This is a genomic window from Allobosea sp. Tri-44 (assembly GCF_004123845.1).
Classification (GTDB): domain Bacteria; phylum Pseudomonadota; class Alphaproteobacteria; order Rhizobiales; family Beijerinckiaceae; genus Allobosea.
Genome location: NZ_NBDP01000030.1, coordinates 56649 through 274892, shown reverse-complemented (window position 1 = coordinate 274892; position 218244 = coordinate 56649). Strand labels below are relative to the sequence as shown.

Sequence of the window (218244 nt, the reverse complement as noted above, 5' to 3'; positions counted from 1 at the left end):
GCGCTCGCGACTTTCGCCGCCAGTGCCCGCAATGATGGCAAGAAGCCGAAGGAGATCGGCCTTAAGGCCACCAAGGCGACGAAGCCGCTGAAGACGTCCCCGGAAAAGAAACAGGACGCGGCGACGAAGGTCCTGCGCGAAGGCGTGCTCGGCAAGGATCAGGGCGCCGACAAGGCGATCGACAAGCTGCCGGACCGGACCCGCCGGCATTGAGCGGCCGGCACCCCTACGGTTGACGCCTGCGGGGCCTCTCTTTCTTGTAGATGGCTAAAGAAAATTGCCGTCTAGGGCTGCCGCGCTGAAAGCCAAGTTGACTTTTAGTAGCACAGATATCGATTTGTGCTACTAAATCGAGATGCAGCGCATCCCGCTCAATATCCAGACGCTCTATGCCGATCTGCAGCAGCAGGTCGAGACGGCGTCATCGGACGAGGCGACGGTCGTGGCGACGACTGTCGCCGGCATCCGCTATCTGCGCCTGCAGCGATGGGTCGGTTCCAGCCGCACGGTCGAGCATCTTGGTCGTGCCGATGACCCCGAAGTGCTCGTGCGTGCCGAGGGCGCTCGCGCCGAGATGGCCCGTCGGGAAGAGCGTCGCCGGCTGGTGGCGGCGCTGCGTCGCCTCATCCCTGGGCCTACGACCGCGCTTGGCAAGGTCGCTGATTCCGTCGCCCATGCGGGTCTCTTCCGGCGTGGCGCCGTGCTGGTCGGCACAGCGGCCTATCAGTGCTATCCACCTCTGCTCGGGGCCGTCCTGCCGGCTGCGAGCGTGATGACGCAGGATCTCGACCTGGCCACCGCAGACCTGGCTCTCGACGCGGATATCCAGGGCGACAGCATGTTGGCGATCCTGCGGCGCGCCGAGCCGAGCTTTTCCGCCGTGCCTGGGCTCGATCCGAAAGCGCCGCCTTCGCGCTTTCGCGACGCGCAGGGCTTCGTCGTCGACCTGTTGACGCCGCAGCGTGGCCGCAGCGATCGTGACCCGATGCCGCTCAAGGGGCTCGCCGCCGGCGCGACGCCCCTCCAGTATCTCGACTGGCTGATCGTCGATCCGGTTCCGGCCGTCGCGCTCCACGGCGCGGGCGTGCCGGTGATGTTGCCCCAGCCCGGCCGGTTCGCGGTCCACAAGCTCATCGTCGCGCAAAGGCGCGGCGCGCATGAGATCGTCAAAAGTCGCAAGGACCTTGCACAGGCAGGGGCGATGATCGAACTGCTGCGCGCCGACGCGCCCTATGCTTGGCAGGATGCGTTGGGCGATGCCATGCGGCGCGGCCGGGATGGCTGGTCGAGGCCGATCGAGCGCTCTTTGGCAATGCTCGGCCTCGAACCTTGAATCACCGCACCGGCGGTGCGTGTTGCAGGCCGCCCTGCGTCGACGGCCGGTTCATGTCGCGCGGCAGGTTGAGCGGCGACTTGGCTTCGAGATGAAGTCGGCGACGCCCTGGCGCGTCCCGCAGATCAGCAGGCCGCGCTGCTTGATGCGCCCCAGCGTCGTCCGGGCCTGGGCGGCCGGCGGAAGCGCCGCCGCAAGGCAGAGGCCCGCCAGGGCGCTGCCGAAATTGCAGGCGCGCAGTGCTGAAATTCTGAGCATGATATTCCCCCGATTATCGGCCGCACGATCTAACAGGCTCGCCGACGGGCGGATCGGGTAATCGATTAGTCCGTGCATCCCAGTGCTCTTCTCCGCCGTACCCCGCGCAAGCGTAACCTGGAGACCCGTCCGGCATGTCCGATCCCGTCCTTGTCATCGCCCGCGCCAGGGTTATTCCCGCCGAGCGCGAACGCTTCATCGCGGCGGCGCGCGACTGCATTGCGGCGACACGCCGCGAGCAGGGCTGTCTCGGCTATGACATTTGCGAAAACCTGACCGATCCTGGCCATTTCGTCAGCGTCGAGAGCTGGGAGAAGCGCGCCGATGTCGATCGGCACATGCAGCAGGCCCATCTCCAGGCCTTCTTGGCCATCGCCGGGACTTGCGTCAGCGCCGCTCCGGTGATCGAAGTGGTGGAACCGCGATCGGTCGATCGCCTCTGATCCATCACGCCACGGGTTTTTCCATGCAGCGCGCCATCTCCGTCGTCCGCAAGGCCGCGGTCAAGCAGGACCGGGTCGTCGAGACGCTGACCCTCGACCATGAGGACCGCAACCGTCGCCGCGTCGCGCTGAAAGGCGATGGCGGGCAGGACATCCTGCTCGACCTCGACAAGGCGACCGCGCTCGGCGACGGCGACGCGGTCAAGCTCGAGGACGGCTCGCTCGTCCTGATCAAGGCGGCGGCGCAGAAGCTGATCGAGATCACGGCCGAGAACCCGCTGCGGCTCTCGCGTGTCGCCTGGCATATCGGCAACCGCCACACCCCGGCCGAGATCACCGCGACCGCGATCTATATCGAGCACGACCATGTGCTGGCCGAGATGGTCCGCGGCCAGGGCTGCGCGATGGCTGATGTCGAGCGGCCGTTCCAGCCCGAGCGCGGCGCCTATGACCATGATCACGCCGATTGCGGTCATGACCACGGCCACGCCCATCACGATCATGACCACGGCCACGACCATGGTCATTCCCATGCCGGCCACAGCCATGATCATGGCCAGGATCACGGGCACGAGCACCACCACACGCATGAGCACGCCCATGGCGCGTCCTGCGGCTGCGGCCACGATCACCACGACGACCACGGCCACAAGCATGACCATGGTCATCATGGGCATGAGCACGGCCACAAGGGCCACAAGCACGACCACTGACCATGCAGGGCGCGCTCCTGCCCCTGATGATCTGGCTCTCGCCGGCCTTTCCGGTCGGCGGCTTCGCCTATTCGCACGGGCTGGAGTGGGCGTTCGAGGTCGGCGACCTCGCCGACGCGGAAGGGCTCGCCGACTGGCTCGACGCGCTAATCGAGCACGGCGCGCTGCGCAACGACCTCATCCTCTTCGCCGCGTCCTGGCGCGCGAGCGGCGAGGGCGATGCCAAGGCGCTGCAGGAGGTCGCGGAACTGGCGCTCGCTCTGGCGAACTCGGCCGAGCGCCGGCTCGAGACGGTGACACAGGGCAATGCCTTCGTCTCGGCAATCGCCGCCTCCTGGCCTTGCGCCTCCATCGACGCGCTGCGCGCCGCCTGGCCGGGCGACGTTTCCTATCCAATTGCGGTCGGCGTCGCGGCCAGCGGCCATGGCCTGCCGCTGGCGCCTTCGCTCGAAGCTTTCGCGCTCACCTTCGTCGCGAACCTCGTCTCGGCCGCCGTCCGACTCGGCATGGTCGGCCAGACCGATGGCCAGAAGGTCATTGCCCGGCTGACGCCGGTCTTGCGCGAGGCGGCGGTCCGGGCTGAGGCCATGACGCTCGACGACCTCGGCGGCTGCGTCTTCCGCTCCGACCTCGCGAGCTTGCAGCACGAGACCCAGTATTCGCGGCTGTTCCGCTCATGATTTCCGCCATCGCCATCGCGTTGGCGCTGCTCCTGGCCGTCATCGCCGGCCTGCATGCCTATTGGGGCCGGGGCGGTCTATGGCCGGCCGTCAGCGAGCAGGAACTGATCGCCACCGTCATAGGCAATGCCAGAGCGAAGCGCATGCCGTCGCCCGGCCTGTGCCTGCTCGTCGCGCTGGCGATTGCTGTGACCGCTGTCTGGCCGCTGCTTCTGATCGGGACACCTGGCACTGCCGCCTTGCGACCGCTGCTCCTGCTCGGCGGCTTCGCGATCATGGCGGTGTTCTTGCTTCGGGGCGTTGCCGGCTTCCTGCCGGCCTGGCGGCGGCTGCATCCGCGCGAGCCTTTCGCCAGCTATGATCGCCGCTATTACTCGCCGCTCTGCCTGCTGATCGCCGCGGGCTATGCGGTGCTGCTCCTGCAAGGACCCTGATCGATGACCCGCTCTCCACACGGCCCCTTGCGCGTCGGCATCGGCGGCCCGGTCGGCTCCGGCAAGACCGCGCTGATGGAGGCGCTCTGCAAGCGCATGCGCGACCGCTACGAGATCTGCGCCATCACCAACGACATCTACACCAAGGAGGATGCCCGCATCCTCACCGTCTCCGGCGCCCTGCCGGAGGAGCGGATCATGGGCGTCGAGACCGGTGGCTGCCCGCATACCGCAATCCGCGAGGATTGCTCGATCAACCTCGCGGCGGTCGCGGAGATGCGCGGCAAGTTCCCCACGCTCGACTTGATCCTGATCGAATCCGGCGGCGACAACCTCGCCGCGACCTTCTCGCCAGAACTCGCCGACCTGACGATCTACGTGATCGACGTTGCCGCCGGCGAGAAGATCCCGCGCAAGGGCGGGCCGGGCATCACCCGCTCCGACCTGCTCGTCATCAACAAGACCGATCTCGCCCCGCATGTCGGCGCGGATCTTGCTGTGATGGATCGGGATTCGAAGACCATGCGCGGCAAGCGCCCCTATGCCTTCACCAATACGCGGGCGGGGGAGGGCGTCGACCTGGTCGTCGATTTCATCGAGACTGCCGGCGGGTTGAAAGCGCCGGCCCTGAGCTGAAGATTAGGACACTGACGATGCGCGCGACCGGATCTCTTGCCATGCTGCTGACCCTCGTTTCGGCTCCGGCCTTCGCCCATACCGGCGCCGGGCCGGTCGATGGCTTTATCCACGGCCTGATGCATCCGCTGACCGGGCTCGACCATGTGCTGGCGATGGTCGCGGTCGGCCTCTGGGCCGGGCTCGTCGGCGGCAAGGCGCGTATCGCCTACCCCGCTGCCTTCGTCGGCACGATGGCGCTGGCCGGCGCCTGGGGCATGTCCGGCGGCGCGCTGCCGGGCGTCGAGACGGGCATCGCCTTCTCGGTGATCATCCTCGGCGCCGCGGTCGCGCTGAAGGCCTCGCCGCCGCTCGCCGCGGGGACGCTCGCCTGCGGCATCCTCGCCATCTTCCACGGCTTCGCCCATGGCGCCGAGCTGCCCGAGAACGCCAGCGGCTTCGCCTATGCTGCCGGTTTCGTCATCGCGACGGCCGCGCTCCACCTCGTCGGCATCCTGCTGGCCCGGGCGCTTGCTGTCCGTGCGCCTCTCTTCGCCCGCGTCGCCGGCGGGGGGCTCGTGCTTGCAGGCGTCGCGCTCCTCGCCGGCTGAGCGCCCGTCATCGCCATGTCATGAAGACCGGCCAATCGCGCCGTCCTTTCAGTGACCGAGGCGGGGCATGAGTCTGCATATCACCGGCGGCGAGGTGCTGACCGAAACGCTCATCCGTGCCGACCTCGTCACAGAAGGGGAGAACATCGCTGCCCTTGACGGCGCCGCTCCGGCTGCTGCGCTGCGCTTCGATGCCACCGGCCTTTATGTCCTGCCCGGCATAGTAGACTGCCATGGCGACGCCTTCGAGCGCCACATCATGCCGCGGCCGGGCGTCGCCTTCGACATCGACCTCGCTTTGCGCGACGCCGACCGCGCCATCCTCGCGAGTGGCATCACCACCGCCTTCCACGGCGTCACCTGGTCCTGGGAGCCCGGCCTGCGCGGCGCCGACAACGCCCGCCAACTGGTCGAGCGGATCGCGGCGTTGAAGCCCGATCTCGGCGCGGACACGCGCTTTCACCTGCGTCACGAGACCTTCAATCTCGCCGCCGAGGCCGAGATCATCGACTGGCTCGGCACTGGGCGCGTCGGCGTGCTCGCCTTCAACGACCACACCGGCGGCATCCTGAAGTCGAGCAGCCGGCCGGGCAAGATCGCCAAGATGGTCGAGCGCACCGGGCTGACGCATGAGGACTTCATGGCGCTGGCCGAGAATGTCTGGGCCCGCAAGGACGAGGTGCCGGGCTCGGTCGAGCGACTTGCTGCGGTGGCGCGCGCTGCCGGTGTCCCGGCAATGTCGCATGACGACATGACGCCCGAGATGCGGCGCTGGTATCGTGGCCTCGGCGTCACCGTCGCCGAATTCCCGATCAACGAGGCGACGACGCGCGAGGCAGCCGCCCATGGCGAGGCGGTCGTCTTCGGCGCGCCGAACGTTGTGCGCGGCGGCTCGCATATCGATTGCCCGGCGGCCGAGGCGATGGTGCGCGAGGGGCTCTGCACCATCCTGGCCTCGGACTACTACTACCCCGCCTTGCCGCTCGCGCCCTTCATCCTGGCGCGCAAGGGCGCCGCGGATTTCGCCACCGCCTGGCGCTTGGTCTCGCAGGGACCGGCAGGGGCACTCGGGCTCTCCGATCGTGGCGTCATCGCGCCCGGCAAGCGTGCCGACCTCGTCCTGGTCGCACCGGAGCCGCAGCCGCGCGTCGTCGCGACCATCGCCGGCGGGCGGCTGGTGCATCTGGCCGAGCAGCGGATCTTGGCCTGAGGGCGCCAGGAGACCGCCGCCGAAAGGGCGGGCATTACCGCTAGAGGCACGTCAGCTGACCATTCAACCCGGTCGTGGTTACCGGGACGGCTCGAGACGGAGTTGTCACTGCTCGACATGATATGCGTGAGAATGGTACTTTCTCCCCACTACCGGTCGACTCTTTAAGTCCCGCGATGAATCGCGCCGCAAGGCGGCGTCAGTGATGATCGCTTTCGATGGGGACAGAGATTGAGGTAGCCCGATGGCGTCTGGAAACCCGCCTTGGCCTACAAATACGCTTGCGCACCGACCTCCAGCAAAGCGGCGCTCGCTGAGTGTGACAGCTCTTGCCTGTCTTGCGGGCTTCGTCGGGCCGCTGGGGGCATATTGTCCAATAATGCCGTTGGCGCAGGCTGCCGAGCGGTCTGCTGCAACGTCCGGTACGGGAATGAAAGACGCTCGCGCGCCTTCGGCCAAGCCGTCTCGTGCTCCTCTGTCCGAGAACGTGGAGCAACGGGACGCCGCCCCGCTGCCTCCGCCGCCATCATTCTATTCATTCGGTCATTTGGGCGACCACCTGTGGTCCGTGCGCTGGGAGTTGGCAGCCGTCGGCGGCGCCATCGCCGTCATCGGGTTCCGCGACTGGGGCTGGGGCGATTCCGGCTTTCGATTTATCGAAGAAGGCTGGTTTGCAAAGAACACGCGACATGGCGGAATGGACAAGATTGGCCACGCCTTCTCGACCTTTGTCATCGCCGATCTCTTGACCGATCAGATCCGGGCGAACGCAGCCAATCCCACCGGCGCCCAGGTCACTGGCGCTCTGCTGGCGTTCGGTATCATGGGGCTGGTCGAGACTCTGGACGGTTTTGCTGGCAAGCATCGTTTCTCGCGTGAGGACATTGCCGCGAACGCTGTCGGCGCCGCCTTCTCAATGATCCGCAACACTGTTCCGGGCATGCGCGAAAAGCTCGACTGGCGCTTGATGTACACGCCCGCCAGTTATGAAAGGCCGGGCATCACGACCTCTGATGCCGGTATCCTGCCTCCCTATGAGCGCCAGCGCTATGTCATGGCCTTGAAGGCCAGTGGCTTTGAGAGACTCAAGAACACGCCCCTTCGCTATGTCGAGCTGCATGCAGGCTTCGATGCGCGAGGGTTTGAGAAGAAGGAGCGCGCCCTCGGTTATCCGATCGAGCGGACGTTCTATGTCGGCGTCGGCCTGAATCTGAACGAAGTCCTGTTTGGAGCAGGGCCACTGCCCAATTTTGCAAAGCAGAAGGACACATTGCCGGCCAGGATTGCCCGGAAGACCTTCGAATACGTCCAGGTGCCTTACACTGCGGTCTATGGCGGGACCAGATTCTCGACGATCCGCAGGTGATGGCGATGCACCAACGAGACTCGTCGAAACACTGAAAATCCCAAGGCTCTCTACGAGCCGCCTGGGCTGCCGCCTTCTCTCAGGCGGCGTAGCCCTTCACGCTGGCCAGCGCCGTCATCACGCCGCGCAACTCCGCCAGCCCGCGCAAGCGGCCGACGGCCGGATAGCCCGGGAACGAGCCCTTCTTGGCGTCGTCGAGCAGTTCATGGCCATGGTCGGGGCGCATCGGGATGCGCCAGTGCGTCCAGCCGGCGGCCTTGCGGCGGGTCTGCTCGGCCATCAGCGCATCGACCAGGGCGACCATGTCGGTGTCGCCGCCGAGATGCTCGGCTTCCATGAAGGAGCCGTCCGGATCCTTGGCGACATTGCGCAGATGCGCGAACCAGATCCGGTTGGCGAAGCGGCGCGCGATTCCCGGCACATCGTTCTTCGGATTGGCGCCGAGCGAGCCGGAGCAGAGGGTAAGCCCGTTCGAGGGGCTGTCGACCGCGCCGAGGATGAAGGCGATGTCGTCCTCGTTCGAGCAGATGCGCGGCAGGCCGAACAGCGGCCGCGGCGGGTCGTCCGGATGGATGCACATGCGGATGCCGACTTCTTGCGCGGTCGGGATCACCGCCTCGAGGAAGCGCTTGAGATTGGCGCGCAGGCCGTCATGGCTCATATCGGCATAGCGCGCGAGGATGCGCTTCAGGCCCGCCACGTCGTAGCGGTCATAGGCGCCGGGCAGGCCGGCCATGATGTTGGCCATCAGCTTCGTCCGGTCGGCCTCGGAGGAGCGCTCGAACCAGGCCTTGGCCTTGTCCATCACCTCGGCCGGATGGCCTTGGTCGGCGCCCGGCCGCTGCAGCATGAAATGGTCGACGACGACGTATTCGTGCAGGTTGAAGCGCAGCGCGGTGCCGCCGCCGGGGAGAGGCTGGGCGAGGTCGGTCCGGGTCCAGTCCAGCACCGGCATGAAATTGTAGCAGACCACCTCGATGCCGCAGGCGGCGAGATTGCGCAGCGACTGGCGGTAATTGGCGAAGATGGTCTCGAGGTCGCCTTCGCCGATCTTGACGTCTTCGTGGATGGGCAGGCTCTCGACCACCGACCAGCGCAGGCCGAGGCTCTTGTCGGCCTCGATGATCGCCTTGCGCATCTCGATCTCCTCGACGCTCCAGACCACGCCATAGGGAATCTGATGGAGCGCGTTGACGATGCCACGCGCGCCCGCCTGCCGGGCCTCGGCGAGCGTCACCACATCGTCCGGGCCGAACCAGCGCCAGGTCTGTTCCATCGTCTCTGTCCTTTAGGCTGCCGTCTGTCGCGGCTTCGTCAGGTGGGTTTGCTGAGCCCGCCATTCGCGGCGAAGGCGTCGACATGGTCGCGCGCGATCGTCTCGATGGCGTCGAAGACGGTGCGCAGATGCGCCCGCATGGTGCGCTCGGCCTTGGCCACGTCGCCGGCGCTGACCGCTTCGGCGATCTGGCGGTGCTCGCCCAGGATCATCTCGGACCAGCCGCCGGTATCGAGCGACAGGCAGCGAACGCGGTCGAGCTGGGCCTTGACGCTCTCGATCAGGCCCCAGACTGAGGGGTGGCCCGAGAGCCGCGCCAGCTCGGCATGGAATTCCTCGTCTCCGCGGAAGAAACCGGCGCGATCACCCTCGGCGAGTGCCTGTTCTTGCTGCTGGATGAGAGCGGCGAGGGCGGTTTTGCCGGCGTCGTCGATGTTCTGCGCCGCCAGCACGACCGTCCGGCATTCCAGCGTTTCGCGTACGAACTGGCTGTCATAGACGGCAGCGAGGTCGATCGGCGCGACGAAGGTGCCGACCTGCGGCACGACCACGAGAAAGCCGTCCTCGACCAGCCGCTTGAACGATTCGCGCACCGGCGTGCGGCTGACACCGAACTGCAGCGCCATGCGCGCTTCCGAGATCGATTCGCCCGGACGCAGTACCGCGTTCAGGATGTCGCCGCGCAACGCCCGGTAGATCTGGTCGGTGCTCTGTCTCGCCGCGGCGATGCCCATTGCCAAGCTCTTGTTCACTAGTATACTAGGATACCGGCTCGAACGGAGGCGTCAACTCCGAAAGCCGCGAATTCAATAGAAGCCGGTGCTAAAAGTGCCGCAAGAGCCCGCTTTTCACGGGCTGGGGAAACAGCAGGCGGCGAGGCCGCCGGGAGGGGAGATCATGGTCCAGGATACGATCCATCGCCGTACATTCCTCGGCGGCGTCGCTGGCATGGCCGGTATCGCGGCCGCGCCCGGAGCCTTTGCTCAAACGCTCAAGCTGCCGGCGTCCCCGCTGACGATCAGCGTCATCGATGTCGGCGGGGCGCTCGCGCTGGTCCAGACGCCGCTGGAGAACTACCCTAAGGCAAATCCCAAGGCCGTCTCGCGGATGGTCTTCACCAAGGCACCCGCTCCGGAGCTGCCGGCCAAGCTGAAGGCGCAGCAGGATGCCGGCCGCGTCGACATCGATTTTGTCATCGGCGGCCTCGACGTGCTCTCGGCCGGCATCGACCAGAAGCTCTGGGTCGAGTTGCTGCCGCGTTTCGCCGCCGACCTGCCCAAGCCCGATGACATCTACCTGAAGCCAGCGCTCGCCATGCATAATCTCGGGCGCGGCCAGGCCATGGCGATGGTCTATTACCCGTCCGGTCCGCTGCTTGAATACATGCCCGATAAGGTCAAGACGCCGCCGACCACGGCGCAGGAGCTGCTCGACTGGACGAAGCAGAACAAGAACCGCTTCCTCTATGCCCGCCCGGCCAATTCCGGCCCCGGCCGCACCTTCATCATGGGCCTGCCCTATATTCTTGGCGACAGCGATCCCAAGGATCCGGCCAAGGGCTGGGACAAGACCTGGGCCTATCTCAAGGCCCTCGGCGAGAACATCGAATACTACCCCGGCGGCACCGGCGCGACGATGAAGGAGCTCGGCGACGGCTCGCGCGACATCATCGTCTCGACGACGGGCTGGGACATCAATCCGCGCGTGCTCGGCGTCGTGCCGAAGGAAGCCAAGATCCAGACCTTGAAGGGCTTCCACTGGGTCACCGACGCCCAGTACATGATGATCCCCAAGGGCGTCTCCGACGAGAAGCTCGCCGTGCTGCTCGACCTGATCCGCCACATGCTGACGCCGCAGCAACAGGCCTATACCTATGACGAGGGCTACTTCTATCCGGGCCCGGCGGTGAAGGACGTGCCGCTCTCGATGGCGCCGGAGTCGAGTCAGAAGGCGATCCGCGAATACGGCCGTCCGGAATACGACAAGCTGATCGCCGAGAACCCGATGGAAACCCCGCTCGACCCCGACAAGATGGTCGTCGCCTTCCGCATCTGGGACGAGCAAGTCGGCGGCGCCAAGCGCAAATAGGCCTTGCTGCGATCACCAGGCAGGCCGGTCCTTGACCGGCCTGCCGCCTTGCTGTCGCCTGTCGGCGGCCTCCAGTCCATCCGTTCGAACTTGATGGTCCTTCATGTCGATACATGCCGCGAATTTCCGCGAACTCAGGCTCGATCGGCTCTGCCGCGATTTCGGGACGCATAACGCCGTCAAGGACGTCTCGCTGACGATCAAGCAGGGCGAGTTCATCGCGCTGCTCGGCCCGTCGGGCTGCGGCAAGTCGACGACGCTGAACCTGATCGCCGGCCTCCTGCCTGCGACCGGCGGCGGCATCTGGCTCGATGAGAAGCGCATCGACCCGCTCCGCCCGGAGGAGCGCGGCTTCGGCATGGTCTTCCAGAGCTACGCGCTCTTCCCGCATATGACCGTGCGCAAGAATATCGGCTTCGGCCTCAAGATGCGCGGCATGCCCAGGGCCGAGAGCGACCAGCGCGTCGCCGAGGCGGTCGCGCTGGTCCGCCTGCAGGGCCAGGAGACGAAGCTGCCCGGTCAGCTCTCCGGCGGTCAGCAGCAGCGCGTCGCCATCGCCCGCGCCATCGCGGTGCAGCCGCCGCTGGTGCTGATGGACGAGCCGCTTTCCAATCTCGACGCCAAATTGCGTCTCGAGATGCGCGCCGAGATCAGGCGCATCCACAACACGCTCGGCGCCACCACCATCTACGTCACTCACGACCAGGAGGAGGCGCTCTCGCTCGCCGACCGCATCGTCGTGATGCGCGATGGCGAGATTCGCCAGGTCGGCGGGCCGGAGGATTTGTTCTCGCGGCCGGACCATCTCGATGTCGCCGAGTTCATGGGTTTCCGCAACAAGGTCGCCGGCCGCGTCGCCTCGGTCGCTGACGGGCAGGCGACGGTCACCTGCGGCGAGGTCGGCGTCGCCGGACGCGTAAGGTCGCAGGTCGTGGCCGGGCAGGGTGCCCATATCTCGATCCGCCCCGAGGACCTGCACCCGGTCGCGGATGGCGCGCCGGGGCTCAAGGCCAAGGTCGTCTCGACAGAGTTCCATGGCCGCGAATTCGTCGGCTTTGCGCGGATGGCGGACGACACGCCGCTGACCTTCCTGGCCGATAGCCGTATCGCGCCCGGCACCGAGATCCGCCTCGCCGCCGCTCCGGATCGCGTCCTGGTCTTCGGAGAGGGCGCATGAGCACCGTGCCAGGCGCGGCGTCCAGCATCGCCGAGATTCCGCTGAAACAGCGCCTTGCCGCGCGTGGCCTCGACGGGCTGACCCTGCTCGTCCTGCCGGCGGTGATCTTTCTGCTGGCGCTGTTCATCTACCCGTTCTTCTACGGGCTGTTTCTGTCCTTCAATCCGAAGGCAGGCGGGGCGCTGGCGAACTACCAGCGCTTCTTCTCGGATTCCTTCCTCTACGGCACGATTGCGACCACGCTCTGGCTCGCCATGCCGGTGACCATCCTGACTCTGCTGCTGGCGATCCCGATCGCCTTCCGCGTCCGGCTGATGAAGAACCAGCGCCTGCTCACCACCATCCTGGTGATCCCGATCACGCTCGGCACCGTGCTCGTCGCCGAAGGGCTCTTGAACTATCTCGGTCCGCAGGGCTGGTTCAACCGGACGCTGATGGCGATCGGCCTGATCTCAAGCCCGGTGAAGCTCCTGCACAATTACTGGGGCGTGATGCTCTCGCTGGTCATCACCGGCTTCCCCTTCACCTTTCTCCTGACGTTGTCTTATCTCACCGGCGTCGATCCGGCGCTGGAGCAGGCCGGCGCAACGCTCGGCGCCGGACCCTGGGAGCGCTTCAAGCACATCCTCCTGCCGCTGCTGCTGCCCGGACTGGCGATCACCTTCTGCCTCAGCTTCGTGCAGGCCTTCTCGGTCTTCCCCTCGGCGGTGCTGCTTGGCGCGCCGGCGGGGCCTACGCGCGTGATCTCGATCGCCGCCTACCAAGCCGCCTTCGAGGAATACGATTACTCGATGGCCTCCGCCGTCGCGATGATCATGGGCGTGGTCCAGCTCGCCATCGTCGTCGCGGTTCTGGGCCTGCGCGGCATGCTCTATCGCGGCCCGGCCGGCGGCGGGAAGGGCTGATCCGATGGTCAAGGACACCCGCCTTTCCACCAAGCTCTGGGCCGCGGCCAACTGGACGCTGATCGGCTTCTTCATCGTCAACCTGTTCGGCATGATCGCGGCGGTGGTGACGAGCTCGTTCTCGACACGCTGGCTGCGCTCCTGGCTGCCGGATGGCTGGACGACGCGCTGGTACGGCGCCGCCTGGGCCGAGTTCCAACTCGGCGACGTGCTCACGGTCACCTTCCAGATCGTCTTCCTCGTCGTCTTCCTGTCGGGGCTGATCGGCGTGCCGGCCGCCTATGCGCTGGCGCGGCGCGACTTCCCAGGCAAGAAGCTGGTGATGCTGCTCTTCCTGCTGCCGCTGCTGGTGCCGCCGATCACCTTCGGCATTCCGCTGGCGACCGTGCTCTATCGCACCGGCCTCGCCGGCTCGATGTCGGGCGTGGTGCTCGCCAATCTCGTGCCGACCGTGCCCTTCGTCATCCTGGTGATGATCCCGTTCATCGAGCAGATCGACACCAAGATCGAGGCGGCGGCGCGCGTCTTCGGCGCCAACACCTTCAAGCTCTTCATTTACGTGCTGCTGCCGCTGCTGATGCCCGGCATCCTCGCCGCGCTGCTGCTCGTGCTGGTCCGCACGATCGCGATGTTCGAGCTGACCTTCCTGACGGCAGGCCCGACCAGCCAGACGCTGGTGGTGGCGCTCTACTACGCCGTCTTCGCCGCCGGCGTGCGCGCCGTGCAGTCGATCGACGCCATGGCGGTGATCTACATGGTGACGACGCTGATCTGGCTGATCATCGCGCTGCGCTTCGTCAACCCGACGCAGATCGTGGCGCGGGCGAAGCGGTAACGTCCGCTTCTCGTCATTGCGACGAGCGTAGCGACGAAGCAATCCAGGAGCCACAGAGCTCAACGCCCCCTGGATGGCATCGCTGCGCTCGCAATGACGAGGGAACCTCGCGGCCCGTCCCGCATTCCTCCGCAGCCGGTCGAGCTGCGGAGGCGTGGATGGAGACGAAGGGCAAAGGAAGCGCAGCGGCGAGCAAGAGCCGTCTGCGCCGCGTGACCATCGATGACCTCACCATCCGCCGTGTCCGCGTCGGCCGCAATTTCGGCTATCGCGACGCCGAAGGCGACAAGATCACCGACGCAGAGACGCTGGCGCGCATTCGCTCGCTGGCGATCCCTCCGGCCTATGAGGATGTACTGATCGCCGCCGATCCGCGCGCCCATCTCCAGGCGATCGGCCGCGACGAAGCCGGACGCAGCCAGCATCGCTATCATCCCGATTGGGAGCGCGTGCGCGAGCGCCGCAAGCTGAAGCGCCTCGGCCGGTTGATCGATACCCTGCCGAGGTTGCGCCAGCGCATCGCCGCCGACCTGAAGGACCGCACGCTTTCGCGCGGCAAGGCGCTCGCTTGCGCTGCTGCGATCATCGATCGCTTGCATATCCGCGTCGGCAACGAGGTCTATGCCCGCACCAATGGCAGCCATGGCGCTTCGACCCTGCTCAAGCGCCATGTCTCCGTCGCCGGCAGGCATATTGCGCTCGCCTTCCGCGGCAAGGGCGGCAAGGACATCGCCTGCGGGCGCGACGATGCTCCGCTCGCCCGTGCTTTGACGCGGCTGAAGACCTTGCCAGGCAAGCGCCTGTTCCAGTACCGCGCCGAGGACGGCTCGGTCGCGGCGATCAATGCGGCTGACATCAATGCCTATCTGAAGGAGGCTGCGGGCCTGCCGATATCGAGTAAGGATCTGCGCATGCTCGCCGCCAATGCCGCGGCTGCCGAACTCCTGCTGTCGACCGAGATCGCCGCCAGCGAGAGCGGTCGCAAGCGCCAGCTCGCCGACATCATGCGCGCCATCGCCGAGCGGCTGGTCAACACGCCTGCGGTGGTGCGCAAGAGCTATGTCCATGCCATCGTCGTCGACGCCTATGCCAGTGGCTGCCTCAGCCGCGCTTATCGCAAGGCGCGCGGCCGCGGCGGCTGCTCGCGCATCGAGCGGGCGCTGGGGCTCCTGGCGGCGTGAGCGGGATGCATGGCCGCCTGCAGGCGCCGGGCGGCGACGGGGGTTGAACCCGGCAAGCACGCTGGCCAAGCTCGGGCCAAATCACCCGAGGAAGCGCCAGGCATGTTTCTCACAAATTCCGACATGGTCGAGCTGATCGAGCTGCGTCATGCCCTCCACCGCGCGCCCGAGATTTCCGGCGAGGAGCGCGAGACGGCAAAAGCGATCGTCGGCTTCCTTAAACCGAGCGCTCCCGACCGCATCGTCACCGATCTCGGCGGCCATGGCGTCGCCGCGATCTATGAAGGCGCCGAGGCTGGCCCGACCGTCCTGATCCGCTCCGAGCTCGACGCTCTGCCGATCGAGGACCTTTCTGGCGTGCCGCACACTTCGCAGATCGCGGGCAAGGGCCACCTCTGCGGCCATGACGGCCATATGACCACGGTCGCGGCGCTGTCGCGCGGGCTCGGCCGGCAGCGGCCGCAGCGTGGGCGCGCCATCCTGCTGTTCCAGCCGGCCGAGGAGACCGGGGCGGGCGCCGCTGCCGTAATCGCCGATCCCAAGTTCAAGGAGATCGCGCCCGACTTCTCCTTCTCACTGCACAACAAGCCCGGCATGCCGCTTGGCGCTGTCCGGCTCTCGGAAGGCCCGGCCAATTGCGCCTCGCGTGGGCTGAAGATCGTGCTGACTGGCCACACCTCACATGCCGCGACGCCCGAGCACGCGGTCTCGCCGATGAAGGCGCTCGCCCGCCTGATGCCGGAACTGACCACCCTCGGCCAGGGCGGCGCCCTCGAAGGCAATTACCGCCTCGTCACTGTCACCCATGCCAGCATGGGCGAGCCTGCCTTCGGCATCACGCCCGGCCGCGCCGAGCTTTGGGCGACGCTGCGCACCCTCAGCGATTCCCTGATGGGCTCGCTCTGCACCGAGGCCGAGGCCCTGGTGCGCGAAGCGGCTTCCGCCGGCGGGCTCTCCGTGACGATGGATTACCACGATGTCTTCCATCACTGCGAAAACCATCCCGAGGCGGTCGCGCATCTGCGCCAGGCCTGCGACGAGGAGGGCGTCGCGCGCAGTGAGACTCCGCCGCAGCGCGGCTCCGAGGATTTCGGCCTGTTCGGCCGCTCCTCGAAATCGGCGATGTTCCTGCTCGGCTCCGGCGAAAAGACTCCGCCGCTGCACAATCCCGACTACGACTTCCCCGATGCGCTGATCGCGCCCGGCGCCCGCGTCTTCATGCGTACGATCCGCAATCTGCTCGGTTAGCGGTCGCTACTCCTGCGTGCTATGCGGCGCCTCGAACGGAACAGGGGTGCCCATGCGCAGGATCAGGATCATCGGCATCGGCGCCGGCAATCCCGAGCACGTCACGATCCAGGCGGTGCGGGCGCTGAACAGCGTCGATGTCGTCTTCGTGCCGGACAAGGGCGCCGAGAAATCGGCCCTGCGTGAGCTGCGCGAGGAAATCTGCCGGCGCTATATCGAGCATGGCAACTGGCGCACCGTACCGCTGACGGTGCCGAAGCGCGCCGCTGCGGGCGATGACTATCGCGGCAGTGTCGACGACTGGCACGTGGCGCTCGCCGAAAGCTATGAGCGCCTGTTCCGCGATGAGCTCGGCGAGGATCAGACCGGCGGGCTGCTGGTCTGGGGTGATCCGTCGCTCTACGACAGCACGCTGCGCATCATCGAGGCCGTGCGGGCCCGCGGGCTGGCGTTCGACTACGACGTCATCCCCGGCATCACATCCGTCCAGGCGCTGGCGGCGGCGCACCGGCTGGTGCTGAACCGGATCGGCGAGCCGGTCACGATCACCACCGGCCGCAAGCTCGCCGAAGGCGGCTTCCGCGACGATGCCGGCAGCACCGTGGTGATGCTCGACGGCGAGCAGGCTTTCTCGAAGATCGACCCCGCCGGCCTGGACATCTGGTGGGGCGCCTATCTCGGCGCGCCGCAGGAGATCCTGGCCGCTGGTTCGCTGGCAGAGGTCTCGGACGAGATCATTCGCGCGCGCGAGGCGGCCCGGGCCGAGAACGGCTGGATCATGGACACTTATCTGCTGAGGCGACGCGAGGGCTGACCGGCGGCGTTTGCCGTTAGGCCACCATACCGGTATCATCTCTGCCGGCTGGCCGAGGAGTTTGACTCATGGACATCTCGCTCCGCCTTCGCGATCCGATCGCACCGCAGCTTGTCGCCGCGTTGCGCCAGGCGATCATCGCCAGCGAACTTCGCCCTGGAGAGGCGCTCTCGGAGAAGGAGATTGCCGGCCGCTTCGGCGTCAGCCGGCAGCCGGTGCGCGAGGCCTTCATCAAGCTCTCGGAGGCCGGGCTGGTGCAGATCCTGCCGAGCCGCGGCACCTATGTCATGACGATCTCGATGCGCGAGGTCGCCAATGCCCGCTTCGTGCGCGAGGCGGTCGAATGCGCCCTGGCGCGGGCGGCAAGCCGGCTGATCGATCCAGGCGGCGTCGCTCGGTTACGTCGCCTGATCGCCGAGCAGGCCGCTGCCGCCGGCCGCGGCGACTATTCCGGCTTCACCGTGTTGGACGAGGCCTTCCACCAGGCCATCGCCGAGATCGTCGATTGCGACTATGCCGGCAAGGTGGTCGAGAGCGCCCGCGCCCAGACCGACAGGGTGCGCTTTCTCTCGCTGCCCGGCACTTCGCCGATCCCGCTGCTGATCACCCAGCACAACGCCATCGTCGACGCGCTCGAGACCGGTGATGCCGACACGGCCGCGACCGCGATGCGCATCCATCTGCGCGAGATCCTGAACGCGCTGCCCCGCATCGCTGCTGAGCATCCGGACCTGTTTGAGGACGAAGAACTGCCGGCCCATACGAGAGTGCCGCGTCAGCGCTGATCGCCTCGCTGAGCCGCCTTGATCAGCGCGCCGGCGACGCGGTCATAGTCCTGCGTCAGGATCGCGGTGGCGACCCGGACATGCTCGGTCGGCCTGATCGCGCATTTGCTGCCGGGCAGCACCGCGATGCCGTGCGCCGCCAGCGTCACCAGCGCGAACTGCTCGGACTCCACGGGCACCCAGATGCACAGCCCGTCGCTCTCCGGCATTGCGAGCCCTCGTTCACCCAGGCAGGAGACCAGCGCCCGTCTGCGCTCGGCATAGACCGCGCGCGCCTCCGCGACCCGCTGGCCAGTCTCGGCATCGGTCAGCAGCCAGGCAGTCGCGGCCTGCAGCAGCCGGCTGGTCCAGCCCGAAGAGAAGCTGCGATAGGACTGGATCTGCCGGATCACCATGGCCGGCGCCGACAGCACGGCGATCCGAAGGTCCGGCCCGAGCGATTTCGAGAAGGAGCGGATATGCACGACCCGCTCTGGCATCGTCACACCCAGACTGATCGGCGGGTGGATCGAGACATCGCCGATGCCGTCATCCTCGATCACCAGCGTCTCGCTGCCGGCGAGCACGCGGCCGAGCTCGGCGAGCCGTGAGGCGCTGACATGCTGGCCGGTGACCGAATGGGTGCGCGGCTGGAAGATGAAGGCCGATGGCCGCCGCTCCAGCGCGGCGGCGAGTTCGCCGGGCAGGGGGCCTTCCGCATCCCGGGCGACAGGCTGTATCTCGGCGCCGAGGTCTTCGATGATGTCGAGCAGCCGCATCGCCGTCGGATCCTCGATCGCGACACAGGAGCCGGGCAGGACCGTCGCGTGCAATACCGAGTAGACCGCGTTGTAGCCGCCATTGGTGGCGAGGAAGGCGTCCGGCCTGTAGGGCCAGTGCGGCGCCACCGCCTCGCGCAAAGCCGGCAGGATCGGCGTGCGCTCATAGCTGTTGAGGTTCTCCGCGCTCGCGGCCTGCGCCAACGCCTCGCGAAGTGGCGGCAGCAGCGCGGCGTCCGGAACCGCCAGTGAGAGGTCGAGCGCGTCCGGCCCGAAATCGGCGACGCTCGCCATCCGGGTCGGCCTCGGCGTCGCATTGTCGCCGCTGACCCAGGCACCGCCGCGTCCGCGCCCCGAGACGATCTTCTGCCGCTTCAGCTCGCTCCACGCTTCGGAGACCGTGCCGGGGCTGACTCCGAGCCGGAAGGCGAGCTCGCGTACCGTCGGCAGCCGCGTGCCGACTGGCAGCACGCCGGAGCGGATCATCTGGCTCAGATCGAGCGCAAGGCCGCGCGCAGTGCGCTGCGTCAGGCGGCTTGCCAGCCAGGAGGCGTCGGGTTCGTCGGTCATCGACTCAAAAATGATTGTTCAGGAACGTAATAGAGATTGATCAGGAGAAATGAACATTTAATCTCGCCGCTGTCCAAGGTTTTCCGCATAGCGAGGCGATGGCTTGAAACCTGTGATCCGGCTGGCCCTGCGCGACTGGGACTTCATCACGCCACTGCTGCTTGGCGATCTCGCGTCCGACCGCTTCGAGCTGAAGATAGAGCGCCTCGCCGCGTTGCCCGACGATTTCGGCAGCGACCCGCGCTTCGACGCCAGCGAGATCTCGTTCAGCCGGTACACCGCCGGCCGCGCTCGCGGCGAGGCCGGCGTCTTCGGCATTCCGAATTTCATCATGCGCGGTTTCCGCCATCGCTGCGTCGTCGCGGCCGCAGACAGCAAGCTGACCTCCTTCAAGGAATTGCGCGGCAAGCGCATCGGCATCGCCGGCTGGCAGGATTCCGGCAACACCTGGACGCGTGCCGCCATGGCCGAAGCCGGTCTCGGCATCGAGGACGCTTTCTGGGCGGTCAGCCGTCTCGCTGCCGATCACCCGGTCACCGACCGCGTCGGGCGCTATGCGCAGCCCGGCCTGATCGAGGCTCTGCCCGGCCAGCCACCGCTGCTCGACCTCCTCGCCGCCGGCGAGATCGCGGCCGTGCTGATGCCGTTCATGCCGCAGGGCTTCTTCGCGAAGGGCTCGCGCTTCCGGGCGCTGCTGCCGGATGTCCGCGCCGCCGAGCGCGATTACTTCGCCAAGGTCGGCTTCGTGCCTGGCATGCACATCATCGGTATCAAGCCCGAGCTCGCCGCCCGCGAGCCCTGGCTGCCGCAGGCGCTGAGCGATCTCCTCGACGAAAGCCAGCGCGTCTGGCTGGAGAAGCGCCGCCGTTATGCCGACACCACGCCCTGGCTGATCGACGAGCTGGTACGCAGCGGGCATGATCTGCCCGAGAGCTGGAACGAGAGCGGGCTGGCCGCGAACCGGGGGATGATCGCCGCGTTCATCGAGCAGCTGCGCATCCAGAACCTCGCCGACACCGATCTGACGCCCGAGGCCCTGTTCCCGGCCGTGTCTGCGCTTGAAGGAGCAAACTGATGAAAGCTGCGCTCGGACAATTCGCCGTCAGCCGCGAGTGGCAGGAGAACCTTGCCACCTCCGTCCGCCTGCTGGGCGAGGCGAAGGCGGCCGGGGCCGACCTGCTGCTGCTGCCGGAAGGCATCCTGGCCCGCGACATCACCGACCCCGACATCGTGCTGAAGACGGCGCAGCCGCTCGACGGCCCGTTCATGCAGGGCGTGCTCGCGGCGAGCAAGGGCTCGGCGCTGACGACGCTGTTCTGCATCCATGTCCCGAACGGCAAGGGCCGCGTCTTCAACATCCATGTCGCGGTTCGCGACGGCGCGATCGTCGCCGCCTATCGCAAGCTCCATCTCTACGACGCCTTCTCGGCGCTGGAATCGACCAATGTCGAGCCCGGCACCGAGGTGCCGCCGCTGCTCGAAATCGCCGGCCTGAAATGCGGGCTGATGACCTGCTACGACGTCCGTTTCCCCGAGCTGGCCCGGCGTCTCGCGCTGGATGGCGCCGATGTGCTGCTGCTGCCGGCCGCCTGGGTGCGCGGCCTTGGCAAGGAGGCGCATTGGGATGTGCTGGTCACCGCCCGCGCGCTGGAAAACACCTGCTACGTCATCGCCACCGGCGAATGCGGCCCGCGCAATATCGGCGCGAGCATGGTCGTCGACCCGCTCGGCGTCGCCGTCGCCCGTGCCGGCGAGGTCCCGGCTCTGATCTACGCCGAGATCGATCCGGCCCGTATCGCCGCGGCGCGCGCGGCATTGCCGGTTCTCGCCAACCGCCGCTTCGCCGGCCCGGAGCTCGCCGCCTAGCAGCCAGCAAGCTGGTTTACTGACAACAAAAAAGGGGAACGTTGCCATGAACATGATCGTTAGATTCGCGGGAGCCGCCGCACTTGCTGCGGCGCTTCTTCAGAGCCCGGCCTTCGGCCAGGACGCCGGCATCAAGATTCCCGAGCAGAAAGTCGACGAGGCCCTGCGCGCCAAATTGCCGGAGGCGATCCGCACGGCCGGCAAGATGATCTCGGTCAATAACGGCTCCTTCCCGCCCTATGAGATCGTTACCGACGCCAAGACCATGACCGGCGCGGCCGCCGAGCTCTCCGACGCGATCGGCCAGCTGCTCGGGGTCAAGATCGAGCATGCGACGGTGAGCGGGCTCGCCGCGGCGCTGAGCGGCATCGCCGCCGGCCGTTTCCAGTTCGCCATGGGCCCGATCGGCGACTTCAAGACACGCCAGGAGGCCAATGATTTCGTCGATTATGTCCGCGAATTCGTGATCTTCGCGGTGCAGAAGGGCAATCCGAAGGCGATCGGCAGCCTCGACGACACCTGCGGCAAGAAGATCGCGGTGATGTCGGCGGGCTCCGCCGAGAAGGTGATCAAGGCCCAGGCCGAGAAATGCACGGCCGAGGGCAAGCCCGTGCTGGAGGTGATGTCCTTCACCGACCAGCCGACCTCGATCCTCTCGGTCCGCTCGCGTCGCTCCGACGCCTTCTTCTCCTCGCAGGCGCCGCTGACCTATTTCGTCCAACAGGCCAAGGGCGATCTCGAGCTCGCCGCGGTCGGCAAGGCCAACGGCTTCCAGGACCTGTTCCAGGGCGCGGTCGTGCCGAAGGGCTCGCCGCTCGGCGAGGTGCTGCTCGCCAGCATCAAGGCGCTCAAGGCGAACGGCACCTATGAGGCGATCTTCAAGAAATGGGGGCTCGACAACAACATGATCGGCGAGCCCGGCATCAACCTCTCGAAGAACTGAGCGGGCAGGCTTTTCATAGGAGCCCTCATCCTGAGGAGCCGCGCAGCGGCGTCTCGAAGGATGGTCCAGATGTCACCAGAGCCTCCTGAAGCATCCTTCGAGACGCCATTCCTGCCGGAATGGCTCCTCAGGATGAGGACGGTAGGGAAGGGGCCGGCCGTACCATGAGCAGCGCAGTACAATTGACACCTGATCGGCAGGCGACGTTGCGCGACGTCGCCAACGCCCACCGACCGTTCGAATGGGGGCGCTGGCTGACCTGGGCCTTCGTGCTCGCGGTCGGCGCCAACTTCGCCTGGATCGTCGCCTGGAACCCGAATTTCGGCTGGCCCGTCGTGGCGCAGTGGTTCACGGCCGAGTCGATCCTGCGCGGGCTCTATGTCACGCTCGGCCTCACCGTCGTCGCGATGGTGATCGGCGTCATCATCGGCCTCCTGCTGGCGATCGCCCGGCTTTCCGACGACCGGCTGTTCAGCGGGCTCGCCGGCCTCTTCATCTGGTTCTTCCGCGGCACGCCGCTGCTGGTTCAGCTGATCTTCTGGTACAACCTCTCGACCCTCTTCCCCGAGATCTCGATATCGATCCCGTTCGGGCCGACGCTGGTGAGCTGGCACACCAACGACTTGATCACGCCGATGACGGCGGCGATCGCCGGTCTTTCGCTGAACGAAGCCGCCTATATGGCCGAGATCATCCGCGGCGGCCTGCTCTCGGTCGACAAGGGGCAGTCCGAGGCGAGCGACGCCTTCGGCATGACCCGGGCGCGGGCGCTGTGGCGCGTCATCATTCCCCAGGCGATGCGCTCGATCGTGCCGCCGACCGGCAACCAGCTGATCAGCATGATCAAGGCGACTTCGCTGGTCAGCGTCATCGCCATGGCCGATCTGCTCTATTCGGTGCAGGCGGTCTACAACCGCACCTTCGAGGTCGTCCCGATGCTGATGGTGGCGGTGATCTGGTATCTCGTCATCACTACCGTGCTGAATATCGGCCAGGGCTTTATCGAGCGCTACTATGCCCGCGGCGAACGTGGCGCGAGCGAACCCATGCCCGTCATTGCGGAGCCGACGCCATGAGCGCGATTGCGACCGACGCCGCGCCGCTGGTCAGCGCCCGCAACGTCCACAAATCCTTCGGCCATAACGAGGTGCTGAAGGGCATCGATCTCGACGTCATGCCGGGCGAGGTCGTCGTCGTGCTCGGGCCGTCCGGCTCCGGCAAGTCGACCTTCCTGCGCTGCATCAACCATCTCGAGGCGATCAATCGCGGCTCGATCATGGTCGCCGGCGAGCAGATCGGCTACCGGCTCAGCGGCGAGCGGCTGATCAAGCTCTCGGCCCGCGCCATCGCGGCGCAGCGCCGCCAGATCGGCATGGTCTTCCAGCAGTTCAATCTCTTTCCCCACATGACGGCGCTGGAGAACATCATCGAGGCGCCGGTCGGCGTCCATGGCCGCAGTCGCAAGGAAGCGACCGACTACGCCATGGAGCTGCTCGCCCGCATCGGCCTGACCGAGAAGGCCAACGCCTATCCGCGCCAGCTCTCCGGCGGCCAGCAGCAGCGCGTCGCGATCGCCCGGGCGCTGGCGATCCGGCCGAAGTTGATGCTCTTCGACGAGCCGACCTCGGCGCTCGATCCAGAGCTCGTCGGCGAGGTGCTCTCGACGATGCGCGATCTCGCCGGCCAGGGCCTGACCATGATCGTCGTCACCCATGAGATCGGCTTTGCCCGCGAGGCGGCCGACCGCGTCGTCTTCATGGATGGCGGCCTCGTCGTCGAGCAGGGCCCGCCCGAACAGGTCTTGGCCAATCCGAGCCACCCGCGCACCCGCCTCTTCCTCAGCCGCTTCATCCGCGAAGCGGCCTGAGGGGGCGCAAACCCCGTCAGCCCTATCTCGCGGTGCAAGCGTGCCGGGCTTTCGTGCCGGCCGGCCACGGCGCCATGGTTAACGTTAAACGATCATTATCAGATATCTGAATATCTTGATGGAAAGAGGTGGGAAGACCGGGGAGACTGAACATGGGCCATCCGCAAACGCCGCGGCAGCGCTTTCGCCTGACTGGCGTCGGGGCGGTCATCGGCATGGCCCTGACGGCAGCCGTCGCACTCGTCGCAGCGGCCGGCGCCTTCTCGACGCAGCGGCTCGGCAACCGGATTCTGACCGAGACCATCGCCCGCGAAATGACCAGCGCCCAGGAAACCTTGCGCACCAGCCTGGACAGCGAGGTCAAGCGCGCCGTGTCGATGGCGCATGTCATCGCGAGCAACGCCCAGATCCAGGCGCGCTTCGCCGCCGGCGATCGCGAGGCCCTGGCCGCGGCGACGGTCCCCGGCTTCGCGGCGCTGAAGGCGAATGACGGCGTCGTCCAGCTGCAGTTCCACGTTGCGCCGGCGACCTCGTTCCTGCGCGCGCATCGCCCGGAGAAGTTCGGCGATGACCTGTCCTCTTTCCGGTTCACGGTGGTCGAGGCCAACAAGGCGGGCAGGCCGGTCTTCGGCCTGGAAAACGGCGTCGAGGGTCTCGGCGTTCGCGGCGTGATGCCGGTCCGTTTCGAGGGGAAGGCCGTCGGAACCGTCGAGGTCGGCCTCGGTTTCGGCCAGGCGTTCTTCGACGCCTTCAAGAAGATGTCCGGACACGACATCGCATTCTTCGTCCTCGCCAATGGCGAGCTCAAGCGCTTCGCCTCGACGCTTCCCGATGACGGCCTGCTCTCGCAGGAAACCTTGCGCCTTGGCCTGGGTGGAACGACGGAGATCCAGCGCCTCGCCACTGGCGGGCGCGACAGCGCCATCGTCTATGCGCCGGTCAGGGACTACCGGGGCGATGTGATCGGAGCCTATGCGCTCGTCTCCGACATCTCAGCTCTGAGTTCGATCATGGATGCTGCGATGTCGGCTTCGGCCCTGGTCGCGCTCGTCAGCCTGATCTCGGCGATCGCCTGCGCCTGGATGTTGAACCGTTGGATCGCCGCCCCGGTCCGCGGCATGACGCGCACGATGACGGCGCTGGCGCAGGGCGATCGCGACGTGCTCGTCCCGTCCCTGTCGCGCCGTGACGAGATCGGCGAGATGGCGCAGGCCGTCGACGTCTTCAAGCGCGCCGCGATCGAGAAGGAGGCCATCGCCGCCGAAAAGCGCGATGCGGAGCGGGAGGTCGAGGCCCAGCGCCACGCCGCCGATGCCGAGAGGACGCGTAACGAAGCCGAGCGCCAGGAAGCCACCGGGCAACTGGCGGTCGTGGTCGCCGCGCTCGGTGCCGGCCTGGAGCATCTGGCCAATGGCAATCTCGGCTATCGCATCGATCAGCCGGTCGCGGCGGGCTATACCAAGCTGAAGGACGACTTCAATTCGGCGATCGCCAAGCTGCGCGATACGATGCGTCAGATCGCGACGAACACCGAGAGCATGAAGGCGGGCGCGGGCGAGATCAGCCAGGCCGCCGACGACCTCGCCAGCCGTACCGAGCAACAGGCCTCCTCGGTCGAGGAGACCGCGACCGCGCTCGACCAGCTGACCGCGACCGTGCGCCAAACCGCCGAGGGTGCGCGCCAGGCGAGCCTCGCCACCAGCCAGGTCAAGGGCGAGGCCGAGCAGTCGGGCGAGATCGTCCGCGATGCGGTTGCGGCCATGGGCGGCATCGAGAAATCGGCCGAGGAGATCTCGCAGATCGTCGGCGTCATCGACGAGATCGCCTTCCAGACCAATCTGCTCGCGCTCAACGCCTCGGTCGAGGCGGCGCGCGCCGGCGACGCCGGCAAGGGCTTTGCGGTCGTCGCCTCCGAGGTGCGGGCGCTGGCCCAGCGCTCGGCGGAAGCCGCCAAGGAGATCAAGGGCCTGATCACTGCGTCCAGCATCGAGGTCGAGAAGGGCGTGGCCCTCGTCGGCCAGACCGGCAGCGCGCTCGGCCGGATGTCGGGCGAGATCACCCGCGTCACCTCGCTGGTCGCCGAGATCGCCTCGGCGGCGCAAGAGCAGGCGACCGGCCTGCAGGAGGTCAACACCGCGGTCAACGAGATGGACCAGGCGACGCAGCAGAACGCCGCCATGGCCGAGCAGTCGACCGCAGCCTCGCAGGCCCTGGCGCAGGAGGCCGACAGGCTCGCCGCGCTGGTCTCCTATTTCAGCCTCGAAGCGCCTGGGCCATTACGGGGGCAGGCCTCGCCGAGTCCCGCGCGTCACGCAGCCTGAGAGGCGAGCTCGCCTGCGAACGCTCCTTCCGGCGAAGAACGATATCTTCCGAGCTATTTGCCCCGGGCAATCGCGATCGCTGCGAAATCGGGCTTACGTCAACTTGTGAGAGATGCCTCGTTCCACGTTGCCGCGATCGGCGGAGGGCAGCAATGCCCTCCGCACTCGTGTCAGCTTCTAGCTCCAGAAGCCCGCTTGATGGTCACGCGGCGAGAACGCTTCGTCGGCATCCTGCTGCTGCGCTTCGAGGTTCTCCTCGTGGTCGTGCTCGGTCTCGAGCGCGCACTCACAATCGTGCCGTTCCAGCATGGATCGCTCCTTTCGAATGGTTGGGAGGTTGCTTCAGGCACGGGTTAGATATGAACAATTGCTGCACTGCACAAGCGTCGCGCGCGGGCACCCTGCGATCTCGCTGTCTTGTGATGGTGCCGCCGGGCGGCGGGGGGTGGGCTTCGATGCCGGAAAGGCATCAGCCGCGGTCACTGCCCTTCGTCCCGCCGGCAGTCGCCGATTGGCGGGCTGCGGCCTGATCGAGACATTCCGCCATTTGAGAGATGCCCCAGGAAAACTTGGAGCACTGCGCGGTTCCCACAGTCAGGTTCCTGGCGACTCCAGTGGGCTGGTCAGCGCCGCTGCAGCCGCAGAGAGCCAAAGCAATGATGGCGAGCTTCAGCAGAGCCGCCCATAGGATTCTGAACGAACCCGTGCGGTCGATCACGCGGGCCAGCACGATCGCGCCGACGATACTGCCCGCGTTCAGCAAGGCGTGAACAGGATCGCTTGCGCCACCCGCTTGCTGAAGCGTCAATGTTCGCATGGGCTAGACCGCCTTCTTCAGGAAGCCGGCGACCTGACGGTAACTGGCTGCGACCTCCTCCAGCTCGGCTGGGGAGATCAGGTCCTCGATCCGGTCGCCAGGCCCCTTGATGCGCGCGGCTGCGATGTCGAGGACGCGCTCAGGGCCCGATTTGCGGTTGTTGAGCACCACATTGGTGGTGACGGGTCGCCGGACGGCTTCGTAGGCGAGCAGGCCTTCCGGCCCTGGCTGCGCGGCAAGCGAGTCCGCGAGAGCCCTCGCATCGATGATCGCCTGCGAGGCCCCGTTTGCTCCCATCGGGTACATCGGATGGGCGGCGTCGCCGAGAAGGGTGGCCCGCCCTTGCGTCCACCACGGCAGCGGGTCGCGATCGATCATCGGATACTGGGTGATCTTCAAGGTGCTCCTCAGTAGAGCAGGGATGTCGATGTCCGGCATCCGGAAGTCCAGGAACTCCGCGATGAAGTCGCGATCGCCCTCGCGGGTCCAGTCGGCCTCATCGGCCGCTCGCGGCTGATCGTGGCGCACTTCGGCAACCCAGTTGATCAGTGCATTGCCGTTGTGCGCGGCGCGGCTGATTGGGTAGCAGACGAATTTCACGTCGTGGTCGCCGGCGATGAACATGGTGCGGCCATCGCCGAAGGGCGCCTGCAGACTGGCGCCGCGCCACATCATCGTGCCTTCGTAATGAGCGGGTCCTTCGCCCGGATGGAGCTGTCGGCGTACCTTCGAACGGAACCCTTCGGCGCCGATCAGGAGATCGGCGTCATAGGCGGTGCCGTCGGCGAAGCGCGCATGCACGCCGTCGCCGTTCTGCGTGAACCCGGCAAGGGCCTTGCCGGGCACGACCACATCCCGCCCCAGCCGGGCGCGAGCCGTATCGAGCAGCAGGAACTGCAACTCGCCCCGATGGACCGAGTATTGCGGATAGTCGAAGCCGGCCTCGACCGAGCGTGGGTCCGACTGGATCAGGTGGCCGAAACGCGTGCGGTATTCGATCGCACGGGTGCGGATCGCCATCTCGTCGAGGGCGTCGCCTAGCCCGAGCCCGTGCAGCACGCCCGACGCATGCGGCATGACGTTGATCCCTACGCCGAGCGGCTGCAGCGTCTCGACCGCTTCGAAGATCCGGACGTCGTAGCCCTTCTCGATGAGGCACAAAGCTGCTGTCAGGCCGCCGATACCGGCGCCCGCGATGGCGATCTTCATCGTCTATTCTCCTGGAATGATCCCGGTGAGTCTTGCTTGGTTCTTTTGCGATTGGCATGGCGACGGCTTCGGCGAGAGCAGGCTGTCGCCGACGCCGCAATGGGGCTCCGTTCCAGTCCCGCTGGCAAAAGCACGTGTTCAGCGGCGCAAGCGAGAAAACGTGTCTCGGCAGGTGGGGCCCGGGTGAGCTGCTTGCCCGCATGCAACTGCCCAAGGCGTTCCGTCTGGAAGGATGTCCCAAAGCGTTTTCTCTGCGGCTTCCCGTGCCAATTGGTAATGCCGCCTGATCAATTTAGTCAAGCTGCCTGACAATCTATCGAGCGGAAGGGGCGGTAGTCAGTTGCTGACGCTGTTATATTCTGGCATAATGTATGCCAGAATATAACAGCGTCGGGCACGGCGCGATGGTGGGAGGGACCGGGTCGTGAGAATCCATGAGTTCCAAGCGAAGCATCTGCTGGCACGCTACGGGCTGACTGCTCCGGAAGGCAGCGTCGCGATCACCGCTCGGGAGGCGGGCGAGATTGCCCAGCGCCTCGGTGGCCCGGTGGTGGTCAAGGCGCAGATCCATGCCGGTGGCCGCGCGCACGCCGGCGGAATTCGGCGGGCGGAAACCCCCGCCGCTGCCGAGGCTGCGGCCGAAGAATTGCTCGGCAAGACGCTCGTGACTGCGCAGACTGGGCCGGCGGGCCAGATCGTCAGGCGAGTCCTCGTCGAGCGTGCGCTGCCGGTACGGCGTGAGCTGCATCTTGCCCTGCTGGTCGATTCCACTTCGGGCGAAGTGATGCTGATCGGCAGTGAACGGGGCGGCGCCGATATCGAAGAGCAGGCGGCGCGCGGCGAGTTCCATATCCGCGAGCTCTGGCTCGGCACCGGCGGCGAGGCGCGGACGCAGGAGGTGGCGGATTTCGTCGGGACACTCGGCCTGGAGGGTGCGCTGCACGGGCAGGGCTGCGCACTCGTGGACGGCCTGCGCCGGGCCTTCGTCGAGCTCGATGCCAGCCTGATCGAGATCAATCCGCTCGCAATCACCGAAGACGGCAGGCTGGCGGCGCTCGACGCCAAGATGACGCTCGACGACAACGCCCTGTTCCGGCATCCCGAGCTCGGGGCACTGCGCGACGAGGACGACACCAGCGCCGCCGAATTGCAGGCCCAGCGCCACCAGCTCAACTATGTCCAGCTCGACGGCGATATCGGCATGGTGGCGAATGGCGCGGGACTCGGTCTCGCCACGCTCGACATGGTCGTCGCCGCCAAGGGCCGGCCGGCCAATTTCATGGACATCCGGACCACGGCCAAGAGCCTCGACATCGCCCATGGCTTCGGGTTGCTGCTCGACAATCCGAAGACGCGCGCCATCCTCATCAATGTGCATGGCGGTGGCATGCAGGCTTGCGATACCATCGCCGAGGGGCTCGGCATCGCCTTGCGTCGTACCGGCCGCTCGCTGCCGCTGGTCGTGCGCCTCGCCGGCAACAACGCCGATTTCGGGCGCTCGCGCCTGCAGAATTTCGGCTGCGCGGTAATCGATTGCCCGGACATGTGGACTGCGGCCACGAAAGCGGTCGCGCTGGCGCAGAAGGGAGCCTGAGTCATGGCCGTTTTTCTCAATCGCGAGACCCGCGTTCTCTGCCAGGGCATGACCGGCTGGGCCGGCACCCATCATGTCGCGCGAATGATGGAGTATGGCACGCAGGTCGTCGGCGGCGTGACGCCGGGCAAGGGTGGCCGCTCGCATCTGAATTTACCCGTCTATGAGCGCGTTGCAGAAGCGAGGCGCGAGACCGGCGCCAATGCCAGCATCGTCTTCGTGCCGCCCGCCAATGCCGCGGCCGCCATGATCGAGGCGATCGAAGCCGAGATGCCGCTGGTAGTCACTGTCACCGAGCGCGTGCCGACGCTCGACATGGTGCGGGTGCGTGCCGCGCTGAAGGGCGGGCGCACCACCCTGGTCGGCGCCAATTCGCAGGGTATCCTGGTGCCGGGCGTCGGCAAGCTCGGCGTCATGGCGACCGGCAGCGAGCGCCCCGGCGGCGTCGGCATCATCTCGCGTTCGGCCTCGTTGACGAGCGAGGTGGTGGCGCAGGTCACCGCGGCGGGGCTCGGCCAGTCGACGACGATCGGCGTCGGCGGCGATCCGATCCATGGCATCGGCATGCGCGAATGCCTCGAACTCCTGCTGGACGATGCCGATACCGAGGGCGTGGTGCTGATCGGCGAGATCGGCGGCACGGAGGAGGAGGAGGTCGCCGAATACCTCGCCGGCGCGCCGGCCTCGAAGCCCGTCGTCGCGCTGATCGTCGGCCGCGAGGCGCCGCTCGAGCGCCGCATGGGCCATGCCGGCGCGCTCACCTTGCGCGGCAAGGGCGATGCGGCGGGCAAGATCAGGGCGCTGGAGGCCGCCGGCGTTCGGATCGCCCCGAGCGCCCATCTCGTCGGCGAGACCATCAGGCAGGCGCTCGCCGGGCGTGGATAGCGCGCTTCTTCCCTTGCAGGAGAAGGGCGGGAGCGCCTCACTCCCGCTTCGGCAATCGGCCGCCGATCGAGCGCGTGATCTCGTCGGCGGCGCGGCGCACCATCGGGCCGTAGTCGTCGAGCTTGCGCGGGGTCACGCGTACGGTCGGCCCCGACACAGAAACGCCGGCGATCGCTTCGGCATGTTCGTTGAAGATCGGCGCGGCGACGCAGCGCATGCCGAGAGTGCGTTCCTCATCGTCGAGCGCCCAGCCGTTCCGGCGCCCCTGCGCGAGCTCGCGCAGGAACTCGGCGAGATCGGTTATCGTGTGCTCGGTGAAGCGCTCGAGCCGCCTGAGCGCGCAGATCTGGCGCACGCGGTGCTCCGGGAACTCGGCCAGCAGCGCTTTGCCCACGCCCGAGGCATGCATCGCGCCGCGGCTGCCTGCCCGGAAGAAGGCGCGCAGCGTATCGTGGCTCTCGACCTGCGAGATGAACACCACCTCGCCATTGTCCTCGATGCCGAGATTGACGGTCTCGCCGCTGGTCTCCATCAGCGCATGCATGATGGCGCGCCCCATGCTTGCGACGCGGCGGTTGCGCAGGAAGGCCGAGCCGGTCTTGAAGGCGCCGACGCCGACCAGCCAGATGCCGCGCTCCATGTCATGCTGGACGTAAGCGCGGTTTTCCAGCGTCAGCAGGACGCGATGCGCTGTCGAGGCCGAGACCCCCGAGCGCCGGCTGAGTTCGCTGAGCGTCAGGCCGTCTTCCTCGGCGAGAATTTCGAGCAGTGCCAGCCCGCGATCGAGCGCCTGCACCGCCCCGCCGGCGATTGCGGTCTTCAGCGAGCGCGGTCGCCCGCGTCCCTTGCGTTGCTCGATCAGGCTCATGCGTATCCTCCACCGGCGGGAGGGTAGCAGATGATGGACGTGGTGTCTGGTGAGTTTAAAGCGGAGTAATTTTCTAAAATTCAGATCGAGTTCGATTGGGATAATATCAAACCATTGATTTTAAGACTGAAATTATAATTCAGGTCGAAATGAAAAAATATTCTGAAATAAATTGACCGGGGCGCCCATCTGGAATTTGGTATGCCAGTACACGGTTTTCTCACGGGAGAACGGGCCATGCCGAAAATGAGAGCCGTCGAGGCTGCGATCAGGGTTCTGGAGCGGGAAGGCGTGACGCAGGCCTTCGGCGTGCCCGGCGCTGCGATCAACCCGCTCTATGCGGCGCTGAGGAGCCGGCAAAGCATCCACCATATCCTGGCGCGCCATGTCGAGGGCGCCTCGCATATGGCAGAGGGCTATACCCGCGCCAAGGCCGGCAATATCGGCGTCTGTATCGGCACCTCGGGTCCGGCTGGCACGGACATGATCACCGGGCTCTATTCGGCCATAGCCGATTCCATCCCGATCCTGTGCATCACCGGCCAGGCGCCGCGCGCCCGCCTCTACAAGGAGGATTTCCAGGCCGTCGACATCGAGGCCATCGCCAAGCCGGTGACGAAATGGGCGGTGACGGTGCGCGAGCCGGCGCTGGTGCCGCGCGTCTTCCAGCAGGCCTTCCACATCATGCGCTCGGGCCGTCCCGGCCCGGTGCTGATTGACCTGCCGGTCGATGTCCAGATGGCCGAGATCGAGTTCGACGACGAGACCTATGAGCCGCTGCCGGTCTACAAGCCGGCTGCCTCGCGCCGCCAGATCGAGAAGGCGATGGCGATGCTGGACGCGGCCGAGCGGCCGCTGATCGTCGCCGGCGGCGGCATCATCAACGCCGATGCTGCGGAGTTATTGGTCGAGTTCGCCGAGCTCACCGGCGTTCCGGTGGTGCCGACGCTGATGGGCTGGGGCGCGATCCCCGACGACCATCCGCTGATGGCGGGCATGGTCGGGCTGCAGACCAGTCACCGCTACGGCAACGCGACGATGCTCGCTTCCGACTTCGTGCTCGGTATCGGCAATCGCTGGGCCAACCGGCACACCGGCTCGATCGAGACCTACACCAGGGGCCGCAAATTCGTTCACGTCGATATCGAGCCGACCCAGATCGGCCGCGTCTTCGACCCCGACTACGGCATCGTCTCCGATGCGAAGGCGGCGCTGGAGCTTTTCGTCGACGTGGCGCGCGAGCGGGAAGGGAAGGGGCTGCTGAAGAATCAGACAGGCTGGGCCCAGGAGTGCCGCGACCGGCGCGAGACCATGCTGCGCAAGAGCCATTTCGACAACGTGCCGCTGAAGCCGCAGCGGGTCTACGAGGAGATGAACGAGGCCTTCGGCCGCGATGTCTGCTACGTCTCGACCATCGGCCTGTCGCAGATCGCCGGCGCCCAGTTCCTGCACGTCCACAATCCGCGCCACTGGATCAATTGCGGCCAGGCCGGCCCACTCGGCTGGACTCTGCCGGCGGCGCTCGGCGTGCGCGCCGCCGATCCAGAACGCGAGATCGTGGCGCTGTCGGGCGATTACGACTTCCAGTTCCTGATCGAGGAACTCGCCGTCGGGGCGCAGTTCAACCTGCCCTACATCCATATCGTCGTGAACAACTCCTATCTCGGCCTGATCCGCCAGGCCCAGCGCGGCTTTGACATGGATTTCCAGGTCGGGCTCGCCTTCGAGAACATCAACGCGCCCGATCTCGATGGTTACGGCGTCGACCATGTCGCGGTCGCCGAAGGGCTCGGCTGCAAGGCGATCCGGGTGAAGAGCCCCAACGAGTTCAAGGCCGCCTTCGCCCAGGCCAAGGCCTGGCTCGCGGAATACCGGGTTCCGGTGGTGATGGAGTTCATCCTGGAACGCGTCACCAACATCGCCATGGGCACCGAGATCGACAATGTCGTCGAGTTCGAGGAGGTGCTCGATCTGCCGCTGCCCGCTCCGGAAGCCGTGCTGCAGCCGGCGCAGTGATACCGCCTCTCAGGCGCCGTCGCACCTGACCATCGCCCTTACCTACTGCCTCACAACCACGGGACAAGGCCATGCCGCGCTTCGCCGCAAACCTGACCATGCTGTTCAACGAACTGGAGTTTCTCGACCGCTTCCGGGCTGCTTCCGAAGCGGGCTTCTCGGGCGTCGAGTTCCTGTTCCCCTATGCCTTCGACAAGTACGTGCTTGCCGCCGCGTTGAAGCGCTGGAAGCTGACGCAGGTGCTGCACAACCTGCCGGCCGGAAACTGGGCCGCGGGAGAACGCGGCATCGCGATCCTGCCCGACCGGATCAGTGAGTTCCAGCGCGGCGTGTTCGACGCGATCGACTATGCCACCAAGCTGGGCTGCAGGCAGGTCAACTGCCTCGCCGGCATTGCGCCGCAAGACGTCGAGCGTGCCAGGCTGCACGAGACGCTGGTCAACAACCTGCGCTTTGCCGCGCATGAGCTGGCGCAAGAGGGGATCACGCTGCTGATCGAGCCGATCAACACGCGCGACATGCCCGGCTTCTTCCTGAGCAGCACCGCGCAGGCGCTGAGCCTGCTCGACGATGTCGATTCAGCCAACGTCTTCATCCAGTACGACGTCTATCACATGCAGGTCATGGAGGGGGATCTCGCCCGCACGATCGAGGCCAATCTCGACCGGATCGCCCATATCCAGATCGCCGACAATCCGGGCCGCAACGAGCCCGGCACGGGCGAGATCAACTTCCCCTTCCTGTACCGGCATCTCGACACGATCGGCTACGCCGGCTGGGTCGGCTGCGAGTACAAGCCCGCCCGCAGCACCCGCGACGGCCTGATCTGGCTGCCGGGACACCCGCAGGCTGCGTGACCGGGAGACGGTCGACGATCCAGTCGAACGGAGGATACGAAAAGCATGGCGAATATCGGCTTCATCGGCCTCGGCATCATGGGCCGCCCCATGGCGGAACACCTGATCACGGGTGGCCATACGCTGCACATCTCAAGCCATCACAAGGCGCCGGATGCCGAGCTGCAGGCCAAGGCGATCACGGTCCACCCGACGCCGAAGGCCGTCGCGGCGGCGAGCGAGATCGTCATCCTGATGCTGCCGGACACGCCGCAGGTCGAGGATGTCCTGTTCGGCACCGACGGCGTCGCGCTCGGCCTGAACAAGGGCAGCATCATCGTCGATATGAGCTCGATCTCGCCGATGGCGACCAAGGAGTTCGCGAAAAGGATCGAGGCCGAAGGCGGTCATTATCTCGACGCACCGGTCTCTGGCGGCGAGGTCGGCGCCAAGGCGGCGACGCTCACCATCATGGTCGGCGGGCCGCAGGCGGCCTTCGACACGGTCAAGCCGCTCTTCGAGCTGATGGGCAAGAACATCACGCTGGTCGGCGGCAATGGCGACGGCCAGACCACCAAGGTCGCCAACCAGATCATCGTGGCGCTGACCATCGAGGCAGTCGGCGAGGCCTTGCTCTTCGCCTCCAAGGCCGGGGCCGATCCCGCCAAGGTGCGCCAGGCGCTGATGGGCGGCTTCGCCTCCTCGAAGATCCTCGAGATCCATGGCGAGCGCATGATCAAGCGCACCTTCAATCCGGGTTTCCGGATCGGGCTGCACCAGAAGGATTTGAACCTCGCTCTGTCTACGGCGCGCTCGCTCGGTGTCTCGCTGCCGAACACGGCAACGGCGCAGGAGCTGTTCAACGCCTGCGTCGCCCATGGCGGCAAGGACTGGGATCACTCGGCCATGGTGCGAGCGCTGGAGATCATGGCGGACCACCAGGTCGCGAGTTCATAAGAAAGGGAAGGCCCATGAAGATCTGCATCTACGGCGCCGGCGCGATCGGCGGCTATATGGGCGTGATGCTGAAGCGCGGTGGGCTCGACGTCTCGCTGGTGGCGCGCGGCGCCCATCTCGAAGCGATCAAAGCCAGGGGCCTGACCCTCGTCACCAAGACCGAGACGATCACCGAGCAGATGCCTGCGAGCCGCGATCCGCGCGATCTCGGCCAACAGGACGTGGTGATCATCGCGCTCAAGGCGCACCAGGCCTGGGAGGCGGCTGAGGACCTGAAGCCGCTGCTCGGGCCCGACACCGCCGTCGTCACCGCCCAGAACGGCGTGCCCTGGTGGTATTTCCACGGCCTGGACGGTGCCTATGCCGATTTGCGCCTGCGCAGCGTCGACCCCGGCGACCGGCAGTGGAACGCGATCGGCCCCGAGCGCGTCATCGGCTGCACGGTCTACCCGGCGACCGAGATCACCGAGCCTGGCGTGATCAAGCACGTCTATGGCGACCAGTTCGGTCTTGGCGAGCCGAACCGTCAGGAGAGCGGGCGGCTGACGCGCTTCGCCGAGGCGGTCGCCGCCGGCGGCATGAAGCCAAGGCTCTTCTCCGATATCCGCGACGACATCTGGCTCAAGCTTTGGGGCAATCTCTGCTTCAATCCAATCTCGGCGCTGACCCATGCGACGCTCGACGTCGTCGCCACCGAGCCCGGCACGCGCGGGCTTGCGCGTAACATGATGCTGGAGGCGCAGGAGATCGGCGAAAAGCTCGGCGTCACCTTCCGCGTCGATGTCGAGCGCCGGATCAATGGCGCGGCAGGCGTCGGCGCGCATCGCACCTCGATGCTGCAGGATCTGGACAAGGGCCGACCCCTCGAGATCGATGCCTTGCTGGGGGCTGTTCAGGAGATGGGACGACTGACCGAAACGCGCACGCCCTATATCGATGCCGTGCTCGGACTCGTCCAGCAGATGGCCAGCGTGAAGGGGCTCTATCCGACATTCCCGCCCGAGGCGCTCGTCGGCGAGGGAAGGGCGGCTGAACCCGTACAGGAGCGGCCGCGTCAGTTGGCGGCCTCGTGACGAGCGGAGGCGGGATCATGTTGAACGCGACACTCAGGCAGGCAGTGCAGACAGAGAGCAGCCAGGTGACGGCGCATTGGGTGCGCTTCGTGCATGCGGGTCGCGAAGCCTTCGGCACGCTCGCTGGAGGGACGGTTGCGATCCACAGCGGCGACCTGTTCGCTGGCGCGCAGCCGACGGGCGAGAGGGTGCCGCTCGACGAGGTCACGCTGCTGGCGCCGAGCACGCCCTCCAAGATCATCGCGCTCTGGAACAACTTCCACGCGCTCGCCGGCAAGCTGGCGATGCCGGTGCCGCCGGAGCCGCTCTACCTGATGAAGGCGCCGTCCAGCGCGGCGCCGCCGGGCTTCACGGTGATGCGCCCGCCATCCTATGCGGGCAAGGTTGTCTATGAGGGCGAGCTCGGCATCGTCATCGGCCGCAATTGCAGCCGGGTGAGCCCGCAGGCCGCCGGGGAGTTCATCTTCGGCTATACCTGCGTCAACGACATCACGGCGCTGGACCTGATCGCGGCCGACCCGACCTTTCCGCAATGGGTACGCGCCAAGAGCTTCGACGGATTCGGGCCTTTCGGGCCGGTGATCGCGACCGGCCTCGACCTGCGGGAACTCACGGTCCGGACGCTGCTCAACGGCCAGGAGCGCCAGAACTATCCGATCGCGGACATGATCTTCCAGCCGCATGCACTGGTCAGCCGGCTCTCCCACGACATGACGCTGCTGCCCGGGGATCTGATCTGCTGCGGCACCTCGCTGGGGGTCGGCGTGATCAAGGAACCGGTCAATACGATCGAGGTGACGATCGAGGGCATCGGAACGCTGGTGAACGCCTTCGTGCAGGGTGGCTAGCCATTGGATCACGCTCGGTTGGGCGTTTAGACCTCGCGATCTTCCCAATCACTGCGCAGCAACGTCGTTATATGTTCGATCGTTTGCCTTCCGTCCGCCATGCAACGGCTAGGAACCTCAGCTACGCGTCGATATCCCAATTTGCGCTGCATCGCCCAAGAGTTTTCGTTGCCGTCAAAGTAGCCGTTGACCAGCTTCGTCAGGCCTAGGTCGCAAAAAGCGAAGCGGATCTTCGCCTCAAACGCTTCGCGTCCATAACCGCGCCCCTGGTAACCGTTGGCTATCCAGATTCCTCCACCACCCGTCCCGGCCTTCCAGTCTATCTTGTTGAGGCTGACCCCTCCGATCACTCGTCGCTCAGGTTTGAGTTCAACCGCAAATTCGTACGCGTCAGGCCGACTGCCCGCGGTCGAACTCGCCTGGCATCTCCTGACCCAATCTTGGGCGTGTGGTGTCGAATAGGGATGCGGGACGAAAGCGAGCCACTTTGCGACGTTAAGATCGTTCAAGCCTAGCGCGAGTTGCTCGACGTCTTCCTCGCCCCAAGCTCGGAGAATAAGGCGCGACGTTTCGATTTTGGTGTGCACGAGGTTGCAACCTCTTCGATCAACTGGCGCCGGAAGCCCTGTTTCAGCGGCTCTACCGCGACGACAAGCTCGCTGCCGCCGTCATCGCCATGGTCCCACTCGCTTCGATGCGCTGTTGCTGCGCGCTTGTAAGTCCACGACCTAGTCGAAGATGTCGGCGTGCTGGTCGACATAGGCCGCGAGACCGAGCGTGTGGTCGCGCGACAATTGCTCGGCCAGCGCGATGTCGCGCCGCTCCAGGGCCTCGATGATCTGCAGGTGATCGACGATGGAGCGGCTGGCGCGGTCGTGGCGCCCGATCGTCATCTGGCGGATGCCGCGCACATGCAGCAGCAAATTGTCGGTCATCTCGACGAGCAACTGCGACTTGCTCAACCCGATCAGCGTCTGATGGAAGACGAGATTGGCCGACGAGTATTCGCCGACATGGTCGGACGGCTTGTGGGCCTCGTCGAAATCCTTGAATAGCGTGCGCAGCTTTCCAATCTCGGCATCGCTGGCGCGCTGGACGACGAGGCGCGCGGCCATGCTTTCCAGCGCTGCCCAGGCCTGGATCATCTCGACGATCTCGTTCTTGGTCTTCTTCAGCACCATGATGCCGCGGCGCGGCAGCGACTTCACCAGCCCCTCCTGCTCGAGCATCGCGACGGCTTCGCGCACCGGCGTGCGGCTGACGCCGAGCTGCTCGGAGAGCTGGCGCTCGTCGATCCAGGTCGGCTCCGGCGAGCCGTAGATATCCATGGTGATGATTGCCTGCTTCAGCGAGGCATAGACCTTGGTCTTGAAGGTCTCCTCGGGCGTGAAGCGTTCGAGGACGAGCTTCTGTGTCGAGCTGGCGGGCGAGGTCGTTTTCAAGGTCGCTGCTCCCTGCATTGCTGCAGCGCATAGCGCCCGGCTGACGCTACGTCCATGCGGGAGGTGGCAATGAGGCCCCGAGGCCGCCATAATGGCGGCCCCGCGACCAGGTTGTCGCGGGGTCGTCAGGCGAGCAGGTCGGCTCCGCCGATCGTCGCGAGAATCAGAAGGACCACTCGATCTCGGCGCAGCGCTTCTGGATGCCGACCTCGCCGTTGAGCAGCTCCATCAGCGTCTTGCCGAGGCGCGCCGGCGAAGGCGAGACCTTGATGCCGGCTGCCTCCATCGCCGCGATCTTGTCCTCGGCGCCGCCCTTGCCGCCGGAGATGATCGCGCCGGCATGGCCCATGCGACGGCCCGGAGGCGCCGTGCGGCCGGCGATGAAGCCGACCATCGGTTTGCTGCGGCCGCGCTTGGCCTCGTCCCTGATGAACTGCGCCGCATCCTCTTCGGCCGAGCCGCCGATCTCGCCGATCATCACGATCGAATCGGTTGCCGGATCGGCCAGGAAGAGCTCCAGCATGTCGATGAATTCGGTGCCTTTCACCGGATCGCCGCCGATGCCGACGGCCGTTGTCTGGCCCAGCCCCTCGCAACTGGTCTGGAACACCGCCTCATAAGTCAGCGTGCCCGAGCGCGAGACGATGCCGACCGAGCCACGCTTGAAGATGTTTGCCGGCATGATGCCGATTTTGCTCTCGCCGGCCGTGACGATGCCGGGGCAATTCGGTCCGATCAGCCGCGACTTCGAGCCGCTCAGCATGCGCTTGACCTTGACCATGTCCATCACCGGGATGCCTTCGGTGATGCAGACGATCAGCGGGACCTCGGCATCGATCGCCTCGCAGATCGCGTCAGCCGCGCCCGGCGGCGGGACGTAGACGACCGAGGCGGTGGCGCCGGTCTTCTCCTTGGCCTCGGCGACCGTGTTGAAGACGGGCAGGCCAAGATGGCTCTGGCCGCCCTTGCCGGGGGCGACGCCGCCGACCATGCGCGTGCCATAGGCGATCGCCTGCTCGGAATGGAAGGTGCCGTTCTTGCCGGTGAAGCCCTGGCAGATGACCTTCGTAGTCTTGTCGATCAGAATGGACATGGTCGCTCCCCCTGGATCACGTTGCATTGGTGGATTTCGTCCCAATGCAGGAAGCGTGATCGTTTTTGGTTGTTTTGAGCATTTCCTCTGCGGGAAACCGGTTCTCGCTTTTTCGCGTAGCGCCCTAGTGCTTGCGCACGGCGGCAACGATCTGCTGGGCGGCGTCGTCGAGGTCATCCGCCGGGATGACGTTGAGACCGGAGGAGCGGATTATCGTCTTTCCCTCCTCGACATTGGTGCCTTCCAGCCGAACCACGAGCGGAACTTCGAGGCCCACCGTCTTCACCGCCGCGATGACGCCGCGAGCGATGACATCACACTTCATGATGCCGCCGAAGATGTTGACCAGGATGCCCTTCACCTGCGGGTCGGCGGTGATGATCTTGAACGCCGCGGTGACCTTCTCTTCGGAGGCACCGCCGCCGACATCGAGGAAGTTCGCAGGCGATTCCCCGTAGAGCTGGATGATGTCGAGCGTTGCCATGGCGAGGCCGGCGCCGTTGACCATGCAGCCGATCGTGCCGTCGAGCGCGATATAGGCGAGGTCGTATTTCGACGCCTCGATCTCCTTGCTGTCCTCCTCGCTCTCGTCGCGCAGCTTGTAGACGTCCGGATGCCGATAGAGCGCGTTGTCGTCGAAGGAGATCTTGGCGTCGAGGCAGCGCAGCTTGCCGTCCTTGGTGACGATCAGCGGGTTGATCTCGAGCATCGCCATGTCCTTGGCGATGAAGGCCGCGTAGAGCTTCGCCGTCAGATCTTCGGCCTGCTTGGCGAGGTCCCCGGTGAGATGCAGCGCTTCGGCGACGGTGCGGCCATGCAGCGGCATGATCCCGGTCGCCGGATCGACCGAGAAGGTCTTGATCTTCTCGGGCGTGTCATGCGCGACAGCCTCGATATCCATGCCGCCCTCGGTCGAGACGACGAAGGAAATCCGCGAGGCCTCGCGGTCGACAAGCATGGAGAGGTAGAATTCGCGGTCGATCAGCGAGCCGTCTTCGATATAGAGGCGGTTGACCTGCTTGCCGGCTGGACCGGTCTGGACGGTGACGAGCGTGTGGCCGAGCATCTGCTGGACGAAAGCCTTCGCCTCATCCACCGACTTCGCCAGGCGCACGCCGCCCTTCTCGCCGGCCTCGGGCTCCTTGAAGGTTCCCTTGCCCCGGCCGCCGGCATGGATCTGCGACTTGACCACCCAGACCGGGCCGCGCAGCTGCTTCGCTGCGGCTTCGGCATCCTCCGCCGTCAGCACGGGAAACCCGTCCGGGACAGGCACCCCGAATTCCCTGAGCAACCCCTTCGCCTGATATTCATGGATGTTCATCGCGATCTCTCTCGGATTTCGGGGAGAGCGACCGGGCCTTTCCGCGGCGCCGGCCATTCGGAACAGAAGCCTTGAATGATTTGTATGGGGCCGCTCCCTCCTGCCGGATGGGAGCGGCGGTCACGCTATGCGTGCAGCCGACGACGCTGGAGGGAGTCCTGGCGTCGGCGGAGTTGGAGGCTCGCTGGTCAGCCCTTGATCAGGCCGGCGGCGCGCGCCCATTTGTACTTGGCGCCGAGCACCTCGACGGGCGTCTCCGTGGTGTACGGATAGGCCACGATGCCGTGGTCGTAGAGCTTCTCGCAGGCCTTCTCGACCTCGACGTCGCCGACCAGCGAGGCGACGATCGGCTTGTCGATGCCCTTGGCGCGGGCCTCGGTGACGACCTCGATCATCTTGTCGGCGAAGACCAGCGGCGGCGTCACGATCGTGTGCCAGTAGCCGAGGATGAGCGCGTGGATGCGCTCGTCGTTGAGGCCGAGGCGGACCGTGTTCTGGTAGGTCAGCGGCGGCTCGCCGCCGGTGATGTCGACCGGGTTGCCGGCCGCGCCGAAGGGCGGGATGAACTTGCGGAAGGCCGCGTCGAGATCGTCCGGCATCTTCATCAGCGTCAGGCCGTTGTCGAAGCAGGCGTCCGAGAGCAGCACGCCGGAGCCGCCGGCACCGGTGATGATCAGGACGTTCTCGCCCTTCGGCGCCGGCAGGACCTGCACGCCGCGGGCATATTCGAGCATGCCGCGCAGCGACGGCGCGCGGATGACGCCGGAAGCCTTGAGGATGTCGTCATAGATCTTGTCGTTGCCGGCGAGTGCGCCGGTATGCGAGGCGGCGGCCTTGGCGCCGTAGGCGGTGCGCCCGGCCTTCAGCACGATCACCGGCTTCTTCTTCGAGACGCGCTCGGCGACCTCGGAGAAGGCGCGGCCGTCCTTCAGGTCCTCGCAGTGCATTGCGATCACTGAAGTGTTCGGATCATGCTCGAAGAAGGTCAGCAGATCGTCCTCGTCGAGGTCCGATTTGTTGCCGAGGCCGACGATCGCCGAGACGCCCATCTTGGTCGAACGGGCAAAGCCGATGATCGACATGCCGACACCACCGGACTGCGACGACAGGGCCGCCTTGCCCTTGACGTCGAAGGCCGTGCAGAAGGTCGCGCAGAGGTTCTCCGGCGTATAGTAGAAGCCGTAGATGTTCGGCCCCATGATCCGGACATTGTGCTTGCGGGCGGTCGCCAGCAACTCCTCCTGCAGCTCCGGCTCGCCCGATTCGGCAAAGCCCGACGGGATCATCACCGCGCCGGGAACGCCCTTGCGGCCGACCTCGTCCATGGCGCCGTTGCAGAGCTTGGCCGGCACGGCGAAGACCGCGACATCGACCACGCCGTCATAATCGAGGATCGACTTGTAGGCCTTGACGCCCTCGATCGTGTCGGCCTTCGGGTGTACCGGGACGATCGTGCCCTTGTAGCCGCCATTGATCAGGTTCTTCATCACTGAATTGCCGATCTTGCCGGCTTCGTTCGAGGCGCCGATCACCGCCACGGCCTTCGGATGGAAGATGCGGTTCATCGCCGTGACGATGGCATCCTGGTCGGGGCGGAAACGCTCCTTGCGTGCCTCGAAATTGCAGACGATGCGGGCATCGACAGCGGTCGCGCCAGATTTCGTCGCGAAGACGGGGTTGAGGTCGAGCTCCTCGATCTCCGGGAAGTCGTCGAGCAGCGCCGAGACCTGGACAAGGATCGAGGCGAGCGCGCCGCGGTCGACGGCTTCGCTACCGCGCACGCCGTCGAGCATCTCCTGGGCCTTGATCGAGCCGATCATCTCGAGCGCCTGCGCCTCGTTCACCGGCGCGAGGCGGAAGGTCAGGTCCTTCAGCACCTCGACGAGGATGCCGCCGAGACCGAATGCCACGAGCTTGCCGAAGGAGGGATCGGTGATCGCACCGACCAGCGTCTCGGTTGCGCCCGTCGGCAGCATCTGCTGGACCTGGATACCCTCGATCTTGGCATCGGCCTTGTATTTGCGGGCATTGGCCAGGATCGTGTCATGAGCGGCGCGGGCCTCGGCATCGCTCTTGACGCCGACGATCACGCCGCCGGCATCGGTCTTGTGCAGGATGTCGGCGGATACGATCTTCATGACGACGGGATAGCCCATGCCGCCGGCGAGCCTGGCGGCCTCGTCGGCCGATTTGGCGAGGCCTTCCTTGGGCAGCGGGATGTCGTAGGCGTCGCAGACCAGCTTGGCCTCCGGGGCCGTCAGGCTGGTGCGGCCATCGGCCTTGACGCCGTCCAGGACCTTGCGGACCGTCGCCTGATCGACGGCTGTTTCGCGCGGCTTAATCTTGAGGGCTGCCTGGGTCATGATGCACTTCCTCCCGTGGAATTTTATTTTGCTGAGCCATCGTCGGGCTGCTCGCGTGCTTCGGCGCGATTGCCCGGTCGGGTTCTTGATTGGTATTTGGCATGCCAATTAGCGTGGCTGTCAAGAGGGGAATGTCAGGTCGTGGCGCGCAGTTGTGATGATCTGGCATTATGCATGCCAGAGGTTGGCACCTTGGAATCTTTCGGATAACGTCGCGTCTCGCCGCAAGGGCCGGGATAACGGCACAGGGCAGACGGGATCCGATCCCGGAGAGGGAGGACGCTTCGGCCGATGAGCGGGCAGCACGATCAGCGCAATCACAATGTCCACGCCTTTGAGCATCCGGGCCTTGGCCGGAAGCGCGCCAGGTCGACGCCGAAAGGGCGGCAGGTCGAACCTCGCGCGCTGCAGGAGATCGCGGAGCTGCTCGGCGAGCGCCCGCGCCGGCGCGACCTCCTGATCGAGCATCTTCATCTGATCCAGGACCGCTACCACCAGATCTCGGCGGCCCATCTGGCGGCGCTCGCCGAGGAGATGCGGCTATCCTTCGCGGAGGTCTTCGAGACCGCGACCTTCTACGCCCATTTCGACATTGTGAAGGAAGGCGAGCCTGCGCTTCCGCGCCTGACCGTGCGCGTCTGCGACAGTCTCACCTGCGCGATGCACGGCTCGGAAGAGCTGCTCGCGACCCTGCAGGATTCGGTTGGTCCCGGTGTGCGCGTGGTGCGGGCGCCCTGCGTCGGCTTGTGTGATCACGCGCCGGCGATCGAGGTCGGCCATAACTTCCTGCACGATGCCACGGCGGAGACGGTGCTGGCCGCGATCGAGGCCAAGGACACTCATCCGCACATGGATGCGTATGTCGGTTACGACGCCTATGTCGCGGGTGGCGGCTATGCGCTGCTGAACAACCTGCGCTCGGGCGAGCGCAGTATCGAATCGATCCTGACGGTGCTCGACGATTCCGGCCTGCGCGGCCTCGGTGGCGCAGGCTTCCCGACGGGCCGCAAATGGCGCGCCGTGCGCGGCGAGCCGGGTCCGCGGCTGATGGCGGTGAATGGCGACGAGGGCGAGCCGGGCACCTTCAAGGACCGCCTCTATCTCCAGACCGACCCGCATCGCTTCCTCGAAGGCACCCTGATCGGCGCTCATGTCGTCGAGGCGGACGAGGTCTACATCTATATTCGCGACGAATACCCGGTGGCGCGCGCGATCCTGGAACGCGAGATCGCCAGGCTGCCGGCCGGCGGGCCGGCGATCCATCTGCGGCGCGGGGCAGGGGCCTATATCTGCGGGGAGGAGTCCTCGCTGCTCGAAAGCCTCGAGGGCAAGCGCGGCCTGCCGCGCCACAAGCCGCCCTATCCGTTCCAGGTCGGCCTCTTCGGCCAGCCGACCCTCATCAACAATGTCGAGACGCTCTACTGGATCCGCGACATCGTCGAGAAGGGCAACAGCTGGTGGAACTCCCATGGCCGAAACGGCCGCACGGGCCTGCGCAGCTATTCGGTCTCCGGCCGGGTCAGGGAGCCCGGCGTCAAGCTCGCCCCGGCCGGCGTCACCATCCGTGAGCTGATCGAGGAATTCTGCGGCGGCATGCAGGACGGCCACCGCTTCCACGCCTATCTGCCGGGCGGCGCATCCGGCGGCATCCTGCCCGCCGCGATGGACGACATCCCGCTCGATTTCGGCACGCTCGAGAAGCATGGCTGCTTCATTGGTTCGGCCGCCGTGGTGGTCCTCTCCGAGCAGGACGATATGCGCGCCGCCGCGCTCAACCTGATGCGCTTCTTCGAGGATGAGAGCTGCGGGCAGTGCACGCCCTGCCGCGCCGGGACGCAGAAGGCGGTGATGCTGATGCAGCGCCCGATCTGGAACCAGGAGTTGCTGGGCGAGCTCTCGCAGGCGATGCGCGACGCCTCGATCTGTGGGCTCGGCCAGGCGGCCTCGAACCCGTTGACCTGCGTGATGCGTTACTTCCCCGAGGAATTCATGACGAGGGATGCCGCGGAATGACACAGGGCATCAGCTTCGAACTGAATGGCGAGCGCGTCGAAGCCGCCTACGGCGAGACGATCTGGCAGGTGGCGCAGCGGCTCGGCACCGCGATTCCGCATCTGTGCTACTCGCCGGAGCCCGACTACCGGGCCGACGGCAATTGCCGCGTTTGCATGGTCGAGATCGAGGGCGAGCGCGTGCTCGCCGCTTCCTGCATGCGCAAGCCGACTGTCGGCATGAAGGTCCATACCGGGACCGAGCGGGCCGAGAAGGCCCGCAAGATGGTGATGGAACTGCTCGTGGCCGACCAGCCGGTGCGGGCGACCTCGCATGATCCGACCTCGAAATTCTGGAACTGGGCGGACAAGACCGGCGTCACCGAAAGCCGCTTCCCTGCGGCCCTGCGCTGGAGCTCGGATGTCAGCCACACCGCGATGAGCGTCAATCTCGACGCCTGCATCCAGTGCGGCCTGTGTGTGCGGGCCTGCCGCGAGGTCCAGGTCAACGATGTGATCGGCATGGCCTATCGCAGCGCAGGCACCAAGATCGTCTTCGATTTCGACGACCCGATGGGCCAGTCGACCTGCGTCGCCTGCGGTGAGTGCGTGCAGGCCTGCCCGACCGGGGCGCTGATGCCGTCGGCCTTCCTCGACGCGGACCAGACCCGCACGGTCTATCCCGACAAGAAGGTCGATTCGCTCTGTCCCTATTGCGGGGTCGGCTGCCAGGTCACCTACAACGTCAAGGACGAGGCGATCGTCTATGCGGAGGGGCGTGACGGGCCGGCCAACCGCAACCGGCTCTGCGTCAAGGGCCGTTTCGGCTTCGACTATATCCACCACCCGCACCGGCTGACCAAGCCGCTGGTGCGGCTGCCGAACATGCCGAAGGATGCGCGCGACCAGGTCGATCCCGCCAACCCCTGGACGCATTTCCGCGAAGCCTCCTGGGAGGAGGCGCTCGATCTCGCGGCAAACGGGCTCAACCGCGTCCGAGACGGGAAGGGCCGCAAGGCGCTCGCCGGCTTCGGCTCGGCCAAGGGCTCGAATGAGGAGGCTTATCTCTTCCAGAAGCTGGTGCGCACCGGCTTCGGCTCGAACAATGTCGACCACTGCACCAGGCTCTGCCACGCCTCCTCGGTGGCGGCGCTGATGGAGGGCGTCAATTCCGGCGCCGTCACCGCGCCGTTCTCGGCCGCGCTCGACGCCGAAGTAATCATCGTCATCGGCGCCAATCCGACCGTGAACCATCCGGTCGCGGCGACCTTCCTTAAGAACGCCGCCAAGAAAGGTGCCAAGCTCGTCATCATGGACCCGCGCGGGCAGGCGCTCTCGCGCCATGCCTGGAAGCACCTTGCCTTCAAGCCCGGCAGCGACGTCGCCATGCTGAACGCGCTGCTGCATACCATCATCACTGAAGGCCTGACCGACGAGCAGTACATTGCCGGTTACACGGAGGGCTATGAGCGGCTGAAGGAGAGCATCCAGGCCTTCCCGCCGGAGACAATGGCGGCGGTCTGCGGCATTCCGGCCGAGGAGCTGAAGGAGGTTGCGCGCGCCTATGCCCGCTCGCGCGCCTCGATCATCTTCTGGGGCATGGGCATCAGCCAGCACATCCACGGCACCGATAATGCCCGCTGCCTGATCGCGCTCGCGATGGTGACCGGCCAGATCGGCCGGCCCGGCACCGGCCTGCACCCGCTGCGCGGCCAGAACAACGTCCAGGGCGCTTCCGATGCCGGCCTGATCCCGATGGTCTATCCTGACTACCAGTCGGTCGAGAAGGCGGAGGTCCGCGCGATCTTCGAGGAGCTCTGGGGCCAGTCGCTCGATCCGAAGAAGGGCCTCACCGTCGTCGAGATCATGAATGCGATCCATGCCGGCGAGATCAACGGCATGTATATCGAGGGCGAGAATCCGGCGATGTCGGACCCGGACCTCAACCACGCCCGTGGCGCGCTCGCCATGCTCGACCATCTGGTCGTGCAGGATCTGTTCCTGACCGAGACCGCCTTCCACGCCGATGTCGTGCTGCCGGCCTCGGCCTTCGCCGAGAAGGCCGGCACCTTCACCAACACCGACAGGCGCGTGCAGATGGCCCGCCAGGTGGTGCGCCCGCCAGGCGATGCCAGGCAGGACTGGTGGATCATCCAGGAGATCGCGCGGCGCATGGGCTGCGGCTGGACCTATGAGAGCCCGGCCGACGTCTTCGCCGAAATGGCGCTGGTGATGCCATCGTTCAAGAACATCACCTGGGAGCGGCTGGAGCGCGAAGGGGCGGTAACCTACCCCGTCGACGGGCCGGACCAGCCCGGCAACGAGATCATCTTCGCCCGCGGCTTCCCGACCGAAAGCGGGCGAGCCAGGATCGTGCCGGCCAAGATCGTCGCGCCTGACGAACTGCCGGATGACGAGTATCCGATGGTGCTGTCGACTGGGCGCGTGCTCGAGCACTGGCATACCGGGTCGATGACGCGGCGCGCCGGCGTCCTCGACGATCTGGAGCCGGAAGCTGTGGCGCTCATGTCACCGCGCGACCTGGGGCGCCTTGGTATCGCGCCCGGGGGCTTTGTCAGGCTGGAGACCCGCCGTGGCGCCGTCGCGGTGAAGGTGCGCTCGGATCGCGACGTGCCGCAGAACATGGTGTTCCTGCCGTTCTGCTATGCGGAGGCGGCGGCCAACCTTTTGACCAATCCGGCGCTCGACCCCTTCGGCAAGATCCCCGAGTTCAAGTTCTGCGCCGTAAGGGCGCGCCCGGTCGAGGAAGCACTGATCACCGCGGCGGAATGAAGCCGGTGAGCTGCGCACTGCACGAGATGTCATAGGGGCAGGGCGGTCCCGCCCGGACGTCCCCATCGGCATGATGGACGCGTGGGGAGCGCGGTTCTGGTCGGAAATCAGCGTTATCCGGTGACGGCCTATCGGACCGGCCGGCAGGCCCGTCGGCCAAAGCATCTCGTCACCCAAAAAAGATCAGGCGGGCCGGGCGTTGCGCCCGGCCCGCCTGTGCGGCGACAAGGATCAGTAACCGAGAGCTGCTTCCAGCGGTCCCTTGGGCAGCGGCACCAGGAACCAGACCTCGAACATCATGAAATTGACGATCGCAATGCCGAGTGAGACGGCCAGAGCCTGCCACACCGGAAACTTGCCGAAGAACACCATGAAGGCCCCGATATAGACCGCGGCCGAGACGTAGATGCCGATGTAGTTCGTCGCCAGCACGAAGAGGACGGCGGGAACGAAGATTGCAGCCATCCGCTTGATGCCTGGAATGGTCGTCGCAGTCTTCTCGCCAGCCGGCGTGTGCGGCAGTGCCTGGGCCAGGTTGACGAGGGAGGCGATGCCCATCGCCACGACGATGTAGAACGGGAACAGGCCGGGCTGCGGCCCCTCGTTCGGCTTCCAGGAGATGCCGAGGCGCAGGCTGTCGGTTATCACGATCGCCGCGACGATCAGGAAGAAGATCGCGACCGCGATGTCCAATGTGCGATAGCTGACGAGTGGACGGTCTTCTTCGGCTTCTTCGTTGCTGCTCATTATCGTGCTCCTGGCTGGGGACTACTGCCGGCGCGCCAGCTCCGCGATGGTTGGCTGATCGGAGCGCGATCGTTTGCGCCGCGCTCCGGTGTTGTCAGATTCACTGCGTTGCGAGGAAGCCGGCCTTCTTCATCAGGTCGGAATGCAGCGTCTCGGCGCTTACCAGCCACTTCTCGTAGTCGGCGCCGGTCATCATGGTCTGGTTGAAGGCGCCCTTTTCCATGAACTCCTTCCAGTCCGGCGTCGCCATCACCTTCTTGAGCAGGTCGACATAGAAGTTCACCTGAGCCGGCGTCGCGTTCTTGGTGGTGAAGATGCCGCGCAGCATCTGGTACTCGACCGGCAGGCCCGATTCCTTGCAGGTCGGGATGTCGCTCCAAGCTTCCTTGTCGGTGACCTTGGCGGTGTAGGTCGAGCGTTGTGCATCGAAGATGCAGAGCGGCCTGAGCTGCCCGGCCCGCCATTGCCCGACGGCCTCGATCGGGTTGTTCACGGTCGAGTCGACATGGTTGCCGACGAGCTGAACCGCGACCTGTCCGCCGCCCGCATAGGGCACGTAGGTGAACTTCTTGCCGTCGGTCAGCTGCTCGACCGCCGCCGTGACGATCTGGTCTTCCTGTTTCGAGCCGGTCCCGCCCATCTTGAACTGGCGGTCCGTGCCGGCCTTGACCGCGTCGACATAGTCCTTGGCCGTCTTGTAGGGCTTCTCGCTGTTCACCCACAGGACAAACTGGTCGAGCGCCAGCATTGCGACCGGCTTCATGTCCTTCCAGTTGAAGGGCGAGCCGGTGCCGAGCGGCGTTGTGAACAGGTTCGACAGCGTGATCGTGATCTTGTGCGGGTCGCTGGCGCTGGCCTTCATCTCCAGGAAGCCTTCGGCGCCCGCACCGCCGGCCTTGTTGATCACGATGAGCGGCTGCTTCATCAGGTTGTGCTTCTGGACGACGCCCTGGATGAAGCGCGCCATCTGGTCGGCGCCGCCGCCGGTGCCCGCCGGGATGACCAGCGTTACCGGCTTGGTCGGTTCCCAGCTCTGCGCCCAGCTGGGCGAGGTCAGGCAGGCGCTCGCCGCCAGCGCTGCCGCAATTGTCTTGGCCTTCGAGACTTCCCTCCGGATCATCACGCTTCCTCCCATTATAGGCGGCTTTTGTCGCCGCGTTGGCAAAGTCATGAAGGCGAATATGTTGCGGGAACCATGCTGGACGGCATCAGGCCGCGCGGGTGATGGCGCCGTTGCTCGAAAGTTTGACGCGTAGCGCCTGCAGCATCGGCCAGAACGCCATCACCAGGCCGAGTGTCATGATGCTGCCGCACAGCCAGTTCGACCAGAACACGCCGACATTGCCTTGCGAGACCAGCATGGCCTGGCGGAAGGAGCTCTCCGCCTGGTCGCCGAGCACCAGCGCCAGCACGAGTGGCGGCAGCGGGTAACGCAGCTTGTTGAACAGATAGCCGAGCACACCGAAGGCCAGCATCATCCAGACGTCGAACATCGCGTTGTTCACGGTGTAGGCACCGATGGCGCAGACGAAGACGATCGCTGGGGCGATGATCGAGAAGGGTACGCGCAGGATCGCGGCGAAGAAGGGCACGCAGGTCAGCACCATGATCAGGCCGACGACGTTGCCGAGATACATCGAGGCGATCAGGCCCCAGACGAAGTCCGGCTGTTCGACGAAGAGCAGCGGTCCGGGCTGCAGGCCCCAGATCAGCAGGCCGCCGAGCAGCACTGCCGCGGTCGGCGAGCCGGGGATGCCCAGCGTGAGCATCGGCAGCAGCGCGGCGGTGCCGGCGGCATGGGCGGCGGTCTCCGGGGCCACCACGCCTTCGAGCTCGCCCTTGCCGAAATTGTCGCCGCGCTTCGACAGGCGCTTGGCGATGCCATAGCCCATGAAGGAGGCGGGCGTCGCGCCGCCCGGCGTGATGCCCATCCAGCAGCCGACGATGCAGCTGCGGAGGAAGGTCAGCCACATCCCGGGCAGCTGCTTCCAGGTGCGGATGACCGCATCCATGCGCAGCTTGGCAGTGGCGCCGTTGAATTTGAGCCCGTCTTCCATCGAGCAGAGGATCTCGCCGATGCCGAAGAGGCCGATGACCGCGACGAGGAACTTGAAGCCGTTCAGGAGCTCATCCTGCCCGAATGTCATCCGGAGCGTGCCCGTCACACCGTCCAGGCCGACGGAGGCCAGCGCGAAGCCGAGGCACATCGAGGCGACTGTCTTGAACGCCGAGCCCCGGCCCATGCCGATGAAGCTGGCGAAGGTGAGAAACTGGACCGCGAAGAACTCCGCGGGGCCGAATTTCAAGGCGAATTTCGCGACCACCGGCGCAAGGAAGGTGATCAGGCAGACGGCGAAAATGGCGCCGACGAAGGACGCCGTGAAGGCGCCGACGAGCGCCTCGTCGGCCTTGCCGTTCTGCGCCATCGGATGCCCGTCGAAGGTCGTCGCCACCGACCAGGGCTCGCCGGGGATGTTGAAGAGGATCGAGGTGATCGCGCCGCCGAACAGCGCTCCCCAATAGATGCTGGTCAGCAGGATGATCGCCGAGGTCGGCGGCATGCTGAAGGTCAGAGGCAGAAGAATGGCGACACCGTTGGCGCCACCAAGCCCCGGCAGGACGCCGATCACGACGCCGAGCGTGATGCCGATCACCATGAGCATGATGTGGTAGGCGCTGAGAGCAACGGCGAATCCGCCGAACAGGGCGTTCAGTTCATCCATAGCGCTTCATCCCCATAGACTGGCCTTGTTCAGGGACCGCGCAATGACCAACGCAGCACCGACTGGCCTTGTTTGAGTTAGCCTAGGATGAAACTGCGTGGCATGCAATATGCCATATTTGGATGCGCTGCAGCATAATAATTGCTGGATTATGGCCGTTGCGCGGCTATTTCTTTCATTATATGGTATGCCAGAAACCACCGCTGCCATAACGCATGATGCGCTGGCGGCGTTTGGCTAGGGCAACACGGAAATCGACTTCGCAATGGTCAAGGCACAGCTTGAAATTCAGCCCATCGAGGAGGTGCAAAGCCTCAAGAGCCGCACCTATGAGGCGCTGAAGGCCGCGATCGGAACGATGAAGATCTATGACGCCGGCGCCGAGTTGCGGCTCGACGAGCGCGCGCTTTCGCTTCAGTTCGGCGTCAGCCGGACGCCGTTGCGCGAGGCGCTCGCCCAGCTCGAGCAGGAAGGCCTGGTCAGGATCGCGCCGCGCCGCGGCATCTTCATCGTGCGCAAGACCAAGGCCGAGATTCTCGAGATGATCACGGTCTGGGCCGCGCTCGAAAGCATGGCCGCCCGGCTCGCCACCGAAGTCGCCTCGGACGAGGATATCGCCGGGCTGCACAACCTCGTCGACACCTTCGACAGTGCCGACATCGAAGAGCATCTGGGCGAGTATTCGGACGCCAATATCCGCTTCCATGCGGCGATCGTCGCGCTCTCCGGCTGCAAGCTCATCACCGAGATCACCACCGGCCTGTTCACGCATGTGCGCGCCATCCGCCAGCGCACGATCTTCGAGAGGGACCGGGCCCGCCGTTCCATCGTCGATCACAAGGAGATCATCGAGGCGCTGGAAACGCGCAACGGTGAGCGCGCCGAGCGGCTCGTCCGCGAGCACACGCTCAAGCTGAGGCAACATGTCGAGCAATTCGTCCAGCTCGACTGAGCGGGGCCAAGGCAAACAACAAAGTAGCCAAGAAGAAACAATCGACTAGGGAGAAAGCGGGATGTCCGCAGTCGTACAAAGCATCTCTTCTGCCGCGCCCGAACCAGAGCGCGAGCTGACCGACGGCTTCAACCTCATCATCGATGCGTTGAAGCTCAACGGCCTCGACACGATCTATGGCGTGCCGGGTATTCCGATCACCGATTTCGGCCGCATGGCGCAAGCCGCGGGCATCCGGATGCTGTCGTTCCGCCACGAGCAGAACGCCGGCTACGCCGCCTCGATCGCCGGCTTCCTCACGAAGAAGCCTGGTGTCTGCCTCACCGTGTCGGCGCCCGGCTTCCTCAACGGCCTGACCGCGCTTGCGCATGCGACCACGAACTGTTTCCCGATGATCCTGATCTCGGGTTCGTCGGAGCGCGAGATCGTCGATCTGCAGCAGGGCGATTACGAGGAGATGGACCAACTCGCCGTCGCCAAGCCGCTCTGCAAGGCGGCGTTCCGCATCCTGCACGCCCAGGACATCGGCATCGGCCTGGCGCGCGCGATCCGCGCCGCGGTCTCCGGCCGACCGGGCGGTGTCTACCTCGACCTGCCGGCAAAGCTGTTCGGCCAGGTGATGGACGCCGAGGAGGGCGCGAAGTCGCTGGTCAAGGTGATCGACGCCGCGCCGGCGCAGCTTCCGGCGCCGGACTCGATCCAGCGCGCGCTCGACGTGCTGAAGGGCGCCAAGCGGCCGCTGATCATTCTCGGCAAGGGTGCGGCCTACGCCCAGGCCGACGACGCGATCCGCCAGTTCGTTGAAAAGAGCGGCGTTCCGTTCCTGCCGATGAGCATGGCCAAGGGCCTGCTGCCGGATCTTCATCCGCAATGCGCCGGCGCGGCCCGCTCGACGGTGTTGAAGGATTCCGATGTCGTCATGCTGATCGGCGCACGCCTCAACTGGCTGCTCTCGCACGGCAAGGGCAAGAGCTGGGGCGACGCACCCAAGCAGTTCATCCAGATCGACATCGAGCCGAAGGAGATGGACTCCAACGTCGAGATCGTCGCGCCCGTGGTCGGCGATATCGGCTCCTGCGTCTCAGCGCTGCTCGCGGGCATGGGCGGCGCATGGCCGGCGGCGCCAGCGGACTGGACTGCGTCCGTCGCCAGGAAGCGCGACGAGAACGTCGCCAAGATGGCGCCGCGCCTGATGAACAACAACGTGCCGATGGACTATCACGGTGCGCTCGGCGTGCTGCGCACGATCATCAAGGAGCGGCCGGACGCCATCCTCATCAATGAAGGCGCCAACACGCTCGATCTCGCGCGCGGCGTCATCGACATGCATCAGCCGCGCAAGCGCCTCGACGTCGGCACCTGGGGCGTGATGGGCATCGGCATGGGCTACGCCATCGCCGCCGCCGTCGAGACCGGCAAGCCGGTGCTCGCCGTCGAAGGCGATTCGGCCTTCGGCTTCTCCGGAATGGAGGTCGAGACGATCTGCCGGTACAACCTGCCGGTCTGCATCGTCATCTTCAATAACAACGGCATCTATCGCGGCACCGACGTCAATGACGCCGGCGCCGATCCCGCCACGACCGTGTTCGTCAAGGATGCGCGCTACGATCGCATGATGGAGGCGTTCGGCGGCGTCGGCGTCAACGCGACGTCGCCCGACGAGCTGAAGCGCGCCGTCAACGCGGCGATGGACAGCGGCAAGCCCACCTTGATCAACGCGGTGATCGATCCGACCGCCGGCAGCGAAAGCGGTCGCATCGGCAATCTGAATCCGCAAAGCGCACTCAAGAAGAAGTAAGGGAGGAGACAAAATGAAAGCGCTCGAAGGCGTCAAGATTCTCGACTTCACCCACGTCCAGTCGGGGCCGACCTGCACGCAGCTCCTCGCCTGGTTCGGCGCCGACGTGATCAAGATCGAGCGTCCCGGCTCCGGCGACATCACGCGCGGCCAGCTCTGCGACGTGCCGGATGCCGACAGCCTCTATTTCACGATGCTGAACCACAACAAGCGCTCGATCACGCTCGACACCAAGAACCCGAAGGGCATGGAAGTGCTCTGGGAGATGGTGAAGATTTGCGATGTGCTGGTCGAGAACTTCGCCCCGGGCGTGCTCGATCGCATGGGCCTGACCTGGGAGAAGATTCACGCCACCAATCCCCGCCTGATCGTCGCCTCGGTCAAGGGCTTCGGCCCCGGCCCTTATGAAGACTGCAAGGTCTACGAGAACGTCGCGCAATGCGCTGGCGGCGCCGCCTCGACCACCGGCTTCCGCGACGGCCTGCCGTTGGTCACGGGCGCTCAGATCGGCGATTCGGGAACCGGCCTGCACCTCGCACTCGGCATCGTCACGGCGCTCTATCATCGGACCCATTCCGGCCTCGGCCAGAAGGTCGATTGTGCGATGCAGGATGGCGTGCTCAATCTCTGCCGCGTCAAGCTGCGCGACCAGCAGCGCCTCGACCACGGCCCCTTGAAGGAATACAGCCAGTTCGGCGAAGGCCTGCCCTTCGGCGATGCCGTGCCGCGCGCCGGCAATGATTCCGGCGGCGGCCAACCGGGCCGCATCCTGAAATGCAAGGGCTGGGAGACCGATCCCAACGCCTACATCTACTTCATCACCCAGGCCCCGGTCTGGGAGAAGATCTGCGACGTCATTGGCGAGCCGACCTGGAAGACCGACCCGAACTACGCCAAGCCGCCGGCGCGCCTGCCGAGGCTGAACGAGATCTTCGGGCGCATCGAGCAATGGACCATGTCCAAGACCAAGTTCGAGGCCATGGACATCCTCAACGAGTACGACATCCCGTGCGGGCCGATCCTGTCGATGAAGGAGATCGCCGAGGAGAAGTCGCTGCGCGAGACCGGGACGGTGGTCGAGGTCGATCATCCCAAGCGCGGCAAATATCTCTCGGTCGGCAACCCGATCAAGCTCTCCAACAGCCCGACTGTGGTCAAGCGTTCGCCATTGCTCGGCGAGCACACCGATGAGGTGCTGCGCGACGTGCTGAAGCTCGATGAGGGCCGCATCACGGCGATTATCGAATCGGGCGCCACCGGCGCGTTGGCGCAGGCGGCGGAGTAGTTTTTCAAAGCTGCCATTGACCTCTTGGGGTGGCACCTCGGCAACGAGGCGCCACCCTTTTTCGTGTCAGGGCGGGAGCGCCTGACCGGTGCGGCCTCGAGCGGCGGGGCAAAGCTCAATCGGGAGCAAGGGTGTCGAACGCGACGGCATAGGTCGCAAGGCCCTTCACGACCGCGTCCATGGCCTGCTCGCCCAACTGCGAACGCATCTCGCGCTCGGCGATGTCGACGGCGTCACGAAAGGCCGCAAGCCAGGTCAACCCGGCCGGGGTGAAGGTCACGATACGGGCACGCCGGTCGCTCGGATCGACGGCACGCGTGACCAGTCCGAGCGCGGCGCATTGGTCGACCAGTTCGCCCATCGCCTGCTTGCTCATGGAGGCGCGTCGGGCGAGCTCGGTAAGCCGCGTCCCACCGACATCGAGATTGCGGGTCAAGCTCACATGCGCAATGCGGGTTTCTGCATGACCGCCATTGCTCATCAGTTCGAGGACACGCGCCTCGAAGCGGCGCACTGCATTGTTGAGAAGGCGGCCGACATTGGCGTGTCGCCAGGCTGTCCCGGCGCTTTCGAGCTTGGTTGGTTCCATCTGTCCTGCTGCCCCTCGGATGAGTTCCGAGGATTCTCTTGGCTAATGAGTGCCCCTGTCATGCGTTAGAGCGCAAAAGCCGGAGAGTATCCATCTCGCGCGGGGTTCTGGATGCAGCCGGCTCGAGGCGACTATCTGAAGCTACACCACCATCAGGGACACGACCGCGCGACGACTGAACCTGCTTCCTGAGAAGCATGAGCTTGGACGATGTGCCGTTGGGCATGCGCGGAGACGATCAATCGTGCCTGGCCGGCGCCCTTGAAGCGGCCCTGAACGACGGCAATATCTTGAAGCCGGCCGCCGAATGCCGTTGCGACAACCATGTTCGCCGCTCCGGATGTTGCGAGAGGGTCGAATGGGCGCCATTGCATTCCGTCCCAGACGGCGATCCAGGCATGGCGTCGGACCGGGCGCGTATCTCCTGGCGGGCCGGCGAGGCGGTAGCCGCCGATAAACCGGGCGGGGACGCCTTGAGTGCGGACCATCTCGACTGCGAGACGCGTCATCGCTTCGCAGGAGCCTGTCCGTCGCTGCGCGATCTCCTGCAGACTTGGTGACTGGTGAAGCGGGGCGTCGCTGTAGCGCCAGGACTCGCGAAGGTTTGCCAGGGCCTGCTGCCAGGGCATGGCGCTCGCGGCAAACGGCAGGCCTTCGACCGCGAGGTCACTTGCGGTCGGAACGAGAGCGGGCAGGGGCTCATCAAGACCGATCGGGCGATCGAAGCTGGCATTGAGCCGCAGGCGGGAGACCGGCCCGGCGAGCTTCAGCCTGTCGACCGCGACGCCGTTTCCGTCGAGTTCGGTTGGCTCGAACCGAGCTTCCGGCTCGCAGGCGAGACGGATCGGGGCGAGTCGCGGTTCAGCGGCGAGCAGGGGCCGAGCCCGGAGTTCGAGATCGAGATGATACGCCGGTCGATCGAAGGCGTAGACGACATCGAGCGTCAGATGGATCCGCTCGGAAAGCGAGGGACTCCCTGTCGTCATGCTTCCGCTTCGGTGGCGAGACGCGTGCGGATGAGCCGTTCGAGTTCTGAGCCGGGCGAGGTCGTATCCGGCGATACCGCCCGGTAAGGCGTCAGCGACGGATAGAATCTCGCCCGCCCTGCCTCTTCCTGCCAGATCCAGTGTGGTGCACGCGGCAGGAGCGCGATTCCAGGCTGGCGGAGCGCACCCGCAAGGTGCAAAGCGAGGCAATCCGGCGCCAGCACCAGGTCGAGTGAGGCGATGGCGGCGGCGAGGTCCTCCGGTCCGCCGATCCGGTGGCCGGCATCGATGACATCGGGCACACGGGCGAGTTCGTCCCGCGCCGCGCCGATCGCCAGGCTCACTACCGTGCCAAGCGGGCGGGCCGCAGCCAGGAGATCCTCCAGCCCCATTCCGGGAATGCGGGCCGACCAGACGATGCCGATGCGTGGGCCGGGCAGCGCCGCGATCGCATCCTGCCAGAGTCCGGCCCGGCCAGGCTCGACCGTGACATAGGGCGCCGACATGGCGAGCATCCCGGCATCGGCGCGCAGATGCGCCATCGCCTCGGCGAGAATGAGCGGCTGCGAGGCATCTGCGCTGCCGGCTTCCGAGAGGATCGGTGCTAGCGGCGCCAGCAGCGAATGCAGGGCCGACGGCGCCAACAGCGGCAGCTCCCGGCCCGCTTGCTCGGTGAGTGCCGGCAGCAGGCGCAGCGCGAAGACGACTTCGCCGAGCGGCATGTCGGGGGGGACGAGCACCGCATCGATCGCCCGGCGTGGCTCTGGGAGCCCGTGATAGGCCTCCTCGAAGCGGCCGAGCGCGAACAGGCAGGCGTGCCGCAGCGGACGCGCCTCGGGAAGCTCCATGGCTGCGGCGCGTTCGCTCGCCAGCAGCGCGTCCGCGAAACGTCCTGCGCCGGCCAGTGCCCGCGCCAGCGTGAGCAAAGCAGGGCCGCTCCCGGCACCGTTCTCGCGAGCCGCCGTAGCCAGTGCGGCGAAAGCCTGGCGGGCCGTTGCATCGTCCGTCGCAGTCAGCGCCTGCAGCTCCAGCGCGGGCAGGTAGCCTGGCGCGAGGGCCAGCGCACGCCGCAGCAGCTCGCCTGAACGGCTGGGATCGCGGGCGGCGAGGAGCCGCGCCAGGGTGACGATATGCGCCGGGTCCGACGGAGCGCAGAGATAGGCGCGCTCGGCACAGTCGATCGCGACCGCTTCATCGCCGAGCGAGGCATGGGCTTCGGCGAGATTGTGCCAGGCTTCAATGCAGGCTTCGTCGAGGGCGACGGCTTCCTCGAAGCAGGCGATGGCGAGCGGCCGGTCCGAGGCCGCAAGCGCGCAGAGGCCGCGCAGCAGCCAGGCGCGCGGCCGTTCGGGATCGCATTCAAGCGCATGCTGGGCCTCGCGAGCCGCATCCTCGGGGCGCCGTCGTGCCAGCAGAAGCTCGGCCCGGCGTTCCCTTATGCCCGCATGGCGTGGGGCGAGGCGGACCGCCTCGTCGAGGCAGGTTTCGGCGTCGTCGAGGCGATCGCATTCGGTGTGCAGGGCGGCGAGATTGGCGAGGATTTCGGGCTCCCCCGGCTGCAATCTTGCCGCGGTGCCGATCAGCTTTTCTGCCGCTGCCGTGTCACGACGCAGCAATGCGACGCCGCCGAGCCCGTTCAGCACCCAGGGATCGTCCGGCCGGGCCGCGAGCGCCTCGCGCAGGATCACCTCGGCTTCGTCCGTCCGGCCTTCGGACAGGCGCTTCAGCCCGGCCCGCACCCTGGTCGCATGGCTGGTGGCGGCTGCCGGCGCGCTCATCCGATCGTTACGCGCTTGGCGTCGAGGCGGATATCGTCGCGGGCCAGATGCGTCTCGACCGCCGCGCTGACCGTGGTCAGCTCGGTCTGCGAGAGATGCGTGCCGATGCGCTCGCTGTCGATGCCGGCGATCGCGGTATTCCGCTCTTGTGACGTCACCTCGATGCGCTGCGCTACGGTCGACTGGCGGCCGACGACGGTGGTCAGGGCGTCGCCGATCACGGACGCCAATCGCGAAACCTGCGTCAGCACGTCCGTAACAAGGTGGAAGCGCCTGCTGGTCACGGCCACTTCCGGCGCTTCGAGCCCGAGCCGGGCCGTGGCGTTGAGAGCGATGCTCGGTGCCGCGATGGCAAGGCTTGCGGCCCGATCCGGCAAGGAGAGGGTCGCATCGCCGAGGCCGGCGCGGGTCAGGACGGCGAGGATGAAGACGCGTCGGCCGGAGGCGACGATGAGCACTTCGTCCTCGGGCTGCGGTTGGATCAGGCAGGAGACAGCGCGCGAGGCCTCGCGCGTCCCCGCCTCGTCCTGCACCAGGCAGCGTTCACCGGTGATCGCGAGCACGCGCGCGGAACTCAGCCCGTCCGCTGCCCCGAAAGGCGCGGAATTCGCGCCGGCCGACGCGTCAGCGGTGGCGTAGGAGTTGTGCAAGGACGGGCTCATGACCTGAGAAGCAGGCCGGTTTTGACATCGACGTCCTTGCCGCCGATCTCGACTGTGCTCTTCCCGATCACGACCGCCTTGAGATAGGCGTTCATGTCGGCGTTCTTCAGCTCCAAACCGAATTTCTTGCCATCAACGCCGACCCATTTGAAATCCAGGCCATTGACGTATTTGAAGTCCGAGCCGAGCACCGCCTTGGTGTCGAGGCCGATGACGCCCTTGAAGGCGACGCCGATGATGATGTTCATGTCGATGGCGAGATTGATCTTGAGATCGATCGCGGCGTTGAGGCGGAACTCCGTGCCCAAAGCGAGGGTCAGCGTCGCCGCCAGCGTCATGCTGATGCGCGCGGCCAGGTTGGTCGAGATCTGGTCGCCGAGGAAATAGCTGATCGAGGTGCCGAAGAACTTCTTCTCCTCGTAGCCGTGGAACTCTGTGTATTTCTCGCCGTAGAACCACTCCTTGGCCGTGCCGTAGGTCTTCTTCTCGGAAGTGGAATAGAGCCATTCCGAGAGCGGCCCCTTGGCCTCGTTCTTCACATAGCCATAGGCGAGCAGGGAGATGTTGGCCGGCGCGTCGGGCGTGCCGGCGGTGATCGAGACGCCGGAGAGGGCGTTGACGGCAAAGACGCCGGCCGGCGCCGTGAACTTGATGTCCCCGTCGGAGACGTTGGTGGTCTGGCCCTTGACGATGTCGACCAGCATGCCGCCGCCGACGGAGAGATTGACGTCTGAATCGGTCTTGCCGAGGAAGCCGTCGCCGGAGGAGGTCGTCGTCGTCGCCTTGGTCGAGATGGTCATCAATTCCATCTGGCCGGCCTTGTTCTTCACGAACTTGTCGCCGCGCTTCAGATAGCCCTGCTTGATGCTGCCATCGGCATTGGTCGCGTCGCTCTCCTTGGCGGCGTTGGCTGTCTCGGCCATGCCGACAAAGGGGTTCTTGCCGCTGAGCAGCGCGGTCAGCGACAGGTCCGGGCTCGGTTCGGTCTTGGTCGTGTTCGAGGCGGTGCTCTTCGAGAGCGCGAGGTCGGGCATCATCGCGCCCTCCTCGCCTTCGACATAGGCGCCGAGGCGCAGATAGGTGCCGCTGCCGAATTCGTCGGGCTTCAGCGGCACGTCGATGCGGGTATAGGGTCGGCCGGCCGCGGCCTCGCCTTCGGTGACCGAAGCGTCCTCGTAATGCGGTACCCGCGGCAACGGCTTCGCCTCGCCGTCGATCACGCCTTCCAGGCCATTCGGACGAACATGCTGTTCCGTTTGCACGCCGCGACCGAGCACGGCGAGGATGTGCCATTCCTCGCCGCCGGCCCAGGCAAGGACCTCGTCGCCGACCTTTGGGGAGAGCGGGCAGGAGAGGGCGACGCAGGCCGAAACCTCGCCGGCCTCGCTCCGGAGCAGCAGCCGGTCGCCGGTGCGGGCGGCCACCGTTGCCGGGCGCAGCGCCGGCATAGGGCCGGTGGGCGGGATCAGGGCGGTAGCGGCGGGCATCATCGGTGCTCTCCCGTGGGATCAGAAATGCGGCCGTTGTCTCAGGACAGGCAGATCGTGGTGACCTGGCTGGGGGCGAGCGTGATGCCGACGATGTTCGGGCTCATGCCGTTCTGCATTGTCGGGTTGAGCATCTTCGTGGCGGGCGGGCCGCCGAGGAACATCGTCACCGATCCCATGGCGTGCTTCACCGGCCCCATGACGAAGCCCGAGGCGACGCCGAGCAGGACGCCGGGCTGGTCGCCGAGGCTGATCGGCTTCGTGGTCAGAAGGTTGTGCGCCGGCATGCAGGTCAGGAAGGTGGTGATCTGCGTCGGTATCGCCATCGGCGCGAGCGCGATGTTGGGATAACCGAGCTCCTCGATGAGAACCTGCGCGAGCTTGCCGACCGTCTCGACCAGGTCATGCGTGAGCGCGCCCATGCCGAGCGCGGCCTCAACCGGCGCGGGCGCATCTATCTCTTCCCCAAGGAATTCGCCGGTTTGCGCCGGGATCTGGCGAGCTTCGTCCACGAGATCTTCAAGCAGAGCAAGTTCGAGACGCAGTCGCGGTTGCGCGGCGTCTACTTCACCAGCGGCACGCAGGAAGGCACGCCGATCGACCGCGTACTCGCCGCGTTCGGGCGCAATTTCGGTCTCACTAGCGGCCAGCGGGCGCCGTTCTCGGGGCAGGGCAAGGCCTTCTTCGTCAACCGGCTGCTGACCGAGGTGATCTTCGAGGAGCAGGGGCTCGTCGGCGTCGACCGCAAGCTCGAACGCAGCCTCGTGCGGGCGCAGAACGTCGGCTATGCCGTGGCGGCGGCGCTGGTGATCGGCCTCGGCGTGCTCTGGTGGGGCGCTGCGACGCGTAGCCAGGCCAGGATCGACGCGACCAATCAAGCGCTCGCGCCGGTCGAGACGCGGCTGGCGGCGGTGCCGGCGCGTGTCACGCCGGCGACGCTGCTGCCCGTGCTCCAGGCGGCGGACGCGGTGCGCGATGCGGGCGGACAGGGCGGCATCCTAGGCTGGCTCGACGGCTTCGGGCTGAGCGCCACGCCCTCGCTCGCGCCCGCGGCGGCGGAACTGCGCGAGCGCCTCATCGTCGACCGGCTCTACCCGGCCTTCGCGACGCGTCTGTCGGAGCGGCTCACCGGCCTCTCCCAGATCGGCGCCGAGAACGAAGCCATGCGCGATCTTCTGCGCAGCTATCTAATGCTGAGCGACACTGAGCGCTTCGACCGCAGCGTGGTGCAGCGCGCCGCGCGCGAGGAGGCGCAGCTTGCCTTCCCGGTCGACCAAAGCCGGGCGGCCGAACTCGGACGGCATTTCGACGAGCTCGTCGCGCTGTTGCCGAAGCCGCTGCCGACAGACCGGCGCATCATCGATACGACGCGGGCGCGGCTGATGCGGACCCCGCGCAGCGAGCAGGTCTATGCAAGGCTGCTGCGCGAAGCCGCGCAGAATCCGCGTTTGCGTCCGATCGACCTCTCGACTGCGATCGGCGCCGGCGTGATCGATTTCGGGCTCGGCCGCAGCGGTAACAACGCTGTCTCCGTCATCCCGGCGGCCTTCACGCGCGAGGCCTTCTACGACTTCGTGCTGCCGCGGCTGCCGATCCTGATCCGCGAGGAGCTCGGGATCGACTGGGTCACCGGTGGCGAAGCCGCCGGCTCCGGCGTGGTCCAGACCGGCACGCGCGAGGTGATGGACCGCTATGTCGCGGACTATATCCGCTCCTGGCAGGGCGCGATCACGGTTGCACGGCTCGTGCCCTTCACCGACCATCCGAGGACGAGACCGGCTTCTTCCTCAGGCGGCTGCGCGCGGTCACGCCGGCCTATGCCTCGCCGGCTGCGCTCGCCGGGCAAGCGCCGGACCCGCGCGACGATATCTTCTCCTTCGCCGTGCTGACCTATGTAATGGTCGCCGGGAAACACCCTTTCGATGGCCGTTCGGCTGCGGCGGCGATGGCGGAGGGGCTGGTCCCAGCCTTGCCGCCCAGCTTTCGCGGTGGCCGCTGGGTTGCCTTGCGGCGCGGCTTCGACTGGGAGGCAGAGACGCGGCCGGGCAGCGCGCTCGATTTCGCCGGCCGCATCCTGCGGCCGAAGCTTTCGGACCATCGCCGCGCCTTGCTCGGCCATGCCCAAAGCCTGCTCGAACGCCTGCACCGTCGTAAACCTGTCAACGCCCCGCCCTAGCGTCACCTTCGTTCCCCTTATCGGACGCGACGTGCCATGCTCGACCGACCCGCCAGTCACGACACCACGATCGCGCTCTCGCTTGCCAGCGGCAGCATCAAGGACGGCCTGCATATCGAGCGGGTCACCGGCCGCGAGGCGATCTCGGAGCCCTACGCCTACCGGGTGGCGTTCCGCTCCGACAAGGCAATCAGTACCCAGGACGTGGTCGGCGAGCGGGCCAAGCTGATGCTGAACACGGAGGCCGGCGAACTGGTGGTACACGGCGTCGTCGTCGAGTTCGCCGCCGAGGACCCGCTCGGCGACCAGGGCCATCTCTACGCGGTGGTGATCGCGCCGCGCCTCAGGATGCTGGAGCTCAGCCGCCAGAACCAGGTCTACGGCTCGACCAGCAAGGTTTCGGTCAAGGACATCATTCAGAAGGAGCTCGAAGGCTCGCTGGCGGCCAATCACGGTCACATCACCATCGAGCACGAGCTCAATCTCGCCGCGAGCTATCGCGAGCGCGAATTCATCGTGCAGTACAATGAAAGCGACCTCGCCTTTCTGTCGCGCTGGTGCGAGGGCAGCGGCATCTTCTACTTTTTCAAGCAAAGCGAGGATGGCGAGAGCGCGGTGTTCGGCGACAGCAACGTCGCCTTCATCGAGGCGAAGTCGCTGCCTTACCGCCATGGCCATGACGCGATCAGCACGGCGCAGGCGGCGGTGACCTCGTTCGGCTTCGTTGCTCGGCCGGTGACGAAATCGGTCGTGCTGCGCGAATACAACCCCGAGAAGCCGGCACTGCTGCTGCGCGCCCGGGCAGAGGTCGAGGGCGGCAAGACCGGTACCATCATCGAATACGGCCAGCACTTCCTCGAACCCGACGAAGGCGATCATCTCGCCAAGGTCCGGGCCGAGGAGATCGCCTGTCGTGCCAAGGTTTTCCGCGGCGTCAGCAATGCGCCGCAATTGCGCCCCGGCGCATTCTTCAGCCTGACCGGACATCCTTCGCTCGACGATCGCTATCTCGTCATCGCGGTCGAGCACGAGGTCTCGACGCCGGCCCCGGTCGGCTATGGCGCTGGCGAAGCCGTCGCGGGCGCGCCCTATGGCAACCGCTTCGAGGCGATCCCGCTCTCCGTGCCGTTCCGGCCGGAACGGCGCACGCCGCGCCCGCTGGCGGCCGGGTTGTTCAACGCCTTCGTCGACGGCGAGGCCGACGGCACGCGCGCCGAGGTCGATACGCAAGGACGTTACAAGGTGCGCCTGCGCTATGACGAGGGCGACAGCGCCGAGGGCAAGGCGAGCGAGTTCCTGCGCAAGGCCGAGCCCTATGCCGGCCCCGCCGACACCGGCATGCATTTCCCGCTGCTGAAGGGCACCGAGGTTATCCTCAGCTGTGTCAATGGCGACATCGACCGGCCGATCATCGTCGGCGCCGTGCCGAATCCGCTGACGCCCAATGTCGTCTCCAAGCGCAACCGCACGCTCAACCGCTTCCGCTCGCCGTCCGGCACTCTGTTCGAGATGAACGACGGCTCGGCGAGCTGAGTGTTGGGTAGTTTTCGGCGATGATCTGGCAGCCACCGACACGCGAACTCGATCCGCTGGCCGCGCTCGTCCACGAGGCGGTGCGGACCCAGGTTTTCCCCGGGGAGGCGTTCGGCTTCCATCTGGTGCCGGTGCCGGGCGAGAGCTGGCGCGAGACTGTCTTGCCGGACGGCCGGCAGGTCCGGATCAGGCTGTCGGCGAGCCCGGCGGCACAGACGCAGCGTGAACGCCGCGCCTGCGCCGGTATCCATGTCAGCGGGGAAATGGTCGCCGGCGATATGGGCTATCGCGTCAGCGCCGATCTCGTCGTCGACCTGGTGACGCGCGCCGTCCTCGCCTGTGACAGCCGGCTGGAAGCCGTCGGGCGAACGCGCCCCTGACGCGGCTGTGACGTGGCCACCATCGGCATGGCCAGAATTCTTTCGATCCGATCGAAGCGTCATTCCGGACAAGCCGCGAGAGCGGCGCAGCTCCGGAATCCATCGTAGGCCTCGGCGCTCTACGATGGATTCCGGCGCTCCGCTTCGCTGCGGCCGGAATGACGGTGAAGATGAGACGAGAAAGGTTCCGGCATCGCCGGCTCCCTTTGATATGGCAGGCCCACCCGGTGAGCGCGCGCCTGCGCAGTTAGCCGAATGAGCGCAGGAAACTGCGCAGTCACGGCAGTGACGCAAACAGGTTTATCAAAATTAGATCAACAGGATAGGTGATTTCTTCTACTTGGTACGCCCCTTGCCGAGCAAGGACGCCGGCTTGAGCCGGAGCAGCGAATTCCAGGGAAGAGAACAATGGCACTCGACGCCTATATGACCATCAAGGGCCAGAAGCAGGGGGACATCTCCAGCGAGGCCAGCACGATCAAGAGCGCTGGCGCCGGCGCTAAATACGACAAGCACGGCAACGAGATCACCGTGCTCTCCTTCACCAGCGGCGTGATCAACCCGCGCGATCCGAAGTCGGGCTTCACCTCCGGCGCCCGCGTCCACCAGCCGGTCACCTTCACCAAGCTGATGGACCGGTCCTCGCCGCTGCTCTGGCAGGCGCTGGCCAAGGGCGAGACGCTGACCGAGATCGTCTGCAAGTTCTACCGCCCGGACACCGCCGGCCTCGGCGAGCCGGAGGAGTTCTTCGAGTTCAAGTGGGAGAACGCCAAGCTTTGCGAAGGCAAATCCTACCTGCCGCTGACCGTCACCCAGGCGAACGACCATCTGCGCCCGATGGAAGACTGGTCCTTCACCTATGAGAAGGTGACCTGGAAGCACACCAAGGCTTCGACCGAGGGTGAGGATTCCTGGCAGAGCGCCTGATCGGGCGATATTCGGCCGCCGCGCAGCCCCTGCGCGGCGGTCTTGCCGGGGATCTTGCAACGGCACGGTGACGTAGATGTCATCGGCCAGTCACCTCGACGCTGTGAGGTACGCCATCGCGCAGACCGGGCCTCAAGCCCGGCGCGACATCCGGCGCCAGGCGCCAGGCAGGGGGCGTTTCACCATGGTCCAGGTCGATCTCAAGCAGCTGCTCGGGCGGCTGAATCCTTACGTCAAGCGGGCGCTCGAAACGGCAGCTGGCCACAGCGTCGGCCGCGGCCATTACGAGGTGGCGGTCGAGCATCTCCTGCTGGTGATGTCGGAGGACGAGCAGCGCGACCTCGGCATCATCCTGAAGCAGTTCGGGCTTGACGCCTCCGGTCTCAAGCGTGGCCTTCAGCGCGCCACCGAAACCCTCAAGACCGGCAATACCGGCCGGCCTGTTTTCTCGCCGGGGCTCATCGAACTGCTCACCGATACTTGGCTGATCAGCTCGATCGAGCTCAGCCAGCAGCAGATTCGCTCGGGGGCGATCGTCGCGGCGCTGCTCGCCAACCCCAGCCGCTACGCGATGGCCGACTGGTTCGAGGCGCTGCGGGCAATCCCGCTCTCCGAGCTCAAGGCCAGGTTCCGCGACATCGTCGCACCCTCGGCCGAGGAGCCGACCGTCCCCGCGGCGGCACCCGGTGGAGCCTCTGGCCAGGCCGGCCACGGCGTCCTTCCGCCCGACGGCGCGCTCGCCCGCTTCACCATCAATTTCACCGAGCAGGCCCGCAAGGGCAAGATCGATCCCGTCTTCGGCCGTGACCGCGAGATCCGGCAGATGATCGATATCCTCGGCCGGCGTCGCAAGAACAACCCGATCTGCGTCGGCGATCCCGGCGTCGGCAAGACCGCGGTGGTCGAGGGCCTCGCGCTCAAGATGGCCGAAGGCGACGTCCCGGACTTCCTCAGGAATGTCGAGCTGCTCAGCCTCGATCTCGGCATGCTGCAGGCCGGCGCCGGCGTCAAAGGCGAGTTCGAGAACCGGCTCAAGGGCATCATCGACGAGGTCAAGGCCTCGCCCAAGCCGATCGTGCTCTTCATCGACGAGGCGCACATGCTGGTCGGCGCCGGCGCTTCGGCGGGTGGCGGCGATGCCGCCAATCTGCTGAAGCCGGCGCTCGCTCGGGGAGAGCTGCGCACCGTCGCGGCCACGACCTGGTCGGAATACAAGAAGTATTTCGAGAAGGACCCGGCGCTGGCGCGCCGTTTCCAGCTGGTCAAGCTCGACGAGCCCTCGCCGACGGAGGCGATCACCATCGTGCGCGGCCTGCGCGCGGCTTACGAGAAGAGCCATGGCGTCTATGTCCGCGATGACGCCGTCGCCGCCGCCGCGAACCTCTCGGCCCGCTACATTTCCGGCCGGCAATTGCCCGACAAGGCGGTCGACGTGCTCGATACCGCCTGCGCCCGCGTGAAGCTCTCGCTCTCCAGCAAGCCGGCCAGCATCGACGATCAGGAGCGCCGCATCGCGACGCTGCGCCGCGAGCTCGCCGCGCTGGAGCGTGACCGCAGTACGCTGGGCAAGGACAATCCGCGCATCGCCGAAGTCGAGGAGGAGATCGCCGGGATCGAGGCCGAGAAGGCCGAGGCGATCGTACAATGGGAGCGCGAGAAGGCGCTGGTCGACCGCATCGTCGCCTTGCGCCGCGAGCTTGGCCTTGGGCCCGATGGCATCGCGACGCTCGAAGCGAAATCCGCCGACAATGATGACGACGGCGACGATGATGATGACGATCGCGACAAGGAGGAGGCCGAAGCGGCCGGCGATCTGCGCGAGGCGGCCGAGCAGGAGTTGCAGCAGGTCGTCGCCGAGCTGGAGAAGGCTCGCGGCAAGACGGCGATGATCCATTACGAGGTCACCGCCGATGCGGTCGGCCAGGTGATCTCGGATTGGACCGGCATTCCGGTCGGCAGCATGGTCAAGGATGAGGCCGCCGCCATCCTCGGCATGTCCGCCAATCTGCGCCAGCGTATCAAGGGCCAGGACCATGCCGTCTCGGCGCTGGACGAGGGCATGCGTGCCGCCAAGGCCGGCGTCAACAATCCCGGCCAGCCCATGGGGGTCTTCCTCTTCGTCGGCACCTCCGGCGTCGGCAAGACTGAGCTCGCGACGCAGCTTGCCGACCTGCTCTTCGGCGGCGAGCGCTTCCTCGTCACCATCAACATGTCCGAGTTCCAGGAGAAGCACACCGTCTCCAAGCTCGTCGGCGCCCCCGCCGGCTATGTCGGCTATGGCGAGGGCGGCCTGCTGACCGAGGCGGTGCGCCAGCGGCCCTATTCGGTCGTGCTGCTCGACGAGTGCGAGAAGGCCGATCCGGAGGTGCTGAACCTGTTTTACCAGGTCTTCGACAAGGGCACGCTCGCCGACGGCGAGGGCCGGATCATCGACTTCAAGAACACGGTGATCATCCTGACCTCGAACCTCGCCGCCGACATCATCACCGCGCTGGGCACGCAGGAAGAGAAGCCGAGCACGGCCGAGCTGACGGAGGCGATCCGGCCGACGCTGAACCGGCACTTCAAGCCCGCCTTGCTGGCGCGCATGCAGGTCGTGCCGTTCTATCCGCTGATGCCGGACGTGATGGGCGAGATCGTCCGCTTGAAGCTCAACAAGGTCGGCAAGCGTCTTCGCGAGAGCCAGAAGATGGCGTTCCACTATTCGGACGCCGTCGTCGAGGCGATCACGGCGCGCTGCACCGACGTCGACACCGGCGCCCGCAACATCGATCACATCGTCAACCGCACGCTGCTGCCGGAGATCGCGACTGAGATCATCGGCCGGATGGGCGAGGAGCATGCGCCCGAGAGCCTGTCGGTCGACATCGGTCCTGAGGGGGACTTTACCTACCGCTTCACGCTGCCGGGCTCCGAGCCGGTGGCGCAGGCGGCCGAGTGACGGTGCTGCGCGAGCCCACCCCATGCACGACCCCCTCTCGGTCGCCGAAGAGCTGATCGAGCTGACCACGACGCTCGCCACCGAGCGTCGCCTCGAGGCCCTGCTCGGGGCCGTGGTCAACTCGGCGCGACGCCTGACGCGCGCCGAGGGCGGGCGTGTGCTGGTGCTCGACCGGACCGGCCGGCATCTGCACGGCCTCGTCGGCCAGAACGATGTCGCGCCCGATGCCGCGGCGCTCGCCAGCGAAATCCCCGTCTATGCCGAGGGCAACGCGTTCAATCTGCGCGACGCCAATGTCTTCGCGGCGGTCACCGGCAAGATCGTCAATCTCGCTGATGTCTACGATTATAGCGCCTTCGATTTTTCGCGGCTGCGCGAGCAGGACGAGCGCACCGGCTATCGCACGCGCTCCTTCGTGGTCGCGCCGCTCTGGAACGTCGAGGGCGTTACCCTCGGCGTGCTCCAGCTCATCAATGTGCAGCTGACGCCGGGAGGTGAGATCGGCGCGCTACCGACGGCTTTTGAGCGCGTTGTCGGCTCCTTCGCCGCCCATGCCGCCGTTGCGATCACCAATGCCCGGTTGTTCGAGGAGAACCGCGAACTTATCCGCCAGCTCGACCGGCGCAATGCCGACCTCGCCCGCGAGAATTCGCGGCTCAAGGTGATGACCGCGCCACGGGAGGAGCAGGTCGTCGGCGAAAGCCCGGCCTTCCAGGCGGCGCTCGACCTGGCGCGCCGCGCCGCCTCCTCGTCGGTGGCGGTGCTGATGCTCGGCGAGACCGGCACCGGCAAGGACGTCTTCGCCAATGCGGTCCATCGCCTCGGCAAGCGTCGGGACCGGCCCTTCGTCGCCCAGAACTGCGCGGCTTTGCCCGAGACGTTGCTGGAGAGCGAGCTCTTCGGCCATCGCAAGGGCGCCTTCTCGGGTGCACTCGCCGACAAGAAGGGTTTGGTACACGAGGCCAATGGCGGCACGCTCTTCCTCGACGAGATCGGCGACATGCCGCTGCCGCTGCAGGCCAAGATCCTGCGCCTGCTCGAGGAGGGCTCGGTACGCCGCCTCGGCGACACGAGGCTCGAAAAGGTCGATGTCCGCATCATCGCCGCGACCAATCTCGACCTGCCCCAGAAGATCGCGCAGGGCACCTTCCGCGAGGATCTCTACTACCGGCTCAGCGTCTTCCCCGTGACGATCCCGCCGCTGCGCGAGCGGCCTTCCGACATCCCCTTGCTGATCGACTTCTTCCTCAGGCGCATCGCCCAGGCGCATGGCCGCGAGGGGTTCGCACTGACGCCGCGGGCGCTCGATGCGCTCTGCCGCTGGCGCTATCCCGGCAATGTCCGCGAGCTGAAGAACATGGCCGAGCGCGCCGCTCTCCTGATCGATGGCGACGAGCGCATCGATCTGAAGCACTTGCCGGCCCAACTCGCCAGGGCGGCGCCCGATATCATCGTGCAGACGCCGGCGGCCGAAGGCAACGCCAGCCTACGCTCGGCGGTGCGGCAATACGAGGCGATCGTGATCGAGAATCGCTTACGCGAAGCCGGCTGGAACCAGAGCCGGGCCGCCCGCCTGCTGCAGATATCGCGCCGTAGCCTGGTCGAGAAGCTGCAGCGCTACGCCATCAGGACGCCATGAGCACGGCAGGGCCGAGAGGAAGGGTCAATGGATAGGGCGGACGAGGCGGATCGCGCCCTCAACGCCTTCGTCTCGGGGAGGATGCCGTTCGAGCGGCTCGTCGCGGCGCTGAAGAGTCTTGTGTTTGGCGACGGCACGGCGCTGCCGGTCCTGGCGCGGCTCGAGAGCTGGGCGAACGAGGGGCGTCTACCCGCCGATCTCGCAGCCCTTCTCGCCGGTGAGCTGGACGGCGGTCCGTCGGCCAGCGCGGTTGATCCTGCCGGACTCGACCCGCCGACCGTCCCACTCGGCCCGCCGCGCCTGCCCGCGCCCGACCCGGCCATGCCGTTGCCGCCCGCCGGCACCATCCGCGACAAGGTCGACGAAGTCGTCGTCAATGCGCTGATCGGCGATTTCGTAGGCTTGCGGGGTCGCAACCGCACAAGCGAAGCCCACTCCGATGCGGCGCTGGACGCCAGCCTCGCTGATTTCCGCAGCCTGCGCTTCCGGCGGGACGCCAGCAATGCCGAGGCCGGCCGCGCCCGGCGTTTCGAGCTCGATCCGCGGCGCGAAACGCGTCAGATCGGCATCGGCGCCATGTTGAAGGACCGCTTCATCCTCGATGCCGAGATCGGCCGGGGCGGCATGGGCACGGTCTATCGCGCTGTCGACCGGCGGCGGCTCGAGGCGATGCGCCACCAGCCCTATGTCGCGCTGAAGCTGCTCGGCGGCGATTTCCGCCATCATCCCGAGGCGCTGCGCACGATCGAAGCCGAGGCGCGCCGGGCGCAGGAGCTCGCGCATCCCAACATCGTCACGATCCATGATTTCGAGCGCGATGGCGGCCATCTCTTCATCGTCATGGAACTGCTCGAGGGCGAGCCGCTTGATCAGCGTATCGCCCGCGCCGGTCCGACCGCGGTTGGCTGGGAGGAGGGCAGGGACATCCTCAGTGGCCTCTGCGCCGGCCTTGCCCATGCGCATGCGCGCGGCGTGGTCCATGCCGACATCAAGCCGGCGAATGTGTTCCTGACGGCAGGTGGTGTGAAGCTGCTCGATTTCGGGATCGCAAGCGCCGCACGCGACGGAGGTTTCGATCCGACATCGCTCGGCGGGCTGACCCCGGCCTATGCCAGCCCGCAGATGATCGAGACGGCTGGGCGCCGGGCGGATGACGACGTCTATGCGCTGGGCTGCATCAGCTATGAACTGCTCGCCGGGCGTCACCCCTTCGACGGCAAGGCGGCGATCGAGGTGCGGGAGCAGGGCCTGTCGCCGATGAGGCCAGTGGATGTCGAGGACAGAGTCTGGCAGGCGGTGACGACAGCGCTGGCCTTCGAGCGCGAGCAGCGTCCGGCCGACGCCTCGGCTTTCGCGCGGGCGCTGTTCGGCTGATTGCGGCGCTCTAACGATCGCTGTCGACCAGGGCCGTGATCGCGGCAATGCCGTCGGCATAGGCCGATGTCGGCGCGAGCAGCGAATAGAGCCCGCCGCTGCCGAGCCGGACCATGTCCTCGCTGAGCGGCAGCACGGCTGCGACCGGCACGCGATAGGTGCTGGCGATCCGGTCGGAGAGCTCGCGGAAATCGAGCGAGGGCAGCACCTTGTTGACGATCAGCAGCAACTGCGGCACGCCGAGCCTGCGGGCGAGGTCGAGCGTGACGGCAGTGCCCTGATAATCCTGATGATCGGGCCGCAGCACGAGGAGAAGCGTGTCGGAGATCGCGATCGAGAGCAGCGTCTCCTCGTTGACGCCGGGATGAGTGTCGATCAGCAGGTAGTCGAGCGCCAGTGCGCGCGAGAGATCCTGAAAGCCGTCATTGAGCAGGTTGACGTCATAGCCTTCCTTGACGACCCGTGCGATCTCGCCGGGTCGTATGCTCGACGGCACCAGCATGACGGTTCCGCCCGTCGCACCCGCAACCGCCTCGGCCAGCCGGTCGGTGACGTCGTGAGCGGCTTCCTCGATCCGGCAGCGCCCCCAGAGATAATCGTTGAGCGTATAGCGCAGCCGATCCGGCTCGATGCCGAACAGGACGTGGATGCCCGGCGACTGGATGTCGGTGTCGACGATGGCGACGCTCCGACCGCGCCGCGCCAGCTGTGCGGCGATGTTCGCCGTCGTGTTGGATTTGCCCGTGCCACCCCGGTAGGAATGCGTCGAGACGATGATGGTCATGCCCGCTCGCCCTTCTCCGGGCTGCCGGCTTCGCGCCGCTGCCGCATTGCCTGGGCACGCTCCTGCAGCGCCCTGAAATAGTCGGTCTCGACGATGGCTTCGACCTCGCGCTCCTTGCGCGTCTGGTCGATCTCGATGGCGAGGCGCTGCACCTTGGTCTTGAGGTCGGCGTTCTCGCTGGCGATGTGGCGGTTGGCGTCCTCCAGCCGTCGATTGGCCTCCTTGAGCTCCGCCAGCATCCCGCCGAGCCGGAATTCGCGAGCTTCGATCTGCACGGCCATGCTGCCGAAGGCCTCGGCGAGCTCGCGCACGGTCTCAGGCGCATCGACATCCGCCGTCATGGCGAAGAGGCTGTCGATATTGTCGTAGTCGCCGCGGGCGAGCTCACCGCAGAGATCGCGCAAGCGCCGGGCGAACAGGTCGGGGGAGGCGAGGCTGTGGGTGTCCATGCGGGACACAGTAAAGCGGCATCGATGACAGAAAGAGGAAGGCGCTGTCGGCCTCATCGATGTCAACGTAGTTTCGCAATCGGCCCCTAGCGTCACAGGCGAATGATAATCGCCGATCGAAGGGCGTTGAATGCTGGCGCGCGGTATCCATGTCGTCCTTCGCAGCGACACGCATGAAATTCGGCGCCTCGCCGATGCGATTGATTATCTGGCCGATTCGCTTCAGCTGCCGCAGCCGATGATCTTCAAGCTCAACCTCGCGCTGGACGAGCTGATCACCAACACGATCGCCTATGGCTATGCCGAGCAGAAGGACGGCGTCATCGACATCGAGATGCGCCGCCACGATGACCGCGTCGTGGTGAAGCTGATCGACAGCGCCGCGGCCTTCGACCCGCTTTCGGTGTTGGAGCCCGACACGGCCGCTGCGCTGGAGGACCGGAAGATCGGTGGTCTCGGCATCCATTTCGTCCGTACGCTGATCGACGAGGTGGATTACCGCCGCGACGATGATCGCAACGTCATCACGCTGACCCTTCTCTTGCCGCCGCAACCGGTGACGGCTGCCGGAATTCAACCCTGAACGAACAGTTCCGGCCTTATCCGCCGCCACAGGAGAGCAACGGCTCATGATGGAGTCGCAGACCATCGGCGAGATGCGCGTCCTGTCGCTCACAGGCCGGCTCGACAGCATCAACGCGACCGAGACGGAAGCCGCCATCGTGGCCGAGATTCGGGACGGGGCTACGCGCCTTGTCCTGGACTGCTCGGGGCTGAGCTATGTCTCCAGTGCCGGCCTGCGCGTTTTCCTCGTCGTCGCCAAGCGCATGAAGGAGATCGGCGGCCGGGTTGTCCTGGCCGGCCTCGCGCCCTCGGTGAAGGAGGTCTTTGCGATCAGCGGCTTCCTGCAGATCCTTACGGTCTGCGAGACCCGGGACGATGCCATCGCGATGTGCGCCTGAGCAGGCGGCTCGGCCGATAAGGGACACTCACGGGAGTTTTCCCTCGTCCGCGTCGATCTGCTCGAAACGACGGGGCGATCATCCCTGAACTGCATCGCGGGAGAAAGCTGACGATTGACAGGCGCCGCAGGCTCTGCCCAGATGGCTGCGTCCGATGGCATATTATATGACTAATTGGATCGGTCGACCAAAGAGTCGAGCCACAGAGCAATCTGGGAGAAGACGCATGAAGGCAGTCCGATGGATGATGGCGCTTGCCCTTGGCGCTTTCGCTTTTGCACCGCTGGCCCAAGCCCAGCAGAAGGGCACGATCGGCGTCTCGATGCCGACCAAATCCTCGGCGCGCTGGATCGCCGACGGCGACAACATGGTGAAGTCGCTCAAGGAAAAGGGCTATGGCGTCGATCTGCAATATGCGGACGACGACATCCCCAACCAGCTCGCCCAGATCGAGAACATGATCACCAAGGGCGTCAAGGTCCTGGTCATCGCCGCCATCGACGGCACCACCCTGTCGGATGCGCTGCAGCAGGCAGCGAGCAAGGGTGTCAAGGTGATCGCCTATGATCGCCTGATCCGCAATTCCAAGAATGTCGACTACTACGCGACCTTCGACAATTTCCAGGTCGGCGTATTGCAGGCGAGCTATATCGAGAAGGCGCTCGGCCTCAAGGAAGGCAAGGGGCCGTTCAACATCGAGCTCTTCGGCGGCTCGCCTGACGACAACAACGCCTATTTCTTCTACAACGGCGCGATGTCGGTGCTGGAGCCCTACATCAAGAGCGGCAAGCTCGTGGTGCGCAGCGGCCAGCTCGGCATGGACAAGGTCTCGACCTTGCGCTGGGACGGCGCGGTCGCACAGGCCCGCATGGACAACCTGCTCAGCGCCTACTACGCCGACAAGCGCGTCGACGCCGTGCTCTCGCCCTATGACGGCCTGAGCATCGGCATCATCTCCTCGCTCAAGGGCGTCGGCTACGGCAGCGGCAAGCAGGCCATGCCGGTGATCACCGGGCAGGATGCCGAGGTCCAGTCGGTCAAGTCGATCCTGAACAAGGAGCAGACCTCGACCGTGTTCAAGGACACGCGCGAACTCGCCAAGATCGCGGCGAACATGGTCGACGCCTCGCTCTCGGGCAAGGAGGTCGAGGTGAACGACACCAAGACCTATGAGAACGGCGTCAAGACCGTGCCGTCCTATTTGCTGAAGCCGGTCAGCGTCGACGCCTCGAACTGGCGGGAGACGCTGATCGCCAGCGGCTACTACACCGAGAACCAGGTGAAGTGAGCCGAGCCGGCGCGCTCGCCGCGCCGGATCCATTCGCCATCTCCGCGCGGGCTCCTGTTGCCCGCGCCCCCTTCGCTGCGGGATGGATTGATGCAAGCGATTCTCGACATGCGCGGGATCACCAAGACGTTTCCGGGCGTGCATGCGCTCGATAACGTCAACCTGACCGTCAGGTCAGGCGAGATCCACGCTCTGGTCGGCGAGAATGGTGCCGGCAAATCGACCTTGATGAAGGTGTTGAGCGGCGTCTACCCGCACGGCTCCTATTCCGGTGCGATCCATTTCGACGGGCAGGAGCGCCAGTTCCGTGGCATCGCCGATAGCGAGAGCCTCGGCATCATCATCATCCACCAGGAGCTTGCCCTGGTGCCGCTGCTCTCGATCGCCGAGAATATCTTCCTCGGCAACGAGCAGGCGAGCCATGGCGTCATCGACTGGTCGGCGGTTTCGGCTCGCGCCAAGGAGTTGCTCGCCAAGGTCGGGCTGAGAGAGAAGCCGGAGACACTGGTCACCACGCTCGGCGTCGGCAAGCAGCAGCTTGTCGAGATCGCCAAGGCGCTGTCGAAGAAGGTCAGGCTGCTCATCCTCGACGAGCCGACCGCGAGCCTGAACGAAAGCGACAGCGACGCGCTGCTCGAATTGCTTCTCGAATTCAAGCGGCAGGGCATCTCCTCGATCCTGATCTCGCACAAGCTCAACGAGATCGCCAAGGTCGCCGATGCGATCACCGTGCTGCGCGACGGCGCGACGGTCGAGACGCTCGACTGCCGCGCGCAGGCGGTCAGCGAGGACCGCATCATCAAGGGCATGGTCGGGCGCGAGATGGCCGATCGCTACCCCAGGCGGGAGAGCCGCCCCGGCGAAGTCCTTTTCGAGGTCGAGAACTGGACCGCCCATCACCCGATCCACGCCGAGCGGCAGATGGTGAAGAACGTCAACCTCAGCATCCGCCGCGGCGAGATCGTCGGCATCGCCGGGCTGATGGGGGCGGGACGCACCGAATTCGCCATGAGCCTGTTCGGCCGCTCCTATGGCCAGAAGATCAGCGGCATGGCGAAGCTCGCCGGCAAGGCGATCGATGTCGGCACGGTCGAGCGCGCGATTGCCAGCGGCCTTGCCTACGCGACCGAGGATCGCAAATCCCTCGGCCTCGTCCTCGAGGAGGACATCTGCAAGAACATCACCCTCACCAATCTGGCTGGTGTCGCCGAGCGCGGCGTGATCGACGAGATGCGCGAGCTTGCCGTCGCCAACGAGTATCGGGACAAGCTCAGGATCCGCAGTCCCAGCGTCTACCAGCAGGCCGTCAACCTGTCCGGCGGCAACCAGCAGAAGGTCGTGCTGAGCAAATGGCTCTTCGCCGACCCGCAGGTGCTGATCCTAGACGAGCCGACGCGTGGCATCGACGTCGGCGCGAAGTACGAGATCTACACGATCATCAACCAGCTGGCCGAGGCCGGCAAGGCGGTGCTGATGATCTCCTCCGAGATGCCGGAGCTGCTCGGCATGTGCGACCGCATCTATGTGATGAACGAAGGGGCGTTCGTCGCCGAGCTCGACGCCGCGGAGGCGTCCCAGGAAAAGATCATGCAAGCCATTATGAGATCGGGGAGACGCTGATGGATACGAGCCTGACCGACGATGTGCGCGGCTCGAAGGGCGCGTCCTCGCTGAGCTTCATCAAGTCGCATTTCCGCGATTACGGCATGCTGCTCTCGCTCCTCGCGATCATGTTGTTCTTCCAGTTCATGACCAATGGCACGCTGCTGAAGCCGCTCAACCTCACCAACCTGATCCTGCAGAACAGCTACATCGTCATCATGGCGCTCGGCATGCTGCTCGTGATCGTCGCCGGGCATATCGATCTCTCGGTCGGCTCGGTGGTCGGTTTCGTCGGCGGCCTCGCTGCGGTGCTGATGGTGCGCTACGGCTTCCACTTCGTGCCGACCATCATCATCTGCCTGATCGTCGGCGGGCTTATCGGCGCGGCGCAGGGCTATTGGGTGGCCTATTTCCACGTGCCATCCTTTATCGTCACGCTCGCCGGCATGCTGGTCTTCAAGGGGCTGACGCTCGCTTTGCTCGGCGGCATGTCGGTCGGCCCGTTCCCGCCGACCTTCCAGAAGCTCTCCTCCGGCTTCATTCCCGACCTGTTCGGCATGGAAGCCTTCAATCTGACGTCGCTCTTCCTCGGCGCGGCCTGCGTCGTCGTGATGATCTATTTCAGCCTGCGCAGCCGCAACAACCAACTCCGCCACGGCGTCGAGACCACGCCCTTCACGCTCTTCGCCGCCAAGAACGCACTGCTCGCCCTGCTGATCCTCGCCTTCTGCTATCAGCTCGCGACCTATCGCGGCCTGCCGAACGTGCTGGTGATCATGTTCCTGCTGATCGCCCTCTACGCCTTCGTCACCAACCGCACCGTGATCGGCCGGCGCATCTACGCGCTCGGCGGCAACGAGAAGGCGGCGAGGCTCTCCGGCATCAAGACCGAGCGCCTGACCTTCCTGGCCTTCGTCAACATGGGCGTGCTCGCCGGGCTCGCTGGGCTGATCTTCGCCGCGCGCCTCAACACCGCGACGCCGAAGGCGGGCCTGGGCTTCGAGCTCGACGTCATCGCCGCCTGCTTCATCGGCGGTGCCTCGGCGTCCGGCGGCGTCGGCAAGGTCACCGGCGCGGTGATCGGCGCCATGGTCATGGGCGTGATGAACAACGGCATGTCGATCCTCGGCGTCGGCATCGACTATCAGCAGGTCATCAAGGGCCTGGTCCTGCTCGCAGCGGTTTCAATCGATGTCTACAACAAGAAGAAATGACCCTGCGATGCTCTTCACGGGCGGCCGGGCGCTGCCCGGCGTGCCCGGGCGAAGAGGTCCGCCAGCATCATGAATTCGTCGCAGCCTGCCCTGGCCCTGCCAATGCCCTCCCGTTCCGCGCACGAGCTCGTCGTGCACGGCATCGGGCGCCGGATCGTCGCCGGCCAGTATCCGATCGGCAGCACCTTGCCGGGCGACGCCGACCTGACAGAGCGCTTTTCCGTCTCGCGCTCGGTCTTGCGCGAAGCGCTCAAGACGCTCGCCGCCAAGGGCTTGATCGAGCCAAAGACCAAGGTCGGCACGCGCATTCTCGAAGAGAAGCGCTGGAACATGTTCGACGCCGACATCCTGAGCTGGCGGTTGCAGCGCGGGGCCGACGCGCCCTTCTTCGAGAATCTGTTCGACATCAGGCAGGCACTCGAGCCGCTGGCGGCGGCATCGGCCGCGCTACGCCGCAGCGACGAGGACATCTGCCGGATCGAGGCCGCCTGGCGCCGCATGGGCCCGCCGGACCAGACGCGCGATGGCTTCACCTCGGCCGATCTCGCCTTCCACCGCGCCATCCTCGACGCGTCCGGCAATCCCTTCCTGCATTCGATCGGCTCGGTGATCGAGACGGCGCTCGCAGCGGCCTTCGCGCTGAGCGCGCCGGTCGACGATCCCGAGCGCTTCGCCCTCGCGCTGCGCCAGCATCGCGCCATTCTCGATGCGATCGTCGCACGCGATGCCAATGCTGCGAGCGCAGCGATGACGGTCGTCATCATCGAAGGCACGCGCTGGACCAGCATGGAAATACTGAGGGCACCGAGCATCGAGATCGCGCTCAAGCTGTTTGGCCGCTGATCCGGTCGTCTGCCCGGCCCGGCATGATCGCAACATCGGCTGCGCCCGGCGCCGGGTGCCCTGCTTGCCCTGAATCGACCAAGGAGTGGACCATGGCTGCCCTGTATTCGGACCTTGCGAAGAAGGTCGTGCTCGTCACCGGAGGGGCCTTGGGCATCGGCGCCGCGATCACGCGCCGCTTCGCCGAGCAGGGCTCGACCGTCATTCTGTTCGACATCCAGCGCGCCGCCGGCGAGGCGCTGGCGTCGGAGCTGACGGCGGCCGGCTCATCCGCGCATTTCCATGAGGTTGATCTGACCGATATTCCTGCGCTTCAGGCAGGGGTCGCCCAGGCTCGCGCCGCACACGGCCCGATCCAGATTCTCGTCAACAACGCCGCGCATGACGAGCGGCATCCGACCGAGACCGTGACGCCGGAGTATTGGGACCAGCGGATCGCGGTCAATCTGAAGCATCAGTTCTTCGCCGCACAGGCGGTTCTGCCGGATATGAAGGCGGCCAATGCCGGCGCGATCATCAACTTCGGCTCGACCTCATGGATGGCGGGCCAGGGCGGCATGGCCGCCTATACCGCAAGCAAATCCGGCGTGATCGGATTGACGCGCTCGCTGGCGCGCGATTACGGCCCCTACAACATCCGCGTCAACGCGATCGCGCCCGGCTGGATCATGACGCAGCGGCAGATCGAGAAATGGCTGACGCCGGAGAGCGAGGCCGAACTCATGCGCCGTCAGTGTCTGAAGCGCCGGCTCGGTCCCGACGAGGTCGCGCGCGTCACCATCTTCCTGGCGTCGGACGAGGCCTCGGCCTGCACTGCGCAGCACTATGTCGTGGACGGCGGATGGGTTTGACCGATCTGCGCTGCGTCACGCACAGTCCCGGTTGCCGCCCGGCGGAATGGGCTTGATGGTCTCGATGTCCGCATCCGGCGCTGAAGCTGAGAAACGGACCGAACGCCAGTCCGCCCCAGAACTTGACGATGCCTGTCACGAGCTGCGCGAGGCGAGGTAGCCGTCGATGCTCAAGCGAGTTCCGGACTGCCAGATTGTCTGCAATGCCCGGCTGAACGCCTCCCGGAAGCGCCGGTCATCCCCCAGATAGCGGGCTAGTAAGCCGTGAGGCGGGTCTGTGCAGACCCGCCTCATTCTCGATGACGGAGTGACGGCTGGTTCGTCGGCCGCTTCCGTGCGAACTCACTTTGCTGCGGCTTTTTCGATGATGTCGGCGACGACCTTTGGCTTTGAGACGTAGAGGGCGTGGCTGCCCTTGGTCTCGGTGATGGTTGCGCCGGCGCGCTTGGCCATCTGGCGCTGGGCCGGGGGCGGGATCATGCGGTCGTCGGTGGCGACGAGGTAGAAGGAGGGCTTGACCTTCCAGGCCGGGCTGGTGACGGCGCCGGTCAGGGCGGCGACGCCCCAGGGCACCTGCGAGTTGGCCATGAAGGCGGCGGTCTTGGCGTCGACATCGGCGGCGAAGGACGCGGCGAACTTGTCCTTGTCGAGCATGAGGAAGCCATCGACCGGCGGCAGGATCGGCGGGACGGCGGCGCCGGGCGGCGGGTTGGCGATCAGCGAGGAGACCGACTCGCCGGCGTCGGGGGCGAAGGCGGCGATGTAGACGACCGACTTGACCTTGGGATCGGTGCCGGCCTCGCTGACGACGACACCGCCATAGGAGTGGCCGACAAGCACGACCGGGCCGTCCTGCTGGGCGATCGCCCGCCTGGTGAAGGCGACGTCGTCGGCGAGCGAGGTGGTCGGGTTCTGCACGATGGTGACGTTGTAGCCCTTGGCCTTGAGGACGTCATGGACGCCTTGCCAGCCGGAGCCGTCGACGAAGCCGCCATGGACGAGGACGACGTTCTTCACGGCAGGGGCGGCCAAAGCGGGCGTGCCGGCGAGGGAAGCAGCGAGGGAGACAGCAGCGGCGATCAGGGACTTGGTCATGGCGGGTTCCTTCCGTTGTTTCGTTCGCGACAATCATTATCGCGATATATATTCTTCTACACGGCCACTCCGGGCTTGTAAAGCGCTTTCTTTATCGCGATATTGATTTTCGAGATGCGAGCCGTTTATTGATGACCCGCTACCGGAGAATGACGATGACCGACGCCCCGACGCTGCCGCTCGACGGCCAGCTCTGCTTCTCGATCTACTCCACCTCGCTGGCGATCCAGCGCGTCTACAAGCCGATGCTCGATGCGCTCGGCGTGACCTACACGCAATATCTCGTGCTGAGCGCGCTCTGGGAGGTCGACGGGCTGACGATCAGCGCCATCGGCGAGCGCCTGGCGCTCGAGCCGAGCACGATCACGCCGGCGGTCAAGCGCCTCGAGGCTGCCGGCTTCCTCAGCCGCCGGCGCAGCACGATCGACGAGCGACTGGTCGAGGTCTATCTGACCGCCAAGGGCCAGGAGCTCTATCCGAAGACCGGCTGCCTCACCGACGCCCTGCTGCGCAACTCCGGCTTCGAGATCCCGCAGATGATCGAACTCAACCAGACCGTCCAGGCGCTCAGGCAGGGAATGCGAAAGGCGACGAGTGGGGGGAACGATTTTTCGGATCGACCTGAGGAAGAGTGAGCAAGCCTCGGCGGAAGCGCATTTCCGCTCGTCTAGGCGGCGCGGACAGTAGTACAGCGTGATGCTCGCGGCCGCCAAGAAAACACCCGCGATAGCCTATGCAACATGCACAAGTCAGCGCGGTCGGAGTATGTCTCGTTGCAAGGCCGCACACTCGTCCGAATTGCGCCATATAGGCGACTGTCCCATCCTTCCGAGGCCATTGGATGAGTGTGCCCATTTTCAGCACTGTCGTCAGATTTGTGACATTTGCCGTAATCGGATAGCGAATGGGCCGAAATGGTAAGAAATTGAACGTTGAGCGGCGAGTGGCTGTGAACGAAATGCCCGTAGAACCCGGGAAATTGGCGGATATCGGCCCTTGGCGCTTCTCCGTCGCGCCGATGATGGACTGGACGGATCGGCATTGCCGGATCGTCCATCGCCTGATGTCGCGCCGCGCCCTGCTCTATACCGAGATGGTGACGGCGCAGGCGGTGGTGCGCGGCGACCGGGAGCGGCTGATCGGCTTCGACGATGTCGAGCATCCGGTCGCGCTTCAGCTCGGCGGCAATGACCCGGTGCTGTTGGCAGAGGCAGCGAAGATCGGCGCCGATTTCGGCTATGACGAGATCAATCTGAATTGCGGCTGCCCGTCCGACCGCGTCCAGGGCGGTGCTTTCGGCGCCTGCCTGATGCGCGAGCCGGCGCTCGTCGGCGATTGCGTCGCGGCGATGAAGGCGGCGGTCGCCATCCCCGTCACGGTGAAGTGCCGTATCGGTGTCGACGACCAGGATCCGGAAGCGGCGCTCGATGCGTTGACCGAGGCCGTGCGCGCGGCCGGCGTCGATGCGCTCGTCGTCCATGCCCGAAAGGCCTGGTTGCAGGGGCTCTCGCCCAAGGAGAACCGCGAGATTCCGCCGCTCGACTATGAGCGCGCCTATCGCCTCAAGACCGCAAATCCCGATCTGATCATCTCGCTCAACGGCGGGATCCGGCAGCCGGAGGAATGGCTGCCGCATCTCGAGCATCTCGACGGCGTCATGCTCGGCCGCGAGGCCTACCAGAATCCTGAAGTGCTGCTGTCGGTCGACCCGCTGCTCTTTGGCGAGGACGCGCCGGTCGCAGACGCGTTCGAGATGCTGGAAGCGCTCGAGCCCTTCATCGCAGCTCATCTCGAACGGGGAGGGCGCCTGCACGCCTTCACTCGCCATCTCGTCGGGCTGTTCCCGGGTCGGCGCGGCTCGCGCCTGTTCCGCCGCCATCTCTCCGAGCACTGCGTCGCGGCGGGGGCGGGCCTTGCCGATCTGCGCGCTGCGATTGCCCATGTCGAGCGGCAAGTCCCGTCCGCGATCGCGGCGGAATGAGCGGATGCAGGCTGACGCTGTGATCGATCCCGCCCTCGTCGCCCGCATCGAGGCGAGCTTCGGCAAGCAGGCCTTCATGACGACACTCGGCGCTCGGCTCGTCCGTGTCGCACCGGGCGAGGTCGAGATCGTGATGCCGGTCTCGGCCCATCTTTGCCAGCAGCACGGTTTCGTCCATGCCGGTGCGGTCTCGACCATCGCCGACAGCGCCGCCGGCTACGCCGCGCTGACCACCATGCCGGCCGGCAATGGTGTCCTCACCGCCGAGTTCAAGATCAACCTGCTGGCGCCGGCGACCGGTGACGAGCTCGTCGCCAAGGGCAGGGTGGTCAAGGCCGGCCGCACCCTGACGCTCGCAATGGCCGAGGTCTTCGCCGTGACGGCGGGCAAGGCGAAGCTCTGCGCCATGCTGACGGCGACCTGCATGACGATCGCCGCGCGCGAGGGTGTGAGCGATTAGCTCGCACCACGCGAAACCGCTGCTTGGGCGGAGTACCCCACCGGGGCCGCCTCCTGCCCCGATGCTCGTCTTCTGGTCTTTTCGGATCTGAGGTCAGCTCGACCGGGACGAGGGCGAGGTCGACGCTCTCGCAGACGTCTGGAGACAGACGGCTCCGTTGGTGTCGGCCGCAACGAATTTGCAAGTGACCTGGTTCGCGGGGGCGCGCCAAGCCGCCGACCAAAAGGCGTCAGCCACATGCGCGACGTGATCGAAAGCGCATCGGGAGATGGGAAAGGCGCCATCGTCAAGAATGACGCCGGCTTGCCCATCGATACCGCTCACTGGACGGGGCCGTGGGTGGCGGGAACGCCGTCCGCCCAGCACGGCCGCACCGAAGCGTCCGGTACCCGACCGACACCTCCGGCGAAACCTGACGGACCGCGCGGCCGCTCCCGGGCCGGCCGGAGGCCGCGGCGGTTCATCCCCTTGGCGAGCGGCGTTGCGGCGGCGCTCCTGCTTCTCCTGGTCCCCCGGAACGCAGACCGACCGGATCCCGCGCAGCTCGGTGAGCGTGCGCTGTCGCCCGGCGAAGCCCCGACCGTCACCGCCGCGATGCCGCCGCCGAGCAATCCGGAACCGGAGGCCCAGCGATTGCCGAGGCAGGAGCAGGCCGGAGCCGCGGCGCGAGAGCTGGCCGAGGCACGCAGCGCCATCGCGATCCTGAATGCGCAATTGCGGGCTGACGCCGCCAAGAGCGAACAGGCGTTGCGACAGGAGCAGGACAAAACCGCCGTCTATACGCAGGAGGCCGCCGCCGCCCGGCAGGAGCTGACCGCAACCGTGGCGCAACATCGTCAGGCGCTTGATGGGGAGCGTGCGCAGCGCACCGCATTGGCAGACCAGCTATTGGTGTCGCAGCGCGACTTGCAGGCGCTGGCGCTGCAGCTGCGTGGCGCAAGCGACGAAATCGAGCAGCTCAAGCAGGCAGAGACCGCAAAGACCGCACAGTCGCTCGAGCAGGAGCGGCAGAAGGCGGCCCCGCTTGCGCAGGAACTGGTGGCCATGCGGCAGGAGCTGGGCTCGATAACGGCGCAGCATCGTCAGGCGCTGGACCAGGAACGCGCGCAGCGTGCTGCGCTGGCGGCCGAGCTGTCGGGCGCGCAGCGCGAGGTCGCAGCGCAGGCGGCGCAGTTGCGCAAGGCCAGCGACGAGGCGGGGCAGCTCAGGCAGGCGGATGCCGCAAAGGCCACGCAAGTGCTCGAGCAGGAGCGGCAGAAGGCAGCCCCCCTTGCGCAGGAACTGGCGGCCGTGCGGCAGGAGCTGGGCTCGATAACGGCGCAACATCGTCAGGCGCTGGACCAGGAACGCGCGCAGCGTGCAGCGCTGGCGGCCGAGCTGTCGGGCGCGCAGCGCGAGGTCGCAGCGCAGGCGGCGCAGTTGCGCAAGGCCAGCGACGAGGCGGGGCAGCTCAGGCAAGCGGATGCCGCAAAGACGGGGCAGGTGCTGGAGCAGGAGCGGCAGAAGGCGGCTGCCTTCGCGCAGGCAGTCGCGGCGCGACAGGCCTTGAGCGCAAACACGATGCAGCATCGCCAGGCGCTCGACGAGGAGCGTGCCCAGCGTGCCGCACTGACGGCGGAGCTGGCTGCGGCGCGGCGCGATGTCGAGTCGCAAGCCGTGCAATTGCGCAAGGCGGGCGAGGAGACGGGCCTTTTCAGGCAGGCGGAGGCAGCAAGGGCCGCGCAATCTCTCGATCTGGAACGGCAGAAGACGGCTGCCCTCGCTCAGGCCGCAGCCGCGCGACAGGAGCAGGCCGCGAACACCGCGCAATATCGCCAGGCGCTCGATCAGGAACGCGCACAGCGCGCCGCTCTGGCGGCTGAGCTGTCGGCGGCACAGCGGGAGATCGAAGCGCAGGCGGTGCAGGTGCGCAGGGCAAGCAACGAAGCGGACCAGCTCGGGCGCGCGAGCGAGAGCACGATCATGGAGCTCCGCCAGACTCTCCAGCAGGAGCACGATCGCGCCGCAGCCATGGCACAGGAGTTGGCATCGCTGCGCCCGGCAGGGCGTGCGACCGCCGAGCCTGCGTCGGCCGGCGAGGGTCCCAAAGCGCCGCAGGCTGTGGCCGTCGCCGTGACGGGGCAACCGATGGCCGCCGAGCCCCGGAACAGCCCGGACGCGACGCGGCTGCTCGCTCGGGCGAGCGCATTGCTCGGTCAAGGCGACATCGGTTCTGCCCGGATCGTGCTCGAACGCGCAGTCGAAACGGGCAGTGCCCGGGCAAGCTTCATGCTCGCGGAAACCTACGACCCCCGCATCCTGTCCGCCTGGGGGACCTATGGCACGCGCGGCGAAGTGACGAGGGCGCGCGAGCTTTATGCGAGGGCGCAGTCCGGCGGCATCCCGGAGGCGAAGGATCGCGTCGAGGCGCTGCTGCAGGCGCCCGATGGGTGAGTTACGGCCAAAAGGAGATCAGAGAATGACCATGTCTAGGGGACGACACCTGCTCCTGCTGATCGCGCTGGCCGGGCTTGTTCCAGCGCTCGAGCCCGCCAGTCTGCAGGCGCAGACAGCCCAGATGAACGCCGCGAGCGCCGCCTCGCCACGACGCATCCGCCCGCCACCGACTGAGCAGGAGAAGATGAATGCCTGGACCGTCGGCCTCGCCGCGGGGTTGATCGAGGGCGCACCGCTGCGCCTCGGCGCCGAGATGGCCCGCGTCGTCGACGACGGGTCCAATCTGCATGTGCTGCCGATCGTCACCCGCGGCGCCACGGAGAACCTGAACTCGCTGCTCTATCTGCGCGGCATCGACACGGCGATCATCAACTCCGATGCCTTGGAAGAGTACAAGGCTCAGGTCCCGCAGATCCGGCGCAAGATCACCTATGTGCTCAACCTCTTCCCCTCGGAGCTGCATGTTTTCGTGCGGCCTGAGATCCAGAACCTGCAGGACCTTGCCGGCAAGAAGGTGAATTTCAACACCCTTGGCACCGCGGCCGCCTATTCGGGTCCGATGATCTTCAGCCGTCTCGGCGTCAACGCGGAAAACACCTTCATTCCCCATCAGGTCGCACTCGAACAGATGCGCAAGGGCGAGATGGCGGCCGTCGTCTTCATCACCTCGAAACCGGTCGATGCATTCGTGCGCGGCCGCTTCGAGCCCGGCTTCAAATTCCTGTCGGTGCCGTATGACAGCAAGTTCGAGGACTACTACCTGCCGGCGGTGCTGGAGGCCGGCGAGTATCCCGGCCTGATCAAGGCGGGCGAGCGGGTGTCGACGATCGCGGTGCCGACTGCTCTGGTCGCGTTCAACTGGGCTCCGCAGACCAATCGCTATGAGCGCGTCGCCCGCTTCGTCGACACCCTGTTCAGCCGTATCGAGAAGCTGCAGGGCCCCGGCTTCGACGCGAAATGGAAGTCGATCAATCTCGCCGCGACCGTTCCCGGCCTCGACCGCTTCCCGGCGGCGCAGGAATGGCTGGATCGCAAGGCGCAGGCGCAACGTGCGGCGAGCCGATGAAACTGATCATGCTCTCCGTCGCCTTCGAGATTGCGAGCAGGATCGCCTTCGCGCAGGGCGCGTCCGATCCGATGGCGCAGCTTCGCGCCTGCTCGCTGCTCGATCCGGCGGAGCGGCCTGCCTGCCTGAACAAGTTGCCACAGCCCGTGACGGTGCCCGCACGCCAGGTGGGCGATGCCGGAGGCTGGGTCATCAGCGAGACCACCTCTCCAGTCGACTACACGCCGATCGTCACCGCCACCGCCTTCGCCGAAGGCAATGCCAACGGCTCTGTGAAGCAACTCTCCATTCACTGCCGCGGCGGCCGGACGGAGATGATTGTCGGCGGGCCGGCGCTCTCCGAAGGCAACGGCGAATATGGCCTGACCTATCGCCTCGACGGCAGCCAACCCGTGCAGGTCGCAGCGGGCCGGCCTTCGTTCGGAAGCGGCGTCGCATTCAGGGGCGATGTCGTCGGCCTCCTATTGTCGCTCCCCGGCGAGGGCGGCATCGCCATCCGTCTCACGACGCGCGCCGGCGCTGTCCATGACGGGTATTTTTCCCTCGCTGGCGTGAAAGCGGCGCGGGACAGGGTCGCCGCAGCCTGCAAATGGCCGCGCACCCTTGCCAGGCCACGTAGCGAATAGTCCTCGAACCATGGGCGGGATGCGATGATGATGAGCTTCAAGGATTTCCTCGGCACAGCACTGGCGGTCGGTGTGGTGCTGTCCGTCGCCACTTCACCCTCGGCCGCACAGGGCACGAAGCAGAGCTCGGTCCAGGCGCCGAAGCCACCGCCCGCGCCTGAAAGGAAGCCGCACCGGCTCATCCTGCAGGTGAACACGAACGAGGCTGCGATGATGAATCTCGCGCTCAACAATGCGGCGAACGTGGCGCAGTACTATCAGGATCTCGGCGAGAAGGTGGAGATCGAGGTCGTCACCTTCGGCCCCGGCCTGCACATGCTGCGCGACGACACCTCGCCGGTGAAGGCGCGGATCAAGGCGATGACGGCGAGCACGCCGGCCATTTCCTTCAAGGCCTGCGGCAATACCCAGGGCAATATGAGCAAGGCTGAGAACAAGGAGATCGCGCTCATTCCTGAGGCGTCGGTGGTGAAATCCGGTGTCGTCCGGGTTATCGAGTTGCAGGAGAAGGGCTGGACCTATGTCAGGCCGTGATCGGCCGCGACCGAAGGACAGGTCTGCATCGCCCTGAAGCGGACTTGGCGACACTAATCGCCCCCGCGCATGCCAGCCCTGCCGGCTGATCCTTGCCCTTTCCGGCCAAAGCCCTAAGAGCGGCCCGACTTGTCCTGCTCTTGGTATATGATGATCGCCGGCATTCCCCTGAACGACCTGATCTTCCTCGCCGTGTCGCTGATCGCGGCCGGCGCCGTCACCGGATTGCTCGCCGGCCTGTTCGGCGTCGGTGGCGGCGCCGTCATCGTGCCCGTGCTCTACGAGGTCTTCCGGGTGATCGGCGTGCCGGAGGAGGTGCGCATGCCGCTGGTGGTCGGCACCTCGCTGGCGGTGATCATCCCGACCTCGATCCGCTCCTACCGGGCCCATCTCGCCAAAGGCATGGTCGACACCTCGATCATCAGGATCTGGGCGGCGCCGGTCGTGCTCGGCGTGCTCGGCGGCAGTCTGATCGCGCGCTATGCGCCGCCGGACCTGTTCAAGGCGGTCTTCGTCGCGGTCGCCTTCACCAGCGCGATGCGACTGCTCTTCGCCTCCGACCGCTGGAAGTTCGGCGACGATATGCCTCGGCCGTTCCTGATGCGGATCTATGGCCTGATCATCGGCGTGCTCTCGTCGCTGATGGGCATCGGCGGCGGCCAGCTCTCCAGCCTGTTCATGACCTTCTATGGTCGGCCGATCCATCAGGCGGTGGCGACCTCGTCCGGTCTCGGCATCCTGATCTCGATCCCCGGCGCGCTCGGCTACATCTATGCCGGCTGGCCGAAGATGGACATCCTGCCGCCGCTCTCGCTCGGCTATGTCTCCTTCATCGGCTTCCTGCTCTTCATCCCGACCTCGATCTGGACGGCGCCGATCGGCGCGCGCCTGGCGCACCACCTCTCGAAGCGCCGGCTGGAGGTCGCCTTCGGCATCTTCCTGCTGGTCGTCTGCGCCCGCTTCTTCTGGTCGCTGATCTCCTGAGGGCGGGAACCATGGTTGCCGTGCGCCCTTGCAGGGAGACCGATCATCCGGCGCTCGCCGGTTTGATGGCTGAGATGCAGGCGCATTACGGTGTGCCCTGTCCGCCGGATGCCGAGATCAGGGCCGGGTTGGCGAAGCGGCCGGCGGGAACCGAATTGCTCGTCGCCGAGCATGGCGACGGGCTCATCGGCTTCGCCGCCTTCTCGGCGATTTATCCAGGTCCCGGCCTGAAGCCCGGCTTTTTCCTGAAAGAGATCTACGTCACGGAAACGGCCCGTGGCCTCGGGGCCGGCCGGGCATTGCTCGCCGAACTGGCGCGGCTGGCGCTTGCACGCGGCCTTCGCCGGATCGACTGGACGGCGGCGCGCGACAATGAGCGGCTGCTGCGCTTCTACGAGAGCCTCGGCGCGAAGCCGCAGCCGGAGAAGGTCTTCTTCAGGCTGACCGGCGAGGGCCTTGCCCGCCTCGCGGAGGGTTGAGCCGCTCGTCCAGCGTTGCCATGATAGCGAGCCGCTCCGCCTCCGAGAACCGCGACCACTGCGCGATCTCCTGCAGGGTCCGCCCGCAGCCCTGGCATAGCCTGCTCGCCGGATCGATCACGCAGACCTTGATGCAGGGGCTGGAGATTGCGCTCATCGCCCGCCCCAGCCGATGACGATGGCGAGGCCGAGATAGATCGCGATCTCGCCGAGCTGCTGCGCTGCGCCGAGAATGTCGCCTGTCTGGCCGCTGATCAGGCTGATGGCGGTGCGCGACAGCCAGTATGTCGCCAGCGCTGACAGCATGAGGCCAAGCAGGATGCCAGCGAGGGGAAGCGCGCCTGCGGCAATCAAAAGCAGGGCGAGGGCGCCCGACAAACCGTAGGCGACCGGCAACACCGACCGCTCGGGCCGCCCGACCGAGGCGGCGGCACCGTCTGGCCGGGTCGGCTCGATCATGGCGAGGATACGGATGCCTTCGACGCGCGACCAGGGCGCGGCGACAAGCACGGTGGCGGCGAGCGCCCACGCTCCGGCGCCTTGCAGGATCGCGGCGAGCGCCGTCACCCGCAGCAGCAGCGAGAGCCCGAGCGCCAGCGCCCCGAAGGTGCCAACGCGGCTGTCCTTCATGATCTCCAGCCGCCGCTCCGGCGTGTGTCCGCCGAAGAGCCCGTCGGCCGTGTCGGCGATCCCGTCCTCATGGAGGGCACCCGTCGTCAGCACGAGCGCGGTCACAGTAAGCGCCGCCGTCAGCAGCGCATCGACACCCGCAAGGCCCGCGAGCAGCGCGATCAGCGCAGCAGGTAACGCGATCACCAGCGCCGCGAAGGGCAAAGCGCGCGGCACCAGCCGGAAATCCGGCAGGGCATGCGCGCTCTCGCCCGGCAGCGCCGGCACCGGCAGGCGCGAGTAGAAGCGGATGCAGGTCGCGGTCGCGATCAGCCAGCCCGGCCAGGTGGGCGCCTGCGTCGCATCATCGCTGTCGGTTTGCGCCACTCTGCCCTCGGATTGTCTTCGTCCGCTCCAGCCTATAGCAGCAGCGGCAACGCGGCGGCGACCTCATGCCGCTCGATTCCCTAGGCTTTCAAGATCGGCTCCTCAGATGTCTGCGATGCCCGCCTCCGGCCTGCCCTTCGACGATATCCGCAACCTCATCGCCGGCATGCCAGGCCCCGACATGGCGGCGGCGAACACCGTGCGCGCCCGCGACAAGGAACTGACCAAGCCGGCCGGCAGCCTCGGGCGGCTGGAGGAGATCGCCGAATGGCTCGCCGCCTGGCAGGGCAAGGCGCCGCCGCGCGTCGACCGGCCGCTGGTCTGCGTGTTCGCCGGCAATCACGGCGTCGTCGCCCAGGGCGTCTCGGCTTTTCCGCAGGCGGTCACGCGCCAGATGCTGGAGAACTTCGCCGCCGGCGGCGCGGCGATCAACCAGATCTGCGCCGCCTATGATCTCGGCTTCAAGGTCTTCGATCTCGCTCTCGACCTGCCGACCGGCGACTTCACGCAAGAAGACGCGCTCGACGAGCGCGCCTGCGTCGCGACCATGGCCTTCGGTATGGAGGCGCTCGCCGGTGGCGCCGACCTGCTTGCGCTCGGCGAAATGGGCATCGGCAATACGACTTCGGCTGCGGCGATCTTCGCCGCGCTCTATGGCGGCGGCGCTGCCAAATGGTGCGGCCGTGGCACCGGCGTCGACGATGACGGCCTGAAGCGCAAGATCGCGGCGGTCGAGGCCGGGCTGAAGCTCCACGCCAATCACCTGAGTGATCCGCTCGAAGTGCTGCGCCGCTTTGGCGGCCGCGAGATGGCGGCGATCTGCGGTGCCATCCTCGCCGCCCGCTTGCAGCGCATCCCGGTGATCCTAGACGGCTATGTCGTCACCGCCGCTGCCGCGATCCTGCATGCGCTCGACCCGTCGGCGCTCGACCATTGCCTCGCCGGCCATCTCTCGGCCGAGGGCGCGCATGCGCAGGCGCTGGTCAAGCTCGGCAAGCAGCCCTTGCTGGCGCTCGACATGCGGCTCGGGGAGGGCACTGGTGCAGCGCTCGCCGCCGGCCTCGTCAAGGCGGCGGCCGGCGTGCATTCCGGCATGGCGACCTTCGCGCAGGCACAGGTGTCGGGGAAGGCCTGATAGCGGCGGGACTGCTTACTCCGCCTTGAACGGATTCTCGATTCTCAGCCGCTCGTCGATGACCAGGCCGTGCTGCATGTCTTCGCTGTAGAGCACGGCACAACCCGCTCGTAGCGCACTCGCCACGATCAGCGCGTCGTAGAGGCTGAACCCGTACCGCTCGGCCAGCCGGACAGCCTCCTGGTGCGTGGCGAGATCGAGCGGATGGACGGTGCGGCTCAGTATCGTGATCGCCTCGACCGCGTCAGTGATCTCCGCCCAGGAGAAGCCGAGCTTGCGACGCGCGACATTGGCGAACTCGTTCAGGACCTGGACGCTGATCTCGCAGCCCCTGCCGAGCAACTCCTCGGCCAAGGCGTTACGCGGATCTTCGCAGAAGGCGTAGACGACCACATTGCTGTCTAGGAAGCTGCGCGTCACGGCGTGCGCTTGTTCGCCTCGTCGCGATCGAAACGCCAGCCCGGCGGGAGCGGCCTGCGCAGGCTGCGGATGCGGGCAAGCGCGCGCCGTTTGCGCTCGTCGCGCGCGATCAGGAAGGTCCGGTCGTTCGCGATCCGGATTTCCACGTCATCGCCTTCCTTGAGCGAGAGTGCCTCGCTGACGGCCGCAGGAATTCTGATGGCGAGGCTGTTGCCCCAGCGTGCGACCTGCATTGACCAGCTCCCGATTGATATACACGGAACATGTATATCCTAAGAGCCGCCGTCAAACTACAATCTCTTGGAAAGGCGCGCCGGGCATTCGACCCGGCGCGCCTTCTCGTTTCAGGCGCCGTAGCGCTCGATGACCTCGGCCAGCGAGACATGACCCTTGCAGGCGCCGCTGCCGGCCGGCGTCTCGCCATTCTCGAGCGCCGTTGCGTAGATCACCGCCGGATCGGCCTCGACCTGCTGGCGTAGCGCCTGCAGCTTCGGCCAGCGCGAGAGCTCGGCGACCTCATGGTATTCGAGCCAGCGCGCCACGCCGGCGAGCAGCCCGTCGGCGAGGCTATGCTTGTCGCCGACCAGCCAGCTTCCGCCGTCGAGCATTTCCTCCAGTCTGTCATGGCGCTCGGTCACTCGCTCCCGCCCGAAACGGCGCAGCGCCGCCTCGAAGTCGGGATCGGGCTCGGGCAGCTCCAGCGCCGCCCAGAGCGGGTAGAAGGCACCGGTGAAGCCGGTGTTGAGGAAGCCCATGAGCTGGTGCATCCGGTCGGCCTCGGGCGAGAGCGGGTCGAAGCTGATCCGCCGTTCGGTATCGCGCGCTTCGAGCCAGGCGGCGATCGCCATCGTCTCGGTGAGCGGGCGGCCCTGATCGGTGATCAGCACCGGGGTTTCGACGCGCGCATTGATCCGCTTGTAGGGCGGCTCGCGCATTTCACCCAGCATATCGACGCGGCTGAGCTTGTAGGGCTGGCCAAGCCATTCGAGAGCCGTGACCAGGCCCATCGAAGTGCCGGACGGATAGCCATAAACGAGGATCGGTTCCATGTTGCGTTTTCCATTTGGGTCGGGAAACGCTGCGCAGCGGGCTGGAACCTAGTCATCCGGGCCCCTAAGTAAATTACGCACTTTTTTGTAACCAGGCGGAACGGAACATGAAGGACGTCGTGTCCGACTGCCCGATCGAAGGCGTCATGCGGGTGCTGAGCGGCCGCTGGCCGACCTTGTTGCTCTACTATCTGAAGGACGGAACCAAGCGCTTCAGCGAGCTTCGGCGCGACAACCCGACCGTCTCGCACCGCATGCTCGCGCTGGAGCTGCGCAAGCTGGAGGCTGCCGGCATCGTCCACCGGATCGACCATGACGGCTATCCGCGCCGGGTCGACTACGAGCTGACCGCAGAGGGACTTCGCCTCGTGCCGTTGATCGATGCGCTCGGTGACTGGTGGGAGGATGTCGAGGCCGAGCGCAGCAGGACGACGGTCCTGCCGAAGGTCGCCTAGCGACAAGGCGAGGCTACGTACTCACGAGTGCTGGGTTTCTGGCGAGCGGGCTGATGACGGAAGATGCTGGCGAATTGGCTGTTCGGCCGCTGGAGGCCGCCGACCGCTCGGACTGGGAGCAGCTGTGGATCGGCTACCATGCTCATGGTCCATTCGGCGGACCGCCGCCGCCGCCCGCGGTCACGGAGGCGACCTTCGCGCGCGTCCTGGCAGGTGACCCGATGCTGGCATTGGTGGCGGTACAGGACGGTGGACTCGTTGGGATCGTCCACGCTGTCCTTCATCCAGTGACATCGTCGGACAAGCCGGCCTGCTTTCTCAACGACCTGTTCGTGGCGGAGCGGGCCCGTCGATGCGGTGTCGGCCGGCGGCTGGTCGAATCGCTTTACGATCTGGCCCGCGCCAAGGGAGCCTTTCGAGTCTACTGGCACATGCAAGTGGCCAATGCGACGGCGGCAAAACTCTACGACAGTGTCGCCAGCCGTTCGGGACATACGGTGTTCAGAAGGGCACTCTAGGGCTACGCGGCGGAGCGCTCGCCCGGGTGCGGCAAGGCCGGCAGCGTGTCCATGACGCGCTCGGCGGGAAGCGTGATCGTCACTTCGGTGCCGGCGCGCGGCGCCGATTTGATGCGGAAGCCGCCGCCATGCAGGTCGACCAGCCCCTTGACGATCGGCAGCCCCAGGCCCGAGCCCTGCTCGGCCGTCTTGATCGCCAGCGAGCCGCGCCCGAAGGTCTGCATCACCACCGGGATCTCGTCCTCCGGGATGCCCGGGCCGGTATCGGTGATGCTGACATATTGCCCGCCGGTGGCGGTCCAGCCGACCTTGATCGAGATATCGCCGCCCTGCGGGGTGAACTTGATCGCATTCGCCAGAATGTTCAGCACGGCCTGGCGGATGGCGCGCTCATCGGCCCAGATCCGCGGCAGCTCGGGCTCTGTCGCCTGGCGGATGGTCTGGCTCTTGGCCTTGGCGCGCAGGTTGAGCATGTGCGCCGCATCGTCGGCAATGCCGGCGAGACTGATCGCCTCCTCGCTGAGCTCATATTTGCCGGATTCGATGCGCGACAGGTCGAGAATCTCGTTGATCAGTGTGAGCAGGTGCTGGCCCGAGGAATGGATGTCGCCGGAGTACTCCTTGTAGGAGGCGTTGGCGTGCGCCCCGAAAACCTCGTTCTTCATCACCTCGGAGAAGCCGAGGATGGCGTTGAGCGGTGTGCGCAGCTCATGGCTCATCGTCGCCAGGAAGCGCGACTTGGCGAGATTGGCTTCCTCCGCCTTGCGCCGGGCTTCGTCGGAATTGGCCTTGGCGGTTTCGAGTTCGGCGATCAGCGCGTCCTTCTCGGCCCGGAACTCGATCGTCTCGACCGAGGTCGAATAGAGCCTGTTGGTCAGGAAGATGAAGAAGAGCTGCGCGCAAGCCGCCATCAGCAGCATGGTGACGCTGTCGATGTCGCTGCGGCCGCTGAAGGACAGAACGATCGCGCCGACGATCGGCACGAGGCTGGAGTAGACCGCGATCGGGATCGCCGCCGCGAGCGTGACGGTGAGTGCGCTGACGATCAGCAGCGCCGTCATCAGGAAAAAGCGGGCGCCGGGTGCATCGATGCCGATGAAGAGGCCCGCGAGCAGGGCCCAGGACAGGCCGTGCAGCAATTCGGCCGCGGGCAGGAGCTTGCGCCAGAAGGCGACGCGCGCGGCGGCGGAGGGCTCGGCCAGGAAGCGCCGGCACAGCACCGCGGTGAAGCCAGTGCTCAGCACCACCAGGCAGAGCCAGCCCGAGACCGTGTAGAACGGCACCCAGACGCAGGCTGCGGCGGCGACCAGGAACGCGAGCAGCAGGGTGCCGGCCGACCCGTTCAGCCGGTACTTTGCGAAGACGCGGATGAGTTCGTAATCGAAGGCGCGCTGGAGCCCGGTCGAGGACGTCAGCTTCTCGCGCGCCGACCGGACCTCGCGGTTGATCAGCTTGCGGCGCGCCAGCACGGTCGGATCGGGTCCGCGACCGCGCTGCACCTGTTCGGCTGTCAGTTCCGCCATGATCTGAAGGCAAAGGCTCCCGACCGGTGGCGCCCCGTCGCGCTCCGGCTCGCCATGATGTGTTGGAAATCGTTAAGCTTGTCCTGATGGCGCGCTTCGGATTCAGGACAAGCAACTATGGTCCGTTCGGCTGGCGGCGGGTCGGCCGCTCGGTCGATTTCGTCGTAGCCCTTGGATTCCTTGTGCTTTTGGCGATTGCCGGCGCCGTCCTGCAGTACCGGCTAGGCCCTAGCCGCAGCCTTGCGGGAGCCGCCGAGGCGATCGATGGCGATTCGCTCAGACTCCTCGGCGAGGAGCTTCGCCTGGAGGGCATCGACGCGCCGGAATTCCGGCAGACCTGCCGGGACCGGAGCGGCGGCGATGTCGCCTGCGGCCGGCAGGCGCGCCGCGCACTGGCCGCCATGCTGGCGCTCGGCAACGTCACCTGCACGATCTCGCGGGCCGACCGCTATGGCCGCGGACTGGCGCGCTGCCGGCAGGGGGATGCCGAGATCAATGCGGCGCTGGTGCGCCAGGGCCAGGCCCTGGCCTATGGTGGGTATCAGGCCGAGGAGGACGAGGCGAAAGCCGCCGGTCGCGGCATCTGGGCGTTGAGCTTCGAGCGGCCGGAGGCCTGGCGGCGCAGCCATCCGCGCTGAACGCGCCCGCCAGTCATGCGGATTCGTCAACGTCACTGGCAGCTTTGGCATTTTCATCCTCAGCAACCGCAATCTAAAGAAGGATCGTCTCCTTCTTGTTCTCTCGTCGGATTCGCTTCCGCATGACGCCATCGCCCGCCTGCCGATCGGAGCTGCCGGCATGATCGGCGCTATTCTGCTCGCTTTGGCGCCGATCGCCCTGTTGATCGCGCTCGGCCACGCCATGCGCCGCTTGCGCTTCCTGCCGGATGCGTTCTGGCCGCAGGCCGAACGGCTGAGCTACTACGTCCTTCTGCCGGCCCTCTTCATGCACGCTTTGGCGATGGCCGATCTCAAGGGTCTTCCCGTTGCCGAGCTGGCCTTGACGCTGATGGCCGCGATCATCGCCGTGGCGGCGGTGCTCGTGCTGGCAAAGCGCCGGCTCGGCTACAGCGATGCCGCCTTCACCTCGGTCTTCCAGGGCGGCATCCGCTTCAACAACTATGTCGGCCTGAGCGCGGCCGGCAGCATGCTCGGGGCTTCGGCTCTGCCGCTCGCGGCCGTAGCCAATGCGGCGATCGTGCCGACCGTGAACGTGCTCTGCGTCCTGGTTTTTGCCCGCTGGGGCTCGGCGCAGCCGACCTTGCGCGGCATTCTCCGGGGCCTCGCCCTCAATCCGCTGCTGATGTCCTGCGTGCTCGGCATCGTCATCCAGCTCAGCGGCCTCGGCCTGCCGCCTGGTGTCGAGGGCGCTCTCAAGGCGCTCGGGCAGGCCTCGCTGCCGATCGGTCTGCTCTGTGTCGGCGCGGCGCTCGATTGGGGGGCGCTGGGGCGCGGCCTGAAGCCGGCGCTGGTCGCTTCCTTCGTCAAGTTCGTGCTGATGCCGCTGGCCACCTATCTGGCGCTCAAGGGCTTCGGCCTTGGCGGTCAGGCGGCGACGCTCGCCATCCTGTTTCAGGCGCTGCCGACCGCCTCTTCATCCTATGTGATGGCGCGCCAGCTCGGCGGTGACGCGCCGCTTATGGCCGGCATCTGTGCGCTGCAGACCATTCTGGCGGCCGTTGCTGTGCCGCTTGCGTTGATCCTGCTCGCGCCGGGCTGAGCGATCACATGGGCTCGCGCGGATCGTCCTTGCGCGGCCCGTCGAGGCGTGCCGCGCCAGGTTCGCGCGAACGTGACCAGAAGCTCGCGAGCATCAGCCCCACCGGAATGGCGAGGATGACGATCCAGACGACGAAGCTCCAATCCTGAGGCATGTCGGTTCCCCTCGCGGAACGGTAATCGCGGGCGAGGGCGGTTTGTTCCTGTCGACGCTCGTCAGTGTCGTCTTGCCGCCGTGTTTGCGGGTGAACTCTTGACAGGGCCGCGGCGGCACCGTGAAACCGCCATGTCTCGGGACGGCGAAAGGCGAGGGCATGAAGCTCTATGACGGCGGGCGTGCGCCCAATCCACGGCGGGTCCGCATCTTCTTCGCCGAGAAGGGCGTACCTCTGCCCGAACTCGTCCCGGTCGACATCGGCAAGAAGGAGCACCGCACACCGGAATTCACCCGGATCAACCCGTCGCAGCGCCTGCCGGTGTTGCTGCTGGAGGACGGGACTGCGCTGGCCGAGACGATTGCTATCTGCCGCTATGTCGAGAGCCTGCATCCGGCGCCGGCCCTGTTCGGCTCCGCCCCCAAGGAAGCCGCGCTGATCGAGATGTGGAATCGGCGCATCGAGCTCGGGCTGTTCTCGGCGGTTTCGGCTGTGTTTCGCCACAGCCATCCCGCCATGGCCGAGCTCGAGGACCAGGTGCCCGAATGGGCCGAGGCCAATCGCGAGCTGATCGACGATCATCTGGTGCTGCTCGATCTGCAGCTCGGCGCCAACCGCTTCCTCTGTGGCGAGGAGCTGACGGTGGCCGATATCACTGCCGGCATCGCCATCGACTTCATGAAGCCATCGCGCATCCCGTTGCCGGAGGATTTCGCCAACATCCGCCGCTGGCATGGCGAGATCTCGGCCCGCCCGAGCTGGAAGGCTTGAGCGATGCGCCTGCTGGCGATCCTGTTCGCTTTTATGCTGCCGCTTGCCGCTATGGCGGCGGAGAAGCTGACGGGCGAGCAGATCAACCAGGCCTTCACCGGCAACACGGTCAGCGGCCGCTATACCGGCGGCGGCTTCTTCACCGAGTACCACGACCCGGACGGACGGGCGCTTGGCAATAATGGCTGGCAGGAGAACCGCGACGCCTGCTGGATCACCAAGGGCGACTCTGTCTGCTACTATTATGGCCCGCCGGAGGAGCGGACGACGCATTGCTTCACGGTCGAATTGACCGAGCGGCTCTATATCCTGCGCAATGTCGGCGATCGCCGAATTAATGCGGTGGCGACGATCGAGCTCGCCAACCCGCGCAATCATACCGATGGCGGCAAGCCCTGGTACTGTGACGGGCTGATCTCGCGCGGCCCGCAGCTTCCGATGTCGCGGCGGGTGGCGGCACGATGACTCGGGCTTCGACGGTAGCGATGCTCCTGGGGCTATGCGCTTGCGCCACGAGCGCCGCTGCGGTCGAGCGGCTGACCGGCCAGGAGATCCGCCAGCTCTTCGAAGGCAATACGGTCGCCGGTCGCTACAATAACGGCCTGCCGTTCAGCGAATATCATCACCAGGACGGGCGCGCGACCGGGCACAACCGGCACGTGACCAACACCGATGCCTGCTGGACGACGACGGACGACGCCGTCTGCTACTATTACGGTCCCCACGAGACACGCCGGACCTATTGCTTCGCCGTCGAGCGCAGCGGCACGCTCTATGTGCTGAAGACCTACCGCACCGGCCGCATCAACGGCATCGCCACCGTCCAGCAAGGCGATCCCGAGAAGCATACCGACAAGGCACCGTCCTGGCATTGCGACGGGCTGATTTCGAACGCGCCGCCAGCGATGTCGCCGCGGGTCGCCTCGCGGTGAGACTGTTCGCGCTGGCGCTGCTTCTCGGCCTCTCGGTATGGGGGAGCGAGACGCAGGCCGTCGAGCGGTTGACCGGTGAACAGATGCGCCAGCTCGTCGAAGGCAATACGGTGACCGGCCGCTACAGCACCGGAGAAACCTTCAGCGAGTACCATCATGAGGATGGACGGGTGAGCGGGTATAATCGCAATCGGGAAACGCCGAACCGCGATGCCTGCTGGACCACGACGCAGGATGCGATCTGCTACTATTACGGCCCGATCGAGACGCGCCAGACCCATTGCTTCACGGTCGAGCGCAGCGGCACGCTCTATGTCCCGCGCAGCGTCGTCAGCGGCGGCATCGTCGGTGCCTTCGCCATTCAGCCCGGCGATCCCGAGAAGCATGCCGACAGGGTTCCGGCCTGGCATTGCGACGGGCTGATCTCGCAGCGTCCGGGCCGGGAGCGCTTGGCCGGACGATGAGCGGGCAGGGGCCTTCGCAGGAGGCGCTCGACGACGTCCTCGTCGAACTGCGCGCCTGCCGGATCTGCCGGGATGCGCCGCTCTACGGCCCGCCCCTGCCGCATGAGCCGCGCCCCATCATCCAGGCGCAGGCGAGCGCGCGCCTGCTGATCGCGAGCCAAGCGCCAGGCACGCGCGTCCACGTCAGCGGCAGGCCCTTCACCGATCGTTCCGGCGATCGCTTGCGCGACTGGCTCGGCCTCGACCATGCCCGCTTCTACGACGCCTCGCGCGTCGCGATCGTGCCGATGGGGCATTGCTTTCCCGGGCTCGACGCCAAGGGCGGCGACCTGCCGCCGCGCCGCGAATGCGCGCCGGCCTGGCGCGAGCGCGTGCTCGCGGCGCTGCCGGAGATCGAGCTCGTGCTGGTGATCGGCCGTTATGCCCAAGCCTGGCATCTCGGGCCGAAGGCGGCGGCCAACCTGACGGCGACCGTCGCGGACTGGCGCACCCTCTTCGCGCAGGAGCGCCGGCCACGCATCCTGCCGCTGCCGCATCCCTCCTGGCGCAACAATGGCTGGCTCAGGAAGAACCCCTGGTTCGAGGCGGAGCTGGTGTCGGTGCTGCGGGCCGAGGTGGCGCGGCTGGTCGGCTGAACTCACCCGTCATTGCGAGGAGCGCAGCGACGAAGCAATCCAGGGGAGGCAGGGCGCAGTGGCCAGTCCTCTGGATTGCTTCGCTGCGCTCGCAATGACGAGTGGGCCCTCTACGGCTCCAGCCGCTTCAACAGGCTGGACGTATCCCAGCGCCCGCCGCCGAGCTTCTGCACATCGCCATAGAACTGGTCGACCAGCGCGGTCACCGGCAGGCGGGCGCCGTTGTTACGGGCTTCGTCGAGCACGATGCCGAGATCCTTGCGCATCCAGTCGACGGCGAAGCCGAAATCGAACTTGTCGGCATTCATCGTCTTGCCGCGGTTCTCCATCTGCCAGGAGCCGGCGGCGCCCTTCGAGATCACCTCCAGCATCGCCTCGACATCGAGGCCGGCGCGCTTGGCGAAATGAACCCCCTCGGAGAGGCCCTGGACGAGCCCGGCGATGCAGATCTGGTTGACCATCTTGGTGAGCTGGCCGGAGCCGGCGGGCCCCATCAGCCGGCACATGCGGGCAAAGCTGGCGATCACCGGCTCGACCTTGGCGTAGGTCTCAGGCTCGCCGCCGCACATCACGGTCAGCACGCCGTTCTCGGCGCCGGCCTGGCCGCCGGAGACCGGAGCGTCGATGAAGCCGAAGCCGGCCGCCTTCGCCGCGGCGTCGAGTTCGCGCGCCACATTGGCCGAGGCGGTGGTGTGGTCGACGAAGACCGTGCCCTTGCCCATCGCGGCGAAGGCGCCGTTCTCGCCGGTCGTCACCGAGCGCAGATCGTCGTCATTGCCGACGCAGCAGAACACGATCTCCTGGCCCTCGGCCGCCTGGGCCGGCGTCGGCGCGTAGACGCCGGCGTGCTGCGCCACCCATTTCTGGGCCTTCTCCGGCGAGCGGTTGAAGACGGTGACGTCGTGGCCCTTGGCCTTGAGATGGCCGGCCATGGGATAGCCCATCACGCCGAGACCGAGGAAAGCGACTTTGGCCATGGGACTGCTCCGCTGCATCGTCTGAAAGGTCAGTGCGGCTTTAGCGCGCCGGGGAAGGCGAGGGAAGCGATGCACGCGCGATAGCAGCGATCGCGATTCCGCAGAGATCATGCATGGACAGTCTGCCGCGCCCTGGCTTGTCGCTCTCGCCGAAATCAGTCAGGAACCCCGGATGACCATCACCAATGATGAAGAACTGCAGGCCCTGCGCGAGATCGGCCGCATTGTCGCCGATACGCTGGCGGCCATGGGGCGGGCGCTCGAACCGGGCATGACCACGGCCGAACTCGATGCGATCGGCCGCGACATGCTCGAAAGGCACGGCGCACGGTCGGCGCCCGAGACAGTCTACGCCTTCCCGGGCGCCACTTGCATCAGCATCAATGAGGAGGTCGCGCACGGCATTCCGGGCGATCGCCGGATCGCTGCGGGCGATCTGGTGAACATCGACGTCTCCGCCGAGAAGGCCGGCTACTACTCAGACACCGGAGCATCCTTCACGGTGCCGCCGGTCGATCGCCGGATCGAACGGCTCTGTCGCGACGGCAAGCGTGCGCTCTGGGCCGGGCTCGGGCAGGTCGGCGCTGGCAAGCCGATCGCCGGGATCGGCGAGGCGGTCGGCCGCTTCGCCCAGAAGAACGGCTATACGCTGGTGCGCAACCTCGCCAGCCACGGCATCGGGCGCTCGCTGCACGAGGAGCCCAAGGAGATCGCGACCTGGCCGGAGCGCTCCGAGCGGCGGGTCATGCAGAAGGGGCTCGTCTTCACCGTCGAGCCGTTCCTGTCGCTGGGCGCCGACTGGGCGGAGCACGAGGGCGACGACCGCTGGACGCTCTATGCCGAGCCACGTGCGCCGACCGTGCAGTACGAGCACACCGTGGTCGCAACCGCCAACGGCCCGCTGGTCTTGACCTTACCGGGCTGAGCGGGGCTACCGCGCGAGGGCTGCCGCGAAGAGCTCCTCGCTCGAACGCGAACTGACGCCGCTGTTCAGGCCTTCGTCGACGAAATGCTGCATCGCCGTGATCTTCTCGTTGCGCTCCTGATCCTGCCGGATCAGGTAGCGGATATAGTCGCTTGCACTGGCATAGCGCCCGCTCTCGGTCTGGGCCTCGACCCAATCCTTCATCGAAGCCGGCAAGGACATGTTGACCGTCACCATCTTCACCTCAGCGCCATATGCCGCGTCAGCCTGAGCTCGATCCGGTCCCAGACCCGGCGGATGATCTCGGTGAGCACGAGATAGATCAACGCCGCATAGAGATAGATCGAGAGGTCGAAGGAGCGGGCGAAGGCGAGGCGCGTTGCGCCCATCAGATCGAACAGCGTCACCAGCGAGGCGATGGCGCTCGCCTTGATCATCACGATCAATTCGTTGCCGAGCGGGCGCAGTGCCAGGATCATCGCCTGCGGCAGGATCACCCGGCGCAGCGTCGCCCAGCGGTGCAGGCCGAGCGCCAGGGAGCCTTCGAACTGGCCGCGCGGGATCGACTGGATGGCGCCGCGCAAGATCTCGGCTTGGTAGGCAGCGGTGTTGATGGTGAAGGTGAAGAGCGCGCAGTAGAACGGCTCGCGGAAGAACCACCACAGGCCGATATCCTGCCAGAACAGGCGGAACTGGCCGAAGCCGTAATAGACCAGGAACAGCTGGCAGAGCAGCGGCGTGCCACGGAAGAAGGTGGTGTAGCCGTTGATCGCGATCTGCGCCCAGCGTGGGCCATAGAGCCTGGCGATCGCGAGGCCGATCGCGAGCACGAAGCCGAACGCGACCGAGAGCACCACCAGCTGGAAGGTGAGCAATAGGCCGCTGGCCATGCGGCAACCATAGTTCTGCAGGACCTCGCTGCCGATCAGGTGGCCGGGGTATTCGCACCAGTTCATCGCGTCGCTCCGCCGAAGGCGGCGAAGCCGCGATTGGTGCGCTGCTCGAGCTTGCCGATGCCCCAGGCGGAAACCAGCGAGAAGAAGAAGTAGAGCATCATCGCCGTGCCGAAGAACAGGAACGGCTCCTTGGTCACGACATTGGCGCGCGTCGCGATGAACATGATGTCCTGTAGCGTGATCACCGAGATCAGCGAAGTCTCCTTCAGCAGCACCATCCAGTTGTTGCCGAGACCGGGCAGCGCGACACGGATCAATTGCGGGAAGACGACGAGCCGGAAGGCCTGCGCCTTCGACAGGCCGAGCGCCGAGGCTGCCTCGCGCTGGCCCTTCTGGATCGAGTTCAGCGCGCCGACCCAGACCTCGCTCGAGAAGGCCGCGAGCACCATGCCGAGTGCGACCATGCCAGCGACGAAGGGCGGGATCGAGAAGCCGCTCCAGACCTTCTGCACCAGCACCTGGATGCCGAAATAGATGATGTAGAGCGTGAGCAGCTCGGGCACACCACGGAAGACGGTGGTGTAGATCGTCGCCAGCGAGCGCAGGAGCACGCTGTCGGAGCGCTTCCACAGCGCGATGATCAGGCCGAGCGCCAGGCCGAAGGGCAGGGTCGCGAGCGCGACCGAGATGGTGTTGGCCGCGCCTTGCAGCAGGGCCCAACCCCAGCCGCCGGGGCCGAAGCCGAGCAGAGCGAGCTTATCGAACATGGCAGAGCCGGCGCGCGAGGGATAAAAGCCCGCCGGCCTGAAGCGGCCGGCGGGTGGGCGTCAGCAGGCTTCAGATCATTCGTACTTGAACCACTTGTCCTCGAGCTTCTTCAGCGAGCCGTCGGCGACGGTCTCGGCGACCGCCTTGTCGACCAGCGCCTTCAGCGCGGTGTCGGCCTTGCGGACGGCGCCGGCGACGCCCGCGCCATGGATCGCGTCATCGCGAGTGACCTCAGCGATCCGCTTGCAGCAGCCCTTGCCCTGTCCCTTGAGGAAATCGGCGAGGGCCAGCGCGTCGGCGACGATGTAGTCGAGGCGGCCGTTGAGCAGGTCGAGATTGGCTTCTTCCTGGGTCGGATAGAGGCGCGCGGTCGAGTCCTTGTAGAACTTCTCGACGTAGTTGGCGTGGATGGTCGAGCCTTGCGCGCCGATCGACTTGCCCTTCAGGGTCGCCGGCGAGATGTCGGCCGAAGCGGTGCTCTTGGGGCCGATCATCCAGATCGGCGTCTTGCTGTAGACCGAGGTGAAGTCGACCTGCTTCTTGCGTTCCTCGGTGGCGTTCATGCCGGCGAGGATGATGTCGTATTTGTTGGCCTGCAGCGCCGGGATGATGCCGTCCCAATCCTGCACGACCCAGCTGCACTTCACCTTCATCTTCTCGCAGAGAAGGTTGCCGTAATCGATCTCGAAGCCTTCCAGCTCCTTCTTGGCGTTGAGGTTGTTGTAGGGCGGATAGGCCCCCTCCGTGCCGATCCGGACTTCCTTCCACTCCTTGGCCTGGGCGAGCGCCCCGGTGGCGCCGGCAACGGTGAGCGCTGCGGCTGCGAAGAACTTTGCGAAACCTTTCATGGGACCTCCCCTTGGGTTTGGCCAACCGGGCGTTTCGAGTTCCCGCATCGGCTTGTGCGCGACAGCTTGTGCGATCCTTGGTGCGGGCCGCAAGTAGGCTCTTGCAGCTTTTCTGAGCGCGTCCGCACAAGGATGTCGCAAGTCAGGCCGCTGTTTTTGTTGTTGAAATCGTACCGTGGCGGCGGTTTTCGCTGGTTCCGGTCCAGGCGGCCGCACACGGATTTCGTCGCAGCACTCAGCGCGTCAGCGACGCGAAGACGTTTTCGCAGCGCTCCAGCCCCCAATCCAGCTCCTGCCGGCTGATCGTCAGTGGCGGCGCGAAGCGGATGGTGTGCTCATGCGTTTCCTTGGTTAGCACGCCGGCATCGGCGAGACGGGCGACGATCTCCTTGGCATTTCCGGCGCCAGGGGTGATCTCGACGCCGATCCAGAGGCCGCGCCCACGCACCTCGCTGGCGAGCCCGATCGTCATCGCTTCGAGCCGCCGCTTCATATAGTCGCCGAGCTCGGCCGAACGCTCGACCAGTTTTTCCTCGTCGATCACCGCCAGCGCCTCGAAGCCGATCGCCGCTGCGAGCGCGTTGCCGCCGAAGGTCGAGCCATGCGAGCCCGGCCCGAACAGCTCCATCACTGCGCGCGAGGCCAGGAAGGCCGAGACCGGATAGACCCCGCCGCCCAAGGCCTTGCCGACGATGAGCCCGTCCGGCTTCACGCCCTCGTGCTGATGCGCGAACCAGTGGCCGGTGCGGCCGAGGCCGGACTGGATCTCGTCGAGGATCAGGAGGACGTTGTGCCGGTCGCAGAGCGTCCGCAGCGCCCTGAGATAGCCGTCCGGGGGCAGCACAATGCCGGCTTCGCCCTGGATCGGCTCGATCAGGATCGCGGCGGTGTTCGGCGTGATCGCTGCTTCCATCGCGGCCGCGTCGCCGAAGGGCACACTGACGAAGCCTGGCGCGAACGGGCCGAAGCCGTCGCGGTAGCTCTCATCGGAGGAGAAGCCGACGATCGTCGTGGTGCGGCCGTGGAAATTGTTGTCGGCGACGATGATCTCGGCCCTGCTGTCGGCGATGCCCTTGACCTTGTGGCCCCAGCGCCTGGCAGCCTTGATTGCGGTCTCGACAGCTTCGGCGCCGGTGTTCATCGGCAGCGCCATGTCCTGGCCGGCGACGGCGCAGAGCCTCGCCAGGAAGGGGCCGAGCGGTTCGGTGTGGAAGGCGCGGCTGGTCACGGCGAGGCGCCTGGCCTGCTCATTCAGCACCTTGAGGATACGCGGATGGCCATGGCCGAGACTGACGGCGGAATAGCCGCTCATCATGTCGAGACGCCGCACGCCGGCGACATCGGTGAGCCAGACCCCTTCGCCATGGGAGAGCATGATCGGCAGGGGTGCGTAGTTCTGCGCGCAGACTTCGCGTTCAAGCACGATCGCATTCATGGCGGTTCTCCCTCGTTTCCCAGAGGGTAGGCCCATGAAAGCAGCCGAGGCAGGCCGCCATGTTGCCGCATCGCAGCCGATTCTGTCGCGGTGGCGACAGAATCGGACAAATGCGAGCCTTCGGCCTCAGCGGCGGGCGATCGGAATGACGAGATAGACCATGCCCAGCACCATGGGCGGCACGGCGAGCGCCGTCACCGACCAGGTCGACCAGCCGGTCGTCACCGGCGCCAGCGCGACCAGGATCAGGTTGATCAGCAGATAGGCGCCGAGCATCAGCGTCCCCAGAAAACGCAGGCGGGCGAGAACAGGATTGCGGGCTGCAGTAGTCATTGTCACCTCAGTAACGGAACGATCCGTTTCGTTATCTATTGATAGATACGATCCGTTTCGATATCAATTCGCTCTGTTGCAAGATCGTGCTTGCAGGGATGGCCAGCGCATCGGGTTGAGCGGAGGAAGAGCCGATCATAAAAGCCGCGACACCGCGCCGCCGCGCCTCGATCGGGGCGAAGCGCAATCCGGCCTCACAGGCGGCGATCCTCGCCGCCGCCCGCGCCGTGCTGGCGGAGGAGGGCTATGCCGGCTTCTCGATCGACGCCGTCTCGCGCCGCGCCGGCGCCGGCAAGCCGACGATCTATCGCTGGTGGAAGAACCGGGCCGATCTGCTGATGGAGGTCTATGCCGCCGAAAAGGCGATCATCACGGCCGTGCCGACAGATGATCTCGCGCGGGACCTCGTCGATCACACCACAGCGCTCTGGGGCTTCTGGTGCGGGACGCCCTCAGGGCGCACGTTCCGGGCATTGTTGGCCGAAGCCCAGAGCGATCCGGAGGCGCTCGCGGCTTTGCGCGACAAGTTCCTGCCCGAGCGATTGCGGGACGTTCGCGGCCTCTTCACCGCCGCGGTGGCGCGCGGCGATATTCCGGCCGAGGAGGTCGAGGCCAGGCTCGCGCTCTATCTCGGCTTCAACTGGTTCTATGTGCTGACCGACCAGCTCGAGGCCGGTCAGGCGTCGATCCCGGCCGCGATGCGCCTGATCGCGGCGCCGACACCGCGCTGAGATCAGGCGCTGGCGAGGGCTGCCCGTTGCCGGACCTTCGCATCCCACAGCGTCACTAGCCAGATCGCAAGGCCCGCGAGCGCGAGGCCGGCGCCGACCCAGCCGGTCGAGGTCCAGCCATAGCCGGCGGCGATCGCCATGCCGCCGAACCAGGGGCCGAGCGCATTGGCGGTGTTGAAGGCGCTGTGATTCAACGCCGCGGCGAGCGTCTGCGCGTCCTGCGCGACGTCCATCAACCTTGTCTGCAGGGGCGTACCGAGCCCGCCGCCGCAGCCGATCATGAAGGCGACGGCGCAGATCGCCCAGATATTGCCGGCGGCGAAGGGAAAGAGTGCCAGCGAGCCCGCGGTCCAGATCAGGATGATCGCGATCGAGGCCATCGGCATCCGGTCAGCGAGCCAGGCGGCGGCGAGCGTGCCAAAGGTTAGGCCGAGCCCAAAGATCGCCAGCACGACCGGCACCATCGACGGCGAAACCTGCGTCACCTCGATCAGGGTCGAGGCGAGATAGGTGTAGACCGCGAACAGGCCGCCGAAGCCGACGGCGCCGATTGCAAGCGTCAGCCAGACCTGCCGGTGGCGCAGCGCGCCGAGCTCGCGCAAGGCGCTGGCGCCGGGCTGGGGCCGATCCTTCGGAGCGAACAAAGCGATCAGGATCACCGTCGTCAGCGCCAGCGCCGTGACGACGCCGAAGCCCCAGCGCCAGCCGAGCACCTGGCCGAGCCAGTTCGCCAGCGGCACGCCGAGAATCGTCGCGATCGTCAGGCCGAGCATGACCCGCGCCACGGCGAGCGCGCGCCGGTTCGCCGGCACCAGCGAAGCCGCGACCAGCGCCGCGACGCCGAAATAGGCGCCGTGCGGCAGCCCGCTGAGGAAGCGGAACAGCAGCATCCAGCCATAGCTGGGCGCGAGCGCGGAAAGGCCGTTGCCGAGCGCGAACGCCGCCATCAGCGCGATCAGCAAGGTGCGGCGCGAGAGCTTCGTCGCCAGCACCGCGATGATCGGGGCGCCGACGACGACGCCGGCCGCATAGGCGCTGATCACGTGCCCGGCCGCCGGCTCGTCGACGCCGAGCCCGGCCGAGAAATAGGGCAGCAGGCTCATCACCGCGAACTCGGCCGTGCCGATGGCGAAGCCGCCCATCGCCAAAGCGAGCAGGACAAGGCCGATACGCGGCGCGGTGGCGGAGCGGGCAGGGCGCGCGAACGCGTCTCCCGTGCTCGAGAGGCTCATGACGATGGTCCGTGATGGATTGTTATTGGTCGCGGCGCGAGGGCGCACATTGCACTGCAGCATATGCCTCAGCTCATGCGTAAACCGCAAGTGTCCGCTGAGTAAAACCAGCGCGAGCGCTGCAGGCATGTTGCAGGCGCATGATGTGTGAGCTTCAGTCAGATGGACGCGTCATTCCGGACAAGCCGCGTAGCGGCGCAGCTCCGGAATCCATCGAAAGGCGTCGAACCCTACGATGGATTCCGGCGCTCCGCTTCGCTGCGGCCGGAATGACGGTGTGGTTTGGAGGGAAGCGCCTCGATCCACACTACTCTTCCAGTAGCGGATAGCCCTCGAAATCCTTCAGCGCCTTGAGCGCGAAGGTGGTCGCGATCCGGGCGATGCCGAGCTGGTTGTCGGCGAGCCAGGCGCCGGTCAGCTCCTCATAGGCGGCGAGCGAGCTGGCGACGATGCGCGCGAGATAGTCGGCATCGCCGCTGATCACCAAAAGCTCGACCACGTCCGGGCAGGCGCGCAGCACCTTCTCGACCCGCTCGCGCCGGCCGACCGAATGGTCGCGCAGCGAGATCTGCGCGAAGGCGATGATGGCATGGCCGGCAAGCTCGGGCGAGAGCCGCGCGCCATAGCCGGCGATCAGCCCGGAGGCTTCGAGCCGGCGCATCCGTTCCAGGCAGGGCCGGGCCGAGAGCCCGACCCGCTCCGACAGCGCCTGGTTGGTGATCCGGCCCTCCGTCCGCAGGATCGCGATGATCTGGCGATCGATCGCGTCGAGCTGGAGCGCCTTTCGCTTCACGGCCGGCCCTTGCCGGCGGCTCTCGCCTCGGCGATCAGGCAGAGCTCGAGGAACAGCACCTGCGCCGCACATTGCGCCGTGTTGCTGGTCGCATCGTATTGCGGCGCGACCTCGACCACGTCGGCGGCGACGATGTTGCGCCCCTTGAGGCCGCGCAGGATGGCGAGCGCCTCGCGCGGGGTGAGCCCGCCGACCTCGGGCGTGCCGGTGCCAGGCGCGAAGGCGGGATCGAGCGAATCGACGTCGAAGGAGACGTAAGTCGGCCCGTCACCGATCACGGCGAGCGCCTTGGCGATCACGGCGTCGAGGCCCATGCGATCGACCTCGTCGGCATGGATCACGGTCATGCCAGACTCGTAGGAGAACTCCCAGAGATACTCCGCGCCGCCGCGGATGCCGATCTGGATGACGCGCTCGGGATCGAGCACGCCGTCGAGCACCGCCTGCCGGAAGGGCCCGCCATGGTGGAACTTCGAGCCTTCATAGGGCCCGGAGGTGTCGCAATGCGCGTCGATATGGACCATGCCGACCGGGCGCTTCTCGCCGACGGCCTTCAGGATCGGATAGGTGATCGAATGGTCGCCGCCGACGCCGAGCGTCGAGACGCCGGCCTTCACGATCTGCTTGAAGGTCGCCTCGATATCCTGATGGCAGCTCTCCAGCGAATAGCGCGAGCGGAAGGGGACGTCGCCGATATCGGCCGCCTTGACCAGGCTGAAGGGCGCGGTGCCGTTGACATGATCCATCGGCCCCATGCGCTCGACGGAGCGCACCGCGCGTGGGCCGAGCCGAGTGCCGGCGCGGTTGGTGACGCCGAGATCCATCGGCAGGCCGATGATCGCGACATCGAGCCCGCCGAGATCGGGCTGGCCCAGTGCATCCGGCCGATAGGGCGCGCTGATGAAGGTCGCGACGTCGGAGAACGGCCATTTGCGGCGGTCGCCCTGGAACTGCCCGGCCGCGACCTTGGCGAAACGTGGATCATGGATGTCGGCGCCGCTCGCCCCGGCATAGCGCGCCCTGAGTTTCGCCAGCTTATCCTGATCCATCGCTTGGTCCCCGAGGTTTGAGCCAGCCGCGATAATGCGCCAGCAGGCCGAAGAAGGGCAAAGTGAGCCGCACGTCGAAGCGGAAGCGGCCCTCCGCGTCAACCGTCTCGCGCGCCGCGGCAGACGGCATCAGGAAGCGCGGCAGCGGCAGGCCGAAGACGCGCCAGCCCGCGATCGGCAGCGCCAGCCCGTCCGGGCCCGCCTCGGCAGCGAGCGTGAAGGAGAACTGTCCGAAGGCCTCGCGTAGTTCGCCGTGATCGATGCTCAGATGCGAGCTGAAGCGCTGGCCGGCGAAGTTGCGGGTCCAGACTTCGCAGCTGTCGTCGACCGAATCGCCGCGTGCGACGCTGACGGTCACCGGCAGGTCGGTGCTGGCGGCGGGTAGGCCGAAGAACCGGCAGATCAACTCGATCGCTCGTCCGTCCCCGCGTGTGACCTCGGCCCGGCCTTGCCAGACCGGTTTGGCGTCACTGGCATGGAAGGCCCGGATCGCCGCCGGCATCATCGCGACGGCCTGCGCCCCGAGCACGGTTTCGAACAGGGCAGGCCCGAAGCTGCGCTCGTCCTGGCTGGTGTTGATCGCATAGGGCGCCATCTCGGCCTCGATCATGGCAAGATCGAGCGCTTCGGCGGCAGAGCGCGCGCCGGGGGCGATGCCGTCCACGAGCAAGGCACGCACGGCCGCCGCCGCAGCCAGCACCGGCACCTGTGGGCCGTCATCGTTTTCGGCCAGCAGCGACCAATAGGCCCGGCGCGGCCGGCCCTTGGCGTCGATGCCGGTGATTGCGACACGCATGCCGCCGCGATCCGAGGTCCAGAGGCGGGTGATCCGGCGCGCCCTGACGAGGAAAGGCACGAGCGGCGCAAGCTCGGTGAGCCAGCCACGCCGCCGCAGCCAGCCGAGCAGCCTAAGCCCCCATTGCTCGATGCCGGCTTCCAGGCCGGCAGAGAAGCTGACCCGGGAGTGCACCGCGAGGCCGGGGCCAAGCGTCTCGGCGTCGACGGTCTCGACCGGTGCGACCCGCCGTGGGCCGAGGCCGGGCATGTCGATGACCGTTCCGACGCCCCAACCCGGCGTGGTCTGCAATTCGCCTTCCCGCCAGATCGGCACCGGCTTGCCGGCATAGCTCAGGACGGCAGCGATGACCGCCGGGCCGACCTCGCTGCGCCCGCCCGGCGTGATCGCGATATCGACCGTGTCGAGCCGCCGCCAGCCTTCGCTCAGTTCACGCGCCGCCGCGGCCGAGAGGGCAGGGGTCGAACTCGCACCGGCCAGGGCGACGAGGCCGCGTTGCCTGGCGAGCTCATCCAGCTGCCGCCCGTATCCGGAGAGATAGTCGCGCGCATCGGCAAGATCGACGACATGGGCGCCGAGCAGGAGCGCGGCCGTCGGCACTTCATAGCCCTGCTGCTGGAACGGCCCGGAAGCGTCGATCACCAGCCAGGGCTGCAGCGCGGCGAGCGAGGCCACGAGGTCCTTGTCTCGGTCGAACGCGATGCCGCGAATGGGCACGCTCGTCTCTGCCGCCAATTCCCGCGCCAGGGCTTCGGCCTTGTCGGCGCTGCGTGAGGTCAGCATCAGATCGAGGCCGTCCAGGCGCGAGAGATGGCGCGCCAGCCGCCGGCCGAAGACCCCGGTCGCCCCGATCAGCACGATGCGTTTCATGGGCTGTCCGGCAGGGTGAAGCGGTGCCTCGTCGCCGGATCAGGTATATCGCAGCTGTCCTTCTTGCCGAAGAGCCGGTAGCGGTTGCGGGCGACGCGGTCATAGAGCCAGTCCCGCCAGCGCTTCGGCAGCGCCCGGCCGAGCAGCAGCAGGCGCGCTGGTCCGTTCAGATGACTGACGAGCGCGAGCACCCCATTGGATTTGGCGAGAGCTTCACCGTTCTCGACGAAGAGGAAGCTGTCCGGCTCGTCCGGGTCGATGCCGTGGGCCTCCGCCAACTCGCGCCCCTCACGCGATTGGATCGCGACGAAGCGGATGCTGCGGTCGCGCTCATGCCGCAAGGTGTGGCGTACGCCGCCGGAGCAGAGCACGCAGACGCCGTCATAGAGCCAGATCGGGGCGGGGATGCTGGTCATCGGGCCTCTTTACGGGAGAGGTTGACCGGGCGGGGAAAAAGTTTCATGCGCTTCCGGCGCAGCCGTGCCATGCTCTGCGTGCAATTGTCGAGCGGCCTGCGACAGTTGACGATCTTGCAACGATTGGGGGGAGTGCTGCGCAAATCTTGTGCAAGTATAGATTCGAAGTGAGCCGATTAACCGTGGGTCAACCCGGGCCGCCGCTTCCGATCACCGCTGCATAACACCAAGGTCGTCCTACAAATATCGCCTGCGCTGGTGCTATTGCTGCCCGGACGCGGCGATGAACGTCGAAACGAGGAGATGCCCCATATGAAGCGTCGTCAGTTCCTGCAGGTCGCTGGTACCGGTGCGGCAGTGTCCGCTGTCGCCATGCCGGCGGTTGCGCAGTCGAATCCCGAGGTGAAGTGGCGGCTGGCGTCGAGCTTCCCGAAATCGCTCGATACCATCTATGGCGGCGCCGAAGTGATGGCGAAGATGGTCTCCGACCTGACCGACGGCAAGTTCCAGATCCAGGTCTTCGCCGCCGGCGAGATCGTGCCGGCCCTGCAGGCGGCCGACGCGGTCACCAATAACACGGTCGAGATGGCTCATACCGTCTCGTATTACTATGTCGGCAAGGACCCGACCTTCGCGATCGCGGCCTCCGTGCCCTTCGGCCTCAATGCCCGCCAGCAGAACGCCTGGCTGTTCCAGGGCGGCGGCAACGAGCTGTTCAACGAGTTCTACAAGAAGTTCAACATCTACGGCCTGCCTTGCGGCAACACCGGTGCCCAGATGGGCGGCTGGTTCCGCAAGGAGATCAAGAGCGTCGCCGACATCAACGGCCTGAAGATGCGCATCGGTGGCATCGCCGGCTCGGTCCTGCAGAAGCTCGGCCTCGTGCCGCAGCAGATCGGCGGCGGCGACATCTATCCGGCGCTCGAGAAGGGCACGATCGACGGCGCCGAGTGGGTCGGTCCCTATGACGACGAGAAGCTCGGCTTCGCCAAGGTCGCGCCTTACTACTACTATCCGGGCTTCTGGGAGGGTGGTCCCTGCGTTCACGCCTTCGTCAACCTGGAAAAGTGGAACTCGCTGCCCAAGGCCTACCAGGCCGCGCTGACCGCCGCCTGCACCTACGCCAACACCCAGATGGCGGCGAAGTACGACGTGCAGAACCCGGCGGCGCTGAAGCGCCTCGTCGGCGCCGGCACGCAGCTGCGTCCGTTCCCGCAGGACGTGATGGAAGCCTCGCTCAAGGCCTCCAACGAGCTCTATGCCGAGATCTCGGCCAAGAACGCCGACTTCAAGAAGGCGATCGAGGCGATGGCAGCCTTCCGTGGCGACCAGTACCTCTGGTGGCAGGTGGCGGAACTGACCTTCGACATCTTCCAGGTGCGCAACCGCGCCACGAAGTAATCGACTGCCGAATACGGCAACAGCAACGAAGCCCGGCCGCGAGGCCGGGCTTTTTCGTTCGGCGGGAAGGGCCTGGCGGTGCGCCGACACCAAGATGGGTTAGACCAAATACCTATGCGAAAACTGCATAGGCGCCATGTGCGCAGCTTGCGCTCGCATCGCAGATGCCCTTTTCTGGCGCTCTTGCGCGCGAACCGGAAAGACCGGCGCGCCTCAGAAAGCTCTGGGAGGAGCGCCCCGAATGAAGCGTCGTCAGTTTCTGAAAGTCGCCGGTGCCAGCGGTGCCGCCAGCGTCATCGCTGCGCCGGCCATCGCTCAGTCGATGCCGGAGGTGAAATGGCGCGTCACCTCCTCGTTCCCGAAATCGCTGGACACGATCTATGGCGCTTCGGAAGCGCTTGCGAAGGCGGTATCCGAGGCGACTGACGGCAAGTTTCAGATTCAGGTCTTCGCCGCCGGCGAGATCGTGCCGGCGCTACAAGCGGCCGATGCGGTGACCAACGGCACGGTCGAGATGTGCCACACCGCCTCCTATTATTATGTCGGCAAGGATCCGACCTTCGCCTTCGGCACGGCGGTACCCTTCGGTCTCAACGCCCGCCAGCAGAACGCCTGGTTCTACCATGGCGGCGGCATGGACCTGCTCAACGATTTCTACAAGAAGCACAACATCTACGCGCTGCCGGGCGGTAACACCGGCTGCCAGATGGGCGGCTGGTTCCGCAAGGAGATCAAGACGGTCGCGGACCTGCAGGGCCTGAAGATGCGCATCGGCGGCTTCGCCGGCCAGGTGATGAGCAAGCTCGGCGTCGTGCCGCAGCAGATCGGCGGCGGCGACATCTACCCGGCGCTGGAGAAGGGCACGATCGACGCGGCCGAATGGGTCGGCCCCGCCGATGACGAGAAGCTCGGCTTCAACAAGGTCGCGCCCTATTACTATTACCCCGGTTGGTGGGAAGGCGGCGCTGCGCTGCACTTCTTCATCAACACGGCGAAATGGGACGCCCTGCCGAAATCCTACAAGTCCATTCTCACCACGGCGGCGGCGCTCGCCAATATCGACATGCAGGCGAAGTATGATGCGCGCAATCCGGCGGCGCTGAAGCGCCTGGTCGGCGGCGGCGCGCAGTTGCGGCCGTTCTCGCAGGAGATCTTGGAGGCCTGCCTCAAGGCGTCCAAGGAGGTCTATGCCGAGACCAGCGCCAAGAACCCCGACTTCAAGAAGGTCTATGACGCGATGGCGGCCTTCCGCGGCGACGAATATCTCTGGTTCCAGATCGCCGAATACACCTTCGACAACTTCCTGATCCGCGCCCGCGCGGGCAACCTGCTCTGAGAAGAGGGCGACTGCCGGCTAGAGCCGGATCTGATCAGACTGAGTCAATCTGATCAGTGAATCCGTCTCTCACTTTGGATTGAGACCGCTTTTCCCATCAGCTTGCAGAGCAAGTTGATGGGAGCGGGCTCAAGCCGGCCAACTTGTTGTGGGGTCCCCGGCCGCGAGGCCGGGGACCTTTTCGGTTTAGATGCTGCCGGCGCGCTCGATCACCAATACGCGCGCAGCTCCGACGGGATGGGCGACATGGGCGTCACCGTCCTGCGCATGGAAGATATCGCCGCGAACCAGTCGCTGCACGCTTTCGGCGCCCTCCGTTCGAGTATGCATGTCGACCTCTCCGTCGAGGACGACGAAGACCTCAGGCCCGTCATTGACGTGCCATTTGTAGGGCTGATCGGTCCAGTGCAGCCGGATCGTGGCGTCGTCGATCCGCTCGATGTCGAGCGCCTCCCAGGCGCTGTTTCCGGTGAAGTCCCGCGGCTTGATCGTCCTCATCCTGATGTCTCCGGTTGCTCAAGACCCTGAACCTTCACCGACGGGGCCACCCGTGCCATAGGCAAGACGCCGGTCGCGGTTGCGATCGGCGGTTTGCAGGAGGCTTGGCTTGCGAAACGACGGTGAGCTCGACGCCATCGACCGGAAGCTGCTTGCGCTGCTCCAGGCCAATGCCCGCGCTTCCTTCACGGCGCTGGCGCGCGGTGCCGGCCTCTCGCGCACCGCGATCCAGGAGAGGATGGCGAGGCTCGAGCGCGATGGGACCATCCTCGGCTACAGCGCGCGACTCGCGGACAGGCCGAAGGCGCCGGCCACCCGCGCGGTGCTCTCCCTGCGCATCCGCACGCGCCCCTGTGCGACCGTGCTCGATCGCTTCAGGCACTGGCCGGAGATCGTCGCTTGCTATTCGCTGGCCGGACCGGTCGACGCGATGCTGATCGTCGAGACGCAAGATGCGCCGGCGCTGTCGCGACTGGTCGACAGGTTGAGCGCCGTTCCTGGCGTCGGCGAGATCGAAACGGCGCCGATCCTGGCCGAGAGCGCCGGGAGCAGTTGAACGTGGCTGCCCTAGCCCGGCCTCGTTTGCCGGGTTAGATTGCAAACACACTCACTGACCGAGCGCGCCATGAAGCTGCCTGTCGCCATCGTTATTGCCATCTTCGGGCTGCCGGCTCTGGCAGGCGCGCAGTCGATCGGCGAGCCTCTTCCTGGGCGCGCGCCCGCCAAGGCCAAGCCGACGGCGGCTCGCCCCGCGCCGGCGCAGGCAGCGCGCCCCTGTCCGGAGTATGGGCCTGGTTTCGTTCGCGTCGAAGGCTCTTCGGCCTGTGTCCGTATCGGCGGCGGTGTCCGCGTCGAGTTCGGCAAAAGTTCCAGCCGCCGCGGCTACGGCTCCGGCGCTGATGCGATGGTCTATGGCGAGGCGCGCAGCGCGACGTCCCTGGGCGAGATGCGCGCCGTGATCAGCGGCCGCGGCCGGATCGACAACAACCTGAATAACGGGTGGCAGCGCTGGTAAACCCCGCGTCATTCTCGGGCGGAGCGAAGCGCAGACCCGAGAATCTCATGACCAGAAGGCTCGGATTGGAACCTCTTCCGGCCTGAGATGCTCGGGTCAAGCCCGAGCATGACGGCTCGTCGTTCCGGCCTGCCACCCTATTTCAGGTTCAGCGTCGGTGGGGCGTTGAGGTCGAGCCCCGGCAGTCCGCCGGAGCCGCCGAGCCCTGGAATGGTGATGTTGTCGAGCTGCTTGTTGATCTGCTGCTGGTCGAGCTGAATGCCCGAACTCTTGTAGTGCATCACCATCTGCGGGAAGAGCACGACCAGCGCGACCATGATGCACTGGATCACCACGAAGGGCACGGCGCCCCAGTAGATCTGCCCGGTCGTCACCGGTTCCATCATCTTGCTCGTCACCTTGTCGCGATAGGGATTCTTTGGCGCGACCGAGCGCAGGAAGAACAGCGCGAAGCCGAAGGGCGGGTGCATGAACGAGGTCTGCATGTTCACGCCGAGGATGACGCCGAACCAGATCAGATCGATGCCGAGCTTCTCCGCCGCCGGGCCGAGCAGCGGCACGATGATGAAGGCGAGCTCGAAGAAGTCGAGGAAGAAGGCGAGCAGGAAGACCATCACGTTGACGACGATCAGGAAGCCCGTCGCGCCGCCCGGCAGCCCGACGAGCAGATGCTCGACCCAGACATGGCCGTTGACGCCATAGAAGGTCAGCGAGAACACGCGGGCGCCGACCAGGATGAAGAGCACGAAGGCCGAAAGCTTCGCAGTCGACTCCGTCGCCTGCCGGAGCAGGTTGAAGGTCATGCGCTTCTTGCCCCAGGCGAGCAGGATCGCGCCGGCCGCGCCCATGGCACCGCCTTCGGTCGGCGTCGCGACGCCGATGAAGATCGTACCGAGCACCAGGAAGATCAGCGCCAGTGGCGGCACCATCACGAAGACGACCTGCTCGGTCATGCGCGAGAGCAGGTTGAGCTTCAGGTATTTGTTGACCAGCGCGATCACGAAGGAAACCGCGACTGCGATCGACATCGTCAGGATGACGAAATCCGCGCCGCCGCCGAGCGTGGTGAAGTACTTCATGTAGGCAATGGCGACGGCGAAGGCGAGGATCGTCACCACCAGCAGCGAGCGCCGCCGCGTCACGCCGTCGGCGTCGCGCAGCGTCTGCGCCTCGGGTGGCAGGCCGGGGGCGCGTTCTGGCCGGAAGATGGTGGTCAGGAAGACATAGCCGGCGTATAGCCCGGCTAGTACCAGGCCGGGGATGAAGGCGCCCTCATACATGTCGCCGACGGAGCGGCCGAGCTGGTCGGCGAGCACGATCAGGACGAGCGAGGGCGGGATGATCTGCGCCAGCGTGCCCGACGCCGCGATCACGCCCGAGGCGAGGCGCCGGTCATAGCCATAGCGCAGCATGATCGGCAGCGAGATCAGGCCCATCGAGATGACGGACGCCGCGACGACGCCGGTCGTGGCGGCAAGCAGCGCCCCGACGAAGATCACCGCATAGGCGAGGCCGCCGCGGATCGGCCCGAAGAGCTGGCCGATCGTGTCGAGCAGGTCCTCCGCCATGCCGGAGCGCTCCAGCACCAGCCCCATGAAGGTGAAGAACGGAATCGCCAGCAGCACGTCGTTGTTCATCGTGCCGTAGATGCGTTCCGGCAGCGCCTGCAGGAAATTCTCCTGGAACATGCCGAGTTCGATGCCGACCAGGGCGAAGAACAGGCCGTTGGCGGCGAGCGCGAAGGCGACGGGATAGCCGAGCAGCAGGAACAGCACGAGCGCGACGAACATCACCGGCGCCATGTTGGCGCGCAGGAAGTCGCCGATCCCGGCGGCGTGCGCGTCGCCGGTGTGCAGGCTGAGGAAGGCTGCGGCGGTGAGTGCGAGCAGCAGCGCGGCGGAGCGGGCGAAGGTCATTGAACGGATCCGGGAAACGGCTTTGCTCACGGGGCGAGCCCTTCGGCCCTGGCCTGCTCGAGCAGGCGCTGCGCTTCGGCTTCGGCGGCAGCGGCATGGCCGCGCAGCGTCTCGTCGTCTTCGAGCTTTCCGCGCATGATCGCGATCTGCTTGATCACCTCGGAGATACCCTGCAGCAGCAGCAGGGAGAAGCCGATGATCACCAGTCCCTTGGCCGGCCATTGCGGCAGGCCACCGGCCGAGAGCGACTGCTCGTTGACCTGGTAGGAGCGGATGAAGAACGGGCCGGAATGATAGATCATCAGCGCACAGAACGGCAGCAGGAACAGGAGATGGCCGACCAGGTCGATCCACTGCTGCACGCGCTTGGGCAGCAGGTTGTTCACGATGTCGATGCGGATGTGCTCCTTCACCTGCAGCGTCCAGGCTGCGCAGAGCAGGAAGACCGCGCCGAACAGCACCCATTGCAGCTCGAGCCAGGAATTCGACGAGACGTTGAACAGCTTGCGGATGATCGCGTTCACGGTCGAGACGATGACCGCCAGCAGGATCAGCCAGGCGACCCATTGACCGATCTTGCGGTTGAGGGTGTCGATCGCGCGACTCAAAGCGAGGGGTGCGTCCACCTCAGTCCTCCCTGACCTTGTGGATTACGGCCGCATCATGCGGTTTACGAAGGGCGGTTATACGAATGCTACATGCCGTACAAGATTGCGCGGCGCAAGGCGCTGTGGATCAGTCGTTGCGCCGCCGGGGCTCGCTGCGCAATGCGAAGAGGGCGACGATCAGCATCAGCCACATCATCGCCATCAGCGCCGGCGGCCAATGCGCCACGAGCGAGCTGATCAGTATGGTCGCGAGCGCGCCCGAACCGAGCTGAATCGCGCCCGACAGCCCGGCGGCGGAGCCGGCGAGCTCGGGTCTTGCCGAAAGCGCCGCGGCGGTCGCTCCCGGTAGGGTCAACCCGTTGCCGATCGCGTTGATGGCGAGCGGCAGGAACAGGGTCAGCGGCGTCCAATAAGGCGTCAGCGAGATCGCGAGCGCGGCCGTCGTCGCCACGAACGAGATCACCAGGCCGATCCAGGCCATCCGCGCCGTGCCGTGCCGCAGCACCAATCGGGACATCGCGAAATTGCCCACCATGTAGCCGAAGGCGTTGATGATGAAATAGGCGCCGTAAGTGTCGGAGCCGCGCCCCATGGTCTCGACCACGATGAACGGCGCCGCTGCGATGAAGGCGAAGAAGGCGGCAGAGGTCATCGCCAGCGCGATCACGTTGCGGATGAAACTGCGGTCGCGCGCCAGGTCCGGAAAGGCCCGGAAAATGTCGATGAGCGAGGTTCGCACGCCGACATTCGGCGCCGTCTCGGGCAGGCGCAGGCCGACGAGCGCCAGCACGATCGCGGCCACTGCAGCCATCGACCAGAAGATCATGCGCCAGCCGAAGCTGGTTTCGATGTGGCCGCCGAGATAGGGCGTGATCATCGGCGCGACCACCATGACCATGGTCACCGTCGCGATCTGGCTCGCGGCCTCGTCGCGGCTGGCCGTGTCGCGGATGATGGCGCGCGCCAAAGCGAAGGTGGTTCCGGCGCCAGCGCCTTCGAGCACGCGGGCGAACAGCAGGGTGCCTGCGCTGTCCGCCAGCGCGCCGAGCACCGAGCCGACCGTGAAGACCGCGGCACCGGCCATCACGCAGGGGCGGCGCCCGAAGCGGTCGGAGAGCGGGCCGACGATGAGCTGCGTCAACGCCACCGCCACCAGGAAGAGCGTCAGGGTCAGCTGGATCGTCGCGTAACTGGTGGCGAAGTTGCGGGCGAGTGCCGGCGTCGCGGGGGCCAGCATGTTGAGTGCGATCGGCTGCAGCGTCGAGATCGCGACGAGGACGGTGAGGGAGGGTTTGGGGTTCATAGCGGCTTGTCGCCCTCGGGCTTCAGCTGCGAATCGGGGCGGACGCGCTGGCGGTGGAGGGTGTAGAGGCCGCTGCCGACGATCAGCGCGATGCCAACGAAGGCGATCTTGTCCGGCGTCTCGCCCCAGACCAGCCAGCCGATCAGCACGGCGATGAGCACGACCGAGTAGCGATAACCCGCGACGACGCCGACATCGGTATTGCGGAAGGCGCTGATGACGCAGAAACCGCCAGCCGTCACCAGGAGCGCGGCGACTGCGAGATAGATGAGCTCGATCCGCCAGGGCGATTGCCAGGTTTCCAGCGCGCCCATGCTCAGGCTGAGCATGCCGACGATCAGGGTCGTGGTCAGCGAAATCACGGTCGAGGGCACTTCGTTGCCGACCATCCGGGTCATCAGGTCGCGGATGGCAACCAGACAGGCGCTGGCGAGGGCGATCAGCGCGGCGAGGCTGAAACCTTCGGCGCTGGGGCGCATCACGATCAGGACGCCGATGAAGCCGACCGCCAGTGCGACCGTCCGGCGCCACCCGACCGTTTCGATCCGCAAGAGTACCGCCAGCACGACAATGAGCAGCGGCGAGGCCATCGCGATCGCGGTGATGTTGGCGAGCGGCAGCACGCCGAGTGCCCAGATGAAGGTCTGTGCGCACAGCGCCTCAATCACCCCGCGTCCGAGCACGATCGGCTTCAGCCCGAGCCGCAGCTTGCGCCAGTCGCCCATCATTGTGACCATCAGGAGGCCCACCACAATGGCGAAGCCTGTGCGCATCGCCACCGCCTGCCCGGTCGGGAAGGCTTCGCGGGCGAGCTTCATCAGCGCGTCGTTGCAGCAGAAGAGCGACATCGCCGTCATCATGGCGATGATGCCGCGGCGGTTCTGGGCGGCGGTGGCCAAGGCGTTTCCTGTCGAGCCCGGGAGGGCTCAGGCGTCGAAGCGGGAAAGGGAGAAGGCGGAGAGATCGAAGGCCGAGCGGCCGCTGGTTGAGAGATCGGCGAGAATCTCGCCGATCGCGCTGGCAAACTTGAAGCCATGGCCGGAGCAGGCCGAGGCGAACACGGCCTGCGGCACGCCGGGCACCGCGTCGATGATGAAGCCCTCGTCGGGCGAGACAGTATAGATGCAGCCCTTCACCGTCAGCGGCTCGCCTGCGGCGTCGGGGATATAGCGTGCCAGGCATTCGCGGATCAGCTTGACCTGGTTCGGGCTCGGTGTCCGGTCGGGATCGCGCGGGTCCATCGGCTCGCGCCCGAAATGCGGTCCGCCGAGCTTGAAGCCGGGATGCTCGTAGAGCGGGAAGCCGTAGAAATTGCCTTCCTCGACGCTGAGGATGAAGACCGGGAAAGCGCCCTCGCGGAAGAGTTCCGGCCGGCGCGTGGTGAACCAGCCGATCGCCTGCCGCACCGTCCTGACCCGCTGCTTCAGCGCCGGCACCGCATCGGCGATCCAGCCGCCGGAGGTGAGCACGAGCCGCCCGGCCGAATAGGTGCCGCGCTCGGTCCTGACGGTGACGCCGCCATCGGCGGTCGGCTGCCAATCGAGCATCGGCTCGCCGGTGCGGATATCGGCGCCCTTGGATTGTGCCAGTCCGACATGGGCGTAGATCGCCTTCTCCGAGGCGACGAAGCCGCCGCCCGCCTGCCACAGGCCGATATGCCCGTCCGGTAGCTGGAAGGCCGGGAAACGGCGAGAGATCTCGTCGCGGTCGAGCACCTCGTGCTCGAGCCCATGGTCGAGGCAGGATTTGAGCGATGACTCGACCGGGCCGAGCCCTTCCGGCGCGAGGTCGAGCGAGCCTGTGACGTGCAGAAGCTTCAGCCCGGCCGCCTCGCCGGTCTCGCTCCAGAGCTGGTGCGCCCGCTTGACGATCGGCACATAGTGCGAGCCCTCGAAATAGGCGAGGCGGATGATCCGCGTCAGCCCGTGCGAGGAGCCCATCGTATGGCCGAGGTCAAACCTTTCGAGACCGAGCACCTTGAGGCCACGCTTGGCCAGATGCCAGCAGGCGGCGGAGCCCATCGCACCGACGCCGGCGACGATCACGTCGTATTGCGATGAGCTCATGGAAGGATCCTGGAGGAGGCCGACTTCATCCGTCGGTCGGTTCTGCCTGCAATCTAGGCGGGCGGGTGGTTCGGGTCCATCCCGCCTGGTGCGTGAGCGCATACGCGCAGCGGGCAGGGCGGCAGGCCGACACACTGGAAAACTGCGCTTCGAGCGGCTGACTTCAGGCTTTTGTTAACCCTGTCGGCGGCATAGTCCGGCATCCTGTCTCGCTCGGGAATGCCTATGCTTGCTCGCTCCGTCTGGCGCCTGTTGGGCCGCGCCGGCCCCGCTGCCGCGCCGGCTGCGTCGCAGGCCGTGGCCGAGACGCCTCAACCGCCACTGCCCGCTCCCGCCGAGACCTCGATCAGCGAAGCGATCAACGAGCTCGAGAACGATGTCGTCGCCGCGATGCGCCGTCTCAATGACGGGCTCGATCAGGCTGAGGACTGCTCCCAGCGCTCGGAAGTCCGCTCCCAGGAAATCCGTGGCGGCATGGCGGAGCTGCGCGACGCGGCTGTGCTGGCAAGCGAGAATTCTTCGGCATTGGCAACGGCGACCATGCAGGTCTCGGAGGCGGCCGAACGGGTCGGCGCCGCCATGTCCGGCGCCCGCGACATGCTCGACAACGCGGCCGAACGCGCCGCCGAAGCGACGGCGATGATCAATGGGCTCGCGGCGGCGACCGGCGAGATCCGCTCGATCGTCGATGCCATCGCCGAGATCGCGCGCCAGACCAACCTGCTCGCCCTCAACGCCACCATCGAGGCAGCCCGCGCCGGCGAGGCCGGCAGGGGTTTCGGCGTCGTGGCGCAGGAGGTGAAGTCGCTCTCGCTCGGCGTGCGCGAGGCGGCCGACCATATCCGCAACCAGGTCGATCGGCTGAACCAGACGGCCCAGGGCTCGGCCGCGGTGGTCACCGACGCCTTCCGGCTCGTCGGCGAGGTCAATCCGGTCATGGCGACCGTGGGCGAGGCCTCGCAGGAGCAGGCCGCCGCAGCGGCGGAACTGTCACGCAGCGCCGAAGCCACGGCGCGTTTCATCGAGACCGTGCGGGACCGTGTCACTGAGGTCGACCGCGTCGCGCTCGCTGCCGCGCAGGAGAATGTCGACGCCAGGCGGGCGCTGGCCGAAGGCGCGCGCCAGGCCGAGGGGCTGCTGGAGCGCTTCGTGCCGACGCTGCGCCACACCGTCTTCGCCGACCGGCGCCAGCATGACCGTTTCCCGGCCGAATGCCCGGTCACGCTCGAATTCGGCGGACGCATGGTCGCCGGGCAGACGATCGATCTCGGTTTCGGTGGCGCGTTGCTGTCGGTCGCCGACACGCAGCTGAAGGCGCGGGCGCGGGGCACGATCGCGGTCGAGAACATGCTGCCGCTGCCCTGCCGGGTGATGGCGCGCAGCGATCTCGGGCTCCACATTGCGTTCGAGCGCGGCGAGGAAGGCGCGCATGCGGCGCTGCACCGGCGGCTCGCCGAGATCGAAGACGGCTATCGCCCGCTGATCGAGCAGGCGCAGGAGTTCGCACACCGGGTCGCTGCCTTGCTCGAGGCGGCCCTGCGCACAGGTCGCCTGAACGAGGACGACCTGTTCGACACCGACTATGTGCCGGTACCCGAGTCCAATCCACGCCAGTTCGCCAACCGGGCGCTGCCGGTACTTCAGGCGATCCTGCCGCAGGTGATGGAGCAGGCCAAGGCGAGCGATCCGCGCCTGGTCTTCACCTTGCCGATCGACCGGAACGGTTATGTCCCGGTGCATCATCCCGAGTATTCACAGCCACAGCGGCCGGGCGACCGGGATTGGGACGCTGCCTATAGCCGCGATCGCCGCATCTTCGACGACCGCGCCGGCATCACCGCCGCCCGCTCGACGCGGCCCTTCATCATCCAGTCCTATCAGCGCGACATGGGTAGCGCCGGCATTCAGCTGATGCGCGAGGTCGACGCGCCCTTACGCGTCGCCGGTCGCCATTGGGGCGGCGTGCGCATGGCCTATCGCATGGCGTGACGTTTAGCGTCCAGCCGCGAGGATCGCGTCGATCCAGCGCTGCGAGGTCAGGGCTTCCTCGCCGGTGACCACGGGATCGCGCTTGGCCTCGATCGCATCCAGGAAATCGGCAATCACGGCGCGATGGGCGTCGTGCGGGAAGTCCATGATGTTGGCGCCGCTGCCGGTATTGCCCTCGGCCTCGACTATTTCGGACCGGCCATCGAGGAAGGAGAGCTGCAGACGCCCGCCGACCAGCGCCGCATGGCCCTTGCTGCCGATGACCTCGATGCGCTCGGGATGGCCAGGATGGGCGGCGGTGGTGGTGACCAGCGTCGCCGGCGCGCCGTTTTCGGTCTCCAGCAGGGCGCCGACATAGTCCTCGGTCTCCATCTGGTGCAGTGAGGTGGTGCGCACCTGCGCCGCCACGACCTTCGACACGCCGACCAGCGAGCGGAACAGGTCGAAGGAGTGGATCGCCTGCGTCAGCAGCACGCCGCCGCCATCGCGTGCCATCGTGCCCCGGCCGGGCTCGTCGTAATAACTTTGCGGCCGCCACCACGGCACCTGCAGCAGGCCCGCCTCGACCATGCCGAGTTCGCTGCTGTCCAATGCCGCCTTGAGGCGCAGGCTCGCCGGCCGGAAGCGGTGCTGCAGCACGACGCCGAAGGCCTTGCCCGAGGCCCGCGCCGCTGCGACCAGCTCCTCGCCGCGCGCGACGGTCAGTTCCAGCGGCTTTTCGACCAGCACATGCTTGCCGGCGGCAAGGCAGAGCGCCCCGACATCGCGATGGCTCGACGGCGGCGTCAGTACGATCACCGCCTCGACAGTGCTGTCGGCGAGGACGGCGTCGATATCGGTCGTGCCGGGGAAGGGGAACTGGCTGCGATAGGCGTCGAGTCGGTCCTGTGAGCGGCTGACGACGTGCCGGACATCGACCCGGTTGCCTAAGTCGACCAGGCTGCGGGAATGAGGCAGGGCGGCCGGACCGAGCCCGATGACGGCGATGCCGATCTTGCGTGTCACTTTGCGTCGGTTCCCCTGATCGGGAGGCGCACGGCCCGGTCCTGCGCATGCAGCGCGAGCCGGCAGACCGTGAACATGTGCTGCTGCGTCGCCGCAGTCTCGCTACGATCAGCGATATCCGCGATGAGGGCGCGGAAATAGGTAAGCGGTTCGCGCGAGGCGTCGATATGGCGGGTGCCGGCCTTGTCGACCAGGAAGAGATGGTCGGTGCCGGGCCGGCCGGCGATGTCGACATATTTGCGCAGCTCGATCGTGCCTTCCGTGCCGAGGATGGTGAGCCGTCCGTCGCCCCACGTCGGCAGGCCGTCAGCGGTGAACCAGTCGACGCGGATAAAGCCATTCGCCCGGTCGCTGCGCAGCAGGATCTCGCCGAAATCCTCGAAATCGGGCAGGTCCGGCACGCCGAAATGGCCGATGCCGGAGGTTGCGATCTCGGCGTCCTGCGAGCCGGTAAAGTGCAGGAACTGGTCGATCTGGTGCGAAGCGATGTCGGTCAGGATGCCGCCGAAATAGCGCTTGTCGAAAAACCAGTCCGGCCGGATCGTTCGGTTGAGCCGGTGCGGGCCTAGGCCCACCGTCTGGATAACGCGCCCGATCGTGCCGTCCGCGATCAGCTTCCCCGCGACGATGGTGGCGGGAACGACGAAGCGTTCGGAGAAGCAGATTGAGAAGATCCGTCCGGTCTCCGCAACGACCCGCTCGACCTCGGCGAGTTGCACGAAGCTGGTGACGCCGGGCTTGTCGACCATCACATCCTTGCCGGCCCGCATCGCCCGGACGGCGAGGGCGGCCCGCTCCGACGGGATGCCGGCGCAGACGATGAGGTCTATCGCCGGATCGTCGAGCAGCGTTTCTGCTGGCACCTCCCGCAATTGCGGAAAGCGCTCGCGGAACCCGTCGAGCACGCGCGGATCGCTGGTCGCAGGATCGAAGCCGGCGCAATCCGCGCCGGCTTCCAGGAGACCGCCGACCATGTGGTAGACATGGCGGTGGTCGAGGCCGATAGCTGCGAAACGCATGCTATTTCGGTGCGTGGCCGACGCCGATCTCCTGGTCCCAGCGCCGGAAGGCGGCGACCAGGCGCTCGGGCGTCAGCGGCGGGCGGGTCGGCAGGCTGCCGATCAGCCCGTCATATTCGGGCCGGCCGTACTCCTTGATCACGTCCTGGCTGTCCTGCGGGGCCATGGCGAGCGTGACCCCCTTGATCGCCGGGCCGGGATAAAAATAGCCCTTGTCATAGGTCGCGGCCTGGGCCTCCGGCTTCAGCATGTAGGACATCAGCGCCAGGATCACCGGGATCTTCGCCGCGGCGACGCCCTTGGGGATGCACATGAACTGGGTGTCGGGAATCCAGTGCGTGTTGGCGAGGACGAAGACCTTCGCCTCCTTCGGCACGATGCCGAGCGCGCGCGGGTTGATGTCCCAGCCCAGCGTGGAGACGATGACGTCGCGCGTGCCTTCGCCGAGCTCCTTCATCGTTGGCGTGGTGCCGCCAGGATAGTAGTCGATGCCGGTGCCGAGCTCCTTGAGATAGGCCCAGCTCTTGGCCCAGCCATTCATCGGATCGCTCGGGTCGCTGTCACCGAGGATGTAGGGCAGGCCCTGCAGGAAGGTCCAGCCGGGGCCGGAATTGAGCGGGCGGGCATAGGTGAAGCGGTTCTTGTTCTGCTTGACGTAGGCGAGGAACTCCTCGGCCGTCTTGGGCACGGTCTTCAGCCGGTCGGGCGCATATTCGAACAGCGGTCCCGACGGTGAATAGACGACTGCGACGCCTTCGTTCTGGCCGAAATTGCGCTGCATCATCAGCGCCTGCTCGTGATAGGTCTCCTCGGCCTTGGGCAGGGCGGCGGTGTGCGACTTCCAGACGTCGATCCACAGGCCCTGCTGGATGCCGTCCGACATCGCGCCCGGCCCGGTCAGCACCATGTCGATGTCGACGCGGTTGGCGTCCTGCTGCGCCTTGAGCTTGGCCGGCAGCTCCGGCGAAGGCGCGCGCGAAAAATTCAGGCGCGAGATCAGCTTCGGATTGTCCTTGGCGAATTTCTCGATCGCGGTCTGCGTCAGCTGCAGATTGCCGGCCACATCGATGATATTGAGCGCGACCGGGCTCGCCGGCGCGCCCTGGGCAAAGGCTCCGCCGGCGGAGAGCGCGGTGAAGCTGGAAGCGCCGGCGATGACGCCGCGCCGTGTCAGATGGCTCATGGTACCTCCCTATGCTGGCCTGCTTTGCTGCGGCCTTGGCATGTATACTAGTACACCAGAACCGACAGGCAAGATGCGACGAAAGCAGGGGGAGGGCTGCGTGGGGCAGGAGCGTCGCGCGGCCGCAGCGGGATTGGCCTCTGCCGATCGACAGCAATGAGGTGCAGGGCGGCCGCCATGAGTGAACAGCCGCTTGCCCGGCTTGGCGCCAGATCTGGACGCCGATTGCCCGCGGCGCCCCGGCCGCGTTTACAAAGCAGAATTTGTTGCTCGCAGCCGGTCGACGACTTCTGACAGCACATACCAGACGAAATTCGGCGTCGTTTCGACCATGAACCGGAATTGCTTTGCATCGACCAAGGCAACTTCGGAGGGTGCCATCGCTTTTGCCGTAGCGGATCGCGGTTTTTTGTCGATCAGCGAAACAATGCCGAAGGCTCGCCCTTCACTGACCTCTTCGATCAGTTTTCCGCGGCTGCTGACTTCGATTCTGCCGGTGAGAACAATATAGGCATGGGCGGGCTCGTCGCCCTCACGGAAGACGACATCCCCGGCGGCATAGGTGATCACCGTTCCCAGACCGCGAGCGAGCTGGCGGAAATCCAGAGGTACAGGGGCAGGCCTAGCCTCGGCGGAATGCTCGTTCATCGTTCGAACTCGCTCTCTGGTCGGTGGCAGCTCACTGTAGCGCAGGAACCGGGGCGCTCCAATCAAACCAGCAGACCGCGGCTGGTGAACACGAGGTCTTTGGAGGCCCCCCAAAAGGCGGTGATCGGAAGCCCGCGACCAGCTTTCGAATTCGCCCCAGACCGCTGCAATGTCGACAGCGTTCGAGATGAACGTTACGTCATCGCAAGGGCGGCAATCGGGTATGGGGATGCGCGAAGCAGGGATCAGCCTGGCTGGTACGCTCATTGTGGTCTTTGCCCGCTTCATCACTGCGGTCCGCGGACGGTGGGACGGGGTCGCACCGACCGGCGAGCAGCGAGTCTATTTCGCCAATCATGCCAGCCACGGCGATTTCGTCCTGATCTGGACGGTGCTGCCGCGGCGTATGCGGTTCGCGACCAGGCCGGTCGCTGGAAGCGATTACTGGCTGAAGAGCGGCCTTCGGCGCTTCATCGGCCGCGATGTCTTCAACGCCGTCCTGATCGACCGGGACCGCGAGAGCCGAACGAGTGACCCGATCGCCCAGATGACCGAGGCGCTCGATGCCGGCTCATCTCTCATCGTGTTCCCGGAAGGCACGCGCAACACCACGGATGCGCGGCTGCTGCCGTTCAAGAGCGGGCTGTTCCATCTGGCGCAAGCGCGGCCGAACGTTACGCTCGTGCCGGTCTGGATCGACAATCTCAACCGGGTCATGCCGAAGGGCGAGTTCGTGCCGGTACCTCTTATTTGCACTGTCACCTTCGGTGCTGCTCTCTCGATTGTCGGCGCCGAGACGAAGCAGGAATTCCTGGCCAGGGCCGAGGCGGCCCTGCTCGCCCTGTCACCGAAGGCGAGTGCGCCATGACGATGCCGCATCCCGATCTCGTCGCCGTGCTGGGCTGCCTGCTCGCCGTGCTGGTCCTGGCTTCCGCGGTTGGCTACGTGCTGCAGCGCCGGCTTTCGCCTGATGGCTCGAATGCCGTGGTCGAGAACCTGAACGACCGCATTCGCGCCTGGTGGATCATGGTCGTGCTGATGGGGTTGGCGCTGATCGGCGGGAAGACCGGCGTAACGCTGCTCTTCGCCTTCTGCTCCTTCGCGGCCTTGCGCGAATTCATCACGCTGACGAACACGCGCCGCGCCGACCATTGGGCGCTGGCGGCCGGCTTCTTCATCATGCTGCCGGTCCAGTATTACCTGATCTGGATCGAGTGGTACGGGCTCTATTCGATCTTCATCCCAGTCTACGCCTTCCTGCTCATGCCGATCATCGCGGCGGCGCGCGGCGACACCGAGCATTTTCTGGTGCGCATCGCCGAAGTGCAGTGGGCGCTGATGATCTGCGTCTTCTGCACCTCGCACGTGCCGGCGCTGCTCAGCCTCGACATTCCCGGCTATCAGGGGCGCAACGTGCTCCTGATCGCCTTTCTCGTCATCGTCGTGCAGATGAGCGATGTCCTGCAATATGTCTGGGGCAAGCTTCTTGGCCGCACCAAGATCGCGCCCATGCTGTCGCCTTCCAAAACGGTCGAAGGCTTCGTCGGCGGTGCGCTCAGCGCGACAGCCGTCGGCGCCGGCTTGGCCTGGATGACGCCGTTCACGCCGCTGCAGGCCGCTTTCCTGGCGCTGGTCATCGTTGTGATGGGCTTCTTCGGCGGGCTCGTCATGTCGGCGATCAAGCGCGACCGCGGCATCAAGGATTGGGGCCACCTGATCGCCGGCCATGGCGGCTTCCTCGACCGGCTCGATTCGGTGGTGTTCTCCGCCCCGATCTTCTTCCACCTCGTCCGCTATGGCTGGTCGACCACGTGAGCGTGCCGCTCGCGCGCCTGATGCGAAGCAGCATCGTGCATGTCGCCTTCGCCTTCCTCGCCATGGGCAGCTGGGCGGCTTTCGCGAACCGCGTCCATCCGATGCCGGCGCCGCTCCTCGCCGGGCTGATCCAGGGTACGCTTTCCGCCCTCATCACGCTGCTGCTGAAACGGGGCATCGAAGCGCTGGCCAGGCGCTTCTCCGGGCCGACCGCGCTTCTGGCTCCGCCCCTGATCGCTGGGCTCATCTCGGCCAGTGTGCTGACAGCGATCCATGCGATCGGCGGCACGCCCGAAATCGGCAGGACGATCGCCGTCCCGCTGACCGTCGCGACCAGCTATGCGGCGCTCTACAATCTCTCGCTGTGGCGGACCAGAAAGGCCATCAACCATGGCGCAGAATGACGATCGGCGACCGCTTTCGAGCCGCGATTCCGGCTGGGCCCGGGCCGTTGCGCGCCGGCTGAGCGCCACCGGCATCACGCCGAACCAGATCTCGATGGCGAGCATGGCGATGGCAGCCCTCGCCGGCGCCGCCTTCTGGCTTGCGGGCACCGCGGCTTCCGGGCCGCGTGTAGCACTGCTGCTTGCCGCGGCCCTGTTCTGCCAGCTCAGACTGCTCTGCAATCTCTTCGATGGAATGGTTGCGATCGAGGGCGGCAAGCAGGCTGCCGATGGGCCATTCTGGAACGAGTTTCCCGATCGCATCGCAGATATCCTCATTCTGACAGGCGCGGGCTACGGGGCCGGCGTGCCAGCATTGGGGTGGGCGGCGGCTGGTTTTGCCGTGCTGACGGCCTACACCCGTGAGCTCGGGCGTAATTGCGGACTGCCGGCCGACTTCTCCGGCCCGATGGCCAAGCCGCACCGCATGGCGACGATCACGGCGGCGGCGCTGCTGTCGCTGCTGGAGCCGCTCTGGCGGGGCCAGAACGAGGTGCTGGTCATCGCGCTCTGGCTGATCGCGGTCGGAGCTGCCGTGACAGCTCTCAGGCGAGCGGCGAATATCGTGCGCGGATTGCGGGGCCGCTGAGTTCGGTCGAGGCCCGCGCCGTCCTCAGCCGCCAGTCACGCTCATGTGCCGGCCGACGGCGGCGCGGGGCTGGCGGCGATCAATCACGAAGTCGTGGCCCTTGGGCTTGCGCGAGATCGCCTCTTCCATCGCCCGGTAGAGCAGGGCGTCGTCGCTGGAGGCGCGGATCGGCGCGCGCAGATCGGCGGCGTCCTCCTGGCCGAGGCACATATAGAGCGTGCCGGTGCAGGTCAGACGCACGCGGTTGCAGCTCTCGCAGAAATTATGGGTCATCGGCGTGATGAAGCCGATCAAGCCCCCGGTCTCGCGCACCCGGACATAGCGCGCCGGTCCGCCGGTCCGGTAAGGATCGTCGTCGAGCGTGTAGCGGTCCATCAGCCGGGCCCGCACCATCGAGAGCGGCAGGAACTGGTCGAGCCTGGCCGGCTCTATCTCGCCGAGCGGCATCACCTCGATCAGCGTCAGGTCCATCCCGAGCCCATGGGCCCAGTGCATCAGGCCCTCGATCTCGTCCTCGTTGACGCCCTTCAGCGCCACCGCATTGATCTTGACGCGCAGGCCCGCGGCCCGCGCGGCCTCGATCCCGGCGAGTACCTTCGCGAGGTCGCCCCAGCGCGTGATCTTGCGGAATTTTTCCGGATCGAGCGTGTCGAGCGAGACATTGACACGGCGCACGCCGCAATCGGCCAGCTCCTGCGCATAGCGGGCGAGCTGCGAGCCGTTGGTGGTCAAGGTCAGTTCGTCGAGGGCACCGGAGGTCAGATGGCGCGAGAGCGAGCGGAACAGGTTCATGATGTCGCGCCTGACCAGCGGCTCGCCGCCGGTGATGCGGAGCTTCCGCGTTCCGCGCGAGACGAAGGCGGTGGCGACGCGATCGACCTCTTCGAGCGTCAAGAGGTCGCGCTTCGGCAGAAAGGCCATGTCCTCGGACATGCAGTAGACGCAGCGGAAATCGCAGCGATCCGTCACCGAGATGCGTAAGTAGGAGATGTCGCGGCCGAACGGGTCGGTCAGCGGCGCACGCATCAAGGGTCTGACAGGGTCATGCAGCACGATGGCTGAAATCCTCGGGCGGTCGCGGTCTTGCGGCGCAGTGCGCCTGCCGTTGCTCTGATATAGGAAGGCAGCATCGGCGGCGGCAAGGCCGCGGTCAAGCAGGCCCAAGGTCGCAAGGCGCTCCGGAGAAACACGAAGATGTCAGATTGGCCGAGCGAGATCCGCCTGTCGAAGGATCGCCGCACCCTGCATGTGACCTTCGAGAGCGGCGAGAGTCATGCGCTTCCCGCCGAATTGCTGCGCGTCGAAAGCCCTTCGGCCGAGGTCCAGGGCCATGGCCCGACGCAGAAGCAGACCGTGCCGGGCAAGCACGAGGTCGAAATCCTCAAGGTCGAGCCGGTTGGTCACTACGCAGTCCGCCTGACCTTCGACGACATGCACGACACCGGCATCTATGGCTGGGACTATCTGCGCGAACTCGGCCGCGACGGTGAGGCGAAGCTGCAGGCCTATCTCGATGATCTCGCTGCGAAGGGGCTGTCGCGAGAGCGGGTGAGGCGAGGGTAGAGCGTGTCCAGCTTCGCAGCGTCGACTTCGATCTTGCGCGGCGGCACCAAGCGGCGCTGCTAGTCCTTGCGGATCGCCGTCAGGCCATGGCCTGACCAATCGAACTCTCGGACATGGTGCAGGAAGGCGGACATCGCCGCGCTCGGATATCGACGGTTGGGATAGTAGAGAAACCAGCCGGGCAGGTTCGGGCTCCAGTCCCGCAACAGCTCGACCAGGCTGCCGTCGTTCAAATGCGGCCTGGCGTAGTCGACGAAGACATGTGCCAGCCCTTGCCCGGCCAGCGCGGCCTGGAGCTCCTGATGAGCCGAGCTCAGGGTCAGGCGGCCTTCGGGCGTGATCTCCAGGCTCGCGCCGTCCTTTTCGAAGCGCCAGGAGGCCGTCGTACCGCCGGGAAAGCGTCGGCGGACGCAGTCGCGTCCGATCAGGTCGGCTGGCGCCAGCGGCGTGCCGCAGCGCTCAAGGTAGCCGGGCGATGCGACGATCGCGTAGCGCAGGGGCGGACCCAGCGGCACGGCGATCATATCCTGTTCCAGCTGCTGTCCGAAGCGCACGCCGGCATCGAAGCCCTGCTGGACGATGTCGACGATGGCGGCGTCGCTGATCAGCTCGACTTTGACGTCGGGATAGGCCCGCATGAAATCGAACGCGAGCGGGCATAGCACATGGTCCACCGCCGGCCCGGGGGCGTTGATCCGAATTGTCCCGGTCGGCCGCTCGCGCATCTGGTTGAGGTCTTCGATCGCGAGCCGGATGTCCTGCAGCGCGGGGACGAGCCGCTCCAGGAGGCGCGTCCCGGCTTCCGTCGGCGCCACGCTTCGCGTCGTCCGGTTCAGCAACCGGATGCCGAGCGCCGCCTCGAGCGTGCCGATGCTCTGGCTCAAGGCGGCGGACGAGACGCCGCGCTCGGCTGCCGCTGCACGAAAGCCGCCGCATCGCACGATTGCGGCGAAGACATCGAGAGTGTCGAGGCGCATTATTGCAAAGAACTGCTTATCAAGCTGCTCAGATCGATCGATCTTATCTGAGCAATGGCACGATGTCATCTAAGCCGGGCGGGTCACAGCACAGCGGACCCCTGCCCAGCGAGGTGATGATGACCGCCCTGACTTTGAACCGCCGCAAGATCATGCTCTCCGCCATCGCCGGCGGGTCGGGACTCCTGGCCGGATACGGGACGCGGGAAAGCGCCCATGCCCAGACGCTGCCGGCCACGCATGGCAATGCCGGCCATTATCGCTTCCGCGTCGGTGAGATCAGCGCAACCGTCCTGAGCGACGGCGTCATCGGCGGCCCGCCGCGAATCTATGCCAGCGATGCGCCGGAAGTCGAGTTGCAGGAGGTCCTGCGGCGGGCGTTCCTGCCTTCCGGCCACCTGACGCTGAATCTCAACACACTGCTGATCGAGACAGGCGGTCGGCGCATCCTGCTGGAAGCGGGTGCCGGCCAGACGATGGGCCCCAATGGTGGCCGGATCTTCGCCAGCCTGGCGGCGAGCGGCCTGACGGCGACCGATATCGACATGGTCGTCGTCTCGCATGCGCACCCCGACCATGTCGGCAATCTCCGCACCGCCACGGGCGAAAAAGCCTTTCCGCGCGCCAGGGTATTCGCGCCGAAGGCCGACTGGGACTTCTTCGTCCGCAACGATCCCGATCTCTCCTACATGCCGGTACCCGAGGATTTCCGCCGGCGGTTCGGCGCCGCGATCAAGCGCAGCGTGGAGCCCGTGGCGAGCGACATCGAGCTGTATGAGGCGGGGACCGAGATCGTGCCGGGGCTCACGACCATCGCGGCGGCCGGCCATACGCCGGGCATGGTCTCTTTCCTGGTTCATTCGGGAGCCGACCAGTTGCTGCTGACGGCGGACCTTGCCTATCACCCGATCATCAATATCGACCGCCCCTGGCGGCCGGGTCCCGACCGGGACAAGGACGCAGCCCTCAACGCGCGCCGGCGGATTTTCGATCGGGCGGCAGCCGAGCGGATTCCGGTGCTCGGCTTCCACTATCCCTTCCCCGGCCTCGGCCATCTGCTCCGGACCGACACCGGCTACGCCTGGGTGCCTGCCAACTGGCAGTTCTGACTTGGGTGGCAGGACGAAGCGGCGGCGATGACTGACGATCTATCTCGGGCCCGCCGCCGTGAGGCGGGCCTTTCCGAATTCCGATCTCGATGCCGTTTAGCGGACGACGACGCGGGTGCCGACCTTGGCGCGCTCGTAGAGGTCGATCACGTCCTCGTTCTGCATGCGGATGCAGCCGGAGGAGACCGCCTGGCCGATCGTCTCGGGCTCGTTCGAGCCGTGGATGCGGTAGAGGCCAGAGCCGAGATGCATGGCACGCCGCCCTGATGCCGGCTTCACATTATTCGCCCCGATCCGCATCGAACCCTTATGTCGACCGCCCTAGCCTTGATCGGCGTCGTGCTCGGGCACGCTGGGAACCAGAGGCACCCTCGAACCCCGACCGCCCCCCGTGGGGTTTGAGGGCCCTCGGCCCCTGTTTCACCGGTCGTCCCGAGTTCGGCCGAGGCGCGGCGGAGCAGAACGCTCCGCTGCGCCTCCATCGTCAATCCACTCTGCCGAGGTCGACATGGATCACTGGCTTCACGGGATGTTCACCGCGCTCGTCACGCCCTTCAGGGTCGGCGCCCTCGACGAGCCGAGCCTGGCTCGGCTGGTGGATTGGCAGGTCCAGGAAGGGGCCGACGGCATCGTGCTCGGCTCCGCCAGCGGCGAGTATTCGACGCTGTCCGGCAAGGAACGCATCCGGCTCGTCAGGGTTGCGCGCACCGCGGCCGGACCTGGCTATCCGATCCTGGCTGCTGCCGGGTCGTACTCGACCACGGACAGCATCGCGGAAGTCAGGGAGGCGACTGCGGCAGGGGCGAGCGCCATACTCCTGCGGCTGCCCTATTACAGCAGGCCGACGCAGGCCGGCCTTGTCCGGCACGTCCTGTCGGTGGCGGAGGTCACGTCGCTGCCGCTGATCATCGACAACGACCCCGATCGCTGCGCCATCGACCTTGCTCCCGCAGCCCTGGCCGAGATGGCCGAACATCCGACCATCGTCGGCATCCTCGAGCGGCGCGGCGACATCGCCCGTTGCGATCGCATCATGCGCAACTGCAGCCGGCACTTCCTGCGCCTGACCGGGGCCAGCGACACCATCCCGTCCTATTTCGTCGCGGGTGGCTGCGGCGCGATCACCAGTATCGGCAACCTCGCGCCGCGCCTGCTGCGCCGGATCAGGGAAGCCTGCCGCGCCGGTGCATTCGAGCAGGCCCAGACCCTGCAGCGGCGGCTGATTCCGCTTCACGACCTGCTTTCCCGCGAGCCTGATCCGGTCGCAGTCAAGCTCGCCTTGTCGTTCCAGCATCCGGGCGTCGGCTCCGTCTGCCGGTTGCCCCTGGCCGCAGCGCAGCCTTCGCTCGCCGAGGAGCTCAAATACGCGCTCGATGACCTGCCGCGACCGAGCAATGGTCACGCGATCGACCATCGTTCAGCCGCCTGACTTCCAACCATCCGCATAAGCGTGCCCGCGCTTATGCGGGCTTGATGCTGCCGATCCATGGCCGGCATCGCGAGCTTACGCGGAGCTGGTCGACTATCCGCCATCAAGTGATGGAGGTCGCCATGACCACTTATGAAGCGTCGGAGAGACAGCGGCGCGCGGCTGCGCATCGAACCGGGCCTCGCAATGAGCTGTCCGATACGCGGTCCAGCGAGATCGCCCGGGACCTGTTGCAGTGTCTCGTCCTGCTGCTTCTGCTGGCCGGCGTCGTGGCCGCCCGAGTATACTTCACGGCCCCGTTCTGATCGCCCTGCGCCTTGTTGCCGGCACGGGTCGAAGCAAACAAAAAGGCCGGCGCGAAGCCGGCCTTTCGTAGGTCTCGATGCAGCGTTCGTTCAGCGGGCGACGACGACGCGGGTGCCGACCTTGGCGCGCTCGTAGAGGTCGATCACGTCCTCGTTCTGCATGCGGATGCAGCCGGAGGAGACCGCCTGGCCGATCGTCTCGGGCTCGTTCGAGCCGTGGATGCGGTAGAGGGTCGAGCCGAGATAGAGCGCGCGCGCGCCCATCGGGTTCTCCGGGCCGCCGGGCATGAAGCGCGGCAGGTCGGGGCGGCGCTTCAGCATCTGGGCCGGCGGGGTCCAGGTCGGCCACTCGGTCTTGCGGGAGACGGTCTGTGCGCCGCCCCATTCGAAGCCGGGGCGGCCGACGCCGACGCCGTAGCGCACGGCCTTGCCATCGGGCAGCACGAAATAGAGGCGGCGCTCGCTCGTGTTGATCACGATCGTGCCGGGGCGATAGGTGCCGCTGAAGGAGACGACCTCGCGCGGGATCGCGGTCGCCTGCGCCTTGGCAGGGTCGACATAGCTGACGAGCGGCTGGCGGGTGAGGGGATCGATCTCGGCGATAGCGGCGGTCGCCGTGGCCGCGACGGCCGTGCCGGCGATCAGGGCCAAACGGAAGAAGCGGAGCATTGCGGCCTCGGGGAGGATTGCGGGGTGACGGGTGCGAAGAAAGGTGACGGAAAAACGTCAACAATTCCCCAAATCTCTGGCAGAGCGAGGGCTGCCATTCAATCGATCGGCGTTCACATCGGCGCGACCTTCCAAGCTTTGAAGGCGCCCGTTGCCGGTGTGCAACAGGCGCAGGCGTCTGGAGGCTGCTTGGCCCGATCTGGGCGGCTTTCGGGCGGAAGCGAGGCGGTCGATTTCGGGAACCGGGCAGCTGGCGGCGCGTTGTGCGGCTTGCTGGGATGACGTCGAGGTCTACCAATCATGATTCCCGAAGACAGCGAAGAGCAGCGCATCATCAGGATCGCGCGGGCGCTCTGCCGTTCGGCGCGCATCGACCCCGACGCCGCTATCGACGAACGCACTCGCCCCCTTCTTCTCGGAGCTTTTCAATCTCCGGCGGAGTCACTGCCTGCCTGGATGGCCTTCCGTGATTCGGCTCGTGATTTCGTTACCCGTCATCCGCGCGAGATTGTGAGCAGCCTCTGACGGCTTCTCCGATTGTCGTTAACCGGCCGTTCGCCTAATATTCAGATGAAGGGGCAACTTCCGATTGCAAAGCCGAGCGGGCTCTGGTCCGCTGCATGCAAACGCCGGGAAGCTCGCCATGCCTGCGTGCCAACTCAATGCCGGACCAGACGAACTCGCTGCCCTCGGAACAGCCTTTCATGAGGCGTGGCGGCATGTCGGCCCGATCGATGGGCCGTTCGAAAATCCCCATCGCGAATGGCTCGCGCGCCTGATTCTCGGCCTGCGCCGCTCCGGCCATTCCGGCGACATCACGCTGCTCGCGATCGAGCAATTCCAGGCGACCTCGCCCTTGGCCGAATGGGCGAGCAGCACGCAAGGCGCGCAGCCGCGCCCTGAGCGCATCGGCCGCGGCTGAGCGCCACCCGCGGCGACCGTACACCTCCAACGGACCTGATTCAGGCTGGTGCCCGCATGGCGGGCAACGTTGCCGTAATCTTCGCCCGCAATCTGCGCCGTGCTGACCCGGTCCGATGAACGGACCTGCGGTCGCAAGAGCCGGATCCGATCAGGTTGAATCAACCTGATCGGTGAATCCGTCTCTCACTTTTAGTCAGAGACCGTTTTTCCGGTCGGCTTGCCATGCAAGTCGACCGGAACGGGCTCTAGCCTGATGCGTCGGCGGCGATCAAGCCGCCGCAAGGAGCCTTTGATGAAGCGTCTTATCCCGATGGTTGGTCTCGGCCTGCTGGCCCAGCTCGCGGTCCCGGCCATGGCGGCCGATCGTCCCGCGCGCGTGCAGCAATACCAGCCGGCCTATTCGCAGCCGCGCCCCTATAACTGGAACGGCATCTATGCCGGTGTGCATGCCGGCGCCGCCTTCGATCGTTTCGAGGGGACCGCCAAGAAGAGCCGCAACGAAATCCTGCTCGGTGGTCAGGTTGGCTACAACCTCCAGATGGGCGGCCTCGTCACCGGCCTCGAGGCCGACATGTCGATGAACGGCTTCGGCAAGGGCGCCAAGCGCACCGGCGGCACCAGCGCCGACATGCGCTATCTGGGAACCTTGAAGGCCCGCGCCGGCTTCGCTTTCGACCGCCTCCTGGTCTACGGTCTCGGCGGCGTTGCCTATGGCAGCCTGAAGGCGAGCGACGGGCTCGTCTCGAAGGAGAAGAGCAAGATCGGTTATGTCGTCGGCGCCGGCGCCGAATACGGCATCACTGACAATCTCTCCGCCAAGGTCGAGTACAACTATGTCTCGCTCGGCAAGCAGAACTTTCAGTTCGCCAGCGGCCGGGCCCGTGTCGGCGTCAGCGAGCATGTCGTCAAGACCGGCCTGAATTACCGGTTCTGAATCCTGAAATCCCGGGCCGGTTGGCCGGTCCGGATCGCCTTGCGGCCCTGGAGCCCGTTCCGATCAACTTGCGCTGCAAGTTGATCGGCAAAACGGCCTCCCGGCAAAAAGTGGGAGACGGATTCACCGATCAGGTTGTTCTAACCTGATCGGATCCGGCTCCAACGGCCGCGCCAAGGCATGGATGGAGCGTGATGTGTCTGGATATTTCGCCCCTATTCCGGCATCACGTTCCATCCGTGCACCCTGAAACGACCCCTTAATGCGCGCACTGATCGTCGAGGACGAGCCTCAGCTGATGGCTTTCCTGTCCTCGCTCCTCACAAATGCCGGGCTGATCGCCGATCGCACGACCACGATCGATGCGGCGCTGGCGGCCCTGCGCTCGACGCCTTTCGACATCGTCATCGTCGATCGGCGCCTGCCTGATGGCGACGGCCTGTCGATCGTCAAGGCGCTGAACGCTTCCGATACGCGGCCCGCCTTCCTGATTCTGACCGCCCGCGACGCCAAGGCCGATGTGATCGAGGGCTTGAACGGCGGGGCGGACGACTACCTGATCAAACCCTTCGAGCCGGAGGAACTGCTGGCGCGCCTGCGGGTCATCATGCGCCGGCGCAATCCCAAGCGTTCGCTGGTGATCACCGCAGGCAATCTCTCGCTCGATCTCGAGGGGCGTTGTGCCTCCGTCGGTTCGGAACTGCTCGACCTGCGCCGGCGCGAGGCGCTGATCCTGGAAGCGCTGGTGCAGCGTGTCGGCCGCGTCGTCACCCGCGACGTCCTGATCGAGGCCGTCTACGGCTTCGACGACCTGATCGAGTCGAACACGCTGGAGGCGCAGATTTCGCGGCTGCGGCGCAAGCTCAAGGATGCCGGCGCCCGGGTCGAGATCACCTCGCTGCGCGGCATCGGCTATATGCTGAGGGTGTCGGAGCTGGCGCAGTAGCCCGGCGCCTCACGCGCTGCCGATCTCGCTCGGCGGGAAGACCAGCCGCACCATGGTGCCGCCGCCCGACCTGCCGAGGATAGCGAGCGTCCCACCATGCGCGGCCATGATGTCGCGCACGATCGTCAGGCCGAGCCCGGCCCCGGTGGAGTTCGGCGACATCCGGTTGAACGGCTCGGTGACTTGCGAGCGGTCGGAGGCCTCGATGCCGATCCCGTCATCGGCGACTTCAACCACGGCGCCATCGATCACCTTGACCAGGATCGTCGATTTCGCCTGGGCATGGCGCAGCGCGTTGTCGACCAGATTGGCGATCGCGGCGCGGACGGTCGGTTCGTTGGCGCTGATCAGCGATCGGCGATCGCCTTCCTCCTCCAGAGCGACATCGCCGCCATTGTTCAGGATCAAGGGCGCAAGGTCTGCCAGCACCGCACGGGCGAGGCCGTTGAGCTGCAGCGGCTCGAAGGGGAGCTCCGTGCTGTGCAGGCGTGCGAGCTGCAGCATCGACGAGACGATGGTGGTCAGCCGGCTGACGTCGGTGGTGAGCGCGAGCCGCATCTGATCGTTCGGCAGCGCGTCGATCCGGCCGCGCATCACGGTGAGCGGGGTGCGCAGCTCATGCGCGACATTGTTCATGAAGCGCTGCTGCACCTCCATGTTCCCGGCGATCTGGTCGAGCGCGGCATTGAGCGCCGTGGTCAGCGGCATCAGCTCGATCGGGGTTTCCTCGGTCGGCAGCAGGCCGCGTGGCGCTCTCGGGTCGATCCGTGCAGCGGCCTCTGCGGCGCTGCGCAGCCGCTCGCCGATATAGGACACCGACATGGCGATCGCGCCTGCGATCAGCAGGCCGAAGACCACCGAGATCGCCAGCGCCGAGCCTGCAATGGCCCGCAAGTAGAAGCCGAGGATCAGATCCCAGCCCGGTCGGCCGCCGCCGGTCGCGACGATGAAGCGGCTGCCGTCCTTCTCGATCACGTCGAAGGCGAGCGCATTGTCGCCGCCGACCCGCATCTGCGCAGCGATGGTCGGCCCGTCGAGCCGAATGTCGATCGGCAGGCCCGGCCGCAACTCTGGCGCATACTCGACGACGGAACGTCCATCCGAGACTAGGTACCAGAGCCCGGGGCTGGTGCGCTCGATCCGGGTCAGGTCTGCGGTCTTCTCGACCTGCAAGGCGTTGCCGGACTGCTGGCGCACGCCTTGCCGGATGATCTGGGAGGTGACGTCGTTGCGCAGGGCGCCAGGATCCTCGGTAATCAAGGCGAAGGCGATGACAGCACCGATGAAGGCCGTGAATAGGACGATGCCGAGCAGCGATAGCCGCAGGGTGAGGGCGCGCGACAGTGAGGTCATGGCCGGTCTCCGCTATCATGCCGGGCTGCGCGGCGACCTTCTCTGGAGAGCAGGTCTGTCGCTTGCGATCGGCTGGAGATTGATGCGGCGTTGCGGGTCGTCACGGAACCTCGATCGGGGTATGGCTTGCGGAGCGGGGCGCTCGCCTCTTCCTGTCTCTGCATGGACCGTATTGCCATTGCCGTTCAACTCTCTCCCGGAGCTGCCGGCCTGATGTCCGCGTTACGCGTCATCCGGAGTTGGCCTGGGCTGCGCTTCATGCTGGCCACGCTGCTGGCCCTGGTGCCGAGCCTCGTGCTCGCGCAGGGGGCTGTCACGAAAGGGGATGTCCGGGCCGGCCAGCTGCCGACAACCCCGCGGCAGGATATTTTCGGGATCGTCGAGGGCGTCTTCGACACCGCTTCCAAGACAGTCAGCATCCCGATCGAACGCTCGCTCGCGCTCTTCGGCGAGCCGAACGCGTATATCGTGGGCGGAGAGCTCAGCGGTTCCTTCGTGCTCGGCGGCCGCCATGGCAGCGGCGAATTGCGCTTCTCCGATGGGATTCCGATGCCGGTGAGCTGGTCGGCGCTCTCCGTCGGCATCGGCCTCGGCGCCGACTACGGCCGGGTGATCATGCTGGTCTACGGGCTCGACCGCTACGAGGACGTGTTTGGTACCTATGCCAGCCTCGGCGGCAGCGCCCATTTTCTCGCCGGTGCCAACGCCACCATCCTGGCTTCCACGCGCGCCCGAATCGTTTTGATCTCCTCCGGCCTCGGCCTGCGCCTTTCCGGCGATCTCAGCCGCATCGTCATCGAGCCGGCGGGTGTGCAGGAACAGCTGCGCCCGCCCGGCAGGATCTGCCCCACGCCGGCCGACTGCCCCCCGCCGGGCCGCTGACACGTCTCGGATAAACAGGGCCGCGGTCCTAGCGGCGCCGCTCGAGAAGGCGACGTGCCGTGGCATGCAACTCGTCGAGCTGGCTCGAAATATCGAGCGCGATCAGGCCCATCTCGCGCTCATCGGCCGACCGGCGGACGTAGAGCGGCTCCGACCACAGGACGCAGCCACGACCGAAGGGCAGGGCGATGCTGGCCTTGTCCCAGTTGTCGAGCTCGAAGCGCGCGCTGGTCACCGCGGCGAAGAGATAGATCGGCCGACCCGTGGCGCGCGCGAGCTGGACTGCGCCCTGGCCGGCGACGCGCGCGACCTTCGGGACATCGGCGGTGAGCAGGAGGCTGGTGCCCCCGCGCAGGGCCTCACGCATCTCGAAGAAGGCGGGAATGGCGCGCTTGGCCTGGATCTTCGTGCGACTCTGCGTGCCCGAACCGCGGATGACGCGGAAGCCGGACCGCCCGACCACCGAGGCCACCACGGATCCGTCGAAATGCAGCGAGGCCAGGATCGCGACCTGCGAGGCGCCGTCTAAGGCCGCAAGGCTCAACATCTGCTGGCCATGCCAGGTCAGAGCGATGAAGGGCTCACGGCTGCGCTCCCACGGCCTGGCGCCCGGGATCGCCGGCTTGAAGCGGGTCGTCCGCTGGACGAAATCGAGATAGGCGTGCAAGGCGCGGCCGGCGATTGCCACGGATTGTCCATTGCCGAATCGCATGATCCGATCTCCACGGTGGCCCCGGTGGAGTGGTCGTTGCGTCGGTTTGCTCGAACATTGCGCGGCTGTGCGGCCGCCTTCAGCGCATCATGAACTTGACGATGCGGGCGACGAACTCCTCGTCCTGCCCGGCGAAGCCGTGATGAGCGCTGGAGCGGCACGGATTGGCCTCGTCGGCATTGCCGCCACTCATCCACTCGATATGGGCCCGGCCGCCGGCCCAAGCCTGAAACGGAGCAACGCCGGCAGGCTGTGTCCAGCGGCAGCGATCCTCGCGATGGTGCAGGGCGAGTGTTCGCGGCAGCCGGTTCGGCGTTCCCAGGATGCTCTGGACGGTGTCGTCGGGCCCGGATGCCTTGCTGAGGAAGCCGGAGGTCAGGACGAGCCTGTCCGGCATGGCGCCCTCCACGAGTCCTTCGGCGGCTCGTTGCGTGCCCTTGCTGGTGGCGATCACGATGACCGGGCGCTTGATCGCGGCCATGTGGTCGACTGCAGCGGAGAGGTTCGTCCCGAGCTCAGCGAGAAGCACGTTGTAGCCTTGTGCGACGAACGCATCGCGGTTGCGGATCAGGACGTTGTCTCCGGCCTTGCCGAAGCGCGCGCCGCTGCCGACCTCGAGACGCCCGTCGCCGCCGGTTAGCAGGATCACGCTGCCCTTGGGATGTGGAGCCCGGATGAGGATGCTGCGGACGCCGCTGATCGTGACGGTCTCGCCGCCCTTGACCGTGATCGGCGCCTCGGCCCGAGCCGACGGGGCGGCGAGCCACAAGGCGATCGCGAGGGCACTGAGCGCGCGCGAGGCACGCTGCTGAAATCCGAACATGGTAGGTGTCATCCATTCACTTGACGCGGCGCAAGGTCTCGCGACTCGAAGATGTCGCGCCTGCGCCCTCCGCCCAGGATTCGGTGGCTACATTGCACGAAATGTGCAGCCAGCTTCTCGCTGGCGTTCCTGCTATCTCCGTTCGGCCGGAAAGGCGCCCAGTTTCAGCAATTCGTCCTCAGCCGCTCCCGCGCAGGGTATTCCCCCCATTCGCCCACCGCGCGATGACAGGCGGCTCCGGGCTGCTACGCTGTATCTGACAAGACACAGCGCAGATGCCGGCCGGTCCGCATGTCCGGCCGAGCGTCGCGTACATAGGTCCACAGGAAGGAAGCCCGATCATGTCTCATGCCCTGCAGTTCTATATTGACGGTGCCTGGGTCGACCCCGCCGCAGGGTTGAAGACCCTGGACGTGATCGACCCTTCGACCGAGGAGGCCTTCGCGCAGATCGCGCTCGGCAGCCAGGCCGATGTCGACAAGGCCGTCGCGGCGGCGCGCGCCGCCTTTCCGGCTTTCGCCGCAACCTCGAAGCAGGAGCGCCTGGCGCTGATGCGGCGCCTGCTCGACGCCTACAAGGCGCGCTATGCCGATATCGCGGACGCGCTGTCGCAGGAGATGGGCGCGCCGAAGGAATTGGCTCACCGGGCACAGGCCGCGATGGGCACCGGCCATCTCGCCAAGATGATCGAGACGCTGGAGAATTTCGAGTTCGAGGAACTGCGCGGCACCACCCTTATCGCCAAGGAGCCGATCGGCGTCGTTGGCATGATCACGCCCTGGAACTGGCCGCTGAACCAGATCATGTGCAAGGTCGCGCCAGCCCTCGCGGCCGGCTGCACCATGGTGCTGAAGCCCTCCGAGATCGCCCCGATGAATGCGATCATCTTCGCCGAGGTGATGCACGAGGCCGGCGTGCCGAAGGGCGTGTTTAATCTCGTCAATGGAGATGGCCCGACGGTCGGCGAGGCGATCTCGCGCCATCCCGGCGTCGACATGGTCTCCTTCACCGGCTCGACCCGCGCCGGCATCCTGGTTGCCAAGGCGGCCGCCGACACGGTCAAGCGCGTGCATCAGGAACTCGGCGGCAAGTCGGCCAACATCCTGCTCGACGACGTCGACCTGAAGCGGGCAGTGAAGCTCGGCGTCGAGAGCGTCATGCGCAACTCCGGCCAGTCCTGCAATGCGCCGACGCGGATGTTCGTCCCGGCCAAACTGCACGAGGACGCGCTGGCCATCGCCAAGGCGACCGCTGAACCGCTCAAGGTCGGCGCGCCGTCGACGGAGAGTGTTTTCCTCGGCCCGGTCGTCAGCGAAACCCAGTTCGACAAGATTCAGCGCCTGATCGAGAGCGGCATCAAGGAGGGTGCGACCCTGGTCACGGGCGGGCCGGGCCGACCCGAGGACCTCAACCGCGGCTACTTTGTCCGGCCGACGGTCTTCGGCAACGTGACGGACGAGATGACGATCGCGCGGGAGGAGATCTTCGGGCCGGTGCTGTCGATCCTGCCCTATGAGAGCGAAGAGGAAGTGATCGCACGGGCGAACGACACGCCCTACGGGCTCGCCTCCTACGTCCAATCCGGCTCGCTCGAGCGGGCGCGCAAGGTCGCGGCGCAGATGCGCTCCGGCAACGTCTACATCAACTATCCCGCCTGGGACGCCGGCGCTCCGTTCGGCGGCTACAAGCAGTCCGGCAATGGCCGCGAATATGCCGATTTCGGCCTCGAGGAATTCCTCGAGATCAAGGGCACGGTCGGCTACGCCGCAGCCTGATCCAGACTCACTGGCATGGTAAGGCTTGTGCCCGAAAGGCTTACGCCCGGACGGCTGCCTCGAAATTCCATGGCGGTTTTGCGCGAGCCGCCTGATAGCTTTACCCGGCGACTGCGGATGTAACAGCGCATGGGGTATGGGAGTTCGACGGGCGGATCGGCAAAGGCCCCCGCGTGCGAGGGTTGTTCATCTCGGAAGGGGTGAATACGCCGCCCGTCGAAGTCTCCTGGAAATCCGGCTTTTCGAGGCTGGGCCTCTCTTGCCTCAGCGTCTCTTCGGCCTCTTCAGCAGCCCCGCGTCGATCGCAAGCTCTATGTCGATTTCCGCAAGGTCCTCGCTGGTCAGCTTGAGATCGCGTCTCAGCCTGCGTTGGGTGTCGAGGTCGATCGGGGTTTCGGTTGAGTGCGGCGCTTCAGCAGCCGGCCGCTTTCGGCTTTTAGGCATGGGCATTTGCCGGGTACGCCCGAAGGTGTCCTTTGGATGCAGTGGCTCCCCGGCCCGACCATGATGCAGTTCTTTTTGACCTGCTGCCGCAGGCGACTGCACTGCCAAGGCCCAGGCGTCACACCCTCCCTAGCGGCGCATCCCATTCCGCTTCACCCCGTCTCAGCTCTCCGCTGGGGGAGAGGGGAAAAGCGAGGAGGGGTCGATCGAATCGGGACCGGGTTCCCCAGATCTTCCCTGTGCATTTGCGCGCCAGTGCACCGGGTCTTCCGAAAATGTCGGGGGAAATGGTGGGCGGCACAGGGATCGAACCTGTGACCCCTCCCGTGTGAAGGGAGTGCTCTACCGCTGAGCTAGCCGCCCGGACCGCGCTGTTCCTAGTGGCGCGCGCCTGCGCCGTCAAGAATGAGTAGCGAGCGCCGGTTCGCGGTTGGTCAGCTTGCGCACAGCATCCGGAAGTTCGCTGAAGTGCTGGATCACCAGATCGGGATCGAGAGCCTCGACCGGCACGTCGGTATAGCCGAACGGCACGCAGACCACCGGGATCCCCGCAGCGCGCGCCGTGCTCACATCGGTGCGCGAATCGCCGACCATGACCGCCCGCTGCGGATCGGCGCCGGCCTCGGCGATGGTCTGGGTCAGATGGCGTGGATCGGGCTTGAAGAAGGGAAAGCTGTCGCGCCCTGCGATCGCGGCGAAACGCCCGGTGATGCCGAAATGGTCGAGGATCAGCCTTGTGTGCAGGATCGGCTTGTTGGTGCAGACGGCGAAGACGAAGCCGTCGGCCGCAAGCGCATCGAGCGCGCCAATCACGCCGTCATGGACATAAGAGTCCTTCGCGACGGCGCCAGCATAGATCACCAGGAATTCCTCGAACAATTGCTCGAGCTTCTCGGCATCGAGCGGGCGGCCGCTGACCTTGAAGCCGCGCTCGATCAAAGCTCGCGCACCGGCGCCGACCAGTTCGCGCGCCCGCTCGATCGGCAGCGCCGGCAGCCCTTCCCGTTCGAGGATGACGTTGAGCGTGTGCATGATATCGGGAGCGGTCTCGGCGAGGGTGCCGTCGAGATCGAAGACGACGATCGGGGGCAGCGACATGGGCAATCCTGTGACGTGGCCCTGTGCATAAAGGCTGGCCGGCACCGCTTGGCAAGGCGTTTAGACGCCCTCGAACGTGCCTTGTGAATCTTCTGGCGGCAGCGGCAGATCGTCGATCCAGATAATCTCGATACCGCTATCCCGCAGATGCGCACGCAGACCTGCATCGTCAGTGCAAACAGCCTTGGCCCTGCGCACCTTGGCTGTTGCAGCGATCATCGCATCGTACTTCATCTTCACGCGCCATCCAGGCAATCGCTCTGCCGCGGGAATGCGGTCTTGTGCCTTCTTGATCATCTCCCCAGTCTCGATGGCGATGACAGCGTCGAAGGGCTGGACGGTGAAGAACCGACTTTGGATAAGCGTGGCGGCTATCTCTTCGATGCGGTCGATGCGACCGGCAACGATTTCCGCTACCACTGGTGCGGGAATGACAATCTCGGTTCTCTGCCGAGTCAGTTCTTGGATGAAGAACTCGACACGTTCGCGTCCCCGATCGAGATGGGGCATTGCGCCAGGGTCCAAGAGCAGCACAAGAAAGTTCGCATCGACTACGATCATGCGCGCCGTAGCTCTTGGATCAGATCAATAGCCTTTTGCGCGCTGCCTTCCGGAAGGAGGCTGCCGGCATGACGAAGCACGTCATCAAGGGGTTTGTCGTCAAGAGGCGTGAAGTCGGTGACATCGAGATGTTCCAGACACCACTGTCCCTCTGTATTGCGGCGCCATCTTCCGCGGCCCGAGAGTCTTACATGACGATGAAAGTAATTGCCGAGGTCGCGCGCCAAATCCGCACGAACGACAATCCGGCCAGCGAGGCCAGCTTCATCCTCGATGCCTACCGAGACGTCGTCGCCATAACCCTCAAGGCGGACCAACCGCCCTTGAATCGCGGTCTCCTGTCGGAGAGGCCCGACCGGCTTGGAAGGGGCCGCTGAGCCAGGAAAGGGAATTATCTCTCCGCCCGGGAGTTCCAGATTGGCTCTGGCACCGTCTTTGCCTAGTCGCTCATTTAGCCGAAGCCATGCGGCCTGTGCTTCTTTGGGCCCGTCTCCCTGCGCTGCACTGCGCACTCGCGGGCCGACAAGAGGGCGCACTTCCTGGTCGATTGCCACCGCAAGTCTGATACTTCCGGCTTCGATGCGATCGAGGTGGACGTGCTCTTTCGAGCCGAGAAGCTGGGCGAGATCGCTCAGATAATCGGCCAACCTTGCCATTGGCAGTGTCTCAGGCGTGAAGCCTGCTATGTGGAAAGTGTATTGGGCAGCGGTCATCCGGGCTCCTAATAGAGCGGAGCTTTACCATCGATAGCACCATGAAGGCTCGACCTTAAGCAAGCCTTGCACGCCACGATGGCAAGAGCGAGTCATAAAGGTGATCGCTGCCGAGCGGCATGATAGCCTCCGCCCGAATCGTCGAGAGGGTCGTAGCGGTGCCGAAACTGTCGAGCTGTCCCAAAAGCTCCTTTGGCCGCTCCCTTGTCCGGGTGCTGGGCGCTGGTCTGTTCGTCTTGCCCGCCTTCGGGGCGGCGCTTGCCGCGCCGTTCGAGTTTGCACCGGCGCCGCAGACCGACCTCAACCGCGTCTATCGCATCGACAAGGCGACGGGCGAGGTCGGCGCCTGCCAGTTCCAGCTCAAGGAGGGTGGCGTCGGCGTCACCGTCTGCTTCCCGGCGGGCGAGGGGGCCGGCCCGCAGGCGCCCAGCGACTATGTGCTCGTTCCCTCGCGCCATGAGCGTGAAGGCGGCATCTTCCGCGCCAATGTCCGCACCGGCGAGCTCAGCGTCTGCTACGTCTTCGACGACAAGGTCGTTTGCACACCGATGGTGAAATAGCCGCTGCGGCCGAGCTGGTGACCGAACGGTAACTGCAATCTGCGCACCGCGTGCATGCGGCGTTTTGCTATCGGCAAGCGCTCGCCGCGCATGCTAGAGCCCGGGCAACCCGTTCATGACGCCGGAGGCTCGCATGCTTACGCTCAAGGATCCCTCGCTGCTGCGCGCGCAGTGCCATGTCGACGGCGCCTGGATCGGCGAGGGCGTCGATGTGGTCGACAATCCGGCGACGGGCGAGGTTCTGGCCAAGGTGCCGCGCTTCGGCGCCGACGAGACCACTGCCGCGGTCGAGGCCGCCTCGCGCGCCTTCAAGCCCTGGGCGAAAAAGAGCGCCAAGGAGCGCTCGCTCATCCTGCGCAAATGGTTCGATCTGATCATGGCGAACCAGGAGGACCTGGCGCAGATCATGACGGCCGAGCAGGGCAAGCCGCTCAGCGAAGCCCGCGGCGAGGTCGCCTATGCCGCCTCCTTCGTCGAGTTTTACGCCGAAGAGGCCAAGCGCATCTATGGCGAGACCATTCCCTCGCCCTTCCCGAACTCGCGCATCATCGTCGCAAAGCAGCCGGTCGGCGTCTGCGCTGCGATCACGCCCTGGAACTTCCCGGCGGCGATGATCACGCGCAAATGCGCGCCGGGCCTGGCGGCGGGCTGCACCTTCGTGGTCAAGCCGGCGCCGGACACCCCGCTGACCGCGCTGGCACTGGTCGCACTCGCCGAACGGGCCGGCTTCCCCAAGGGCGTGATCAACATCGTCACCGGCGATGCGGTCGCGATCGGTGGCGTGATGACCAGCCATCCGGCCGTGCGCTTCATCGGCTTCACCGGCTCGACGCCGGTCGGCAAGCTCCTGATGCAGCAGGCGGCCACGACGGTGAAGAAGGTCGGGCTCGAGCTCGGCGGCAATGCGCCCTTCATCGTCTTCGACGATGCCGATCTCGACAAGGCGGTCGAGGGCGCGATCATCGCCAAGTTCCGCAACATGGGCCAGACCTGCGTCTGCACCAACCGGCTCTTCGTCCAGGACGGCATCCATGATGACTTCGTCGCGAAGTTCGCCGGCGAGGTCGCGAAGATGAAGGTCGGCAACGGCGTCGAGGTCGGCGTCGTGCAGGGACCGCTGATCAACGAGCGCGCGGTCGAGAAGGTCGAGCGCCATGTCGCCGATGCGGTCGCGGGCGGCGCCAAGGTGATGGTCGGTGGTCGCCGCCACGCGCTCGGCCGCACATTCTACGAGCCGACGGTGCTTGCCGGTGTGACTACCAAGATGCTGGTCACCCGCGAGGAGACCTTCGGCCCGATCGCGCCGGTCTATCGCTTCACGAGCGAGGACGAAGTCGTCGCCATGGCCAACGACACGCCCTTCGGCCTGGCCGCCTATTTCTACACCAAGGATCTCGGCCGCGCCTTCCGCGTCGCCGAGGAGCTGGAATATGGCATGGTCGGCGTCAATTCGGCCATTCTCGGCACCGAGGTTGCGCCCTTCGGCGGCGTCAAGGAATCCGGCCTCGGCCGCGAGGGCTCGCTCCACGGCATCGAGGAGTTCGTCGAGATCAAGTACATGCTGATGGGTGGGCTCGGCGCGTGAGCGAGGATCTGAAGAAGGCGGCCGCTTTGGCGGCGCTGGAGCTGGTGCGGCCGGGCATGCGGCTCGGTCTTGGCACCGGCTCGACCGCGAAGCTCTTCGTCGACGGGCTCGGGGCGAAGGTCGCCGCCGGCCTTGAGGTGCTTTGTGTCGCGACCTCAGAGGCAACGCAGGCGCAGGCGCTCGGTCTTGGTATCCCGATGTCGACGCTCGACGAGACGCCAGAGCTCGACCTCACCATCGATGGCGCCGACGAACTCGACAGCGCCTTGCGGCTGATCAAGGGCGGCGGCGCCGCGCATCTGCGCGAGAAGATCGTTGCTGCCGCTTCGAAGCGCATGATCGTGATCGCCGACACCGGCAAACAGGTCGAGACGCTCGGTCGCTTCCCGCTGCCGATCGAGGTCGTGCCCTTCGGGCTCGAGGCGACGCGTCGCGCGGTCGCTGCCGCGATCGCTTCGGCTGGGGCGCATGGCGAGCTCATTCTGCGCAAGCGTCCCGATGGTTCGACGCTGCTGACCGATGGCGGCCACTACATCCTCGACGCGCATCTTGGCCGGATCGAATTGCCCGAGGTGCTGGGGCTGGCACTCAACGAGGTTCCCGGGGTGGTCGAGCACGGCCTGTTCCTTGGCCTGGCGACGGCGGCCTTCCTCGCCGGAGCCGACGGTGTCCGCGTCCTCGGCGATCCTGCCGCCGAGCGCCGTTGAGACTAGCTTGACGACCTGATCCAGCCGCAAAAGTGGTTTCCACTTTGGCTGGACATGTTCTAAGAGCGGCCGGCGGCTGCGCCTGGTCAGGGACGTTGCCGCGCCAAAACAATGGAATCGCCGCATTCCGGACGATCGACGAAGGGGTAATCGCATGATCCGTCACAGCCTGGCAGGCGCGCTTTTTTCGCTGGCGTTGTTCATGGTGCCCGCGCTCGCGCAGCAGGCGCCGACGCCGGAGCATCTCAAGGCCGCCCGCGAGGTCGTGGTCTCCTCCGGCCTGTCGCAATCCTTCGACTCGATCTATGCCGAATTCACCGCCGGTGTCCGCCAGAGCTTCGGTGCTACCCGCCCCGAGCTGAAGAAGGACATGGACGAGGTCCTGACCGCGCTCAAGGCCGAGGCCGATCTCCGGCGTGACGAGATCGTTGATGGCTCGGCCCGGATTTTTGCCAGCAAGATGACCGAGGCCGACCTCAAGGACGTCGCAGCCTTCTTCAACTCGCCGGTCGGCCAGCGCTATAACTCCTACCGCCCACAGGTGATCGACGAGATCTTCGCGCTGCTGCAGCCCTGGAGCACCGCGACCAGCAACCGGCTCTTCGACCTCTTCCAGGCGGAGATGCGCAAGCGCGGCCATCAGCTCTGAGCTGCAAGCCTCGCTCTCGCTAGAAAAAGGCCGCCAGCGCAACCGGCGGCTTTTTTCTTGGCGCTCAGTTCACCGGCCCGCCTCTGCCGAGGTCTTCCATCGTCGGGTCACTCGGCCGCACGCCGGCGGCGCGGTTGACCATCACGGTGACGAACCAGAGCACGATGCCGATCCCGATCAGGATGCCGGCGATCTTGTACTGGACAGGGTCGCGCCCGGTCCAGGGACCGGCGAAGAAGGCGCAGGAGATCGCTCCTATAATCGGCAGGATCGTCGGGGTGCGGAAATGTTCGTGCTCGACCGTGTCCTTGCGCAGCATCAGCACGGCGATGTTGACGACCGTGAAGACGCAGAGCAGCAGCAGCGCCGTCGTGCCGCCCAGCGCCGGCACCTCGCCGACGAAGGTGATCAGCGCGAAGGCGAGCAGCGTGGTGAAGCCGATCGCGATGTAAGGGCTGCGGCGCGTCGGGTGGACCTTGCCGAGCACCGGCGGCAGCACATGCTCGCGGCTCATGCCGTAGACCAGCCGGCTCGCCATCAGCATGTTGATCAGGGCGCTGTTGGCGACGGCGAACATGGTGATGAAGCCGAAGATCCAGATCGGGAAGTTCGGTGCACCGGCCGCGACCACCTTGAGCAGCGGCGTCTCGCCCTCGCCGAGCTGCTCGGGCGAGACCAGTGTGATCGCCGAGATCGAGACCAGCACGTAGATCACGCCGGTGATGACGAGGCCGGCGAGCAGGATCTTCGGGAAGATCCGCGTCGGATCCTTGGTCTCCTCGGCCATGTTGACCGAGTCCTCGAAGCCGACCATCGCAAAGAAGGCGAGCGTTGTCGCCGCGATCACCGGCCAGAACATGCCGCCATCGGCCGCCGGCTTGAACTGGGTGATGCGCGAGACGTCGCCCTGGCCGGCGGCGATCGCCCACAGGCCGACGAAGATCACGATCAGCAGGCCGGTCAGCTCGACGCAGGTCAGCACGACGTTCGCCTTCACGCTCTCGCCGACGCCGCGGAAGTTCACCGCCGCGACGATCGCCATGAAGCCGAGCCCGATCAGGGTGATGCCCATGCCGCCTGAGAGGTTCAGGCCAAAAGCGTGCGACATGTTCGCGGCAAAAGCGCGCGAGGCGGTCGAGGCCGAGGTTATCCCTGAGCACATCACCGCGAAGGCGACGATGAAAGTGATGAAATGGACGCCGAAGGCTTTGTGCGCATAGAGCGCGGCGCCGGCGGCGCGCGGGTACTTCGTCACCAGTTCGAGATAGCTGAACGCCGTGATCATCGCGACGACGAAGGCGACCAGGAAGGGCAGCCAGACGACGCCGCCGACCTGTTTCGCCACCTGGCCGGTGAGCGCATAGATGCCGGTGCCGAGAATATCGCCGACGATGAAGAGCAGCAGCAGCCAAGGGCCCATCACGCGATGGAGGCTCGGCTCGGCGCCTTCTTTTGGGCCGGCGGTCGGAGGTAGCGTCGTGTCGCTCATGGTTCATCCTCGCTCGACGGGCCGCAAGGCCGGTGAAGAGAAGAACACAGTCACGCCATATTTGTTCAAGCGCAATCTTGCAGTGCACGCGCCGGTTGCGCGTGCGCTCAGTCGTCCGAGGCCTTGAACTTGTTCAGCCCGCTCATCACGAAGGGCGCGACCAGCGCGATGAAGGCGATGCCGAGCAGCGTCGCCGAGATCGGGTTCTCGAGCAGGATCATCGGATCGCCGAGACTGATCTGCAAAGCGCGGCGCAATTGCGCCTCCGCCATCGGTCCAAGGATCAGTCCGACGACCATCGGCGCGACCGGATAATCGTAGCGCCGCATCAGATAGCCGAGATAGCCGAAGCCGAAGAGCATGCCGAGCTCGACCGGCGAGGGGTTGACCGCGAGCGTGCCCATGGTCGCGAAGACCAGGATGCCGGCATAGAGCCAGGGCTGCGGGATCGCGAGCAGCCGCACCCAGAGTCCGATCAGCGGCAGGTTCAGGATCACCAGCATGACGTTGGCGATGAAGAGCGAGGCGATCAGGCCCCAGACCAGGTCAGGCTTCTCGGCAAAGAGCAGCGGGCCGGGATTGAGCCCGTATTGCTGGAAGCCTGCGAGCATGATCGCGGCCGTCGCCGAGGTCGGCAGGCCGAGCGTCAGCAGAGGCACCAGCGTGCCGGCGGCGGAGGCGTTGTTGGCAGCCTCCGGCCCGGCGACACCCTCGATCGCGCCCTTGCCGAACTCTTCCGGATATTTGCAGAGCTTCTTCTCGGTCGAATAGCTGAGGAAGGTCGGGACCTCGGCGCCGCCCGCCGGCAGCGCGCCGATCGGAAAGCCGAAGGCGGTGCCGCGCAGCCAGGGCGCCCAGGAGCGCTTCCAGTCCTGCTTGTTCATCCAGAGCGAGCCCTTGATCGGGATGATCTCCTCCGGCTCGCGCCAGCGCTTGGAGGCGACATAGAGCGCCTCGCCGACGGCGAAGAGGCCGACCGCCAGCGTCGTCACCTCGACGCCGTTGAGCAGTTCGGGCACGCCGAAGGTCAGGCGCGCCTGGCCGGTCAGCTTGTCGATCCCGACGAGCCCGAGCGTCATGCCGAGGAACAAGCTGGTCAGGCCGCGCAGCGGGGAATCGCCGAAAGTCGCCGACACCGTGACGAAGGCGACGATCATCAGCGCGAAATAGTCCCACGGCCCGAACTTGACCGCGAGCTCGACCAGCCAGGGCGCCAGGAAGGCGAGGCCGATCGTGGCGATCAGGCCGGCAACGAAGGAGCCGATCGCCGCCGTCGCCAGTGCCGGGCCGCCGCGACCCGCCTTGGCCATCTTCGAGCCTTCGAGCGCGGTCGCGAGCGAGGCGCTCTCGCCCGGCGCGTTGAGCAGGATCGCGGTGGTCGAGCCGCCATACATGCCGCCATAGTAGATGCCGGCGAACATGATCAGCGAGCCGGCCGGGTCGAGCTTGAAGGTCACCGGCAGCAGCAGCGCCACGGTGAGCGCCGGGCCGATGCCGGGCAGCACGCCGACAGCGGTGCCGAGGAAGACGCCGATCAGGCAGAACAGGAGCTTGGATGGCTCGAGGGCGACGGAGAAGCCGTTGGCGAGCGAGAGCAGGGTTTCCATGTGTTTGGCTCCTTCAGCTCAGCAGCGCTTCGAGCGGCCCGGTCGGTAGCGACAGGGTCAGGAGCTTGAGGAAGAGCAGGTAGATCGCGGTACCGAGCACCAAGCCGATGGCGATGTCGGTGGGGAGCGCGTCGCGCCCGAAGCCGCGCGCCGTGCAGGAGAACAGGATCGCGGTGGCGACGATGAAGCCGCCGCCCAGCGCGATGCAGGCGATCAGTCCGACGAGCCCGCCGCCGACCCAGAGCAGCGCCCGCCCATCGGCTGCTTCCGGCTTCGGCAGCCCGTCCCTGAAGGCGACGAAGAGATGCGCGAGGCCGAGCAGCACCATGCCGGTGCAGACGACATAGGGCATCGCAGTCGGGCCGACGCCGTAATTGGAGGTGATCGTCTGGCGCGAGGCGTCGAAGGCGATGATCGCCGCTACCGCCAGAAGCAGGAACCCGACGACGAGGGCGGGGCGGTCGATGGTGCGGGACATGGGCGCGACCGTCAGTCTGGAGCGAAGGTGACGAAGGGCGGGCGGCCTTGCGGCTGCCCGCCCTCGATTGAGGTGTCAGGAGGGCCTTACTTCACCAGGCCGACATCCTTCATGACCTTCTCGACGCGGACCGTCTCGGTCTTCAGGAAGGCATCGAATTCGGCTGTGCCGAGATAGGCGTCGTCCCAGCCGCGGGCCTTGAGAATCTCGATCCATTCCTTCGACTTGACCAGCTTTTCGACCGCGCCGGAGAGCTCGGTCTTCTGCGCGTCGCTGAGGCCCGGAGGAGCGACGACCGAACGCCAGTTCAGCAACTCGACGTTGACGCCGCCTTCCTTCAGGGTCGGGGCGTCCGGAGCATTGGCGAGGCGCTTGCTGGCGCTGACGCCGATCACCCGCAGCTTGCCGGCCTTGATCTGGCCCTCGAACTCGCCGTAGCCGGAAATTCCGGCGGTGACGCGGCCGCCCAGCATGGCCGCGAGTGCTTCGCCGCCGCCCGAGAACGGGATGTAGTTGATCTTCTTCGCGTCGCCGCCAGCGGCCTCGGTGAAGAGCGCGGCGAGGATGTGGTCGGCGCCGCCAGCCGAACCGCCGGCCCAGGTCACCTTGGCCGGATCGGCCTTGACGCGGTCGGCGAGATCCTTGGCGTTCTTGACCGGCGAATCCGTCGGCACGACGATCACCAGCGCCTCGGCGGTCAGCCGCGCGATCGGCGTGACCTGAGTCAGGTTCACCGGCGACTTGTTGAGCAGGATGGCGCCGACCATGACGAAGCCGTTGACCATCAGCTGGTGGCCGTCGCCCTTGGCGCCGATCAATTGGGCGAGGCCGATGGTGCCGCCGGCGCCGGTGACGTTGGTGACCTGGACGCTCTTGGCGATGCCGGCCGCCGTCAGCGCCTGCTGCATCGAGCGCGCCGTGCCGTCCCAGCCGCCGCCGGGGGCGGCAGGAGCCATGATCTTCAGCTCCATCTGGGCGAAGGCGGCCGTGGTGAGGCCGGCGAGCGCGACGGCGGCGACGGCCCCGCGCTTGATGAAGGACGTGAGCATAGTTACCTCCCAGTGGCACGTTTTGACGCACCGATTGTCGACGCTCGCCTGTGGCACCGCATCGGACCGCGGATCAATTGCGCCTGATTGCATAATCACAAGTCAAGATGTTTCGCCTGAGAGGCCTGCGAGTGCACGAAAATTCGACACGTAACCGCGATCAACGTCGCCAAAGGTCGTAAACCTCGGGGGCGCATTCCGTTCGGCTGGTTCCGATCTCCCCGCAAAAGCGGTGCCCACATCTGCGGAACATGCTCTAGGCGCGGCATGCCCCATCGCGTAAGCCCCAGCGCATGAGCCAGACCTCTCCATCCGCCCATTCGGATGCCTCGCTGACGCGCGCAGGCGAGTCGCCGGCTAGCCGAGCCCTTCGTCTCGCCGGCATGGTCTGCCTCGTGCTGATGCCGCTCGCCGTGTGGCTCGCGAACCGTTCCGCGCCGTTGATGCTAGGCCTCGCTGCAGCTGCCTTTCTCGGCGCAACGCTGCTGTCGGAGCCGGTCGCTGTGAGCATCGCGCGCCTGCACCGCCTGCTGACGGCGCCGGTGGCATTGGCGATCGCGGCCTTTCTCGCCTGGGCGCTGATCTCGATCGGCTGGAGCCACAAACCGTCAGCGTCCCTGCAGGCCTGGGGAGAGCTGATCCTGCCGATCGTCTTTGCCCTGACGATCGCGGTTTCGGGGCGATGGCGGCCGACGCCGCTGCTGTTCCGCGCGCTCGCCTTGGCGGTCATCGTCGCGGCAGTGCTCGTGATGATCGAGCTTGCCTCCGGTCTGTCCCAGCGCGCTGCGCTCGGCACCGGCAAGATGATGACATTCGTCTTTAACCGCCCGGCGATCGTCCTGCTGCTGCTCGCCGTGCCGACTGCCCACGCGCTCTGGTCGCGGCCGGCCGGATGGCCTGATCGTGCGCTGGCCGCTCTGCTGGCTGTCGTCGTCATCGTCGTCGTCTTCCGCTCGGAAAGCGAGGCCGCCAAGCTCGGCGTGCTGGTGCTGGTCCCGTGCTGGACCCTGGCGGCTCTCGCACCGCGTGTCGCGCTCGCGTTGACCGCGCTCGCTTTTGTCCTGACCATGGCGATCGCCCCGCTGCTCGGTCCGACGGCCGAAAAGCTGTTGCCGTCCTTCGTGCTCAATCGCCTCGACGTCATGAGCGCCCAGGCGCGGATCGACATCTGGGACAGCTTTGGCGAGGTGGCCCGGGCCCGGCCGATCGCTGGCGCCGGTTTCGGCACCTCGGCGACGATGCATGAGCACAAGGTGGCGGCCGAGGTCTCGGCTGAGCATAGGACTCTGCTGGGAGTGGGCCATCCACATGACATGCCGCTGCAGGCCTGGGCGGAGACCGGTGTCATTGGCGCCGGCCTGCTGACGCTTGCTGGCCTGTTTTTGCTTGCTCGGCTCCGGCAACTGCCGGTAGCGGAGCTGGCGCCGCGCCTTGCCCTGTTCGCGGCCGCCTTCTCGATCGCGACAGTCGGACACGGCGCCTGGCAGGGCTGGTGGATCGCCGGCCTCGGCGCCGCCATTCTCTTTTTCGCTATGGATGCCGCGCCGCGGCAGGGAGACGCTCATGGCTGAGTTCGACGTCGATCTCTTCGTCATCGGCGCAGGGTCGGGCGGCACGCGCGCCGCCCGTATCGCCGCCGGCCACGGCGCCAGCGTGATGATAGCCGAGGAGGACCGCATCGGCGGCACCTGCGTCATCCGCGGCTGCGTTCCCAAGAAGCTCTTCGTCTATGCCAGCCGCTTCGCCGACGAATTCGAGGACGCCGCCGGCTTCGGCTGGAATGTCGGCAAGCCGGAATTCAACTGGCCGACGCTGCGCGATGCCGTCGCCAACGAGGTGACACGGCTCTCCGGCCTCTATCGCAAGGGGCTCGATGCCGCGATGGTCGAGATTCGCGAGGAGCGCGCTGTCGTCGCAGGTCCGCACGAAGTGCGGCTGCAGAAAAGCGGCGAGACGATCCGCGCCCGCCACATCCTGGTCGCGACCGGCGGCCATCCCGCCTTCGAGCCGCCGATTCCGGGCGGGGAGCTCGGCATCTCCTCCAACGAGGTCTTCCATCTGCCGAGCCTGCCGAAGCGCATGCTCGTCGTTGGCGGCGGCTATATCGCGCTCGAATTCGCCAACGTCTTCGCCCGGCTCGGCGTCGCGGTCACGCTGCTGCATCGCGGCGACAATGTCCTGCGCGGCTTCGACGAGGATCTGCGCTCGCGTTTGCGCGATGCGCTCGGCCATGCCGGCATCAAACTGCGCCTCGGCTGCACTATCGACCGGATCGAGCTGCTTCCCGACGGCTCGCGCCGGGCCCATTGCGCCCATGGCGCGCCGATCGATGCTGATGTCGTCCTCGTCGCGACCGGGCGCCGCCCCAATACGGCCGGCCTCGGTCTCGAGGCGGCGGGCGTCAAGCTCGGGCCGGCCGGCCAGGTCCTGGTCGACGCCGCCTCGCTCTCCAATATCCCCTCGATCGCCGCGGTCGGCGACGTCACCGACCGCGTCAACCTCACCCCCGTCGCGATCCGCGAGGGCCACGCCTTCGCCGACTCGACCTTCGGCGGCAAGCCGTGGACGGTCGAGCACACCCTCGTCGCCTCGGCCGTGTTCACCACGCCGGAACTCGGAAGCGTCGGTCTCACCGAGCAGCAGGCGCTGGCGACAGGTCGCGAGCTGCGCATCTTCGAGACCGGCTTCAGGCCGATGAAGGCGACGATCTCGGGCCGCGACGAGCGCATCTACATGAAGCTCGTCGTCGATGCGCAGACCGACCGGGTCATCGGCGTCCACATCCTCGGCCATGACGCCGGCGAGATCGTCCAGTCGGTTGCCATCGCCGTCACCATGGGCGCGACCAAGGCCGATTTCGACCGGACCATCGCGCTGCACCCGAGCGCGGCCGAGGAACTCGTCACCATGCGCACGCCCCGCAAGAGCGCGCTCTGAGAGGCATCAGACGCCGCGGTCGGCGCGGCGGCTGTCATAAATCAGGCTTGCATCGTCGAGCCCGATGTCTCGCGCCATATGAGCCGTCAGGCCTTCCTGGTCGAGGCGGTCGTCAAGCGCGACCAGGCGATTGCGTTGAAACTGGCGCAGCCGAAACAGCGCTGCTTTGATGGCAGGCATAAGGCTGACATATCCGTTTTTCCTGCTAACTTCGGCCGTCATTGCTCGGCTCCCGGTGTGCCCTGATTGGCCTATGGATGCCGTTGGTCACCGCTGCGGACAAACTGGATTTCACGCCTGATACATAAGGCCAGCTGATGAGTGATCTGGTGACCGGCCTGCCGCCGCTCAGCGCGGTCCGCGCCTTCGAGGCGGCGGCGCGCCATGGCAGCTTCACGCGCGCTGCCGTCGAGCTCGGCATGACGCAGGCGGCGGTGAGCTATCAGATCAAGCTGCTGGAGGAGCGGCTCGGCCTGCCGCTGTTCCAGCGCCTGTCGCGCCGCGTCGCCTTGACCGAGGCCGGCGAGCGCCTCGCGTCATCGGTGATGGGTTCCTTCGACGGGCTGCGCGCGGCCTTCGCCGCGGTGACCGAAACGGCCGAGGGCGTGCTCTCGATCCAGGCGCTGCCGACTATCGCCTCGAACTGGCTGGTGCCGCGCCTGGGTCTGTTCCAGTGCGAGAACCCCGGGCTGGCGGTGCGGATGGTCACGCGAGCCGGGCAGCACGATCCGGAAGCCGACGATTGCGATGTCGCGATCCATCGTGGCACCGGTCAATGGCCGGGACTGGAGGCGCATTGGCTGATGAAGAGCGAGTTCACCCCGCTCTGCGGGCCGAATCTGTTCCGCGATCTCGGCCGGCCGCCACAGCCCTCCGATCTGCTGCGGGTAAAGCGGATCGGCAAGACCGAGGCCTGGGACCGTTGGTTTGCCGCCGCCGGGGTCAATTCCGAAGCCACAGCGGTGGAGCCACGCTTTGACCTCGCCGTACAGCAGCTCGAAGTCACGGCCGCGCTCGCCAGCAATGGCGCGGCCATGAGCTCGCCGGTCTTCTTCCGCCGCGAGCTTTGCGAAGGGCTGCTGATCCAGCCCTTCGAGCTGATGCTCGCCGGCGGCCACGACTATTGGCTGACCTACCCGATGCGCCGGCGGACGGCCCGCAAGATCAGCCTGTTCCGCGACTGGCTGCTGGAGCAGGCGCGCGAGCTCCCGGCTATTTCGTCAGCCCCTTCTTCGCCAGCCAGTCCTGGATCAGCTGCGCGACGGAAAGATTATTCTTGTCCAGCATGACCATGTGCGAATTGCCCTTGATGCCGACGGCGGGCAGGTTGACGACCTCGACCGAGCCGCCGGCCGCGCTGATCTTGTCGCCGAAATCGGTTGCGGTCTTGCGGATCGTCGGCCAGCGCGCGTCCTGTTCGATATAATCGCCGAACACCATCAGCACCGGAATGTCCTTCAAAGCCGTCGCCTTGGCCGGGTCGCCGATGCCGGCCGGCTCGACCGCGATCAGCGCCTTGACCTTGTCGGGCCGCGCCTGCGCCACCTTGAAGCCGAACTGGCCGGACTGGCTGTGGAAGGCGATCACACAAGGGCAGACCTTGTCGACCTCGGCGATATAGGCGTCGATGATCATCTGATCGGTCGAGGTCCAGCGCGGCACGATCTGCTTGACGAAATTGTCGTAGCCTTCGGCCGGGAACTGGTTGCCCGGCAGGTATTTGCGCTTGGCCGGGTCGCCGTCATAGCCGCCGCTCGCACCGATGCGGAAGCGCTCGAACGGGTTCGCCGTGGTCAGGAAGACCGGCTCGCCGGGGATCACGTCGGGATACATCGCCCAGCCCGAGCGTCCGCGCTCGACCGCGTCGGAATTATAGACCGACCAGCCCTTGCGCAGGAAGAATTCGAGCCAGCCCTGGCGGCCGTCAGGCGTCGTCTCGTAATTGACGCCGGTCATGCCGCCGCCATGCCAGAGCAGGAGCGGGACGGTGCCGCGCTCGTTCTGCGGCAGGAAGTACTGCACATACATCTGCCCGGTCTGGTAGGTGCCGTTCGGATCGACCCGGGCCGGCGTGCCGCCGGGCGTGAACACCACGTCCTTCACCGGCCGGCCGGAAAGCTCGACCAGTTTGCCGCCGACATGGAAGGAGCCCATGCCGCGCAGTGAGATCGGCTCCTGCGTCTGCTGGGCCTGTGCCGGCCCGAGGCTGCAGGCGATACCGAAAGCGGCCGCCAGAACGTGACGTCTCATGGTCCCTCCCGTCGCCGCAATGGGCGTTATTGATGCGCGGCCATCTTCAGTCGCGCCGCGCGGGCGAGACAATGGTCTTTGCGGGCAGGTGTGAAATGCAAATGCCGGAGCGATTGATGCAAGCAGTGCATCAAACTGCGCGAGCGGCTTGCGGAGAGAGGCGCCGGAGCCTAAATTCTAGAATGATTGGTTTGAGTTCTAGAAACGGGGGCGGTTTGCGAACCGAGAGCGCAATGGGCCTGAGCATCAAGAACGACACCGTCGAGGCGCTGGCGCGCGATCTCGCCCGCCGGCATGGCACGGGCGTGACCGAGATCATTCACCGCGCGCTGAAGGAGAAGGCGGAGCGGGAAGCGGCCGAGCCGACGCTGTGGGAGAAGCTCGCGCCTTTGCGCGAGAAGTTGCGGGCGATGCCCGACAAGGGGCCTGTGCCGGACCGGGCTTTCTATGACGAGCTGAGCGGCGGGCAGTGATCGCGCTCGACGCTTCCGCGATCGTTGCGTTGATGCTGGAGGAGGCTGAGGCACCAGCATTGGCGGTCAGCCTCGACCGGCATGCTGTTCCACGCTTCGCTTCGACAGTGACGATTTGGGAGGCGGCTTGTGCGGTCGCGCGCCGCAAGGGCATAGCGAGGTCGGCCGGGCTGGTTCTCGTGGAGGAATTCCTGAACGCGGCTGCCATCGAGCCCGTTGCGCCTGACATGGCGATGACTGCACTCGCCATCGAAGCCGCCGAGCGCTACGGAAACGGCCCCGGCTATCCCGGTATCCTCAATCTCGGTGACTGCTTCTCCTATGCCACGGCGAAGCATCTCGGCGCCGCCCTGCTGTTCAAGGGCGACGACTTTGGCCGAACCGACATCACGCCGGCCTGAGGGCGGGCCAGTCCCCGTCTGTTTCGCATGATTCAAAATCTGAGCCGGCTGAATCCGCGTCGCAGCAGCTTGAATCGATGCGGCAAAGCCCGGAATCCATCTGGCAGCGGATCGCGCCAACCGCTTGACGGGATTCGCTCTTTCGCGCCGAGGACGGCCGCTCTTGCCGTAGCGGTGGCCAGCGGCCACTTGCGGGTGTATAGGCCGCCCTTCGCGCCAAGATGAGGTTAACGCGCGATACGTGAAACCAGGAGCAGTACCCATGTCCGAGCGGTGGACGCCCGATAGCTGGAGGGCAAAGCCCGTCCAGCAGATGCCGGAATACCCGGATCAGGCAGCCTTGAAGGCGGTCGAGCAGCAGCTCGCCGGCTTTCCGCCGCTGGTTTTTGCAGGCGAGGCGCGCAAGCTCAAACGGGCGTTGAGCAAGGTCGCTGCCGGTGAGGCCTTCCTCCTCCAGGGCGGCGACTGCGCCGAAAGCTTCGCCGAGCACTCGGCCGACAACATCCGCGACTTCTTCCGGCTGTTCCTGCAGATGGCGGTGGTGCTGACCTTCGCCGGCGGCTCGCCGGTGGTGAAGATCGGCCGCATTGCCGGCCAGTTCGCCAAGCCGCGTTCGACCCCGACCGAGACGATCGGCGGCGTCGAATTGCCGAGCTACAAGGGCGACATCATCAACGACAACGAGTTCACGGCCGAGTCCCGGATTCCGGATCCGCGCCGCCAGCTCGAAGCCTACAGGCAATCGGCTGCGACGCTGAATCTGCTCCGCGCCTTCGCGACCGGCGGCTATGCCAATCTCGACCAGGCGCATCGCTGGATGCTCGGCTTCGTCAAGGATTCGCCGGCCTCGCATCGCTACCAGGAAGTGGCCGAGCGCATCACCGAGGCGCTCGAGTTCATGCGCGCCATCGGCATCGATCCCGAGACGCATCCCGAGATGCGGACCACGGATTTCTATACCAGCCACGAGGCGCTGCTGCTCGGCTATGAGCAGGCGATGACGCGGACCGACTCGACCTCGGGCGAGTGGTACGACACCTCCGGCCACATGGTCTGGATCGGCGATCGCACACGCCAGCTCGACCATGCCCATGTCGAGTTCTTCCGCGGCATCAGGAACCCGATCGGCTTGAAATGCGGCCCCTCGACCACGGTCGATGGCTTGCTCAAGCTGATCGACGCGCTCGACCCGCAGAACCAGGCCGGCCGCCTGACGCTGATCGGCCGCTTCGGCGCCGACAAGGTCTTCGACCACCTGCCGGCGCTGGTGCGCGCCACCAAGCGCGAAGGGCGCAATGTCGTCTGGTCCTGCGATCCGATGCACGGCAACACGGTCAAGGCGGCGAGCGGCTACAAGACGCGTCCGTTCGACCTGATCCTGACCGAGGTGAAGAACTTCTTCGCCGTGCATCAGGCGGAAGGGACGCATGCCGGCGGCCTGCATCTGGAGATGACCGGCAAGAACGTCACCGAATGCACCGGCGGGGCTCGCGGCATGACCGACGCTGATCTCAACGACCGCTATCACACGGTCTGCGATCCGCGCCTCAATGCCGAGCAGGCGCTGGAGCTCGCCTTCCTCGTCGCCGAGCTGGTCAAGCGCGAACGCGCCGGCCGGGCGCGGCCTGAGGTCGAAGCCGCTGAGTGATCCGCGAGGCTCTCGCCAACGAAACAGGGCCGCAGCGACGCTGCGGCCCTTGTCGTTTGGAGGATCGCGTTCTTCAGAACTTCAGCGCGGCGGCGACACGGCCGGTATTCACAGTCGTCGTCGTGCCCTCGATCTCCGCAAAGCGGATGATCTGGTATTCGGCGCGCAGGAAGAGGTTGTCGGTGAGAGCCCAGTCGACACCGACGCCGGCGGCGAGGCCGAAGGCGTAGGTGTTCTTGCGAAGCGTGCCGACGCGTAGCGGATAGCCCGTGGCCTGACTGACCGTTTCGGTTGGTAGGCCGGGATTGGTGATGATCGTGGTGTCCGCGTCGATCGTCGAGGTGGTGTTGAAACGGCCGAGCGCCGCGCCGATGGTGGCGAAGGGCATGATCCGGCCAGCGGCCCAGCCCATGCGCAGGCGCAGCGTCGCGTAGTCGTTCAACTTGGCCGCCTGGTCGGTTGCCATCGACCAGCCGTAAGCGTGGCCGGCCGCCATGGTGCTGCGCCGCGAGATGAAGTCCCTCACCCTGTACTCATGGCCGGCGCGGGTGTAGTCCGCCTCCAGGCCGAGCACGACATCGTCGAACAGGTAGTTGTAACCGGCGATGCCGAAGAACTGCGTGCCGCTGTCGCGCTTGTCCGGCAGGTCATTGATGAATGAACCCATGTCGCGTTCGGCGGCCAGGTCTGTGTTGCGGAAGGCGGAATTCGCCAGAGCGCGCAGGCCTTCGCCCGGCTTGAACTTGGTTTCGCTGACGCCGGCGCCGCCGCCGAAGTAGAAACCTGACCAGTCGAAGCGCCCACCGCCGAACATCGGCGGCGGCTCCACCGGCTGCTCGATCTGCGAGCCTCGGAGGTAGTCAGCACCCTGCGCCGCCTGCGGCAGCGCCAGCGTGCAGGCGATTGCGACGACGGGGGCGAGGGCGGCGATAGATCCAGCACGCATCGCGTGTCTCTCCGAACGAAAGCCAGCGCATTGGTTGAGCTGGCCCGGAGATGATTCATGCCGGGTTAACCCTAATGTCGGGTTAATGGATTGCCGATCCGATCATCCTCGATCAGACATCCGCCCGCGGTCAGGACGCGCGATTCCCGGCTGCGAGGAGAGGGCGCATGATCCGGCACATCGTATTCTTCACGGCCAAACGTGCCGAGGATGTCGGCATGGTCCAGCGCCTGCTCGGTCGGCTTGGCGAGATTCCGCACGCGCTTGCCTTCGAGGTCGCGGCCAATGCCAGGATCGACCCGATCGGCAATGAGATCGACATCGTCGTTTACGCCGAGTTCGCCGACGAGGCCGCGCTCGCCGCCTGGAAGGGGCATCCGATCTATGACGAGACGACGCAGGCGGTGCGTCCCTTGCGCGAATTGCGCTACTCGGCCGATTTCCGCTCGACGCTGCGCTGACCTGTCATTGCGAAAACGCAGGGGCGGGGACAGCGCCGGCCCGTTGCTGGCGCACGGGTGGCAAGCTACATCCGGAGCATGACCGCGACTTCTCTCCGCCTGGCGCTCGCCCAGCTCAACCCGATCGTCGGCGACGTCGCCGGCAATGCCGACAAGGTCCGCGCCGCCCGCCGCGAGGCGGCTGCCGGCGGGGCCGAGCTCGTGATGTTCCCCGAGCTCTTCCTCTCGGCCTATCCGCCGGAGGACCTGGTGCTGAAGCCGGCCTTCCAGGACGCCTGCCGCAAGGCCTGCGAGGAACTCGCCCGCGAAACCGCCGATGGCGGCCCGGCCGTGCTCCTCGGCCTGCCCTGGCTCGAGGACGGCAAGCTCTACAACGCTTATGCCCTGCTCGATGGCGGGCTGATCCAGTCGGTGCGCTTCAAGGTCGACCTGCCCAATTACGGTGTCTTCGACGAGAAGCGGGTGTTCGAACCTGGCCCGCTCCCTGGCCCCGTCGTCTTCCGCAATCATGTCCGCCTCGGCATTCCAATCTGCGAGGACATCTGGGGCGAGGAGGTCGTCGAGTGCATCGCCGAGACCGGCGGCGAGATCCTCTTGGTGCCGAATGGCTCGCCCTTCCGCCGCGGCGTGATCGAGGAGCGGCTCAACGTCGCCGTCGCCCGTGTCGTCGAGAGCGGCCTGCCGATCGTCTATCTCAACCAGCTCGGCGGCCAGGACGAGCTCGTCTTCGAGGGCGCCTCCTTCGTCCTCAATGCCGACCGCAGCTTCGCCCACCAGCTGCCGGCCTTCCGCGAGACGATCGCGATCACGGAGTGGGAGCGCGGCCCTGACGGCTGGCGCTGCCTGCCCGGCGAGGTCGCCCCGGTCGAGAGCGGCGACGAGGCCGACTACGCCGCCTGCGTGCTCGGCCTGCGCGACTATGTCGAGAAGAACCGCTTCCCCGGCGTCGTGCTCGGGCTCTCCGGCGGCATCGACTCCGCCATCTGCGCCGCGATCGCGGTCGACGCACTCGGTTCCGAGCGGGTCCGCTGCGTGATGATGCCGTATCGTTTCACCTCGCAGGAGAGTCTCGACGACGCCAAGACATGCGCCGACGCGCTCGGCGTCCGCTACGAGATCGTGCCGATCGCCGAGCCGGTCGAGGGCTTCGAGCAGGCGCTGGCCGAGCTCTTCGCCGGCACCAATCGCGGCATCACCGAGGAGAACCTGCAGAGCCGGGTGCGCGGCACGCTGTTGATGTCGATCTCGAACAAGTTTGGGCCGATGGTGGTGACGACCGGCAACAAGTCGGAGATGTCATGCGGTTACGCCACGCTCTATGGCGACATGAACGGCGGCTACAACCCGATCAAGGACCTCTACAAGACCGAGGTCTTTAGGCTGAGCGCCCTGCGCAACCGCTGGAAGCCGGCCGGCGCGCTCGGGCCGGACGGCGAGGTCATCCCTGAGAACATCATCGTCAAGCCGCCGAGTGCGGAACTGCGCGAGAACCAGAAGGATCAGGATTCGCTGCCGGCCTATGAGGTGCTCGACGACATCCTCGCCTGCCTGATCGAGCACGAGATGCGCCTCGCCGACATCGTCGCCCGCGGCCACGATCTCGAGACCGTGCAGAAGGTCGAGCGCCTGCTTTATCTCGCCGAGTACAAGCGCCGCCAGGCGGCGCCGGGCGTCAAGGTCACCCGCAAGAACTTCGGCCGCGACCGGCGCTACCCGATCGTCAACCGCTTTCGCGATTCCGGCGCACCGGCGCATGAGCCGGACCGCGCCCTGGTCAAGGGCGTCGGCAAGGCCGGCGGCGAGAGCTTCGATTTCTGAAAGTCTGCATCTCTCCGCAGCCCTCATCCTGAGGAGCCGCGCAGCGGCGTCTCGAAGGATGCTTCAAGAGGCTCCGGAACCAACTGGAGCATCCTTCGAGACGCAGCCCAATGGCTGCTCCTCAGGATGAGGGCTGTGGTAAAAGGGGCGCCGCACGCCTACAGCCAGAACCCGCCGATCTGGTTGGCCGCCGGATTGGCGATGCAGGCGGTCATCCGGTCGAGCCAGATGCGCTGGTACTTGGCGTTGGCGCCGTGATGGGTATCGATGTCGTAGCGGCGCTGGATCAGCTTGACGCGGCGTTTGATGTGCAGGTCGACGAGGCTGTTGAGCTGCGTCACCAGCCCGCCGATCGTCGGGGCGCGGGCGATGGTGAGCTGATGCGCCAGCGCGCGGCAGACGACGAAGCCGACATCGTAGTGGAATTGTTCGTGCGCCAGCAGGCCTGGGTCCAACACCACACCGATCCGGACCTGCGCGTTCGGCCAGACCTCGATCTCGTTGGGAACGCCGAAGGCGTAGTCGGCGCCGACCATGCGGGCGCCCTTGTCAAAGATCTCGTATTCAAAGGCGGTGTAGGCGTCCTGCACCGTCCCGTCGGCCGGGTCCATCACCACCGGAACCTGCAGGAAATCGCCGGCCTTGAGCTTGATCGGCAGGCGCGAGGCGCTGACCACGACGCCGGCCGGCGCCGGGTTGCTGGCCATGTGCAGGAAGGTCTTGCCGCCCGGGTCGACCTTGGAATCCGGGCTCGTCATCTTGAGGAAGACCTGCTGGTAGCGCTTGATCCCGCCCCGGGTCAGCGGCCCGCAATCGCCATCGACATCGAGCAGGTCGATGCCGAGCGCGGCCGTATGCGGATTGATCATCGCCTGGATCAGGCGGGTATCTGGAACCGTGTTCTTGCCGCCGAGCCCGACTGAAGCCGTGATGCTCATCTTCGCCTCCCAGCGCAGATATCGACCGTCCCGTCGCCTCTACCCTTGCGTCAATCCGGGCGCTTGTCGATCTCCTTCCGCCAGGCCCGTGCGATGCCCTTGCTCTCGCGTCGTTCCCGCGCGACAAGCGGCCGGTCATGACCGCTCCCTTCGTCCGCACCGCCCCGTCGCCGACCGGCTATCTGCATATCGGCAATGCCCGCTCGCTGATGTTCAACTGGCTCTTCGCCAGGCGCCATGGCGGGCGCTTCCTGCTGCGCTATGACGACACCGACCAAGCGCGCTCAAAGCCGGAATTCACTGACGCGATCGGCGAAGACCTCGCCTGGCTCGGCGTCGTGCCTGACGCCAGCATCAAGCAGTCGGAGCGGATTGCGCTCTATGACGCAGCGGCTGACAAGCTGCGCGCCGCCGGGCGCCTTTATCCGTGCTATGAGAGCGCCGACGAGCTCGACCGCAAGCGCAAGCGCCAGCTCGCCCGCGGTCTGCCGCCGGTCTATGACCGCGCCGGCCTGAAGCTGACGGCCGAGGAGCGCGCCAGGCTGGAAGCGGAAGGCCGCAAGCCGCATTGGCGCTTCCTGCTCGACTGGGAGGAGATCGGCTGGGACGACCTCGTCCGCGGCCCGTCGCATGTCGACTGCGCCTCGCTCTCCGATACGGTGCTGGTGCGCGAGGACGGCACCTATCCCTACACGTTGCCCTCGGTGGTCGATGATCTCGACATGGGCATCACCCATGTCATCCGCGGCGAGGACCACGTCACCAACACCGCCGTGCAGATCCAGATCATGCAGGCGCTCGGCGGCACGCTGCCGACCTTCGGCCACCACAACCTGCTGACCACCGCGAGCGGCGAGGGGCTGTCGAAGCGTCTCGGCCATCTCTCGCTCCGGGGTCTGCGCGAAGCCGGCGTCGAGTCGCTGGCGGTCGCGTCGCTCGCCGTGCTGACCGGCTCCTCCGATGCGGTCCGCCCGGTCTCCAGCCTCGACGAACTCGCCGGGCTGGTCGATCTCGCTCATGTCTCGCGCGCTCCGGCCAAGTTCGACGAGCACGAGCTGGAGGCGCTCTCGGCCCGCACGCTGCATCAGCTCGACTTCGCTGCGGTCGAGGAGCGGCTGAAGCAGCTCGGAATTCCGACCAGCGAGCCGTTCTGGCTCGCCGTGCGTGGCAATCTCGGCCGGCTCTCGGCTGCGAAGGACTGGTGGAAGGTGATCGAGGGGCCGCTCGAGCCGCACGTCGCCGACAAGGCCTTCGCGACCCAGGCGGCTGACCTGCTGCCGCCGGAGCCCTTCGATCAGACGACCTGGAAGAGCTGGACGCAAGCGGTCGCTGCTGCGACGGGGGCCAAGGGCAAGGCGCTGTTCATGCCGCTGCGCCAGGCGCTGACCGGCCTCGACCACGGCCCGGAGCTGGCGGCGCTGCTGCCGCTGATCGGGCGCGAGAAGGCGCTGAAGCGGCTGAACGGCGAGGCGGCGTGAGCGGTACGGCGTCATTCTCGGGCGAAGCGAAGCGCAGACCCGAGAATCTCCTGACGAAAGGGCCGCTGGTTTCCGAGATGGCCGGGTCAGGCCCGGCCATGACGGCTTCCCTTTATTCGTGCCGGTGCATCGCCGAGTCGTGCTTGGTGTCGCGCATGGTCGAATAGACCAGCAGCGAGATGAAGATCACCGCCGAGAGGTAGTAGTAGAACCATTGCTCGTGGCCCTGCTGCTTGAAGAACAGGGCGATTGCGGGAGCAGTGCCGCCGAAGATCGAGACGGTCAGCGCATAGGGCACGGCGACACCGGTGGCACGGATCGAGGTCGGGAACAGTTCGGCCTTCACCACGGCGTTGATCGAGGTGTAGCCGGCGACGAAGATCCAGGCGCCGGAGATCAACAGGAAGGCGACCCAGGGCGATTTGGTCTGCTCCAGCGCCGACAGGATCGGCACGGTCAGCAGCGTCCCGGCGACGCCGAAGAAGATCAGCAGCGGCTTGCGACCGATCCGGTCGGACAGCATGCCGTAGAGCGGCTGCAGGATCGACGCGAAGATCAGCGAGCCGGCGATGACATAGGTGGTGACGATGTCGGTGAGGCCGACCGTCTGCTTCACGAAGGTCTGCATATAGGTGGTGAAGGTGTAGAAGGCGGCGGTGCCGCCCGCCGTCAGCCCGACCACGATCGCGACCTCGCGCGGATATTTCAGCAGCCCGCGCAGCGAGCTCTCCTGCTTGGGGCCGGCCTTCTTGGCTTCGACGAAGGCTTCAGTCTCGTGCATGTTTCGGCGCATGAACATGGCGGTGACCGCCAGCATCGCGCCGATCACGAAGGGGATGCGCCAACCCCATTCCGCAAGCTGCTCATGCGTCAGGAAGACGTTCTGCAGCAGGAGCAGCACCAGGATCGCGGTGAGCTGCCCGCCGATCAGCGTCACGTACTGGAAGCTCGAATAGAAGCCGCGATGATCGGGATGGGCGATCTCGGTGAGATAGGTCGCGCTCGCCCCGTATTCGCCGCCGAGGCTCAGCCCCTCGATGATGCGGGCCAGCGCCAGCAGCACCGGCGCCGCGAAGCCGATCGTCTCATAGGTCGGCGTCACTGCGATGATGGGCGAGCCGAAGCACATCATCAGCACGGAGACGGTCAATGACAGCCGCCGTCCATAGCGGTCGGCGATATGCCCGAACAACCAGCCGCCGATCGGGCGCACGATGAAGCCGGCGGCGAACAGGGTCGCGGCGTTGAGCTGCACCACCACCGGGTCATGCGAGGGGAAGAATTTGGGCGCGAAATAGAGCGCGAAGGCGGTGTAGGCGTAGAAATCGTACCATTCGACGAGATTGCCAACCGAGCCGATGAAGATCGCCTTCAGGCGGCGCGCCGTGTCTGCGACGTCCATGCCATGAGGGGCGGGGGTGGCGATTGCTGGTTCCGACATGGCTCGCTCCGCGTTTCAGAGGCGGCGCGAGAGCAGCGGGCGCCGGCAGCAGAACGTTGATCTAAACCTTGCGTTCCTTGCTGGTCAGCGACGGAAGATTTGAGCGGAATTGCTCCCAGCGCATGACAGAGCTCTTGGGGACCTGCCAGCCAAACCCAGCGCGGGTCGTCCCGGGCGACCGGAGGGAGACCCGGGACCCATTCCGGAACTTCCTTCGGAAAGGCTCAGGAATGGATCCCGGATCTCCGCTTCGCTTCGTCCGGGATGACACCGTCATGGGTGTCGAAGCGCAACGTCCTGACTACGGCCGCGCCGTCGCCCCGACACCGAGATTGGGCGCGAGGTTCGGCGCGACGATGCGTACGGTGCGCCGCTCGCCGGTGACGCTCTTGCTCTCGCGCTTCAGCCCGTCGCCCTGCTGCAGCGTCTTCTCGCCGTCGATCCGCTGCGGGCCGACGCCGGCGGATTCGGTGCTGGCGGTCGGCACGTTCATGTCAGGCGTCGGCTCGTCGCCTGGTGCGGCCTGGAGCACGGTGGGTGCCGGGCCGGCCGGCTTGGCCTCGGCTGCGGTGGCATTGCCCTTTTTGCCGCGCGGCGGCTGCTCTGGCTTCGGCCGCGATAGTTCCTGCGAGCGCTGCTCGGTGACGATGATGTCGCCCTTGCGCTGCTCGAGCATCTGCTCGGCATTCTGCAGCGCTTGGGCCCAGCTCTGGCCCTGTCCCCGGCAGGTGCAGGCGGCGTCAAAGCTGCGGGTGTATTTCAGCGCATTCGGCAGGGACGAGTAGGGCTGGCCGCTGCTGCGCGCCACCGCGTTCTGGATGTCGCCGCCGCTGCTCATGCCAAAGGCCAGCGTTTCGCTGCCGGGGCAGAGCGACTGGCACATCTCGTCCTGGCTCTCGCGTCCGCCCGGGCTGTTGGCGAGCGGGAAGAAGTAGCCGTCGCAGCTGCGCACGCAGACCGAATAGGGCCCGCCCTGGCGAGCTCCGCCTTCCGTCGGCTCGGTCGGTTGATTGGGGTCGAGCTCGGGGAGGGTCGAATCGATCTCGCCGCGGCGTGGCTCGATGCCGAAGATCGTTTCGAAGAAACCGCGTTGCTGCGGCGCCCGGCAATTGTTGTTGATCAGCGCCGCGAGCTGGGCCCGCCGCTGCTCGACGCCGCCGCCCTGCGCCTGCTGCTGGAGCTGGCCATATTGCGATTGCAGCGCCCCGAGCTGGGCGCGGATACCGCCGCATTGCGGTGGCGGCTGCTCGCCGAAGAACAGGAAACCGCCGCGGTCGCAGCCCATCGAGCGATACTGGCTGGAGAGCTGCGCCAGCTGGCCGGCGACGCGCTGTGCCGCCTGGGCAGCGCGGGCATCACCGCCGCGCTGGCCCTGCAGGTTTGAAAGTTCGGCACGCCAGTTGTCGCAGGCCGGCGACTGCGCCAACGCGGTGCCCGACAGCGCGGCGAAAGCCAGCGCCGGAGCGAGCGCGCGTCGGAGCGAAGCGAAAATCATCGAAGGCAGAGTGCTATCCCTGTGGCTCGTCCCATGCCAGCGGCGATCGCTTGCATCGGCAAAGCACATGCTAGAAACGCGACGGAACTAAGGAGGCGCGTGTCGAACCGTCCGCGAAAGCCGATTCGATGCATCGCCCGGACGGCTTTGCGCATCGCATATCGCGCCCCGAGCGGCAAATCGCACTAGGCGGATCACGGTCTTTTGAGATCACGCCTCCTCAGTCTGGTAGGCGCCGGCGAGATGGCGGCCGCGCTCGGTCAGCACCGCCAGCACGCGCTCGAACACCCGTAGCTCGTCGGCTGAGATTCCCTCGATCCAGCGCTCCTCGAAGGCGAGGGCCAGCGGCACGATCTGGGCGTAGAGGCGTAGGCCGGCGGCGCTGAGGGCGACGAAGGCCTCGCGCCGGTCAGCCCGGTTCTCAGCTCGTGTCACCAGGCCCCGCTTGTCGAGCTCGGCCACGGCGCGCGAGACCTTGGTCTTGTGCATCTGCGAGAGCTCGCCGATGTCGCGCGAGGTCAGCTGGCCGAACTCGCCGAGCTGCGCGATCACCCGCCATTCCGGGATGCCGATGCCGAAGCGCGTGCCGTAGACCCGGCCCAGCCCTCGGCTGGCGAAGAAGCCGACCACGTTGAGCCGGTAGGGCAGGAATTGCTCGAGATGCAGGGCGCGGTCGGCGGAGGGTGGCTTCGGCTTCGTTGACATTAGTTTCACATGTAACTAATCAGGATGGGATCAAGGCCGCTCAAGGCCGCGCCCGCGATCATCGCGCAACGGCAGCGCCTGTCAAAGCGGCTGGTATCGGACCGAAAAGTGGAAGCCACTTTTCGGAACAATCCGATGCTTGAGAAACGGATCAGGAGGAGGCCCAACCATGAACGTGCAGACCACGGTTCAGTCGAGCTTCGGCGAGCAGGTCCGCGGCGGGCGCCGCTATATGTCCGGCTTCGGCAATTCCTTCGAGACCGAGAGCCTGCCGGGTGCGCTGCCGATCGGCCGCAACTCGCCGCAGAAGGCAGCCTACGGCCTTTATGCCGAGCAGCTCTCCGGCTCGCCCTTCACCGCGCCGCGCTCCACCAATGAGCGCTCCTGGCTCTACCGCATCCGCCCGAGCGTCAAGCATGGCGGGCGTTGGACGCTCGTCGACAAGGGTTTGATGCGGACCGCGCCCTGCCGCGACGAGACACCGCCTACGCTCGGCCAATTGCGCTGGAGCCCGATTGCGATCCCGCAGGAGAAGGTCACCTTCCTGACGGGCCTGCGCACGCTGACCACCGCCGGCGACGCCGACAGTCAGGCCGGCATGGCCGCCCACATGCTCTTCGTCACCACCTCTATGGAACGCGAATACGTCTTCAACGCCGATGGCGAGTATCTCGTCGTCGCGCAGGAGGGGAAGCTCCGTTTCTTCACCGAGTTCGGCATCATCGAGATCGAGCCGGGCGAGATCTGCATCATCCCGCGCGGCGTCGTCTTCCGCGTCGAATTGATGGGCGGGCCGGCGCGCGCCTATGTCTGCGAGAACTATGGCGGCGCGTTCACACTGCCCGATCGCGGGCCGATCGGAGCCAACTGCCTCGCCAATCCGCGCGATTTTCTCACCCCGGTCGCGGCCTATGAGGATATCGAGGAGCCCTCGACCCTCTATGCCAAATGGGGCGGGGAGCTGTTCTCCACCAAGGTCGACCAGTCGCCGCTCGACGTCGTCGCCTGGCACGGCAATTACGCACCCTACAAATACGACCTCAGGCATTATTCGCCGGTCGGTGCGATCTCCTTCGACCATCCCGACCCATCGATCTTCACCGTGCTGACGGCACCTTCCGAGACGCCCGGCACCGCCAATATCGACTTCGTCATCTTCCCGGAGCGCTGGATGGTGGCGGAGAACACTTTCCGTCCGCCCTGGTACCACCGCAACATCATGTCGGAGTTCATGGGGCTGATCTACGGCGTCTACGACGCCAAGCCCGAGGGCTTCACCCCCGGCGGCTTCAGCCTGCACAACATGATGCTGCCGCACGGCCCGGATGCGCAGGCCTTCGAGCATGCCAGCACGGTCGAGCTGAAGCCGGTCAAGCTCACCGGCACCATGGCCTTCATGTTCGAGACGAGATTCGCCCAGCGCGTCACCGGCTATGCCGCCGGCCTGCCAGAGTTGCAGGACAATTACAGCGATTGCTGGAGCGAGCTGAAGAAGCGCTTCGACCCGAACAAGCCCGAGGCGTGGTGAGACGCAGGGCTGTTACCTCGGGGCTTCGCAAGGCCAAGATGCCAGAAATCTTGGCCATGCCCTTTTCGTCATGGTCGGGCTTGTCCCGACCATCCACGTCTTCCTTCAGCGAATGCGGTGTTCAAGACGTGGATGCTCGCCACAAGGGCGAGCATGACGAACTGGACCAGTGTCGCGGCCTATCGGCTGCGCAGCCGGTTCATGAAGGCGTCGTAGGAGAGTTCCGCCACCTGCCACCAGAGCAGGTTCTCGCCGCGGAAGGCGACCATCGACTCATAGCCCTTCTTGAAGGCTTCGCTCTTGGCCGAGGTCTCGGCGTAGTACTCCTCGGCCGCTTTGAGCGAGGCTTCCATGATCGGCTGCGGGAAGGCCTTGAGCTGGGCGCCCTGGGCGATCAGCTTGCGCAGGCCGCCCGGATTGACGAAGTCGTACTTCGCCAGCATCCAGTTGTTCGCCGCCTCGCAGGCGTTCTGCATGATCGCCTGGTAGTGCTTGGGCAGCTTGTTCCACTGCTCCTGGTTGATGACGAGGTGCAGCATGGCGCCGCCCTCCCACCAGCCGGGATAGTAGTAATAGGGCGCGACCTTCACGAAGCCGAGCTTCTCGTCGTCATAGGGTCCGACGAACTCGGCCGCGTCGATCGTGCCGCGCTCCAGCGCCGGATAGACGTCGCCCGCTGCGATCTGCGTCGGCACCACGCCGAGCTTGGCCAGCACAGCACCGCCCATGCCGCCGATGCGGAACTTCAGGCCCTTGAGGTCGTCGACCGTCTTCAATTCCTTGCGGAAGAAGCCGCCCATCTGGCAGCCCGAATTGCCGCAGGGGATCGAGTAGGCGTTGAACTTGGCGAGCGCGCCGTTGACGATCTGCTCGCCGCCGCCGAAATACCACCAGCTGTGCTGCTGGCGGGCATTGAGCCCGAAGGGAATGCCGGTGCCGAGGCCGAGCGCCGGCTCCTTGCCGACATAGAAATAGGTCGGCGTATGCGCGCATTCGACCGTGCCGGAAGTGACAGCGTCGAGCGCCTGCAGGCCGGGCACGATCTCGCCGGCCGAGAAGGTCTGGATCTGGAACCTGCCGTCGGTGGCATCCGACATGAACTTCGCGAACTGCTGGGCGGTGCCGTAGATCGTGTCGAGCTGCTTCGGGAAGCTCGAGGTCAGGCGCCATTTCACCTCGGGCATCGACTGCGCGATCGCGGGCATCGCGATCGGCGCCGCGGCTGCGGCGAGCGCGCCGGTCTTCAAAAACATACGGCGTTGCATGGACTTTCCTCCCTAGATCACGATGATCTTGGATCGAGTCGATCCAAGATCATAGAACGTGATCGATTCCAATATGTTAGAGCGGGATTGATGCGAAAAACCGGTTCCCACTTTTTCGCATCCCGCTCTAGGACGGATTTGCTGCCATCATCACTGTTCGGCGAGGATTGAAAAGAGATGAAAGTCGCATCCCTCATGCATGGCCGGGATGGCCGCCTCGTCGTGGTCTCGAACGACCTGACCCGGGCGACCGACGCCTTTCCGGTCGTGGCGACGCTGCAGGGCGCGCTCGACGACTGGAGCCGCTGCGCCCCGCGGCTCGCCGATCTCGCCGAGAGCCTGGAGCACGGCTCGGTGCCATCCTTCCGTTTCCACGAGAATCACTGCGCTTCGCCTTTGCCGCGCGCCTATCAATGGGTCGACGGCTCGGCCTATGTGAACCATGTCGAGCTGGTCAGGAAGGCGCGGGGGGCCGAGATGCCCGAGAGCTTCTGGACCGATCCGCTGATGTATCAGGGCGGCTCCGATTCTTTCCTTGGGCCGCGTGAGGCGGTGAAGCTGGCGAGCGAGGATTACGGCATCGATCTCGAAGCCGAGATCGCCGTCGTCACCGGTGACGTGCCGATGGGGGTGAGCCCCGAGGCGGCGCGCGGACTGATCCGCCTCGTCATGCTCGTCAACGATGTGAGCTTGCGGAATCTGATTCCCAACGAACTGGCGAAAGGCTTTGGTTTCCTTCAAGCAAAGCCGTCTTCCGCCTTCTCGCCGGCGGCGGTGACGCCGGACGAGCTCGGCCCCGCCTGGAAGGATGGCAAGCTCAGTTTGCCGCTGCTCGCCCAGGTCAACGGCAAGCCCTTCGGCAAGCCTGAGGCCGGCGTCGACATGACCTTCGACTTCGGGGTGCTGATCGCCCATGCGGCGAAGACCCGGCCGCTCGTCGCCGGCACCATCGTCGGCTCCGGCACGGTCTCGAACCGCGATGCCGATGGCGGGCCGGGCAGGCCGGTCGCGGAGGGCGGGCTCGGTTATGCCTGCATCGCCGAGCAGCGCATGGTCGAGACCATCCGGCACGGTTCGCCGCAGACGCCGTTCCTGCGCTTCGGCGACAGCGTCCGCATCGAGATGAAGGACGCCGCCGGCCATTCGATCTTCGGCGCGATCGAGCAGGAAATCCTGCCCTATGCGCCGTAGGCCGCACCGTCATTCTCGGGCGAAGCGAAGCGCAGACCCGAGAATCTCAGGACGAGTAGGGCGCTCCTTGGAGCCTCTTGCGGCCTGAGATGCTCGGGCCAAGCCCGAGCATGACGCCAGTATCGACACGTTTACGAGGTTGCTCCATGTCCTCCCCCGCTTTCGCCTCCACCGCCGATCTCGGCGAGAAGACCGTCTCCTTCGAGGAAGTCGGCAAGGGCGTCTACGCCTATACCGCCGAGGGCGACCCCAATAGCGGCGTCGTCGTCGGCGACGACAGCGTGCTCGTCTTCGATGCGCAGGCGACGCCGGCCATGGCCGAGCGGGTGATCGCCCGGGTCCGCGAGGTCACCGACAAGCCGGTCAGCCATGTCGTGCTCTCGCATTACCATGCCGTGCGGGTACTCGGCGCGCCGGCCTATGGCGCGAGAGAGATCGTCTGCTCGGATGCGGCGCGCGCCATGATCGTCGAGCGCGGGGAGGAGGACAAGGCGAGCGAGATCGGCCGTTTCCCGCGGCTCTTTCAGGGGGCCGACTCGATCCGTCCGGGCCTGACCTGGCCGACCATGACCTTCTCGCACAATGCCTCGATCTGGCTCGGCAGCCGCGAGGTCCGGCTGATGAAGCTCGGTCGCGGCCATACGGCGGGCGACATCGTCGCCTGGACGCCGGACACCAATGTGATCTTCGCCGGCGACCTCGTCGAATACGGTGCCACGCCCTATTGCGGCGACGCCCATTTCACCGATTGGCCAACGACGCTCGATGCGCTCGCCGCGTTCGCACCCGCTGCGATGGTGCCGGGCCGCGGCGCGGCGCTGACCAACCGGGCGATGGTCGCCGACGGCATCAAGGGCACGCGCGGCTTCCTCTCAGATCTCTACGAGGCGGTGAAAGTGCACGTCGCCCAGGGGCGTTCGCTGCGCGAGACCTTCGAGCGCGTCCATGAGACGCTGAAGCCGTCCTATGGCGACTGGGTGATCTTCGAGCATTGCCTGCCCTTCAACGTCACCCGCGCCTATGACGAGGCCGGCGGCCTCGACCATCCGCGCATCTGGACCGACGAGCGCGACCGCCAGATGTGGCTGGACCTGCGCGGCTGAGGCGTCGCCCTATGCAGCCCTTCCGCCAGTTCGCCTATCGTCGCAGCCCGGATCAGGACACGGCCACGCCGGCCCGGCATCCCGTCGTCATCGTCGGCGCCGGTCCGGTCGGGCTGACGCTGGCGCTCGATCTGGCGCGCCGGCAGGTGCCGGTCGTACTCATCGACGATGCCGACCGGATCGGCGAGGGCTCGCGCGCCATCTGCTTCGCCAAGCGCACGCTCGAGATCTTCGACCGGCTCGGGCTCGCCGAGGCGATGGTCGCCAAGGGCGTCACCTGGCAGAAGGGCAGAGTTTTTCGCGGTGAGACCGAGCTCTACGAGTTCGACCTGTTGCCCGAAGGCGAGCACAAGCAGCCGGCCTTCATCAATCTCCAGCAATTCTATGTCGAGGCGGCGCTGGTCGAGGCTGTGCTCGCCGAGCCGCTGGTCGATCTGCGCTGGAGCAACCGGCTCGCCGGCCTCGACAATCGTGAAGATGGGGCGAAGCTCACCATTGCCACGCCGGACGGGGATTATTTCCTGTACACTGACTGGCTGATCGCCTGCGACGGCGCACGCTCGCCGACCCGCGGCCTGCTCGGCCTGGAATTCCGCGGTGAGGCCTTCGAGGACCGCTTCCTCATCGCCGACGTGAAGATGACCGCGCCGTTCCCGACCGAGCGCTGGTTCTGGTTCGATCCGCCCTTCCATTCCGGCCAATCGGCGCTGCTGCACAAGCAGCCGGACGATATCTGGCGCATCGACCTCCAGCTCGGGCCCGATGCCGATCCGGATCATGAAAAGCGGCCGGAGATCGTGCGGCCCCGGATCGAACGCATGCTCGGCCATGCCGATTTTTCGCTCGAATGGGTCTCGGTCTACCGCTTCCAGTGCCGGCGTCTCGACAGGTTTCTGCATGGACGCGTGATCTTCGCCGGCGACGCCGCCCATCAGGTCTCGCCCTTCGGCGCACGCGGCGCCAATTCCGGCATCCAGGACGCCGACAATCTCGGCTGGAAGCTGGCGCTGGTCGCACAGGGGCGGAGCCCGGCCTCGCTGCTGGACAGCTATGACAGCGAGCGCGTCGCCGCAGCCGACGAGAACATCCTGAACTCGACGCGGGCGACCGACTTCATCGCGCCGCGCTCGCCGGGCGAGCGCCTCTTGCGCGAGGCGGCCCTGTCGCTGGCGCCACATACCGGCTTCGCCAAGCGCTTCGTCAATTCCGGCCGGCTTTCGGTGGCCAGCGCCTATGCCGGTTCGCCGCTCTCGAGCGAGGATGACAGCGGGGAAGGCAACCTGCCGCCGGGCGCGCCCTTCCTCGACGCGCCGCTCGCCGGTGCTTCCTATGCCTGGCTGAGCGAGGCCTTCTCGGCGGGGCAGGCGATCCTGCTCGCTGAAGGCGCGGCAAGGATTGCGCCTGCCGGCGTACTCGCGATCGAGCCGGCGGCCGGCGACGAGACGCTGCGCCGCCGCTACGCCCTGGATTCTGGCGCGGCCGTGCTGCTGCGGCCGGACGGGCATGTCGCGGCACGCTTCCCGAAACCCAAGCGCGCTGCGATCGAGGTTGCGATCGAGCGGATGGAGGGCAGGGGATGAATGCAGCGGTTGCCATGACCCCCGCGAGTGGGCTCGCCCGCGAAACACGCTTCGCCGATCCCGATGCGGCCTTCCGCCTGCTGGCCCAGGCGCATCGCGATCTCGACGAGCGCGAGAGCGCTGCGCTCAATGCCCGCCTCGTCCTGATCCTCGCCAATCACATCGGCGACGAGCGGGTTCTGCGCGAGGCCGTGGCGCTGGCGCACGAGGCGAGGTAGGCTCGGCTCACGACGCCCTGGAGCCGTGAGCCTGATGGAAGATCTGCCGACCTTCTACCCCACTTTGATCCCGCTCGGCTTCTTCTTCTGGGGGCCGGCACTGGTGGTGCTGACGCTGCTCCTGTCCTGGCTCTGGGCGCGCAGCCTGCGCGTCGACCGGGCGCTGGAGAGCGATTTCAACGGCTTCACCAAGGAAGATGTCGAAAAACTCTTCTCGCTCTACGGCCCCGAACGCCGGGCGATCTACCGCAACAAGCTGCTGCCGGCCGATCTCGCCTTCGCGCTGGTCTATGCGGTCGTCGGCGCGTTGATCGTCGCCGGCCTCTCGATGCGCGGCTATCCTTGGTGGGTGGCAACTCTGTGCGGTGGCGGCTGGCTCTTCGGCGGGCTCTGCGACGTTGCTGAGAATTTCGCCATCGCCCGCCTGCTCGATCGCTATCCGAAGGTCGAGGACGGCACGGTCGCCTTCGCCAGCGGCTTCACCCGGCTGAAGCTGGTGCTGACCGGGCTCGGCTTCGTCGGCGCGATCGCGGCCTATTATCTCGCCTTCAAGCCGATCGCTGCCTGAGCATGCGCGGCTTCGCGCGTACCTTGTTGGCTGCCGGCGTCTTCGGCGCGCTGGTCGTGCCGGCGGCGGCTGACGACGCCTATAAGCGCTGCATCGACACATCGGACGGCACCAATCCTGCCTGGGCCGCCTGCGGCGGGGCATGGGTCGCGCGCGAGGATGCCAAGCTGAACGCCGCCTGGAAGCGGCTCTATGCGGCGAGCGAGCCGGCGACGAAGAAGGACCTGCTCGAGGAGCAGCGCGCCTGGAACGCCTTCAAGGAAAAAGCCTGCCAATTCTACGCCAATGGCGATTTCGGCCGGGAAGGGCAGGTGCTGCATTTCCCGAGCTGCCGGGCGGATCTCATCGCCCGGCGCACGGCGACGCTCGACAGCTATGGCACCGACCGGCGCTAGCAATCGTCAGGTCGCGATGTAAACGCGCCGGAGGCGGAAGCGGACCGCGGGCACCGGCGTTGCGCCGATCAGGATCTCGGTCTCGCTCGGCGCCGATTCGAAGCCGAGCCGCGCCGCCAGCTGCAACGATGCTGCGTTCTGCGGATGCGTGACGATGAGGGCCTCCGGCAGCTCGAGCGTCTCGAAGCCGTAGCGGAGTAGCCGATCCACCGCCTCCCGGGCGAAGCCCCGTCCCCAATGCCGGGCGGCGAAGCGATAGCTGATCTGGGCCTGCTCCGGATCGTCGCCATCCGGAATGAGTCCGACATAGCCGAGCGGGTTGCTTTCGTCGGTCCGGGCGAACACGGTCCAGTAGCCGAGCCCGCGCTCGACATGCAGGAAGCTGCGCCCTGCGACGCCCTCGCGCCCCATCGCCGGATCGCCGACTGCCGCGATATAGCGCATGACCTCCGGATCGGCATTGAGCGCGGCGACGAAGTCGAGATCGGCGTCGGAGCGCGGCTTCAGGAGGATTCGCTCAGTTTCCAGCTGCGGCAGCATGTCGTCGCCCTGTTGCGTGATTTGCTTATCGATCGCCACGCACTGGTGCGGCGGCGCGTGCCATCCCATATCTTGCCGGCCCCTCTGCGGGAATGCTCTGGGAGAATCTGGATGAGCTTTCGTCGTTGCCTTCTCGCCGTCTCGGCTGTTCTCGCGCTCGCTGGCGTCGCTGCGCCGGCCTTCGCGCAGGAGGACCTGATCTTCAGGAAGTCGACGGTCTGGAAGATGCTGACCCCGGACGACAAGCTCGCCGTCTACGGCGTCGACGACCCGGTCGTCGAGGGCGTCGCCTGCCATTACACTGTGCCCGAGAAGGGCGGCGTCTCCGGCATGTTCGGCGTTGCCGAGGAGGTTTCGGAGGTCTCGCTCGCCTGCCGCCAGATCGGCCCGGTGAAGATCAAGGAGAAGTTCTCGCAGGGCGACGTCGTCTTCCGCGAGCGCCGCTCGCTGATCTGGAAGAAGATGCAGATCGTGCGCGGCTGCGACACCAAGCGCAACGTCCTGATCTACATGGTCTACACCGACAAGCTGATCGACGGTTCGCCGCAGAACTCGACCTCGAGCGTGCCGATCATGCCCTGGGGCGGGATGGGCGAGGTGCCGAAATGCTCGGAATGGGTGAGATAAGGCGCGTCCCGATCGCCCTCTCTAGCGGGGCGTATAGTCGCCGGTGTAGTTGCAGTTCGCGCCGTGGAAATGAGCGCAGCTGCCGGTCTCCGTTATCGTAAGGGCTCGGCCCCGGCGGCGGATGTCCAGGCGGCAGACGTCGTCGTATTCCTTGGCCTCGGCCACCAGCCGATCGCCCTGGGGACGGCCGCGTGCCGAAATGACGCCGACGCAGCTCCTGCTGCCGATCTCGATATCGACTTTGAGTACGCCGGCCCCCGCCGGGCGGATCGTCATGCTGCCGCCGAGCGTTCGATAGCGGCCCTCGAAGGCGTGGGCCGGCAGGAGTGTCGTCAGGACGAAGGCGGCGACGAGCGCTGAGCGGATCATGAGCCAACGATTCTCGATACAGCCGAGGACCGTCCGCGGCTGCTAACGATACCGCTTGCGTCGATCCGGGGGGAACTCGCCCGTCGGGATTAGCCCCCGCAGGTGATGGCGAGCGGCTGTTCGGCCGGGGTTGCGCTGGCCTGGCGCGGGGTCGAGCCGGTGAAATCTTCCGGAGCGGCGAGGCCATAGGCGGTGGCGACGCGGTGGCCTTGCGACTCGCACCAGGCGTCGGCGACGATCTGGCCGCATTCGGATTTGCTGGCGATGCAGTCGGCGACGCCGTAGCCGTCTCCAGCTGGGATCAGATAGGTGCGCTCGGCCTTCGGGGCCGCGACTGTTCCGGTCGCGGGCAGCAGCACGAGCGACATTCCGGCGCCGAGGATTCCGAAGAGCCCGACCAGAGCAACGGCGCGGCGCATGATACTGTCCTTGAGACCCGACCGGGGCTGAACCTTCGACATGTCAAACTGGTTCCAAATGGTTAAGACTGCGTGAACCACGGCAATCTTGGTTGCGCGCAAACCGCCGGGCGCTTGTGGCGGCATTGCGGCGAAGAGAGCTGAAATCGCGGGAAGGCGAGGCGATGGCGCGCAAGCGTTGCGCAGCTGCCACTTGACGTAAGCGCACATGACAGGCATCACGGCTGGATGACGCGAGCCCTCGCCATTATTTGCATTATTTGCCGCTAGCTTTCGCTGGCCGGCTGCTCACGTCCTCGTCATAAGCGAAAAGACAGACAGCGCCCCGGCCAGCGGCCAGGATAAGCCGTTTTTGTCGCCTTCTCGCCAGGACACCGCTTCGATGCAGCCGACCCTCAGGCTCTACAACACGCTGACGCGGACGAAGGAGGTCTTCACCCCCGTCGATCCCCATAACGTGCGCATGTATGTCTGCGGCCCGACGGTCTATGACTACGCCCATATCGGCAATGCCCGGCCGGTCATCGTCTTCGACGTGCTCTACCGGCTGCTGCGGCAGCTCTATGGCGAGGGCCATGTCCGCTATGCCCGCAACCTCACCGACGTCGACGACAAGATCAAGGCCCGCGCCGCGCGCGATTTTCCCGAGCTGCCGCTGAACCAGGCGATCGCGAAGGTCACGCAGACGACGACGGCGCAGTTCCACGCCGATGTCGATGCGCTCGGCAATCTGCGGCCCGACGATGAGCCGCGCGCCACCGGCCATATCGAGGAGATGAAGGCGATCATCGAGCGCCTGATCGCCCGTGGTGTCGCCTATGTCGCCGAGGAGCATGTGCTCTTCCACGTCCCGGCCGTCGCCGGCCTGAAGGAGGCGCCGCGCTACGGCTCGCTCGCTCGGCGCTCGCTCGACGAGATGATCTCCGGGGCACGAGTGGATGTGGCTCCCTATAAAAGAGATCCGATGGATTTCGTGCTGTGGAAGCCGAGCCGCGCCGGGATCGACCCGGGCTGGCCGTCGCCGGCCGGCATTTCCACGCCCGGTCGCCCCGGCTGGCACATCGAATGCTCGGCCATGTCGATGAAGACGCTGCTCGAGCCCTTCGGTGGCGGCCTGCAATGCGACGATCCCGCCAGGAACGTCTTCGACATCCATGGCGGCGGCATCGATCTGGTCTTTCCGCATCACGAGAACGAGCTGGCCCAGAGCTGCTGCGCCTTCGGTGCGGCGGGCGGTGCGCCGCGCATGGCAAACTACTGGATGCACAACGGCTTCCTGCAGGTCGAAGGCGAGAAGATGTCGAAGTCGCTCGGCAACTTCGTCACCATCAACGAGCTGCTGGCGACCGACACTTTCGGCGGGCGGATTTGGCCCGGCGAGGTGCTGCGCCTTGCCATGCTCAAGACCCATTACCGCCAGCCGATCGACTGGACGGTGAAGGCGCTGGAAGAGGCGGAGAAGACGCTGTCCGATTGGGCGGCAGCTGCCGGAGCGGCTGAGGCCGGGCAGGTTCCGACCGCGGTGATCGAAGCGCTGGCGGACGACCTCAACACCTCGCAGGTGCTCGCCGAGCTGCACGCTCTGCGCAAGGCAGGGGATTATGCCGGCCTCAAGGCAAGCCTGATCCTGCTCGGTATCGCTCTGCCGCAGGTGGCCGTGGCTGCGATCGATGATGCCCTGCGGGCAAGGGTCGAGGCGTCGATCGCCGCTCGCCTGACCGCCCGCAAGGCGAAGAATTTCGCCGAGTCCGACCGCCTCCGCGACGAGCTCGTCGCGATGGGCATCGTGCTCATGGACGGCAAGGACCCGGCGACCGGCGAGCTGACAACGAGCTGGGAGGTGAAGCGGTGATGACTCCCGCCTCGCGCGAGCCGATCATCATCGCCGATGCGGGGCCGCTCCTGCGTCTGGCTGCGGCAGGGCTGCTCGCCATGTTGCCGCGGCTGAACCGCCGGATCGTGCTGGTCGATCGCGTCGAGGACGAACTGGTCGGCGATGAGACCAAGCCTTTCGCGCTAGAGATTCGCAACTGGATCGAAAGCGAAGGCGCGGCGTTGCTGCGCGTGCCGACCGTGATCGGCGAAGGCATCCGCTCGCTGAAGGCGCGCGAGCGCTCGCCGGAGGAAGAGGCGCGCCTCAAGGCGAGCCTGCGCAATTCCGGCGAACTCGCGCTGCGCGAATTCGTCGACTTCTGGCGGCCGGACGAAACCTCGTCCGCCGTGGTGCTCTATGAGGACCGCAAAGTCCCCAACCTGTTCCTCGAGGTCGACTATCCCGTCACCTTGATGACGACCCGTGCCTTTGTCCGCACCATGGCGTCATGGGGCGTCAATCTCGATGCGCCTGCAGCGCTCGAGGCCATTTCGGGCATTTACGACCTCAAGCCCGCCATGATCGGCGAGATCGATCCCGATACGCCTGTCGACCTGCGGCCTCTGCCGACCGTACTGAAAGAAGACCAACAACAATGACCAACCAGACCCCGAAGATCCGCAAGCGTGGTTCGCTCTCGATCGCGATGAAGCTCGTCATGCTCGCCATGGTGATGCCGAAGGTGTTGCGCTACCGGTTGCGAGTGAGGCGATGAGCGTCGCGGCACATGCCACGCTGGCCGAGGCTGCGCCGCGCAAAGGCGGCGAAGCGACGCTCGCCCGCATCCACCTCTTCGACACGACGCTGCGCGACGGCGCCCAGACCACGGGCGTCGATTTCTCGCTCGACGACAAGCGCGCGGTCGCAGCGATGCTCGACAAGCTCGGCATCGACTATGTCGAGGGCGGCTACCCCGGCGCCAACCCGCTCGACACCGCCTTCTTCGCGCAGAAGCCGACGAAGCGGGCGAAGTTCGCCGCCTTCGGCATGACCAAGCGGGCAGGGCGCTCGGCCTCGAACGATCCCGGCATCGCCGCACTGCTCGACGCCAAGGCTGACGCGATCGTCTTCGTCGCCAAGAGCTGGGACTATCATGTCCATGTCGCGCTCGAGATCTCGCTCGAGGACAATCTCGACGGCATCCGCGACAGCGTTGCCACCGCCAAGGCGGCCGGCCGCGAGGTCATGCTCGATTGCGAGCACTTCTTCGACGGCTACAAGGCCAATCCCGATTATGCGCTTGCCTGCGCCCGCGCCGCCTATGAGGCCGGTGCGCGCTGGGTCGTGCTCTGCGACACCAATGGCGGCACGCTGCCGGATGAGATCAGTGGGACTGTCGCCGAGGTGGCCAAGGTCGTGCCGGGCGAGAATCTCGGCATCCACGCCCATGACGATTGCGGCTGTGCCGTCGCCAACTCGCTCGCCGCGGTCGAGGCGGGCGTGCGCCAGATCCAGGGCACGCTCAACGGGCTCGGCGAGCGCTGCGGTAACGCCAATCTCGTCACGCTGATCGGCGCGCTGAAACTGAAGGAGCGCTATAATCGCCGCTTCACGCTCGGGGTCGGCGAGGCCGAGCTCGGCGAGCTCACCCATGTCTCGCGGGCGCTCGACGAGATGCTGAACCGGGCGCCGAACCGGCACGCGCCCTTCGTCGGAGCCTCCGCCTTCGCCACCAAGGCCGGCATCCATGCCTCCGCCGTGCTGAAGGATCCGCGCACCTACGAGCATGTCGCGCCCGATCTGGTCGGCAATGTCCGCAAGGTGCTGGTCTCCGACCAGGGCGGCAAATCGAACCTCGTCGCCGAGCTGGAACGCATCGGCGTCACCATCGGCCGCGATGATCCAAGGCTCTCGCGTGTGCTGGAGGAGCTGAAGGAGAAAGAGGCGCAGGGTTACGCCTTCGAGGGGGCGGATGCCTCGTTCTATCTGCTCGCCAAGCGCATCCTGGGCGAGTTGCCGGCCTATTTCGAGATCGAGCGCTTCACCGCCAATGTCGAGCGCCGCTACAATGCGTTGGGCGAGCTCGTCACTTTCTCGGAGGCGATCGTCAAGGTGAAGGTCGGTGAGGAATCGCTGATCTCGGTCGCCGAAAGCGCGCTCGGCCCGGTCAATGCGCTCGACCTTGCCTTGCGCAAGGATCTCGGCCGCTACCAGTCGCTGATCGGCGGCCTCAGGCTGGTGGACTACAAGGTCCGCGTCTTCCAGGGCGGCACCGATGCGGTCACCCGCGTGCTGATCGAATCCGCCGATGAGACCGGCGAGCGCTGGACCACCGTCGGCGTCAGCGCCAACATCATCGACGCCTCGTTCCAGGCGCTGGTCGACTCGATCACCTACAAGCTGATGCGCGAGGGCGCGACGGCATGAAGTCGTCCTTCTCCCCTCGGGGGAGAAGGTCCCGGCAGGGGGATGAGGGCGGGTCGACCGGGTGAGCCGGTTACCCGCTCGCCCTTCCTTCCCTCATCCGTCAGCGCTTCGCGCTGCCACCTTCTCCCCCGAGGGGAGAAGGAAAAGTCTCACTCCGTCAGGCGCAGCGACTTCTCCTTGCAGAGGTCGATGCCGTCATTGTCGCTTTCGCTCTCGTCGCTGAACTTGCCGAGGACGTAGTAGCTGCAGCCGGCCGGCTTGTTCAGCTTGAGCGACACGCTCTTGCCGGGCGCCAGCGGCTTGGCGAGCTTGGCGACGAGCCGGGCCTGCTCACCGGTTGTGGTGATCTCCAGCGTCTGCAGTGGCACGGTGCGGCCATTGGTGATCTTGACCTGCGCCGGTGGGCGGGACTGCGCCAGAGCCGGCAGGGTCGTCAGCAGCGCGAGCGCGCAGGCGGCCGGAAGGATGCGTCGAAGCGTCATGGGCGTCTTCTCCAAGGCTCAGCCTTTAAAGGCTTTAGTCCAGTCTGACATCGCAGTTGCGACGAGAACAAGGCCTGATCGGTCCCGCTTCATGGCGGCAGCGCCCGGTTGCAGGCGCCGCGGGCGTCGTCGATCCTGCGTCGGGACAGTGGAGATTCTGGGCCTTTGACCATGCAAACCGCGGAGGACATCGCCGCCAGGATCGTCGAGCAAGCGCGCGGTCTGAGCCGCATCGTCGTCGCGCTGGCGGGCCCTGCGGGAGCCGGCAAGTCGACGCTGAGCGAGCAACTGCTCGCGGCGCTGCCGGCCGGCGAGGCGGCGCTGGTGCCGATGGACGGCTTCCATTTCGACAATGCCGTGCTGGACGCGATGGGCCTGCGCAACCGCAAGGGCGCGCCCGAGACCTTCGACTGCGCCGGGCTCGTGGCGACGCTGCGGCGCATCCGTTCGGGCGAGGAGGCTGTGGCAGTGCCGGTCTTCGATCGCGAAGCCGATCTATCCCGCGCTGGCGCGGCGATCGTCCCCGCCGATGCCCGCTTCGTGCTGGTCGAGGGCAATTATCTCCTGCTCGACCGGCCGCCCTGGACCGAGATCTTGCCGCTCTTCGATCTGACCATCTTCATCGAGGTGGCGATCGCCGAGCTGGACCGCCGGCTGCTCGCCCGCTGGACCGACCTCGGCCGCAGCGAGGAGGCCGCACGCGCCTGGGTCGAGGGCAACGACCTGCCCAATGCGCGATTGGTGATCGAAAGCAGCCGGCAGGCGGACATTGTTTGGGAGAATGCACGGGCGGGCTGAGCTTCAGCCTCATCCTTTGCAAGAAGGCCTCGTCATTCCGGACAAGCGCCGAAGGCGCGCAGCTCCGGAATCCATCGAAGGGCACTGGAGCTCTACGATGGATTCCGGCGCTCCGCTTCGCTGCGGCCGGAATGACGGATAGGGAGAGGCAAGGCGTTTCCGCAATTTCCTTCTCCTGCCCCCTGCATTCCCCAGAGAATCCACCTATATCGGCGGTTCCATTTGGAAGCATTTCAATGTCCTCGCCTGCCACGCCGGTCTCGGCGCCTCTAGCGCGCCCCACCGTGCTCCAGCCCGGCTCCGGCTTCATCGCCACATTCCAGGCGCTCTGGCCCTATCTCTGGCCGCCGGAGCGGGCCGATCTGCGCCAGCGCGTCGTCGCCGCCTTCGTGCTGCTGGTGATCGGCCGCCTCGTGCTGATGGGCGTACCTTTCGCGTTCAAATGGGCGACCGACGCGCTCGCCAACAACCCGACGACGCTGTCGAACTGGCTGCCCTTTCTGGTCGGCGCGCCGCTGGCGCTGACGGTGATTTACGGTTTTGCCCGCGTCGGCTCGGCCGCCTTCGTACAGTTGCGCGACGCGATCTTCGCTCCGGTCTTCATGCATGCGGTCAGGACGCTGGCGCTGCAGACCTTCGGCCATCTCCACCATCTCTCGCTGCGCTTTCATCTTGAGCGCAAGACCGGCGGTTTGACGCGCGTGCTCGAGCGTGGCCGCAACGGCATCGAGGAGATGGTCCGCCTCGGCCTCAACCAGCTCGTGCCGGTGATCATCGAGGTCACCCTGATCATCAGCGTGCTGCTCTGGCTGTTCGACTGGCGCTATGTCGTCGTGCTGGTGACGATGGTGGTCGGCTACATGGCCTACACCATCAAGGCCACCGAATGGCGCATCGCCATCCGGGCCCAGATGAACGAGTCCGACACCGACGCCAACGCCAAGGCGATCGACTCGCTGCTCAACTACGAGACCGTGAAGTATTTCGGCGCCGAGGCGCGCGAGACGGCGCGCTACGACGTCTCGATGGCGCGCTATGAGCGCAACTCGATCAAGGCCTACACCTCGCTCGCCTGGCTCAATTTCGGCCAGGCCGCGATCTTCGCAGCGGGGCTGACCATCTCGATGGTGATGTGCGTGCGCGGCTTCCAGGCCGGCACCAACACGGTCGGCGATTTCGTGCTGATCAACGCCATGCTGATCCAGCTCTACATCCCCCTGAATTTCATGGGCACCGTCTATCGCGAGATCAAGCAGGCGACGCTGGACATCGAGCAGATGTTCCAGCTGATCGGCCGCGATCCCGAAATCCAGGACAAGCCGGGTGCTCCCGCTCTCGACGTCCGCGCCGGCACCGTCACCTTCGAGGACGTCCACTTCGCCTATGTGCCGGAGCGGCCAATCCTGCGCGGCATCTCGTTCGAGGTGCCCGCCGGCAAGACTATCGCGATCGTCGGCCCGTCGGGCGCCGGCAAGTCGACGATCTCGCGCCTGCTCTTCCGCTTCTACGAGCCGCAAGCCGGGCGCATCCTGATCGACGGACAGGACATTGCCGAAATCCAGCAGGTCTCCCTGCGCTCGGCGATCGGCATGGTCCCTCAGGACACGGTGCTGTTCAACGACACCATCGAATACAATCTGCGCTATGGCCGGCCCGAGGCGACGCAAGCCGAGATCGAGGACGCCGCCCGGCTCGCCCAGATCGACCGCTTCATCAAGTCGCTGCCGGAAGGCTACCAGACCTCGGTCGGCGAGCGCGGCTTGAAGCTTTCCGGCGGTGAAAAGCAGCGCGTCGCCATCGCCCGCACCATCCTGAAAGGGCCGCCGGTGCTGGTGCTCGACGAGGCGACCTCGGCGCTCGATTCCTTCACCGAGAAAGAGATCCAGGACGCGCTCGACCGGGTCAGCGAGGGCCGCACCACGCTGGTGATCGCGCACCGGCTCTCCACCGTGGTCAACGCCGACGAGATCATCGTTCTCGACAAGGGCTTGATCGTCGAGCGCGGCCATCACCGCGAATTGCTCGCCGCCGACGGCGTCTACGCCGCGCTCTGGAACCGCCAGCGCCAGGTCGACGAGGCCAAGGCGACGCTGCAGCGGGCGACGCAGGAAGAGGGGCAGAGCGTCAGGGTCAGCCTGACGCAGTGACGTCGGCAGCGCCGCCGTCCGGCAGGCCGGCGGCTGCAAGATCGGCCAGATAGGCAGATCGCAGCGGCGCAAAGTGCAGCGCCGGCAGGTTCTCGGCGATGTCGGCGAGATTGCCAAAGGTCGGCGAGGCGCTGAGCGCCCTGGCATATTGGGCGGCCAGGGCGTTCTTGCCGAGGCGTCTGGCCGCGATCGCGCCCGCGACATAGCAGGTGGGGAAATGTGGATTGGCGGCGATGCCCTGCTCGGCCTGCGCCAGAGCGGTCTCGTCCTCGTCGAGCACGATCGCCGCCCAGGCCACGATCCAGTGCCAGATCGCGCGCAGGGGCTCATAGGGGCTGAGCGCGAAGGCGCGGGCGCAGAGCGCGGCCGCCTCCTGCGGAAAGCCCTGCATCGTGCGGACGAGCCCGAGCAGGGCATGGGCCGGCGCATAGGACGCGTTGAGCCCGATGCAATGGCGCAGCGCCGCCTCCGCCCGGTTGAGATCGCCGGCGAGAAGGGTCGCCAGCGCCAGCGTGTAGTAGGGGTCCGGGTTGCGCGGGGCGAGGTCGATGGCGCGCTGGGCGTGTTCGAGGGCGGCCGTCAGCAGCACGGCGCGCTCTTGCGGACGCCAGCCATATTGCGCGGCGCGCCATTCGCAGAAGGCGAGCGCATTGAGGCCGATGGCCGAATCGGGATCGAGTGCCAGCGCTTCCTCCGCCCAGCGCCAGGCGCGCTCGTTGCTCTCCGGCGTCTGCGGGCGGCAATAGAGCTCGACCCAGGCGCGCATCGCGGCCTCGATCGCGCGGAGATCGCGACCGCCCTCGACCGGCGGGCCACGCGTGGCGCCTTCCGCCAGTTCGAGCAGCAGGCGCCGCGCTGCCCGCGCCATGGTGAGCCGGCCGCTGTTCGCCCAGTCGGCCAGCGCGAAGGCGGTCTCCTCGGCCACGACCTGTCGACCGCCGTTGCCGTCGATTAATCTGAGGCTGACACGCAGCTCTTCCGCCGCCAGCAGCAGCCGTCCCTCGACAACGAAGCCGACGCCAAGGTCGCGCGCCACCAGCAGCGGATCGACCGGCCGGCCGGCGAAGGTCAGCATCGTGCCGCGCGCGATGGCGACGATCGCCGGGTGGCGCGAGACCTCGTCGATCAGGTCGTCGAGCAGGACTTCGGCGAGGAACCCGTGGCTTTCCGGCAAGTTCGGCGCGCCGAAGGGCAGGATCGCGACCGAACGCGGGCCGAGGCGCGCCACGCCCGGAGCCGGGCGGCGCTGTTCCTCTTTCGCGCGTTCGACCGGCGCGACCAGTCGGTAGCCGCGACGCGATACCGTCGTGATGAAGACCTGGGTCGCCTTGTCGGCGCCGAGCACCCGGCGCAGGTCGCCGACCGCCTGATAGAGCGAGTTCGAGGTCACGGTCAGGTTCGGCCAGACCTGATCGAGCAGAGCCTCGCTGGTGACGAGCCGTCCCGGCTCGCGCGCCAGAGCGAGGAGGACGCGCATTGCCCGTGGCTCAAGCTTGACCGCCTCGCCGTCGAGCGAAACCTCATCGAGCTGCGGCTCGACGCGCCAGCCGCCGATGCGGAACGGCATGTCGCCTCCTTCGGGCGATCGTGGTTCACCTTCAATTTCGCTCATCGCACAGGCTCCGCGGCGACTGCGGATAGCAAACCATCAGAAAACCTTCAGTTCAACGACAGGACAGCAGCCGCTCGGGCGACGCATGATCGGCGTCATCGGCGAGGCAGGAGGGCGCGATGCTGACGCGACGTGGAATACTGGCGGGATTGGCCGGGCTCGGCCTCGCTCCGGCGCGGCCGCTCAGGGCGGCGGATCGGCCGCCGCTGCGGCTGATCGTACCCTTTGCCGCCGGCTCCGCCCCGGATCTCGTGGCGCGGCTGCTGGCGGAGCGCTGGGAGCGGCCTGCGATCGTCGTCAACATGCCCGGTGCCGGCGGCAATATCGGCGTCGACCATGTCGCCAAGGCAGAGAAGGACGGCCATACGCTGGTGCTCGCTGGCGATGCCGCGATCACCGTCAATCCCGCCATCTATGAAGCGATGCCGTTCGATCCGCAGCGTGACCTCGCGCCGATTTCCCAGATCGTCGTGACGCCGAACCTGCTCGTGGTCGCCGCCGGCTCGCCCATCCGCTCCGTCGCCGACGTCGTCGCCCTGGCCAAATCGGAGCCCGGCAAGCTGACCTACGCCTCGGCCGGCGCCGGCACCTCCTCGCACCGCGCCGGCGAGATGCTGAAGCGGACAGAGGGCATCGACATTGCCCATGTTCCCTATCGCAACAGCCCGTTGCCGGATGTGCTGAACGGCAATATCGGTTTCTTCTTCGCCAATGTCGCGACCGCCCTGCCGCTGGTGCGAGAGGGCAAGCTGCGGGCGCTTGCGGCGAGTTCGCGCCAGCGGCTGGCCGTTGCACCCGAAATCCCGACCATGATCGAACTCGGCTATGAGGGTTTCGAGGCCGTCGCCTGGTTCGGGCTGCTCGCCCCGGCCGGCACGCCGGCAGGGATGATCCTCGGTCTTCATGCCGAGCTCGCCGTGATCGGCTCGGAAACAGGCGTTAGGAGCCGGCTGTTCGCGATCGGCGCCGAGCCGATCTTCAGCGCGCCCGAGGCCTTCGCCGCGCTGATCGCAGCCGAAACTCCGAAATGGGCGCTGCTGATGAAGCGAACGGGAGTCAAGGTCCAGTAGAGCGGTGGAGCCGGCAGGGGGCCGGCTACCCTCGTCGGGCGCATTTGCCGGAGTGTGGCGCCGTGGAAGGGTCGTTCAGGACACTGTGCAATGCCGCAGGTCGTGGACGAACGATCAAGCGACCGGCCAAATCGGGTGATATGCACGGGGCTCTCGCAGGAGGAGCCGGGGCATGTCGCTTGCCGACAAGGCGCTTTGGGTGATCGAGCGCAATTCGGGCCGGGAGCTGACGCTCGGCTCGATCGCGGCAGCCTGCAACGTCTCACGCTCGCATCTGGCCAATGCCTTCGGCACGGCGAGCGGCTGGCCGGTGATGGCCTATCTCCGGGCGCGGCGATTGAGCGAGGCGGCCAAGCGCCTGGCTGCCGGTGCCCCCGACATCCTCTCGGTCGCGCTCGAATTCGGCTATGGCTCGCACGAGGCCTTCACCCGCGCCTTTCGCGAGCAGTTCGGCGCCACGCCGGAGGAGGTCCGCAACAGCGGTAGCCTGGGCAGGCTCGAGCTCGTCGCTCCGTTGCGACTGACGAATGGCCGCGCCCGGACACCGATCCCGAGCTTGCGGGAGCTGCGTCGTTTGCGCCTCGTCGGCCTGTCCGCGCCATGCTCCTTTGAATCGGCGATCGGGATACCGGCGCAATGGCAGGCGTTCATGTGCGACCATTATGCCGACATCGCCGACAAGGCCCCGGGGATACCGATCGGCGTCTGCCGCGCGCCGGACGAAGATGGCTGCTTCGAATATATGTGCGCCACCGAGGTCCGCTCGGTCTCCTCGCCCCGCAAGCCGCTCGCCGCTCTGGACATTGAATCGGGGACCTGCGCGGTCTTCGACCATCGCGACCATGTCTCGACGATCTACGACACCTATACGGCGATCTGGAACGAGGCGCTGCCTGCCGCAGGCCTCAACGCGGCGAACGGTCCCGTCCTCGAATTCCACAATGATGCCTTCGACCCGGGGACAGGGCTCGGCGGCCTGACGATCTGGATACCCCTGGAGCGCAGTGGAAATGGGAGCACGACATGACAGCGTCGGACATAGCCAGGGGGAGCGGAAAGGCTAACCGCTCGGCTTCCAATACATCGACCCTCGTCGGCTATGAGGGCTGCGCCGACGACTACGCGCAAACGACAGCTCCGAAGCTGGAGGCGGATGATCAGCCAGCGCTGGTCGAGCTGCTGAAAGCCATTGAACCGGGCAGCTGCCTGCTCGAGATCGGCTCCGGCCCGGGCTGGGATGCCGACTGGCTGGAAGAACGGGCTCTCTTTGTCAGGCGCACCGACGGTGCGGAGTCTTTCGTGCAGTTCCAGGCCTCGCGCGGCCGCCGGGCCGAGCGCCTCGACGTGATCAGCGATCCGCTCGGCGGTCCTTATGACGGGGTCTTGGCGCTGCACGTGCTCCAGCACGTCGAACGCGAGCTCCTGCCCTCGGTCTTCGCCAGGATCGCCGAGGCAATCCGCGACGATGGTGTCTTCCTGCTCGCGCTCCGGGAGGGGGAGGGTGAGAGCGTCGAAATCGGCTCGACGGGGAGCGAGTATTACGTCGCCCTGTGGCCGCGCGCTGAGATCATCGCCGCCCTGGCCGTGCTCGGCCTCGGATTGCTCTGGTCGCACTCCTTTGATGGTCGCGAGGGTCGCTGGCTGACCGCGTTGTTCAGGAAGGACATGTCGGAATGAGCCGGAAGGCCTTGCTGCTCTTCCTCGCCCTCGGTGTGATCTGGGGCGTGCCCTATCTGCTGATCAAGGTCGCACTCGTCGATTATCACCCGATCATCGTCGCCTTCGGCCGCGCCGCCATCGGAGCGCTGGTGCTGTTGCCGTTCGCCTTGCGCGGCAATGGCATCATGGCCGGTTTCCGCAAGCCGGGCTGGCTGATCCTGTTCACGCTCGCCGAGATCAGCGGTCCCTGGTTCCTGATCGGCTTCGCCGAGACGCGGGTCACGAGCTCGCTCGCCGGCCTGATCATCGCGCTGACGCCGATCATCGCGGCGATCCTGGGCGTCGTGCTCTCGCGCGAGCGGCTCGGGGCAGGCCGGCTCGTTGGTCTCGGCCTTGGCCTGGCCGGCGTCGTCGCGCTGCTCGGCTTCGACGAGCAGCCGGTGGAGCTCTGGCCGGTGCTGGCCCTGGGCGCGAGCGCGCTCGGCTATGCGGTGGGGCCGATCATCGTGGCGCGCAGGCTCGCAGATGCCGACGATGGCGCGGTGGTCGTCGCTTCGCTCATCGTCGCTTCCGTCCTCTATTTGCCCTTCGTCCCGGCCTATTGGCCGGCGCACTTTGCGTTGAACGCATCCCTAGCCGTGATCGCTTTGGCTGTCTTCTGCACGGCTCTGGCCTTCCAGATGCTCTTTGCGCTCATTGCCGAGGTCGGCGCGTCGCGCGCGACGGTCATCGCCTATCTCAATCCGGCCGTAGCGGTGTTGCTCGGGGTCACGATGCTCGGTGAGCCGTTCTCCCTTGCCTTGCTGGCGGGCTTCGCACTAATCGTCGCCGGCTCTTATTTCTCCACAGCCCGGCGGCCAGAGCGCTCGGCGGGCGCAGCACCGGTCATCGAGCCTTCCAGTTGAGAAAGCGTCCACAAAGCCCTCGCCAGAATGGCCCCGGATTTGCCAGTATGGCGCACTGCATTTGAAGCGGGGGGCTTCATCATGTTCGTTCTCGACCCGACCACGCTGGTCGGCTTCCACACCTGGCTGAGCATCGTCGCCATCGTCGCGGGAATCCCGATGACGGCGGCGCTGCTGAAGGGCCATCTCAGCCAGCGCTGGAACGGCGTCTATCTGTCGACCTCGGCCGCGACCGATATCACCGGCTACGTCTTTCCGTTCAGCGGCGTGCTGCCGTCGCATATCGTCGGGGCGATCTCGCTCGTGCTGCTGGCGATCGCTGCATTGGCTCTGTACGGCAAGGGGCTGCAGGGAGCATGGCGCCGAACCTACGCGATCACGGCGGTGCTTTCATTTTACCTGCTGATCTTCGTGCTGATCGCGCAGCTCTTCCTCAAGGTGACGGTGCTGCACAATATGGCGCCGACGCAGAGCGAGCCACCTTTCGCCATCGCCCAGGGCATCGTGCTCGCGATCTTCCTCGCCTTGACGGTGCTGGCGACGAGGCGCTTCGGCAACGGGGTGTCGCTAGCCCGGCACGCTTGAAGAAGACGGCAAAAAAAGGGGCGGCCCGAAGGCCGCCCAGTTCTCGCCATGTCGTTCTTTGCCGACGCGTCAGCTGCGATCGACGTCGACGATCTCGCCGCGTGCGTTGATTTCGACACGCAACTCGTCGCCGCGCCTGTCGGAGCCGTCGATCACCCAGACATTGCCGGTCCAGCGGGCCTGGTCGATCTCGGCGACGCCGTTACGGCGCGCGATCCTGATTGCCTCACGCTGCGAAATCATCTCATAGCGCGCGCCGTCATGCCCGCCCTGGTCATAGCCCCGGCGGACATCGTCCGGCTTGTAGGTGCCGCCACGATAAGGCGCGTTGTCGTTGCTCGTAGGCCCGCGCTCATATTTCGGAATGCTGTTTTCCGGCCGCAGATCGACGCCCTGCGCCATAGCCGCGGCCGATGACAGCGCAAGCGCACCGGCCAGCAGTCCAATCTTCAGCGGTTTCATCGTCATCCTCCAGGGTTGATGATGTGTCCTGTAGAAAGAACTGCCGGGGGAGCCAGGCGTTCCCAAGTCTTTCGTGACCATTCTGCGGCAAATCTTTAATCCGGCTCCTAGCCTAGAACCGGACTCGTCATTGCGAGCGCAGCGAAGCAATCCAGTGGGACTTGCCGCAGTGCCTGCCGCCCCTGGATTGCTTCGTCGCTGCGCTCCTCGCAATGACATATGTTTGGTTCAGCCAGGTCGAACTTTCTTTAGCCATGCCCGCCGATGATCGGCAGGATCTCGCCGCTGATGTAGCTGGAGCAATGCGACGAGGCGAGGAAGACGTAGGCTGGCGCGATCTCCTCGGGCTGGGCCGGCCGCTTCATCGGCACCTTCGAGCCGAATTCGGCGACTGCTTCCGCCGGCCGGTCCGACGGGTTGAGCGGCGTCCAGACCGGGCCGGGCGCGACTGCATTGACCCTGATCCCGCGCGGCAGCAGATGCGCCGCGAGCGAGCGGGTGAAGGCATGGATGCCGCCCTTGGTCGTGGCGTAGTCGATCAGCTCCTTGCTGCCTTCCAGCCCGACGACCGAACCGGTGTTGACGATCGCGCTGCCCTTGCCGAGATGCGGCAGCGCCGCCTGCGTCAGGTGGAAATAGCCGTGCAGGTTGGTGCGGATCGTCGTGTCGAAATGCTCCTCGGTGAGATCCTCGAAGCGCGGCGAATGCACCTGGAAGGCGGCGTTGTTGACGAGGATGTCGAGCCCGCCCAGCACCTTCACCGTCTTCGCGACGGCATCTCGGCAGAAGCTTGAGTCGCGGATGTCGCCGGAGATGGCGAGGCCCCGGCGCCCTTCCTTCTCGATCGCGGCGAGCGTTTCCTTCGCATCCACGTCCTCACCGAGATGCAGGATCGCGACATCGGCACCTTCGCGCGCGAACAGCACCGCGACGGCGCGGCCGATGCCGGAATCGCCGCCGCTGATCAGCGCGACCTTGTCCTGGAGCTTGCCCGAGCCCTTGTAGTAGGGCGCGTCATACATCGGTGCCGGATCGAGCGCGGCTTCCGAGCCGGGTTTCGCCTGGTGCTGCGGCTTGAACGGCGGCACCGGATAAAGCCGTGCGCCGGCCTGCACCGCGCCATCCTTCTTCTTCTGCGGCCGGGCATCGGCGCGGGCGATGTCCTTCTGGATGCGGCGCTGCTGCTTGGCCGCGGCCTTCACCGATTTCGGCAGCTTGTCGTCTTTTCGTTTCGTCGCGGTCCTGGCCATCATCGCCTCCTTGCGCGCTTAACCCGTTGCTTTGCGCAACGTGTCGCTCCCGCCCCGGTTCCGCCGCCGGCTGGACACCGCCCTTGCGGTCCGGCGATTTCTCGGCAAGCTCAACCGCAACGGGAATCCGGCGGCGGGGAGGATGCATGGGGCTCGATGCGGATGTGGTCATCGTCGGCGCGGGCCTTGCCGGGCTCGTCGCCGCTGCCGAGCTGGCCGATGCCGGCCGCAAGGTCATCATCGTCGAGCAGGAGCCGCGGGCATCGCTCGGCGGCCAGGCGCACTGGTCCTTCGGCGGACTCTTCCTGATCGACTCACCCGAGCAGCGCCGCCTGCGGATCAGGGATTCGCTCGCTTTGGCGCGCCAGGACTGGTTCGGCTCGGCCGGATTCGACCGTGATGAAGATTATTGGCCGAGGCAGTGGGCCGACGCCTATCTCGATTTCGCCGCAGGCGAGAAGCGCAGCTGGCTGCAACGGCAGGGCATGCGCTGGTTCCCGGTCGTCGGCTGGGCCGAGCGCGGCGGCTATCTCGCCACAGGCCATGGCAATTCCGTGCCGCGCTTCCACGTTACCTGGGGCACCGGGCCGGGTGTGCTCGAGCCCTTCCTGCGCCGCGTCGCGGAGGCGAAGAAGAAGGGGCTGATCGCGCTGCGCTTCCGCCACCGCGTCACCGGCCTGACCCGCAGCGGCGGAACCGTCGACGGTGTCGAGGGCGAGGTGCTGGAAGAGAGTCCCATCGAACGCGGGCAGGCGAGCTCGCGCACCGTGGCCGGCAGCTTCGCGATCAAGGCTCAGGCGGTGATCGTTGCTTCCGGCGGCATCGGCGGCAATCACGACCTCGTCCGCCGCAACTGGCCGCAGCGCCTGGGCGAGCCGCCGAAGCATATGCTCTCCGGCGTGCCGGCCCATGTCGACGGCGCCATGCTCGCTGTCGCGGAGGCGGCTGGCGGCCGGCTGATCAATGGCGACCGGATGTGGCATTATGTCGAGGGCATCGCCAACTGGGCGCCGGTCTGGCCGGCGCATGCGATCCGCATCCTGCCCGGCCCGTCCTCGCTCTGGTTCGACGCGCGCGGCAATCGCCTGCCGGTGCCGCTCTTTCCCGGCTTCGACACGCTCGGCACGCTCGAATATCTGCGCAGGACCGGCTTCGACCATTCCTGGTTCGTCACCAGTCGCAGCATCGTCGCCAAGGAGTTCGCGCTCTCGGGCTCCGAGCAGAACCCCGACCTCACCGGCAAGAGCTGGCGCCAGGTGATCCAGCGCGCCCGCGCCGGCATGCCGGCGCCGGTCCAGGCCTTTCTGGACAAGGGCGAGGACTTCATCGTCGAGACCGACTTCTCCCGGCTGGTCGCCCGAATGAACGAGCTAGGCGGCGCCGGATTGATCGATGAGGCGCATCTCCGCGCGCAGATAGAGGCGCGCGACCGCGACGCCGACAATCCCTATGGCAAGGACCTGCAGGTCACGGCTTTGCGCGGCGCCCGCGCCTATCTCGGCGACCGGCTGATCCGCACGGCCAAACCCCATCGCATCCTCGACCCAAAGCATGGTCCGCTCGTCGCGGTCCGGCTCAACATCCTGACGCGCAAGTCGCTGGGCGGGCTGATGACCGATCTCTCGGCGCGCGTACTCGGGCAGAGGGGAGAGCCGGTGCCGGGGCTCTATGCGGTTGGCGAGGCCGCAGGCTTCGGCGGCGGCGGCCTGCACGGCTACCGCGCGCTGGAGGGCACCTTCCTCGGCGGCTGCATCTTCTCGGGACGGGTCGCGGGCAGGGCGGCGGCGAAGGCGGTGGGGTAACTCCTTCTACTCCAAGAACAGGACGGGAAACTGATCGCTGCCGGCAAACATGACTAAACTTCCCATCATTTCAGATAAGCAAGCCTTCGCGAACTGGCGCGCGCAGCCAGAAAACTGGCGCGTCCATGTCAGCGACATCGCCAAATCAGAGAATATCTCGGCGGACACGCTCGCGCCTTATCAGGCCGGAACGAACCTGGTTGTCGATCTGAACGGCAGCTTGGTGCTGAAGCTCTTTCCGCCTCTCCACAGGGGCCAGTTTGTTTCCGAGCGCACTACCCTTCGCCTGCTGGGTGGAAAGCTCTCGGTTCCCATTCCTCAGATTGTCGCGGAAGGGAATCGCGACGGCTGGTCCTACCTCATCATGACCCGCCTGCACGGCATTCTCGGATCGGTGGCTTGGCCAACCCTGGCTGAATCTCAAAAGGAGCGTGTGCTCAGACAGATCGGCCGGGCGATAGCGGAAGTGCAATCGGTAGCGCCCGGCGAACTTTCGACGATCGAGCCCACCTGGCCGAATTTCATCACCAAACAGGTTGCGGGCTGTATCGAGCGCCACCGTCGACAGGGCCTTGCGTCAAGCCTCCTATCCGACCTCGAAGAACTCCTTCAAGACGCATCCACGACCGTGCCGCTGTACGAGCCGCCCGTGATCCTGACTGGCGAGTGGATACCGGAGAACTTCCTTCTCGCCGAAGAGCTGGGACAGTGGCGCCTCGCGGCTCTGATCGACTTTGGCGACGTGATGACCGGCTGGCGCGAGTACGATCTCCTCGGTCCGAGCGCCTTCATGTGCGCGGGTCTACCCAATCGCGTCCGCAGTCTCCTCGACGGGTATGGTCTGGAGCCAAAGATGTTGGACTCGGAAATGAGACGAAGGCTGCTGACACTCATGATTTTGCATCGTGCCAGCGATTTGCGGCACATCTACATCGATGGGTGGGAAGCGCGGATCAGCAAACTGGCTGATCTTGAGACTGTTATCTGGCCTGTCGAGGCAAGCTGCTGAGAAATCTGGTTTCTATGAGGGCATTCGTGCTCGCAGCGAAGTTGGCCAGCGGTCGACACACTGCCGTCGAGCACGCGCCAAAATCCCCGCCGGCTCCCGCCGCGAGGGGTTTAAAATGCAAGCGCAATCCCAAGGGGTGCGCGGGGTCCGGATGCGGCAGCCTTCGCCGCTGTGTCGAATGTCGATGTCGAGATGTCGAAGCGGCTTGAACACGCCGCTCCCGAACCCCGCGCGCGGTTCTCAAGGTGCCTCGCCGTGCCTTCAGGTCGGGCAAGACCTGGCTTCGCCCGGCGCGGCCCCTCCGCCATTCCAGCCCGCGACGGCTGTTCAAGACGGACACCGCTCTCCCGCCCGGCCGCACGATGCCTCGCGACAGCCCCCTTGGTCGGACGGGACGAGGTGAGAATAATCGCGTTTTTGAAGCCGGGGATTGATTGCCCGTTTATCCCCGCACCTCTTTCGCAAAAGCCCGCAAAAGCTTAAACAGCTTCGCCGTCATGCGGCCTCAACCCCGCCGTGAAGGCGCTGCCAGATGCGCGCGCCGCGCCAACAAGAGCAACAGGACTAACGCCCATGTCTCTCGTCGACTCCGTCCGCCGGACGATCGTGCCGATCCACAAGGAAGGCTATGTCTTCATCGCCATCGGCGTGGTGGCGACGCTGGTGCTCGGCCAGCTCTGGGGACCCTTCGGCTGGATCGGCACGCTGATCACGCTGTGGATCTGCTATTTCTTCCGCGATCCGGTGCGCATCGTGCCGCAGCGCGAGGGGCTGGTGATCTCGCCCGCCGACGGCCGCATCAGCCAGATCGCCACCGCCGTGCCGCCGCCGGAGCTCGAACTGCCGGCCGAACCGATGACGCGCATCTCGGTGTTCATGAACGTCTTCGACTGCCATGTGAACCGCAGCCCGGTCGCCGGCCGCCTGCTCAAGATGGCCTATACGCCCGGCCTCTTCCTCAATGCCGAGCTCGACAAGGCGAGCGAGGACAATGAGCGCAACGCGCTGGCGATCGAGACGCCGGCCGGCACCATCGCGGTCGTCCAGATCGCCGGGCTGATCGCGCGCCGCATCGTGCCCTTCGTCAAGGAGGGCGACCCGCTCGGGCAGGGCGAGCGCTTCGGCCTGATCCGCTTCGGCTCGCGCGTCGACGTCTACCTGCCGCAGGGCGTCACCCCGCTGGTCGGCGAGGGCCAGACCGCGATCGCCGGCGAGACCGTGCTGGCCGATTTCTCGGGCAACGACATCAGCCGGGCGTTCCGGGGGATCTGAGGCAAGGCCGTCATTCTCGGGCGGAGCGAAGCGCAGGCCCGAGAATCTCGTGACAAGGAGGCAATGCCTCACTGGTCCTGAGATGCTCGGGTCAAGCCCGAGCATGACGCTATGCACTTCGCCCCACGCTAGCCTCCCGCCCCAAAACCACGTATTCCGGCTGGTATGAGCGACCTCTTTCCTCCTTTCGAGCCTGAACGCGTCGAATCGAAGCGCGCCCGCTTCAAGGCGATCCCGTTCCGGCTGATCGCGCCCAATGTCGTGACGCTGATCGCCCTTTGCCTCGGCCTGACCGCAATGCGGCTCGCGGTCGACGGAAAATTCGAATCGGCGACGATCTGCATTCTCGTCGCGGCCCTGCTCGATGGCATCGACGGGCGCCTCGCGCGCCTGCTCAAGGGCACCTCGCGGTTCGGCGCCGAGCTCGATTCGCTCTCGGATTTCGTCTGTTTCGGCGTTGCCACCGGTTTCGTGCTCTGGACCTTCGTCCTGCACGATCTGCGTTCCTTCGGCTGGATCATCGTGCTGACGCTGGCCTGCGCCATGGCGCTCAGGCTGGCGCGCTTCAACGTGATGATCGACGATCCGAACCGGCCGGAATGGCAGAAGAACTTCTTCGTCGGCATGCCGGCGCCGGCCGGCGCGATCACTGCGATGCTGCCGTTCTATCTGGAGTTCGTCGGCCTGCCGGTGAAGGATTATGGCGCGCCGTTCGTCGGCCTCTACATCCTGTTCATCGCCTTCCTGACGATCTCGCGCATCCCCTGCTATGCCGGAAAGACGCTCGGCACCCGCGTTCCACGCGACCAGGTGCTGCCGATCTTCGTCGCAGTCGTCGTCGTCGCCGGCCTGCTTGTCGCCTACCCCTTCGAGATGCTGGCGCTGGTCGTCGTCGCCTATCTCGCGCTGATCCCGGTCAGCGTCGCGCGCTACCGCAAGCTGGAGCGCGACTACGCCATTGCGGCCGCGTTGCCGACAGTCGCCGAACCAGTAATTGAGCCGAGTTCCGAGCTGAAGGCCTAGCGCCGCTTCGACAGCCGGCTGGCATTGGCGCGGGTGCGCCGCGAGAACGGCTCCAGCGTGCTGTGGACGGCCTTGGCCGTCGCTTCGCCGAGCCCGTTCGGGGTCAGCGGGTTGAACGCCATGCTCCACCAGAACAGTGTCGCGGCATGGCCGATGGCGAAGCTGCTCTCCGCCATGGCGGCGGCCTTCTCGACCACCGCCTTGCTCGCTTCGCGCTGGCCCCTGGCGTCGCCGAGCGCGCCCTTGGCCAGGATGGGCATCCGCATGGCGATGGTGAGCCCGGCATCGACTTGCATCGCCATCATCTGGGCGAGGACGCTTTGCGCGTCCGCCGCCAGCGCGACGGTCGAGGCAGATCCAGTTCGTGACGCCATGGCGAAAGCTCTCCGGTGACGAGAAGGGGGCCGCATAGGCCGAGCCTTGCGGGTCGCCGCCACGCCCGCTTGTCCCATGTGGCAAGCTAAACCGTTTAGTGCAATCCGGGACAATGCATGGCGACGCTCAAATTCTACGCATTGCACAGGAGATGCAGCCATCCCATGCGCGAGGGGCAAAGCGACTGGGGGGCCGGCTCCCTAGGAGAGGGCTTGGGATATTCCGCAACTGGCTCTAAAGCCTTGCGGGAAACCGTCCGGGACGCGCAGCGAGCCGACACTTGAATCTCTTCAGCTCCCAGAAACCGCCGGGCTGGCGGCCGAAACTGGTCCTGGCCTCGGCCTCGCCGCGCCGCCTGGCCCTGCTCGAACAGGTCGGCCTCAAGCCCGACGCGTTGCTGCCGTCGGATCTCGACGAGAGCCCGCTCAAGAGCGAGCGTCCGCGCGATCTCGCCCGCCGGCTCGCCCACGCGAAGGCGCAGGCCGGGCTCGCCGGGCTGAAAGCCCGCCCCGATCTCGAAGGCGCCTATATCCTCGCCGCCGACACCGTCGTCGCGGTCGGCCGGCGCATCCTGCCCAAGGCCGAGATCGTCGACGAGGCGGCCGCCTGCCTGCGCCTGCTCTCCGGCCGGGCGCACCGCGTCTATACCGGCGTCGCGCTGGCGACGCCGTCGGGCACGATCCGCGAGCGCATCGTCGAGACGCGGCTGCGCTTCAAGCGGCTCTCCAACGAGGATATCGAGAACTACCTCGCCTCGGGCGAGTGGCGCGGCAAGGCCGGCGCCTATGCCATCCAGGGCATCGCCGGCTCCTTCGTCGTCAAGCTCGTCGGTTCCTATACCGGCGTGGTCGGCCTGCCGCTCTACGAGACGGTCAACCTGCTCGGCGGCGAGGGCTTCCCGATCCGCCTCGGCTGGCTGAATGTCGGCTGAGCCGACTTAAAGCCAGACGACCATGGTCCTGATCTGGCTCTCGCCGCTCATCCTCTTCCTCGGGCTGATCCTCTCCGGACGTTCGGCGCTGACCGCCGGAGCGCTCGGCACGATCTGCGCCGCGCTCGTCGCTTTCCTCGCGGGCCCGGCCCATCCGGATGCGGCTGCGATCGCCCGGCATTTCGCCGCCGGCGCCTGGATCGGCCTGCCGGCGACGCTGGTCATCGTTGCCGGGCTCGCCTTCTCGCTCAGCCTCGAGCGGGCGCAGGCCGATGCCGACCCGGCTCGCCCCGAGCATGGCGCGCTGGCCGAGGCCTGCCTGCTGCGCGGGCCGTTCCTTGAAACCGCGACCGGCTTCGGCGTCGGCTATGTCGTCGCCGTCTCGGGCGCCCGCCGGCTCGGGGTCGACAAGGCGCCGGCGCTGGCGCTCGCCACCTTCAGCCAGATCCTGGTGCCCTGGGGCGCGCTCGGCATTGGCACCAGGATCAGTGCCGACATCGCCTCCGTCTCGCTCACCGCGCTGATCTGGCGGATCGCGCTGGTGACGGCGCTGCTCGGCGCGGTGCTGCTGCCTTTGTTCTGGCGCCTGTCGCGCCAGGCCGGGCTGCCGCCGGCGCTCGCCGACCGCCTTGAATGGGCCGGCCTCATCGGATTGCTGATGGCCCTGCTGGTCGCCGCCAATCTCACTTTGCCACTGGAGCTTGCCGCGATCGCGGCGCTGGCGCCGGTGATGCTGCTGCGCTTCCTGCGGGTCAGGGGCTGGGCCGGGCTCGACCGGGCGCTGCTGGTGCGGCTTGCGCCCTATATCGCGCTGGTCGTCGCGCTCGCGCTGATGCGGCTGGTGCCGGCGATCCATGACCGGCTGGAGACCCCGTCCTTCAAGCCTTTCGCCGACGCCTCGGCTTTCGCGCCGCTGCTCTCGCCGGCCCTCCCGCTCATCGCCATCGCGCTCGTCGTCGTTTTGCACCGGGGCGGGGCAAGGCAGGCGACGGCGTTAATGAGATTGACCCTGCAGCGCTCGGGACGCGCGGCGCTATTGACCTTCCTGCTCGTCGGCATGGCCTGGATCATGGTCGGCTCCGGCCTCGCCGGCGGCATCGGGCTTGCCGTCAGCGGCGTGCTCGGCTCCTGGTCGGCCGGGATCGTCCCGGTCGCCGGCGCGCTCGGCGGCTATCTCACCGGCTCCAATACCGGCGCGGGTGCCGTCTCGATGCCGCTCGCGACCGCGCTCGTCCCGGCCGGCGAGGCGAGGCTCGCGGTGATCGCCGCCGCGGTCGTTGCCGGCAGCCTGCTCACCGCGGTCAGCCCGGTCCGCGTCACCATGGGCCAGGTCCTGATCAAGGCGACGACGGCCGAAACCGGGCAGGCGATGCGCGCGCTCTGGCCCTGGTTCGCGCTGGTCGCAGGGTTCACCATTGCCATCGCGCTGATAGCCGCACAGCTCGCCTGAGGCCGGGCGCCGGGGCGCATGCCGGCTTGCATGCCATGCGCTTGCTCCGGCCGCTGCGAGTGCCGATGCTGTCGCCATCACGAAGGCGCTGGCATCAGATGGCGCGCAGGGCAGGGAATGCTGGAATGGCTGGACGTCTTCAAGGCAAGGTCGCGATCGTCGCGGGCGCGGGCTCGATCGGCCCGGGCTGGGGCAATGGCAAGGCGACTGCGACCGTGTTCGCCCGCGAAGGCGCCAAAGTCGTCTGCGCCGACCGCAATCTTGAAGCCGCGCAGGAGACCGCCAGCATCATCAAGGGCGAGGGCGGCGAGGCCTTCGCGATCCGCACCGACGTCACCAGCCCGGACGATCTCGGCGCGCTCGTCGAGGCGACGCTCAAGGCTTACGGCCGCATCGATGTGCTCGACAACAATGTCGGCATCGCCGAGGTCGGCAGCGTCGTCGACCTGCCGCTCGAAACCTGGGAGCGTGTCTTCAAGGTCAACCTGACCGGCTGCTTCCTGGCGATGAAGCACGTCATCCCGGTGATGCAGCGCCAGTTCGCCGAAAGCGGGCAGGGCGGCTCGATCATCAACATCTCCTCGATCGCCTCGATCCGCCACACCGGCGTGCCCTATGCCAGCTATGGCGCCAGCAAGGCGGCGATGAACCAGCTCACCCGCACCACCGCGGCGCAATACGCGCCGCAGAAGATCCGGGTGAACGCCGTGCTGCCGGGGCTGATGAAGACGCCGATGGTCGAGCATTCTGCCGGGCTCGCCCAGTCCTATGGCAAGGGCGACGTCGCGGCGATGTGGGCGGCGCGCGACCGGCAGGTTCCGATGGGCCATATGGGCGAGGCCTGGGATGTCGCCTGGGCAGCGCTCTTTCTCGCCAGCGACGAAGCGCGCTATGTCACCGGCATCGAGCTTCCAGTCGATGGCGGAGTGACCTTGCAATATGGCGCCTGAACAACCCGAGAATCCTGCCCCTCCTGCGCGGCCCTGCCCGATCTGCGGCAAGCCGGCCGTGCAGCGCTTCAAGCCGTTCTGCTCGGGCCGCTGCTCCGACATCGATCTCGGCCGCTGGCTCAAGGGCAATTACGTGATTCCGGGCGAGCCGGTGGAAGAGGCCGAGGAAGTGCCGATGCGGCGGGGTGAGGACGACTGAGGTCCTTCGGGATCGCTGCAAAACCGTCATTGCGAGGAGCAAAGCGACGAAGCAATCCAGGGGGACTGGCCGCACTGCCGCCCCTGGATTGCTTCGCTCCGCTCGCAATGACGGATAGCCCAGACATGGAAAGGCCCGGCACCTCCCTCTCGGGAGGACGCCGGGCCGTTCACTGACCGCCGCGCGACGGGTCAGGTACTTTCCGTTGGGCTCATCGCCCTAAAATTCCGCCTGCCGCACGATCGAGCCACCGGTACATAAGCGGCTTGCTCCAGATCGGCGGTAGGCACGGCGCCGTCACCGGCGCCGCCGCATCAACCCGGCCGCGACGCTTTGGTTCCAGGGTTTGTTCATGCCGGAAGGCGGGCCAAGCCCGCGGCTTGTCGGATTGGCGGCTGCATCCGCTTTGGCGCCGCGAAACGGCCGTGCAGCTCGCTGTTTTGACGCCTGCGCAGCCCCGGACGAAAATTTCAGGCGGGCCGGATCGTTTGTCGGCTGGACAGCCCGTGCCCATGCATCTATATCGCCTCCCACCAACCGAAGCGCAGCGCGCTTCGCGGGACGCCCAGGTAGCTCAGTTGGTAGAGCATGCGACTGAAAATCGCAGTGTCGCTGGTTCGATTCCAGCCCTGGGCACCATCTCTTTCGAATTCTTCAATATTACCAGCTATTTGCGCTGAGTTTGCGAAGCCGAAGCTCCGCCTTTGGCCACGGCGACTTTTGGATCGTCCGCTGAGCTGGAGCTGCCTATACGACTGCCTCGGCGCAGCGCTGGACCTCGTTGTCGTGCGACCTGTGATTGACTTGATTTCGTGCGCGCCGCCCCCGGCTTCGGCCAAGCGGCGAGCCGCAGCTTTCTGCATGCCATCTGCGATGAAGCGCTTGGGAAGGGCTTTGGACAATCGGGCTGATCTGAAAGCCGCTTGCGGTTCATCGGCGCGGTCAGCTCGTCATCAATGGCCTTGTGCGATGGTTTGACGTAAAGTAGCCTATCGTAGGTTGAGTGCGATCCAAAAATTTATCGTGGTAAGGGGAGGAGATAATGATCTCACGCCGCCTTGTTGCCAAATCAAGTTGGCTCTTACCAATGATTTTAGCTTCCGGAAATCGGGTTTTCGCACAATCATCTTCAATTGAGCCTCCACCGGTCCAATTTCCGGCAGGCCTCAGAGTTCCAACAGTTGAAGAATATGCAGAAGAGCTCGATCAGGTAACTGGCAAAGAGAGCCCTTACAGGCAAGAGGTCGAGCGCGGCAAAAAATTGCTTGAAGATATTCCTAAAGGCGCCACTCCCTATGCCACTGCGGACCGCTTTCGTCAGTGGCGTGAAGGCAAGGTCGGCGAAACGGATGAAGAGCGCCGTCTATATTCTTACTATGCGCGCGAGTGGCCCGTTAGGGGAAACCCAGTCATTATGGGCTTTTTCGATGCGACAGGCTTCCGGAAGCCAGCAGGCGACACGACTTACTGGTGCGCTGCGTTCGTCTCGTGGATCATCGAGCGGTCGCGCATCGGCAAGGGCGACGCGAGCCGGATCTGGCCGTATCAGACTGGCGCAGCATCGTCAGCCTATCGTTCTCACTTCAACAAAATCTCCGATGAAGGAACGGTTCGCCGAGGCGATCTAGCCGTGTTTCAAAACAAGGCCGAGAGTTGGGCGGGCCATGTCGGCTTTGTCCATGATGTCGATCTTGATCAAAATGGTAAGGCGCGCGCCATCTGGGTGCTAGGCGGAAATCAAGGAGCACAGAACGACTACAACGGCGGCGAGGTCAACATTTCCAAGTTCAATAGATCGTCCTCCCGCCTCGAATTCAATTCGTTCAGGACACACGAGATTCTCCACGGTTGAGGAGAGCGATCATGAGCTTGCAATTCGCACGAGCGCTCCTGATTGGAACATCGCTATTGATATCAGCGCCTGTCTCCGCGGGAGAATGTGCCCTTAAGAGCCCCGAGCACGCAGTTTTCGACGTGGTCGAAAAACCAGCCGACCAGAAGGTCGGAACAGCGTTTGTCATCGATGCCGATCAAGCGCTGTTTGCCACGGCCTACCACGTGCTCGCGCTCGAAAGCGGCCCAACCGCGGGGCGAAAGCTCGTCCTCAAGCGCGGAAACTTCGAAGCCGATTTCGAACGCGTTGTTTCAGGCAATAACGCGGGTCTTCTGCATGAAGATTGGGCTATCCTCAAGGCAAGACTTAAAGAGCCAAGTCTCGGTCTTCATCCATATCCGGCCATGCATGTGGCCTATGATCGTCCGACCGGCACCGAGCTTGTCGGATCGAACGTATTCGTGACGTCAGGTGCCATCAGACAAATAGTCGGAGCCGAATGGTCCGGCGCCGATGATCCGGTTAAAGCGTGCGATGCAACGAACGTCGTAATGCTTGAAATCCCGTCCTATGACCGCGGCTTTAGTGGGTCTCCCGTATTTGGGGAGCAGCAATGTGGCATTCTTGGCCTGTCGAGCCGGTTTATTCTGCCAGCGAACGCAAGCTCTCCCGGTTTGAAAGAGGCGGTTCGTGCATTTCAGCAATATACGAAAAGGGTAGATGCCGCAGCTGGCGCCAAGCTGGATCTGGACAAGCTGACGCTTGAGCAAAATCACACTCTTTTGCGCGAGTTGGTTAAAGATAAGGTTCTTGTTAAAGTTGTGCCATCGCGATGCATTGTTGATGGCGTCGTATCTGAAAGTTATAGAAATAAGGCGTCGTCGATTGGAAGGCTCATAAGGCAAGATTACTCGGAGCTGGTCAAAAAATTGATTCAGGTCATATCGCGAGTGGATCTCGACGATCCTGAATCAACAGTAATGACTATGGCGATGGTAAAAGAAACGAAATTGCGCTGGGTTGATCTGCTGCAGGTCGTGGCCGCTTTTAGAAGTGTATCATCCGAGAAAAAGCTCGAGCAAAAGAATTATTTTAATGTATTTACGTCTGCAATCACCGAAAAACAGGCATTGCTGAGTTATAGGTTGGTCGATTTTTCGTATAAGCGTGCCGCCCTGATTTCTCAGTCGAATGAACCGGATATTCCCGTGATGAACAGTTTCGACGATACAATTTTGTCCCTTATCAAGGAAAATGCGGGCGTCGGCGCGATCGAGACGATACGCATCGAAGAAAAATCTCTCGTCGGAACGAATTTCAGCCCGGATAGGCGCATCGCCCTGGGCTTCGAACTGAGTCAAGTCGCTGAAAAAGCATCGCTGCCGGCCAGCGCAAGGGAGATCGCTCGGAAAGCGAGCGTAAGCTACATTGCGTCTGGTCTCGCCGATGAGAGCAGAAATATCCCGGATAACAAGAAGGCGAATGCCGACCTGAAGGGTGAGGCACTCGCGCGGCTGGCAAGGTCGCTTATCGCGACCACGACCGAGGAATCAAGCGTCGTCGCGGACTTGCAGGGTCGTGTTGCCAGAGCCGCGCTGGAGCAGCAACAACTCAGTGTTCAGGGTCGAAAACTGGCAGCTGAAGCTATTGCTAACGCTGAAGCCACTAAATATTCGAGCATGCCGCTCCATCCGTATTTGACTATGCCACCGCTCAAATTCCAGATGTTGGCTACCAAGTGAAGTGTCCATTGGGGCGCCAGTTTCACCCCAACCTCCGATCCCGCTCATCCACGATCCGCTCCACCGTCGCTGATGCTCCGCCAGCAGCTCCTGCAACGGCCCGATATCCCGGAACGCCCGCTGGTCCTGCTCTTCCTCGCCCTGCTCGTCCCAGGCGGCGATCGCCTCGTCGGCGGCGGCGAGGTGATCGGCTGACGGGGAGGGTGGTGGCGTAGCGCCGGCTTCCTCGACAATGCGCAGGGCAATCTGGCGGCGCAGCTCGTCTGCGCGTTGGAGCATCGGCTCGAGCGGGTCGGTGTAGGGCATCTCTCGAACCTTGTTCCGTTGGTCCGGAACGGACAAGCCGCTCGCGGCAATATCTCGCTTCCTCGCGAGTTCACGCTATACGGGCGATCGCTGCGGGGAGGGCGCCATGAGCTTCGGAAACTGGCCGAGATGATCGACCATTCGATGGCTGCTCGTTTGTCCCGTGGGCTCCCAAATTAGTGTAGCCGACGCCTACACCAGCCCTCACCGCCCGCTCGCCGGTGTCGCTGGGCGCGCCGGATCGGTCGCGAGCGGCGCGGTGTGGTGGCCGGGCAGCACAACCGTGTTGCCGGCGGCGTAAAGGAGGCAGGAGCCGGTCGCCCCATCGCGGGCCGGGTCCTCGTTGCAGACTTTCAAGGCCTCGGTCTCGGCTGCGAAGGCGCTGGCTGCCCCGGTCTTGACGAAGATGCGGCCTAGCGGGTGGATCGCCATCGCCTTCGGTTCGCGCGCCCGACCATAGCCGGCAATGTCCGCTTCCTTGCGCCGTTCCGCCGTGATCGCCGGCACCTTGTCGGGGCGATAGGGCCCATCATGGCGCAGCCGCTCCATCTCCCGGCGCTGCCACTCGCCGCCTTGTTGCGGCGTGCGGAACACCTCGTTCACGGCGAGGAGGACGCAGGGCTCGTCGTTGCGCAGCTGGCAGCGCTCCAGGACCAGTTCCTCGGCCGCCGCTGCGGAGGGGCTGTCGGAGACGCGAAAGCTCCGCTGCTGCTTCGGCGATACCGCAATGGCGCGGTGCTGCTTGCTCTCCTGGTAGGCCTGCAAGGCGCGCCCTTGCGCTTCGAGGCGCCCGCGGGGAACCGGATGGTCGAGGCTCAGTACGCTCAGCAGCAGCGCCTCCCGCCCCTCCGGCGTCGCCGGATCGAGTGCCGTCGCGCTGTTCGCGTCGGGGCGGCGCAGCTCGGGCGAGCGATTGCGCTCCATCTCCTCCAGCCGGTTACGCGCCAGCGAGGCGAAGACACCGCTCGGGAAGCGCGCCAGATAGGCACGCAGATCGGCCGGATTGCGGCTGCTGCGCACGCTTTCCCAGAACACCGTTTCGGCGCCGGGTGACGATGCGCCAGGGGCAGAAGCCGCCGCAGCGGGAGGGGCTGCTGCCACCGGAGCCGGCGTAGAGGCGGCCGCGGCGCGGAAATAGAAGCTGCCCTCCAGCGCCGAGTTCTCCCAGGGCACCTGGCGCCCTTGCGTGGCCTCGCGGACCTCGCGCCTGACCTCGGCCATGAGCTGGCGGATCTCCAGCCCCGGCGTCTCGATGCGCTTCAGCAGTGCGGTGGTGAACGGGCTGTTCCGGCCGCGGCCATCATCGGCCACCGTGCCCGGCGCGGTGGCGAAGGCGAGCAGCGTCCCGACCGTGGCGCTCGCCTGGCCGAGCCCGGATGCTGCCGGCGCGCCGCGACCTGAGGCCTGCAGGCGCTTGCGGAAGGGATTGTCGCGGCAGGCGTCGAGGACGAGGATCGAGAGCCGCGCCGCGCCGTCGAGCTGTTCGAGCACGCTGTCGAGATCGAGCGCCTCGAAGCGCAGGTCGCGGTCGCTGCGGATTTCCGCGGGCGCGGGCAGGAGCCAGTTGCGCCCGGAAGCCTCGAGCCCGTGGCCGGCGAAGAAGAAGAACGCCGCATCGGCGCCGCGGGCGCGCTGGCCGAGGCGCCTGACCCCGGCTTCCAGCGCCAGCCGGTCGGGGTCGACCAGCGTTTCCGTCTCGAAACCGAGGCGATCAAGCACCGTACCGAGGTCTCGGGCATCGTTCGGGGGATTGGCGAGCGCGGGTACGTTGCGATAGCCGCCGACGCCGACGATCAGGGCGACACGGCGCTCTTGCTGCGCGAGGGCGGGAGAGGCGGCGAGAAGCAATCCGAAGACGAGCAGGAACAGCCGGCGCTCGGCCCTCCGGCAGCGCCACAGTCCCCTCAGCACATTGCCGAACCGCATGGCGCGACCCCAGCTCGCAACCTCTCCGTCAGAGTCGCATTTCGGCAGGCGGGCCGCAACACGCGATGTCCTGATCCCTCCCGGACTGTCAGGAGAGGCGTCTGTCCTGCAGCTCGCCGATGCGCTCGATCATGTCGCGATGCTCTGCCAGCAGCTCCTGCAACGGCCCGATATCCCGGAACGCCCGCTGGTCCTGCTCTTCCTCGCCCTGCTCGTCCCAGGCGGCGATCGCCTCGTCGGCGGCGGCGAGGTGATCGGCTGACGGGGAGGGCGGCGGCGTGGCGCCTGCCTCTTCGACGATGCGCAGGGCGATCTGGCGGCGCAGCTCATCTGCGCGTTGGAGCATCGGCTCGAGCGGGTCGGTGTAGGGCATCTGTCGAACCTTATTTCGCCAATCCGGGCCGGACAAGCCGCTCGCGGCAACACCTCGCTCCTTCGCGCGTTGACGCCCCACGATCAATCGCTGTGGGGGGAGAGTGGCATGGATCTCGGGAGCATGGGTTTCGACATCTGGGGCGAGATCGATCTGTTGTTGCGGCTGCTAGCCGGGATGGCGGCCGGGATCGTCGTCGGCTGGGAGCGCACCGGCCGGCAGAAGGCGGCCGGCATCCGCACCTTCGGGCTCGTCGGCCTCGGCACCGCCGCCGCGGCGACCATCTTCAGCCAGCCGCATGAGATCGACGCCGCCAGCCGCGTCGTGCAGGGCCTCCTCACCGGCATCGGCTTTCTGGGTGCCGGCGTCATCGTGCTGCGCGAGGGCCACACCACGCCGCAGGGCCTGACCACGGCGGCGGCGATCTGGCTCACCGCGGCTCTGGGCTGCGCCGCCGGGCTCGGCGACCATGCGATCGTGCTGTCGGCGACCGTGCTCGCCTTGGGCCTACTCGTCGTCGATCATTCGATCGAGCGCCGGGCCGGACGGCCGCGGCAGCCCGGAGAGGGCGGCGGCGGCGACGGAGCCGCCTGACCCGCCGAAATTCGCCGTGCCGCCGGTCCGATTTCAGCGTCGGAAACCCGCTCGCTTTCACGAATAAAATCCGGTCGTTGACGAAAATAGCTCACCCAGCGCGCGAGGGCGCGCGCTGCGGCGTTCTGTTCACGGGGGCGCTTTCAGCCTTGGCGGACCTACGGGAATTCGCCACAGCATTCATGCTGGCCGTGCGAATCTCCCGCGCTTTCTCATCACAGAATTGCCTTCTTTCTTAAGCAAAGGCGCCCATCCTTCGACCGGCCGTTCCCGCGATCTCCCCTTGCAAGGCGGACCATGACGATGTGGTTTCGACCATGACGACGCCTGTCTCCATTGCGACATGGACCATCGGTGTCGCGCTGCTGGTCGGAACTCTGCCGGGCCCTGCCCAGGCCGAGCAGCTCGCGGCGAGAACGCGCGGGTCCGCTTCGCCGCCGCCGGCATTCGTGAGTTTCTGCGCCAGGAACCCGGCGGAATGTCGAAGGTCCGGGGCCGTGACGCGGCAGGTCGTCCTCACTTCGGAGCGCCAGCGCGACCTGCAGGAGGTCAATGCGCGGGTGAACTCCGCCATATCGGAGATCTCCGACCGGGAGCATCATGGCCGCGAGGATGTCTGGAGCATCCCGACCGACGGGCAGGGCGATTGCGAGGATTTCGCGCTGCTGAAGCGCAAGCAGCTGATCGAGCGTGGCTGGCCGTCCTCGGCCCTGTTGATCGCGGTCGTCGGCACGCCCGCCGGCGAGGGCCACGCGGTGCTGATGGCCGCGACCTCCGAAGGGGATCTCGTTCTCGACAACAAGACCTCCCGCCTCCTGCCCTGGACGCAAACCGGGTACCTGTTCTTCACCCGCATGTCGCAGGCCAATCCGCGCGCCTGGGAAGCGATCGATGGTGGCAGTATCGCCGTCACCGCTGCGACCCGGCGGCCAAATCGGCCCTGATCGGGCCGATCGCTTTGCGTTGCCTCTGTTGCTCGCCAGGATCATTGTCCCCCCTGGAGCGCGCGTGATCCGATCAGGCTGGTGCGCAGCCTGATCGGATAGGTGTCCGGGCTCAACGGCTGTTGCCGCTGTTACCGCCGCCGCCGTTGCCTCCGCCGCCGCCCTGGCCGCCACCGCCGCCCTGGCCGCCGCCGCCCTGGCCGCCGCCACCCTGGCCGCCGCCACCCTGGCCGCCGCCGCCCTGGCCGCCGCCACCCTGGCCGCCGCCCTGACCGCCACCGCCCTGGCCGCCGCCGCCCTGACCACCGCCGCCACCACCGCCGCCGCCGTGACCGCCGCCGCCCTGGCCGCCGCCCTGGCCGCCGCCGCCGTGACCACCGCCACCCTGGCCGCCGCCGCCATGACCGCCACCGCCCTGGCCGCCGCCGCCGTGACCACCGCCACCCTGGCCGCCGCCGCCCTGACCACCGCCGCCTTGACCGCCGCCGCCCTGGCCACCACCGCCATCGTTGCCGCCACTGCCGCTGCCGCCGCTATTCGAGTTGCCTGCCGAACTGCCGCTCGAGGCGTTTCCTCCACCGCCATTGGAACCTTCACCGCCGTTGCGGTCGCCTCCGCCGGAGTTCGGAGCGCCGCCCGCAGACAAGGCCCCCGTCGTCAAGGGCGGGCACATCCAGTATTGAGTGCCGCCCTGCTGAATCAGGCTGCAGGCGCCGTTGGGGGCGCGCGTGCGCCTGCCATTGGCGGAAACGGCGTTGTAGTATTCGACATTGCCGGCCGCGGCGCCCTGAGGCGCGGGGGCTGGTGTACCGATCGACGCGGTCGCCAGTGGCGGGCATGCCCACAGCATCTCGTTGCCGTATTGCCCGATGATGCAATCGCGACTCGGTGCCCGTGTCCTGCGGCCGTTTGGGGATACGGCGTTGTAGTATCGCACCCCACCGGCATCTGCCAGGCTCGGTCCGGAGCCAGACGCCGGGACTGCGCTCTGGCGGAACGGGTTGTCGCGCGCCGCCGGATCGCATTCCCACAGCCAGTTGTTTCTGATGAGCTTGCGTTCGCAAGCCCCGTGGGGGCGCGGTGTCGGGGTGCCGTTGATTGCGAGGCCCTCATGATACTCGGGCCACGGGCCGGCCCCTTGCGCGTAAGCAAAGGTCGAGGTGGTGGCGAGAAGTCCCGCAATAAAGATCTTGCTCTGCAGGTATCGCATGACATGCCTCCCGCCCGGGAGGCCGGTAGCCGCCCAGCGCAAAAACGATGTATTTCGGGATGGCCTGTTTTAGATGCCCAAACAGGGCCAATCCGGCACGTTGAGCAATAGCATGCGGTATTGACTTGATTTTATTCTATTCGAGTGAAAGCTTTAGGTCGCTCGAACTAATCCAATGGGATTACTGCTCGGAAGCGCATCGGGGAGGAGGAGGTGAGAGATGATGACGTCTTGGAAGCAGACGATGGTGGCGCTGGCCGCATTGCTGTTCGTCCATCCGGCGCTCGCCCAGATCGGCACGCCGGGCAATGCGCCGCTGACGCCGGGCGGGCCGCGCCAGGGCCTGGGGCCGCCCTCGATCTTCGATCACACGCCGGATATCAGGCTGCATGCCCCGGGAGCCGGCGGCCTCCCGGGTGCCGGCCCGCCGGTCGACTATGGCGGGACACCGCGAACCGCGCCGCGATCACAGAACCCGATCTACATGCCGCGCTATGGCCCGGTCGATGATCCATCGCCCCGGGGCGTGCTCGTGGCGTATTGCAAGACGCCCCGCCGGACCTGCGCTGCGCCGAGCCGGGCTATTGCCGGCGCGCGCTGCTTCTGCCGCCTGCCGAACGGGGCGCGGTTGCGCGGGCGCGTGGTTCGCTAGGTTCTCAGCGTCACTCTGTTGTTGAACCTCCATGGCGCAGGGGCATAATCGCCCACTCGATGGCTTGGACGGCTCGTGCGCGCGAGAGTTCCATGGCGCAGCCGACGTCCTGAACCCTGAAGGGGCGACCGATGACCGGCTTGAAGGACGGCAAGCTTCGTCTGGACGCTGCAAAGTTGATTGCGAGCTACCCGCCCCATTCGGCGCTGCCGGCAGTGATGAAGAAGCACTTCGACAGCCTGAACGCGCCGATAATCAAGGAAAACAAGGAAATCGATGAATGGAACAAGACGCATCCCGGTGATCAGAAGAAGAAAAAGGGCCTGAACACCCCGTGCTGCTTCCAGGTCAGCTGGGCGCTCAACGCCGTCGGGGGCGAGCACCGAGTTCCCTCGGCAAGTCATCGGCGCGGCAATACCCTGCTCGATGGCGGCTACCATCTGGGTGCTGTCGACGAACTGGAAAGCCATCTGACCGACGCCTACGGCACTCCCGAGATCGTCAAGACGCCCAAGCGCAGCACGCGCAAGGCGATGGAGCAGTATCTCGCTGGGCGGCAAGGCATCGTCGCCTATCGCGAGGGCTATGCCGGGGCGCAC

224 protein-coding genes, 2 tRNA genes and 1 pseudogene (2 of these 227 running past the window's edge) are annotated in these 218244 nt (G+C 66.3%); 139 read left to right on the top strand and 88 right to left on the bottom strand.

Going from position 1 to position 218244, the window contains the following annotated elements; all coding sequences use genetic code 11:
* Nucleotides 1-213: the 3' portion of a hypothetical protein gene (locus B6S44_RS17775; RefSeq protein WP_129158219.1), read on the top strand. Its footprint begins 39 nt before the window's first position; the window shows 213 of its 252 coding nt (coding positions 40-252); its start codon lies beyond the left edge, outside the window; its stop codon occupies nucleotides 211-213.
* A gap of 142 nt (nucleotides 214-355) precedes the next feature.
* Complete coding sequence (locus B6S44_RS17770; RefSeq protein WP_129158218.1) at nucleotides 356-1333, top strand: GSU2403 family nucleotidyltransferase fold protein; 978 nt, start codon at nucleotides 356-358, stop codon at nucleotides 1331-1333.
* A 51-nt stretch (nucleotides 1334-1384) separates the two neighbouring features.
* Here B6S44_RS17770 and B6S44_RS17765 read toward each other — a convergent pair whose 3' ends face one another.
* Complete coding sequence (locus tag B6S44_RS17765; RefSeq protein WP_129158217.1) at nucleotides 1385-1591, bottom strand: hypothetical protein; 207 nt, start codon at nucleotides 1589-1591, stop codon at nucleotides 1385-1387.
* A 134-nt stretch (nucleotides 1592-1725) separates the two neighbouring features.
* Between B6S44_RS17765 and B6S44_RS17760 the strand changes: the two genes are divergently transcribed.
* The 8 genes from B6S44_RS17760 (at nucleotide 1726) to B6S44_RS17725 (ending at nucleotide 7663) form a co-directional block, all read left to right on the top strand.
* A complete protein-coding gene (locus B6S44_RS17760; protein WP_129158216.1) occupies nucleotides 1726-2034 on the top strand; it encodes a putative quinol monooxygenase in 309 nt (102 codons plus the stop codon).
* Nucleotides 2035-2057: 23 nt separating this feature from the next.
* A complete protein-coding gene (locus tag B6S44_RS17755; protein ID WP_129158215.1) occupies nucleotides 2058-2747 on the top strand; it encodes an urease accessory protein UreE in 690 nt (229 codons plus the stop codon).
* Nucleotides 2748-2749: 2 nt separating this feature from the next.
* Nucleotides 2750-3427 (top strand): urease accessory protein UreF, encoded by a 678-nt coding sequence (locus tag B6S44_RS17750; RefSeq protein WP_129158214.1) that lies wholly within the window; start codon nucleotides 2750-2752, stop codon nucleotides 3425-3427.
* Complete coding sequence (locus tag B6S44_RS17745; RefSeq protein ID WP_129158213.1) at nucleotides 3424-3861, top strand: DUF3995 domain-containing protein; 438 nt, start codon at nucleotides 3424-3426, stop codon at nucleotides 3859-3861. The genes B6S44_RS17750 and B6S44_RS17745 overlap by 4 nt, the downstream gene beginning before the upstream one ends.
* A 3-nt stretch (nucleotides 3862-3864) precedes the next feature.
* Nucleotides 3865-4497 carry an urease accessory protein UreG gene (ureG, locus tag B6S44_RS17740; RefSeq protein WP_129158212.1) on the top strand — a complete coding sequence of 211 codons (633 nt, stop codon included), beginning with the start codon at nucleotides 3865-3867 and terminating at the stop codon, nucleotides 4495-4497.
* 41 nt (nucleotides 4498-4538) lie between these two features.
* The gene (locus tag B6S44_RS17735; protein ID WP_248309636.1) at nucleotides 4539-5087 is read left to right on the top strand and encodes a HupE/UreJ family protein; all 549 of its coding nucleotides are present in this window, start codon (nucleotides 4539-4541) and stop codon (nucleotides 5085-5087) included.
* A gap of 67 nt (nucleotides 5088-5154) precedes the next feature.
* The gene (locus B6S44_RS17730) at nucleotides 5155-6297 is read left to right on the top strand and encodes an alpha-D-ribose 1-methylphosphonate 5-triphosphate diphosphatase (RefSeq protein WP_129158210.1); all 1143 of its coding nucleotides are present in this window, start codon (nucleotides 5155-5157) and stop codon (nucleotides 6295-6297) included.
* Between the two features lie 430 nt (nucleotides 6298-6727).
* Nucleotides 6728-7663, top strand: coding sequence for a DUF2279 domain-containing protein (locus B6S44_RS17725; protein ID WP_164985875.1), 936 nt, complete (start codon nucleotides 6728-6730; stop codon nucleotides 7661-7663).
* A gap of 79 nt (nucleotides 7664-7742) precedes the next feature.
* Here the strand turns inward: B6S44_RS17725 and uxuA are convergent, their stop codons facing one another.
* Nucleotides 7743-8939 carry a mannonate dehydratase gene (gene uxuA, locus B6S44_RS17720; RefSeq protein WP_129158208.1) on the bottom strand — a complete coding sequence of 399 codons (1197 nt, stop codon included), beginning with the start codon at nucleotides 8937-8939 and terminating at the stop codon, nucleotides 7743-7745.
* Nucleotides 8940-8977: 38 nt separating this feature from the next.
* Nucleotides 8978-9673 carry a GntR family transcriptional regulator gene (locus B6S44_RS17715; protein WP_129158207.1) on the bottom strand — a complete coding sequence of 232 codons (696 nt, stop codon included), beginning with the start codon at nucleotides 9671-9673 and terminating at the stop codon, nucleotides 8978-8980.
* Between the two features lie 163 nt (nucleotides 9674-9836).
* On the opposite strand from B6S44_RS17715, the gene B6S44_RS17710 reads away from it, so the two are divergent.
* The 8 genes from B6S44_RS17710 (at nucleotide 9837) to B6S44_RS17675 (ending at nucleotide 17972) form a co-directional block, all read left to right on the top strand.
* Complete coding sequence (locus tag B6S44_RS17710) at nucleotides 9837-11027, top strand: extracellular solute-binding protein (protein ID WP_129158206.1); 1191 nt, start codon at nucleotides 9837-9839, stop codon at nucleotides 11025-11027.
* Between the two features lie 103 nt (nucleotides 11028-11130).
* Nucleotides 11131-12204, top strand: coding sequence for an ABC transporter ATP-binding protein (locus tag B6S44_RS17705; RefSeq protein WP_129158205.1), 1074 nt, complete (start codon nucleotides 11131-11133; stop codon nucleotides 12202-12204).
* Nucleotides 12201-13109 carry an ABC transporter permease gene (locus B6S44_RS17700; RefSeq protein WP_129158204.1) on the top strand — a complete coding sequence of 303 codons (909 nt, stop codon included), beginning with the start codon at nucleotides 12201-12203 and terminating at the stop codon, nucleotides 13107-13109. The genes B6S44_RS17705 and B6S44_RS17700 overlap by 4 nt, the downstream gene beginning before the upstream one ends.
* Nucleotides 13110-13113: 4 nt before the next feature.
* Nucleotides 13114-13944: an ABC transporter permease gene (locus tag B6S44_RS17695; protein WP_129158203.1), complete on the top strand. Its 831-nt coding sequence runs from the start codon at nucleotides 13114-13116 to the stop codon at nucleotides 13942-13944.
* A gap of 158 nt (nucleotides 13945-14102) precedes the next feature.
* Nucleotides 14103-15125, top strand: a complete 1023-nt coding sequence (locus B6S44_RS17690) for a DNA topoisomerase IB (protein ID WP_129158202.1) — start codon at nucleotides 14103-14105, stop codon at nucleotides 15123-15125.
* 102 nt (nucleotides 15126-15227) lie between these two features.
* On the top strand, nucleotides 15228-16373 hold the full coding sequence (locus tag B6S44_RS17685) for an amidohydrolase (protein ID WP_129158201.1): 1146 nt from the start codon (nucleotides 15228-15230) through the stop codon (nucleotides 16371-16373).
* A 52-nt stretch (nucleotides 16374-16425) separates the two neighbouring features.
* Nucleotides 16426-17187 carry a precorrin-6A synthase (deacetylating) gene (gene cobF, locus B6S44_RS17680; protein ID WP_129158200.1) on the top strand — a complete coding sequence of 254 codons (762 nt, stop codon included), beginning with the start codon at nucleotides 16426-16428 and terminating at the stop codon, nucleotides 17185-17187.
* A 68-nt stretch (nucleotides 17188-17255) separates the two neighbouring features.
* Nucleotides 17256-17972, top strand: coding sequence for a GntR family transcriptional regulator (locus B6S44_RS17675; RefSeq protein WP_129158199.1), 717 nt, complete (start codon nucleotides 17256-17258; stop codon nucleotides 17970-17972).
* Here the strand turns inward: B6S44_RS17675 and B6S44_RS17670 are convergent.
* Entirely contained in the window at nucleotides 17963-19300 is a 1338-nt protein-coding gene (locus B6S44_RS17670) for an aminotransferase-like domain-containing protein (protein ID WP_129158198.1), read from the bottom strand. The two genes, B6S44_RS17675 and B6S44_RS17670, sit on opposite strands and share 10 nt — an antisense overlap.
* 112 nt (nucleotides 19301-19412) lie before the next feature.
* Between B6S44_RS17670 and B6S44_RS17665 the strand changes: the two genes are divergently transcribed.
* The 6 genes from B6S44_RS17665 to B6S44_RS17640 all read left to right on the top strand — a co-directional run bounded on the left by B6S44_RS17665 (nucleotide 19413) and on the right by B6S44_RS17640 (nucleotide 26297).
* Nucleotides 19413-20375: a substrate-binding domain-containing protein gene (locus B6S44_RS17665; protein ID WP_349236381.1), complete on the top strand. Its 963-nt coding sequence runs from the start codon at nucleotides 19413-19415 to the stop codon at nucleotides 20373-20375.
* Entirely contained in the window at nucleotides 20375-21166 is a 792-nt protein-coding gene (locus tag B6S44_RS17660) for a deaminated glutathione amidase (protein WP_206735184.1), read from the top strand. The genes B6S44_RS17665 and B6S44_RS17660 overlap by 1 nt, the downstream gene beginning before the upstream one ends.
* A 46-nt stretch (nucleotides 21167-21212) precedes the next feature.
* Complete coding sequence (locus B6S44_RS17655) at nucleotides 21213-22109, top strand: ABC transporter substrate-binding protein (RefSeq protein ID WP_129158195.1); 897 nt, start codon at nucleotides 21213-21215, stop codon at nucleotides 22107-22109.
* 164 nt (nucleotides 22110-22273) lie between these two features.
* Nucleotides 22274-23185 carry an amino acid ABC transporter permease gene (locus tag B6S44_RS17650; protein WP_129158194.1) on the top strand — a complete coding sequence of 304 codons (912 nt, stop codon included), beginning with the start codon at nucleotides 22274-22276 and terminating at the stop codon, nucleotides 23183-23185.
* Entirely contained in the window at nucleotides 23182-23976 is a 795-nt protein-coding gene (locus tag B6S44_RS17645; RefSeq protein WP_129158193.1) for an amino acid ABC transporter ATP-binding protein, read from the top strand. Before B6S44_RS17650 ends, B6S44_RS17645 begins: the two co-directional genes overlap by 4 nt.
* 152 nt (nucleotides 23977-24128) lie before the next feature.
* Nucleotides 24129-26297, top strand: a complete 2169-nt coding sequence (locus tag B6S44_RS17640) for a methyl-accepting chemotaxis protein (protein WP_129158192.1) — start codon at nucleotides 24129-24131, stop codon at nucleotides 26295-26297.
* Nucleotides 26298-26474: 177 nt separating this feature from the next.
* Here the strand turns inward: B6S44_RS17640 and B6S44_RS30070 are convergent, their stop codons facing one another.
* The 3 genes from B6S44_RS30070 to B6S44_RS17630 form a co-directional block, all read right to left on the bottom strand.
* On the bottom strand, nucleotides 26475-26606 hold the full coding sequence (locus B6S44_RS30070) for a hypothetical protein (RefSeq protein WP_257791808.1): 132 nt from the start codon (nucleotides 26604-26606) through the stop codon (nucleotides 26475-26477).
* 160 nt (nucleotides 26607-26766) lie between these two features.
* A complete protein-coding gene (locus B6S44_RS17635) occupies nucleotides 26767-27114 on the bottom strand; it encodes a hypothetical protein (protein ID WP_129158191.1) in 348 nt (115 codons plus the stop codon).
* Nucleotides 27115-27117: 3 nt separating this feature from the next.
* Nucleotides 27118-28323, bottom strand: coding sequence for a flavin-dependent oxidoreductase (locus tag B6S44_RS17630; RefSeq protein WP_129158190.1), 1206 nt, complete (start codon nucleotides 28321-28323; stop codon nucleotides 27118-27120).
* Between B6S44_RS17630 and B6S44_RS17625 the strand changes: the two genes are divergently transcribed.
* The 3 genes from B6S44_RS17625 to sucD (B6S44_RS17615) all read left to right on the top strand — a co-directional run bounded on the left by B6S44_RS17625 (nucleotide 28310) and on the right by sucD (B6S44_RS17615) (nucleotide 30802).
* A complete protein-coding gene (locus tag B6S44_RS17625; RefSeq protein ID WP_129158189.1) occupies nucleotides 28310-28510 on the top strand; it encodes a hypothetical protein in 201 nt (66 codons plus the stop codon). The genes B6S44_RS17630 and B6S44_RS17625 overlap by 14 nt on opposite strands.
* 237 nt (nucleotides 28511-28747) lie before the next feature.
* Entirely contained in the window at nucleotides 28748-29917 is a 1170-nt protein-coding gene (gene sucC, locus B6S44_RS17620; protein WP_129158188.1) for an ADP-forming succinate--CoA ligase subunit beta, read from the top strand.
* 3 nt (nucleotides 29918-29920) lie between these two features.
* Nucleotides 29921-30802: a succinate--CoA ligase subunit alpha gene (gene sucD, locus B6S44_RS17615; protein WP_129158187.1), complete on the top strand. Its 882-nt coding sequence runs from the start codon at nucleotides 29921-29923 to the stop codon at nucleotides 30800-30802.
* Between the two features lie 37 nt (nucleotides 30803-30839).
* Here the strand turns inward: sucD (B6S44_RS17615) and bhcR are convergent, their stop codons facing one another.
* Nucleotides 30840-31670, bottom strand: a complete 831-nt coding sequence (gene bhcR / locus B6S44_RS17610; RefSeq protein WP_129158186.1) for an HTH-type transcriptional regulator BhcR — start codon at nucleotides 31668-31670, stop codon at nucleotides 30840-30842.
* A gap of 237 nt (nucleotides 31671-31907) precedes the next feature.
* Between bhcR and gcl the strand changes: the two genes are divergently transcribed.
* From gcl to B6S44_RS17585, 5 genes are all read left to right on the top strand, one after another.
* Entirely contained in the window at nucleotides 31908-33686 is a 1779-nt protein-coding gene (gene gcl, locus B6S44_RS17605) for a glyoxylate carboligase (protein WP_129158185.1), read from the top strand.
* 71 nt (nucleotides 33687-33757) lie between these two features.
* A complete protein-coding gene (gene hyi / locus B6S44_RS17600; protein ID WP_129158184.1) occupies nucleotides 33758-34543 on the top strand; it encodes a hydroxypyruvate isomerase in 786 nt (261 codons plus the stop codon).
* Nucleotides 34544-34588: 45 nt separating this feature from the next.
* Nucleotides 34589-35479 (top strand): 2-hydroxy-3-oxopropionate reductase, encoded by an 891-nt coding sequence (locus tag B6S44_RS17595; protein WP_129158183.1) that lies wholly within the window; start codon nucleotides 34589-34591, stop codon nucleotides 35477-35479.
* Nucleotides 35480-35493: 14 nt separating this feature from the next.
* Nucleotides 35494-36552, top strand: coding sequence for a 2-dehydropantoate 2-reductase (locus B6S44_RS17590; protein WP_129158182.1), 1059 nt, complete (start codon nucleotides 35494-35496; stop codon nucleotides 36550-36552).
* Nucleotides 36553-36569: 17 nt separating this feature from the next.
* Nucleotides 36570-37400: a fumarylacetoacetate hydrolase family protein gene (locus tag B6S44_RS17585; protein ID WP_129158181.1), complete on the top strand. Its 831-nt coding sequence runs from the start codon at nucleotides 36570-36572 to the stop codon at nucleotides 37398-37400.
* Nucleotides 37401-37426: 26 nt separating this feature from the next.
* Here B6S44_RS17585 and B6S44_RS17580 read toward each other — a convergent pair whose 3' ends face one another.
* The 5 genes from B6S44_RS17580 to B6S44_RS17560 all read right to left on the bottom strand — a co-directional run bounded on the left by B6S44_RS17580 (nucleotide 37427) and on the right by B6S44_RS17560 (nucleotide 43619).
* Nucleotides 37427-37987, bottom strand: coding sequence for a GNAT family N-acetyltransferase (locus B6S44_RS17580; protein ID WP_129158180.1), 561 nt, complete (start codon nucleotides 37985-37987; stop codon nucleotides 37427-37429).
* A 141-nt stretch (nucleotides 37988-38128) separates the two neighbouring features.
* Nucleotides 38129-38860: a GntR family transcriptional regulator gene (locus B6S44_RS17575; RefSeq protein ID WP_129158179.1), complete on the bottom strand. Its 732-nt coding sequence runs from the start codon at nucleotides 38858-38860 to the stop codon at nucleotides 38129-38131.
* 145 nt (nucleotides 38861-39005) lie between these two features.
* Nucleotides 39006-39935 (bottom strand): succinate--CoA ligase subunit alpha, encoded by a 930-nt coding sequence (gene sucD, locus B6S44_RS17570; protein WP_129158178.1) that lies wholly within the window; start codon nucleotides 39933-39935, stop codon nucleotides 39006-39008.
* A gap of 124 nt (nucleotides 39936-40059) precedes the next feature.
* The gene (gene sucC, locus B6S44_RS17565; RefSeq protein WP_129158177.1) at nucleotides 40060-41256 is read right to left on the bottom strand and encodes an ADP-forming succinate--CoA ligase subunit beta; all 1197 of its coding nucleotides are present in this window, start codon (nucleotides 41254-41256) and stop codon (nucleotides 40060-40062) included.
* 188 nt (nucleotides 41257-41444) lie between these two features.
* Nucleotides 41445-43619, bottom strand: a complete 2175-nt coding sequence (locus B6S44_RS17560; RefSeq protein ID WP_129158176.1) for an acetate--CoA ligase family protein — start codon at nucleotides 43617-43619, stop codon at nucleotides 41445-41447.
* A gap of 291 nt (nucleotides 43620-43910) precedes the next feature.
* Between B6S44_RS17560 and B6S44_RS17555 the strand changes: the two genes are divergently transcribed.
* Together B6S44_RS17555 and fdhF are read left to right on the top strand one after the other, a co-directional pair.
* Nucleotides 43911-45632, top strand: a complete 1722-nt coding sequence (locus tag B6S44_RS17555) for an NAD(P)H-dependent oxidoreductase subunit E (protein WP_129158175.1) — start codon at nucleotides 43911-43913, stop codon at nucleotides 45630-45632.
* Nucleotides 45629-48403 (top strand): formate dehydrogenase subunit alpha, encoded by a 2775-nt coding sequence (fdhF, locus tag B6S44_RS17550; protein WP_129158174.1) that lies wholly within the window; start codon nucleotides 45629-45631, stop codon nucleotides 48401-48403. The genes B6S44_RS17555 and fdhF overlap by 4 nt, the downstream gene beginning before the upstream one ends.
* 231 nt (nucleotides 48404-48634) lie before the next feature.
* On the opposite strand, the gene B6S44_RS17545 is transcribed toward fdhF, so the two are convergent.
* The 3 genes from B6S44_RS17545 to B6S44_RS17535 form a co-directional block, all read right to left on the bottom strand.
* A complete protein-coding gene (locus B6S44_RS17545) occupies nucleotides 48635-49150 on the bottom strand; it encodes a tripartite tricarboxylate transporter TctB family protein (protein WP_129158173.1) in 516 nt (171 codons plus the stop codon).
* A gap of 100 nt (nucleotides 49151-49250) precedes the next feature.
* Nucleotides 49251-50270, bottom strand: coding sequence for a Bug family tripartite tricarboxylate transporter substrate binding protein (locus B6S44_RS17540; protein ID WP_129158172.1), 1020 nt, complete (start codon nucleotides 50268-50270; stop codon nucleotides 49251-49253).
* Between the two features lie 88 nt (nucleotides 50271-50358).
* Entirely contained in the window at nucleotides 50359-51873 is a 1515-nt protein-coding gene (locus B6S44_RS17535; RefSeq protein ID WP_129158171.1) for a tripartite tricarboxylate transporter permease, read from the bottom strand.
* A 265-nt stretch (nucleotides 51874-52138) separates the two neighbouring features.
* Here B6S44_RS17535 and B6S44_RS17530 point away from each other — a divergent pair, with 265 nt between their 5' ends.
* The 3 genes from B6S44_RS17530 (at nucleotide 52139) to frc (ending at nucleotide 55908) form a co-directional block, all read left to right on the top strand.
* Nucleotides 52139-52825, top strand: a complete 687-nt coding sequence (locus B6S44_RS17530) for a GntR family transcriptional regulator (RefSeq protein WP_129158170.1) — start codon at nucleotides 52139-52141, stop codon at nucleotides 52823-52825.
* A gap of 61 nt (nucleotides 52826-52886) precedes the next feature.
* Entirely contained in the window at nucleotides 52887-54623 is a 1737-nt protein-coding gene (gene oxc / locus B6S44_RS17525; protein WP_129158169.1) for an oxalyl-CoA decarboxylase, read from the top strand.
* Nucleotides 54624-54636: 13 nt separating this feature from the next.
* Nucleotides 54637-55908, top strand: a complete 1272-nt coding sequence (gene frc, locus B6S44_RS17520) for a formyl-CoA transferase (RefSeq protein ID WP_129158168.1) — start codon at nucleotides 54637-54639, stop codon at nucleotides 55906-55908.
* 115 nt (nucleotides 55909-56023) lie between these two features.
* On the opposite strand, the gene B6S44_RS17515 is transcribed toward frc, so the two are convergent.
* The 6 genes from B6S44_RS17515 to B6S44_RS29885 form a co-directional block, all read right to left on the bottom strand.
* Complete coding sequence (locus B6S44_RS17515) at nucleotides 56024-56497, bottom strand: MarR family winged helix-turn-helix transcriptional regulator (protein WP_129158167.1); 474 nt, start codon at nucleotides 56495-56497, stop codon at nucleotides 56024-56026.
* A 152-nt stretch (nucleotides 56498-56649) separates the two neighbouring features.
* Entirely contained in the window at nucleotides 56650-57483 is an 834-nt protein-coding gene (locus tag B6S44_RS17510; RefSeq protein ID WP_129158166.1) for a transglutaminase-like domain-containing protein, read from the bottom strand.
* The gene (locus tag B6S44_RS17505) at nucleotides 57480-59261 is read right to left on the bottom strand and encodes a tetratricopeptide repeat protein (RefSeq protein WP_129158165.1); all 1782 of its coding nucleotides are present in this window, start codon (nucleotides 59259-59261) and stop codon (nucleotides 57480-57482) included. Before B6S44_RS17505 ends, B6S44_RS17510 begins: the two co-directional genes overlap by 4 nt.
* The gene (locus B6S44_RS17500) at nucleotides 59258-59911 is read right to left on the bottom strand and encodes a DUF3540 domain-containing protein (protein WP_164985874.1); all 654 of its coding nucleotides are present in this window, start codon (nucleotides 59909-59911) and stop codon (nucleotides 59258-59260) included. The genes B6S44_RS17505 and B6S44_RS17500 overlap by 4 nt, the downstream gene beginning before the upstream one ends.
* 8 nt (nucleotides 59912-59919) lie before the next feature.
* Complete coding sequence (locus tag B6S44_RS17495; RefSeq protein ID WP_129158163.1) at nucleotides 59920-61413, bottom strand: DUF3540 domain-containing protein; 1494 nt, start codon at nucleotides 61411-61413, stop codon at nucleotides 59920-59922.
* 38 nt (nucleotides 61414-61451) lie between these two features.
* Nucleotides 61452-61832, bottom strand: coding sequence for a DUF4150 domain-containing protein (locus B6S44_RS29885; protein WP_248309634.1), 381 nt, complete (start codon nucleotides 61830-61832; stop codon nucleotides 61452-61454).
* On the opposite strand from B6S44_RS29885, the gene B6S44_RS17490 reads away from it, so the two are divergent.
* From B6S44_RS17490 to B6S44_RS17455, 8 genes are all read left to right on the top strand, one after another.
* A complete protein-coding gene (locus B6S44_RS17490) occupies nucleotides 61815-63299 on the top strand; it encodes an ImcF-related family protein (RefSeq protein ID WP_248309633.1) in 1485 nt (494 codons plus the stop codon). The genes B6S44_RS29885 and B6S44_RS17490 overlap by 18 nt on opposite strands.
* Nucleotides 63293-63586 (top strand): hypothetical protein, encoded by a 294-nt coding sequence (locus tag B6S44_RS17485; RefSeq protein ID WP_129158161.1) that lies wholly within the window; start codon nucleotides 63293-63295, stop codon nucleotides 63584-63586. The genes B6S44_RS17490 and B6S44_RS17485 overlap by 7 nt, the downstream gene beginning before the upstream one ends.
* A 36-nt stretch (nucleotides 63587-63622) precedes the next feature.
* Entirely contained in the window at nucleotides 63623-65119 is a 1497-nt protein-coding gene (locus tag B6S44_RS17480; RefSeq protein WP_129158160.1) for a type VI secretion system Vgr family protein, read from the top strand.
* Nucleotides 65120-65139: 20 nt separating this feature from the next.
* Nucleotides 65140-65499: a hypothetical protein gene (locus B6S44_RS17475; RefSeq protein WP_129158159.1), complete on the top strand. Its 360-nt coding sequence runs from the start codon at nucleotides 65140-65142 to the stop codon at nucleotides 65497-65499.
* 408 nt (nucleotides 65500-65907) lie between these two features.
* Nucleotides 65908-66426: an Hcp family type VI secretion system effector gene (locus B6S44_RS17470; RefSeq protein WP_126112974.1), complete on the top strand. Its 519-nt coding sequence runs from the start codon at nucleotides 65908-65910 to the stop codon at nucleotides 66424-66426.
* Between the two features lie 76 nt (nucleotides 66427-66502).
* On the top strand, nucleotides 66503-69367 hold the full coding sequence (gene tssH / locus B6S44_RS17465; protein ID WP_248309632.1) for a type VI secretion system ATPase TssH: 2865 nt from the start codon (nucleotides 66503-66505) through the stop codon (nucleotides 69365-69367).
* A 22-nt stretch (nucleotides 69368-69389) separates the two neighbouring features.
* Entirely contained in the window at nucleotides 69390-71006 is a 1617-nt protein-coding gene (locus B6S44_RS17460) for a sigma 54-interacting transcriptional regulator (protein ID WP_164985871.1), read from the top strand.
* Between the two features lie 27 nt (nucleotides 71007-71033).
* Entirely contained in the window at nucleotides 71034-72380 is a 1347-nt protein-coding gene (locus B6S44_RS17455; protein ID WP_129158157.1) for a serine/threonine-protein kinase, read from the top strand.
* A 10-nt stretch (nucleotides 72381-72390) separates the two neighbouring features.
* Here B6S44_RS17455 and B6S44_RS17450 read toward each other — a convergent pair whose 3' ends face one another.
* The gene (locus B6S44_RS17450; RefSeq protein ID WP_129158156.1) at nucleotides 72391-73164 is read right to left on the bottom strand and encodes a MinD/ParA family ATP-binding protein; all 774 of its coding nucleotides are present in this window, start codon (nucleotides 73162-73164) and stop codon (nucleotides 72391-72393) included.
* Nucleotides 73161-73613, bottom strand: a complete 453-nt coding sequence (locus tag B6S44_RS17445) for a hypothetical protein (protein WP_129158155.1) — start codon at nucleotides 73611-73613, stop codon at nucleotides 73161-73163. Before B6S44_RS17445 ends, B6S44_RS17450 begins: the two co-directional genes overlap by 4 nt.
* Nucleotides 73614-73743: 130 nt before the next feature.
* Here B6S44_RS17445 and B6S44_RS17440 point away from each other — a divergent pair, with 130 nt between their 5' ends.
* The 7 genes from B6S44_RS17440 (at nucleotide 73744) to B6S44_RS17410 (ending at nucleotide 80373) form a co-directional block, all read left to right on the top strand.
* Nucleotides 73744-74196: an ATP-binding protein gene (locus tag B6S44_RS17440; RefSeq protein ID WP_129158154.1), complete on the top strand. Its 453-nt coding sequence runs from the start codon at nucleotides 73744-73746 to the stop codon at nucleotides 74194-74196.
* A gap of 46 nt (nucleotides 74197-74242) precedes the next feature.
* On the top strand, nucleotides 74243-74575 hold the full coding sequence (locus tag B6S44_RS17435) for an STAS domain-containing protein (RefSeq protein ID WP_126112968.1): 333 nt from the start codon (nucleotides 74243-74245) through the stop codon (nucleotides 74573-74575).
* Nucleotides 74576-74801: 226 nt separating this feature from the next.
* Nucleotides 74802-75863: a multiple monosaccharide ABC transporter substrate-binding protein gene (gene chvE / locus B6S44_RS17430; RefSeq protein WP_129158153.1), complete on the top strand. Its 1062-nt coding sequence runs from the start codon at nucleotides 74802-74804 to the stop codon at nucleotides 75861-75863.
* Nucleotides 75864-75953: 90 nt separating this feature from the next.
* A complete protein-coding gene (gene mmsA / locus B6S44_RS17425; RefSeq protein WP_129158152.1) occupies nucleotides 75954-77483 on the top strand; it encodes a multiple monosaccharide ABC transporter ATP-binding protein in 1530 nt (509 codons plus the stop codon).
* Nucleotides 77483-78679, top strand: coding sequence for a multiple monosaccharide ABC transporter permease (gene mmsB / locus B6S44_RS17420; RefSeq protein WP_129158151.1), 1197 nt, complete (start codon nucleotides 77483-77485; stop codon nucleotides 78677-78679). Before mmsA ends, mmsB begins: the two co-directional genes overlap by 1 nt.
* A gap of 102 nt (nucleotides 78680-78781) precedes the next feature.
* Nucleotides 78782-79522, top strand: coding sequence for a FadR/GntR family transcriptional regulator (locus B6S44_RS17415; RefSeq protein ID WP_164985870.1), 741 nt, complete (start codon nucleotides 78782-78784; stop codon nucleotides 79520-79522).
* 92 nt (nucleotides 79523-79614) lie between these two features.
* Nucleotides 79615-80373, top strand: coding sequence for an SDR family NAD(P)-dependent oxidoreductase (locus tag B6S44_RS17410; RefSeq protein ID WP_129158149.1), 759 nt, complete (start codon nucleotides 79615-79617; stop codon nucleotides 80371-80373).
* A gap of 342 nt (nucleotides 80374-80715) precedes the next feature.
* Here B6S44_RS17410 and B6S44_RS17405 read toward each other — a convergent pair whose 3' ends face one another.
* A complete protein-coding gene (locus B6S44_RS17405) occupies nucleotides 80716-81468 on the bottom strand; it encodes an alpha/beta hydrolase (RefSeq protein ID WP_129158148.1) in 753 nt (250 codons plus the stop codon).
* Between the two features lie 155 nt (nucleotides 81469-81623).
* Here B6S44_RS17405 and B6S44_RS17400 point away from each other — a divergent pair, with 155 nt between their 5' ends.
* The 9 genes from B6S44_RS17400 (at nucleotide 81624) to B6S44_RS17360 (ending at nucleotide 90034) form a co-directional block, all read left to right on the top strand.
* Complete coding sequence (locus tag B6S44_RS17400) at nucleotides 81624-82103, top strand: MarR family winged helix-turn-helix transcriptional regulator (protein ID WP_129158147.1); 480 nt, start codon at nucleotides 81624-81626, stop codon at nucleotides 82101-82103.
* Between the two features lie 323 nt (nucleotides 82104-82426).
* Nucleotides 82427-83449: a tRNA dihydrouridine(20/20a) synthase DusA gene (dusA, locus tag B6S44_RS17395; protein ID WP_129158146.1), complete on the top strand. Its 1023-nt coding sequence runs from the start codon at nucleotides 82427-82429 to the stop codon at nucleotides 83447-83449.
* 4 nt (nucleotides 83450-83453) lie between these two features.
* Nucleotides 83454-83909 carry a PaaI family thioesterase gene (locus B6S44_RS17390; protein WP_129158145.1) on the top strand — a complete coding sequence of 152 codons (456 nt, stop codon included), beginning with the start codon at nucleotides 83454-83456 and terminating at the stop codon, nucleotides 83907-83909.
* Between the two features lie 237 nt (nucleotides 83910-84146).
* Nucleotides 84147-86342, top strand: a complete 2196-nt coding sequence (locus tag B6S44_RS17385; protein ID WP_129158144.1) for a coiled-coil domain-containing protein — start codon at nucleotides 84147-84149, stop codon at nucleotides 86340-86342.
* A gap of 25 nt (nucleotides 86343-86367) precedes the next feature.
* Nucleotides 86368-87411 carry a TAXI family TRAP transporter solute-binding subunit gene (locus B6S44_RS17380; RefSeq protein ID WP_465246121.1) on the top strand — a complete coding sequence of 348 codons (1044 nt, stop codon included), beginning with the start codon at nucleotides 86368-86370 and terminating at the stop codon, nucleotides 87409-87411.
* Complete coding sequence (locus B6S44_RS17375; RefSeq protein WP_129158143.1) at nucleotides 87408-88037, top strand: hypothetical protein; 630 nt, start codon at nucleotides 87408-87410, stop codon at nucleotides 88035-88037. Before B6S44_RS17380 ends, B6S44_RS17375 begins: the two co-directional genes overlap by 4 nt.
* A 24-nt stretch (nucleotides 88038-88061) precedes the next feature.
* The gene (locus B6S44_RS17370) at nucleotides 88062-88571 is read left to right on the top strand and encodes a DsrE family protein (protein WP_129158142.1); all 510 of its coding nucleotides are present in this window, start codon (nucleotides 88062-88064) and stop codon (nucleotides 88569-88571) included.
* 150 nt (nucleotides 88572-88721) lie between these two features.
* Entirely contained in the window at nucleotides 88722-89555 is an 834-nt protein-coding gene (locus tag B6S44_RS17365) for a sulfite exporter TauE/SafE family protein (RefSeq protein WP_129158844.1), read from the top strand.
* Nucleotides 89556-89566: 11 nt separating this feature from the next.
* On the top strand, nucleotides 89567-90034 hold the full coding sequence (locus B6S44_RS17360) for a GNAT family N-acetyltransferase (RefSeq protein ID WP_129158141.1): 468 nt from the start codon (nucleotides 89567-89569) through the stop codon (nucleotides 90032-90034).
* Here B6S44_RS17360 and B6S44_RS17355 read toward each other — a convergent pair.
* Both B6S44_RS17355 and B6S44_RS17350 read right to left on the bottom strand, forming a co-directional pair.
* Nucleotides 89991-90191: a DUF1289 domain-containing protein gene (locus B6S44_RS17355; protein ID WP_129158140.1), complete on the bottom strand. Its 201-nt coding sequence runs from the start codon at nucleotides 90189-90191 to the stop codon at nucleotides 89991-89993. The genes B6S44_RS17360 and B6S44_RS17355 overlap by 44 nt on opposite strands.
* Complete coding sequence (locus tag B6S44_RS17350; protein WP_129158139.1) at nucleotides 90188-91030, bottom strand: adenosylcobinamide-GDP ribazoletransferase; 843 nt, start codon at nucleotides 91028-91030, stop codon at nucleotides 90188-90190. Before B6S44_RS17350 ends, B6S44_RS17355 begins: the two co-directional genes overlap by 4 nt.
* 115 nt (nucleotides 91031-91145) lie before the next feature.
* Here B6S44_RS17350 and cobT point away from each other — a divergent pair, with 115 nt between their 5' ends.
* Nucleotides 91146-92165 carry a nicotinate-nucleotide--dimethylbenzimidazole phosphoribosyltransferase gene (cobT, locus tag B6S44_RS17345; RefSeq protein WP_465246130.1) on the top strand — a complete coding sequence of 340 codons (1020 nt, stop codon included), beginning with the start codon at nucleotides 91146-91148 and terminating at the stop codon, nucleotides 92163-92165.
* 15 nt (nucleotides 92166-92180) lie between these two features.
* On the opposite strand, the gene B6S44_RS17340 is transcribed toward cobT, so the two are convergent.
* From B6S44_RS17340 to B6S44_RS17330, 3 genes are all read right to left on the bottom strand, one after another.
* On the bottom strand, nucleotides 92181-92585 hold the full coding sequence (locus B6S44_RS17340; RefSeq protein WP_129158137.1) for a PIN domain-containing protein: 405 nt from the start codon (nucleotides 92583-92585) through the stop codon (nucleotides 92181-92183).
* The gene (locus B6S44_RS17335; RefSeq protein WP_129158136.1) at nucleotides 92582-92818 is read right to left on the bottom strand and encodes an AbrB/MazE/SpoVT family DNA-binding domain-containing protein; all 237 of its coding nucleotides are present in this window, start codon (nucleotides 92816-92818) and stop codon (nucleotides 92582-92584) included. The genes B6S44_RS17340 and B6S44_RS17335 overlap by 4 nt, the downstream gene beginning before the upstream one ends.
* Before the next feature lie 111 nt (nucleotides 92819-92929).
* Nucleotides 92930-93634, bottom strand: a complete 705-nt coding sequence (locus tag B6S44_RS17330; protein WP_129158135.1) for a glutathione S-transferase family protein — start codon at nucleotides 93632-93634, stop codon at nucleotides 92930-92932.
* Between the two features lie 107 nt (nucleotides 93635-93741).
* Here B6S44_RS17330 and B6S44_RS17325 point away from each other — a divergent pair, with 107 nt between their 5' ends.
* Complete coding sequence (locus B6S44_RS17325) at nucleotides 93742-94089, top strand: winged helix-turn-helix transcriptional regulator (RefSeq protein WP_129158134.1); 348 nt, start codon at nucleotides 93742-93744, stop codon at nucleotides 94087-94089.
* 53 nt (nucleotides 94090-94142) lie between these two features.
* The gene (locus B6S44_RS17320) at nucleotides 94143-94607 is read left to right on the top strand and encodes a GNAT family N-acetyltransferase (RefSeq protein ID WP_129158133.1); all 465 of its coding nucleotides are present in this window, start codon (nucleotides 94143-94145) and stop codon (nucleotides 94605-94607) included.
* Between the two features lie 2 nt (nucleotides 94608-94609).
* Here the strand turns inward: B6S44_RS17320 and B6S44_RS17315 are convergent, their stop codons facing one another.
* The gene (locus B6S44_RS17315) at nucleotides 94610-96130 is read right to left on the bottom strand and encodes a sensor histidine kinase (RefSeq protein WP_129158132.1); all 1521 of its coding nucleotides are present in this window, start codon (nucleotides 96128-96130) and stop codon (nucleotides 94610-94612) included.
* Between the two features lie 86 nt (nucleotides 96131-96216).
* Here B6S44_RS17315 and B6S44_RS17310 point away from each other — a divergent pair, with 86 nt between their 5' ends.
* Both B6S44_RS17310 and B6S44_RS17305 read left to right on the top strand, forming a co-directional pair.
* The gene (locus B6S44_RS17310) at nucleotides 96217-96768 is read left to right on the top strand and encodes a thermonuclease family protein (protein WP_129158131.1); all 552 of its coding nucleotides are present in this window, start codon (nucleotides 96217-96219) and stop codon (nucleotides 96766-96768) included.
* 160 nt (nucleotides 96769-96928) lie between these two features.
* Entirely contained in the window at nucleotides 96929-97849 is a 921-nt protein-coding gene (locus tag B6S44_RS17305; RefSeq protein WP_129158130.1) for an AEC family transporter, read from the top strand.
* A gap of 4 nt (nucleotides 97850-97853) precedes the next feature.
* On the opposite strand, the gene B6S44_RS29405 is transcribed toward B6S44_RS17305, so the two are convergent.
* Complete coding sequence (locus B6S44_RS29405) at nucleotides 97854-98003, bottom strand: hypothetical protein (RefSeq protein ID WP_164985869.1); 150 nt, start codon at nucleotides 98001-98003, stop codon at nucleotides 97854-97856.
* 159 nt (nucleotides 98004-98162) lie between these two features.
* On the opposite strand from B6S44_RS29405, the gene B6S44_RS17300 reads away from it, so the two are divergent.
* From B6S44_RS17300 to B6S44_RS17280, 5 genes are read left to right on the top strand one after another with little or no spacing between them, the layout of a single operon-like run.
* Nucleotides 98163-98774, top strand: a complete 612-nt coding sequence (locus B6S44_RS17300; protein WP_129158129.1) for a glutathione S-transferase family protein — start codon at nucleotides 98163-98165, stop codon at nucleotides 98772-98774.
* Between the two features lie 3 nt (nucleotides 98775-98777).
* Nucleotides 98778-99239 carry a hypothetical protein gene (locus B6S44_RS17295; RefSeq protein WP_129158128.1) on the top strand — a complete coding sequence of 154 codons (462 nt, stop codon included), beginning with the start codon at nucleotides 98778-98780 and terminating at the stop codon, nucleotides 99237-99239.
* Between the two features lie 20 nt (nucleotides 99240-99259).
* Nucleotides 99260-99706 carry a hypothetical protein gene (locus tag B6S44_RS17290; protein ID WP_129158127.1) on the top strand — a complete coding sequence of 149 codons (447 nt, stop codon included), beginning with the start codon at nucleotides 99260-99262 and terminating at the stop codon, nucleotides 99704-99706.
* A complete protein-coding gene (locus tag B6S44_RS17285) occupies nucleotides 99703-100170 on the top strand; it encodes a hypothetical protein (protein WP_129158126.1) in 468 nt (155 codons plus the stop codon). Before B6S44_RS17290 ends, B6S44_RS17285 begins: the two co-directional genes overlap by 4 nt.
* Nucleotides 100167-100805: a uracil-DNA glycosylase family protein gene (locus tag B6S44_RS17280; RefSeq protein WP_129158125.1), complete on the top strand. Its 639-nt coding sequence runs from the start codon at nucleotides 100167-100169 to the stop codon at nucleotides 100803-100805. The genes B6S44_RS17285 and B6S44_RS17280 overlap by 4 nt, the downstream gene beginning before the upstream one ends.
* Nucleotides 100806-100915: 110 nt before the next feature.
* Here B6S44_RS17280 and B6S44_RS17275 read toward each other — a convergent pair whose 3' ends face one another.
* Nucleotides 100916-101782, bottom strand: coding sequence for an NAD(P)-dependent oxidoreductase (locus tag B6S44_RS17275; protein WP_129158124.1), 867 nt, complete (start codon nucleotides 101780-101782; stop codon nucleotides 100916-100918).
* A 172-nt stretch (nucleotides 101783-101954) separates the two neighbouring features.
* On the opposite strand from B6S44_RS17275, the gene map reads away from it, so the two are divergent.
* A complete protein-coding gene (map, locus tag B6S44_RS17270; RefSeq protein ID WP_129158123.1) occupies nucleotides 101955-102707 on the top strand; it encodes a type I methionyl aminopeptidase in 753 nt (250 codons plus the stop codon).
* Between the two features lie 6 nt (nucleotides 102708-102713).
* Here the strand turns inward: map and B6S44_RS17265 are convergent, their stop codons facing one another.
* From B6S44_RS17265 to B6S44_RS17240, 6 genes are all read right to left on the bottom strand, one after another.
* Entirely contained in the window at nucleotides 102714-102944 is a 231-nt protein-coding gene (locus B6S44_RS17265) for a type II toxin-antitoxin system ParD family antitoxin (RefSeq protein ID WP_129158122.1), read from the bottom strand.
* A 2-nt stretch (nucleotides 102945-102946) separates the two neighbouring features.
* The gene (locus tag B6S44_RS17260) at nucleotides 102947-103663 is read right to left on the bottom strand and encodes an ABC transporter permease (protein ID WP_129158121.1); all 717 of its coding nucleotides are present in this window, start codon (nucleotides 103661-103663) and stop codon (nucleotides 102947-102949) included.
* On the bottom strand, nucleotides 103660-104370 hold the full coding sequence (locus B6S44_RS17255; RefSeq protein WP_110490543.1) for an ABC transporter permease: 711 nt from the start codon (nucleotides 104368-104370) through the stop codon (nucleotides 103660-103662). The genes B6S44_RS17260 and B6S44_RS17255 overlap by 4 nt, the downstream gene beginning before the upstream one ends.
* A 75-nt stretch (nucleotides 104371-104445) precedes the next feature.
* On the bottom strand, nucleotides 104446-105219 hold the full coding sequence (locus B6S44_RS17250; RefSeq protein ID WP_129158120.1) for a transporter substrate-binding domain-containing protein: 774 nt from the start codon (nucleotides 105217-105219) through the stop codon (nucleotides 104446-104448).
* Between the two features lie 235 nt (nucleotides 105220-105454).
* Nucleotides 105455-106654: an ornithine--oxo-acid transaminase gene (gene rocD / locus B6S44_RS17245; protein ID WP_129158119.1), complete on the bottom strand. Its 1200-nt coding sequence runs from the start codon at nucleotides 106652-106654 to the stop codon at nucleotides 105455-105457.
* 126 nt (nucleotides 106655-106780) lie between these two features.
* A complete protein-coding gene (locus B6S44_RS17240) occupies nucleotides 106781-106987 on the bottom strand; it encodes a putative antibiotic biosynthesis monooxygenase (protein ID WP_129158118.1) in 207 nt (68 codons plus the stop codon).
* Nucleotides 106988-107121: 134 nt separating this feature from the next.
* Here B6S44_RS17240 and B6S44_RS17235 point away from each other — a divergent pair, with 134 nt between their 5' ends.
* Entirely contained in the window at nucleotides 107122-107718 is a 597-nt protein-coding gene (locus tag B6S44_RS17235; protein ID WP_129158117.1) for a TetR/AcrR family transcriptional regulator, read from the top strand.
* 2 nt (nucleotides 107719-107720) lie between these two features.
* On the opposite strand, the gene B6S44_RS17230 is transcribed toward B6S44_RS17235, so the two are convergent.
* The 5 genes from B6S44_RS17230 to B6S44_RS17210 form a co-directional block, all read right to left on the bottom strand.
* Nucleotides 107721-108950 (bottom strand): MFS transporter, encoded by a 1230-nt coding sequence (locus B6S44_RS17230; protein WP_129158116.1) that lies wholly within the window; start codon nucleotides 108948-108950, stop codon nucleotides 107721-107723.
* Nucleotides 108951-109257: 307 nt separating this feature from the next.
* Nucleotides 109258-109743: an Lrp/AsnC family transcriptional regulator gene (locus B6S44_RS17225; RefSeq protein ID WP_164985868.1), complete on the bottom strand. Its 486-nt coding sequence runs from the start codon at nucleotides 109741-109743 to the stop codon at nucleotides 109258-109260.
* Entirely contained in the window at nucleotides 109740-110792 is a 1053-nt protein-coding gene (speB, locus tag B6S44_RS17220) for an agmatinase (protein WP_129158114.1), read from the bottom strand. The genes B6S44_RS17225 and speB overlap by 4 nt, the downstream gene beginning before the upstream one ends.
* Entirely contained in the window at nucleotides 110779-112458 is a 1680-nt protein-coding gene (locus B6S44_RS17215; protein WP_129158113.1) for an SDR family oxidoreductase, read from the bottom strand. Before B6S44_RS17215 ends, speB begins: the two co-directional genes overlap by 14 nt.
* Nucleotides 112455-112874, bottom strand: a complete 420-nt coding sequence (locus B6S44_RS17210) for a thiol-disulfide oxidoreductase DCC family protein (protein ID WP_129158112.1) — start codon at nucleotides 112872-112874, stop codon at nucleotides 112455-112457. Before B6S44_RS17210 ends, B6S44_RS17215 begins: the two co-directional genes overlap by 4 nt.
* A gap of 312 nt (nucleotides 112875-113186) precedes the next feature.
* Here B6S44_RS17210 and B6S44_RS17205 point away from each other — a divergent pair, with 312 nt between their 5' ends.
* Together B6S44_RS17205 and B6S44_RS17200 are read left to right on the top strand one after the other, a co-directional pair.
* On the top strand, nucleotides 113187-114275 hold the full coding sequence (locus B6S44_RS17205; protein ID WP_129158111.1) for a TRAP transporter substrate-binding protein: 1089 nt from the start codon (nucleotides 113187-113189) through the stop codon (nucleotides 114273-114275).
* 241 nt (nucleotides 114276-114516) lie between these two features.
* Nucleotides 114517-115611: a TRAP transporter substrate-binding protein gene (locus B6S44_RS17200; protein WP_129158110.1), complete on the top strand. Its 1095-nt coding sequence runs from the start codon at nucleotides 114517-114519 to the stop codon at nucleotides 115609-115611.
* Nucleotides 115612-115797: 186 nt separating this feature from the next.
* Here B6S44_RS17200 and B6S44_RS17195 read toward each other — a convergent pair whose 3' ends face one another.
* On the bottom strand, nucleotides 115798-116109 hold the full coding sequence (locus tag B6S44_RS17195) for a cupin domain-containing protein (protein ID WP_129158109.1): 312 nt from the start codon (nucleotides 116107-116109) through the stop codon (nucleotides 115798-115800).
* Nucleotides 116110-116218: 109 nt separating this feature from the next.
* On the opposite strand from B6S44_RS17195, the gene B6S44_RS17190 reads away from it, so the two are divergent.
* Together B6S44_RS17190 and B6S44_RS17185 are read left to right on the top strand one after the other, a co-directional pair.
* On the top strand, nucleotides 116219-116665 hold the full coding sequence (locus B6S44_RS17190; RefSeq protein WP_164985867.1) for an Lrp/AsnC family transcriptional regulator: 447 nt from the start codon (nucleotides 116219-116221) through the stop codon (nucleotides 116663-116665).
* Nucleotides 116666-116734: 69 nt separating this feature from the next.
* Entirely contained in the window at nucleotides 116735-117124 is a 390-nt protein-coding gene (locus tag B6S44_RS17185; RefSeq protein WP_129158107.1) for a porin, read from the top strand.
* A gap of 137 nt (nucleotides 117125-117261) precedes the next feature.
* Here B6S44_RS17185 and B6S44_RS17180 read toward each other — a convergent pair whose 3' ends face one another.
* From B6S44_RS17180 to solA, 5 genes are all read right to left on the bottom strand, one after another.
* A complete protein-coding gene (locus tag B6S44_RS17180) occupies nucleotides 117262-118926 on the bottom strand; it encodes a TRAP transporter large permease (protein ID WP_465246129.1) in 1665 nt (554 codons plus the stop codon).
* Nucleotides 118927-119066: 140 nt separating this feature from the next.
* Nucleotides 119067-119666 (bottom strand): TRAP transporter small permease subunit, encoded by a 600-nt coding sequence (locus B6S44_RS17175; RefSeq protein ID WP_129158106.1) that lies wholly within the window; start codon nucleotides 119664-119666, stop codon nucleotides 119067-119069.
* Nucleotides 119667-119775: 109 nt separating this feature from the next.
* Entirely contained in the window at nucleotides 119776-120951 is a 1176-nt protein-coding gene (locus tag B6S44_RS17170) for a multidrug effflux MFS transporter (RefSeq protein WP_129158105.1), read from the bottom strand.
* Nucleotides 120948-121850, bottom strand: coding sequence for a DMT family transporter (locus tag B6S44_RS17165; protein WP_129158104.1), 903 nt, complete (start codon nucleotides 121848-121850; stop codon nucleotides 120948-120950). The genes B6S44_RS17170 and B6S44_RS17165 overlap by 4 nt, the downstream gene beginning before the upstream one ends.
* A gap of 27 nt (nucleotides 121851-121877) precedes the next feature.
* A complete protein-coding gene (gene solA / locus B6S44_RS17160; RefSeq protein WP_129158103.1) occupies nucleotides 121878-123017 on the bottom strand; it encodes an N-methyl-L-tryptophan oxidase in 1140 nt (379 codons plus the stop codon).
* Between the two features lie 225 nt (nucleotides 123018-123242).
* Between solA and B6S44_RS17155 the strand changes: the two genes are divergently transcribed.
* Entirely contained in the window at nucleotides 123243-125006 is a 1764-nt protein-coding gene (locus tag B6S44_RS17155) for a methyl-accepting chemotaxis protein (RefSeq protein WP_164985866.1), read from the top strand.
* A 3-nt stretch (nucleotides 125007-125009) separates the two neighbouring features.
* Here B6S44_RS17155 and B6S44_RS17150 read toward each other — a convergent pair whose 3' ends face one another.
* From B6S44_RS17150 to B6S44_RS29400, 4 genes are all read right to left on the bottom strand, one after another.
* Nucleotides 125010-126011, bottom strand: a complete 1002-nt coding sequence (locus B6S44_RS17150) for a Gfo/Idh/MocA family protein (protein ID WP_129158101.1) — start codon at nucleotides 126009-126011, stop codon at nucleotides 125010-125012.
* Nucleotides 126008-127030: a Gfo/Idh/MocA family protein gene (locus B6S44_RS17145; protein WP_129158100.1), complete on the bottom strand. Its 1023-nt coding sequence runs from the start codon at nucleotides 127028-127030 to the stop codon at nucleotides 126008-126010. The genes B6S44_RS17150 and B6S44_RS17145 overlap by 4 nt, the downstream gene beginning before the upstream one ends.
* Nucleotide 127031: 1 nt before the next feature.
* Nucleotides 127032-128213: an extracellular solute-binding protein gene (locus tag B6S44_RS17140; protein WP_129158099.1), complete on the bottom strand. Its 1182-nt coding sequence runs from the start codon at nucleotides 128211-128213 to the stop codon at nucleotides 127032-127034.
* 249 nt (nucleotides 128214-128462) lie between these two features.
* The gene (locus B6S44_RS29400) at nucleotides 128463-128861 is read right to left on the bottom strand and encodes a Crp/Fnr family transcriptional regulator (protein WP_164985865.1); all 399 of its coding nucleotides are present in this window, start codon (nucleotides 128859-128861) and stop codon (nucleotides 128463-128465) included.
* A gap of 229 nt (nucleotides 128862-129090) precedes the next feature.
* Between B6S44_RS29400 and B6S44_RS17130 the strand changes: the two genes are divergently transcribed.
* Genes B6S44_RS17130 through B6S44_RS17115 form a run of 4 tightly spaced genes read left to right on the top strand, consistent with a single transcriptional unit; the run spans nucleotide 129091 to nucleotide 131708 of the window.
* Nucleotides 129091-129729: a lysophospholipid acyltransferase family protein gene (locus tag B6S44_RS17130; protein WP_129158097.1), complete on the top strand. Its 639-nt coding sequence runs from the start codon at nucleotides 129091-129093 to the stop codon at nucleotides 129727-129729.
* On the top strand, nucleotides 129726-130676 hold the full coding sequence (locus B6S44_RS17125; RefSeq protein WP_129158096.1) for a phosphatidate cytidylyltransferase: 951 nt from the start codon (nucleotides 129726-129728) through the stop codon (nucleotides 130674-130676). The genes B6S44_RS17130 and B6S44_RS17125 overlap by 4 nt, the downstream gene beginning before the upstream one ends.
* Nucleotides 130677-130696: 20 nt before the next feature.
* Nucleotides 130697-131080 (top strand): hypothetical protein, encoded by a 384-nt coding sequence (locus B6S44_RS17120; protein ID WP_206735202.1) that lies wholly within the window; start codon nucleotides 130697-130699, stop codon nucleotides 131078-131080.
* The gene (locus tag B6S44_RS17115) at nucleotides 131067-131708 is read left to right on the top strand and encodes a CDP-alcohol phosphatidyltransferase family protein (protein WP_129158094.1); all 642 of its coding nucleotides are present in this window, start codon (nucleotides 131067-131069) and stop codon (nucleotides 131706-131708) included. Before B6S44_RS17120 ends, B6S44_RS17115 begins: the two co-directional genes overlap by 14 nt.
* A gap of 24 nt (nucleotides 131709-131732) precedes the next feature.
* Here B6S44_RS17115 and moaA read toward each other — a convergent pair whose 3' ends face one another.
* Nucleotides 131733-132734: a GTP 3',8-cyclase MoaA gene (gene moaA / locus B6S44_RS17110; RefSeq protein ID WP_129158093.1), complete on the bottom strand. Its 1002-nt coding sequence runs from the start codon at nucleotides 132732-132734 to the stop codon at nucleotides 131733-131735.
* 168 nt (nucleotides 132735-132902) lie between these two features.
* Between moaA and B6S44_RS17105 the strand changes: the two genes are divergently transcribed.
* Nucleotides 132903-133271: a gamma-butyrobetaine hydroxylase family protein gene (locus B6S44_RS17105; RefSeq protein WP_129158092.1), complete on the top strand. Its 369-nt coding sequence runs from the start codon at nucleotides 132903-132905 to the stop codon at nucleotides 133269-133271.
* Between the two features lie 59 nt (nucleotides 133272-133330).
* On the opposite strand, the gene B6S44_RS17100 is transcribed toward B6S44_RS17105, so the two are convergent.
* On the bottom strand, nucleotides 133331-134317 hold the full coding sequence (locus B6S44_RS17100) for a LysR family transcriptional regulator (protein WP_129158091.1): 987 nt from the start codon (nucleotides 134315-134317) through the stop codon (nucleotides 133331-133333).
* Nucleotides 134318-134367: 50 nt separating this feature from the next.
* Here B6S44_RS17100 and B6S44_RS17095 point away from each other — a divergent pair, with 50 nt between their 5' ends.
* Nucleotides 134368-135357 (top strand): MBL fold metallo-hydrolase, encoded by a 990-nt coding sequence (locus tag B6S44_RS17095; RefSeq protein WP_129158090.1) that lies wholly within the window; start codon nucleotides 134368-134370, stop codon nucleotides 135355-135357.
* Nucleotides 135358-135453: 96 nt separating this feature from the next.
* Here B6S44_RS17095 and B6S44_RS17090 read toward each other — a convergent pair.
* A pseudogene (locus B6S44_RS17090) lies at nucleotides 135454-135621 on the bottom strand (L,D-transpeptidase); the annotation flags it as partial.
* Between the two features lie 244 nt (nucleotides 135622-135865).
* On the opposite strand from B6S44_RS17090, the gene B6S44_RS17085 reads away from it, so the two are divergent.
* Complete coding sequence (locus tag B6S44_RS17085) at nucleotides 135866-136786, top strand: dihydrodipicolinate synthase family protein (RefSeq protein WP_129158089.1); 921 nt, start codon at nucleotides 135866-135868, stop codon at nucleotides 136784-136786.
* A 122-nt stretch (nucleotides 136787-136908) separates the two neighbouring features.
* Nucleotides 136909-137091 carry a hypothetical protein gene (locus B6S44_RS17080; protein WP_126112880.1) on the top strand — a complete coding sequence of 61 codons (183 nt, stop codon included), beginning with the start codon at nucleotides 136909-136911 and terminating at the stop codon, nucleotides 137089-137091.
* 90 nt (nucleotides 137092-137181) lie between these two features.
* Here B6S44_RS17080 and B6S44_RS17075 read toward each other — a convergent pair whose 3' ends face one another.
* Nucleotides 137182-137760: a L,D-transpeptidase gene (locus B6S44_RS17075; protein WP_129158088.1), complete on the bottom strand. Its 579-nt coding sequence runs from the start codon at nucleotides 137758-137760 to the stop codon at nucleotides 137182-137184.
* Between the two features lie 300 nt (nucleotides 137761-138060).
* Here B6S44_RS17075 and B6S44_RS17070 point away from each other — a divergent pair, with 300 nt between their 5' ends.
* The 4 genes from B6S44_RS17070 to B6S44_RS17055 all read left to right on the top strand — a co-directional run bounded on the left by B6S44_RS17070 (nucleotide 138061) and on the right by B6S44_RS17055 (nucleotide 140564).
* A complete protein-coding gene (locus B6S44_RS17070; RefSeq protein WP_129158087.1) occupies nucleotides 138061-138285 on the top strand; it encodes a hypothetical protein in 225 nt (74 codons plus the stop codon).
* A 118-nt stretch (nucleotides 138286-138403) separates the two neighbouring features.
* Nucleotides 138404-138682 carry a hypothetical protein gene (locus tag B6S44_RS17065; RefSeq protein WP_129158086.1) on the top strand — a complete coding sequence of 93 codons (279 nt, stop codon included), beginning with the start codon at nucleotides 138404-138406 and terminating at the stop codon, nucleotides 138680-138682.
* Between the two features lie 294 nt (nucleotides 138683-138976).
* Nucleotides 138977-139618, top strand: coding sequence for an outer membrane protein (locus B6S44_RS17060; RefSeq protein ID WP_164985864.1), 642 nt, complete (start codon nucleotides 138977-138979; stop codon nucleotides 139616-139618).
* 262 nt (nucleotides 139619-139880) lie between these two features.
* A complete protein-coding gene (locus B6S44_RS17055; RefSeq protein ID WP_129158084.1) occupies nucleotides 139881-140564 on the top strand; it encodes a response regulator transcription factor in 684 nt (227 codons plus the stop codon).
* Between the two features lie 9 nt (nucleotides 140565-140573).
* Here B6S44_RS17055 and B6S44_RS17050 read toward each other — a convergent pair whose 3' ends face one another.
* Entirely contained in the window at nucleotides 140574-141917 is a 1344-nt protein-coding gene (locus B6S44_RS17050; protein WP_129158083.1) for a sensor histidine kinase, read from the bottom strand.
* Nucleotides 141918-142175: 258 nt separating this feature from the next.
* Here B6S44_RS17050 and B6S44_RS17045 point away from each other — a divergent pair, with 258 nt between their 5' ends.
* Nucleotides 142176-142799 (top strand): EipA family protein, encoded by a 624-nt coding sequence (locus B6S44_RS17045; protein WP_164985863.1) that lies wholly within the window; start codon nucleotides 142176-142178, stop codon nucleotides 142797-142799.
* A 28-nt stretch (nucleotides 142800-142827) separates the two neighbouring features.
* Here the strand turns inward: B6S44_RS17045 and B6S44_RS17040 are convergent, their stop codons facing one another.
* Both B6S44_RS17040 and B6S44_RS17035 read right to left on the bottom strand, forming a co-directional pair.
* Entirely contained in the window at nucleotides 142828-143511 is a 684-nt protein-coding gene (locus tag B6S44_RS17040; RefSeq protein WP_129158081.1) for a lysophospholipid acyltransferase family protein, read from the bottom strand.
* A 79-nt stretch (nucleotides 143512-143590) separates the two neighbouring features.
* Complete coding sequence (locus tag B6S44_RS17035) at nucleotides 143591-144334, bottom strand: alpha/beta hydrolase (protein ID WP_129158080.1); 744 nt, start codon at nucleotides 144332-144334, stop codon at nucleotides 143591-143593.
* Between the two features lie 341 nt (nucleotides 144335-144675).
* Between B6S44_RS17035 and B6S44_RS17030 the strand changes: the two genes are divergently transcribed.
* A complete protein-coding gene (locus B6S44_RS17030; protein WP_129158079.1) occupies nucleotides 144676-146109 on the top strand; it encodes an aldehyde dehydrogenase family protein in 1434 nt (477 codons plus the stop codon).
* A gap of 732 nt (nucleotides 146110-146841) precedes the next feature.
* Here the strand turns inward: B6S44_RS17030 and B6S44_RS17025 are convergent.
* From B6S44_RS17025 to B6S44_RS17010, 4 genes are all read right to left on the bottom strand, one after another.
* Nucleotides 146842-146916: transfer RNA gene (locus tag B6S44_RS17025), tRNA-Val, on the bottom strand.
* 36 nt (nucleotides 146917-146952) lie between these two features.
* Complete coding sequence (gene gph / locus B6S44_RS17020) at nucleotides 146953-147651, bottom strand: phosphoglycolate phosphatase (RefSeq protein WP_129158078.1); 699 nt, start codon at nucleotides 147649-147651, stop codon at nucleotides 146953-146955.
* A gap of 60 nt (nucleotides 147652-147711) precedes the next feature.
* Entirely contained in the window at nucleotides 147712-148212 is a 501-nt protein-coding gene (locus tag B6S44_RS17015; protein ID WP_129158077.1) for a type II toxin-antitoxin system VapC family toxin, read from the bottom strand.
* Nucleotides 148209-148925, bottom strand: a complete 717-nt coding sequence (locus B6S44_RS17010; protein ID WP_129158076.1) for a hypothetical protein — start codon at nucleotides 148923-148925, stop codon at nucleotides 148209-148211. Before B6S44_RS17010 ends, B6S44_RS17015 begins: the two co-directional genes overlap by 4 nt.
* A 212-nt stretch (nucleotides 148926-149137) precedes the next feature.
* Here B6S44_RS17010 and B6S44_RS17005 point away from each other — a divergent pair, with 212 nt between their 5' ends.
* The 4 genes from B6S44_RS17005 to B6S44_RS16990 all read left to right on the top strand — a co-directional run bounded on the left by B6S44_RS17005 (nucleotide 149138) and on the right by B6S44_RS16990 (nucleotide 152426).
* Nucleotides 149138-149485, top strand: coding sequence for a hypothetical protein (locus B6S44_RS17005; RefSeq protein WP_248309678.1), 348 nt, complete (start codon nucleotides 149138-149140; stop codon nucleotides 149483-149485).
* Between the two features lie 133 nt (nucleotides 149486-149618).
* On the top strand, nucleotides 149619-151070 hold the full coding sequence (locus B6S44_RS17000; protein ID WP_129158075.1) for an NAD-dependent succinate-semialdehyde dehydrogenase: 1452 nt from the start codon (nucleotides 149619-149621) through the stop codon (nucleotides 151068-151070).
* Nucleotides 151067-151777: a ribose-5-phosphate isomerase RpiA gene (gene rpiA, locus B6S44_RS16995; protein WP_129158074.1), complete on the top strand. Its 711-nt coding sequence runs from the start codon at nucleotides 151067-151069 to the stop codon at nucleotides 151775-151777. Before B6S44_RS17000 ends, rpiA begins: the two co-directional genes overlap by 4 nt.
* A gap of 154 nt (nucleotides 151778-151931) precedes the next feature.
* Nucleotides 151932-152426: a DUF2059 domain-containing protein gene (locus B6S44_RS16990; protein WP_129158073.1), complete on the top strand. Its 495-nt coding sequence runs from the start codon at nucleotides 151932-151934 to the stop codon at nucleotides 152424-152426.
* Between the two features lie 64 nt (nucleotides 152427-152490).
* On the opposite strand, the gene B6S44_RS16985 is transcribed toward B6S44_RS16990, so the two are convergent.
* From B6S44_RS16985 to B6S44_RS16970, 4 genes are all read right to left on the bottom strand, one after another.
* Nucleotides 152491-153915, bottom strand: a complete 1425-nt coding sequence (locus B6S44_RS16985; RefSeq protein ID WP_129158072.1) for an APC family permease — start codon at nucleotides 153913-153915, stop codon at nucleotides 152491-152493.
* A 107-nt stretch (nucleotides 153916-154022) separates the two neighbouring features.
* The gene (locus B6S44_RS16980) at nucleotides 154023-155522 is read right to left on the bottom strand and encodes a tripartite tricarboxylate transporter permease (RefSeq protein ID WP_129158071.1); all 1500 of its coding nucleotides are present in this window, start codon (nucleotides 155520-155522) and stop codon (nucleotides 154023-154025) included.
* A 13-nt stretch (nucleotides 155523-155535) separates the two neighbouring features.
* Nucleotides 155536-156000 (bottom strand): tripartite tricarboxylate transporter TctB family protein, encoded by a 465-nt coding sequence (locus B6S44_RS16975; RefSeq protein ID WP_129158070.1) that lies wholly within the window; start codon nucleotides 155998-156000, stop codon nucleotides 155536-155538.
* Nucleotides 156001-156086: 86 nt separating this feature from the next.
* Entirely contained in the window at nucleotides 156087-157049 is a 963-nt protein-coding gene (locus B6S44_RS16970) for a Bug family tripartite tricarboxylate transporter substrate binding protein (protein ID WP_129158069.1), read from the bottom strand.
* Between the two features lie 293 nt (nucleotides 157050-157342).
* Here B6S44_RS16970 and B6S44_RS16965 point away from each other — a divergent pair, with 293 nt between their 5' ends.
* Complete coding sequence (locus B6S44_RS16965) at nucleotides 157343-158620, top strand: O-antigen ligase family protein (protein ID WP_129158068.1); 1278 nt, start codon at nucleotides 157343-157345, stop codon at nucleotides 158618-158620.
* A complete protein-coding gene (gor, locus tag B6S44_RS16960) occupies nucleotides 158613-159986 on the top strand; it encodes a glutathione-disulfide reductase (RefSeq protein ID WP_129158067.1) in 1374 nt (457 codons plus the stop codon). Before B6S44_RS16965 ends, gor begins: the two co-directional genes overlap by 8 nt.
* A 6-nt stretch (nucleotides 159987-159992) precedes the next feature.
* Here the strand turns inward: gor and B6S44_RS16955 are convergent, their stop codons facing one another.
* Nucleotides 159993-160208 (bottom strand): hypothetical protein, encoded by a 216-nt coding sequence (locus B6S44_RS16955; protein ID WP_129158066.1) that lies wholly within the window; start codon nucleotides 160206-160208, stop codon nucleotides 159993-159995.
* Nucleotides 160209-160303: 95 nt separating this feature from the next.
* On the opposite strand from B6S44_RS16955, the gene B6S44_RS16950 reads away from it, so the two are divergent.
* On the top strand, nucleotides 160304-161275 hold the full coding sequence (locus B6S44_RS16950; protein WP_129158065.1) for a LysR family transcriptional regulator: 972 nt from the start codon (nucleotides 160304-160306) through the stop codon (nucleotides 161273-161275).
* Here the strand turns inward: B6S44_RS16950 and B6S44_RS16945 are convergent.
* Entirely contained in the window at nucleotides 161199-162236 is a 1038-nt protein-coding gene (locus B6S44_RS16945; RefSeq protein WP_129158064.1) for an alpha/beta hydrolase, read from the bottom strand. The two genes, B6S44_RS16950 and B6S44_RS16945, sit on opposite strands and share 77 nt — an antisense overlap.
* A gap of 233 nt (nucleotides 162237-162469) precedes the next feature.
* On the opposite strand from B6S44_RS16945, the gene B6S44_RS29395 reads away from it, so the two are divergent.
* The 3 genes from B6S44_RS29395 (at nucleotide 162470) to B6S44_RS16930 (ending at nucleotide 164758) form a co-directional block, all read left to right on the top strand.
* Nucleotides 162470-162709 (top strand): type II toxin-antitoxin system VapB family antitoxin, encoded by a 240-nt coding sequence (locus B6S44_RS29395; protein ID WP_164985862.1) that lies wholly within the window; start codon nucleotides 162470-162472, stop codon nucleotides 162707-162709.
* Nucleotides 162706-163110: a type II toxin-antitoxin system VapC family toxin gene (locus B6S44_RS16935; protein ID WP_129158062.1), complete on the top strand. Its 405-nt coding sequence runs from the start codon at nucleotides 162706-162708 to the stop codon at nucleotides 163108-163110. The genes B6S44_RS29395 and B6S44_RS16935 overlap by 4 nt, the downstream gene beginning before the upstream one ends.
* 262 nt (nucleotides 163111-163372) lie before the next feature.
* Nucleotides 163373-164758: a class II 3-deoxy-7-phosphoheptulonate synthase gene (locus B6S44_RS16930; RefSeq protein ID WP_129158061.1), complete on the top strand. Its 1386-nt coding sequence runs from the start codon at nucleotides 163373-163375 to the stop codon at nucleotides 164756-164758.
* A gap of 73 nt (nucleotides 164759-164831) precedes the next feature.
* On the opposite strand, the gene B6S44_RS16925 is transcribed toward B6S44_RS16930, so the two are convergent.
* Nucleotides 164832-165704, bottom strand: coding sequence for an outer membrane protein (locus B6S44_RS16925; RefSeq protein WP_129158060.1), 873 nt, complete (start codon nucleotides 165702-165704; stop codon nucleotides 164832-164834).
* A 167-nt stretch (nucleotides 165705-165871) separates the two neighbouring features.
* On the opposite strand from B6S44_RS16925, the gene B6S44_RS16920 reads away from it, so the two are divergent.
* Together B6S44_RS16920 and B6S44_RS16915 are read left to right on the top strand one after the other, a co-directional pair.
* The gene (locus B6S44_RS16920; protein ID WP_129158059.1) at nucleotides 165872-166165 is read left to right on the top strand and encodes a Dabb family protein; all 294 of its coding nucleotides are present in this window, start codon (nucleotides 165872-165874) and stop codon (nucleotides 166163-166165) included.
* 78 nt (nucleotides 166166-166243) lie between these two features.
* Nucleotides 166244-167983 carry an NAD+ synthase gene (locus B6S44_RS16915; RefSeq protein WP_129158058.1) on the top strand — a complete coding sequence of 580 codons (1740 nt, stop codon included), beginning with the start codon at nucleotides 166244-166246 and terminating at the stop codon, nucleotides 167981-167983.
* A gap of 158 nt (nucleotides 167984-168141) precedes the next feature.
* Here the strand turns inward: B6S44_RS16915 and B6S44_RS29390 are convergent, their stop codons facing one another.
* On the bottom strand, nucleotides 168142-168921 hold the full coding sequence (locus B6S44_RS29390) for a hypothetical protein (RefSeq protein ID WP_164985861.1): 780 nt from the start codon (nucleotides 168919-168921) through the stop codon (nucleotides 168142-168144).
* A 137-nt stretch (nucleotides 168922-169058) separates the two neighbouring features.
* Here B6S44_RS29390 and gltX point away from each other — a divergent pair, with 137 nt between their 5' ends.
* Nucleotides 169059-170399, top strand: coding sequence for a glutamate--tRNA ligase (gene gltX / locus B6S44_RS16905; protein ID WP_129158057.1), 1341 nt, complete (start codon nucleotides 169059-169061; stop codon nucleotides 170397-170399).
* Nucleotides 170400-170511: 112 nt separating this feature from the next.
* Here the strand turns inward: gltX and B6S44_RS16900 are convergent, their stop codons facing one another.
* The 3 genes from B6S44_RS16900 to B6S44_RS16890 form a co-directional block, all read right to left on the bottom strand.
* Nucleotides 170512-171840, bottom strand: a complete 1329-nt coding sequence (locus B6S44_RS16900) for an MFS transporter (RefSeq protein WP_129158056.1) — start codon at nucleotides 171838-171840, stop codon at nucleotides 170512-170514.
* A gap of 301 nt (nucleotides 171841-172141) precedes the next feature.
* Nucleotides 172142-173335, bottom strand: a complete 1194-nt coding sequence (locus tag B6S44_RS16895; RefSeq protein WP_164985860.1) for a DUF2865 domain-containing protein — start codon at nucleotides 173333-173335, stop codon at nucleotides 172142-172144.
* A gap of 210 nt (nucleotides 173336-173545) precedes the next feature.
* Nucleotides 173546-174040, bottom strand: coding sequence for a MarR family winged helix-turn-helix transcriptional regulator (locus B6S44_RS16890; RefSeq protein ID WP_129158054.1), 495 nt, complete (start codon nucleotides 174038-174040; stop codon nucleotides 173546-173548).
* A gap of 169 nt (nucleotides 174041-174209) precedes the next feature.
* Here B6S44_RS16890 and hmgA point away from each other — a divergent pair, with 169 nt between their 5' ends.
* Complete coding sequence (hmgA, locus tag B6S44_RS16885) at nucleotides 174210-175568, top strand: homogentisate 1,2-dioxygenase (RefSeq protein WP_129158053.1); 1359 nt, start codon at nucleotides 174210-174212, stop codon at nucleotides 175566-175568.
* A 179-nt stretch (nucleotides 175569-175747) separates the two neighbouring features.
* On the opposite strand, the gene B6S44_RS16880 is transcribed toward hmgA, so the two are convergent.
* Nucleotides 175748-176833 carry a TRAP transporter substrate-binding protein gene (locus B6S44_RS16880; protein ID WP_129158052.1) on the bottom strand — a complete coding sequence of 362 codons (1086 nt, stop codon included), beginning with the start codon at nucleotides 176831-176833 and terminating at the stop codon, nucleotides 175748-175750.
* A 177-nt stretch (nucleotides 176834-177010) separates the two neighbouring features.
* Between B6S44_RS16880 and B6S44_RS16875 the strand changes: the two genes are divergently transcribed.
* The 6 genes from B6S44_RS16875 (at nucleotide 177011) to B6S44_RS16850 (ending at nucleotide 181888) form a co-directional block, all read left to right on the top strand.
* Entirely contained in the window at nucleotides 177011-178024 is a 1014-nt protein-coding gene (locus B6S44_RS16875) for a fumarylacetoacetate hydrolase family protein (protein WP_129158051.1), read from the top strand.
* Between the two features lie 146 nt (nucleotides 178025-178170).
* Nucleotides 178171-179127 (top strand): MBL fold metallo-hydrolase, encoded by a 957-nt coding sequence (locus tag B6S44_RS16870; RefSeq protein ID WP_129158050.1) that lies wholly within the window; start codon nucleotides 178171-178173, stop codon nucleotides 179125-179127.
* A gap of 11 nt (nucleotides 179128-179138) precedes the next feature.
* A complete protein-coding gene (locus B6S44_RS16865; RefSeq protein ID WP_129158049.1) occupies nucleotides 179139-180707 on the top strand; it encodes an FAD-dependent oxidoreductase in 1569 nt (522 codons plus the stop codon).
* Entirely contained in the window at nucleotides 180704-180925 is a 222-nt protein-coding gene (locus tag B6S44_RS16860) for a DUF2783 domain-containing protein (protein WP_349236376.1), read from the top strand. Before B6S44_RS16865 ends, B6S44_RS16860 begins: the two co-directional genes overlap by 4 nt.
* A gap of 34 nt (nucleotides 180926-180959) precedes the next feature.
* Nucleotides 180960-181493, top strand: coding sequence for a hypothetical protein (locus B6S44_RS16855; protein ID WP_129158048.1), 534 nt, complete (start codon nucleotides 180960-180962; stop codon nucleotides 181491-181493).
* A 2-nt stretch (nucleotides 181494-181495) separates the two neighbouring features.
* Nucleotides 181496-181888 carry a lysozyme inhibitor LprI family protein gene (locus B6S44_RS16850; protein ID WP_129158047.1) on the top strand — a complete coding sequence of 131 codons (393 nt, stop codon included), beginning with the start codon at nucleotides 181496-181498 and terminating at the stop codon, nucleotides 181886-181888.
* 6 nt (nucleotides 181889-181894) lie between these two features.
* Here the strand turns inward: B6S44_RS16850 and B6S44_RS16845 are convergent, their stop codons facing one another.
* The gene (locus B6S44_RS16845) at nucleotides 181895-182428 is read right to left on the bottom strand and encodes a GNAT family N-acetyltransferase (protein ID WP_164985859.1); all 534 of its coding nucleotides are present in this window, start codon (nucleotides 182426-182428) and stop codon (nucleotides 181895-181897) included.
* 111 nt (nucleotides 182429-182539) lie between these two features.
* Here B6S44_RS16845 and B6S44_RS16840 point away from each other — a divergent pair, with 111 nt between their 5' ends.
* On the top strand, nucleotides 182540-183055 hold the full coding sequence (locus B6S44_RS16840; protein ID WP_129158045.1) for a CreA family protein: 516 nt from the start codon (nucleotides 182540-182542) through the stop codon (nucleotides 183053-183055).
* Nucleotides 183056-183076: 21 nt separating this feature from the next.
* On the opposite strand, the gene B6S44_RS16835 is transcribed toward B6S44_RS16840, so the two are convergent.
* Both B6S44_RS16835 and B6S44_RS16830 read right to left on the bottom strand, forming a co-directional pair.
* Complete coding sequence (locus B6S44_RS16835; protein ID WP_129158044.1) at nucleotides 183077-183424, bottom strand: hypothetical protein; 348 nt, start codon at nucleotides 183422-183424, stop codon at nucleotides 183077-183079.
* A gap of 89 nt (nucleotides 183425-183513) precedes the next feature.
* Nucleotides 183514-183843 (bottom strand): hypothetical protein, encoded by a 330-nt coding sequence (locus tag B6S44_RS16830; RefSeq protein WP_129158043.1) that lies wholly within the window; start codon nucleotides 183841-183843, stop codon nucleotides 183514-183516.
* 382 nt (nucleotides 183844-184225) lie between these two features.
* Between B6S44_RS16830 and cysS the strand changes: the two genes are divergently transcribed.
* From cysS to cimA, 3 genes are all read left to right on the top strand, one after another.
* Nucleotides 184226-185695: a cysteine--tRNA ligase gene (gene cysS, locus B6S44_RS16825; protein WP_129158042.1), complete on the top strand. Its 1470-nt coding sequence runs from the start codon at nucleotides 184226-184228 to the stop codon at nucleotides 185693-185695.
* The gene (locus B6S44_RS16820) at nucleotides 185692-186315 is read left to right on the top strand and encodes a hypothetical protein (RefSeq protein WP_129158041.1); all 624 of its coding nucleotides are present in this window, start codon (nucleotides 185692-185694) and stop codon (nucleotides 186313-186315) included. Before cysS ends, B6S44_RS16820 begins: the two co-directional genes overlap by 4 nt.
* A 112-nt stretch (nucleotides 186316-186427) precedes the next feature.
* Complete coding sequence (cimA, locus tag B6S44_RS16815) at nucleotides 186428-188083, top strand: citramalate synthase (RefSeq protein ID WP_129158040.1); 1656 nt, start codon at nucleotides 186428-186430, stop codon at nucleotides 188081-188083.
* 149 nt (nucleotides 188084-188232) lie between these two features.
* Here cimA and B6S44_RS16810 read toward each other — a convergent pair whose 3' ends face one another.
* Nucleotides 188233-188565 carry a hypothetical protein gene (locus B6S44_RS16810; protein WP_129158039.1) on the bottom strand — a complete coding sequence of 111 codons (333 nt, stop codon included), beginning with the start codon at nucleotides 188563-188565 and terminating at the stop codon, nucleotides 188233-188235.
* A gap of 171 nt (nucleotides 188566-188736) precedes the next feature.
* Here B6S44_RS16810 and B6S44_RS16805 point away from each other — a divergent pair, with 171 nt between their 5' ends.
* Together B6S44_RS16805 and B6S44_RS16800 are read left to right on the top strand one after the other, a co-directional pair.
* A complete protein-coding gene (locus B6S44_RS16805) occupies nucleotides 188737-189363 on the top strand; it encodes a nucleoside triphosphate hydrolase (RefSeq protein ID WP_129158840.1) in 627 nt (208 codons plus the stop codon).
* 236 nt (nucleotides 189364-189599) lie between these two features.
* Nucleotides 189600-191510 (top strand): ABCB family ABC transporter ATP-binding protein/permease, encoded by a 1911-nt coding sequence (locus B6S44_RS16800; protein ID WP_129158038.1) that lies wholly within the window; start codon nucleotides 189600-189602, stop codon nucleotides 191508-191510.
* Here B6S44_RS16800 and B6S44_RS16795 read toward each other — a convergent pair.
* The gene (locus B6S44_RS16795; RefSeq protein WP_164985858.1) at nucleotides 191494-193077 is read right to left on the bottom strand and encodes a winged helix-turn-helix domain-containing protein; all 1584 of its coding nucleotides are present in this window, start codon (nucleotides 193075-193077) and stop codon (nucleotides 191494-191496) included. The genes B6S44_RS16800 and B6S44_RS16795 overlap by 17 nt on opposite strands.
* A gap of 164 nt (nucleotides 193078-193241) precedes the next feature.
* Between B6S44_RS16795 and B6S44_RS16790 the strand changes: the two genes are divergently transcribed.
* The 5 genes from B6S44_RS16790 (at nucleotide 193242) to B6S44_RS16770 (ending at nucleotide 197341) form a co-directional block, all read left to right on the top strand.
* Complete coding sequence (locus B6S44_RS16790; protein ID WP_129158036.1) at nucleotides 193242-194192, top strand: Bug family tripartite tricarboxylate transporter substrate binding protein; 951 nt, start codon at nucleotides 193242-193244, stop codon at nucleotides 194190-194192.
* Between the two features lie 172 nt (nucleotides 194193-194364).
* A complete protein-coding gene (locus B6S44_RS16785; RefSeq protein ID WP_129158035.1) occupies nucleotides 194365-195219 on the top strand; it encodes an AraC family transcriptional regulator in 855 nt (284 codons plus the stop codon).
* Nucleotides 195216-195869 carry a class I SAM-dependent methyltransferase gene (locus B6S44_RS16780; protein ID WP_129158034.1) on the top strand — a complete coding sequence of 218 codons (654 nt, stop codon included), beginning with the start codon at nucleotides 195216-195218 and terminating at the stop codon, nucleotides 195867-195869. The genes B6S44_RS16785 and B6S44_RS16780 overlap by 4 nt, the downstream gene beginning before the upstream one ends.
* A complete protein-coding gene (locus B6S44_RS16775) occupies nucleotides 195866-196756 on the top strand; it encodes a DMT family transporter (protein WP_129158033.1) in 891 nt (296 codons plus the stop codon). The genes B6S44_RS16780 and B6S44_RS16775 overlap by 4 nt, the downstream gene beginning before the upstream one ends.
* Nucleotides 196757-196837: 81 nt before the next feature.
* Complete coding sequence (locus B6S44_RS16770) at nucleotides 196838-197341, top strand: hypothetical protein (protein WP_129158032.1); 504 nt, start codon at nucleotides 196838-196840, stop codon at nucleotides 197339-197341.
* Nucleotides 197342-197410: 69 nt separating this feature from the next.
* On the opposite strand, the gene B6S44_RS16765 is transcribed toward B6S44_RS16770, so the two are convergent.
* Both B6S44_RS16765 and B6S44_RS16760 read right to left on the bottom strand, forming a co-directional pair.
* Nucleotides 197411-197803, bottom strand: a complete 393-nt coding sequence (locus B6S44_RS16765; RefSeq protein ID WP_129158031.1) for a hypothetical protein — start codon at nucleotides 197801-197803, stop codon at nucleotides 197411-197413.
* 248 nt (nucleotides 197804-198051) lie between these two features.
* Complete coding sequence (locus B6S44_RS16760; protein ID WP_465246120.1) at nucleotides 198052-199056, bottom strand: SDR family oxidoreductase; 1005 nt, start codon at nucleotides 199054-199056, stop codon at nucleotides 198052-198054.
* A gap of 143 nt (nucleotides 199057-199199) precedes the next feature.
* Here B6S44_RS16760 and B6S44_RS16755 point away from each other — a divergent pair, with 143 nt between their 5' ends.
* The 4 genes from B6S44_RS16755 to B6S44_RS16740 all read left to right on the top strand — a co-directional run bounded on the left by B6S44_RS16755 (nucleotide 199200) and on the right by B6S44_RS16740 (nucleotide 204159).
* Entirely contained in the window at nucleotides 199200-200855 is a 1656-nt protein-coding gene (locus B6S44_RS16755; protein ID WP_129158029.1) for an FAD-binding dehydrogenase, read from the top strand.
* Between the two features lie 49 nt (nucleotides 200856-200904).
* Complete coding sequence (locus B6S44_RS16750; protein ID WP_129158028.1) at nucleotides 200905-201864, top strand: aminoglycoside phosphotransferase family protein; 960 nt, start codon at nucleotides 200905-200907, stop codon at nucleotides 201862-201864.
* Nucleotides 201865-202389: 525 nt separating this feature from the next.
* Nucleotides 202390-203136 (top strand): phosphatidylserine decarboxylase, encoded by a 747-nt coding sequence (locus B6S44_RS16745; RefSeq protein ID WP_282568194.1) that lies wholly within the window; start codon nucleotides 202390-202392, stop codon nucleotides 203134-203136.
* A 165-nt stretch (nucleotides 203137-203301) separates the two neighbouring features.
* The gene (locus B6S44_RS16740) at nucleotides 203302-204159 is read left to right on the top strand and encodes a CDP-alcohol phosphatidyltransferase family protein (protein WP_129158026.1); all 858 of its coding nucleotides are present in this window, start codon (nucleotides 203302-203304) and stop codon (nucleotides 204157-204159) included.
* Here B6S44_RS16740 and B6S44_RS16735 read toward each other — a convergent pair.
* A complete protein-coding gene (locus B6S44_RS16735; protein ID WP_129158025.1) occupies nucleotides 204156-204533 on the bottom strand; it encodes a hypothetical protein in 378 nt (125 codons plus the stop codon). The two genes, B6S44_RS16740 and B6S44_RS16735, sit on opposite strands and share 4 nt — an antisense overlap.
* A gap of 281 nt (nucleotides 204534-204814) precedes the next feature.
* On the opposite strand from B6S44_RS16735, the gene B6S44_RS16730 reads away from it, so the two are divergent.
* From B6S44_RS16730 to B6S44_RS30065, 8 genes are all read left to right on the top strand, one after another.
* Nucleotides 204815-205465, top strand: a complete 651-nt coding sequence (locus tag B6S44_RS16730; protein ID WP_129158024.1) for a Maf-like protein — start codon at nucleotides 204815-204817, stop codon at nucleotides 205463-205465.
* A gap of 22 nt (nucleotides 205466-205487) precedes the next feature.
* Entirely contained in the window at nucleotides 205488-206915 is a 1428-nt protein-coding gene (locus B6S44_RS16725) for an L-lactate permease (protein ID WP_129158023.1), read from the top strand.
* 125 nt (nucleotides 206916-207040) lie between these two features.
* Nucleotides 207041-207865, top strand: coding sequence for an SDR family NAD(P)-dependent oxidoreductase (locus tag B6S44_RS16720; RefSeq protein WP_129158022.1), 825 nt, complete (start codon nucleotides 207041-207043; stop codon nucleotides 207863-207865).
* Entirely contained in the window at nucleotides 207855-208064 is a 210-nt protein-coding gene (gene yacG, locus B6S44_RS16715) for a DNA gyrase inhibitor YacG (RefSeq protein ID WP_129158021.1), read from the top strand. The genes B6S44_RS16720 and yacG overlap by 11 nt, the downstream gene beginning before the upstream one ends.
* Before the next feature lie 563 nt (nucleotides 208065-208627).
* Nucleotides 208628-208703, top strand: a tRNA-Phe gene (locus B6S44_RS16710).
* A 403-nt stretch (nucleotides 208704-209106) separates the two neighbouring features.
* Nucleotides 209107-209916, top strand: a complete 810-nt coding sequence (locus B6S44_RS16705) for a CHAP domain-containing protein (RefSeq protein ID WP_129158020.1) — start codon at nucleotides 209107-209109, stop codon at nucleotides 209914-209916.
* An 11-nt stretch (nucleotides 209917-209927) separates the two neighbouring features.
* Nucleotides 209928-211640, top strand: a complete 1713-nt coding sequence (locus B6S44_RS16700) for a serine protease family protein (protein ID WP_129158019.1) — start codon at nucleotides 209928-209930, stop codon at nucleotides 211638-211640.
* Between the two features lie 72 nt (nucleotides 211641-211712).
* Nucleotides 211713-211835, top strand: a complete 123-nt coding sequence (locus tag B6S44_RS30065; RefSeq protein WP_282568186.1) for a hypothetical protein — start codon at nucleotides 211713-211715, stop codon at nucleotides 211833-211835.
* A 315-nt stretch (nucleotides 211836-212150) separates the two neighbouring features.
* Here the strand turns inward: B6S44_RS30065 and B6S44_RS16695 are convergent, their stop codons facing one another.
* Both B6S44_RS16695 and B6S44_RS16690 read right to left on the bottom strand, forming a co-directional pair.
* Complete coding sequence (locus tag B6S44_RS16695; protein ID WP_129158018.1) at nucleotides 212151-213872, bottom strand: caspase family protein; 1722 nt, start codon at nucleotides 213870-213872, stop codon at nucleotides 212151-212153.
* An 88-nt stretch (nucleotides 213873-213960) separates the two neighbouring features.
* The gene (locus B6S44_RS16690; RefSeq protein ID WP_129158017.1) at nucleotides 213961-214245 is read right to left on the bottom strand and encodes a hypothetical protein; all 285 of its coding nucleotides are present in this window, start codon (nucleotides 214243-214245) and stop codon (nucleotides 213961-213963) included.
* Nucleotides 214246-214353: 108 nt separating this feature from the next.
* Here B6S44_RS16690 and B6S44_RS16685 point away from each other — a divergent pair, with 108 nt between their 5' ends.
* Together B6S44_RS16685 and B6S44_RS16680 are read left to right on the top strand one after the other, a co-directional pair.
* Nucleotides 214354-214839: an MgtC/SapB family protein gene (locus tag B6S44_RS16685; RefSeq protein WP_129158016.1), complete on the top strand. Its 486-nt coding sequence runs from the start codon at nucleotides 214354-214356 to the stop codon at nucleotides 214837-214839.
* 317 nt (nucleotides 214840-215156) lie between these two features.
* A complete protein-coding gene (locus B6S44_RS16680; protein ID WP_129158015.1) occupies nucleotides 215157-215783 on the top strand; it encodes a transglutaminase-like cysteine peptidase in 627 nt (208 codons plus the stop codon).
* A 112-nt stretch (nucleotides 215784-215895) separates the two neighbouring features.
* Here the strand turns inward: B6S44_RS16680 and B6S44_RS29670 are convergent, their stop codons facing one another.
* Nucleotides 215896-216633 (bottom strand): hypothetical protein, encoded by a 738-nt coding sequence (locus B6S44_RS29670; protein WP_206735181.1) that lies wholly within the window; start codon nucleotides 216631-216633, stop codon nucleotides 215896-215898.
* 580 nt (nucleotides 216634-217213) lie between these two features.
* Here B6S44_RS29670 and B6S44_RS16665 point away from each other — a divergent pair.
* Together B6S44_RS16665 and B6S44_RS16660 are read left to right on the top strand one after the other, a co-directional pair.
* The gene (locus tag B6S44_RS16665) at nucleotides 217214-217645 is read left to right on the top strand and encodes a hypothetical protein (RefSeq protein ID WP_129158014.1); all 432 of its coding nucleotides are present in this window, start codon (nucleotides 217214-217216) and stop codon (nucleotides 217643-217645) included.
* A gap of 131 nt (nucleotides 217646-217776) precedes the next feature.
* Nucleotides 217777-218244, top strand: partial view of a T6SS effector amidase Tae4 family protein gene (locus B6S44_RS16660; RefSeq protein ID WP_129158013.1) — the 5' end (the start) only. It continues 471 nt past the right edge of the window; the window shows 468 of its 939 coding nt (coding positions 1-468); it begins with the start codon at nucleotides 217777-217779; its stop codon lies off the right edge, out of view.

Bases quoted from the DNA above. Each gene is read 5' to 3' on its own strand.
- B6S44_RS17770 (WP_129158218.1), top strand. From the start codon at position 356: ATGCAGCGCATCCCGCTCAATATCCAGACGCTCTATGCCGATCTGCAG.
- B6S44_RS17765 (WP_129158217.1), bottom strand. From the start codon at position 1,591: ATGCTCAGAATTTCAGCACTGCGCGCCTGCAATTTCGGCAGCGCCCTG.
- B6S44_RS17760 (WP_129158216.1), top strand. From the start codon at position 1,726: ATGTCCGATCCCGTCCTTGTCATCGCCCGCGCCAGGGTTATTCCCGCC.
- B6S44_RS17755 (WP_129158215.1), top strand. From the start codon at position 2,058: ATGCAGCGCGCCATCTCCGTCGTCCGCAAGGCCGCGGTCAAGCAGGAC.
- B6S44_RS17750 (WP_129158214.1), top strand. From the start codon at position 2,750: ATGCAGGGCGCGCTCCTGCCCCTGATGATCTGGCTCTCGCCGGCCTTT.
- B6S44_RS17745 (WP_129158213.1), top strand. From the start codon at position 3,424: ATGATTTCCGCCATCGCCATCGCGTTGGCGCTGCTCCTGGCCGTCATC.
- ureG (WP_129158212.1), top strand. From the start codon at position 3,865: ATGACCCGCTCTCCACACGGCCCCTTGCGCGTCGGCATCGGCGGCCCG.
- B6S44_RS17735 (WP_248309636.1), top strand. From the start codon at position 4,539: ATGCTGCTGACCCTCGTTTCGGCTCCGGCCTTCGCCCATACCGGCGCC.
- B6S44_RS17730 (WP_129158210.1), top strand. From the start codon at position 5,155: ATGAGTCTGCATATCACCGGCGGCGAGGTGCTGACCGAAACGCTCATC.
- B6S44_RS17725 (WP_164985875.1), top strand. From the start codon at position 6,728: ATGAAAGACGCTCGCGCGCCTTCGGCCAAGCCGTCTCGTGCTCCTCTG.
- uxuA (WP_129158208.1), bottom strand. From the start codon at position 8,939: ATGGAACAGACCTGGCGCTGGTTCGGCCCGGACGATGTGGTGACGCTC.
- B6S44_RS17715 (WP_129158207.1), bottom strand. From the start codon at position 9,673: ATGGGCATCGCCGCGGCGAGACAGAGCACCGACCAGATCTACCGGGCG.
- B6S44_RS17710 (WP_129158206.1), top strand. From the start codon at position 9,837: ATGGTCCAGGATACGATCCATCGCCGTACATTCCTCGGCGGCGTCGCT.
- B6S44_RS17705 (WP_129158205.1), top strand. From the start codon at position 11,131: ATGTCGATACATGCCGCGAATTTCCGCGAACTCAGGCTCGATCGGCTC.
- B6S44_RS17700 (WP_129158204.1), top strand. From the start codon at position 12,201: ATGAGCACCGTGCCAGGCGCGGCGTCCAGCATCGCCGAGATTCCGCTG.
- B6S44_RS17695 (WP_129158203.1), top strand. From the start codon at position 13,114: ATGGTCAAGGACACCCGCCTTTCCACCAAGCTCTGGGCCGCGGCCAAC.
- B6S44_RS17690 (WP_129158202.1), top strand. From the start codon at position 14,103: ATGGAGACGAAGGGCAAAGGAAGCGCAGCGGCGAGCAAGAGCCGTCTG.
- B6S44_RS17685 (WP_129158201.1), top strand. From the start codon at position 15,228: ATGTTTCTCACAAATTCCGACATGGTCGAGCTGATCGAGCTGCGTCAT.
- cobF (WP_129158200.1), top strand. From the start codon at position 16,426: ATGCGCAGGATCAGGATCATCGGCATCGGCGCCGGCAATCCCGAGCAC.
- B6S44_RS17675 (WP_129158199.1), top strand. From the start codon at position 17,256: ATGGACATCTCGCTCCGCCTTCGCGATCCGATCGCACCGCAGCTTGTC.
- B6S44_RS17670 (WP_129158198.1), bottom strand. From the start codon at position 19,300: ATGACCGACGAACCCGACGCCTCCTGGCTGGCAAGCCGCCTGACGCAG.
- B6S44_RS17660 (WP_206735184.1), top strand. From the start codon at position 20,375: ATGAAAGCTGCGCTCGGACAATTCGCCGTCAGCCGCGAGTGGCAGGAG.
- B6S44_RS17655 (WP_129158195.1), top strand. From the start codon at position 21,213: ATGAACATGATCGTTAGATTCGCGGGAGCCGCCGCACTTGCTGCGGCG.
- B6S44_RS17650 (WP_129158194.1), top strand. From the start codon at position 22,274: ATGAGCAGCGCAGTACAATTGACACCTGATCGGCAGGCGACGTTGCGC.
- B6S44_RS17645 (WP_129158193.1), top strand. From the start codon at position 23,182: ATGAGCGCGATTGCGACCGACGCCGCGCCGCTGGTCAGCGCCCGCAAC.
- B6S44_RS17640 (WP_129158192.1), top strand. From the start codon at position 24,129: ATGGGCCATCCGCAAACGCCGCGGCAGCGCTTTCGCCTGACTGGCGTC.
- B6S44_RS30070 (WP_257791808.1), bottom strand. From the start codon at position 26,606: ATGCTGGAACGGCACGATTGTGAGTGCGCGCTCGAGACCGAGCACGAC.
- B6S44_RS17635 (WP_129158191.1), bottom strand. From the start codon at position 27,114: ATGCGAACATTGACGCTTCAGCAAGCGGGTGGCGCAAGCGATCCTGTT.
- B6S44_RS17625 (WP_129158189.1), top strand. From the start codon at position 28,310: ATGGCGATCTTCATCGTCTATTCTCCTGGAATGATCCCGGTGAGTCTT.
- B6S44_RS17630 (WP_129158190.1), bottom strand. From the start codon at position 28,323: ATGAAGATCGCCATCGCGGGCGCCGGTATCGGCGGCCTGACAGCAGCT.
- sucD (WP_129158187.1), top strand. From the start codon at position 29,921: ATGGCCGTTTTTCTCAATCGCGAGACCCGCGTTCTCTGCCAGGGCATG.
- bhcR (WP_129158186.1), bottom strand. From the start codon at position 31,670: ATGAGCCTGATCGAGCAACGCAAGGGACGCGGGCGACCGCGCTCGCTG.
- gcl (WP_129158185.1), top strand. From the start codon at position 31,908: ATGCCGAAAATGAGAGCCGTCGAGGCTGCGATCAGGGTTCTGGAGCGG.
- hyi (WP_129158184.1), top strand. From the start codon at position 33,758: ATGCCGCGCTTCGCCGCAAACCTGACCATGCTGTTCAACGAACTGGAG.
- B6S44_RS17595 (WP_129158183.1), top strand. From the start codon at position 34,589: ATGGCGAATATCGGCTTCATCGGCCTCGGCATCATGGGCCGCCCCATG.
- B6S44_RS17590 (WP_129158182.1), top strand. From the start codon at position 35,494: ATGAAGATCTGCATCTACGGCGCCGGCGCGATCGGCGGCTATATGGGC.
- B6S44_RS17585 (WP_129158181.1), top strand. From the start codon at position 36,570: ATGTTGAACGCGACACTCAGGCAGGCAGTGCAGACAGAGAGCAGCCAG.
- B6S44_RS17575 (WP_129158179.1), bottom strand. From the start codon at position 38,860: ATGCAGGGAGCAGCGACCTTGAAAACGACCTCGCCCGCCAGCTCGACA.
- sucD (WP_129158178.1), bottom strand. From the start codon at position 39,935: ATGTCCATTCTGATCGACAAGACTACGAAGGTCATCTGCCAGGGCTTC.
- sucC (WP_129158177.1), bottom strand. From the start codon at position 41,256: ATGAACATCCATGAATATCAGGCGAAGGGGTTGCTCAGGGAATTCGGG.
- B6S44_RS17560 (WP_129158176.1), bottom strand. From the start codon at position 43,619: ATGACCCAGGCAGCCCTCAAGATTAAGCCGCGCGAAACAGCCGTCGAT.
- B6S44_RS17555 (WP_129158175.1), top strand. From the start codon at position 43,911: ATGAGCGGGCAGCACGATCAGCGCAATCACAATGTCCACGCCTTTGAG.
- fdhF (WP_129158174.1), top strand. From the start codon at position 45,629: ATGACACAGGGCATCAGCTTCGAACTGAATGGCGAGCGCGTCGAAGCC.
- B6S44_RS17545 (WP_129158173.1), bottom strand. From the start codon at position 49,150: ATGAGCAGCAACGAAGAAGCCGAAGAAGACCGTCCACTCGTCAGCTAT.
- B6S44_RS17540 (WP_129158172.1), bottom strand. From the start codon at position 50,270: ATGATCCGGAGGGAAGTCTCGAAGGCCAAGACAATTGCGGCAGCGCTG.
- B6S44_RS17535 (WP_129158171.1), bottom strand. From the start codon at position 51,873: ATGGATGAACTGAACGCCCTGTTCGGCGGATTCGCCGTTGCTCTCAGC.
- B6S44_RS17530 (WP_129158170.1), top strand. From the start codon at position 52,139: ATGGTCAAGGCACAGCTTGAAATTCAGCCCATCGAGGAGGTGCAAAGC.
- oxc (WP_129158169.1), top strand. From the start codon at position 52,887: ATGTCCGCAGTCGTACAAAGCATCTCTTCTGCCGCGCCCGAACCAGAG.
- frc (WP_129158168.1), top strand. From the start codon at position 54,637: ATGAAAGCGCTCGAAGGCGTCAAGATTCTCGACTTCACCCACGTCCAG.
- B6S44_RS17515 (WP_129158167.1), bottom strand. From the start codon at position 56,497: ATGGAACCAACCAAGCTCGAAAGCGCCGGGACAGCCTGGCGACACGCC.
- B6S44_RS17510 (WP_129158166.1), bottom strand. From the start codon at position 57,483: ATGACGACAGGGAGTCCCTCGCTTTCCGAGCGGATCCATCTGACGCTC.
- B6S44_RS17505 (WP_129158165.1), bottom strand. From the start codon at position 59,261: ATGAGCGCGCCGGCAGCCGCCACCAGCCATGCGACCAGGGTGCGGGCC.
- B6S44_RS17495 (WP_129158163.1), bottom strand. From the start codon at position 61,413: ATGATGCCCGCCGCTACCGCCCTGATCCCGCCCACCGGCCCTATGCCG.
- B6S44_RS17490 (WP_248309633.1), top strand. From the start codon at position 61,815: ATGCGTGAGCGCGCCCATGCCGAGCGCGGCCTCAACCGGCGCGGGCGC.
- B6S44_RS29885 (WP_248309634.1), bottom strand. From the start codon at position 61,832: ATGGGCGCGCTCACGCATGACCTGGTCGAGACGGTCGGCAAGCTCGCG.
- B6S44_RS17480 (WP_129158160.1), top strand. From the start codon at position 63,623: ATGCTCGACCGACCCGCCAGTCACGACACCACGATCGCGCTCTCGCTT.
- B6S44_RS17475 (WP_129158159.1), top strand. From the start codon at position 65,140: ATGATCTGGCAGCCACCGACACGCGAACTCGATCCGCTGGCCGCGCTC.
- B6S44_RS17470 (WP_126112974.1), top strand. From the start codon at position 65,908: ATGGCACTCGACGCCTATATGACCATCAAGGGCCAGAAGCAGGGGGAC.
- tssH (WP_248309632.1), top strand. From the start codon at position 66,503: ATGTCATCGGCCAGTCACCTCGACGCTGTGAGGTACGCCATCGCGCAG.
- B6S44_RS17460 (WP_164985871.1), top strand. From the start codon at position 69,390: ATGCACGACCCCCTCTCGGTCGCCGAAGAGCTGATCGAGCTGACCACG.
- B6S44_RS17455 (WP_129158157.1), top strand. From the start codon at position 71,034: ATGGATAGGGCGGACGAGGCGGATCGCGCCCTCAACGCCTTCGTCTCG.
- B6S44_RS17450 (WP_129158156.1), bottom strand. From the start codon at position 73,164: ATGACCATCATCGTCTCGACGCATTCCTACCGGGGTGGCACGGGCAAA.
- B6S44_RS17445 (WP_129158155.1), bottom strand. From the start codon at position 73,613: ATGGACACCCACAGCCTCGCCTCCCCCGACCTGTTCGCCCGGCGCTTG.
- B6S44_RS17440 (WP_129158154.1), top strand. From the start codon at position 73,744: ATGCTGGCGCGCGGTATCCATGTCGTCCTTCGCAGCGACACGCATGAA.
- B6S44_RS17435 (WP_126112968.1), top strand. From the start codon at position 74,243: ATGATGGAGTCGCAGACCATCGGCGAGATGCGCGTCCTGTCGCTCACA.
- chvE (WP_129158153.1), top strand. From the start codon at position 74,802: ATGAAGGCAGTCCGATGGATGATGGCGCTTGCCCTTGGCGCTTTCGCT.
- mmsA (WP_129158152.1), top strand. From the start codon at position 75,954: ATGCAAGCGATTCTCGACATGCGCGGGATCACCAAGACGTTTCCGGGC.
- mmsB (WP_129158151.1), top strand. From the start codon at position 77,483: ATGGATACGAGCCTGACCGACGATGTGCGCGGCTCGAAGGGCGCGTCC.
- B6S44_RS17415 (WP_164985870.1), top strand. From the start codon at position 78,782: ATGCCCTCCCGTTCCGCGCACGAGCTCGTCGTGCACGGCATCGGGCGC.
- B6S44_RS17410 (WP_129158149.1), top strand. From the start codon at position 79,615: ATGGCTGCCCTGTATTCGGACCTTGCGAAGAAGGTCGTGCTCGTCACC.
- B6S44_RS17405 (WP_129158148.1), bottom strand. From the start codon at position 81,468: ATGACCAAGTCCCTGATCGCCGCTGCTGTCTCCCTCGCTGCTTCCCTC.
- B6S44_RS17400 (WP_129158147.1), top strand. From the start codon at position 81,624: ATGACCGACGCCCCGACGCTGCCGCTCGACGGCCAGCTCTGCTTCTCG.
- dusA (WP_129158146.1), top strand. From the start codon at position 82,427: ATGCCCGTAGAACCCGGGAAATTGGCGGATATCGGCCCTTGGCGCTTC.
- B6S44_RS17390 (WP_129158145.1), top strand. From the start codon at position 83,454: ATGCAGGCTGACGCTGTGATCGATCCCGCCCTCGTCGCCCGCATCGAG.
- B6S44_RS17385 (WP_129158144.1), top strand. From the start codon at position 84,147: ATGCGCGACGTGATCGAAAGCGCATCGGGAGATGGGAAAGGCGCCATC.
- B6S44_RS17380 (WP_465246121.1), top strand. From the start codon at position 86,368: ATGACCATGTCTAGGGGACGACACCTGCTCCTGCTGATCGCGCTGGCC.
- B6S44_RS17375 (WP_129158143.1), top strand. From the start codon at position 87,408: ATGAAACTGATCATGCTCTCCGTCGCCTTCGAGATTGCGAGCAGGATC.
- B6S44_RS17370 (WP_129158142.1), top strand. From the start codon at position 88,062: ATGATGATGAGCTTCAAGGATTTCCTCGGCACAGCACTGGCGGTCGGT.
- B6S44_RS17365 (WP_129158844.1), top strand. From the start codon at position 88,722: ATGATCGCCGGCATTCCCCTGAACGACCTGATCTTCCTCGCCGTGTCG.
- B6S44_RS17360 (WP_129158141.1), top strand. From the start codon at position 89,567: ATGGTTGCCGTGCGCCCTTGCAGGGAGACCGATCATCCGGCGCTCGCC.
- B6S44_RS17355 (WP_129158140.1), bottom strand. From the start codon at position 90,191: ATGAGCGCAATCTCCAGCCCCTGCATCAAGGTCTGCGTGATCGATCCG.
- cobT (WP_465246130.1), top strand. From the start codon at position 91,146: ATGCCCGCCTCCGGCCTGCCCTTCGACGATATCCGCAACCTCATCGCC.
- B6S44_RS17335 (WP_129158136.1), bottom strand. From the start codon at position 92,818: ATGCAGGTCGCACGCTGGGGCAACAGCCTCGCCATCAGAATTCCTGCG.
- B6S44_RS17330 (WP_129158135.1), bottom strand. From the start codon at position 93,634: ATGGAACCGATCCTCGTTTATGGCTATCCGTCCGGCACTTCGATGGGC.
- B6S44_RS17325 (WP_129158134.1), top strand. From the start codon at position 93,742: ATGAAGGACGTCGTGTCCGACTGCCCGATCGAAGGCGTCATGCGGGTG.
- B6S44_RS17320 (WP_129158133.1), top strand. From the start codon at position 94,143: ATGACGGAAGATGCTGGCGAATTGGCTGTTCGGCCGCTGGAGGCCGCC.
- B6S44_RS17315 (WP_129158132.1), bottom strand. From the start codon at position 96,130: ATGGCGGAACTGACAGCCGAACAGGTGCAGCGCGGTCGCGGACCCGAT.
- B6S44_RS17310 (WP_129158131.1), top strand. From the start codon at position 96,217: ATGGCGCGCTTCGGATTCAGGACAAGCAACTATGGTCCGTTCGGCTGG.
- B6S44_RS17305 (WP_129158130.1), top strand. From the start codon at position 96,929: ATGATCGGCGCTATTCTGCTCGCTTTGGCGCCGATCGCCCTGTTGATC.
- B6S44_RS29405 (WP_164985869.1), bottom strand. From the start codon at position 98,003: ATGCCTCAGGATTGGAGCTTCGTCGTCTGGATCGTCATCCTCGCCATT.
- B6S44_RS17300 (WP_129158129.1), top strand. From the start codon at position 98,163: ATGAAGCTCTATGACGGCGGGCGTGCGCCCAATCCACGGCGGGTCCGC.
- B6S44_RS17295 (WP_129158128.1), top strand. From the start codon at position 98,778: ATGCGCCTGCTGGCGATCCTGTTCGCTTTTATGCTGCCGCTTGCCGCT.
- B6S44_RS17290 (WP_129158127.1), top strand. From the start codon at position 99,260: ATGCTCCTGGGGCTATGCGCTTGCGCCACGAGCGCCGCTGCGGTCGAG.
- B6S44_RS17280 (WP_129158125.1), top strand. From the start codon at position 100,167: ATGAGCGGGCAGGGGCCTTCGCAGGAGGCGCTCGACGACGTCCTCGTC.
- B6S44_RS17275 (WP_129158124.1), bottom strand. From the start codon at position 101,782: ATGGCCAAAGTCGCTTTCCTCGGTCTCGGCGTGATGGGCTATCCCATG.
- map (WP_129158123.1), top strand. From the start codon at position 101,955: ATGACCATCACCAATGATGAAGAACTGCAGGCCCTGCGCGAGATCGGC.
- B6S44_RS17265 (WP_129158122.1), bottom strand. From the start codon at position 102,944: ATGGTGACGGTCAACATGTCCTTGCCGGCTTCGATGAAGGATTGGGTC.
- B6S44_RS17260 (WP_129158121.1), bottom strand. From the start codon at position 103,663: ATGAACTGGTGCGAATACCCCGGCCACCTGATCGGCAGCGAGGTCCTG.
- B6S44_RS17255 (WP_110490543.1), bottom strand. From the start codon at position 104,370: ATGTTCGATAAGCTCGCTCTGCTCGGCTTCGGCCCCGGCGGCTGGGGT.
- B6S44_RS17250 (WP_129158120.1), bottom strand. From the start codon at position 105,219: ATGAAAGGTTTCGCAAAGTTCTTCGCAGCCGCAGCGCTCACCGTTGCC.
- rocD (WP_129158119.1), bottom strand. From the start codon at position 106,654: ATGAATGCGATCGTGCTTGAACGCGAAGTCTGCGCGCAGAACTACGCA.
- B6S44_RS17240 (WP_129158118.1), bottom strand. From the start codon at position 106,987: ATGACTACTGCAGCCCGCAATCCTGTTCTCGCCCGCCTGCGTTTTCTG.
- B6S44_RS17230 (WP_129158116.1), bottom strand. From the start codon at position 108,950: ATGAGCCTCTCGAGCACGGGAGACGCGTTCGCGCGCCCTGCCCGCTCC.
- speB (WP_129158114.1), bottom strand. From the start codon at position 110,792: ATGGATCAGGATAAGCTGGCGAAACTCAGGGCGCGCTATGCCGGGGCG.
- B6S44_RS17215 (WP_129158113.1), bottom strand. From the start codon at position 112,458: ATGAAACGCATCGTGCTGATCGGGGCGACCGGGGTCTTCGGCCGGCGG.
- B6S44_RS17210 (WP_129158112.1), bottom strand. From the start codon at position 112,874: ATGACCAGCATCCCCGCCCCGATCTGGCTCTATGACGGCGTCTGCGTG.
- B6S44_RS17205 (WP_129158111.1), top strand. From the start codon at position 113,187: ATGAAGCGTCGTCAGTTCCTGCAGGTCGCTGGTACCGGTGCGGCAGTG.
- B6S44_RS17200 (WP_129158110.1), top strand. From the start codon at position 114,517: ATGAAGCGTCGTCAGTTTCTGAAAGTCGCCGGTGCCAGCGGTGCCGCC.
- B6S44_RS17195 (WP_129158109.1), bottom strand. From the start codon at position 116,109: ATGAGGACGATCAAGCCGCGGGACTTCACCGGAAACAGCGCCTGGGAG.
- B6S44_RS17185 (WP_129158107.1), top strand. From the start codon at position 116,735: ATGAAGCTGCCTGTCGCCATCGTTATTGCCATCTTCGGGCTGCCGGCT.
- B6S44_RS17180 (WP_465246129.1), bottom strand. From the start codon at position 118,926: ATGGCGCCGGTGATGTTCGTCGCGCTCGTGCTGTTCCTGCTGCTCGGC.
- B6S44_RS17170 (WP_129158105.1), bottom strand. From the start codon at position 120,951: ATGAACCCCAAACCCTCCCTCACCGTCCTCGTCGCGATCTCGACGCTG.
- solA (WP_129158103.1), bottom strand. From the start codon at position 123,017: ATGAGCTCATCGCAATACGACGTGATCGTCGCCGGCGTCGGTGCGATG.
- B6S44_RS17155 (WP_164985866.1), top strand. From the start codon at position 123,243: ATGCTTGCTCGCTCCGTCTGGCGCCTGTTGGGCCGCGCCGGCCCCGCT.
- B6S44_RS17145 (WP_129158100.1), bottom strand. From the start codon at position 127,030: ATGCGTTTCGCAGCTATCGGCCTCGACCACCGCCATGTCTACCACATG.
- B6S44_RS17140 (WP_129158099.1), bottom strand. From the start codon at position 128,213: ATGAGCCATCTGACACGGCGCGGCGTCATCGCCGGCGCTTCCAGCTTC.
- B6S44_RS29400 (WP_164985865.1), bottom strand. From the start codon at position 128,861: ATGAACGAGCATTCCGCCGAGGCTAGGCCTGCCCCTGTACCTCTGGAT.
- B6S44_RS17130 (WP_129158097.1), top strand. From the start codon at position 129,091: ATGCGCGAAGCAGGGATCAGCCTGGCTGGTACGCTCATTGTGGTCTTT.
- B6S44_RS17125 (WP_129158096.1), top strand. From the start codon at position 129,726: ATGACGATGCCGCATCCCGATCTCGTCGCCGTGCTGGGCTGCCTGCTC.
- B6S44_RS17120 (WP_206735202.1), top strand. From the start codon at position 130,697: ATGCGAAGCAGCATCGTGCATGTCGCCTTCGCCTTCCTCGCCATGGGC.
- B6S44_RS17115 (WP_129158094.1), top strand. From the start codon at position 131,067: ATGGCGCAGAATGACGATCGGCGACCGCTTTCGAGCCGCGATTCCGGC.
- moaA (WP_129158093.1), bottom strand. From the start codon at position 132,734: ATGCGTGCGCCGCTGACCGACCCGTTCGGCCGCGACATCTCCTACTTA.
- B6S44_RS17105 (WP_129158092.1), top strand. From the start codon at position 132,903: ATGTCAGATTGGCCGAGCGAGATCCGCCTGTCGAAGGATCGCCGCACC.
- B6S44_RS17100 (WP_129158091.1), bottom strand. From the start codon at position 134,317: ATGACATCGTGCCATTGCTCAGATAAGATCGATCGATCTGAGCAGCTT.
- B6S44_RS17095 (WP_129158090.1), top strand. From the start codon at position 134,368: ATGACCGCCCTGACTTTGAACCGCCGCAAGATCATGCTCTCCGCCATC.
- B6S44_RS17085 (WP_129158089.1), top strand. From the start codon at position 135,866: ATGGATCACTGGCTTCACGGGATGTTCACCGCGCTCGTCACGCCCTTC.
- B6S44_RS17080 (WP_126112880.1), top strand. From the start codon at position 136,909: ATGACCACTTATGAAGCGTCGGAGAGACAGCGGCGCGCGGCTGCGCAT.
- B6S44_RS17075 (WP_129158088.1), bottom strand. From the start codon at position 137,760: ATGCTCCGCTTCTTCCGTTTGGCCCTGATCGCCGGCACGGCCGTCGCG.
- B6S44_RS17070 (WP_129158087.1), top strand. From the start codon at position 138,061: ATGATTCCCGAAGACAGCGAAGAGCAGCGCATCATCAGGATCGCGCGG.
- B6S44_RS17065 (WP_129158086.1), top strand. From the start codon at position 138,404: ATGCCTGCGTGCCAACTCAATGCCGGACCAGACGAACTCGCTGCCCTC.
- B6S44_RS17060 (WP_164985864.1), top strand. From the start codon at position 138,977: ATGAAGCGTCTTATCCCGATGGTTGGTCTCGGCCTGCTGGCCCAGCTC.
- B6S44_RS17055 (WP_129158084.1), top strand. From the start codon at position 139,881: ATGCGCGCACTGATCGTCGAGGACGAGCCTCAGCTGATGGCTTTCCTG.
- B6S44_RS17050 (WP_129158083.1), bottom strand. From the start codon at position 141,917: ATGACCTCACTGTCGCGCGCCCTCACCCTGCGGCTATCGCTGCTCGGC.
- B6S44_RS17045 (WP_164985863.1), top strand. From the start codon at position 142,176: ATGCTGGCCACGCTGCTGGCCCTGGTGCCGAGCCTCGTGCTCGCGCAG.
- B6S44_RS17040 (WP_129158081.1), bottom strand. From the start codon at position 143,511: ATGCGATTCGGCAATGGACAATCCGTGGCAATCGCCGGCCGCGCCTTG.
- B6S44_RS17035 (WP_129158080.1), bottom strand. From the start codon at position 144,334: ATGTTCGGATTTCAGCAGCGTGCCTCGCGCGCGCTCAGTGCCCTCGCG.
- B6S44_RS17030 (WP_129158079.1), top strand. From the start codon at position 144,676: ATGTCTCATGCCCTGCAGTTCTATATTGACGGTGCCTGGGTCGACCCC.
- gph (WP_129158078.1), bottom strand. From the start codon at position 147,651: ATGTCGCTGCCCCCGATCGTCGTCTTCGATCTCGACGGCACCCTCGCC.
- B6S44_RS17015 (WP_129158077.1), bottom strand. From the start codon at position 148,212: ATGATCGTAGTCGATGCGAACTTTCTTGTGCTGCTCTTGGACCCTGGC.
- B6S44_RS17010 (WP_129158076.1), bottom strand. From the start codon at position 148,925: ATGACCGCTGCCCAATACACTTTCCACATAGCAGGCTTCACGCCTGAG.
- B6S44_RS17000 (WP_129158075.1), top strand. From the start codon at position 149,619: ATGCTTACGCTCAAGGATCCCTCGCTGCTGCGCGCGCAGTGCCATGTC.
- B6S44_RS16990 (WP_129158073.1), top strand. From the start codon at position 151,932: ATGATCCGTCACAGCCTGGCAGGCGCGCTTTTTTCGCTGGCGTTGTTC.
- B6S44_RS16985 (WP_129158072.1), bottom strand. From the start codon at position 153,915: ATGAGCGACACGACGCTACCTCCGACCGCCGGCCCAAAAGAAGGCGCC.
- B6S44_RS16980 (WP_129158071.1), bottom strand. From the start codon at position 155,522: ATGGAAACCCTGCTCTCGCTCGCCAACGGCTTCTCCGTCGCCCTCGAG.
- B6S44_RS16975 (WP_129158070.1), bottom strand. From the start codon at position 156,000: ATGTCCCGCACCATCGACCGCCCCGCCCTCGTCGTCGGGTTCCTGCTT.
- B6S44_RS16970 (WP_129158069.1), bottom strand. From the start codon at position 157,049: ATGCTCACGTCCTTCATCAAGCGCGGGGCCGTCGCCGCCGTCGCGCTC.
- B6S44_RS16965 (WP_129158068.1), top strand. From the start codon at position 157,343: ATGAGCCAGACCTCTCCATCCGCCCATTCGGATGCCTCGCTGACGCGC.
- gor (WP_129158067.1), top strand. From the start codon at position 158,613: ATGGCTGAGTTCGACGTCGATCTCTTCGTCATCGGCGCAGGGTCGGGC.
- B6S44_RS16955 (WP_129158066.1), bottom strand. From the start codon at position 160,208: ATGACGGCCGAAGTTAGCAGGAAAAACGGATATGTCAGCCTTATGCCT.
- B6S44_RS16950 (WP_129158065.1), top strand. From the start codon at position 160,304: ATGAGTGATCTGGTGACCGGCCTGCCGCCGCTCAGCGCGGTCCGCGCC.
- B6S44_RS16945 (WP_129158064.1), bottom strand. From the start codon at position 162,236: ATGAGACGTCACGTTCTGGCGGCCGCTTTCGGTATCGCCTGCAGCCTC.
- B6S44_RS29395 (WP_164985862.1), top strand. From the start codon at position 162,470: ATGGGCCTGAGCATCAAGAACGACACCGTCGAGGCGCTGGCGCGCGAT.
- B6S44_RS16930 (WP_129158061.1), top strand. From the start codon at position 163,373: ATGTCCGAGCGGTGGACGCCCGATAGCTGGAGGGCAAAGCCCGTCCAG.
- B6S44_RS16925 (WP_129158060.1), bottom strand. From the start codon at position 165,704: ATGCGTGCTGGATCTATCGCCGCCCTCGCCCCCGTCGTCGCAATCGCC.
- B6S44_RS16920 (WP_129158059.1), top strand. From the start codon at position 165,872: ATGATCCGGCACATCGTATTCTTCACGGCCAAACGTGCCGAGGATGTC.
- B6S44_RS16915 (WP_129158058.1), top strand. From the start codon at position 166,244: ATGACCGCGACTTCTCTCCGCCTGGCGCTCGCCCAGCTCAACCCGATC.
- B6S44_RS29390 (WP_164985861.1), bottom strand. From the start codon at position 168,921: ATGAGCATCACGGCTTCAGTCGGGCTCGGCGGCAAGAACACGGTTCCA.
- gltX (WP_129158057.1), top strand. From the start codon at position 169,059: ATGACCGCTCCCTTCGTCCGCACCGCCCCGTCGCCGACCGGCTATCTG.
- B6S44_RS16900 (WP_129158056.1), bottom strand. From the start codon at position 171,840: ATGTCGGAACCAGCAATCGCCACCCCCGCCCCTCATGGCATGGACGTC.
- B6S44_RS16895 (WP_164985860.1), bottom strand. From the start codon at position 173,335: ATGATTTTCGCTTCGCTCCGACGCGCGCTCGCTCCGGCGCTGGCTTTC.
- B6S44_RS16890 (WP_129158054.1), bottom strand. From the start codon at position 174,040: ATGTCAACGAAGCCGAAGCCACCCTCCGCCGACCGCGCCCTGCATCTC.
- hmgA (WP_129158053.1), top strand. From the start codon at position 174,210: ATGAACGTGCAGACCACGGTTCAGTCGAGCTTCGGCGAGCAGGTCCGC.
- B6S44_RS16880 (WP_129158052.1), bottom strand. From the start codon at position 176,833: ATGCAACGCCGTATGTTTTTGAAGACCGGCGCGCTCGCCGCAGCCGCG.
- B6S44_RS16875 (WP_129158051.1), top strand. From the start codon at position 177,011: ATGAAAGTCGCATCCCTCATGCATGGCCGGGATGGCCGCCTCGTCGTG.
- B6S44_RS16870 (WP_129158050.1), top strand. From the start codon at position 178,171: ATGTCCTCCCCCGCTTTCGCCTCCACCGCCGATCTCGGCGAGAAGACC.
- B6S44_RS16865 (WP_129158049.1), top strand. From the start codon at position 179,139: ATGCAGCCCTTCCGCCAGTTCGCCTATCGTCGCAGCCCGGATCAGGAC.
- B6S44_RS16860 (WP_349236376.1), top strand. From the start codon at position 180,704: ATGAATGCAGCGGTTGCCATGACCCCCGCGAGTGGGCTCGCCCGCGAA.
- B6S44_RS16855 (WP_129158048.1), top strand. From the start codon at position 180,960: ATGGAAGATCTGCCGACCTTCTACCCCACTTTGATCCCGCTCGGCTTC.
- B6S44_RS16850 (WP_129158047.1), top strand. From the start codon at position 181,496: ATGCGCGGCTTCGCGCGTACCTTGTTGGCTGCCGGCGTCTTCGGCGCG.
- B6S44_RS16845 (WP_164985859.1), bottom strand. From the start codon at position 182,428: ATGCTGCCGCAGCTGGAAACTGAGCGAATCCTCCTGAAGCCGCGCTCC.
- B6S44_RS16840 (WP_129158045.1), top strand. From the start codon at position 182,540: ATGAGCTTTCGTCGTTGCCTTCTCGCCGTCTCGGCTGTTCTCGCGCTC.
- B6S44_RS16835 (WP_129158044.1), bottom strand. From the start codon at position 183,424: ATGATCCGCTCAGCGCTCGTCGCCGCCTTCGTCCTGACGACACTCCTG.
- B6S44_RS16830 (WP_129158043.1), bottom strand. From the start codon at position 183,843: ATGCGCCGCGCCGTTGCTCTGGTCGGGCTCTTCGGAATCCTCGGCGCC.
- cysS (WP_129158042.1), top strand. From the start codon at position 184,226: ATGCAGCCGACCCTCAGGCTCTACAACACGCTGACGCGGACGAAGGAG.
- cimA (WP_129158040.1), top strand. From the start codon at position 186,428: ATGAGCGTCGCGGCACATGCCACGCTGGCCGAGGCTGCGCCGCGCAAA.
- B6S44_RS16810 (WP_129158039.1), bottom strand. From the start codon at position 188,565: ATGACGCTTCGACGCATCCTTCCGGCCGCCTGCGCGCTCGCGCTGCTG.
- B6S44_RS16805 (WP_129158840.1), top strand. From the start codon at position 188,737: ATGCAAACCGCGGAGGACATCGCCGCCAGGATCGTCGAGCAAGCGCGC.
- B6S44_RS16800 (WP_129158038.1), top strand. From the start codon at position 189,600: ATGTCCTCGCCTGCCACGCCGGTCTCGGCGCCTCTAGCGCGCCCCACC.
- B6S44_RS16795 (WP_164985858.1), bottom strand. From the start codon at position 193,077: ATGCCGTTCCGCATCGGCGGCTGGCGCGTCGAGCCGCAGCTCGATGAG.
- B6S44_RS16790 (WP_129158036.1), top strand. From the start codon at position 193,242: ATGCTGACGCGACGTGGAATACTGGCGGGATTGGCCGGGCTCGGCCTC.
- B6S44_RS16785 (WP_129158035.1), top strand. From the start codon at position 194,365: ATGTCGCTTGCCGACAAGGCGCTTTGGGTGATCGAGCGCAATTCGGGC.
- B6S44_RS16780 (WP_129158034.1), top strand. From the start codon at position 195,216: ATGACAGCGTCGGACATAGCCAGGGGGAGCGGAAAGGCTAACCGCTCG.
- B6S44_RS16775 (WP_129158033.1), top strand. From the start codon at position 195,866: ATGAGCCGGAAGGCCTTGCTGCTCTTCCTCGCCCTCGGTGTGATCTGG.
- B6S44_RS16770 (WP_129158032.1), top strand. From the start codon at position 196,838: ATGTTCGTTCTCGACCCGACCACGCTGGTCGGCTTCCACACCTGGCTG.
- B6S44_RS16765 (WP_129158031.1), bottom strand. From the start codon at position 197,803: ATGAAACCGCTGAAGATTGGACTGCTGGCCGGTGCGCTTGCGCTGTCA.
- B6S44_RS16760 (WP_465246120.1), bottom strand. From the start codon at position 199,056: ATGATGGCCAGGACCGCGACGAAACGAAAAGACGACAAGCTGCCGAAA.
- B6S44_RS16755 (WP_129158029.1), top strand. From the start codon at position 199,200: ATGGGGCTCGATGCGGATGTGGTCATCGTCGGCGCGGGCCTTGCCGGG.
- B6S44_RS16750 (WP_129158028.1), top strand. From the start codon at position 200,905: ATGACTAAACTTCCCATCATTTCAGATAAGCAAGCCTTCGCGAACTGG.
- B6S44_RS16740 (WP_129158026.1), top strand. From the start codon at position 203,302: ATGAGCGACCTCTTTCCTCCTTTCGAGCCTGAACGCGTCGAATCGAAG.
- B6S44_RS16735 (WP_129158025.1), bottom strand. From the start codon at position 204,533: ATGGCGTCACGAACTGGATCTGCCTCGACCGTCGCGCTGGCGGCGGAC.
- B6S44_RS16725 (WP_129158023.1), top strand. From the start codon at position 205,488: ATGGTCCTGATCTGGCTCTCGCCGCTCATCCTCTTCCTCGGGCTGATC.
- B6S44_RS16720 (WP_129158022.1), top strand. From the start codon at position 207,041: ATGGCTGGACGTCTTCAAGGCAAGGTCGCGATCGTCGCGGGCGCGGGC.
- yacG (WP_129158021.1), top strand. From the start codon at position 207,855: ATGGCGCCTGAACAACCCGAGAATCCTGCCCCTCCTGCGCGGCCCTGC.
- B6S44_RS16705 (WP_129158020.1), top strand. From the start codon at position 209,107: ATGATCTCACGCCGCCTTGTTGCCAAATCAAGTTGGCTCTTACCAATG.
- B6S44_RS16700 (WP_129158019.1), top strand. From the start codon at position 209,928: ATGAGCTTGCAATTCGCACGAGCGCTCCTGATTGGAACATCGCTATTG.
- B6S44_RS30065 (WP_282568186.1), top strand. From the start codon at position 211,713: ATGCTCCGCCAGCAGCTCCTGCAACGGCCCGATATCCCGGAACGCCCG.
- B6S44_RS16695 (WP_129158018.1), bottom strand. From the start codon at position 213,872: ATGCGGTTCGGCAATGTGCTGAGGGGACTGTGGCGCTGCCGGAGGGCC.
- B6S44_RS16690 (WP_129158017.1), bottom strand. From the start codon at position 214,245: ATGCCCTACACCGACCCGCTCGAGCCGATGCTCCAACGCGCAGATGAG.
- B6S44_RS16685 (WP_129158016.1), top strand. From the start codon at position 214,354: ATGGATCTCGGGAGCATGGGTTTCGACATCTGGGGCGAGATCGATCTG.
- B6S44_RS16680 (WP_129158015.1), top strand. From the start codon at position 215,157: ATGACGACGCCTGTCTCCATTGCGACATGGACCATCGGTGTCGCGCTG.
- B6S44_RS29670 (WP_206735181.1), bottom strand. From the start codon at position 216,633: ATGCTGTGGGCATGCCCGCCACTGGCGACCGCGTCGATCGGTACACCA.
- B6S44_RS16665 (WP_129158014.1), top strand. From the start codon at position 217,214: ATGATGACGTCTTGGAAGCAGACGATGGTGGCGCTGGCCGCATTGCTG.